Raw genomic sequence first — 228,167 nt, forward strand, 5'->3', positions numbered from 1 at the left:
AGGCGCAGGGCTACATCTCGCCGGCCTCCTGCTACGAGGTCCGCATCGACCTGCCGCACCAGGACCGCCTGGAGTACGCGGCGTCGAGCGACGACGAGCGCTACCGGCTCGCCGCGACGTCCCCGGCCAAGACCCCGGTCGTGCGGGAACTCATCGAGAAGCACCGCGGTGAGCAGATCCTGGTGATCGGGCAGTACATCGACCAGCTCGACGAACTGGCCGCATCGCTCGACGCCGCGGAGATCACGGGGGCGACCCCGGTCGACGAACGGGAGCGGCTGTACGACGCGTTCCGGTCCGGCGAGGTCGACGTGCTCGTCGTCTCGAAGGTCGCGAACTTCTCGATCGACCTGCCCGACGCGACCGTCGCCATCCAGGTCTCCGGCTCGTTCGGGTCCCGGCAGGAAGAGGCGCAGCGGCTCGGCCGGCTCCTCCGCCCGAACAAGGACGGCCTGCCCGCGTCGTTCTACACGCTCGTGGCCCGGGACACCGTCGACCAGGACTTCGCGCAGAACCGGCAACGGTTCCTGGCGGAGCAGGGCTACTCGTACACGATCCTGGATGCCGACCAGGTCCAGACGCCCGTGGGCTGACGTACGAACCGCTCCCAGGAAACCCCGAGGGAACAGTCAGAAGATAGGACCATGAGCGATGGCCCCAAGATCCTGATCGTCGACGACGAGCCGAACATCCGCGACCTCCTGACGACCTCGTTGCGCTTCGCCGGCTTCGCCGTGCGTGCGGTGGGCAACGGGGCACAGGCGATCTCCGCCGTGCTGGAAGAAGAGCCGGACCTCATCATCCTCGACGTGATGCTGCCCGACATGAACGGCTTCGGCGTGACCAAGCGCCTGCGTTCCTCGGGCTACACGTCGCCGATCCTGTTCCTCACGGCGAAGGACGACACCGAGGACAAGATCACCGGCCTCACCGTCGGCGGCGACGACTACGTCACCAAGCCGTTCTCGCTCGACGAGATCGTCGCCCGCATCAAGGCCATCCTCCGTCGCACCATGAACGACGAGGAAGACGCGATCATCCGCGCCGGCGAGCTCACGATGGACCAGGACACGCACGAGGTCACGATCGGCGACGCGCAGATCGAGCTCTCGCCCACCGAGTTCAAGCTGCTCCGTTACCTGATGCTCAACCCGAACCGCGTGCTGTCGAAGGCGCAGATCCTCGACCACGTGTGGGAGTACGACTTCAACGGCGACGCCGGCATCGTCGAGAGCTACATCTCGTACCTGCGCCGCAAGCTCGACCAGTACTCCGCCGAGCCGATCATCCAGACCAAGCGCGGCTTCGGGTACATGCTGAAGGCGTCCAAGGCCTCGTAGCACCATCACCTCTTCACGGCGGTCGTCCGGTTTCACCGGGCGACCGCTGTCTATCGTTGGGGCAGCATGCACACGCGAATGAACCACTGGTGGGACGGGATCTCCCTGCGCACCAAGATCACCGGGATCACGGTGCTTCTCGTCGCGCTCGGATTGCTCGTCGCCGGACTCGGCACGATGACGGTGCTGTCCACCTACCTCATGCAGCAGCTCGACAACACGGTCAAGCAGACGACCGAGCAGCTCGAGGGTCAGAACATCAGTGACGGCGAGCAGTACTGCAAGCTGTCCGTCGTGGTGTCGCAGAGCGCCTACGTCGCCGCGTACGACGCCGACGGTGACCGGATCTGCCAGACGAAGGCGTCGAGTCGACCCGACGTCCGTGAAGCCACCCTGGTCGAGGCCTCGCAGTCGAACCAGCGCATCTCGCTGTACGACAGCCAGCACAACCACGAGTGGCGCGCCCAGATCATCCCGGCGTCACTGCAGAACCAGTCCGACGGCACCACCGAGACCGGCTACGTGCTCATCGCCGTCTCCAGTGCCGGCACCGACGAGACGATCGGCAAGTTCACCGCGATCTTCCTCGGGTTCGGTGCCTCGGTCATCCTGCTCGGCGCCATGCTCACCCGCCTGCTCGTCACCGCGACCTTCGACCCGCTGCGCGACGTCGAGGACACCGCTGCGCGGTTCGCCGCGGGTGACTTCAACCAGCGCCTCGAGGCCGACACCCCGAACACCGAGGTCGGCCGGCTCAACCGCTCCCTCAACGTCATGCTCGAGCGGATCGACTCCGCGTTCGAGGACCGCGAGCGCACCATCGCCCAGATGCGCCGGTTCGTCGGGGACGCCTCGCACGAGCTCCGCACGCCGCTGGTGTCCCTGCGCGGGTACGCCGAGCTGTACCGGATGGGGGCCCTGCGCAAGGAAGAGGACGTCGCCCAGGCGATGGAGCGCATCGAGAAGGAAGCGCAGCGGATGGGCCTGCTCGTGCAGGACCTGCTGCAGCTCGCCCGCATCGACGAGTCGAAGCCGCTCGAGCTCGGCCCGGTCGACCTCGTCGCCATCGCCCGCGACTCGGCGCTCGACACGATGGCCTCCAACCCCGACCGCGAGATCCAGGTCCTCGTCGAGGACTCCCTGACCGGCGAGAGCGTGCCCCAGGCCGTCCGTCCGTCGGCGTCGTCGTCCATCGGCTCTCCGGACTCCGGCGAAGCACCGCCCGTGTCGCCCACCTCGGCGAACACCACCGGGCCGATCGCGTTCTCGCGCCAGACCATCGCCCGACTCCGGGCCCGTCGCACCCGCGCCATGAACATCGACGCCGGTGCCGCGCCGACCGACGAGACCACCCCGCTGCCCACGGTCGTACTGCCGAAGCGCCCGCCGATCGTCCTGGCGGAAGAGAACAAGATCCGCCAGATCGTCACGAACCTGATGGGCAACGCCATGCGGTTCACGGCGAACGACGACCCGATCGAGATCGGCATCGGCGTGGACGACGAGCGCGGCATGGCACACCTCGACGTGATCGACCACGGTGAGGGCATCCCGCCGCAGCTGCGCGAGAAGATCTTCCAGCGCTTCTGGCGTGCGGACACCTCCCGCGCCCGGGACACCGGCGGCTCGGGCCTCGGGCTCGCCATCGTGTCCGGCATCGTCGCGGCGCACCACGGCTCGGTCGAGGTCTTCGACACCGAGGGCGGCGGCGCCACCTTCCGCGTCTGGCTCCCCCTGCTCCCCCGCGACTTCTCCGCCTGAGCCGCACGGGCCGTGGGGCCCTGCCGCTCGCGGCGCTCGCGTCCCGTGGGCGTCCCGTGTCCCGGGCGGTCACAACACCCCGTCCGACGCCGCCGAGTGGTCACGATCTGTCGTCTGCGCGCCCGCTGACCGACAGTTCGTGACCGGCCGGCGAGCGGCCGTCGACATGTCGTGACCGCCCGGCGACGAGATCTTCAGCGTGGCGATCACGGCCGTCACGCTGACAGCCGACGACTTCCGACCGCTCGGACCTCGAAGGCCTGTCGGAGTCGCTCGAACAACACCGCGGGTCGGTGTGCGTCCGACGCCGTCGCGTGGATCACGAGCCAGTCGTTCACCACGAACCCGTTGTCCCGTCGTTGATCGTGTCGGAAGGTGTCGCGCTCGCGGTGGTGATCGCCGTCGTACTCCAACGCGATGCCGAACTCCGACCACGCCATGTCGACGCGGCCGAGGAACCGACCCGCACCATCGTGCACGTCGACGTTCAGCTCCGGCTCGGGGAACCCCGCTTCGACCACTGCCAGACGGAGCCAGGTCTCCTGCGGCGACTCCGCCCCGGCCCGGACGAGGTCCAGCGCGCGCCGAGCAGCGAGCGCGAAGCGTGTGCCGGGGCGGATCGACGCACGGAGGTCGTCCGCCGTCGCCAGCCCGGCTGGTCCGACGAGGTGGTCCCCGATCGCGACCAGCGCGTCCCGATCGACCACGCCGGCGCACTCGAACCACATCTGCGCGGGGACACTGACCGGGAACCCGCGGTGTTCGACGGTCCTCGGCCGGTCCAGCCGGTGCGCGACCACGCCGGGCCGACGCATCCGGCACCCGTCCCTCGCGGTCGAGACGTGCACCGGGCCGACCGAGCGCACCGACTGCGGCAGTGGCGCACCCCAGATCGCGGCGGCCGTCGTGTGGCTGAAGAACTGGTCGGGACGCATGACCAGGGTGACGGCGCCGATGAAGTCCACCGAGTCGATCGGAGCACGCACACCGTGGACCGGGGCTCCCAGGTCGGTGCGCCGGAGTCGTTCCGGATCGATGCCGTGACCGACCGCATCGGCCACGCGGAAGGTGGTGCGGTCGAACGGAGCAGGGAGGCGACGGGGAGCTGACATGCCGTCATGGTCGTCGCGGGGAACGTGAGCCGACCACGCGCACTCGCAACCTGTGGAGAACGAGGTGAGCCGGGCCTCCTGTGTGGGAGAGCCGACCCCCGGACACGCGCAAGCCGCACGCACGAGCCGGTCACGACTCCCCGCTCCTGCGCCGCCGAGCGGTCACGATCTGTCGACTGGAACGGGCCGAGCCGACGATTCGTGACCGCTCGGCGGACCTGAGCGGGGTGTTGTGACCGCCCGCCCGGGCCCCGCCACCGCACACGCGGAAGGCCCCCCGCCACCACACACGGAAGGGCCCCACACGCGCAGCGTGCGGGGCCCTTCCGTCAGACGGACTTAGAAGTCCATGCCACCCGTCGGGTCGCCAGCCGGAGCAGCAGGGGTGCGCTCGGGCTTCTCGGCGACGACGACCTCGGTGGTCAGGAACAGACCGGCGATCGACGCAGCGTTCTGCAGCGCCGAACGCGTGACCTTGGCGGGGTCGATGATGCCGGCAGCGATCAGGTCGACGTACTCGCCGGTCGCGGCGTTGAGGCCCCAACCCGACTCGAGCTCGCGGACCTTGGCGGCGACGACACCCGGCTCGAGACCGGCGTTCAGCGCGATCTGCTTGAGCGGCGCGTCGATGGCCACGCGGACGATGTTCGCACCGGTCGCCTCGTCACCCTCGAGCTCGAGGGCCTCGAGTGCGACGGCACCGGCCTGGATGAGGGCGACGCCACCACCGGCGACGATGCCCTCTTCGACGGCAGCCTTCGCGTTGCGGACGGCGTCCTCGATGCGGTGCTTGCGCTCCTTGAGCTCGACCTCGGTCGCGGCACCCGCCTTGATGACGGCGACGCCACCGGCGAGCTTCGCGAGGCGCTCCTGGAGCTTCTCGCGGTCGTAGTCGGAGTCGGTCGCCTCGATCTCGGCACGGATCTGGCGGACACGGCCGGCGATCTGCTCGGCGTCGCCGGCACCCTCGACGATCGTGGTCTCGTCCTTGGTGATGACGACCTTGCGGGCACGACCGAGCAGGTCGAGCGTCGCGTTCTCGAGCTTGAGGCCGACCTCTTCCGAGATGACCTGGCCGCCGGTGAGGATCGCGATGTCCTGCAGCATGGCCTTGCGGCGGTCGCCGAAGCCCGGGGCCTTGACGGCGACGGACTTGAAGATGCCGCGGATCTTGTTCACGACGAGCGTGGCCAGGGCCTCGCCGTCGACGTCCTCGGCGATGATCAGGAGCTGCTTGCCCGCCTGGATCACCTTGTCGACGACCGGCAGGAGGTCCTTGATGTTCGAGATCTTCGAGTTGACGATCAGGATGTAGGCGTCCTCGAAGACGGCTTCCTGACGCTCGGGGTCGGTGACGAAGTACTGCGACAGGTAGCCCTTGTCGAAGCGCATGCCCTCGGTGAGCTCGAGCTCGGTGCCGAAGGTGTTCGACTCCTCGACGGTGACGACGCCTTCCTTGCCGACCTTGTCGATGGCCTCGGCGATGAGCGCGCCGATGGTCGGGTCAGCGGCCGAGATCGACGCGGTCGCGGCGATCTGGTCCTTGGTCTCGATGTCCTTCGCGTTGGCGAGGAGCTGGTCGGAGACGGCGGCGACGGCCTTCTCGATGCCGCGCTTGAGCGACACGGGGTCGGCACCGGCGGCGACGTTGCGGAGGCCTTCGCGGACGAGCGCCTGGGCGAGGACGGTCGCGGTGGTCGTTCCGTCACCGGCGACGTCGTCGGTCTTCTTGGCGACCTCCTTGACGAGCTCCGCACCGATCTTCTCGTACGGGTCGTCGAGCTCGATCTCCTTGGCGATGGAGACACCGTCGTTCGTGATCGTGGGGGCGCCCCACTTCTTCTCGAGGACGACGTTGCGGCCGCGCGGGCCGAGCGTCACCTTCACGGCGTCGGCCAGCTGGTTCAGGCCGCGCTCGAGGCCACGGCGGGCCTCCTCGTCGAAAGCAATGATCTTAGCCATGTGGTTTTTCGTCCCTCCCGGACGTCGTCTTGGGGGTCGTGCTGGCACTCAGCGTGAGCGAGTGCCAACGCCGATTCTGGCACTCGCCGGGTGTGAGTGCAACACAGTCGGGAGGCTCGTGACGACTTCCCAGGACACGTCGCGTCCGGCGGACCCTGCACCACCGCCGCGGTCACGCTCCCCGCGCCGGTCGCCGTCCCCGCACACGACGAACGCGCCGCCCCTGACGGGACGGCGCGTTCTGGAAGTGGTCGTGCTCAGGCGGGGCGGACGGACTCTGCCTGCGGGCCCTTCGACCCGGTGCCGACGTCGAACACGACGGCCTGGCCCTCCTCGAGGACCTTGTAACCCGACATGTCGATGGCCGAGTAGTGCACGAACACGTCCTGGCCCCCTCCATCCACGGTGATGAAGCCGAAGCCCTTTTCAGCGTTGAACCACTTCACGGTTCCGTTGGCCATGATCTCTTGCTCCCTGGTACTGCAGTGCGGAACGACGTGATCGTCGTCTGCATGGGACTCTGACCGAACCGGTCCGATCAGGCAAGAGGTGTGACGTTGTTTCACGTCGATTCCGTCAGAAATCAACGTGCCCGAAACACAGCCGTCACACAATGCGCGAATAACGCGGTGGAACCGGGATCAGCCGGCGTAGTCGGCGCCGAGGACGACGCTCACGTCGGCGTTCGGGAACGCCGCGGACTGCTGCACGGCCGTGACGCCGAGCTGCTTCGCGATGCCCTGCGCGACCGCCGCCTGCGACGCCTGCTGGTAGTAGACGATCGTCGACGTGGAGCCCGTCGTGCCGGCGTCTCCGGTGGAGGCGACCTGCCAGCCGGCGCCGGTCAGCGCCGCACTCGCCCGGCTGGCGAGGCCCGTGGTGGTCGTGCCGTTCAGGACGACGACGGTGGTGGTGCCCTGCTGTGCCGGCGTCGCGGCCGCGGCGCTGCCCGCCCCGGCCGAACCCGATCCGGCGGACGAGGACGCGGACGGCTTCGACGTCGCCGAGGGCTTCGCCGTCGCGGACGTCGACGTGGACGTGGAGGGCGAATCGGATCCGTTGAAGGAGTAGCTGCCGTTCAGCACCGCGAGGGCGAGCACCGCGACGCCGACGAGCACGCCGGTGGCGAGCGCCGCCCAGGCGAAGACGATCCAGCCACGACCGCGACGCTGTGCCCCGCGGTGCGCACCGACCCGCGGGCCGTCGGCGACGTCGTCGAACCGGTCTCGGGGGAATCTCGTGCTCATCGTTCCTCTTCACGTCCTTCGGGAGCTGCACCGGGCGCGACGAAGCTGCGCGTCGCCCGGGCGCTGGTGCGCGCGTGACGGAGCCGCTGCAGCCGGGTCACGAGCTGCGGGTCGTACGCGAGTGCCGCGGGTGAGTCGATCACGCGGTTCAGCACCTGGTAGTAGCGCGCCGCCGACATCTCGAACTCCACCCGGATCTCCGCTTCCTTCGTGCGGTCGTGCCGTGCCCGGTCCTGCTCGAACGACAGCACGTGCTTCGCGAGCTCACTGAGCTGGTCAGCACCGAGCTGGCCAGCACCGATCTGATCAGCGCTGCGCTGGTCGACGCTGCGTTCGTCGGTGGGGCTGGTCACGGCGGTTCCGATCACGTATCGGGTAACGGGTCTCGCACATCGTAGGGGTGGAGTCGATCCGGACCCTGGTACGGCGCTGGACTGTCGCGAACACCGGTCACAGGTTCGGCGCACGGAACCAGCGCACACGCGTGCCGAACGGGTCGGAGACGGCGACCGCGACGCCGTCGAGCGAGACCGTCGCGAAGGCGTCAGGGTCGGCCGCGTCGACGTCGTCGGGCAGCGTCGCCGCCACCCCGCGCAGGATCCCGGTGCGTTCGAGGGCGATCCAGTGCACGCCCCGCGCACGGATCCGGTCCACGAACCGCTGCCGGTCCGCACCCGGCACGTAGACCAGGGTCCCGGTGGTCAGGACCACCGGTTCGACGTCGTCCGGCAGGGCGTCCAGTGCACGGTCGAGGTCGCCGGGCACGGCGCCGACGAGCCGGTCTGGAGGCACGGCGAGCGTCGCGCGCGCAGCCTGACGCATCAGGGCGGTCCGGTCCGACGCCTCGGGCGGGACGGCCTCGACCAGCCGGTCGAACGCACCGGGGGCCGACAGGTCGATCGGGTTCGGGTCGAGCGCCACCCGGGCGCCGACCCTGATCGGGACGGTCGCGGGTGTGGGAACGGCCCCGGAGGCGTCCGCCACCAGCCGGACCGAGGGATCGGCGACCGCCGTGTGCATCCGGAGGACCGCGGCCCCGGAACCGACCCGGTAGTCCAGGGTCACCCGGTCCGGGATCGAGCACAGCCCGGCGGCGGCCCCGGCGTCGACCAGGCCGAGCGGACGCGCGGACCCTTCGGCGAGCGCCGCGAAAAGCGGGATGACCGGTGCGAGCCGTTGCGGGTCGTTGGCCTGCACCGTGGCGGAGGCGAGGGCCGCGACCAGCGCGGGGCGGGCCTCCAGGCCGAGCGCGCGCAGCGCAGCCGGGTCCGACGGGTCCGCGCCCAGCCGCCGCGCGACCGCGAAGAACAGTTCCGGCTGCCGCTGCTGCTCGGGGACCTCGGCGAGGAGCGCGACGAGGGAGTCGTCGAGCGACCGTGCCCAGGCGGCGTACGACGGCGAGACGACCCGGACGCGGTCGGCGTACGCGTCGTACCGGGCGCGGGTGTCCATCAGCGCCCGGGCCGGTGCATGCCGACGTGACGGATGCCGGCCTCGTCGTACGGCTCCCCGAACCGCACGAAGCCGTACCGCTCGTACAGGGCGGCGACGTACTCCTGGGCGTGCAGGACGAACGGGTCGTGCCCGTGTTCGTCGAGGACGGCGGCGACGAGCCGGCCGGCGATCCCCTGCCCACGGTGTCCGGGGTCGGTCGCGACCCGGCCGATCACCCACGCCGGTGGCTCCGCGCCGTCGGGGTGGACCTCGTCGGCCGCCGGACGGATGAGCCGCAGGTACCCAACCGCATCGGTGTCCGTGCCGAACCACCAGTGCTCGGTGTCGGGCTCGCGGTCACGGCCGTCGAAGTCCTCGGCGGTGACCCGCTGCTCGAGCGCGAACACGCGGTTGCGCACGACGACGATGCCGTACAGTTCGTCCGTCGTCAGACGGGTCCAGCGGGCGTGGTGCACGGAATGCTCGGACATCGTGGCGAGTTTAGTGAAGTGGTCGGGAGTGCCCGGAAGAGCCCGGCCGGAAGCAGGAGGAACCAATGGCATACAACGTCGACAAGTCCGACGCCCAGTGGCGCGAGGAGCTCTCCCCGGACCAGTACGCCGTCCTCCGCCAGGCGGGGACCGAACGACCGTGGACGGGTGAACTCCTCGACGAGGAGCGCGCCGGCGTCTACACCTGTGCGGCCTGCAACGCGGAGCTGTTCAAGAGCGGCACGAAGTTCGACTCCGGCTGCGGCTGGCCGTCGTTCTACGAGTCGGTGAACCCGGACGCCGTGCAGCTCATCGAGGACAACTCCCTCGGCATGGCCCGCACCGAGGTCCGGTGCGCGAACTGCGGTTCGCACCTGGGCCACGTGTTCCCGGACGGGTTCGGCACCCCCACGGGTGACCGGTACTGCATGAACTCGATCTCGCTGAACTTCTCGGAGAAGTCGGGCGAGTGAGCCCCGGACGCCCTCACCGGTAGGATGAGCGGCGTCAGCCGGCATGGCGCAATTGGTAGCGCACCGTACTTGTAATACGGGGGTTGCGGGTTCAAGTCCCGCTGCCGGCCCTCTTCACTCTCAGGCCACTGATATACTATCTGTCATATGGTCGACATATCGCGTTCTGCAGGCATCGACGTCGTCCGCGTGCTCGGCGTCACCGCCGTCGTCGCCGGGCACGTCTGGACGAACGAGTTCACCGTCGCCACGCTCTACCCGTGGCACGTACCGGTGTTCTTCTTCCTCACCGGTTGGTTCTGGAAGCCCGGCCGACCGCTGCGCGCTGAGGTCCGGGGGCGGTGGCGCACGCTGATCCGTCCCTACCTGGGATGGTTCGTCGTGATCAGCCTCGCGTGGTTCCCGTGGGCGATCTCGTCGGACGCCGCCCGGCAGCCCCTCGACCTGCTCCGTCCGTTCCTCGGCGGGCAGTACGTCGGCCGGCCGTACTCGGCGTTCTGGTTCGTCACCGCCCTCGCCGTCGCCACGGTCGTGCTGCGCTTCCTCGAGCGCTGGCGACCATGGGTGCCGTGGACCGTCGCGCTCGCAGCCGTCACCGTCGCCACTGTCGTGCCGGGTGTCGTCCGGCTCCCGCCGGAGAGCGCCGGTACCGCGATCGCCGCCCTGGTGTTCGTCCTGGCCGGGTCGGTCGCGCGCCGGTGGTTGCCACGGATCGGACGTCCCGCACTCGTCGGTGCGGTGTGCCTGGTCGCCGGTGGCACCGCGGTCGCGCTGGGCAGCCGGCCACTCGACCTCAAGCGGGCCGACTTCGGCACGCCCCTGCTCAGCGTCGTCACAGCGATCGTCCTGTGCAGCGGGCTGGTCCTGATCGGACTCGCCCTCGACGACTTCGTGCACGGGCACACCGCCGCGGTCGTGTCACGGCTGGCGTCGGTCGGGATCACCGTGGTGCTGCTCCACGCAGCGATCATCTGGGTCGCGGAGCCCGTCCTCCCGCTGCCCCTCGTGTTCGTCGCGGCGACGGTCGTGCCCTGGACCGTCGCGCTCCTGCTCGACCGCACCCGGCTCGCGCCGTGGGCAACGGGGCGCACGCTCTCGGCGCCGGAACGGGTCCACGGACCACAGCCGGCGGTCGTGTGACGGGGACTCGCGCTCCCGTGGACAGAGCGATGCCCCGGGCGAAGTCTCGCCCGGGGCATCGGCACACGGAACGCGGATCAGGGGGCGTTCCGGGCGCTGGACGCGGTAACCAGCCGGTCGTGCGACGAGGATGACACCTCACCGACCCGCACGTCCACACCCGCACCCCACATCCGCGGAAATCCGCACGATGTGCACGAACGCGCAGCGGTCCTGTCCGGTCACCGTCCGCCGGCTCAGCGCCCGCCGGCTCAGCGTCCGCCGGTGATCTTCCGCTCCCGCTGCGCGACGCCGGCCGTGCCGTAGGGGTAGTCGTCGATGCGGGGAGCGCTGGCGTCGGTCAGCCGGTCGAGCTCGCCGTCGGTGAGCACCAGGTCCGCGGCACCGAGGTTGTCCTCGAGCTGCGACAGGGTGCGGACGCCCAGGATCACGCTCGTGACCGCGGGCCGGGCCAGCAGCCAGGCGAGTGCGACCTGCGACTTCGAGGCGTCGTGGGCGTCGGCCACCTCGGAGACGGCGTCGAGCACCTCCCACGTGCGCTCGTCACCGTTGCGGGCTTCCCACGCCTCCATGCCGCGCTGCGGGTTCTCGCCCAGGCGGGTGGCGCCGGTCGGGGCCTCGTCGCGCTGGTACTTGCCGGAGAGCCAGCCGCCGGCCAGCGGCGACCAGGGCAGCAGGCCGATGCCGGCGTCGAGGCAGGCGGGCACGACCTCGTGCTCGATGTCGCGGACGAGCAGGTTGTACTGCGGCTGCAGGGTGACCGGCGGCGCCCAGCCGTGGGCCTTCGCCTCGTAGACGGCCTTGGTGACCTGGTAGCCGAGGTAGTTCGAGACCCCGTAGGAGCCGATCTTGCCGGCGGACACGGCGTCGTCGAGGAACCGCAGGGTCTCGTCGATGGGGGTCAGGGCGTCCCACGCGTGCATCTGGTACAGGTCGATGTGGTCGACGCCGAGCCGCTCGAGCGAGGCGTCGAGGGCCACGCGCAGGTGTCGTCGGGACAGGCCGAGGTCGTTCGGGCCGTCGCCCTGCGGGAACCGGCCCTTGGTGGCGAGGACGACCTGTGCGGCCTCGGTGGGGTGTGCGGCGAGCCAGCGGCCGATGATCCGCTCGGACTCGTTGCCGGAGTAGACGTCCGCCGTGTCGACGAGCGTGCCACCGGCGGCCACGAAGGCGTCGAGGATGGCGTGTGAGGTGGGTTCGTCGGCTTCGCTGCCGAACGTCATGGTGCCGAGGGTCAGCGTCGACACCGATGTCCCGCTGTTGCCGAGGAGTCTGTAGTCCATGGCGGGGACGGTACGCCCGGTGCCGCCCGGCGAGGTCGGGGCGTTGAAGTGGTTGCGCCCCGGGATCTCGAAGAAGGTGGCGTCCGGTGCGGCCTCGGCGAGCCGGACCGCGCTGTCGCGGATGCCGTCCTCGCTGCCCGCGGCGATCAGGAGCGGCTGCGCCGGGGCGTTCTCCGGGGTCGGCTCGATGCTGTTCCGCATCCCCTCGACCATGGCCACGAGCGCGCCGAGGTCGTTGCCCTCGACGTTGCCCGCCATCGTGAGGTAACCGTTGGTGACGCGGTCCTCGATGGGGGTGCCGTCGGCGATGTACGCCTTCGCCTGGTCGACGCGGACGCGACGCATCGGGTCGGCGTCCGGGATCCCGCCGAACACCGCGCGCGAGATCCGGCCCGGCAGCCGCTCGGCGGTGTGCCAGCCGACCCGTGCGCCGAGCGAGTAGCCGAGGAACGCCACGTCGTCGAGCAGGTACGTGTCGATGACCGTGGTGACGTCGGCGACGAGCAGGTCCATCGAGTAGGCGCCCGGGTCGTGCGGCTTCGCGCTCGCGCCGTGCCCGCGCTGGTCGAGTGCCAGGACCCGGTAGCCGGCACGGACCAGGTGCCGCGTCCAGCCCGAGGCGTGCCAGTTGAGCACCGCACCGGACGCGAAGCCGTGCACCGCGATGACGGCCGGGGCGTCGGGGTCGCCGAAGTCGTAGGTCGCGAGTCGCAGCCCGTCGGGCGACATCACGAACCGGGGGCGGGGCGCTTCGGGGACGAGTGACATGTCCTCTCAAGCGTATCGGGGCAGTGTGGTGGCCATGGACGGCTACGGCGGCGATCAGATCCGGGCGGCGGAACGCCCCCACCTCGACGCGGGGGAACCCCTGATGCAGCGCGCCGCCGACGGGCTCGCGCGCATCGTCGGCGACCTGCTGGACGACCCGGCCGTGCGGCCGGTGGACGGGCCGGGATCCGTCCTCGTGCTCGCCGGCAGCGGCGACAACGGCGGTGACGCCCTGTTCGCGGGTGCTCGCCTGGCAGCGGACGGGAGGCACGTGGCGGTCTTGCGCGTCGGCTCCCGTGTCCACGAGGCCGGCCTGGCAGCGGCGCTGGACGCCGGCGCCCGTCTGCTGGACGGCCCGTCCGGCGCCTCAGGACCGAACGCGGGCGGAGCGGCCGACATCCTGCGGGCCGCCGGCCGGAGCGAGGGCGAGCTCCTGGCGGACGTCGCGACCGAGGCGGCGCTCGAGGCCGACCTGGTGCTCGACGGCATCCTCGGCATCGGGGTGCACGGCGCGAACGCGCTGCGGTCCCCCGCACGCGAGGTCGTGGACGCCATCCGTGAGCTCGCCCGCGACCAGCGTGCGCCGTTCGTCGTCGCGGTGGACGTGCCGAGCGGCATCGACGTGGACACCGGCGGCGTCGCGGACGACCACGTCCTGCACGCCGACGTCACCGTCACCTTCGGCGGTGTGAAGGCCGGCCTGCTGACCGGACCCGCCGCCACCCTCGCCGGGCGGATCGAACTCGTCGACGTCGGGATCGGTGCGGACCTGGCCACGATGGAGCCGCTGATGCGCACCTGACCCCTCGACAGTCAGTGGTGCTCGTACAGCACGGGCTCCGGCAGACCGTGCTCGGCGCGGATGCTGCGTGCGATGCCCTCGATGGCGACCAGGGCGTCGACCACGAGCTCCGGCGTCACCGGGAACGGCATGTTGTGGATGGTCTCGCCCTCCACCGTCGCAGCCTCGGCCACGGCGCGCAGCACGTCACGGTCGTCCACCGTCAGGCCGATCTCGGTCAGGGTGTTCGGCAGGCCGACCTTCGTGGTGAAGACGACGAAGTCCTCGATCTCCTCGGCCGGGGCACCCTCGAGCACCAGCTGCGCGATCGTCCCGATGTTCACCTTCTGACCGTGCGCCAGGCCGTGCGCCTGCGGAGCCGCGGTCAGCCCGTTGTGGATCGCGTGGGCGGCGGCGAGCCCACCGGACTCGAAGCCCAGGCCGGACAGCAGCGTGTTCGCCTCGACGACCTTCTCGAGCGCCGGGGTGACGACCTTGGCCTTGACGGCCTCGATCGCCTGCAGGGCGTTCTCGTGCAGGAGCTTCCACGACAGCTCGGCGAGCGCGACGCCGGTCTGGGTCTGCAGGCCGCCGGCCATGGTGTCGGCGTTGGCGCGCTTCGCGGCACGGGCCTCGACCCAGGTCGCCAGCGCGTCGCCGATGCCCGCGACCAGGAACTGCACCGGCGCGTTGGCGACGAGTCTGGTGTCGATGAGCACCAGGTCCGGGTTGTGCGGGAAGAAGCGGTACTCGATGAACTCGCCCTCGGCGGTGTAGATGACGGCGAGCGCCGAGGTCGGGGCGTCGGTGGACGCGGCGGTCGGCACACTCGCCCACCGGATGCCGGCGAGGTGCCCAGCGGCCTTCGCGGCGTCGATCGCGGAGCCACCGCCGAGCCCCACGATGACGTCGGCGTCCTTCGTGCGGATCTGTTCGACGAGCTCGTCGACGGCCTCGGGGGTGGCGAAGCGGCCGAACCCGACACGCTCCACGGCCAGGTCGGCGGATCGGAAGCTCTCGGTGACGGCGGTCTCGACGATGCCCCAGACCACGTCGTCGGCGACGATCAGGGGCCGCTTGCCGATCGGGGCGATGAACTCGCCGACGCGGGTGATCGCGTCCTTGCCCTGGACGTAGCGGGCGGGGCTCATCACGGTGCTGATGGGAGTGGCCATTGTGCGGTTCCTTCCGGTTGTACGAGAGGTGTCGGGGTGGCCGACGCCGCCGACGGTACGCGGGGCCACTGATCGGGAGGTGCTGATCGGTAGGTTCGGGATCATGACGTTCAACGACGACTCGCAACTCCGGGGCGGCAAGGTCAAGCGGCGGGGCCGCACCACGGCGATCGGCGGAGGCGCCGTGGGTGTCGGCGCCATCGTGGTGTTCCTGATCCTGCAGTTCACCGGTGTCGACCTGAGCGGGATCGTCGGCGGCGGCACCGGCCTGACGACGATCCAGCAGGAGGGTGAGTCACCCGACCCTGCCCCCGAGTGCCGGACCGGGCGGGACGCCAACCTGCGCGTCGAGTGCCGGATGGAGGGCGCGGCCGAGTCGCTCGACGCCTACTGGACGTCGGAGGCGCGGTCGCTCGGCATCTCGTACACGTCACCGGACTTCTTCCTGTTCCAGGACTCCACCGACACCTCGTGCGGGCAGGCCTCGGCCGCGACCGGCCCGTTCTACTGCCCGCCGGACCGTGCGATCTTCCTGGACACCGCGTTCTACGACGACCTGCAGTCGCAGTACGGCTCGTCCGGCGGTCCGCTCGCGCAGATGTACGTCGTCGCACACGAGTGGGGCCACCACGTGCAGCAGCTGCAGGGGTCGTTCGCGAACACCGACCGCTCCGGCACGGGTGCGTCGTCGGGCAGTGTCCGCGTCGAGCTGCAGGCGGACTGCTACGCCGGAGCCTGGGTCGGCGACGCCGCCACGACGAAGGACGCGAACGGCGAGACCTTCTTCGAACCGATCACCCGCTCCCAGATCACCGACGCCCTGTCGGCGGCGAGCGCCGTGGGCGACGACAGCATCCAGGAGCGCGCGACCGGCCGCGTCGACCCGGACTCGTTCACGCACGGGTCGAGCGAGCAGCGGCAGCGCTGGTTCCTGCGGGGCTACCAGCAGGGCGCGACGAGCTGCGACACCCTGAGCATCCCGGGTTCGGCCCTCTAACCGCACCGGTGACGGACGGGAGGCCCGGTGCCAGCTGGCACCGGGCCTCCCGTCCGTGGTCAGCGCGTCAGCGCTGGTCCAGACGTCAGCGCTGGTCCAGACGTCAGCGCTCGTCCAGACGTCAGCGCTCGTCCGGCTGTCAGCGCTTGGTCGGCGTGGCAGACGGGGTCGCGCTGGGCGTGGGCGTCGGGGTCGCGTCGGTCGCCCCGGCGGCCGTCACCACGAAGGTGCGGAAGTCGTCGTTCGTGACCGGGGAGGTCAGCTCGTAGCGCTGCCCGTTCACGAGCACGAGCGGGGTGCCGGGGAACTCCCCGAGCGTCGAGCCGGGGATCGTGCCCCCGGACACCGCCGTCGTCTGCTCGTCCACCCACTTGGCGTAGTCCTGGTCGGCGATGCAGCTCCGGACGGCGCTGCGTTCCTGCAGCCCCTGCACGCCCGTGACGACGTCGGTGAGCTCGGCGTCCGTCAGGCCCGCGGTGCCCTCGTCCGGCTGCTTCGCGAAGAGCGCCTGGTTCACCGCGTAGAACTGGTTCGGGGAGTGCTCGGCCACGCAGGCGGCGGCGTTCGCGGCGCGGAGGGAGTACTTCGTGCCCTGCGAGCGGTTCGACAGGATCGCGACGGGGTGGATGTCGACCGTGGCCGCACCGGAGTCGACGAGGTCCTTGATGTAGTCGCCGTTCGCCCGCTCGAACTGGGCGCAGCCCGGGCAGAGGTAGTCGACGTACAGGGTGATCCGGACGGTGCCGGCCCCCTCGGTCGCGGCGCTGCTCGGCGACGCGGAGGCCGATCCGGACGCGGACGCCGCGACGGGCTTCAGACCCTGCCCGATGGTGATCCCGCCCTGCGACATGGTCGACGGGCCGGGGCCGGCGGGCTTCACGGAGTCGACCAGCACGAGCGTGACGATCGTCGCGGCGGCGAGCAGCACGACCCCGAGCCCGATCTGCAGGCCGAGCCGGACACCACGCTGGCGTCGCTTCTGCTGGGTCCGGGCACGCTGGGCTCGCTGGCGGGCGGCTTCACGGCGCTCGTTCCGCGCGGCGCGGGCGGCACCCTCGGGGCGGTTGTTCATCGGTGCGTCGTCCTCCTGATCGGTGTCCGCTCGGCGTTCCCCTGCTCGGCGGACGGACCCGGCGATTGTAGTGGGGCGCTCTGGGAAGCCGCCGACCAAGGGGGAAAACACTGGCGCACCCGGGTGAACTCGTGTTGTATGAACCTCGACAGTCGACGGCGACTGTCCGGGGCCCGTACGGGCACACCGCTTCACTCGGATCGTCCGGCACGTACCTGCCGGTGAAGGAAGGACCGAACGCTCATGGCGTCCGTCACCTATGACAAGGCAACCCGTCTCTACCCCGGAGGCAACCGTCCCGCGGTCGACTCCCTCGACCTGGACGTCGCCGACGGCGAGTTCCTCGTCCTCGTCGGCCCCTCGGGCTGCGGCAAGTCCACCTCGCTCCGCATGCTGGCCGGCCTCGAAGAGGTCAACTCCGGTCAGATCCGCATCGGCGACCGCGACGTCACGGACGTCCCGCCGAAGGACCGCGACATCGCGATGGTGTTCCAGAACTACGCGCTGTACCCGCACATGACCGTCGCCGAGAACATGGGCTTCGCGCTCAAGATCGCCGGCGTCGGCAAGGAAGAGCGCGCCACCCGCGTGCAGGAAGCCGCCAAGCTCCTCGACCTCGAGGACTACCTCGGCCGCAAGCCGAAGGCGCTCTCCGGTGGTCAGCGTCAGCGTGTCGCGATGGGCCGTGCGATCGTCCGTCAGCCGCAGGTGTTCCTCATGGACGAGCCGCTGTCGAACCTCGACGCCAAGCTCCGCGTCCAGACCCGCACGCAGATCGCGTCGCTGCAGCGTCGTCTCGGCGTCACCACGGTCTACGTCACGCACGACCAGACCGAGGCGCTCACCATGGGTGACCGCATCGCGGTGCTCAAGGACGGCATCCTGCAGCAGGTCGGCACCCCGCGCGACCTGTACGAGAAGCCGAACAACGTGTTCGTCGCCGGCTTCATCGGTTCGCCGGCCATGAACCTGCTGCCCGCCGACGTCATCGAGGGCGGCATCAGGTTCGGCACGCTCAACCACGCGATCGACCGCGACACCCTGTCGAACGCCCGTGCCGCACAGATCACGGTCGGCATCCGCCCCGAGGACGTCATCGTGTCGCAGTCCGGCGAGGGCCTGCCCGTCACGGTCGACGTCGTCGAGGAGCTCGGCGCCGACGGCTACCTCTACGGTCACGCCGACGTGAACGGCCAGCGCGCCGACATCGTCGCCCGTGTCGACGGTCGTGCGCACCCGTCGATCGGTGACACGATCGTCATCACGCCGAAGCAGGGCCACGTCCACGCCTTCGACACCGAGTCGGGCGACCGCCTCGACGACAAGGCCGTCGTCAGCGCGTAACCAGCGCACTCCCCCGAGAGCCCGCGCCCGCCTCACAAGGGCGGACGCGGGCTCTCGGCTGTCCCCGACACCAGAGGAACCACCGTGCCCGACTCGATGTCCATCACCGCCGCCACCGTCGACCCCGGCCTGCTCGACCTGCCGTGGGACCTGCCGCTCGCCGACTGGCCCGACGACACGATCGTCGCGCTGCCGAAGGGCATCTCGCGGCACCTCGTGCGGTTCGTGCACCTGAGCGGGTACGTCGCCGCGGTGAAGGAGACCGGCGAAGAGGTCGCCCGGTCCGAGTACGAGATGCTCCGGACCCTGCAGCGCATGGACGTGCCGTGCGTGGACCCGGTCGCGGTCATCACGAACCGCGTCGACGCCGACGGTGAACCATTGCACCCCGTGCTGGTGACCCGCCACCTGCGGTTCTCCCTGCCCTACCGCGCGCTCTACTCGCAGACGCTGCGCCCCGAGACCGCCACCCGCTTGGTCGACGCCCTCGCGCTGCTGCTCGTCCGCCTGCACGTCATCGGTTTCTACTGGGGCGACGTGTCCCTGTCGAACACGCTGTTCCGTCGCGACGCCGGAGCCTTCGCCGCGTACCTGGTCGACGCCGAGACCGGCAAGCTCTACCCCGGCGGGCTGTCGAACGGCCAGCGCGAGAACGACCTCGAGGTCGCCCGCGTGAACATCGCCGGCGAGCTGCTCGACCTCGAGGCCGGCGGACGACTCGACGAGAACGCCGACCCCGTCGACGTCTCGAACCGCATCGTCGCCCAGTACCGGACGCTCTGGACCGAGCTCACCGGCACCGAGCAGTTCGACATCAAGGAACGCTGGCGCATCAACGACCGCGTCGAGCGCCTGAACGAGCTCGGCTTCGACATCGAGGAGCTCTCGATCCACACGACCGAGGGCGGCTCGCAGGTCCGGATCCAGCCGAAGGTCGTCGATGCCGGGCACCACCAGCGCCGACTGCTGCGGCTCACCGGGCTCGACGCCGGCGAGAACCAGGCCCGGCGCCTGCTCAACGACCTCGACTCGTACCGTGCCCGCAACGGCCGTGACGAACTCGACGAGGAGATGGTGGCGCACGAGTGGGTCTCACGGGTCTTCGAGCCCGTCGTCCGCTCGATCCCCCGTGACCTGCGCGGCCGTCTCGAACCCGCCGAGGTGTTCCACGAGCTGCTCGAGCACCGCTGGTTCATGTCCCAGCAAGAGGAGCGTTCCGTCTCCCTGCCCGAGGCCACGACCGCCTACATCAACGACGTGCTCCGACACCGTCGCGACGAGCGCCTGCTCATCAACCCGCCGACCTCGTCGATCACCGTGCCGATCCCGGTGCTGGACGACGACGACGCCGACGGGTCCGACGAGTCCGACGACGTCGACGACTGGCGCGCCACGGTCTGACGCGGTCTCCGCTCGGTCACGACACCCCGCCGGGTGGGCGCCGACCGGTCGCAGACCGTCGCCGGCGGCGTCGCGCAGCGACGACTCGTGACCACACGGCGGGCACCAGCCGACGTGTCCTGACCGTTCGGGGGTCGGCAACGCGACCGCCTGGAGGCCCGGCGCGGGTCCCGGGGACCGGCACCGGCCCTCCAGACCGTCACGCCCAGCCCCGCCTGTGGTGACGTTGGACGTCGAGCGGTCAGGACACCCCGCCGGGTGGGCGCCGACCGGTCGCAGACCGTCGTCTGCGGCGTCGCGCAGCGACGACGCGTGACCGCACGGCGGGCACCAGCCGACGTGTCCTGACCCTTCGAGCCCGCCCCAGGCAGCACCGTGAGCAGGAATGGTCGCCTCCCGCTCGGGGAGGCGACCATTCCTGCTCACGAAGTGCTGCGGCTACGCGGTGCGACGGCGCCGCGCCACCTCCCACAGAGTGACGCTCGCGGCGATGCCGGCGTTCAGGGACTCGGTGGCGCTCGAGATCGGGATCGACACGATCGCGTCGCACGTCTCGGTGACCAGGCGCGACAGGCCCTTGCCCTCGGAACCGACGACGATCACGATCGGACGGTCGGCGAGCTCGAGGCCGTCGAGCTCCACGTCACCGTCGCCGTCCAGGCCGAGGACGAACAGGCCCATCGACTTCAGCGACTTCAGGGTCTGCGTGAGGTTCGGGGCCATCGCGACGGGCGTGCGTGCGGCGGCACCGGCCGAGGTCTTCCACGCCGACGCCGTCACGCCGACCGAACGACGCTGCGGCACGATGACGCCGTGCCCGCCGAAGGCCGCGGTCGAGCGGATGATCGCGCCGAGGTTGCGGGGGTCCGTGATGCCGTCGAGCGCGACGAGCAGCGGGACCTGGTCGCGCGAGAACGCCTGCTCGACGATGTCCTCGGACACGGCGTACTGGTACGCCGGCACCTTGAGCGCGACGCCCTGGTGCACGCTGTCGTGTCCGGTGATGCGGTCGAGCTCGGGACGCATGAGCTCGATGATCGGCACGCCACGGTGGTTGGCGAGCGCGAGGATCTCCTTCACGCGGTCGTCGACCTCGATGCGCGACGCGATGTAGAGCGTCGACGACGGGGTCTTCGTCCGCAGGGCCTCGAGCACGGAGTTGCGCCCGGTCACCAGCTCGGAGTCGTCGGTCTTGCGTGCCGGCGGACGGCCCGTGCGACCCTGCGGGGTGCTCGAGGAACCGTGCCGACCCTTGGCCGCCTCGAAGCGGTCCTTCGCGGCCTTGCGCTTGCCGGCGGGGTGGTACGGGCGGTCCTCGGCCTTCGGGGTCGGCTTGCGGCCCTCGAGCGCCTGGGCGCCCTGTCCGCCGGAACCGACCTGCTTGTTGCCCTTGCGACCGGTGCGGACGGCGCCGGGCCGACCCTTCTTGCTTCCCGAGACGTTCTTCATGCGTAGCTCCTGTTCGGCACTGCCGTGTTCAGGCGATGCTCCAGCGTGTTCCGGACGGCGTGTCCTCGATCGTGATGCCCGCGGCGGCGAGGTCGTCGCGCACGCGGTCGGCCGCGGTGAAGTCCCGTGCTGCCCTGGCGTCCGCGCGCTCCTGCACGAGGCGTTCGACGAGGGCGGCGAGCGGGCCTGCCGAGGTGTCGTGGCCGCCGCCCGACCAGTGGGCGGCTCGCGGGTCGATGCCGAGCACCTCCACCATCGCAGCCACCTGATGGTACGCGGTCCCGAGCGTTTCCGCATCGTCGGCGTCCAGGGCGGCGTTGCCGGTGCGCACGGTCTCGTGCAGCACGGCCAGGGCCTGGGGCACGGAGAGGTCGTCGTCCATGGCGGCGGCGAAGGCTTCGGGCACGGCCGGGGCGTCGGCGAGGTGGACGCCCTCGAGTCGGGTCTCGGCGCGCTCGAGGAACCCGGCGATGCGGTCGTACGCCGCCTCGGCCTCGGCCAGGGAACCCTCGTGGTGGTCGATCGACGAGCGGTAGTGGGCGGCACCGAGGAAGTAGCGCACGACGGCGGGACGAGCGGATCCGAGGAAGTCCGCGGCGAAGATCGAGTTGCCGAGCGACTTCGACATCTTCTGGCCCTCGACGGTCACCAGGCCGTTGTGCAGCCAGTACGACGCGAACGGGTCCCCGGCGGCCGTGGACTGCGCCAGCTCGTTCTCGTGGTGCGGGAAGCGCAGGTCGAGCCCGCCGCCGTGGATGTCGAACGCCGGGCCGAGGTACCGACGGGACATCGCCGAGCACTCGATGTGCCAGCCCGGGCGGCCGGCGCCCCACGGGGAGTCCCAGTTGGCCGTCGACGGCTCACCGGGCTTCGCACCCTTCCAGAGCGCGAAGTCACGGGCATCGCGCTTGCCGCGCGGGTCGGCGTCGGCGGCCTCGACCATGTCCTCGCGCCGCTGCCGGGTGAGCACCCCGTAGTCGGCCCAGCTGCCGGTGTCGAAGTAGACGTCGCCCGAGCCGTCGTCGGCGGCGTAGGCGTGCCCGCGGTCGATGAGGCGCTGGATGATCTCGTGCATCTGCGGCACGCTCGCCGTGGCCCGCGGCTCGTAGGTCGGGGGCAGGATGCCGAGGGTGTTGTACGCGGCCGTGAACTCGAGCTCGACCCGGTAGGCGCGGGCGAACCACTCCTCGTCCGTGCCGGCCGCCAGGTCGAGGACCTTGTCGTCGATGTCGGTGACGTTGCGCACCAGGGTCACCCGGTACCCGCGGTGGGTGAGCCACCGACGCCAGATGTCGTAGACGAGCGCGGACCGCAGGTGCCCGATGTGCGGCGACGACTGCACCGTCGGACCACAGACGTAGACGCTCACGTGTCCGTCGACCAGGGGCACGAGGTCGACGACGGCTGCGGCGCGGGAGTCGTAGAGGCGAACGGTCACGCCTCAACCCTAATCGGCGCGGGGCCGCGGTTTCAGGAGGGACGCACGAGTGCCGTGGCGATCGCCGCGAGCCCCTCGCCACGGCCGGTGAAGCCGAGGCCGTCGGTCGTCGTGCCGGACACGGCGACGGGCGCACCGACGACCGCGGACAGGGCGTCCTGCATCTCGTCGCGGCGACGTCCGATGCGCGGCCGGTTGCCGATGACCTGCACGGTGACGGACACCGGCACGAGCCCGGCGTCGGCGAGCAGCGCGACCGCACCCCGGACGAAGACGTCGCCCGTGGCACCGGCGTACTGCGGATCAGCGGTGCCGAAGCGTCCGCCGATGTCGCCGAGGCCCCCGGCGGAGAGCAGGGCGTCGCACACCGCGTGCGCCACCGCGTCGCCGTCGCTGTGCCCCGAGAGGCCGGGTTCGCCGGGGAAGTCGAGCAGGCCGACGCGGCAGGGCGAGGCGTCGTCGAAGGCGTGCACGTCGACCCCGAGCCCGAGTCGGACCGCGACGACGGCGTCGGCCGTCCCCGCACCGGGTCCGGTGCCGGCTCCGGCACCAGCACCACCGTTCGCCTCGGTCCGCGCCCGCACGATCGACTCGGCCCGGCCGAGGTCCCACGGCGTCGTGATCTTGAAGGCGTCGGCGTCACCCGGCACGAACCGGACGGTGCCCCCGACGGCCTGGAACACCCCGGCGTCGTCCGTCTCGGACTGCGACGACACCGCGTACGCACGCCGCAGTGTCGCGAGCGGGAAGCCCTGCGGCGTCTGCACCCCGACGAGCGCCGCACGGTCGACGGTCTCGACGACGACGTCACCGTCGACCCGCTTCACCGTGTCCGTGACGGGGAGCGCCGGGACGACGCCCGCACCGTCACCGGCGGCGACGGCGTCGAACACCCGCGAGAACTGTGCCGCGGGGGTGAGGCACCGCGCCGCGTCGTGCACGAGCACCGTGGCGACGGAGTCCGGCAGGACGGCCAGGCCGGCCTCGACGGAACTGTGGCGATCCGCGCCTCCGGCCACGACGGCCGTGTACGCGACCGCAGCACCCGCGACCGAACCGACCACCTGCCGGCACTCCTCCAGGTGCGACGCCGGTGCGACCACGACGACGAGCGTCGGTGACGGCAAGGCGAACAGGGGTTCGAGCGCCCGCGCGAGCATGAGCGAACCGGCCACGGGCACGAACGCCTTCGCGGTCCCGATGCCGAGCCGGGTGCCGGAACCGGCCGCAACGACGACGACCGCCCGGTCCACCCCTTCGGGGAACCGTGCGGTCGTCGTTCGTGCTGTCGTGTTCAGTGTGCTGTCGTCAGGCTCAGGAAGCCAGGACCTCGTCGAGGACGGTCGATGCCTTGTCCTCGTCGGTCTTCTCGGCAAGCGCGAGCTCGGAGATCAGGATCTGCCGGGCCTTGGCCAGCATCCGCTTCTCACCCGCGGAGAGCCCGCGGTCCTGATCCCGCCGCCAGAGGTCGCGGACGACCTCGGACACCTTGATGACGTCACCGGAAGCGAGCTTCTCGAGGTTCGCCTTGTAGCGGCGTGACCAGTTGGTGGGCTCTTCCGTGAACGGCGCCCGGAGGACCTCGAACACCTTGTCGAGTCCTTCCTTGCCGATCACGTCGCGGACGCCGACCAGGTCGACGTTGTCCGCCGGGACCTCGATCGTCAGGTCACCCTGCGTCACCCGCAGTTTCAGGTAGACCTTTTCCTCGCCCTTGATGACGCGAGTCTTGACTTCAGAGATGGTTGCCGCCCCGTGATGGGGGTAGACGACGGTCTCGCCGACCTCGAATTGCATGTATCAGGCTCCGTTCCCAGACATCCAGTTTACCACAAGGGCCGTTCCGGTAAGGGGACCCTCAACGCTCACCCCTCCCGGTGATCGCTAGGATGGGCGCGGGGACCGCCCGGTCCTCATCGTGACTTACGGAGGAATCTCTTGCGACCTCGGGTACTCGTGTCCGTCGCCGTTGCGGCAACCATCGCGCTCGGCGCCACCGGGTGCGAGTTCATGTCGCCGGCCCACACCGTCGACATCAAGCAGATCACCGACGGCGTGGACGTCTCGACCGGCAAGGTCGACGTGCGGAACGCCCTCCTGATCTCGGACGACGGTGAGAGCGCCCGCTTCATCGGCACGCTCGTGAACAACGACGACCAGGACGACTACACCGTCTCGATCGAGATCGGCGGCGACACCCAGACCGTCGACGTGCCGGCGAACACCCACGTCGACCTCGCCATGGCAGCGGGTGCGGGCAGCGACGACGAATCGAGCGTGCAAGAGGGCGACACCACGCAGGGCACCACCGCCGGTGACGCCGAGCCGATCGTGTTCGACAACGCGGACGCGAAGCCGGGTTCGCTCGTCAAGGTCTACTTCAGCTACCCCGACGCCGAGGGTGTCTCGGCGAACGTGCCGGTGCTGACGAGCTCGCAGGAGGAGTACCAGACCCTCGCGCCGAGCCCGACCCCGACGCCCACCTCGACGTCGCCGTCCGAGAGCGGCGCGCAGTCGACCGGCGAGGCCGTCCCCGGCACGCAGCCGACCGACTCGCAGACGGATTCGTCCGAGGGCGACAACGGCACCAACTGACGCCGACGGGCGCGGCTGACACCGCGCCCGGATCGTTCGCACAGGAGGCCCGGTGCGAGTCCCAGGGACTCGCACCGGGCCTCCTGTCCGTCCGCCTCAGGCCTCGATGCGGTAGCCGAGGCCGCGGACCGTCACCAGGATCTCGGGGGTCGACGGGACCCGCTCGATCTTCGAGCGGATGCGCTTGATGTGCACGTCGAGGGTCTTGGTGTCGCCGAAGTAGTCGGAACCCCACACCCGGTCGATGAGCTGCCCGCGGGTCAGCACACGGCCGGCGTTCCGGAGCAGCAGCTCGAGGAGTTCGAACTCCTTGAGCGGCATCGGGGTCTCGGACCCGTCGACCGACACCGTGTGCCGCTCGACGTCCATCCGGATGCCGCCGACCTGCAGGATCCCGCTGTCCGCCGGGTCGTCCTCGGTCCGGCGACGGAGCACGGCGCGGATCCGGGCCAGGAGCTCCCGGGTCGAGTACGGCTTCGTCACGTAGTCGTCGGCGCCGAGCTCGAGCCCGACGACGATGTCCACCTCCGAGTCCTTCGCGGTCAGCATGATGATCGGCGCGTTCGACCGGGTCCGGATCTGCCGGCACACCTCGGTGCCGCTCAGGCCCGGCAGCATCAGGTCGAGGAGCACCAGGTCGGGGTTCTCCGCGTCGAACTTCGACAGCGCGGTCACGCCGTCGGCGGCGACGGAGGTCTCGTACCCCTCACGCTGCAGCAGGAACTCCAGGGGCTCGCTCAGGGCCGGCTCGTCGTCGACGATGAGGATCTTGGTCACGATGGCTGCTCTTCCAGTTGCTCTTCGAGTGCTGTGGTCAGTTCGGGATCTGCCTCGGGCAGACGGATGGTGAAGGTCGAGCCCTTGCCGGGCTGCGACCAGACGCGCACGTCACCACCGTGGTTGCTGACGACGTGCTTGACGATCGCGAGCCCGAGGCCGGTGCCCCCGGTGGCGCGCGACCGTGCGGGATCGACACGGTAGAACCGTTCGAAGACGCGGTCGAGGTCGGCCTCGGGGATGCCGACGCCCTGGTCGGTGATCGCGATCTCGACGAAGCCCTTCGACGACCGCACGCCGACACCGACGCGGGTGTTGTCCGGGGAGTACTTCACCGCGTTGGCGATGAGGTTCGACACCGCGACCTGCAGCAGCCCGCGGTCGCCCATCACCCGCAGCTTCGACTTCTTGGCGCGGATGATCTCGATCGAGCGGGCGCGGGCGACGACCTCGTTCGCGTCGATCGCGGCCTGCACGATCTTGTCGATGCCGGTCTCCTCGCTGTTCTCGAGCGCGTCGACGGACTGCAGCCGGGACAGCTCGATGATGTCCTTCGTCAGCGCCCCGAGCCGCTCGGACTCGGTGATCAGCTGCGCGGCGAACTTCTTCACGTGCGCGGGGTCGTCGGCGGCGAGGACGAGGGTCTCGGACAGCAGGCCGATGGCGCCGATCGGCGTCTTCAGCTCGTGCGAGATGTTGGCGACGAAGTCGCGGCGGACCTCGTCGATGCGCCGGCTCTCGGTCAGGTCGTCGGCCGTGAGCAGGACGTACCGGTTGCCGAGCTGGGCGGCACGGAAGCTGAGGTAGCCGATGAGCTCCCCGTGGCGGCCACGCGGCAGCTCGAGGTCCTCCGACCCCATCTCCCCGCTCTTGCGCACCCGGTCGATGAGCTCGAGCAGTTCGTGGTGCACGAGGCGTCGGCGCACGACGAGGCCCGCCGTGAGGGCCTGGGGGGATGCCGCGACGACGGTGTTCGACGGGTCGATGACGACCGCCGGGTTGTGCATCGTCGCGATGACCGCTGCGACGCCGTCCGGCAGGGTCCGCTCCGCCACGTCGGCAGCACGAGCCGTCCGCTCGGCGGTGATGATCAGCACCACGACGCCCGCGCCGAAGACCCCGCCGAGGAGCATCGACAGTGGCACGAGCCACGCGTTGTCCATGCCGCCAGTGTAGGGATGGTCATGCGGGGTTCCGGTACCGTTCACCGTCTGCGGAAGGCCAGAACGCGAAGCGTTCAGCCCCGCGTCACCGTTCGTTCACCTGGGCTGACGACACTCGTCCGGTACGCAGAGAGAGGTACTCCCCCATGCGCGAAGTCTTCCAGCAGGAACTCCAGGACGTCCAGGAGCGACTGACCGAGATCGCCGGGCTCGTCGAGTCCGCCATCACCCGAGCCACCCAGGCCTTCAGCGACTCCGACGTCGCCCTCGCCGAAGAGGTGATCGCCGACGACGAGAAGATCGACCTCGCCGCGAACAGCCTCGACGAGATCGCGATCGACATCCTCGCCCGCCAGGCACCGGTGGCCCGCGACCTGCGCGTCGTCGTCACCGCCCTGCGCGTCAGCTCCTCGCTCGAGCGCATGGGCGACATGGCCGAGCACATCGCGCAGCTCGCCCGCCAGCGCTTCCCCGAGAAGGTTGTGCCGAAGGGCCTGCGCAGCACGTTCAAGGAGATGGGCCGGCACGACGTCGCGATGGCGCAGAAGCTCACGCGGCTGCTCGCTACCGAGGACATCGCGCTGTCGGCCGAGATCCGCGACGAGGACGACGCAGTCGACGAGCTGCACGCCAGCGTCTTCGACTTCGTGCTCGGCGAGGCCTGGAAGGGCGGTCCGATCGACACCGTCGACGCCACCCTGGCCTCCCGCTACCACGAGCGCTTCGCCGACCACGCGGTCTCGATCGCCAAGAAGGTCGAGTACCTGGCGACCGGCGACTGGACCGGCGCGTCCACCTCGACCGCGGCGGTCTGACCCGACCCGATCGGTCTGACCCGGCCCGATCGGTCTGCGAGGATCGTGGCATGGCCCAGGTCGCGATCATCGTCAACGGCATGCCCGGTTCCGGCAAGAGCAGCATCGGCACGGCACTCGCCGAGGTGCTCGGCTGCCCGTTCCTGTCGAAGGACCGCATCAAGGAGCCCCTCGCCGACGTCGTCGGCCCGATGATCGCCTCGCGCCCGCTCGGCGGCATCGCGATGGACACGATGTGGTCCATGGCGCGGGCCGTCGAGAACGGGGTCGTCCTCGACGCCGTCTGGCTGCCGTCGCGTGACCGGGACCTCCTGGAGGCCGGACTCGCGTCCGCCGGGTCGCCTCGCGCCGTCGAGGTGTGGTGCGACACGGACCGCGCCACCGCCGAGCAGCGGCTGCGCGACCGGTACGAACCGGGCACCGTGCCGGTGCGGCACGAGGTGCACGGGGACCTGGCCGACGTGCTGGCCTTCTGGGACGAGCACGGCGACGACGCCCGGCCCGTCGGGCTGCCCGGCGTCCCGGTGATCCGGGTCGACACGACGAAGCCCTACGACGTCGGGGCACTGGTGCAGGAGATCGCGTCGCACTTCGTCTGAGCGTCCCGATGCGCGGGGCTCGGCTTCGACGTCGACACAGCGAAGGCCGCAGCCCCCGTCGGGACTGCGGCCTTCGTCGTTCGCGTGGGTGCTACTTCTTGGCGCCCTGGGCGGCCACGGCGGCGGCGCCGGCTGCGGCGGCCTCGGGGTCCAGGTAGTACGCGGGCTTCGTCGGCGTGAAGTCGTCGTCGAGCTCGTACACCAGCGGGATGCCCGTCGGGATGTTCAGGCCGGCGATGTCATCGTCGGAGATGCCGTCGAGGTGCTTCGCGAGCGCACGCAGCGAGTTGCCGTGGGCCGTCACCAGCACGGTCTTGCCGGCGGCGAGGTCCTTCGTGATGTCGGACTCCCAGTACGGCAGCAGGCGGTCGATCACGAGCTTGAGCGACTCGGTGCGGGGCAGCTGGTCGCCGAGCTCGGCGTAGCGGCGGTCACCGAACTGCGACCACTCGGCGTCGTCGGCGATGGGGGGCGGCGGGACGTCGAACGAACGGCGCCACTCCATGAACTGCTGCTCGCCGTACTCGGCCAGGGTCTGGGCCTTGTCCTTGCCCTGCAGGTCGCCGTAGTGGCGCTCGTTGAGGCGCCAGTCGCGCTTCACCGGCAGCCAGGCCAGGTCGGCCTGCAGCAGCGCGATGTCCGCCGTCTGGATCGCACGGGTCAGGAGCGAGGTGTACAGGACGTCGGGGACGATGCCGGACTCGGCGATGAGGTCGCCGGCGCGCTTCGCCTCCTTCTCGCCCAGCTCGCTGAGCCGGACGTCGACCCAACCGGTGAACAGGTTCTTCTGGTTCCAGTCACTGTTGCCGTGACGGAGCAGGACGAGCGTGGAGGTCATGCCTCCGAGTCTACCGAGCGGTACCGGCCCCGTACCCTTGACGCATGCCCATCGGGAACGTGACGCGCGGGACGACCGGGTACAACCGGCTCCGCCGCGTCGACCGGTGGATCGCGACCCTGCCGGTGCTGCGCCGGACGGACGACCCGCTCGTCGCCGACGTCGGCTACGGGGCATCTCCGACCACCACCCTCGAACTGCGCGACCGGCTGGCCGCCGTCCGACCCGACGTCGAGGTGACCGGCATCGAGATCGAGCCCTCGCGGGTCGCGCTCGCGAACGCCGGGACCCGCGACGGCGTGACGTTCCGACTGGGGGGCTTCGAGACGCCGACGCCCGGGCAGCGCCGGCCCGCCGTCATCCGGGCCTTCAACGTGCTGCGGCAGTACGACGAGTCCGCGGTGGTCGGGTCGTGGCGGATCATGCAGGACCGGCTGCAGCCCGGCGGTGCGCTCGTCGAGGGGACCTGCAGCGAGGTCGGTCGGGTGGCCTCGTGGGTGACGCTCGACGACGTCGCGCCGCAGACGTTCACGGTGTCCCTCCGGCTCGCCGGGCTCGACGTGCCCTCGATCGTCGCCGAGCGCCTGCCGAAGGCGCTGATCCACCGCAACGTGCCCGGCGAACGGGTGCACGCGTTCCTGCGGGACCTCGACCTGTCGTGGGCGGTCGCCGCACCGCTCGGCACGTACGGGCCCCGGCAGCGGTGGATCGCCACCGTGCGCGGGATGCGTGACCGCGGCTGGCCGGTGCTGCACGGGGTGACGCGCTGGCGGCTCGGTGAGCTCAGCGTCCCGTGGTCGGCCGTCGAGCCCGCCTGACGCCAGCACGCAGGACACCGGTGTTCGCGCTCCGAACACCCGCGAACCGCGGTGCGACCGGCGAACACCGGTGTCTTGCGACCCTCAGCGCGCAGGCTACGAGCGCTTGACGGCTCCGAGGCGGGGCAGGCGCGGGACGTTCGCCGTGGCACCGGCCTCGGGCGGGACGATGGTCTCCTGCGCCGCGGTCACCACGACGTCGTCGGCCTCGAGCCGCAGGGTCGCGGTGGGGTCGAGCGAGCGCTTGACCACGGCGAGCCCGATGGGACCGAGCTCGTGGTGGATCGCCGACGCCGACAGCCGGCCGACGGGCTTCTCGTCGAGCAGCACCGGGGCCCCGGGGGCCGGCAGCACGCCGTCGGACCCGTCGAGGTGCAGCAGCACGGCCCGTCGCGGCGGGTGCCCGAGGTTGTGGACCTTGGCGACGGTCTCCTGCCCGCGGTAGCAGCCCTTCGACAGGTGCACGGCGGAGCGCAGCCAGTCGAGCTCGTGCGGGATCGTCCGCTCGTCCACGTCGGACAGGGTCGGGCGCCACGCGGCGATCCGCAGCGCCTCGTACGCGAGCAGCCCCGCGACGGGCACGTCCGACGCGGCGATCGCGGTCGCGGTGCCGGGGGTGACCACGGCGATGCGGAGGGTCCAGTCGGAGCCGGGGTGGGCCTCCTGATCGGCGTAGCCCCACCCGCCCGGCGTGACGGCGCCCCACGGGTCGACCCACTCGGCGACGGGCGGTTCCGGCAGTTCGACGGAGGCGAACGGGGCGTCCGCCCCGAACCAGCCGAGGGTGACGAAGTCGGCGGAGCGATCGGCGACCTCGACCCGGAGCATGAAGCGCATCGAGTCGAGCCACCCGGCGAGCGGCGCGGCGTCAGCGCGCTCGGTGAGCAGCCAGGCCGTCGCACCGTCGTCGACGACGCGGGCCGCGTGCTCGACGCGTCCGGCCTGGTCGAGCACGAGCGTCTCGGTGCTGACGCCGGTCGGCAACCCGGTGAGCTGCTGCGAGGTGATCGAGTTGAGCCACGACAGCCGGTCCGGTCCGGTGACGGTGACGACACCGAGTCCGAGCTCGACGACGGCACGCCCCCGGGTCAGCAGGCGCTGCTCCCCGATCGGGTTGCCGAAGTGCGCGGCGACGGAGTCGGCGGCGACGAAGCCGTCACGCGCGGCGAACACCGACATCAGTCGACCTTCGCGAGCTGCCCCGAGGCGTGCGAGGTGAGTTCGCGACCGAGCGCGGCGATGTCCCACGCCCAGAAGAGCTTGCCCTCGACCAGTCCGTACAGGCGGGTCGCGGCGGAGTAGTCCTTCGCGTTCGGCGAGCGCAGCACGGCGTCGGTCGACAGGTCGATCCGGCCCTTCAGCACACGGCCGACGTAGAGCTCGTTGACGCCCGTCGGGTGGATGATCGCGGCCTCGACGTCGAAGCCGTCAGTGGTGTTGCGGAGCGCCTCGACGCTCTCGACCGTGCTGAAGGGCGTGGGGCCGTCGCCCAGGAGCATCGCGGGGCCGCGGTCGCCCGGCTCGGTGGGACGGTCGATCCGCCAGTAGCCCATCTCGGCGGCGAGCGGGGTGTGGTCGTCGTCGAGCAGCCACGTGGTCGACGAGTAGTTCAGGTACGGGAGACCGTCGTGGCTGAAGCTGACGCGCTGGCCGAACTCGTAGTTCCGGACCTCGTCGTCGTCACCGACCGGGTACTCGACCACACCGGTGCCTTCCCACACGCCGACCAGCCACGACAGCGGGACCAGTTCGGGGGCGAGGCCATCGGGCAGCTCGATCAACGCTGGCCCTTGAACAGCTTCACGACGACGACCACCGAGATGAACGCGATCGCGAGCGACGCCAGGCCGAGGAGGCCGACGTAGAAGAGCTCGAGCGCAAGCAGCGAATCCATGCTCGGAGTCTACGCGGCTCCGCTCAACGCGCCAGGAGCACCACCGCGGTGACGAGGACCACGACGAACGCCCCGGACGACGCGATGCTGATCCGTTCGACCAGACCGTCCTTCGTGGCGGTGATGAGCTGCAGCACGAAGCTGACCATCACGCAGGCGACGAAGACGAGCAGCAGCCAGGCGAAGGCATCGCGCTCGGCCACGGTCAGCACGAGCACGGCCCCGACGACCGCCAGCACCCAGACCGGCAGGACGGACGTCAGCCGCAGGCGACGCTGGTCGGTGGGGTGCACGGGCTCGGTCACGCGCTCCATCATGTCAGGGACGTGCGGAACGCACGCACCGTGCGGTGCGGTGCTCGCACGGTGCGGTGCGGGACGACGCGCAATCCGTCCGGCCGGATGAGTCCTTCCCGAGCATCACTAGGATGTCTCCACGACGTCATCCACCTCCGGAGGTCCTGTGGCACAGCTCCTGGTACTCACCTCGACCGCGCCCGGAGACGTCCTGCCGAGCCTGGGCCTCCTGAGCCACCGGATCCGCCACGTGCCGGCCGAGGCCGCACAGCTGGTCAACGCCCCGCAGAGCGACCTGATGTTCGTGGACGCCCGCACCGACCTGGTCAGCGCGAAGGCCCTGTGCAAGATCCTCGCCTCGTCGGGGTCGACCACGCCGATCGTGCTCGTCGTCACCGAGGGCGGGCTGACCGCGGTGAACAGCGACTGGAACGTCGACGACGTCGTGCTCGAGAGCGCCGGCCCGGCCGAGATCGACGCCCGCATCCGGCTGTCGGCCGGTCGTGCGGCGAAGGGCCAGACGAGCTCGAAGATCCAGGCGTCCGGTGTCGTCATCGACGAGGCCAGCTACTCCGCCAAGGTGCGCGGCCGGCCGCTCGACCTGACGTTCAAGGAGTTCGAGCTCCTGCGCTTCTTCGCCACCCACCCGTCACGCGTCTTCACCCGCGAGCAGCTGCTCAGCGAGGTCTGGGGCTACGACTACTTCGGTGGCACCCGCACGGTCGACGTGCACGTCCGACGGCTGCGCGCCAAGCTCGGCGACCTCGAGTCGCTCATCGGCACCGTCCGCAACGTCGGGTACCGCTTCAACGTCTACGACGACGAGGCCGAGCGCCTGATGGGGCAGTAGTGCTCCCCGATCTCGGCAGCTTCGTCGCCCCCGGCGAGGCTCCCCCGTTCTCCGACCAGACCCTGGTCGACGTCCGCGCGGGGCGCGCGACCGTCCTGACCGTCGACCACGGGGTCGCGGTGGTCCGTGACGGCGAGCTGGAACTCGTCGTCGCCCAGGAGGCCCGTGGCCGGGGCATCGGCACGGCCCTGGTGTCGCAGGCACTCGCGCTGGGCGGCGGGGCCGCTCCCCGGCTCGCGTGGGCGCACGGGGACCACCCGGCAGCGCGTGCACTGGCCGACCGGTTCGGCTGGCGCGCGGTCCGCACGCTGCTGCAGCTCCGGGCACCCGTCGCCGAGTCCGATGTCGACGTGGCGCTGCCAGACGGCTACTCCCTGTCGGCGTTCCGCCCCGGGACCGACGACGAGACCGACTGGCTCGCGCTGAACGCCGCCGCCTTCGCCCACCACCCCGAGCAGGGTCGGATGACGCTCGACGACCTGCACGCACGCGAGGCCGACGACTGGTTCGCAGGCGAGGACCTGCTGCTGCTCCGCGACGCCTCCGGGCAGCTCGCGGGCTCGTGCTGGCTCAAGGTCGAGGACGGCATCGGCGAGTTCTACGCCGTCGCCGTGCGGCCCGACCTGCAGGGGCAGCGACTCGGCGGTGTGCTCATGCGTGCGGGCACCGCTCGGCTGCGCGGCCGCGGCCTGACCGCCGCCGCACTGTACGTCGAGGGGGACAACGAGCCGGCGCTGGCGCTGTACCGGCGCTCGGGGTTCACGCAGCACGCGATCGACGTGCAGTACGCGGCGCCGGAGCAGGCCGCCGGCCGGTAACATTGCGTGGTCGGCGAGGGGTCGGCCATCGGGGGATCGGGGAACGCGTGGCGCAGGACCGTCAAGGGCAGTACGGCCAGGGCGAACCGCTCGGTGCGTCCTACCGACTGGTCGAGCTCCTCGGGACCGGCGCCACCGGAGAGGTCTGGCGGGTCGAGCACTCCGCGACCGGCGAGGCCTTCGCGGCCAAGCTCCTGCGTGCCGAACTCGCCGCCGACCCGCAGATCGTCGAGCGCTTCGTCCGCGAACGCTCGGTGCTCCTCGCCCTGCAGCACCCGTCCATCGTGCGCGTCCGCGACCTCGTCGTCGAGGGCGACCGGCTCGCGATCGTCATGGACCTGGTGCCGGGTGGGTCCGCCCGCGACCTGCTCGCGGCGAACGGTCCGCTCCTCCCGCGGGACGCCCTGACGATCACCGCCGAGACCCTCGACGCACTCACCGCGGCGCACGAGCAGGACGTCACCCACCGTGACGTGAAGCCCGACAACGTCCTGCTCCGGACCGCGTGGGTCCCCGGTGCCACCGGCGCCGTCCGGGTCACCGACTTCGGGATCGCGTCGGTCGTCGCCGAACGTGAACGCACGACCACCGGGCTCCTCGGCACGCCGCAGTACATGGCACCCGAGTCGATCAGCCACGGACGCTCGGGTCCGGCAGCCGACGTCTACGGTGCCGGGGTCATGCTCTACGAGCTGCTGTCCGGTCGCACACCGTTCGCCGGACCGGGCACGGACTTCGCCGTGGCGTACCGCCACGTCACCTCGAACCCGCCCCCGCTCGACGTGCCCGACGCCCTGTGGGCCGCGGTGTCCGCCCTGCTCGCGAAGGACCCGAACGCCCGGCCGTCGGCGACCGACGCGGCGGGGACCCTCCGTCGGCTCGCACGGTCCCTCGCCTCGGCACCCGCGCTGGTCGCCTCCAGCGACCCGGACTCGTTCGACGAGGTCGAGCGTCCGGCGACCGTCGTCCGTGGGGTCCGTCCCGACGACGCGGCGGGATCCCGGACCACCGCCACCGGGGACGACGCCGCGGTCGTCGGGCCGGCCCCGGAGCTCGGCCCCGCCGGGTCGCAGACCGTCATCCGGCCGATGGCGCGGCAGCCACTGCCCGCTGCACCGGCCACTGAGCCCGAACCGACGCGTCGGTTCGCCCGCCCCGAGTGGCTGACCGACCGTGCGCTCCTGTTCGGCGGCATCGGCGTCGTGCTCGTCGCCGCGCTGGTCGTCGGTGGCGTCGTGTGGCTGCCAGGGGCCCTCCGGAAGACGCCGGGCACCGGTACCGCGACCGCACAGGCCGCCAACGCCTACCAGCAGGACCGGCCACTGCCCACCGGGCTGGCGACCACACGGCGCGCCACCATCGACCCGGCGAAGGGCACCGTGGACCTGCGCGTCACGTACGCGGCGCAGGCGGCCACCCTCAGCGGACCGTTCCTCGAGGTGCTGCCGGGTGCCCGCTCGGGAGCCTCCTGCCCCGCGGTCACCTGGTCCGGCGAGGGCATCACCGCGAAGCGCAACCAGCCGTCACTGACCGGCGTGGACACCGCGTGCGCGTGGAGCCTGTCCGGCGTCGAGGTCCCCGCCGGCGGAGACGTCACGGTCGAGGCCTCGGTGCGACTCGCCGTCGAGGACGGTGCAGCGCTGCAGACCTGGCTCGACGGCGTCGGCGAGGCGACCACCGCAGCCGTGACCGATGACACCGTGCGCGGGACGGCCTACCCCGTCCAGCGGTTGCAGGGCGTCGAGGTCCGGACGCCCGACCGGACGGTCAGCCAGACGGCACTGCCGGTGACCCTGGTGCCGGTCTGGCCGAACGGCGCCGACGAGCTTAACCCGCTCTACCGCAGTCCGAGCAGCGGGCGCCCGTCGCAGATGCTCGTCGACGTGGCCGGCGGGGAGTCCGGCGTACGGTTCGCCGACGGCTGCTCGGGCGCGTTGGCCGTGTCATCCGACGGGCTCGTGGTCACCGCACTGTCCGTCGCCCCGTCGTGCACCGTCCGGGCGACGGTGGGGAACTTCACGAACCTCGAGAGCTCGCCCTTCGGGATCACGACGCGCGACTGAGCGCGTCTGTCACGCGCGTCCATCGCACGACTGAGCGCGACCAGCAGACGGACTGGAGGCCCGTGGCGGCGTCGCCACGGGCCTCCAGTCCGTCAGTCGGTCGGGTCAGCTGCCTGCGGACGCGGTCTGGACCAGGCGGACGGCGCCGCCGGACGACGCGTAGCCGCGCCCCACGGTCAGCGCGACCGGTGCACGGCGCGGGAGCGTGACGCCGAGCAGCTCGCCGTCGTAGTCGACGTCCGGCTGCAGGAGCACGCCGCACCGCGACTTGCGGACGGCGCGGGTCCAGTGGCTGTAGAGCGACCGGAGGTCGGCGGACCGACCGGCGGCGACCACGCACAGACCGGGACGCTCCGTCGCGAGCAGGGTGGCGATCGCCTGGTCGCCGTCGTCGAAGCGTTCGGCGTCGTCGATGAGCAGCAGGACCGGACCGCGCTCGAGCCGCAGCCCGGCCAGCAGAGCGGGGACCTCGTCGGGTCCGACGGCGATGCGGTCGAACGATCCCGAGGCGAGCGGTGACCGACGGTCACAGATCGCCCAGACGGCCGGGCGGACGCCCTCTGCAGCGCGTGCCAGTGCCGCCAACGCCAGCAGGACGGTCGACTTGCCCGAGCGCGCCGGCCCCGCGACGAGCACGTGCTCGCCGTCGTAGACCTCGAGCGTGGCCGGAGCGAGGTCGTCCTCGGCGATCCCGACCGGCAGCCGCCACGGCTCGCTGGAGAAGACCGCGTGCGCGCCGAGCTCGTCGACCAGGACGGCGTCGGGCAGCCGCCCGACCGCACTCGCCTTCGGAGCGGTGCCGGACCAGCGTTCCGCGAGGCGCTCGACCGCCTGCGCGAGCGGGACGTCGGGCGTCGCCACGTGCGACTGCAGGCGCATGACCGAGTCGATGAATCGACCCGGCACCGGCGGCGGGACGTCCTTGGGGCGGACGCCGATCGAGGCGTAGTCGTACGGGTCAGCCAGGCGGAACATCCACTTCTGGGTGGTCACTTCGTCCATCGCGGACGGCACTGCCTTGGCCCGCGTCGTCGACACGGCGAACGAGATGCCCAGCGCGGGCCCCTCGGCGTAGACGCGGTACAGGGCGTCGAGCAGCAGCTGGCCCTCGAAGTCCTGGTACTCGTCGCGCAGTGCCGCGAGACCGTCGATCAGCACGACGGCACGGCGGCCGCCCGGAGTGGCACGACGGCGCTCGAGCTCGACGCGCAGGTGGCGGAGGAACCGCGCCTGCAACTCCCCCGCGCCGGCTCCGGAGCCGACGTAGGCCGTGGTGTGCGGCAGCCGGGCGAGCGGAGCGAGGTCCCCTGGGCCCATGTCGAGCACCAGCAGGTCGAGGTCCTCCGGGCTCGTCGCGGCGGCGAGCTGCAGGGCGAGGGTGGCGAGCGCCGTGCTCGTCCCGCTGCCGGGGATGCCCATGAGCATGAGGTTGCCCTCGTCGAGGTCCCATCCGGTGGTGACCTGGCGCTGGTGGTCGGGGTCGTCCGCCAGGGCGACGGGCACCGTCCGCGACGTGTCAGCGGCGTCGGCTGCTGCCAGCGCACCCAGCTCGACGCGGTCGCCGAGTGCCTCGGGCCAGATCGGGCGCGGCGGAGCGTAGCCGGCGGCGGCGTTCGCCTGCCCGATCGACTCGATGAGCTGGTCGAGGTCGGTCACGTCGGACGCCGTCGGAGCAGGGGCGGGCATCGGCGCCGGAACGCCGAAGACGTCCGTCGGTCGGACGGACACCGGCTGTTCGGCGCGTTCGTCACGGGCTCGGCCGGTGACGAGGGCTGTCTGCACCGGGGTGATGTCGTCCTGCCCGAGCTTCACGTAGGCGCGACCGGTCTGCTGGCGACCGATGCCGGCGGCCGCGGGGACGCCGATCACGTTGGTTGAATCCTCGCGGCTCTGCACCCGCAGCGCGACACGCATGTTGGTGTTCGCCAGGATGTCCTCGCTCACCACGCCGGCCGGCCGCTGGGTGGCCAGGATCATGTGGACGCCGAGTGTGCGCCCGACCGCCGCGACGGCGACGAGCGAGGTCAGGACGTCGGGGAAGTCCTTCGCCAGCATCGCGAACTCGTCCACGACGAGGAGCAGGCGCGGCATCGGCTCGTCCGGCTTCGTCGCCAGGTAGGCGTCGAGGTTGTCGATGTCCGCCCCGGCCGCGGCGAACACCCGCTGCCGTCGCTCGAGCTCGGCCTCGAGCGCACGGATCGCCCGGTCGGCGAGCTGCTCGTCGAGGTTGCTGATCGTGCCGATGGTGTGCGGCAGCCGCTCGCAGGCGGCGAACGCGGCCCCGCCCTTGAAGTCGACGAGCAGGAAGTTCAGGCGCGTCGGGTCGTTCCGCGCAGCGAGCCCGGCGACCAGCGACCGCAGGAACTCGCTCTTGCCCGAACCCGTCGTGCCACCGACCAGGCCGTGTGGTCCGTCGCGGACGAGGTCGATCTCGAGGACGCCGCTCTCCGACGACCCGATCGGGGTCGAGAAGCCGGTGCGGGCGTCCCAGGCCGTGCGGATCGCATCGGCTGCGCTCGTGCCCGTCGGGGTTCGCGCGACCGTGTCGTCACCCGCGAGCAGCTCCGGCAGGCGGACGAGCGACGGCAACGACGCACCCGGCACCAGCAGTTCGGGATCGTCGAAGTGCGCCACGCTGCGGGCGCTCCGTTCGGCGGTCTCGGCGCTGAGGCCGGCGAGCACGACGTCCTCGACGCGGGTCCGGTCCTCCGGTCGGTACACCGTCGCTGCGGCGTCGGCACCGACCGTGATGATCGTCGTGCAGGCTGCGGGGAGCTGCTGCTCGTTGGTCGCGATGACGATCCCGCTCACCCGGCGGGGCTGCTCGCCGGGACGGAGCGACTGTCCGGGCACGGTGCGCCCTTCGCCGAGCAGGTTGCGGGCGGGTGCGTCGCGGCCCTCGGTGAGCACTTCGGAGTCGACCACGACGAGCAGGTTGGGGGTCGGGAGTTCGTCGAGCGACTCCCGCAGCCCCCGGAGCATCGCGGCGCTCTGGTCACGCTGCGCCGACATCCAGCGGGCACCGGTGCTGCTCCCCGCCACGCGCGCATGCGGCAGCCAGGAGGCCCATCCCCAGTCGTCCGCGCGGCCGGCGTCGCAGAAGATGCCCACCGTCAGGTCGGCGGGCCCGCAGTGCACGGTGGCCTGCGTGAGCAGACTGCGCGCCAGCGCGAGCGCGCCCTCGCGGTCGCCGACGATCCCGACGACACCGGCGTCGGACAGGTCCGCCACGACCGGCGCAGCGGTGAGGCGACTGTCGGCGATGGCGGCCTTCGCCTCGTCCTCGAGCTTGGACGACGCCGCCCGCTGATCGAGTCCGGGGCGCCACGGAGCGTCACCGGTGCCGGCGTGCAGGCTGAGGAAGTCAGCGTCCTCGGAGCGTCGCTGCCACAGCAGGGTGGTGGGGAGCTCGGCCCGGCGGACGACGGTGGCCGGGTCGGGGACGAGTTCCTGCCGACGGGCAGCCTCGACCGCTGCGGCCTCGGCGATCTCACCCCGGAAGGCCTCCACGGCCTCGGCGAAGCGGGTGTCCTCCTCCTTCAGGTTCCTCGCCCGACGGTGCTTCTGCTCGAACCACATGCCGATCGCCGTGACCGGCGACAGCAGCGCGAACAGGGCGAACCGGGCGTCGCCGAGCAGGAGCACCATCGCGCCGGCGAGGACCAGAGGCGCTGCGACGGTGATCCAGCTGAACTTCGAGGCCTGCGGGACCTCGCGCTTGGCCGGCGGGTCGACGGTCTCGGTCTCGGTGTTCCGCCCGGCTCGGGGCGGGCGGTTGAACGGGGCGGTCGCCGCGGGCGTCAGGTTCGCCAGGGACCCTGCGGCCGGCACGGGGACCTCGTCCAGCTCCGGCCGGACCAGCAGCACGGCACCGCCAACGATCACGCTCGTGGTCCCGGTGAGCAGGACGCCGTCGGCATCGATGCGCTCGCCCGCGATCACGGTGCCGTTCGTCGAACCGGCGTCACGCACGCGGACCCCGTCGTCCTCGCGCTCGATCGTGCAGTGCTCCCACGAGGCGCTCTCGGTGGGCAGCACGACATCGGCTTGGGGCGCCCGGCCCACGACGAGCTTCCGGCTGCGCGGGACCGGTACGATGAGACCCGCGTCGAGTCCCCCGGCGAGGGTGACGCTCCACCCGTCGATCGTCTGCGGTCGCTCCTGCGGTGCGCGGCCGATGCGGGAGCCCTCGAGCAGGACGAGGTCACGCAGCGGGGTCGCCGCGCTGGTGCGGTGACCGTCGACCGCGAGGGTCGTCTCGGCGTCGAGTTCGACACCGATCGCCGCCGAGAGGAGCTCCCCCAGCGAGGACGCGCCGGACCACCCGTCGACCTCGACCGCTTCACGTCGGTCGTCGAGCTCGATCAGCAGGCGCATGCTCGCGGTGTCCTTCTCGGGTAGTGCGTGGGTGGGTCAGTGTGCGGTGGAGTCCTCGAACCACACCAGCGAGGTGGCCTGAGCCGCGTCGTCGCCGGATGCGTCTTCGGAGCCAGCAGCGGCGGCGTTGTCGGGTCGGAGTCCGAGTGGCTGTGCCGAGGCCGCCAAGACCGTCGCGGACGCACCGAGCGCCTGCTGCCGCGTGAAGTCGAGCGCCGGACCGGCGATGCCCGCCGCGGAGTCGAGGTCGAGCGCGGCGAGGGCATCGGTCACGTCGGAGGGCTCCGTGCTGCCGGCCTTGCCGACCGCGCGGACCAGGGCGACGACGGCATCGTGGCTGCGGGCGTCCGCTGCCCCGGCGACCGCCGAGAACGGCCGGTCGCCCGTCAGGTTCTGGGCGTCGGCATCGTCGGCGAGCACCCGGACCCCACCGAGGAACGCGGACATCGCCCGACCTTCGGCGTCCGAGGAGAGCGCCCGTGCGTCGTCGGTGGCCACCCCGACGGTGCGGAAGGAGCCGCTCAGGCTGCCGCCGGCATCGAGGAGTGCGGCGCCGAAGGCCGGACTCGTCGCGTCCGGGGTGAGGACGACCGGCACGGTGACGTCTGCGGCCTGCAGTGCCGCCACCAGGGCACCCTGTCGTTGCGCGGACCCGCTGACGACGACAGCGTCCGAGTCCGGCGCGGCCTTCGGGTCGGCGTCCGCGGCCTCGGCGGTGTCGTCGTCTGCGTCGGTCGCGCCGGTCCGCGAGGCGATGGTCGCGGCGAGCTCCGCGGTGTCTGCGGTGTCGTCCCCGTCGAGGACGTGCGCCACTCGGAGGTCTGCGGGCGCACCACCGCCGAGGTTCACCAGGAGCGGCGACTTCGCGTCGCCGAGCGCCGTCGTCATCGCGGCGCCGATCGACTCGGCGGTCGGCGCGGTCGACCACGAGTCCTTCTCGGCCGAGGCGTAGGGCACCACCACCGGGATGTGCTTCTCGGCCGCCGTCGTCAGCGCTCCGGAGACGTGCTTGCCGGACGACGCGACGACGATGCCCGCGACGCCGCTCTTCGCCAGGGACTCCACCGCGGTCTTCGCCCCCGCGGACGTCCCGCCGTCGTTCTTCGTGACGAGGGTGATGTCGGTCCCGCCGAGTGCCAGTCGTCGCTCGGCGACCAGGGCACCCTGTGCCGCCTCGTTCCACTCGGAGCCTTCACCGTCACCCAGGGTGACGACGACGCCGATCTTCGTGGTGTCGGGGACGTGCTTGACGGTGATCTCCACCGGCACCGTGGCCGGGACGGCCTCGGCCGGCGTGCTGCTGCCGATCGCCCGGAAGGTCAGGACGGCGGCGACCACCGCGGCGACCAGGAGCACCGCGATGGCGGCGATGACCAGCGGACGGCGATTACGCGGACGTCCCGCCTCGGTGCCGTCGGACTCGTCGATCGTCTGGTCGCTCATCGGTCCGCCCCGATCCGGAAGGTGTACAGCGTGGTCGAGGTCGCGCTGGCCGGCACCTTGAGCTGGAAGGCGGGCAGCGTCGTCGCGGCGTCGAGGGAGGCTCGGAACTGCTCCTGCTGGAGCAGGATCCCGGCGACGTCCTCGGCGCGGACGTTCGCGTAGCCCGCGGCGTTCTGCGATGCCAGGGCGAGCTGGTAGTCGGCGGAGTCGGACTTCGCCGCGCTCGTGGCCATCGCGCCGAGGATGCCGGATCCGTTCACCTTGCGGTCGCCCAGGTCGAGCATCACCCGGTTGAGGTCGCCGGTCAGCAGCGTCGAGGCTCCCCGCACGTCGCGCGTCGAGGCGCTCGTGCTCGCAGCGATCTGCTCGAGACTCGAGGCCGTCTGACGGTCGACGGCGGATGCCAGCTCGGAGCCTTCCTGCTCGAGCGTGCCCTTCTGCTCGTCGATCGTGCCCTTCGAGTCCTTCGTGACCTCGCCCGAGGTGGACCGGAGCCCGGCAATCGACTTGTCGAAGGCCGAGATGACCGCATCACGGCTGCCCTTCGCAGTCTCGCTGACCTGCCGCACCTGCTGGTCGATGATCTTCTGCACGTCCTTCTCGGACTGCGTCGATGCGTCGGCGAAGGCCTTGCGGACCGCGTCCTGCAGCTGGGTCTGCTGCGTGCTGATCGCGGTCAGCTGGGTGCCGACCACAGCGCTCGACTTCGTTGCCTGCTCGACGAGTTCCTGGAGCTCCTGTGCCGCTCCCTCGACCGAACCGCCGTCGTTGCTCACTGCCCGGCGGACCGCGGCGATGCCGTCGTCGAGCGCGGCGACGTCGTCGGATAGCGTCGTGACCGCGGCACCGATCCCGGTCTCGGAGCGGAGATCGGTCGCCGCGACCACCGCGTCCCACTGCTTCGCCTGGTCCGTGAGGCGTTCGTCCATCGGGGTACTGAAGCGTTCACCGGGCTGCAACGTCGTGCCCTCTTCGGCACCAGGGCACGGCGTGGCGGTCAGGTACCCGCGCAGCGCATCGGCCTGCTCGGCGTCGAGCTGGTCCGTCGCCGCGAGGGCGCAGAGCTGGTCGGCGACCTCGAGGTTCTGCGCCTGCATCGAGGTGCTGAACAGACCGTCGCCGGCGTTGCCCACCAACCCGCGCGCTGCGACTGCCTGCCGGTTCACCGTCGTGACGGCGTCGCGCACGGGGCCGAGGTCGTCAGCGGTCTGGTCGCGGAGGTCCTGCAACGCCTGCAGGGTGCGCGCGACCTCACCGGTGCCGTCGGCGCCGAGGGCCTGCACGGCGGTGTCGATCTCGCCGAGCTTGGCGCGCAGGGCGTCCGACTGCTCGATCGCCGTGTCCGCGAGCTTGGGGTCGAGCTGGTCGGCGAGCTGCTGCCCGGTGCTGACCAGACCGATCAGCGAGGTGCTCACCGCACGCGACGAATCCCAGAGCGCGCAGGTCAACGATCCACGGGCCTCCTGAGGGGCACACGTCGTCTCGTCCGGCGACGCCGGGCCGACCGCTCCCGCCAGCTGCGCACTCACCTGCTGCTTGCACGCCTCGCTGGCATCGGCGTAGCCGGTGAGCTGCGCCGAGACGCGGAGGAGGTTGCCGTAGACACTGCCCCCGGCGGACGGGGTCTTCGGCGTGGCCGCGCACCCGTTGCCGTCGAGCACCGTTGCCGGCGCGGTCGCGGAGGTGTCGCCGAGCAGGCTGTCGAGACTCGTGGTGGTCTGCTGGAGCTGCTGCAGCACCGTCGACTGCGTGGCCTTGACCGTGGTGCCGAGGTCGCTGTTCAGGGAGCCGAGCTGTCCGGAGAGGGACTGCATCGTGCTTGCAAGGGAGGAGCTGCTCTCCTTGAGGCGCTCGGCCGTGCTGACGCCGAGGGTCTCCGACGTCGTCTCGAGGTTCGACCGGACCTCGGTGATGGTGCCACCGGCACGCGCCAGCACCTCGTTCACCTGCGAGATCAGGTCGATCGTGCGGCGCTGGAGCGCGAGTTCGGAGTCGCTGTCGGACCCGAAGGCCGCGTTGACGACGCCCGTGGAGGACAGGTCCGTGGAGAGCCCGGGCTGCGCGGCGACGTCGATGGTCGGTGCGGTGAAGTCCTCGACGTCGGCGACGAGGTGCAGCGTGCTGCTCGCACCGGAGGTCGGCGGGGCGAGCAACCGGCCCCACTGGACGACCGCGTCGCCGTCCTCGTTGGTGCTCACGACACCATCGGTCGACGAGCCGGAGTCGGCCGAGTCCGTGACGACGCGGTCGGCGGCGGTCCCCGCCAACACGGTCGACGCCGCGATGCTGAAGGGCGCGCCCACGAGTGCCGGGGTCGAACGCGACGTGCCTGCGACGTCGTAGGTCAGGTTCTTCGACGTGACCGTCAGGTTCTCGATCGTCAGGTCGATCGACACCCGACCCGAGTACCCGTCGAGGTCGGCCAGGTCCGTGCCGGTCTTCTTCTTGGTCGAGTACTGCGTCGTGATGCGCAACGGCAGGTCACTCGCTGCCTTCGCGGGGTCGTGCTCGGTCGTCGCGGACGAGGAGTCCTTGCCTGCGACGGAGATCGCGGTGTCCGAGATCGAGGTGATCGAGCCGTCCGCGGCGAGGCGCGTGTCGACGGTCTGCAGGACCCTCGAAGGGTCGGCAACAGGCTTGTCGTCGGAGGTGCAGCCGGCGAGCACCAGCGCAGCGATCCCCGTGACGGCGACCGTCCCCGCGATCCGTCGTCCGGTCCGTCGTGCTCCAGTGTTCCCGGCACGCTGGTTCATCACGGTCTTCCCCCCAAGAGAATCGTCGAGCACATCGATGCTAGTTGCTGAACGGCGTCAGATCCGGGCTGGTCTCCCCCGGGAACCACCCCCGTTCGGGCCACAGCTCGCTACTGAAATCCAACATAGAGCATCCGCGAGGGTGCCCGTACCTGTCCACGGGGCGCTGATACTCTGCACGCATGATCCAGGGGGACCAGGGCGTCACGCCCTTCGAACGCCGGCGCACGAACGCACGAACGGGGGCGGACCGGTGAACATCAACCTGTCGCCGGTGCTCATCGCGCTGATCGCCATGATCGCCATCCCGGCCGCCGTCAGCGCGCTCGTCCGTCAGAACGACCGGAAGCGGCCACCGTCCACCGTCGTGGGCGACGAGGCGTACGGCGTGCTCTTCACCGTCCGTGCTCGCCGGTTCAGCTACCTGCTGCTCCGGATCATCGGGATCGTCGTCATCGTCGTCGGCGGGTTCTTCTTCCTGGCCACGCTCAGCCTGCTCGACGACCCCGACGCGATCGGCATGCTCATCGCCGGCGTCGGCATGGTGCTGTTCGGGATCCTGTTCGTCTACCTCGGCGTCGGTCAGAAGCGCCGTCGCGTCGAGGCGTACGACTCGCAGCTGGTCGTGACGCCGATGTTCCGTGCCGCGCGGACCGTCGACCCGGCAGCGATCAAGCGCATCCGGCCCACCACCAACCGGTTCGGTGGCCTGGACATCAAGGTGAACGGCCAACGCGGCGTGATCAGCGTCCTGTCGATCGACGCCGCCTATCCCGAGCTCTGTGCATGGCTCGAGCAGCGGGCGCCCGCGCAGTGGGGTGAGTTCGTCGGGGCCTTCGGGCGCTGAGCGGCGCGCTGCTGCTGCTCTGGGCCGCCGGACCTGTCGCGATCCACACCCCACGCAGCACAAGCACCCCGCAGTCGGACGCCTCGAAGACGACCTGCGCCGTGCGCCTCCAACGTGATCCGCCGGACGAAGAAGCCCAGGAGAGGGATGACGACGAAGACGACGATCGAAGTCGCGATCCTGTCCTGCCGCACGCACCTTCACGGTGCGAGTCGTTCACCCCTCGTGTGACGCATCGACACCGGCCGGGAAGTCACTGGGGCTCGCTGACGGCGTACACCTCCGGGGCCAGCGGCACCCACGGTGCATGCTCCCTGACCCAGTACGACGCGCCACCGACGGTGAATGCGTACGCCCCGAGGGCACGGTCGTAGCGGCGGGCGAAAGCGTCTTGGTTCCCGAACGAGATCGTCTTCGAATAGGTCAGACGGCCACAATCAGGCGTGTCGAACCCCACACCAGCGTAAGAAGCGCCGACGCCCTTCGCGGACCGACTCGACAGTGTGACCGCTTCCGCAGACGTCACCGTGCATGTGACCCGCTCCCGGTGCGCGCTGTCGTATGCGTTCATGACGAACAGGCCCGGGAACATGGCGAGCGTGAAGAGGTAGAAGGCGACGATGGTCAGCATCGATATTGCGCTGCGGACCGGCTTCGGCTTCGTTTGGTGAGTGAGCTTGCTGAAGAACGCCTGGTGCTGGGCCCAAGGCTCGCCGCCGTTCTGATCGAGCCAGTCGTTCAGCGCGTCGTAGTGGCGGTGGAACCGGTTCGATTGGAACCCACGTCGTCCGCGAGCGGTTGCAGCGCTGAGGACGTCGTTGCCCTTCCCTGACGCTCGAAAGTGGGCAAGTTCGCCAGGACGGATGGTCCTGGTGCGGTGGAGGTTAACGGTCGCCTCAAGTCGGTCAGGGAACACCTTGACGCGAGTACGGATCGTGGTCACCGCCAGGAACAGTCCCAGCAGCCCGAAGAACAGCAGGAGCGCGCTACACCAGATGTGGGTGAACCACGCGCCACCGAACACATCCTCCGAGCACGCCAACCACAGTCCTGCGGCGACTACCCCAGCTGACAGCAGCATCCACGCTACTGGCACCATCCTGTTCCCGCGGACCAGCACCGGCTTGCCGTGCGACGCTTCCAGCACGTGTTCCCCAGCCACCCTTCGACCGTATCGGGCGACACCACCGTCGACGCAACGGCTCGCTGGACGCACTACCCATGCGCTCACTGGTGACTCCCTCGTGGAGTGCACCAACGTCAATCACGGCAGCGAAGGCCGAACAGTCAACACCTCGCCACCTCGCCAGGTTCCTGCGACCCCGTCGACTCTCTTCTTCGTAAGAAACGCTTCGACGATCTTCAACGCGGCCTCAGCGTTCAATGTGAGGCCGCGAGCCACGGGGGCAGAAACGCTCCCCATCGCGACCTCGATCAGGTCCGCCGCATCGACCGGACCTCCGAGCGGAAGCTCCCACCGCTCTTCATCGGTCACGTCTTCAGTCCTGAAGACGATGATGTTCTGTGTGGCATCACCACAGATGTTCATCTGACGATCTCCGTCGATAACGGTGACCAACGTCCGTTTACGGCCGTCGAGGGCACGGACCTTCGCCTCCAGTTGAGCCGCAGTCGGGGAGTTCTGCACGTATCGCCGGCCGCGCACCCACCACTGCAGCGCAGGTCCCGAGGCTCGGTCACGACCAGGGAGTCCCCTATCGGAGTACCGCCGGGCCAGTGCCCCGAGGGTCCAACCAGCTATGAAGCTCATGAACCAGGTCTGGATCGACAGCTGCGCACCAACGAGCAAGAACTTGGCTGCAAGGGGCCCTCCGAAGAACGCGACCGCAAGGCCGACCATTGCCCACCCCGAGCCGAGGAACCCCAGCAGGCCGGCAACGGTGACGGCGAGCAGGACATTCGCCAAGACGACCGGAAGCGTCAGCTGTTGTATCCCGAAGAAGAACGCGACCGCGGTCGTGAAGGCGATCAGCGCGATGTTGCCGACGACGCCCACGTGAGTCAGTGGGCGATAGCGGCGCATTCGACTTCTCAATTCAACATCACCGACCCTCGAGTACAAGCGGTGACTTGCCGCCGCCGCTTGCCGAGCGCTCTTCTGGCGGCGCTTGCGGAGCAGCCCCGGGGAAGGAACAAGAGCTGCACCTTCACTGGTGCCGAACAGGACGCACTACTCGACGATGCTGCACGTCGGACGGTTAGAGCGCCACTGAACACGAGCCGAGCTTAGTCCTGAGCTACGTAGGACTGCACGATCACCGGCGTCCGGAAAGCGTGGAGCGTTTCGCGCCATTTGAATGACCCAGCCCCGATGCGGAATTGCACACGGCCGGCGGAGCTCAACTCGTCCGCGATCTCCTGCTTGTTCTGCTCAGTCACTCCGCGCCTCAGCACCAGGGGGCCGCAATCCTTCGTGTCAACTTCAACCTGATCGAACAGGGCGCCGGCACCCCTCGAGGAAGTCGAGCCGCCTGACGATGCCTCGGCTTTCTGGACTTCGCAAGTCTCCTCGATCTGGTTCGATCTATCATACGCCTTGAACAGCTGCCCACCGCCGACTATGCCGATCGTGCCGAGAACCGCAAGACCGAGAACGGAGGAAACAAGAACGTTTCCCCATTCCTGCTTCTTCCGCTGAACATCAGCGACCTGAGCTTCTTGTTCCAACTGCTGCACCTTCTCCGTCTACACCGCTACACGCCTCGGCGGCGAGCACCTCTGGCCTTCTACACCAGACAACAGGGCGTTCGTCGATCCCTGCACGGGCCCGTCACCTCCGAGCAGCACCCATTCTTTTAGGCCGCCAACGGAAAGCATCACCAGGCAATCACTAGCCAGACGATGGCCGCAACTCATCGGTCGCCCTTTCATTGACGCAGAGCAACGTCTTTGCAGAAAGCTATCAACGCACTTCGGTGTAGCTGTAAATCGTTGGCGCCACTTTCAAGAGCTTGAGACCCGAGCGCAGATTGTATGAGCCCGCACCGACTTCAAATCGATAGTTTGCACCGGCAGTAACCATGGAAGCTATTCGCTTCATGTTCGACCTATCAACGCCCTCAAGGTAGAGAAGGTTGCCACAGTCGGTATGGAAGGCAACTTGCGGTTCCGAGCCCCCTGCGCCGTTTGCGGATCGTGAAGACGCGATACTCGCCTCCGCGGATCGGACCTTGCAAGCGACTTCGATGCGATGCCCGTCGTCGTACCACCCTAGAATCGACGGGCCGAACCCGAAAGCTATGACCGGGACACCGATCGCCAGAAAAAGAACGGCCACAGCGCTCAGGCGTTCCCTTCGGATCCGGGCCCGACTCTTTGGTAAACGGGTGGCTCCGGCCGGCGCGTGGTCTTGCTCAGGAACGCTCACGAGAAGACTCTATCCTCGGTGCCGAGCAGTCGAGCTCTGCACGTCAGGTCCTTCAGCTCCTCCGACAACGCCGCTCCAGAAGGTCCTGGAGGTTGGCTTTCGAAGCGCCACCACCGGGCCGAGCTATCTCGTTCAGAACGCTCTCTTTGCCAGCTCCATTCCGTACGTTTCTGGCGACACATGCAAGAGACGCAGTGTCGCACGAAGGTCGAAAGACCCCTTTCCGACTCTGAACATGTAAGACCTGTCAATCTCAACAGCGTCGGCTATTTTCCGCATATTGTCGCGCGACACTCCACGTTTGAGAATGAGTTTACCGCAGCTCGTGCCGATCACCACCTGAGGATCAGAGCTTCCGACACCGTTGGTCCCCTGGCTAGACGCAATATCGGCCTGTGCGGAGTTGGCGACACAGCGCACCTTGATCATGTGATGAAGGTCGTAGGATTTGAGAATGGACGGCCCGACCCCGAAGAGCATCACAGGGCCACCGACAATTAACACCAACACAACGATCGCTGTGACCCGACCTCGCACAACTCGACGACGGCTCTGAACTCTGGGCTCTTCGGCCCCGTACGAGAACTTGTCACGCACCTATCTCTCGCAATCAAATCTGTCAATGGCGATCCGGCACATTGACGTCCGGTGCCTGCGCCTTATCCTCCAGCACCTGGGCGACGCTCGGGGCGTCGTGCGACCAGAACGCTCCGCTCCCCCTCTAGATAGCCGTCCGCCCCTCACTGCCAAACTCATCACAGGAACGTACGCGTTTCCTTCAGCAGCGCGTGGAGGCAGGCTTCAAAGGCCTTGGATGCAGGCACATCGCCGGTCCCGTCTGGTTTTGTCACGTAGAGATCGTTCATCCCACCGGCTCCCGTATTCGTCGCTGAATAAATCGTGCGATAGATACGCCTCCGCCCAAGCATGGTCTCGTCAGCATCCAATGCGTCGGCATTCTTAAGGTAGAAGGATTGCGCTGAATGCATATTCATCCGCCCTAGGAATGCGGCTATTTGTCGACTTAGCGTCACTACCCTGTCGCGCCGATCTCTTCTTCTTGACATCATTCATCCTTCTACGGAGCGAAGGGCCACGTCTTGATGACATCAGCATGGGACCATCCATCTGGAACATATGCCTGGTTTCCCCCACCCCGGCGCACAGAACCGTTCAAATCACGCTGAGCTGCTGCGAATCCTCGATACGCAGGCATGTTCTGGTCGAGTCGCGCCGTAAATCCCGAGTTTTGCTTTGAATCGCTTCCGTTCGGCCATGTCTCTGGAAGCGCCTTCTCACTTCGGACCTTCTCGATGCTCGTTGGCGCATCCGTTGACCACCAGTTCCCGGTGTGACGGCCGTCGATGTCACCCGACCGGTGTAGCACGGTGCTCTCATCGACGTGACCCATGTGGTAGGACCATCCGGCGAACTTCTTCGTGGGGATGAGCTGTTCGATTCTCTCGATCAACGCTCTCAAGGAGCCTTCTCCAAACTCGGGCGCTGCTCGACGATAGACCCGTGCTTGCGGGGACGAAGGATATAGTTCGCCGCACGCCATCGAGGGAGACGGTACCGATCAAGGCTCGATGCGGCGCAATGGCATACCGAGATATCGGGTCGGCAGCGACACTTGGTCCAGCTGACCACTCGTCAGTCGACAAAGGTCATCGAGCGTTCCGTCGCGTTGCTTCGGAGAAACTCAGTACGAGCGCCCCTAACCCGCTCCGAAACGGCCAAGAATCTGAGACGAGGCGAGCAGCCTCCGTAACGTGAATCCTGTACGCGTCACTGGTTGGCTGGTGCTCGGCCGCGCGGAGGAGAACAGAACGCACGGCGCCGATCTCCTCAGATGAGGCGGCATCGTCGGGGCCCCGCTCCTCCAACGCTTCGATGAGATCCGAAATAGTCATGCTCACTCCATTCTCTGCAGGACGCTCGGGTCGGGCACGTACATCTGGCGCCCCCCTCCGGGATAACCGAAGTTGGGACCGACCTGACCCGAGAGGTACTTCTGCCCCTCAGGAATCTGCCACTGCGCGAGGCGCTCCATGCTATTTACCTGCGGCAGGGCCAACTCGCTCCTAGTTGCTGGGAGCGTCGGAGTGAGGTACCGCCCTGCTGCTTGCGCCTCTCCTCCGTAGTGGCGAAGACCGTACACACTTGAGTCTGCAGTCTGGAGAGACACCGTTCCCGGCGAGAACGACTGCAGCGCCTCGACTCGGTATTGGCGCGGCACTCCCTGCTCCTGGAGCCATTGTGACGCTTCCCGCACGCCCTGGTACGGATTCGGGCTGAGGTCGCCGAGGCGCTGGGTAGGCCCGCGACCGCCGAGCGGCACGAGGCCGGTGGCCGACGATTCCGCCGTTGCTCTGAGCAAGCCGTTGACCGTGTGCGGCCCCGGTGCGGCCGCGTAACTTCCGGCACCGTTCGCGCCGCTCTCCGCGACATTGCTTACGATGCCCTTGACGAGCGCCGATCCGCCGGCTCTTGCGACAGCTGCCCCAGCACCAGCTCCTACCGCACCGCCGACCGCTCCGATAGCAGTATCGACGCCGACGCGTCCCCAGTCGACCTCGCCGGTGGAGGCCTTTTGCGTCGCCACTGAGATGCCACCAGACATCAGAGCCCCAGAGGCTGCCATGAGCGCAATGCCCGCCGGTCCGCCCACCCCGGTGCACATGAGCGCGATGCCGCCGACGATCGCCGCCCCCGCGACGACGTATTCCCAGTTGTTGTTCCACCAGTTCCCGACGGCAGCGATTGCACCCTGGTTCGCGTCCCGGTACGCCTGCATGTCGGCATCGGTCGCCGGCCGCAACCCGAGCGGGTCGACGGCCTGCAACGGATCGTTGCCCGCGTACGAGTACGGGTTCCCCGACCACGCGGCACCCAGGATCGGCGCGAGCGGATCAACCGACAGGAAGCCCCGCGCCGCTGGGTCGTACACACGGGCCCCGAGCCACTCCACCCCTGCGACGGACACCCCACCCGAGCCGGTCAGGGACACCCCCGCGGGCAGCCCGACGTCGGTGACGGCAGCGAGCGCAGCCCACGGGTCCGCAGCATCGGTCGCGCGAGCACTGCGCCAGGCGGGCTGCGTCACGGCATCGCCGATCGCGGTGACACCCCCCGGCAGGTCGAGCAGCGACGTGTCGGCGATGCTGATGAGCGACGGCACGACCGCGGCGGAGTCCCACCACGTGGCGACCCCACCCACCTCGGCGAGCTCACCGAGCGCGTCGACCCAGACGTCGAGCCGACCGGTCTCGGCGTACGAGGCGTCGCGGTCGACGACGGCAGCGAGGTACCCCAGGTCGGACCACGCGTATTCGGTGGTCGAACCATTGGCTGCGGTCCGCCGGATGCGGCGGCCGAGACCGTCGTGGACGTACTCGGTGCGGCCGGCCTCGGTGGTCGTCGCGACCAGCTGTCCGGCAGCGTCGTACTCGTGGCGCGTCTCGACACCGCCGACGGATTCGACGACGAGTCGCCCACCGTCGTCGTAGGCCCACGTCGACTCCCCGGCGCGCACGAGCTGCCCGGCGGCGTCGTACTCGTACGACACCGCCCCCGACGGTCCGTCGACCGCGGTGATCCGCGCGTCGGCATCGCGCTCGATCCGCGTACTGGTGGCACCGTCGAGCGTGGTCGAGGTGTGCGCGACGAGGGCGCCTCCCTCGTACGACCACGACTGCACCAGGTCGCCCGTGGCCGCCTGGACGATACGACCCGAGGCGTCGTAGGTGAACGCGCCGGCAGCGGTGCCGTCACGGTCCACCCCGACGACACGGCCGACGGCATCGCGACGATAGGTGGTGCGGGTGCCGTTCGGGTCAACCCGAGCAGTGCGGTTGCCGTCGGCGTCGTACTCCCACGCGACGGACTGGTCGCCTCGGGCTCGGCGGACGAGCAGGCCGCGGCGGTCGTGCTGGAGCTCGTGCTCGATCGTCCGGCCTGCACCACGGGTGTGGTCCGACACGACGACAATTCGGTGGACGGCGTCGCGGGTGATCTCCGACTGCACCGCACCGTCGACGAGCACGGCCCGCTGGCGGCCGGCTGCGTCGTACGTCCACTCGGTGGTGCGGCCGTCGGGATCCGTCTGGCGGATCTGGCGCCCGGCCGGGTCGTAGGCCGCCGTGGTCGTCCGTCCGAGCGGATCGGTGACGGCGACCACGTGGTCGGCGGCGTCGTACTCCCGTCGAGTGGTCCCGCCGGCAGGATCGGTGATCGTCACCAGGCGCCCGCGCTCGTCGTACTCGAACGAGGTGACCCCGTCGAGACCGTTGACGACCTGGATCAGCTGCCCGGCGGGGTCGTAGCGGAACCGACGACGGCCGAAGCGTGCGTCGTGGCTGGAGACGAGCCTCCCGGCCAGGTCGTAGCGGAACCGCGCAGTGCCGGCACCCGGAGTCGTCTGCGTGACCACGCGCCCGACGGCGTCGTACGTGATCTCCTCGACCTCGCCGGTGGGCAGGGTCCGGGCCACGACACGGGAGTCCGCGTCGTAGGTGAGCGTCGTCCGCGCCCCCGCGGCGTCGGTGGCTGCGGCGGGACGCCCGCAGGCGTCGTACTCGTACGTGGACCGCGCACCCGAGGGGGCGACCAACGCGACGACGCGACCGGCGAGGTCGCGCTCGAGGCGGGTCAGTCCGCCTTCGCCGTCGACGAGTTCCACGGGACGACCGGCGGCATCGTAGGTGATGAGTTCGGAACCGGTCTCGTCAGACGTGGACTCGACGGGTCGGCCGTACTCGTCGAACCGGACGGTCGCGGTGTCGAAGGCGCCGCGCAGGGTCGCGACGCCGGTCGCGACGTCGTCCGAGAACTCCTGACGGACGCTCGTCGGGTCGACGGTCGCCGTCAGCTCGCCGACGACGTCGTACTCGCGACGCCAGGTCGCGCCAGCGGGGTCGGTGACGGCCTGGAGGCGCGACAAGGCGTCGTGCGCGAACGTCCAGACCGCGCCGCCCGGCAACGCGAGCTCCGCCAGGTTCCCCTGGTCGTCGAACGTCCGTGAGACGCGGCGACCCAGCGGGTCGGTCGTTGTCGCGAGTTCACCGTTCGGGGCGTACTCGAGCGTCGTCCGTGCTCCGAGCGGGTCCGTGATCGCAGCGATCCGTGCTCCGGCGGCGTACTCGAAACGCCAGACGGCTCCGTCGGCGTCACGTCGTTCGACGAGGAGCCCGGCGGCGTCGTAGCGGTACTCGCTCCGTGCGCCGGAGGGGCTGATCGCGGCGACCGGGTGACCGGCGGCGTCGCGCTCGATCCGAGCGGTGTCGCCGACGGCGTTGGTGGTCGAGACCAGCTCACCGAACGCGTCGTAGGAAAGCGTCAGGACCACGCCGGTCGGGTCGACGACGTGGGTGAGGGAGCCGTCCTGCCAGGTCAGCTCCGTCCGGCCGCCGACCGGGTCGACGATGACCGACGGGTCGCGGTCGTCGCCCACGTACTCGTAGCTCACGACGGCACCGGCCTCGGTGACGACCGTCGTCACGCGGTCCTGGTCGTCGTACCCGTAGGTCAGGTCGCCGCCGGACGGCGTGACGGTCCGGGTCTTCCGGCCGCGGTCGTCGTACGCGTGGACGGTCACCGACCCGTCGCGCTCGGTCGCCGACACCAGGTTGCCGTGCCGGTCGTAGCTCATGGACTGGCGTCGGTCGTCGGAGTCGATGACCCCGACGAGACGCCCCTTGGCGTCGGCGATGTAGGAGTTCGACCGCGAGCCGTCGTGGTCGGACACCACCGTGACGCGGCCAGGCAGGTACGCGAAGCGCACGGAGCGGCCGTGCGGGCTGATCTGTTCGACCACGCGGCGCTGGTCGTCGTAGGTGTTGTCGACCTCGACGACACCGGCCGCACTCGTGACCGTCGTGATGAGGTCGTCGTCGTTCCAGCCGTACGTGCGGGTGCCGACAGCGTCGGTCACCGAGACGAGTCGGCCGCGCTCGTCGTACCCGTACTCGACCCGGCGACCGTCGGAGGCGCGGAGCACCGCCACTCGGCCGTCGACGTGGTCGATGTCGATCGAGCGCCCGCGCTCGTGTAGCAGGCGCACGACGACCTCGTCGGCGTCCCGCTCGACGCGGACCGCGGTGCCGGCCCCGCCGCGCTGTCCGAGCCACAACCCGGACGGCGAGAAGTCGATGCGCTCACCCTGGTTGTCGCGGACGACGAGCCGGTTGCCCTCGGCCGCGAGCCAGCGGTTCTCGCCGACACCGCGCGCCCACCCCTCGCCGTCGCGCGGGAACCGGACCTGACGACCGTCGGCGCCGACGAACGACGCGCCCTCGTCGTCGAGGAGCAGGCGGGTCTCGAGGATCGACGCCCACCCCGGACCGAAGAGGCCGACGTGCTGGTCGAGGGAGTTGTACATGCGGGTCACCTGCAGCGCCGCAGATGCACCGGTGAACGCCAGGTCGAGCTCCGGCTCGAGGAAGTTGCCCGTCGTGGTGTTCACCGGGTCCATCGAGTAGCCGGTCGTCGGCTGGGCGCCGTAGGCCGATGGTGGATCGAACTGCAGGTCGGTGCGGGACTGCGAGACCCCGGCGGCAGCCAGGGCTGCGGCGAGCGCGGCGTCCGAGACGGTGGACACGGCGCCCTCGCCGCCAGCTGCCGCGAATGCGTCGGCGATCGTGTTCGCCCACGTGACGTCCTGGTCGTTGGCAGCAAGCCACTTGTCGAACGCCGACACGAGCCCGTCGGCGTTGATCGTGCCCCACGAGCACTTCGTCGCGAAGTCGTCGAGCTTGCCGCGGAGCCCCGCGGGCTTCCCGGCGAGGTCGCTGTTGAGCGAGGTCGATCCGGCGGCGAAGGAACGCAGGTCCTCCGGCTTGGCGGACGAGGTCCCGCCGCCACCACTCCCACCCGCGCCCGGATTCGGGGTCTGGCGTGTGGTCGACTTCGCACTGGCGGGCGCGAAGGTCGGAGCATCCTCGTGCTTGACCTCGGGTGGGGTGTCGTTGCCACTGGCCCAGTCGACGGCGACTTCGATGAAGTTGCGGTTCTCGTGCTGTTCGTACCAGTCACTTGCCTTCTTGCGGCGAGCGTTCTCGCTCTTCGCTGCCGCCTTCATCTGGTCGACCCAGCCCGCGACGGTGCGCAGGTTCGTGGCGATGTCCTCGGCGTCACTCTTCGCGGTGCCGGCGTTCTGCGCGAAGAGCTCGGAGAAGTGCCCGCGGAACTCCTGCGATGCGGTGGTGACGTAGGACTGCCGCGAGCCGGCCTGACCCTCGATCGACTCGGCCGCGTCGTTCAGCGCCGTGCTGAGTGCGTCGGCCGTGCCGTTGTCGAACTTGACTGGCTCATTGCCGTGCAGGTCAACCATGGTTCATCCCCCGAAGTCGTGCTGATCGTGCTGGTGAAGCGGCCCCACCGACCGCGAACGCCCGGACCGCCGCGAGTGCGACGGTCCGGGCGGGAACAGGCCGGTGCTTACGCGCCGCCACCTGCGGTGAAGATGTCCTGCGAGATCTTGTCGAGCTGCGTGCGGAGCTGCTCGAGCTCGGTCTTCGCCTTGTCCAGAGCAGCCTTGGTCTCCGGCCAGGTGGACCCGCGGAACGTCGCCGCGAGCGGGCCGTCCCAGACGTTCGAGTCGGACAGGATCCGGCCCTGGGCGTCGAGCTGCGAGATCTGGTCGGTGAAACCACCGTTGATGATCGACTGGACCTGACGGATGGCGGTCTTGGCCTGCTCGGTCGAAAGGACACGCGACATGATGAACCTCTTTCATTCGTAGCTGCACCCCCGCGCAGTTAAATCCCCCCGGAGGCTCTGACACGGCCCACCATACCCACAAAACCATGCAGATGTCACCGTCGGTATATCGTGACCCTTCCTCCACATCCGAACGGTTCACCGCCGGTTTCCACAGCGTCCACCGAGGCCCCTCCGGTGGCAGGGGCCGGGTGGCAGGATGTGGGGATGGACACCGAACCGCAGCTCGACGGCGAATCCGTCGCACCCGACCTCGACGACTTCGACGAAGTCATCGAGATCGAGCACGAGTCACTGCCGACGGACCGCTACTTCGACCGCGAGCTCAGCTGGCTCCGGTTCAACCAGCGTGTGCTCGAGCTGGGTGAAGACCGCACGCAGCCCCTGCTGGAGCGGGCGAACTTCCTGGCGATCTTCGCGTCCAACCTCGACGAGTTCTTCATGGTCCGCGTCGCCGGCCTGAAGCGCCGCATCGACACCGGCATCGCCGTCCCGACCAACGTCGGCCGTGCCCCCAGCGACGTCCTGCGTGACATCGCGAAGAAGGCCCACGAGCTGCAGGACCGGCACGCCCAGGCCTTCATCGGGTCACTCAAGCCCGACCTCGACGCCGCGGGCATCCACATCGAGCACTGGTCCGACCTCGACGAAGCCGACCGGCAGCGGATGCGGGAGTACTTCAACGAGCAGATCTTCCCGGTGCTCATGCCCCTGGCCGTCGACCCGGCGCACCCGTTCCCCTACATCTCCGGGCTCTCGCTCAACCTGGCGGTGCGGGTCCGCAACCCGAAGTCGCAGCGCCAAGAGTTCGCGCGCCTCAAGGTGCCGCAGAACTTCTCCCGCTTCATCAAGCTCCCCGACGACAACTCCGGCCGGATGCGCTTCATCCCGCTCGAAGACCTCATCGCGAACCACCTCGACGACCTGTTCCCGGGGATGGAGGTCCTCGAGCACCACGTGTTCCGGGTCACCCGCAACGAGGACGTCGAGATCGAGGAGGACGAGGCCGAGAACCTCATCCAGGCCCTCGAGCGCGAGCTCCTGCGCCGCCGGTTCGGTCCGCCGATCCGCCTCGAGATCACCGAGGACATGGACCCGGTGACCCTCGACCTGCTCGTGCGTGAACTCGACATCACCGAGGAAGAGGTCTTCCGGCTGCCGTCGCCGCTCGACCTCGGCGGACTGTTCGAGATCTCGAAGATCAACCGTCCCGACCTGCACTACCCCAAGCACGTGCCGACCACCCCGGTGCAGTTCCAGCCGGGTGAGCCGAACACGAAGCCCGACCTGTTCCGCGCGATCAAGGCGAACGACGTCCTGGTCCACCACCCCTACGAGTCCTTCGCCACGAGCGTGCAGGCGTTCCTCGAGCAGGCCGCGGCCGACCCGAACGTCCTGGCGATCAAGCAGACCCTGTACCGCACCTCCGGCGACAGCCCCATCGTCGAGGCGCTGATCGACGCTGCGGCCGCCGGCAAGCAGGTCCTCGCCCTGGTCGAGATCAAAGCTCGCTTCGACGAGCAGAACAACATCACCTGGGCCCGGAAGCTCGAGAAGGCCGGCGTGCACGTCGTCTACGGCCTGGTGGGGCTGAAGACGCACTCGAAGCTGGTGCTCGTCATCCGGCAAGAGGGCGGGACGCTCAAGCACTACAGCCACATCGGCACGGGCAACTACAACCCGAAGACCTCGCGCATCTACGAGGACATGGGGCTCTTCACCTCGGACGACACGGTGGGCAAGGACCTGACCCGCCTGTTCAACGAGCTGTCCGGCTACGCCATCGAGAAGAAGTTCAAGCGCCTGCTCGTCGCACCGCTGCACCTGCGGAAGGGCCTGCTCAAGCGCATCCAGACCGAGGCCGCCAACGCCCGCGCCGGCAAGCCCTCGGGCATCCGGATCAAGGTCAACTCGATGGTCGACGAGCAGATCATCGACGCGCTGTACCTGGCGAGCCAGGCCGGGGTGCCGATCGACGTGTGGGTGCGCGGCATCTGCTCGCTCAAGCCGGGCATGGAAGGCGTCAGCGACACCATCCGCGTGCGGAGCATCGTGGGGCGCTACCTCGAGCACTCCCGCGCGTTCGCGTTCCACAACGACGGCGACCCGGCGGTGTTCATCGGCAGCGCCGACATGATGCACCGCAACCTCGACCGACGCGTCGAGGCGCTCGTGCGACTGGTCGCCCCGGACCACATCAACGAGGTCCAGGAGATGTTCGACCTGGCGATGGCCGACACCGCCAGCTCGTGGCACCTGGAGTCCGACGGCGAGTGGACGCGGCACTCCACCGACGATGCGGGCCGTCCGCTCGAGGACGTGCAGAATGTGACCATGCGGAAGATCTCGGCCCGGAAGCGCTCGACTCGGTGAGCGGCGGTCCCTCGGGCCCCGTCGTCGCTGCGGGTGCGGTCGTCTGGCGCGAACAGGACGGCACGCCCCTCGTGCTGCTCATCCACCGCGACCACCACAAGGACGTCTCCCTGCCCAAGGGCAAGGTGGACCCGGGCGAGGCCGTCCCGACGACAGCCGTGCGCGAGATCGACGAGGAGACCGGGTACCGCGTCCACCTCGGCGCACCGCTCGGCACCGCCGAGTACGTGCTGCCGAACGGCCGCGACAAGGTCGTGCACTACTGGGCGGCCCGGGTCTCGGCGAAGGAGTACGCCCGCGCGGGCGCCTTCGTGCCGAACCACGAGGTCGCGGCGCTCGAGTGGGTGACCATCGACGACGCCCGCAACCGCCTGACGTACGAGCGGGACGTCGCGATCCTCGACCGGTTCGCCGAACGCGCCGCCGCGGGACAGCACCGCACGTTCGCCCTGATCACCCTGCGCCACGCGAAGACGGTGCCCGGCTCGGACTGGGACGGCCCCGACGCCACCCGTCCGCTGCTGCCCGTCGGCCGCTCGCAGGCCAAGGCGGCCGCGGCACCGGTCGCAGCGTTCGGCCCGAAGAAGATCGTGAGCAGCACGGCGGCGCGGTGCCTCGCGACCGTCGAACCGCTGTCCGCCGCGACGAAGCTCGGCGTCTCGAGCACCCCGGACCTCAGCCAGGACGCCCACGACCGCGGAGCCGCCGACGTCAAGGGCGTCGTCCGGCGCCGGCTCGACAAGGGCAAGACCGCCGTGTTGTGCTCGCACGGCCCGGTGCTGCCCGACATCATCGCCCGGATCGCCACCGCGACCGCCGACGAGTCCGGCCGCTTCGACCTGCGTCGCGCCGCGATGCTGTCGGTCGGGGACTTCTCCGTCATGCACATCGCCGGGGACACGCTCGTCGCGGTCGAGACGCACCGCAACACGATCCCGGCGTAGCCCGCCACCGGCGGATCGCAACGGTCCGGCGGTCCGCAGCCCTGCCCGACCGCAGCGTCGGCGGACGACGGTGTCGCCCGACCGCAGCGCCCCGCCGCACGGCTGCCGACGCGCCCGGCACCCGGCCACAGGACGGGGCCGCGCCGCGCCCGGGAACGCGATCCGGGCCTCCCGACCGCTCGTCCGCGAACATGCGTGCGCATCTTCCAAACGAGCGCACAGTGCCCCCGATCCTGCTCCCTGCGCGGGTGCGGCGCACGCCGCCCCGACGCGGACAACCCCTCGTTCACCTCCCGTTCACCAGCGGGGGTGATTGCGGTCACCTCGCGTCCCTACAGTCGCTCCCGGGTCGGCACCGGCCCAGGGACCGCAGTGGTCCCACTGCATTCCATTCCCGAAGGGACCCCTGTGAACATCAAGCGAATCGGTTCGATCGCAGCAATCGCGATCGCCGGCGCAGTCGTGCTCTCCTCGTGCGCGGCAAACGAGGACGCGGGCAGCACCGAGTCCTCCTCCTCCACCAGCGGCAGCGACTACTCGAAGCTCTCCGGCACCCTGACCGGCTCCGGCTCGTCCGCACAGCAGACCGCGCAGGCCACCTGGGCCGCCGGTTTCCAGAACGAAGCCTCGGGCGTCACCGTCAACTACACGCCGGACGGCTCCGGCGCCGGCCGCGAGAACTTCATGTCGGGTGCCGCGGACTTCGCCGGCTCCGACGCCGCGCTGAAGGACGAGGAGCTCTCGGGCAAGTTCGAGTCCTGCAAGGCGGACACCAAGGGCATCGACATCCCCGTCTACATCTCCCCCATCGCGATCGCCTACAAGGTCGACGGCGTCAGCGACCTGACCCTCGACGCCAAGGCCATCGCGGGGATCTTCTCGGGCAAGATCACCAAGTGGAACGACTCGGAGATCGCCGGCCTGAACAAGGACGCGAAGCTGCCGGACGCGAACATCACGGTCGTGCACCGCTCGGACGACTCGGGCACCACGCAGAACTTCTCGGAGTACGTCTCCGCGAACGCTTCTGACGTCTGGACCGAAGAGCCCAGCCAGACCTTCCCGTACTCGGTCGGTGACAGCGCGAAGGGCACCTCCGGTGTCGCCTCCGCGATGGGCAACGCCACCAACGCCATCACCTACATCGACGACTCCGGTGCGGGCGACCTCGACCGCGCGAAGCTGATGGTCGGCGACAAGGCGACCGAGATCTCGGCCGACGGTGCCGCGCAGGTCGTCGCCGACTCGAAGATCGCGACCGGCCGCGAGGACAACGACCTCGCGATCGACATCGACCGCAAGGACACCGCTGACGGTGCCTGGCCGCTGGTCCTCGTCTCCTACGCCATCGCGTGCCAGGAGTACAAGGACGCCGATAAGGCCGAGCTCGTGAAGGGCTACCTCGACTACGTCGTCTCGAGCGCCGCTCAGGACGCCGCTGCTAAGGAGGCCAAGTCGGCCGCCCTCTCCTCCGACCTCGCGTCGAAGGCCAAGGACGCGGTCGCGTCCATCAAGTAAGGCCCCTTGAGCGCCCGGACGCCGGTCCCACCCACACGACCGGCGTCCGGGCACTCAGCCGTCCAGGACACCACCCGGACGCGAACCCGTCCAGGACACCGGACGCGAGCCCGTCCAGGAGCCACCGGACGCGCACCCGTCCGGACCCACGGCCCGGACACCGCACCACCACCCCAGAACCCGTCGCCTCCCCCGGCGTTCCTCCGACAGGAGTACCCCATGACGACCGCACCGGCCCAGCCAGGGGCCACCGTCACCCCGATCAAGCCGAAGGCCGTCGTCCGTGTCGGCGACCGCGTCTTCTCCGCCGCGTCGGTCATCGCCGGCGGCCTCATCCTCTTCGTGCTCGTGCTCGTCGCCGCGTTCCTCGTGTGGCAGAGCATCCCGGCCTTCTCCGCCAAGGTCGGCGAGCTGCCGGGCAAGGCCACGAACTTCTGGGACTTCGTCGGCCCCCTGGTCTTCGGCACCGTCTGGTCCGCGCTCATCGCGCTCGTGATCGCCGTGCCGCTGTCCCTCGGGATCGCCCTCTTCATCTCGCACTTCGCGCCGCGTCGACTCGCGCCGGTCCTCGGCTACGTGATCGACCTGCTGGCCGCCGTGCCGTCGGTCGTCTACGGCCTCTGGGGCATCGCCGTGCTGGCGCCCCTGGTGAAGCCGTTCTACGTGTTCCTGAACGAGTACGTCGGCTGGTTCCCGCTGTTCTCCGGCCAGGTGTCCGGCACCGGCCGCACGATCCTGACGGCGTCGATCGTCCTCGCCGTCATGGCGATCCCGATCATGACCGCGGTCATGCGTGAGATCTTCCTGCAGGCCCCGACCCTCAACGAGGAAGCGGCCCTGGCCCTCGGCGCGACCCGCTGGGAGATGATCCGCCTGTCGGTCCTGCCGTTCGCGAAGTCCGGCATCGTCTCCGCGATCATGCTCGGCCTCGGCCGTGCACTCGGCGAGACGATGGCGATCGCGCTGGTGCTGTCGGTCTCGACGAACGTCACGTTCCAGATGCTGACGTCGCAGAACCCCTCGACGATCGCCGCGAACATCGCCCTGCAGTTCGCCGAGGCCTCGGGCACCGCACTCAACGCGCTCATCGCGTCGGGTCTGATCCTCTTCGTCATCACCCTGGTCATCAACATGCTCGCGCGGTACATCGTCCGCAGCCGAGTCAGCTGAGAGGTCGCACCCGATGTCCCTCGCGCTCCGTCAGACCGGCACCGCCGGCAACGTCTACGCCAACGGCAAGCTGCACGCCTCCGTCCCGTGGCTGCTGCTGGTCGGCAGCTGGGTCGCCCTCGTCCTGGTATTCGCCCTGCTCAACGCGGGTGGCGCCGTCAAGGACTTCAACGTCGTCGCCGCGATCTTCCTCGGCACGGTCCTGTTCGACGTCCTCATCGTCGTCATCTCGCGCATCGTCGAGGGTGGCCGCAAGGCGGTCGACCGCCTGGTCACCTCGCTCGTCATCACGGCGTTCGTCATCGCGGTCCTGCCGCTGGTGTCGCTGCTCTGGACGGTCATCGCCAAGGGCATCGCCCGCTTCGACGCGAACTTCTTCTCGTACTCGATGCGCGGGGTCATCTCCGAGGGCGGCGGCGCGGTCCACGCCCTCATCGGCACGCTCGAGATCACGCTGTTCGCGGCGCTCATCTCGGTGCCGATCGGCCTGCTCACCTCGATCTACCTGGTCGAGTACGGTCGCGGCGCCCTGGCGAAGGGCATCACGTTCTTCGTCGACGTCATGACGGGCATCCCGTCGATCGTCGCCGGTCTGTTCGCCTACGCGCTCTTCGCGCTGTTCCTCGGCCCGGGTGCCCGCTTCGGCCTGGTCGGCTCCGTCGCCCTGTCGGTGCTGATGATCCCGATCGTCGTGCGCTCCACCGAAGAGGTGCTGAAGATCGTCCCGATGGAACTCCGCGAGGCCTCGTACGCCCTCGGGGTGCCGAAGTACCTCACGATCCTCAAGGTCGTGCTCCCCACCAGCCTCGCCGGCATCACCACCGGCGTCATGCTCTCGATCGCCCGCGTCATCGGTGAGACCGCCCCGCTGCTCGTCACGGCCGGCTTCACCGCGAGCATGAACTACAACCTGTTCCGTGACCCGATGATGACCCTGCCGGTGTACGCGTACACGCAGTACTCGCAGCAGGGCGCCAACCCGGTGCCGTTCGTCGACCGGGCCTGGACCGCGGCCCTCGTGCTCATCCTGATCGTGATGCTGCTCAACCTGCTCGCCCGGTTCATCACCCGTCTCTTCGCCCCCAAGCTCAGCCGCTGACCCTCCGCCCCCGCGGAACCAGCGACACCACCCACCCAGAAGGATCAACGTGTCCAAGCGCATCGAGGTCGACGGCCTCAACGTCTACTACTCGAAGTTCAAGGCGGTCGAGGGTGTCGACATCACCATCGAGCCCCGCACCGTCACGGCCTTCATCGGCCCGTCGGGCTGCGGCAAGTCCACCTTCCTCCGCACCCTGAACCGCATGCACGAGGTCATCCCCGGCGCATGGGTCGAGGGCTCGGTCAAGATCGACGGCGACGACCTGTACGGCGCCGGCGTCGACCCCGTGCTCGTCCGTCGCCAGGTCGGCATGGTCTTCCAGCGTCCGAACCCGTTCCCCACGATGTCGATCCGCGACAACGTGCTGGCGGGCGTGAAGCTCAACAACAAGCGCGTCTCCCGCTCCGAGGCCGACGACATCGTCGAGCGCTCGCTGCAGGGCGCGAACCTGTGGAACGAGGTCAAGGACCGCCTCGACAAGCCCGGCATGGGCCTGTCCGGTGGGCAGCAGCAGCGTCTCTGCATCGCCCGCGCGATCGCGGTCGAGCCGGACGTGCTCCTGATGGACGAGCCCTGCTCGGCCCTCGACCCGATCTCGACCCTCGCCATCGAGGACCTGATCGAGGAGCTCAAGAAGGAGTTCACGATCGTGATCGTGACCCACAACATGCAGCAGGCGTCGCGCGTCAGCGACAAGACGGCGTTCTTCAACATCGCCGGCACCGGTGCACCCGGCAAGCTCATCGAGTTCGACGACACCGCGACGATGTTCTCGAACCCGTCCGTGCAGGCCACCGAGGACTACGTCTCGGGCCGCTTCGGTTGATCGGCATCCGTCCGTCGCGCTGACGGACTGCCTGGAGGCCCGGTGCACGTCCGCCACGGACGCGCACCGGGCCTTCGTGGTTGCGGCGGCGTTCGTGGTCGCGCCCGGCGCCGCGGTGCGATCACGACGCTGACGTGGAACGACGAAGCCGCTGTCGTGTGACAGCGGCTTCGTCGTTCTGCGTCGGTGGCAGTCCAGCAGGACCGCCCCTGGCGTCAGGCCGTGGTGGTGGGGACCGCCATGATCGGCGAGGTGGTCGGCTGCTCGGAACCGCCCTCGGGCTCGACCGTCATGCCGATCGTCGCACCCTCGGACATCGCGCCCTTGAGCACGGCGGAGTGCACACCGTCGGCCGCACCGTCGACCAGGCCGGCCGACTTGATGGTGCCGCCCTGCTCCTCGGAGCCGATGTACCAGAGCTCGTACGTCTTGCCCTTCGGCGCCTGCTCGACACCGTCGAGGATCACCGCGGACTTGCCGAGGTCGTTCGACCACACGACCGTCGCCGAACCGCCGCCCGCGACCTTGGTCGTGGTGCGCTGGAAGTCCGACGCGGCGTAGATGCGGTCGAGGCCGCTCGAGGCCTGCGTGGTGCCGGTGCCGGAGCCGTTCGGGTCGAAGATCGATCCGACGCCGAGTCCGCCGAAGAAGACCGCGGCGACGGCAGCTGCGGCCGTCAGCATGACCGCCGGACGCTGGAACCAGCGGCGGCGAGCCTCGGAGGAAGCCCGGCCACCGGCGGTGGGGCCGTCGGCGATCGAGGCGACGTGCCTGGCGGGCTCGGGACGGGCCTCCTGGACGGAGGTGGTCTCGGCGACCGGGGTCCGGTCGACCGAGGTGTCGGCGAGGGGTGCGGCCTGAGGGGTCGTGGCGATCTGGGCCAGCAGCGACGCCTTGAGCGACGCGGGCGGCTCGATCGGTGCGACGGCGTAGGCGAGCTGCAGCGCGGTCTCGCGCAGCGAGTCGTTCTCGGCCTGCAGCTCGGGGGACGTCCGGAGGGCGTCCTCGAGGAGCGCGCGCTCGTCGTCGGACAGCGCGTCGAGGGCGTGGGAACCCGTCATCAGTGCGGGGTCGTCGTGGCGTTCGGTCATGAGGTCACCCCCATCTCGTCTCGGAGTCGGATCATCCCGTCACGGAGACGGGTCTTGACGGTGCCGATGGGGACACCGAGGTGTTCGGCCATCTCGCTGTGCGAGTAGCCGCCGTAGTACGCGAGTTGCACGGCCTGCCGCTGGAACTCGGTGAGCTTCGCCAGCGCTCGGCCGACGCGCTCGTGCTCGATGCGGATCTCGACGGACTCGGAGACCTGGTCGAAACCGGCCTCGAGGTCGCGGATGCCGATCTTGGTGTCGCGGTCGTGCGACGACTGCGAGGCACGGACCCGGTCGACCGCTCGGCGGTGGGCCATGGTGAGGACCCAGCTGGCCGCGGTGCCGCGCTTCCGGTCGAAGCGGGTGGCCTGCTGCCAGACCTCCAGGAAGACCTCCTGCGTGACCTCTTCCGACTGCGCGCGGTCCCGGAGGAGCCGCGTGATCAGACCGAGGACCCGACCGGAGAGTGCGTCGTAGAGGTCCGCGAAGGCGGCTTGGTCACCGGCGGCGACCCGGGCGAGGAGGTCGTCCGGCGATGCCTGAGCTGGCTCTGACGAGCTCCAGCGTTCGGTGTCGCTATCCACAAGGGCAAGCATTGCAGGTTTCCCTCCTCTCGGTTGCTTTCGTTGACCAGGCGGGTAGCACGAAGCCTCCGCATGGGCGGTCGAGACGAGGGGCCGGCGTGACCCACAGGGAATTGACCGGCGGTGCCGGTCCGGGTCACACCGGGCCTCTCGCTTCGTGACGGGCATTCCGACCGTCACGCAGATGATTCGGCGCGGTCCCCGCTGTGGATTGGATGGGGGTCGGGATTTCTCGGCGGGATGGGCGCGGCGGGCCTTCGCAAGGAGCGCGTGGGCACGCCCGGGGCCGGTTCTGTCCACCATGAGTGAACAGGGTCGAGTGATCAGCCAGCGTCTCGTAGACTTGATGTCGCCGGGCCGCAGCAAGCCCCGGGCTCCAAAATTCGCCGCTTCGAGCGGCCTCGCGCCGAGAGGCGCTTCTGCGGCCCGGTCTTTTCATGCCCGGATGCGTTCCGGAGTGCCCGGATGCGTTCCGGAGTGCTGCGCGGGCCTGGAGGCCCGGTGCGGGTCGGTCCCGCCGCGCGCTCAGTCCAGGCTGTCGCGGCGCCAGAGCGCCGCCGCCTCGGTCAGGTCGGCCGCCAGCTCCGTCAGGCGGAGTGCCCGCGTCGTGAGTTCGCTCGCGCGCTCGGACGCGACCAGGTCCGACTCGTCCGCCACGGCCGTCGCGCCGGCGGCGGTCAGACGACAGAACGACGCCCCGCGGTCGAGCGCCACCGCGAGGTCGCCCGTGTACAGGCCGTGCAGGATGCGGTCGGCGAGCGTCAGGATCTCGGCCGGGCCCGTCGGCTCCTCGGCACCAGCGACCGCCTGGTCGATCGTGCCGATCTGCGCCGCACCCCGCTCGAACAGGTACGCGATCTCCTCCGGGTTCTGCCGGATGACGATGCGCACCAGGTACACCCGCCAGAGCGCCCCCGGCAGGGTGTGTGCCCCGACCCGTGCCCACAGCTCCGCGATGGCGTCGATGCCGTGCACGTCGGTGTAGGTGACGAGCCGCTCGACCACGGCGGGGTCCGGGTCTTCGCGGACCCGGTGCAGCAGTGCGTTCGCGGTCTCGTGCGCGACACGGTTCACCAGCGCCGGGTCCTCACCGCCCTGGATGGCGGCGAACTCGGCGTCGGTGAAGTGGACGGGACGGTGGTGATCGCGAGGCACCGCAGCAGTGTAGGCGCGGCCGGTGACACGCCCGCGTCCCGTTCGCCCAGAACGCAACGGCTGCGCCACGCGTACCGTGTTGCGGCAGGGAGGCGCTCCTCCCTGCACGTGAAGGAGAGGATCTTCCATGAACGCCCTGCTCATCATCCTGGCTGTGATCGCAGTCATCCTGCTGTTCGTCGGCGGGTTCGCCGCGAGCCTGAAGTTCCTGCTCTGGGTGGGCATCGTGCTGCTCGTCATCGCGGTCATCGCGTGGCTGCTGCGCTCGCTCACCGGACGTCGGGGCTGACCCGGACCGACGGTTCCGTCCTGGAGGCCCTCACCCGCTAGCCTTGCGGGTGAGGGCCTCTAGCTCAGTTGGTAGAGCACCGGACTTTTAATCCGAGGGTCGTGGGTTCGAGCCCCACGGGGCCCACACCTTCGCGAACGCCGGCGAGTCCCACGGGGCCCGCACCTTCGCGAACGCCGCTATGTCAGGCAGACGCTCCACCGGCGGCGATGCGGATGGCGGTGGACAGGATCGCCCCGGCCGTGGTGCCGGACGCGACCGTCGGGTGGACGCCGTCGACGTCGGCCGCACCGGACGCGTAGGTGCCGTCGAGGCGACGGACCGGGAACCAGGGGTCGACGAGCAGCCACCCCCGATCGGCCGTGAACCGCGCGAGGTCGCGGTTGTGGGCGAACCCGCCGGCGGCACGGTCGATGTGGTCGGCGCCGTAGTCGGTCAGGTTGGACGGTGCGACCTGCCCGATGACGACGTGGTCGGCACCGACGACCTCGACGATCGCCGCGATGTTGTCGCGGATGGTCGACCGACCCACGCCGAGGCGGATGTCGTTGGTGCCCACCATGACGACGAGGACGTCGGCATCCACGGGGGCCACGGCGTTCCGCACCGCCGCCGACGTCGCGCCGCTGATGCCGACACCGCTGACGAGCCGCAGATCGGTCCCGGTCAGGAACCGGGTCCAGGAGAACGAGTTCTCGGGGTTGGTGATGCTGTCGCCGGCGTAGGTGACGGTCGTCACGGGAGCTCCCAGGGTCGGTTTCGGTCGCGGGTGTCCAGCCAACCACGCCCAGGACAGCGCTCCGCGTGCCGCCAGCGGTGTTCGCGGACACTCCTCACCGGTCAGCCGAGGTGCGGATCGGGCCGCGTAGAATCCCGGCCGTGGCCCGACGAACCGACGGCGGATGGCCGGACGGTCCCCGTTCGCTGCTGCTCAGACGACGACGCCGGAGGCGACGCCTGGTACCGGCTGTCGCCCTCGGCGCGATGAGCCTCGGCGTCGCCGGGCTCCTCGTCCTGCTCCCTACGGTGTCGGACGCGTGCCAGCCGGATCCGGGAGCGCCGACCGTGTCGGCGAGCGAGGCGGCATCGGCGATCGCCGCCGGCTCGGACGTGCTCATCGTCGGCGACTCGTACACGACCGGGCGAGGCTCGTACGACGGCATGCACGGTTGGGCGCAGGACCTCGTCGCGGAACACGGCTGGGACGCCACCATCGACGGCGTGCCCGGGAGCGGCTACGTGAACACCGGAAGGTCGCACTCCTCCGCACGGACCTACATCGCGCGGATCGAACGGCACGCGTCCCTCGATCCCGAGCTGGTCATCGTGCAGGGCAGCCAGAACGACTGGCTCGTCGACGCCGCGACGCTCGAGTCCCGCGTCGAGCAGACCCTGAGGACCGCGGAGCGACAGTGGCCGGACGCGGTCGTGGTGGCGATCGGCCCCTCGGCACCGCAGCCCCGCGCGAAGACCACCGTCGCCATCTCGGCGGCGGTCGCCGCCGGCGCACGAGACGCCCGGGTGCCGTTCATCGACGCGATCGACCGGCAGTGGTTCACGTCGGCCAACAGCGCGAGCTACGCGGCGGGCGACGGGCAGCACCTCAACGACGACGGGTACCGCTACCTGGCCGACAAGATCGACGGGGCGCTCGAGGAACTCACCAGGGCCGCGCCGAGCGAACGCTGCTCCTGACGACGCGACCGGGCGCCGGGGGCCGCGGCACCGGGGTACAAGTCCTCCTCAGCTGGCTCATGGCGGATCCCCTGCACAGCCCAGCCCGCCCTCAGCGGATTGTTGGCATAGCGCCGATATTGTCGTTCCCGGATCCGATCGACGGATCCTGCAACACAGCACCACCACGAACGAACGGGGTACACCGTGATCGAGCCCATCGAAGCCACGCAGACCAGCACCACCGGTGACGCGCGCCGCATCGTCGAGCTCGCAGCAGCGACCAACACGACGATGAGCAACGAGCTCCTGCTCGACACGCTCCGCCGCAACGCCCAGGTCACGACCCGCCACATCCGCAAGGACTTCATCGAGGTCGCCACGGCCACCGCCGTGCTCGGCTACGTCTGCCGGCAGCGCAAGGACTTCATCGCGCTCCGTGGCGACGACCCGGCATGGGCGCACGAGGTCGGCCGGTACGCGACCGAGTCCCTCGCGGTCGAGGCGCTCCGGATGCGCCGCGGCTGACGCCCGGCTCCCGACACGAACGACGAAGGCCCCGCCGGACACCCGGCGGGGCCTTCGTCGTGTCAGCGGTGCGCGCCGACCGGAGTCCTCAGGACCAGACGCGGCGGATCCCCCACGAACCGGTCCAGGTCTCGTCCGGCTCGAGCCAGCGCAGGCCCTCGCCCGAGTTCAGGGTGTTGGCGGGTGCCGTCATCGGTTCGACCGCGACCGCCAGGCCCTTCCCGTCGCCACGCGGGTACTCGCGCGACGTGAAGACCTGCACGTAGGGGAACGAGGCGTCCTGCCAGAGCTCGACCCCGTCGCCCTCGGGCCCGTGCATCGTCGTCCGGCGGATCCCCTCGGCGTCCGGGGTGACGTCCTTGTACGCGGTGTCGAGGTCCGAGTCCCCGGCCCGCCGCCCCTGGCGCAGGTCGTAGGGCGTGCCCTCGACCGGCACCGAACCGTTCGGCACCTTCTGCTCGTCGACGGTGAACGCGGTCGCGGCGTCGAGCGTGACGACCAGGTCGTCGGCGGGGGTGTCACCGGCGCGCAGGTACGGGTGCGCACCGATCGCGAAGGGTGCACGGACGCCCGAACGGTTCGTGACCTCGTGCGTGACGCGGATGCCGTCGTCGACGAGTTCGTGCAGCACGCGCGTCTCGAGGGTGAAGGGCCACCCGTGCTGCGGGTGGATCGTCGCCTCTTGCTGGATCGACGTCTCGGTCTGCGAGACCACCCGGTACGGGGCGAACCGGAGCAGTCCGTGCGACGCGTTGCCGTACTTCGGCTCCGAGACGTCGAGTTGCTGCCGTTTGCCGTCGAGCTCCCACACCCCACCGGCGACACGGTTCGGCCAGGGTGCCAGGACGATCCCGTTCGCCCCCGGCGGCTGCTCGGTCACGGGGAACGGCTCGGTGATGTCGAAGCCGGCGACGCGGAGTTCGCGGATGCCCGCGGCGACCTCGGTGACCACGGCTTCGACGACCCCGTCGGGCCCGGCGTGGTGGAGGCGGTACTGGCCACCCGTGGGTGCTGCGGTCATGGGGTGTTCTTCCTTCCGGCTGGTTCGGTGTGCTGCTCGCCGTCGGCGACGATCACCTGGGCACCGGCCGCCCGGATCGTGGCGACCGCGGCGGCGTCGGCCTCGGCGGTGACGACGACGTCGATGTCCTCGAGCGCGCGGACGACCCCGATGTGGGCCCGGCCGAACTTCGACCCGTCCGCGACCACGACGGTACGCCGGGCCGTCCCCGCGAGCATCCGCTTGGCCTCGGTCTCCGGCAGGTTCACGTTCGTCAGGCCGTGGTCGACGTCGAGGCCGGTGCCACCGAGGAACACGAGGTCGGCGGCGATCATCGGCAGGACCGCACCGTTGAAGGGCGCGACGAGTGAGTGCTGCAGGGGTCGGAGGGTGCCGCCGGTGACGATCACGGTGAAGCGCGGGACGGCTCGCTCGAGCGCGAGCGCCGTGGTGAGGGAGTTCGTGACGACGGTGACGCCGGTGAGTTCGGTGCGCGCCACGAGCGCCTCGGCGACGGCGGCGGGCGTGGTGCCGACGTCGAGGGCGACGCACTCCCCCGGGCGCACCAGCGCCGCTGCCGCACGGCCGATGGCCGCCTTGGCCACCTGGTGCTCGACGGCGGTCTCCTCGAAGGGGCGCTCGGTGGACCCGGCCCCGAGGCGGACCGCACCACCGTGCACCCGGCGGATCCGGGCCTCCTGGTCGAGGACGGCGAGGTCCTGGCGGACCGTCACCTCGCTGGTGCCGAGGGACGCGGCCAACGCGGCCGTCCGGACCATGCCCGGGGCGCCGTCGACGATCGCGACGATGCGGTCCTGCCGCAGGGGCGCGGGCAGCGCGCCGGCGAGGAAGGAGAGGTCGGCGTCCGTCATGTGGACAGTTTCGCTTGCTTCCGATGTCCTTCGCAACGCTTCGGATCGGCGCTAGGCTGTTCCGGTGATCACCAAGCGCGTGACGAAGCTCGCGGACGGCCGCGACCTCTTCTACTTCGACGACGCCGACTCGACGCTGCCCGCAGAACGCAGCATCGACGAGCGCGTGCTCGACCCGCGGCCCGAGACGGCGCGGATGCGGCAGGACGTCCTGACGGGCGAGTGGGTGTCGATCGCGGCGTCCCGGCAGAACCGGGTGTTCCTGCCGCCGGCCGACCAGGACCCGCTCGCGCCCCAGGGCCCGGCCAACCCGTCCGAGATCCCGAGCCGCTACGACGTCGCCGTGTTCGAGAACCGGTCGCCGTCGTTCGGCCCGCTGCTCGAAGCCGATGACGCTCCCGAGTCGCTCGAGTCCCTGAGCGACGTCGGCCTGAACCGCCAGCTCCGCTCGGTCGGCCGGTGCGAGGTCGTGTGCTTCTCGCCCGAGACCTCCGGGTCCTTCGCCTCCATCTCCGAGTCGCGTGCCCGCACCGTCGTCGAAGCCTGGGCCGACCGCACCGCCGCACTCTCCGCGATGCCGGGCATCCAGCAGGTGTTCCCCTTCGAGAACCGGGGCGAGGCGATCGGCGTCACGCTGCACCACCCGCACGGACAGATCTACTCGTACCCGTACATCACCCCGCGCACCCAGCGACTGCTCGCGAGCATCGAACGGTTCGGCCCGGACCTGTTCGAGCAGCACCTGGCGAACGAGCGGGGTTCCGAGCGGGTCGTCCTCGCCGGCGAGCACTTCACCGCCTTCGTCCCGTTCGCCGCGCGCTGGCCCATCGAGATCCACATGCTGCCGCACCGTCACGTCCCCGACTTCGCCGGCCTGACCGACGCCGAGAAGGACGAGCTGGCGCACATGCACCTCCGGCTCACCCGTGGGCTCGACGCGCTCTACGGCGACCCGACGCCGTACATCGCCGCGTGGCACCAGGCACCGGTGCACACCGCCCGCGACACCGTGCGGCTGATGCTGCAGATCACCTCGCCGCGACGTGCGGCGGACAAGTTGAAGTTCCTGGCCGGCAGCGAAGCCGCCATGGGCGCCTGGATCGGGGACCTCGTGCCCGAGAAGGCGGCCGAGTTCATCCGACAGGGAGTCGAGCGCGCATGACGTTCCAGCAGGTCTACGGGTACGAGCCGACGGTGCGGTACTCCGCCCCGGGTCGCGTCAACCTGATCGGTGAGCACACCGACTACAACGACGGGTACGTGCTGCCCTTCGCGATCGACCGTCGCACCACCGCCTCCATCGCGCAGCGCGACGACCGGACGATCCGCGTCGCCTCCGCCTTCGACGCCACGAGCGAGCCGGTGGCGCTGTCCCTCGACGACCTGTCGCCCGAGGCCATGAGCGGCTGGTCGGCCTACGTCCTCGGTATCGCCTGGGCCCTGCGCGAGCAGGCCGGTGCCGATCTGGGCGACAAGACCGGGTTCGACGTCTTCATCGAGTCCGACGTCCCGGTCGGTGCGGGCCTGTCGTCCAGTGCGGCGATCGAGTGCGGTGTCGCGCTGGCGTTCAACGACCTGTGGGAACTCGGCCTCGACCGGAAGACCCTGGCGCGCGTCGGGCAGTACTCGGAGAACCACGCCGTCGGTGCCCCCACCGGGATCATGGACCAGTCCGCCTCGCTGCTCGGCGAGCAGGACGCCGTCGTGTTCCTCGACTGCCGCACGCTCGACACCGCCGTCGTCGACCTGGCGCTCGAGGCGAACGGGCTCGAGGTCCTGGTCATCGACACCCGCGTCGAGCACGCCCACGCGACCGGTGGCTACGCGGCTCGTCGGGCCTCGTGCGAGAAGGGTGCGCGGGTGCTCGGTGTCGAAGCGCTGCGTGACGTCAGCGTCGAGGACCTCCCTCGTGCGCAGGAGCTCCTGGACGACGAGACCTTCCGCCGCGTTCGGCACATCGTGACCGAGGACCAGCGCGTCCTCGACACCGTCCGCACGCTGCGCGAACAGGGCCCCCGGGGGATCGGTTCCCTGCTCGTCGCGTCGCACGAGTCGATGCGCGACGACTTCGAGATCTCCGTGCCGGAGCTCGACCTGGCCGTCGCCACGGCGGTCGAGCGCGGTGCCGTCGGTGCCCGCATGACCGGGGGTGGATTCGGCGGCGCGGCGATCGCGTTGGTCGACCAGGAGTCGCGCGGGGCGATCACCGCCGCCGTCACCGCTGCCTTCGCCGACGCCGGGTACCGCGAGCCGAACGTGTTCACGGTGCACGCCGCGCAGGGCGCCCGGCGCGACTGACGGCGCGGCGCGCGCGGGCGCTCGGGCGCTCGACGTTTCGCGCTCAGCGACAGCTCACGCGGCGATCAGCCCGTGGGCTGTCGCTCAGCGCGAAAGAACGGCAGCACCCCGACCGCCCGACCGCGCGCGTCCGCCTACTCAGCCGAGGTAGTCCGCGTACCGGACGTACTCCACGACGTTCCCGAGCACGAACGGGTGCGTCCGACCGTGCTCCACGGCCCACTCCACCCACGCGGTCTGCGCCGGCATGAGCAGCCACACCACGACGGTCGTCCCGAGCACGGCAGCCAGGGTCAGGCCCATCACGGTGTGCTCGTCGAAGCGGGCTGCACCACGGCGGGCGATCGCGACGACGAACCCGGCGACCGCGAACCCCACCGTCGCGAGCGTCCACCCGAACCAGGGGCCCGACGTGAACGTGTACTCCTGGCCGGCGTGCGCGAGTGTCATCGACCAGGTCGACCCCGGAGCCTGGAACAGCACGCAGAGCGCCACGATGACGATCAGCCACCGGGCGTCCTTTGTCAGTTGCGACGGCTCGGGCCGGGGGCGCATCACCGGCGCCGTCTGCAGTCGTTCGTCCCCCATGCCGCGACCGTAGCACCGGCGGAGTGCACTTCGTGAGCAGCAATGGTCGGGTGCGATGACGCCACCCGACCATTGCTGCACTCCGTCAGCACGCGACCGGCACGCCGCACGCGACGCCCCGCGCGCTACGACAGCTGGCGCTCGGCGGCCTCGACGACGTTCTTCATGAGCATCGCGCGGGTCATCGGCCCGACACCACCGGGAGTCGGCGACAGGAAGCCCGCGACCGATGCGACCGCGGGGTCGACGTCGCCGTGCAGCTTCGCCTTGCCGGTCTCCTCGTTGACCACGCGGGTGATCCCCACGTCGATGACGGCGGCACCGGGCTGCACCCAGTCGGGCTTGACGAGCCCGGCGACCCCGGCCGCGGCGACGATGATGTCGGCACGACGGCACTCCGCGGCGACGTCGGCGGTCAGCGAGTGCGTCAGGGTCGCGGTCGCCTCGAGCCGCGTGAGCAGCAGACCGAGCGGCCGTCCGACGGTCAGCCCCTGCCCGATGATCGTGACGTGCGCACCACGGATCGGGATCTCGTACGCGTCGAGCATCGCGACGATGCCCCGAGGGGTGCACGGCAGCGGTGCGTCGATCGTGCCGGCACCACCGGGCACGGCGAGCACCAGCTCGCCGAGGTTCGTCGGGTGCAGGCCGTCGGCGTCCTTCGCCGGGTCCATCAGCTCGAGCATCGGCGTCGGGTCGATGCCGTGCGGCAGCGGGAGCTGCACGATGAACGCGGTGACCCGGGGGTCGTCGTTCATCTGCAGGATCGCGGCCCGGATGTCGGCAGCGGACGCCGTCTCGGGCAGGTCGATGCGGTGCGAGTCGAGCCCGATCGACGCCGAGTCGCGGTGCTTGCCCGCGACGTAGGACATCGAGCCGGGGTTCGAGCCGACCATGATCGTGCCGAGGCCCGGACGGATGCCGTGCTCGTGCAGGCGGTCGATCCGGCCCCGGAGTTCGTCGAGCGTCCGGGCGGCGAGGGCGGTGCCGTCGATGCGGACGGCACTCCCTTCACCGGCCCAGAGCTCGCGCGGGAGCGCCGCGCTGACCGAACCGCTCACGCGTAGAGCGGGAACGCGTCGGTCAGGACCTTCACGCGGGCCGAGAGCGCTGCGACGTCCGGGTTCGGCATGAGGGCCAGCGCGATGATGTCGGCCACCTCGGTGAACTCGGCGTCGCCGAAGCCGCGGGTCGCCAGCGCCGAGGTGCCGATGCGGACACCCGAGGTGACCATCGGCGGGCGCGGGTCGAACGGCACGGAGTTGCGGTTCACGGTGATGCCGACCTCGTGCAGCAGGTCCTCGGCCTGCTTGCCGTCGACCTCGGACGCGCGCAGGTCGACCAGCACCAGGTGCACGTCGGTGCCGCCGGTGAGCACGTCGATGCCCGCCGCCTTGGCGTCGTCGGCGGTCAGGCGGGCGGCGAGAGCCTGGGCGCCACGGATCGTGCGCTCCTGACGGTCCTTGAACTCCGGGGTGCCGGCGAGCAGGAACGCGGTGGCCTTCGCGGCGATCACGTGCATGAGCGGGCCGCCCTGCTGGCCAGGGAAGACCGCGGAGTTCAGCTTCTTGAACAGGGTCTCGTCGTTCGACAGGATGATGCCCGAGCGGGGGCCGCCCAGGGTCTTGTGGACCGTCGACGAGACGACGTGGGCGTGCGGGACCGGGGACGGGTGCAGACCGGCGGCGACGAGGCCGGCGAAGTGCGCCATGTCGACCCAGAGCTTCGCGCCGACCTCGTCCGCGATCTCGCGGAACTTCGCGAAGTCGAGCTGGCGCGGGTAGGCGGACCAACCGGCGATCAGGACCTTCGGCTGGTGCTCGATGGCCTTCGCGCGGATGTCGTCGTAGTCGACCTCGAACGTCTCGGGGTCGACGCCGTACGCCACGGCGTTGTAGATGCGGCCGGAGAAGTTGAGCTTCATGCCGTGGGTCAGGTGCCCGCCGTGCGCGAGCTCGAGGCCGAGGATGGTGTCGCCGGCCGAGGCGATGGCGTGCAGGACGGCCGCGTTCGCCGTCGCGCCGGAGTGCGGCTGCACGTTCGCGTACTCGGCACCGAAGAGCGCCTTGGCACGGTCGATGGCGAGCTGCTCGGCGACGTCGACGTACTCGCAGCCGCCGTAGTAGCGCTTGCCCGGGTAGCCCTCGGCGTACTTGTTGGTGAGCACGGAGCCCTGCGACTCGAGCACGGCGCGCGGCACGAAGTTCTCGGACGCGATCATCTCGAGGGTGTCGCGCTGGCGGCCGAGCTCCTGCTGCAGGACGGCGGCGATCTCGGGGTCGACCTCGGTGAGCGGCGCGTTGAACGCGGCGCGGGCGGCGGCCTGCTCGGCCACCTCGGCCGAGTCGGAGACGAACGGGGGCAGATCGGCAATGGACACGGGACTCCTACGGTGTGCGGACGACCAGCTGGTCGCACTCGGACGGTCGGTCGGTGCAGCCCAGGCGTACGGCCGCGCACCGTGTCTTTGTCGCTCCCCGATGGTGACCCATCCAACGCCAGTCGCGACCTGACGATCGTACCGAGGGACCCCGCCCTGTGTCACCCTGGATGCATGACGCTGCTCTCGCCCGACGTGGACGAACGGACCACCACGGACGAACGGACCAGTGCGCGGGCGGACACCCCGTGGGTCACGGTGGTGTGGGACGACCCGGTGAACCTGATGTCGTACGTCACCTACGTCTTCCAGCGGCACTTCGGGTTCTCGCGCGAGCAGGCCGAGCGGCTCATGCACCAGGTGAACGACGACGGTCGGGCGATCGTGGCGTCGGGTCCGCGCGAATCGATGGAGGCCCACGTGCAGTCCATGCACGGCTACGGGCTGCAGGCGACCGTCGACAAGGCCCCCGAAGCGTGATCCCGTTCGTCCGCCGCGCCGACGGCGTCCACCTCGGCCTGTCCTCCGGCGAGCGCGACCTGCTCGCCTCGCTCACCGAACAGCTGCGGCAGGTGCTCGGCGGCGACCTGTCCACCGATCCGATCAGCGAGCGGATGTTCCCGGACGCCTACCCCGGTGACGACGAGGCGAGCGCGGAGTTCCGGAAGTACACGCAGTCCGACCTGCTCACGCAGAAGACGACGAACGCCTCGATCGTGCACGACTGGCTGACGGGCACCCGCGACGGTTCGCTCGACGCCGAGGACGAGCAGGCGTGGCTCCGCACCCTCACCGACCTGCGGCTGACGATCGCCGACCGGCTGGGCATCGAGGACGTCGACGACGAGGAGCGCTCCGTCGAGGCCGACGCGGGCGTCGGCCTGCGCGACGTCTACGACTGGCTCGGCTACGTGCAGGAGCACCTGGTCGTCACGCTCACGTCGCGCTGACTGCCCACGGCCTGGAGGCCCGGATCACCTCCGGCGCGACCGGTCACCCCAGCAGGTCGTCGCGGTGGGCTCGCGCCCAGTCGGTCAGGCTCCGGGGTGCGGTGCCGGAGATGCGCAGGACGTCGTCGCTCATCACGTCGACGCCGTCGAGGCCGCGTCGGACGACCCGGCCGAACTGCTGCCGGAGCCCCTCGGCCTGCCAGGCGGGCACCCCGCTCAGGCGCAGCACACCGGCGTAGACCCGGCTCGGCAGGTGCAGGGCGCGCACGGGTCGGCCGAGCCCTGCGGTGAGCGCGGCGGCGACACCCCGCGCGTCGAGCAGGTCCGGCCCGGTGAGCACCGGTTCGGTGCCGTCGTGGCCGTCCTCCGTCAGCACCCGGGCGGCGGTCCGGGCGATGTCCTCGGTGTCGATCCAGCCGATCACCCCGCGGCCCGTGGTGTGCGGGAACCACCCCCGTCGGATCGCGGGCGCCGAGGGCTGCACGTTCGTCATGAACGACGAGGGGTGCAGGATCGTCCACGCCAGCCCGCTCTCGCGCACCATCCGGTCGATGTGCCAGGCGGCGCTCGCCCACGACATCGGGGAGTGCTCGGCGGCGTCCCCGCCCGACAGCTGCACGATCCGGCCGACCCCGGCCCGCTGCGCCGCACGGACGCCGGTGGTGCCCTGCTCACGCTGCCGCTGGCTGACCGGCGTCACGAGGAAGAACCGGTCGACCCCGTCGAGCGCCGCGGTGAGCGCGTCCTCGTCCTCCAGGTCGGCCAGGCGGCCGTCGATGCCCCGCGCCCGGAGCGCGTCGACCTGCTCGGGTCGTCGGACGACGGCTCGCACCGTCACCCCTGCCGCCCGCAGCAGCTCCGCCGTCTTGCCCCCGACGTCCCCGGTCACGCCGGTGACCGCCACGATCTCGCCCATGTCTGCTCCCGTCCCACTGACCCGTCCTGGTATCAGTTTCCTGATACGTGAACGTACGTCGGTACGATCACCCCGTGCCCCAGGAACTCCCAGCCCCGCGTGACGACGTCGACGGCATCGTGGCCTGGACGGTGATCCGGGCCGCACGGACGCTCTCCCGCCGACTCGCGGCCGAGCTGGCGCCGCTCGGGCTGACACCCGTCGAGTTCGGGGCGCTCATCCAGCTCGCAGCGGCCGGCGAGCTCAGCCAGGCCGACCTGGCGCGGGCGGTCGGCGTCCGACCGCAGAGCATGACGACGCTCGTCGGGGGGCTCTCGACGCGGGGACTCGTGGAGCGGGGTGCTGCACCGGGCCGCGGACGGGCCTCCCGGATGCGACTGACCGACCAGGGCGAGGCGCTGCTGGCACGCGCCCACCCGATCGTCCGGGCGAGCAACGCGTGGTTCGGCGACGGCGCGGAGCCGATCTCGGCGACCCTGCTCCCGCTGCTCGAGCCGGACGCGGGCGACGTCGGTTCCGCCGTTCCCTGACCGGTATCGGAAGGCAAACTTGCAAGGTGGGCTGGTGACGGACTAGCCTCCGGGGCGTGACCGACGCACCGGAGACCGACCCGACCGACCTGGCCGACGCCGTGCTGACGATGCACGGGCGACTGCGGCGGTCGCTGCTGGCCTCGAAGTCGGACGACGTCACGGCGTCGCAGACCGCCGCCCTCGGACGCCTCCTGCGGCACGGGCCGGCCACCATCGCCGACCTGGCCAGAGCCGAGGGTGTCCGACCGCAGTCGATGGGCGCGACCGTCCAGGCCCTGGTCGACCTCGGTCTGGCCGAGCGGCAAGCCGACCCGACGGACGGCAGGCGGTCGATCGTCAGCGCGACGGCGGCCGGCCGGGACGCGCGCCAGACCGCCTGGGCCGCGCGGAACCACGAGCTCGCCGAGCGGCTCGCGACCCTGCCCGAAGCGGACCGCCGCGTCGTCGCGCGGGCGATGGACCTGCTCGGGCCGATCGTCGATCCCTGACCCGCACCCCTCGCCCAGTCCTGCAACCGGAAGAAGCGCTCTCACGTCCACCACCACCACGACCCCCGACACGACCACGGCCAGCGGCTTCGGTCCGAAGCTCCTCATCCCGGTGCTCGTCGGGCCCCTGCTCAACCCGATCAACACCACGATGGTGTCGGTCGCCCTCACCCCGATCTCCCGCGACCTGGGCATCGGTGCGGCGCAGGCGATCTGGCTCGTCGCGGCCCTGTACCTGGCGAGTGCGATCGCGCAGCCCACGATGGGCAAGCTCGCCGACCGGTTCGGCCCGAAGAAGGTGTTCCTGACCGGGCTCGTCATCGTCGGGATGGCCGGGGTGGTGCCCGAGGTCCTGACCGGGTTCGGCGGCGCTGTGTTCGCCCGGGTGCTCATCGGCATCGGGACGTCGTCGGCCTACCCGGCGGCGCTCACCACGCTCCGGCAGCACTCCGCCCGGATCGGGAAGCCGACGCCGCCGCTCGTGCTCGGGGCGCTGTCGATCACGTCGCTCGTGTCCGCCGCCGCCGGCCCACCGCTCGGCGGGGCGCTCATCGCCGCGTTCGGCTGGCACGCGATCTTCCTGGTGAACGTGCCGCTCGCGGTGTTCGGCATCGTCGTGGCGACGCTCTGGCTGCCGTCCGACCGGCTGCGTCCGCGCGACGACGCCGACCTGCCGGTGCTGCAGGCGCTCGACCCGCTCGGCATGGTGCTGATGACCGGGACCGTCTCGGCGCTGCTCGTCTTCCTGCTCGACCTGTCCGCCGGGCTGTGGTGGCTGCTCGCGGTGGCGCTCGTGCTGCTCGTCGCCCTCGTGGCGTGGGAGCTCCGGGCCGTGCGACCGTTCGTCGACGTGCGGCTGCTCGCCCGGAACGGCGCGCTGTCCCGCACGTACGGCCGCCTGTTCCTGACGTACCTGCTCGCCTACACGATGACCTACGGGTTCTCGCAGTGGGTGCAGGACGTCGCGGGTTACCCGAGCGACGTCGCCGGGTACATCCAGCTGCCGGCCGCGATCGTCGCCGGGGTGGCCTCGTTCGTCGTCGCACGGAAGACCGCGATCCGCGGGCCACTCGTCGTCGCCGCGCTGGTGCCGATCCTCGGCGGTGTGCTCCTGCTCTTCCTGCACACCGGGTCGCCCGTCGTCCTGCTCGCCCTGACCCCGGCGCTGTTCGGGGTGCCGCAGGCGCTGGCGTCGGTGTCGAACCAGGCGGCGCTGTACCGGCTCGTCCCCGCGGAGTACATCGGCACCGCGGCCGGGCTGTCCCGCACCGCGGTGTACATCGGGGCGATTGCTGCGTCCTCGCTGATCGGCGGCGTGTTCGGCCAGGCCCCGACGACGCCGGACCTGCACGTGCTGGCGTGGGTGATCCTCGGCGTCGCGGTGCTCCTGACCGTGCTGACCCTGGCCGACCGTCGCCTGCGTGACGCCGACGCACCGGCCCCTGCGCGTGCGCCCGACGCCACCGCCGCTGCGTCTGACGCTTCGTGAGCAGGAAGGGTCGGGTCACCGCTGCCCACTCGACCGTTCCTGCTCACGAAGCACATCTCCCGCGGCCGGTACCCTGATCCGGTGACCGACCCGACCCCCACGCACTGGACCCTGACGCTCGTCTGCGACGACCAGCCCGGGATCGTGCACGCCGTCTCCGGAGCGATCGTCGCCGCCCAGGGCAACATCACCGAGTCGCAGCAGTTCTCCAGCGCCGACACGAACACGTTCTTCATGCGCCTGCAGGTGATGGCGCCGGTGGACCGCGCCGCCTTCGAGGCAGCGCTCGCCCCCGTCGCCGCCCGCTACGACGCCCGCGTCCAGCTCGACGTCGTCGGTCGTCCGCTGCGCACCCTCGTGCTGGTGTCGAAGGCGGGCCACTGCCTGAACGACCTGCTCTACCGGCAGCGCGGCGGACAGCTGCCGATCGAGGTCCCCCTCGTGCTGTCGAACCATGCGGACCTGTCCGAGCTCGCCGCGTTCTACTCCGTGCCGTTCGAGCACCGCCCGGTCACCGACGCCGAGTCGAAGGAGCAGATGGAGCGACGCGTGCTGCAGGCGGTGGAGGAGCACGACATCGAGCTCGTGGTCCTCGCCCGCTACATGCAGATCCTGTCGCCCGAGCTCTGCGCCGCGCTCGAGGGCCGTGCCGTGAACATCCACCACTCGTTCCTGCCCGGCTTCAAGGGCGCGAACCCGTACCGGCAGGCGCACGCCCGCGGGGTGAAGCTCATCGGTGCGACCGCGCACTTCGTGACGAGCGACCTCGACGAGGGCCCGATCATCGAGCAGAACGTCGTCCGCGTCGACCACACCAAGGAACCGGCCGAGCTGGTGTCCATCGGGCAGGACGAGGAGTCCCGCACGCTCACCCAGGCGGTGCGCTGGATCGCGGAGGACCGCGTCCTGCTCGACGGCGCCCGCACCATCATCTTCAAGTAGGCAGCACCATGACCAACGCCCCGCAGTCCCCCGTCGACTGGGAATCGGTTCCCGACCCGGCCGCCGTCCGGCAGCCGCGACGGCGGTTCGAGGCCTGGATGGTCCTGCGGATCGCCGTGATGGTGTTCGGCCTGCTGTCCCTGGCCTTCTGGGGCTACTGGTCGTGGCAGCTCCCGCTCCCCGGCTACCTGTTCATGGTCGGTGCCCCGCTGTTCGCCGCGGTCGTCTGGTACTTCTTCCGGTCGCCGCGGTCCCCGATCGAGACCGACATCGTCGGCAAGACCATCGTCGAGGTCGCCCTGGTCGTCGCCGCAGGCGCGACCTGGATCTCCATCGGGCACCCGGTCGTCGGGATCGTCTTCATCGTGATCGCCGCCCTGAGCGGCCTGATCGCGTTCCGCAAGGAGACCGCATGAGCACCACGGGCCTCCAGACCGGCCAGGAGGCCCAGCGCACGCTGGTCCGCGCAGCCCGCGTCGTCGACACGGCCGGCACCACGGCCGACGGCTGGGTCCTGGTCGTCGGCGACACGATCCACGCGACCGGTTCCGGCCCCGAGGCCCCCGCGGCCGACCGGGTCGTCGACCTGGGCGACGCGGTCCTGACGCCCGGCTTCGTGGACCTGCACGGGCACGGCGGGGCGACCGAGGCGTACGAGGACGACTCGTTCGACCGTTCGCTCGCGATGCACCGTTCGCACGGCACGACCCGCTCCGTCCTGTCGCTCGTCGCGAACCCGGTCCCCGCCCTCGCGGCGTCGCTGACCCGCGTCCGCGCCGTGATGGCGACCGACCCGCTCGTGCTCGGTGTGCACCTGGAGGGACCGTTCCTGTCCCCGCACAACAAGGGTGCGCACAACGAGTCGTTCCTGATCGACCCGACGCCCGCCGCGGTCGACGCGCTGCTCGGAGCGGGCGAGGGCGTCATCCGACAGGTCACGATCGCGCCCGAGCTGCCCGGAGCCCTCGACGCCGTCCGCCGGTTCGTCGAGGCCGGCGTCACGGTCGCCGTCGGCCACACGGTCTGCACGTACGACCAGGCCCGCGCCGCCTTCGACGCCGGGGCGACGATCCTGACCCATGCGTGCAACGCGATGCCCGGGCTGCACCACCGCGCACCGGGGCCGATCGGCGCTGCCGTGGCGGACGACCGCGTGACGCTCGAGCTCATCCTGGACGCCGTGCACGTGCACCCGGTCGTGGCGGACACGCTCTTCCGGGCGACGCCGGGTCGTGTGGCGCTCATCACCGACGCGATGGGTGCCGCCGGCGCTGCGGACGGCTCGTACCGCCTCGGGTCGCTCGACGTCACGGTGACCGACGGGGTCGCGCACGTCGCGGGGACCGACACCATCGCCGGGTCAACGTTGACGCAGGACGTGGCGCTCCGCAACGCGGTCTCGCTCGCCGGGCGGACCCTGCCCGAGGCCGTGGCGGCGCTGACGAGCGTGCCGGCCGCGGCGCTCGGGCTCGGCGACCACCTGGGTCGGCTGGCTCCGGGGTTCGCCGCGGACCTCGTGGCGCTGTCGCCGTCGCTCGAGGTGCAGCACGTCTGGGGCGGCGGGCGCGAGCTGCGCTGAGCCGCGCAGCGCGTGTTCAGCGGTCGACCGGGCGCCCCCGCTCGCCGCTCGCCCACGACGTGTCCGCCGTCTCCCCGACCCGGAGCGACAGCGTGCCGCCCCGGGTGACGAACCACTCCGGCACCCACGACCGCTCGAGCGTCCGCCCGTTCAACCGGGCTCCCTGCACGTACGGCTCGGTCCCGGTCGACCGGATGACGATCCGCTCCCCGCTCGAGCGCCGGATGTCGACCGTGCTGAACGTCGGGCTGCCGATGAGCATGTCCGCTCGGCCGGGCGTCTGCGGGAACAGGCCGATCGAGGCGAAGACGTACCAGGCGCTCATCGTGCCGAGGTCGTCGTTGCCGGGCAGGCCGCCGGGGCCGGTCGAGTAGGCGTCGTCCACGACCTGCCGCACGGTCTCCTGCGTCTTCCAGGGCTTGCCGAGGGCGTTGTACATCCACGGCGTGTGGATGTCGGGCTCGTTCGTCGGGTCGAACTTCGTGGCGTCGCCACCGGTGACCGCCCAGTTGCCCGAGGCGTCGTGGAAGAAGTCGTCGAGCCGTGCGACCGCGGCGTCGTCACCGCCGAGCGCACTGGACAGCCCCTGCACGTCCTGCGGCACGAGCCAGGTGTACTGCGCGCTGGTGCCCTGCGCGAACCCGGTCCCCGTCGACGGCGACCAGCCCGGCGTCCACGAGCCGTCGGCCTGCCGCGCGGCCTGGTACCCGACGGCGGCGTTGAAGGTGTTCTTCCAGTAGCTCCCCCTCTCGGCGAACATCCGGGCGTCGGAACGAAGTCCGAGGGAACCCGCCCAGTACCCGAGCGCGCTGTCGGAGATCGAGTCCTCGAGGGTCTCGGCAGCACCGCCCCAGCAGGAGCAGTCGTCGTTCGCCGCGTACTGCCGCTCCAGGTACTCGTCGAGTGCGGGCCGCTGCGCCAGGCACTGCCCCGGGCACCCGATGTCGCTCTCGGCGTCCGCGTTCTCGACCGTCGCCTGGCGTTTCAGCGAGGCGTAGGCGGCCCGGACGTCGAAGTTCCGGACGCCCATGGCGTACCAGGTGGCGAGCGTCGCGGCCGAGGGGTCGCCGGTCATCACGTGCGTCGGCGCGCCGAGGTGCAGCCACCGGTCCCACACCCCGCCGTTCTGCTCGGCGAACCGCAGCATCGACTGCGCCATGTCCCCGGCGACGTCCGGCTGCAGCAAGGCCAGCAGCTGGATCTGCGCCCGGTACTGGTCCCACCCGGAGTACGTGCCGTAGACGGCCCGGTGTCCGCGGTCCATCCGGTGCACCCGCAGGTCCGGGCCCAGGTAGCGCCCGTCGCGGTCGTTCAGCGTGTTCGGCTGCATGAGTGCGTGGTAGACCGACGTGTAGAGCTGGGTGGTCCGGTCCGCCGTGCCGCCGCCGACGCGCAGGCGCGACAGTTCACGGTTCCAGGAGGCCCGTGTGCCGGCCGCCACGCTGGCGACGGTCGAGCGCCCGGTCACCTCGCCGTCACGGTTGGCGACCGCACCGGCCGCGCTCACGTACGAGATGCCGATCTTCGCCTGCACCGTCGCTCCGCGACGCGCGTCGAACCCGACCCACGCGCCGGAGCCGCGTCCGGCGCGGTCGGCCCCGGTCAGGTAGCCCTCCCCACCGGAGGAGGACGTGCCTCCAGGCTGGACCGTGCCGTCCTTCCAGGTGCCGGTGCTCGCGAACGCCGTGTCGAAGGTCGCGGTGAAGTACAGGCGGTAGTAGCTGCGGCGGTCCGGGTTGGTGGCGCCGCCGCCGTTCGCGCGGCGGCTGCAGAAGCCGCCCGTCAGGACGCTGCCGCTGACCGTGCGGGTGCGGGGGTCGACGCGGGTGATCGCGGCCTCGCTGCCGTTGATCGAGTTCGACGTGCGGAACAGCAGGTTCGCGTCCTTGCCGGCCGGGAACGTGAACGCGCCGACGCCGGCGCGCGTGGTGACGGCGAGGTCGGTGCGGACGCCGTTGTCGAGCGTGACGCCGTAGCGGCCGGGGCTCGCGGACTCCTGGTCGTGGGAGTACCCGGCGGCGTAGACAGCGTCCTTCGAGTCGGCCGACGGCGAGGTCGTGACCGGGGTCGTGACCGGCATGATCGGCACGTCTCCCGCAGCACCCGGAGCACACCCGGCCCCGTTCAGGTGCGTCAGGCTGAAGCCGCGCAGCCGGTTCACGTCGTACGAGTAGCCGTTCGCGACCGGGGTCGACGTCTGGTCGCCCGCGGTCCCGGTGGGACTCCACTGCACCATGCCGAACGGTGCGGTGGCCCCGGGCCAGGTGTTGCCGTTGTTGCTCGTGCCGACGAAGGGGTCGACGTACCGGGCCGGATCGCTCACGGTCCGTTCGGCCTTCGTCGACGGCGAGCCCACCGCCGGCGCGGCGACGATCCCCGTGCCCAGCAGTGCGGCGATCGTGGCCACCGCGGCGAGCGGGAGCGGACGGACGAGCGGGCGACGGTGCACGCGAGATCGGTTCACGTTCGTGACGTTAGCCCCCTCGGACGGGGGACGTCCGATCTCGTCACCGAGCGCTCTCCCGCTGTTCACGTCGGGTTCGGCAACGGGCCCGGCGCCCTCCGGTGCCCGCTCGGGGTCAGCCGCCGTACTCCGCGCAGCTGTCGGTGCCGCTGTAACAGGCCGGCGCCTCGCGATCACGCCGGGTGTCCTGCTCCGTCTGGTTCCAGCGCCCCTGCGGGACGGCGAGGACGTAGGCGGCCACGAGCACGATCGGCACCATGACGACGGCGGTCACCACGACGCCGGTGCGCCCCGTCCGGACGCCGAGGAGCACGGCGACGAAGCAGGCCACGGGTCCAAGGACGAGCAGGAACTCGTAGGTGTGGACCGCACCGGGACTCTCGACGTTGTCCCCGAACAGGCGCAGTGTCGAGACGATCGTGGCGAACATCGCGACGGGAACGACGCAGAGCACCAGCACCGCGGCGAGCGCGACGCGGCGCTCGACCCGGACGCCGCGGCCCTTCCGGCGCTCCCGCTCGAGCCGCGCGTACTCCGCGCCCACCGGGTCGTCCGGCGCTGCGTCGTCCACCCCCACCATCGGGTGAGTGTCGCACGGAACGGTGCCGACCGGAACGTGATCAGGCCGTCGTGCGCGCTGCGACCTCGTCGACGAAGGTGCGGACCCGCTGCCGGAACCCCGGGTCGGCGGCTGCCCCGCGGACGGGGACGACGTGCAGCCGCCGGTCACCCCGACGCAGCGCCGGCCCGACGAACACCCCCTCGGCGACGTCCGGTGCGGTGGCCGACCAGAGCGTCGAGCGAGCGCCGTCCTCCGCGGTCCGGGCCATGCTGCGGGCGACCAGGCCACCGAGGCGCTGCCCGAGGGTCTCGGCCTGGTCGTTCATCCCCGTCGCCGCGATGCCGGGGTGTGCGATGACCGAGCGGACGTCCGAGCCGGCCGCGCGGAGCCGCTCGCCGAGGTCGACCGCGAGCGCCGTCGCCGCCGTCTTCGAGTCGGTGTACACGGCGAGCTGGGAGTAGTCGCTCGCATCGTCGACCCCGCCCGGTGCAGGCACGCGGCGGGTGCGCTGCGACAGGTTCGACCCGACGAGCACGACCCGGGGTGACGGTCCACCGAGCACCGGGAGCATCGCGTCGGCGAGCACGGCCGGGCCAACGACGTTGGTGGCCCAGGTGCGTTCGATGCCCTCGTCGGTCAGCCCGAACGCGCCGAGCGTCGCGCCGGCGTTGTTGACGAGGGCGTCCACGACGATGCCGTCCGCGGCGAGCTGCCGGGCGAACGCCGTGACCGAGGCGACCGACGCGGTGTCGACGACCCGCGCCTCCAGACCCGCGGGCAGGACGCGAGCCGCCTTGTCCGGGTTACGGACCGCCGCGATGACGCGCGCTCCGGCGGCGGCCAGTCGGGTCGCGACCACCAGACCGAGTCCACCGGTCGCACCGGTGACCACGACCGTCCGCCCGTGCTGGTCCGCCATCTGTCCGGGCTCCCACGTGAATGGTTCCATCGTCGTCTCCTGTCCGCACTCCGTATCGAATCGGATGATCCATCCGGAACGCTAGCACAACCGGATAGAGTGTCCGCATGACGATCGCCATGGCCCGTCCCGAAGCGCTGCGTTCCGATGCGCAGCGCAACCGGACCGCGCTGCTCGACGTCGCCCGGTCGTTCCTCGAGCGCGGCGAGCAGCCGCTCCTGAACGCCGTCGCACACGAGGCCGGTGTGGGTGTCGGGACCGCCTACCGGCACTTCCCGTCGCAGCAGCACCTGCTCGAGGCGCTCGCGATCGACGCGCTCGAGGACATGCTCGACCTCGTCCGTGTCGCCGTCGCCGTGCCGGACACCGGGGACGCGCTCCGCGGGGTCGTGACGGCTGCGTTCCGGAGCATGGTCGACGATGCCGCCCTGGGCGACCTGCTGACGAACGGCGGGTTCTCGTGCGCCGACACCGCTGCGCTCGCAGGAGACCTGGTGGTGTCCGTCGACGCACTGCTCGCTCGGGCACGGGCCGAGGGGCTCGTACGTGCCGACGTCGACGCGGACGACCTGCGACGGCTGCTGTGCGGCACGCGGGCGGCCGCCGTTGCGGGAGGCTCCCGGGTGCACGACCCCGAGCGCTACGTCGAGGTGCTGCTGGCGGGCCTCCGCCCGGCCTGACCACCACCCTCGCGCCCCGCGTGCCTCGCTGTCAGGATGGGCGCATGAGCGTCATGGTGTCCGTCTTCGATGCGTACCGGTCCCGCACGAGCGAGAAGTACACGGCCTACCCGCCGGACGTGCTCCCCATGTTCGTCGCCGAGATGGACAGCATGCTCGCCGAGCCGATCCGCGACGCCCTGGTCACCGCGGTGACGAACGGCGACACCGGGTACGTCGGGCACGGGCGGGCCCTGCCCGAGGCGTTCGCCGACTTCGCCGAGAGCCGGTGGGCGTGGCGGGTCGACCCCGACCTGGTCCGCACCACCACGGACGTGTCGGTCGCTGCGGTCGAGGTGCTGCGCCGGGTCATCGAGCCGGGCGACCAGGTGGTCATCATGCCGCCCGTGTACCCGCCGTTCTGGGAGTACGTGTCCGAGGCCGGCGGCACCGTCACCGAGGTCCCGCTGCTCGCCCCCGCAGGCCCGGCCGACCCCTTCGACACCACGGCCGGCTGGCGGATGGACCTGGACGGCCTCGCGCAGGCGTTCGCCGACGGAGCCCGCACGGTGCTGCTCTGCAACCCGCACAACCCCCTCGGCCTGGTGCACGACCGTGCATCGCTCGTCGCACTCGCGGAGCTGGCCGCCGAGTGGGACGCCGTCGTGGTGTCCGACGAGATCCACGCGCCGCTCGTGCACGCCGACGCGGTGTTCACGCCGTTCCTGGAGTCCTGCCCCGAGGCCGCATCGCTCGGTGTCGCCCTGACGAGTGCGAGCAAGGCTTGGAACCTCGCCGGCACGAAGTGCGCGATGATGATCGGCGCCTCGGAGCGGGCACGCGCCTGGTTCGACGGCCTGCCGACCGAGGTCGTCGAGCGCACCGGCATCCTCGGCTACACCGCGAGCGTCGCGGCCTTCAGTGAGGGCGAGCCGTGGCTGGCATCACTGCTCACCGAGCTCGCGGCGAACCGGCGCACCCTGGCCGAGCGGATCGGCGACGTGCTGCCCGGCGCCGAGTACCGGCAGCCGCAGGCGTCGTACCTGGCGTGGCTCGACCTGCGGGCGCTGCCGTGGGGCGACGACCCCGCGGCGGAGCTCGTCGACCGGGCGAAGGTGGCGCTCGGCTCCGGCCCGGCGTTCGGACGGCAGGGCCGGGGCTTCGCGCGGCTGAACTTCGGGTGCTCGGCGGAGACCCTCGACGAGGGGCTCAGCCGCCTCGCCGCAGCCGCGCGCGCCTGACACCGGGCCTGGATCGGGCCGGAAGACGCCGGCGGCGGCCTACTCGAACCGCTGCCAGGCCGGCTTGTTCGCGTACGTGTAGCGGTAGTAGTCGGCGAGCTGCAGCCCGGCGGCGGCTTCCTCGTCGACGACGACGGTCGCGTGCTCGTGCAGCTGCAGGGCCGAACCGGGCACGAAGGAGCTGAGCGGCCCCTCGACCGCAGCGGCGACGGCCGCCGCCTTCGACGGGCCCTGGGCGACGAGGACAAGCTCGCGGGCCTCGAGGATGGTGCCGAGCCCCTGCGTCATGCAGTGCGTCGGGACCTGCTCGGGCGAGTCGAAGAAGCGCGCGTTGGCGTCACGGGTCGACGGCGCGAGGGTCTTGATGCGGGTGCGCGAGGCGAACGACGACGTCGGCTCGTTGAACCCGATGTGACCGTTGGCCCCGATGCCGAGGATCTGCACGTCGATCCCGCCCGCGGCACGGATCGCGGCGTCGTACTCCTTGGCCGCGAACTCCAGGTCGGCGGCACGGCCGTCCGGCACCCGCACGCGCGACGCGTCGAAGCCGAGGGGCGCCACGACGTCGCGGGCGATCACGGCAGCGTACGACTCGGGGTGCTCGAGCGGGATGCCGACGTACTCGTCGAGGGCGAACCCACGGGCCTCGGCGAACGAGATCTCGCCCGCCTGCACCCGGCGCTGCAGGTCGGTGTAGATGCCCTGCGGGCTGGATCCGGTGGCGAGACCGATGACGGCGGACGGCTTCTTGGCGACGACGGACGCGATCTTGGCCGCGGCGACGCGACCGACCTCGTCCGGCGTGGGCAGGATGATGATCTCCACACGCCCAGCCTACTGGTCATGACCAGTCTGCGACAGGGGTCGTGTGGGTAGCGTGGAGGCATGCCGACCCCCGACTTCGTCCTGTCCCTGCGCGAGAAGATCGGCACGGCGCCGCTCTGGCTGTCGGGCGTGAGCGCGATCGTGACGCGCGGCTCCGGCGCCGAGCGCGAACTGCTCGTGGTGCGACGGGCCGACACGGGCGCGTACACGCCGGTCACCGGGATCGTCGACCCGGGCGAGGAACCCGCCGTCGCCGCCGAACGCGAGGTCCTCGAGGAAGCCGACGTCGTCGCCGTCGCCGAACGCCTGGCCTGGGTGCAGGTGCTGCCCGAGATGACCTACCCGAACGGCGACCGGTCGCAGTACCTCGACCTGGTCTTCGCCTGTCGGTACGTCTCCGGGACGCCGAACCCCGCCGACGGCGAGAACACCGAGGCGTTCTGGGCTCGGCTCGACGCCCTGCCCGACATGTCCGAGAACATGCGGGCACGCGTCGAGGCCGGGCTGGCGGACGAGCGCGAGGCGCGCTTCCAGCGCTGACCCCACCGGCCTGGAGGCGCGGTGCCAGGCCGCCACGGGCCTCCCGTCCGCGTCCCCCGACGTTTCGGGCACAGCGACAGTCCACGCATCTGGCCGCGCGTGGACTGTCGCTCAGCGCGAAACCTCGTCGCGACTACGCGAGCGGGGCGACCGCCACGGGTGCGCCGAGCAGGCGCACGGCGACGGGGTCGCCGGTGGCCCGGCGATCGCCGACCTCGTGCTGGACGGTCACGACGGTGTCGTCGTCCAGGCGGACGGTGGTGCGGCGGATCGACCCGAGGAAGCTCGAGGTGACGACGGTGCCGGTGATGCCCTCGGGGGCGAACGCGATGTCCTCCGGCCGGACGTAGGCGAGCACCGGGCCGTCCGGAGCCGAGGAGTCGAGCGCCGGCACCCGGAACCCGTACACGAAGACGTCGCCCCCGCGCAGGTCGCCCTGCAGCCGGTTCGACTGACCGACGAAGTCCGCGGTGAAGGCCGACGACGGGGTGCGGTAGAGCTCCTCGGGCGTGCCGATCTGCTCGATGTCGCCCGCCTGCATCACGGCGATCCGGTCGGAGACGGCGAGCGCTTCCTCTTGGTCGTGCGTCACGAACACCGTGGTGATGCCGAGGTCGCTCTGGATGCGGCGGATCTCGTCGCGCAGCGAGACCCGGACCTTCGCGTCCAGGGCCGACAGCGGCTCGTCGAGCAGGAGCACCCGCGGGCGGGTGACCAGGGCACGGGCCAGGGCGACGCGCTGCTGCTGCCCACCGGAGAGCTGGTGCGGGTAGCGCTCGGCGAACTCGCCGAGGTGGACCATGTCGAGGGCCTCGACCACGCGGCTCCTGCGTTCGGCGGCGGGGACCCGGCGCATCTCGAGGCCGAAGGCGACGTTCTGCCGGACCGTCATGTGCGGGAACAGCGAGTACTGCTGGAACACCATGCCGATGTCGCGTTTGTTGACCGGGGTGTCGGCGACGTCCTGGCCGTCGATGCGGATCGAGCCGGCGTCGATCGCCTCGAGGCCCGCGAGCGCCCGGAGCGCCGTCGTCTTGCCGCAGCCGGACGGGCCGAGCAGCGACACGAACTCCCCCGGCTCGACACGGAGGGACAGCCCCGCGAGCGCCCGGTGTGCGCCGTAGTGCTTCTCGACGGCGTGGAGTTCGACGACGGCACCGGTGGTGGCGAGGGACGCCGGGGCTGCCGGAGCGGTGACGGTCATACGGACTCCTGGGTGCGGGGACGACGGGCGGTGCGGCTGCGGCGGACCCGGCCCGTGCGACGGGTCCCGATGCGGCCGATGAGGACGAGCAGCACGAAGCCGAACACCAGCGCGGCGACCGAGAAGATCGCGGCGACGTACGGGTCGGTCCCCTGCACGAGCACGAGCCCGGTCTGGAACGTGCTGCGGGAGAGGAACGCGGCGAGGGTGTACTCGCCGAGGACCACGGTGATCGTGAGGAAGCACGCGGCGGTGATGCCCCGGCGCAGGTTCGGCAGGAGCACGCGCCAGGTGACGGTCCACCACGAGGCACCGAGTGAGCGGGCGGCCTCGGACAGGACGATCAGGTCCATCGCGGTGATGGCGGCGGCGATCGGGCGGAACGCGAACGGCAGCGTGACGATGCCGATCGCGAACGCCAGCGTCCAGGCGCCGGAGCCGAAGACCTGCGAGACGACCTGGTACACGGGGATGAACCCGACGACGAGCACCACGACGGGCACGGTGATCGGCACGATGCAGACGAACTCCAGGATGCGTCGGAGCCCCGGGTAGCGGAGCGCGGTGATGATCTGGGCGGGCAGCAGCACGAGCAGCACGATCCCGACGGTGATCACGGCGATGAGCAGCGACGCCCCGAGCCCGTCGAACACGGGCTGGTAGGTGAACGCGTTGGCCGGGTCGCCGATCGCTGCCCAGTGCGCGAAGGTCAGGCCGCCGTCGGTGCCCTGCCGGAACGTGAACTGCAGCAGGGCGACCAGCGGGACGGCGAACAGCAGCCCGATCACGGTGAGCACGGTCACTGCCGCACCACGGGACGGGGCCGTACCGAAGCGGCGGACGCGGGACGGGCCTCCGAGCCGAACCGGCTGCGCCGGACGCACCGGGCGGACCGGTGCCGCCGCGCTCATCGCTGCCACCTGGCGGCTCGGCGCTGCAGCAGCGAGTAGGCGCCCATCACGACCGCCATCACGACGACCATGCCGAACGCGAGCACCCCGGCGACGTTCTGCAGGCCGACAAGCGTCTCGCTGGTGAGCTGCGTGCGGATCGTGAGCGGCACGATGCCGCCCTGCGAGATGAGGGCCGCGGCGGTGGCGAACGACGAGAAGCCGTTCGCGAAGAGCAGCAGGAGCGACCCCCAGAACGCCGGTGCCAGGACCGGCAACGCGATCCGGCGCCAGTACGTCAGACGCGAGGCGCCGAGGGTCGCGGCGGCCTCGCCCCACTGGGCCTTGACGCCCTCGAGGGCGGGCATGAACGTGAGGACCATGAGCGGCACCTGGAAGTAGACGTAGGGGATGACGAGCCCGGGCACGGTGTACAGGAAGGCGCCGTCCGCGTTGAGGTCGACGTGGAAGACCGTGACCAACCACGTCGTGACGAGTCCCTGCACGCCGATCGTGGCGATGAACGCGAACGCGAGCATGACGCCGCCGAACTGGGCGAGGACGCTCGCCGCCGAGTCGATCATCGACCGGACCAGTCCGTCCGGCCGCAGTGCCGAGAGCGCCCAGCAGACGACCGCGCCGAGCACGGCACCGATGACCGCGGAGGCGGCGGACAGGCCGAACGACCCGCCGAACGCCCGCAGCACGGACGGGTCGGCGAAGGCCGCGAGGTTCGCGAACGTGAACGCTCCGGAGCCGTCGAAGAAGCCGCTGCCGATCGCGATCACGGCGGGGACGGCGAGGAACAGCAGGACGTAGGCGGCGAAGGGGGTCAGCCCCAGCCAGGCGAGACCGACGCGGCGCCGGACACGGGGTCCGGCGCCGCGACGGACGGCATCGGCGGGCGCGGACGCCGGGCGCACGGTGCTCGGAGCGCTCGTCGCGGGCGCGTCTGCCGATGCGGTGGTCATGCTGCTCAGGACCCCATCGTCGAGGACCACTTGGCCTTGAGCACCGTCGCGGCGTCGGCGACCTGCGCGTCGGTCAGCTCGACGTAGTCCTTCGGCGCGCCACCGGCGGCGTCGAGGGCGTCCTGGTCGACCTTGCCGGACTTCTCCATCGCCGACAGGGTGGCGGGGAAGGCACCGGCCTGCAGGTACAGGTTCTGGGCCTCCGGGCTGGCGATGTACTCCTGCCACAGGCGGGCGGCCGCGGGGTGCGGGGCGTCCTTGGTGATGGCCTGCGAGTAGTACGAGCCGAGCGCCTGCCCCTTCGGGACGACGGTCTTCCAGTCCTTGTTGCCACTCGCGCCCGCTGCCGGTCCCCACGCCAGGTTGTTGTACGACCACTGGATGACCACGGGGGTCTCACCCGAGGCGACCGTGGCCTGCGTCGGCAGTACGTTCTGGAAGTTGCCGGCCTTCTTCAGGTCGCCGAAGTAGTCGACGCCCTTCGTGATGTCGTCGGCCGAGCCACCGTTCTCGAGCGCCGCCAGGTACACGGCCGATGCTGCCTGGTTGGCCTGCGTCGGGTCGCCCGCGATCGAGACCTTGCCCTTGTACTCGCTGCCGAGCAGGTCCTGCAGGTCCTTCGGGGCGTCGGAGATCTTCGACGAGTCGTACCCGATCGACATCAGGCCGGTGTAGTCACGCGTCCACGCGCCGTCCTTCTCCTTCAGGTCGGTGGGGATGTCGTCCCAGTTCGCGACCTTGTAGTCGGTGAGCAGGTCGAGGTTCTCCTGCAGCACCGCGTTGCCGAGGTCGAGCACGTCGGGCGCGGTGGACTGGCCCTTCTGCGACTTCACGGCGGCGACCTCGTCGGCACTCGAGCCGTTCGGGTTCGCGGAGTTGATCTTGATGCCGTACTTCTTGGTGAAGCCGTCGATGATCTTGCCGTAGTTGGCCCACGACGGCGGCAGCGCGATGACGTTCAGCTGACCCTCGGCCTTGGCGGCCTTGACGAGGGCGTCCATGCCGCCGGCGGACTGGGCGCTGGTGGCGGTCTTCCAGTCGGCGTCGCCGTCGGAGCCGGCGCTCGCGGAGCTCGTCGCCGAGCATCCGGCGAGGGTGACGATCGCTGCGGCGGCCAGGGCGATGCCGGCCAGGGTGCGCTTGTGCTGCACGGGTGGGCCTTTCGGGTGGGGGAAGGTGCTGAGGTGACCGGGGGTCCGGGTTCTGGTCGATCGTGGACGCGGCCGGTTTCCGGCCCGTGCTCCGGTGGTGAACGGCGGCGGAACAGCGGGTGCGGCTGTACGCTTTGCTCGATCTGGGCGCATGGTCGCGCCCACATCAGGCCTGGAGGCACGGATGCGGTTCACGACGACGGTCCTGCAAGCACGGAAGACGGCGACCGGACTCCCCGTCCCGGAGTCCGTCATCGAGGCGCTCGGATCCGGCAAGCGCCCCGCGGTGGTCGTCACGATCAACCGGGGCTACACCTACCGCTCCACCGTCGGGGTCATGGACGAGCAGTTCCTGGTGCCGCTGTCGGCCGCACACCGTGAGGCCGCCGGGATCGCCGCAGGGGACACCGTCGAGGTCGCACTCGAGGTCGACACCCTGCCCCGGACCGTCGACCTGCCGGAGGACCTGGCGGCCGCGCTGCAGGAGGCCGGCGTGCGTGCGGCGTTCGACACCCTGTCGGACTCGCGGCAGCGGGCACTCGTGGACCCCGTGGAGCAGGCGAAGGCGCCGGAGACCCGGGCCCGGCGCATCGAGAAGGCCGTGGAGTCCCTGCGGGGGTAGTGGTGCGCGGCGGGGGTCGGGCTGGGGGTTGGGCGGCCAGGTCGTTTCGGGCGTACCTGGTCGTTTCGGGCGTACCTGGTCGGAAGTTCTCGCCAGGTATGCCCGGAAGCACCAGGTATCGCGGGCGTTCTGGGAAAGAACGGGCGGGCTCAGGCTCCGAGCTCGACCAGGACCCGCGGGATCTCGGTCACGAGTTCGCTCGCCAGGTACCCGAGCGGCCCGACCTGCACCGCGAGTCGGTCGCCTGCGGCAGCGTGCACGTATGACGCCCACGCCACGGCCTGTGCCGGATCGGCGCCGCGGGCGAGCAGGCCGGTGACCGCACCGGACAGCACGTCCCCACTGCCGCTCGTGCCGAGACCGCCGGAGCCGGTGCCCTTGAGCCACGCCCGACCCTGCGGTGTGGCGATGGCATCGCCGAGGGCCACGACCGCACCGAAGCGGTTCGCGATCGCCACGGCGTCGGCCACGTCGTCGTCGCTGCACTCCCGCCCGAGCAGGCGTTCGGCCTCGCCGGAGTTCGGCGTCATCACGAGCCGTCCACGCAGCGGCTCCAGGCGGTCCCGCACGTCGGCGGCCACCCCGAGGGCGAAGGCGTCGAGCACGACGGTGGTGTGCGGACCGACGACGTCGGCGAGTCCGGCCACGAGGTCACGGGAACCGTCCGGCTCGTCGAGCCCCGGCCCGACCAGCACGGCGTCGGCACTCGACGCGCTGTCCGCGATGCCCTCGATCGCGCCGACGGCGATGTGCCCGTCCTGGTCCTCGTCGAGGGGTTCGACCCCGGACTCGGGCACCGCGACCGCGACCTCGTTCGCCACGCTCCGGCCGACCGCCAGGGTGAGACGACCGGCGCCCACCCGGAGTGCGGCGAGCGCGGAGAGCATCGCTGCGCCCGGGGTCCGAGCGGCGCCGCCGACGATGAGCACCTGCCCGCGGCCGTACTTGCCGGCACCGGGTTCGGGCAGTGGCCAGTCCCGCAGGAAGTTCGGGGTGACGGGTTCAGTGGACATGCTCGTCGTCCTTCCGGCCGGTGTGCTGGGTGACCTCGTCGTCGTCCAGGTGCCCGACGGAGGAGAACTCCTCGAGCACCCACGGCGATCCGGCGTCGTCGCGACGGAGTCGGGTGAGGGAGGCGTTGGCGACGGCGTGGGTCCGGGCGAACTCCATGAGCGCCGGCTCGTCGAGGTCGAGGCACACCGCGACGGCGAGCATCACCACGGCGTCGTGCGCGGCGATCACCAGGCGCTCGGCGCCGTCGACCCGCTCGACATCGCCGAGGAGCGACCGGAGCCGGAGCATCACGTCGGCCCACGACTCCCCGCCCGCCGGCCGGTGGTAGTACTTGCCGAGCCACTGCCGGCGGCGTTCCTCGTCCGGGTACCGGTTGCGGACGCCCTGCAGGGTCAGCAGGTCGAGGACGCCGAGTTCGCGGTCGCGCAGCCGCTCGTCCACCCGCTTGTCGGGTTCGGCGAGGCCGGCTGCCTCGAGCGCGATCGCGATGGTCTGTTGTGCGCGGAGGTACGGCGACACCCACAGCGCGACGGGGACGTCGTCGATCCCGCGGTCGGCGAGCTCCTGCCCGAGGGCCCGGGACTGATCGGTGCCGAGCGGGCTGAGCGGGACGTCGGCGTCCCGGAACTCGACGTCGATGACGTCGTCGCCCGCTGCTTCGGCCCGAGCCGCCGCGACGTTCGCGACCGATTCGCCGTGACGGACGAGCCAGATCTCCTGCACTGCCATGCCGCCACGCTAGCCAGAGCGTGCTGTGCCGGTTCACCGGCGCCGAACGGCCACCCCGTGCGGTGCTGGAGGGTCACCCCGCGCGGCGTCGAACGGTCACCCCGCGCGGCGTCGAGCGCTCCGGACCGGGCGGACCGCGCACGGGAGCCCCGCCGCCCGGAGTCGCAGTGCCAGCGCTTCGAGGTCGAAGAGGTCTCGCCACTCGAGCCGGATGATCGTCCGGACACCCGGCACGGTGAGCAACCGACCGTGCCGCCGCTTCTCGTCGAGGAACACCTCGGTCGGGCTCCGGCCGCCGAGGTAGCGCTCCTGCGAGTACTTGGCCCGTCCGTCGATCTCGACGATGACCCCGTGGTCCGGGAACCAGAAGTCGACCGCGGACCGACGGCCGTCCACGACGAACTCCTGCTGCAGCACCGGCGCGGGCAGTCCGAGCTCCCGGAACACGACCCGAGCGAGCGACTCGGCCGGTGACCCGGAGCGACCGTCGGCCAGGTCGAGCACCTGCTGCGCCAGGGCTCGGGCGCGGGCCTTCGGGGGAACCGCTCGTCGGAGGTCGGCGTCGTCGAACCCACGTCGCAGCGCGGCGTCCGCGATGACGACGCCCGCCCGCAGGTCGCCGGACATCGCGATGTCGACGACGGTCCGGGGCACGGAGGTGACGGCGATCGCACCGACCGTAGCCCGCTCGCCCCGGCCGACGGGTCTCGTGTGCAGGACCAGCTCGGCGCTCCTGCCCCGGTACATCGACTCCGGCACCGTCGCGTGCACCGGGACGTCCCACCCGGCGAGCGCCGGGAGGCCGTGCAGGGCCGCCGCGGACAGGTGCGAGGCCGTCGCCCGCGAGCCGAGCCGTCCGAGCCGCGCGAAGACCCGGGTGACGTACCGCTGACGAGGCCCGGCGGCATCCCACGCGGCGCCGTCGACGAAGGCGTTCGGTCCGACCCGGACCAGGCGGCCGACACCCTGGGTCCGGGTTCGGCGGCGCAGGGTGGTGGCATCGAGGCCGGCCTCGTGCATGGCGGAGGCTCGGAGGATGGGCAGCAACTCGTTCATGCACGTGACGATGCCCGCTCAGCCACCCGCTCCTGGGGCCGATGTCGGGAACTGTGGACGGGCCTCCAGGCCTGGGCGGTTGTGGAGGGGAGACGTTCCTTCCCAGAACGGCCCCGATGCCAAGCGGAACCGGGCGTACCTGGCCGGAAGTTCCGACCAGGTACGCCCGATTCGACCAGCTACGCCCGATTCGACCAGGCCACCCGACCCGCCCACCCGCACGCGCACCCCCCCGCAACACGACGCCGAACGGAACGCACCCGTGTCCCGTCCGGCGCCGCGGTCTCTCCCCGACCGAACGCCGGGCCCGCTGCCTCAGGCCCGACGCACGCGCAGCGTCACGATCTCGAACGGCCGCAGGGTCAGCACGACCGGCTCCCCGGCCGACCACGAGCGCTCCAGCGGCCGCTCGAGCAGGTCGACCTGCGACACCGACTCGACGTCGAACCCGAGGGAGACCCCGACGTCCGACGCCCGGCCGCCGAGTCCCTCGTACAGTCGCACGACGACGTCTCCGGAGCGGTCCTCGGCGAGCTTGACGGCCTCGACGAACACCTGCGGCGACGACACCGTGACGAGCGGCGCGACCTCGGCCGACCCGGGGACGCTCCGCACCGGCAGGTTCAGCCGGTACCCGGAGTCGGCGGCGTCGAGCACCGAGGCCCCGATCCGGAGCACCGTCCGGAACACGTGGTGCCCCTGGTCGGCGTTCGGGTCCGGGAACGTCGGCCCGCGCAGCAGCGACTCCCGCACGAGCGTGGTGATCCCGCCGTCGGGCCGGGTCTCGCGCGTGATGTCGTGGCCGTAGGTCGAGTCGTTCGCCACGGCGACGCCGAAACCGGGCTCCGCGACGTGCACCCAGCGGTGTGCCGAGGTCTCGAACCGGGCGTGGTCCCACGAGGTGTTCTGGTGCGTCGGCCGGTCGATGTGCCCGAACTGGATCTCGCTCGAGGCTGACGACGCGAGCACGTCGATGGGGAACGCGAGCTTCAGCAGCTTCTGGTGCTCGTGCCAGTCGACCTCGGTCTCGACGGTCAGCTCCGGTTCGCCCTGCACGGCGGAGTAGCGGGTGGTGAGCGTCGACGATCCGAAGGACCGTTCCACCACGAGCGAGGAGCCGTCGACCGAGACGGACGACGCCGACAGCACCGTGCCGTTGCGCTGGTACGCGCGGTCGATGTCCCACGCCTCCCACTGGTTCGGGGTGTCGCGGAACACCGTGTACTCCGCCGCCGCGGCGCCGGGCGCGATCGCGTCGCGTCCGGTGGCGTGGTCGACGAACGAGACGACGTGGCCGGCGGCGTCGATGGTCGCGGTGACGACGCCGGTGTCGAAGACGAAGCGGTCGCCGCTCCGGACGGGAGGCACGGGTCGCGGCGCGTGGACGACCGAACCTGCCAGGGCGGTCACGTCCCCTGCCGCGACCGGCGAGGCGTTGAAGCGCACGACCGACGCGGCGTCGTCGGCGCCGGCGGGCGCCGTCGGCGCGCTGCCGGCGAGCGCCGTCGTCGCGCTGCCCGCGAGCGCCGTCGTCGCGCTGCCCGCGAGCGCCGTCGTCGCGCTGCCGATCAGCCCCTCGAGCACCTCGGCGACCCGGGCGTACTGCTCCTCGGCGTTCTCGTACACCCACGCGATCGAGGACCCGGGCAGGATGTCGTGGAACTGCTGCAGCAGGACGGTGTGCCAGGCGTCCTCGAGTTCGGCGTACGGGTACTCGCTGCCGAGCCGGACCGCCGCCGTCGCTGCCCAGAGCTCGGCTTCGCGCAGCAGGTGCTCGGAGCGGCGGTTACCCTGCTTCGTGCGGATCTGCGACGTGTAGGTGCCGCGGTGGAACTCGAGGTACATCTCCCCCGACCAGACCCCCGGCGTCGGCAGCTCGGCTTCGAGCTGCTCGAACACCTGCGCCGGCGTGCCGAGCGTGACGTGGGGCGACCCGTCGAGGTCGTGCTGGCGGTGTGCGGCGCCGACCATCTCGCGGGTGGGACCGCCGCCGCCGTCCCCGAAGCCGTACAGGAGCATCGAGGTGTTCGCGGTGCCGCGTTCCTTGTTGTTCCGTTCACCGCGGCGCAGGTCGGCCGGTGAGACGTCGGAGTTGTAGGTGTCGGCCGGGGGCAGGTGCGTCAGGACGCGCGAACCGTCGATGCCCTCCCAGTGGAACGAGGTGTGCGGGATGACGTTCGTCTCGTTCCACGACGGCTTCTGGGTGACGAACCACTTCGACCCGGCGGCGCGGACGATCTGCGGCAGGGCGCCCGAGTAGCCGAACGAGTCGGGGAGCCAGGCCTCGGGGGTGTCGATGCCGAACTCCTCCAGGAAGAAGCGCTTGCCGGCGACGAACTGGCGGGCCAGGGCTTCACCGCCGGGCAGGTTGGTGTCCGACTCGACCCACATGCCGCCGACCGGGATCCACCGGCCCTCGGCAACGCGCTGCTTGATGCGGGTCCAGATGGACGGGTACTCGTCGCGGATCCACGCGTACTGCTGCGCGGACGAGCAGGCGAAGGTGAAGTCGGGGTCGCGGTCCATCAGGTCGAGCACGTTCGAGAACGTCCGCGCGCACTTGCGCTTCGTCTCGCGCACGGGCCACAGCCAGGCGGAGTCGATGTGGGCGTGCCCGACGGCGATCGCGCGGTGGGCGGCGGGACTGGCGGGGACAGCGAGCACGGGCGCCAGGACCTGACGGGCGTCCGCGGCGGTGCCGGCGACGTCGTCCGGATCGAGTGCGTCGGCGGCGCGTTCGAGTGCCCGCAGGATGTCGGCGCCGCGGGTGCCGTCGGTGGGGAGCTCGGCCATCAGCCCGCGCAGCACCCAGAGGTCCTGCTGCAGTTCCCACACGGTGTCGTCGCGCTCGACGACCTCGAGGGCCTTGAGGCGGTAGATCGGGTCGTCGCCGGCGGTGGAGCGCGAGCCGAGCGGCGTCGCACCCTGGAACGAGTCGCCGCCGATGTCCGGGTTCGCCCCGGCCTCGATCCAGAGCTCGAAGGACTCCCCCGGGCCGACCTCGAGCGGCACGGTGTCGTTCCGCGGCTCGATCGCCTTGATCGTGGAGCCGTCGGCGCGGAACGCGAGTCCCTCGGCCTGGAAGCCGGGCTGCCGCTTGGTGAACCCGAGGTCGACGAGGAGCTCGGCGGTGGTCCCCGGCGCGGTGCCGAAGTCCGCCGGCACGGTCCCGGTCACCCGGAACCACGTCGTGCCCCACGGGCGTCCGCCCCAGTGCGACCCCACCGTGAACGGTGTGTACGTCTCGCCCACGGCGGCGTCGAACGGTACCGGTTCGTCCGGCACCTCCCACGCCTCGATCGTCACCGGCGCCGAGCGACGGAGGACGGCGGGGTCGACGCGGTCGCGCACGAGGCGGGCGATCCGGGCCTCGACGAGCGGTTCGTCCTGGTGCATGTGCTTCCTTTCTGGTTCGCGGAACACCGGTGTTCGCGGATCGAACCGCGGTTCGCGGGTGTTCGACGCGCGAACACCGGTGTCTTGCGGGGGTGGGGGCCGGCGTCAGCCCTTGATGCCGCCGGCGAGGGCATTGCCGCCGCCGAGGCCTCGGGACACGATCACGTAGAGGGCGATGACGGGCACGGAGTAGACGATCGAGAAGGCGGCGAGCTGGCCGTACGCCACCGCCCCGTTCTGCCCGAAGAAGTTGAAGATGCTCACCGCGGCGGGCACCTTCTCGGGCGAGAGCAGCAGGACGAAGGGGACGAAGAAGTTCCCCCACGCCTGGATGAACACGAAGATGAAGACGACCGCGATGCCCGGACGCATGAGTGGGATCACGATGCGGGTCAGGGTGGTGAGCATCGAGGCGCCGTCGGTCCACGCCGCTTCTTCCAGCGAGATCGGCACCGAGTCCATGAAGTTCTTCGCCATCCAGATCGCCATCGGCAGTGACGTGGCGGCGAGGAAGAAGATGCAGCCCCACACGTTGTCGATCAGGTTGAGCGACACGAACAGCGCGTAGACGGGCACCATCATCGCGGTGATCGGCAGGCCGGTGCCGAACAGGATGCTGTACAGGAACGGCTTGTTGACCCGCATCTTGTACCGGGACAGCGGGTACGCGGCGAGCAAGGCGAACACCACGGTGACGACCGCGGTGCCGCCGGAGAGCAGCAGGCTGTTCGCGAGCGGGATGAACGACAGCTCGGGGGTGAGCACCTTCGCGAAGTTGTCGAGGGTGAACTGCGAGGGCAGCTTCACCGACAGCGACGCCTGGGTGTCGAACGAGGCGAGCACGAGCCAGAGCAGCGGCACCGCGAAGCACACCGCGATGACGAGCAGCACGGTGTTCGACACCCACCGCATCGTGCGGCCGCGCGGTGACGTCATGTGCATCGACCCCGGTGCGGTCACCGAGCGGGTCGTGGTCTGGTCGAGGGACGGGGCTGTCATGGCCATCAGTCCACCTCCGGCTTGAGGGCCCGGATGTAGATGATCGAGAAGACCGCCCCCACCACGAGCAGGATGGTCGCGATCGCGGTCCCGAAGCCGAGCTGCGAGAACTTGAACGCCTCCTGGTACGCCAGGATCGGCAGGGTCGACGAGTTCGTGCCCGGACCGCCGCCGGTCATCACGAAGATCAGCGTGAAGACCGACAGGGTCTGCAGTGTCGTGAGCATGAGGTTCGTCGAGATGCTCCGGCGGATCACCGGGAGCGTGATGTAGACGAGCCGCTGCCAGCCGGTGGCTCCGTCGACCTCGGCGGACTCGGTGATCTCCTCGGGGACCTCCTGCACGGCGGCCGAGTAGACGAGCATCGAGAACGCGGTGCCGCGCCAGATGTTCGCCAGGATCACGGCGAGCATCGGGTACGTGTAGAGCCAGTTCGCGCCGGTGATCCCGATCGACGCGAGGAACGTGTTGAGCGTCCCCTCGTCGTTGAAGAACGCGTACGCCGCGAAGGACGCCACGATCTCCGGCAGGACCCACGCGGCCACCACGAAGGTGCCGACGATCGCCCGGACGGCCTTGTTCGCCGAGCGCATCAGCAGGGCCAGCCCGAGGCCGAGCACGTTCTGTCCCACCACGGCCGAGGCCAGCAGGAAGACGACGGTCAGGATGACGGACTTCGGGAAGTCCGGGTCCTGGAACAGCTCGACGTAGTTCTGGAACCCGACGAACTGCTGGTCGGCGGCGCTGGCGCCGGTCAGCGCCGAGTTGGTGAACGACCCGTAGAACGACGAGATGACGGGGCCGAGCAGGAAGATGACGAGGAGGACCAGGGCGGGGACGAGCGGAACCGCTCGTCCGACGTTCCGCAGTGGTCGCCGCTTGCGCGGCACGGGTGGATCGGTGCGCTTCGGCGCACCGGGCGCCGACAGCGTCGGCGCGAGGGGGGTGCTGGACACGATGGGTGCCTTCCGGGTGCGGAGGGGTTCCGAAGGTGGGGAAGAGCGGACGGGAGGCGCGGTGCGGGACCGCCCCGCGCCTCCAGTCCGTCAGTGGGTGACGTCCGTCAACCAGCGGAGACGGTGTTCTCCTTGCCGACCACCTGCGTGACGGCCTTGTCGTAGGCGGCAGCCGCGTCCTTCGGCGACTGCTGACCCGTCATGACCGCTTCCATCGCGACCTGGATCGCGTTGGAGACCTGCGAGTAGTCACTCGTCGCCGGGCGGAAGTTGGTGTTCTCCACCAGCCCCGAGAAGAACTTGAACGTCGGGTTCGCCGCCGTGTAGGCCGGGTCGTCCGCGACGTCCTTGCGGACGGCGATCTGACTGTTCTCGGTGTCGTACTTCAGCGAACCGTCCTTGTCGAGGAAGCTCGTGATGAAGTCGAACGCCGCCTGCGGGTTCTTCGACTTCGCGCCGACCGCCAGGGTCCAGCCGCCGGACATCGAGTTGTAGCCGGGAGCCTGCCCGTTCTGGGTCGGCATGGGTGCCTGGCCCATCACGTCGTTCCACTCGGGCCACGGCGCGGTGCCGGACTTGAGCCACGTGCCGGACTGCCACGAACCGTCCAGGTCGATCGCGAGCTTGCCCTTCGGCAGCCACGTCTGGGCGATGGTCGTGCCGACGTTCGTGTCGAGCGCCTGCTGCGGTGTCGGGCCGAGGCCGCCCTGGTAGACGTCCTTCACGAACTTGAGCGAGTCCTCGAACTGCTTCGAGTCGGTGACCCACTTCTTGTCCTTGTACAGGGTGTTGCCGGAGCCGTCGGCGCCGTACAGGAGCATCTCGAAGCCCTGCATGGTCGAGGCCTCGCCCTGCGCCTTGCCCGAGTAGATGTTGAACGGGATGACGTCGGGCTGCTTGTCCTTGATGGTCTTCGCCGCCGCGAGCACGTCGTCCCACGTCTTCGGCTTCCACGGGACCTCGAGCCCGGCCTTCTTGAAGATGTCCTTGTTGTACCAGAGGGCTCGGGTGTCGGTGCCCATCGGGACGCCGTAGATCTTGCCGTCGTCACCCTGCCCGGCCTGCTTGGCGTTGTCGAAGAACTGGTCCCACTCGTCCCACTTGTCCGTGTACTTGTCGAGTGGCAGCAGGTAGCCCGCCTCGGCATCGGCCTTGACGAGGAACGTGTCCTCGTACATGACGTCCGGGGCAGTGGCCGGCGCCTTGTTCATGAGCGCGAGCTTCGTGTAGTAGTCGTTGCCCTGCGCCTGGATGGGCACGAGGGTGACCTTCTTGCCGGGGTTGTCCTTCTCGTACTGCTTCTTGACGACCTTCATCTGGGCGTCGAGCTGCTGGAAGGCGCCGAACTTCTGGTACGCGATCTTGATCGTGTCGCTCGAGGCGGACCCCGAGCTCGAGCAGCCAGCCAGACCGACTGCGGCCACGGCCACAGCTGCGAGTCCGGCGATGATGCGGGTGCGTTTCATCGGTGCTCCTTTGCACGGGTGATGTCCGCGGGCACCATCGCCCGCGCGCAGGATTAGTCCACCGTATTGACTTAACCGTGTCAAGGAGTTTCTGGGGGAGGCCGCCGGCGCAATCGGGCGTACCTGGTGAAATCGGGCGTACCGGATCGGAAGTTTCGACCAGGTACGCCCGATTCCGCTTCCCAACGCGTGCGTTCTGGGAAGGAACGTCCGTCAGGAGATCGGCGTCGCGCTCCCCGTCACCGTGATCCCGCCGGCCTCGGGGACGTCCACGAGCAGCAGACTCGGACGCCCGACGTGCCGCCCCTGCCGGATCGTGATGCGGTCGCCCGGCTGCGCTGCACCGATCTGCCGCAGGTACGCCCCGGTCGACGCCGCAGCCGATCCCGTCGCCGGGTCCTCGGTGATGCGCCCGGCGGGGAACAGGTTGCGCGCCTCGTACTCCCGGTCACCGGTGCGGTGCAGCACCGTGACGGTCCCCGCCCATCCGGCCTCGCGTTTGAGCTCGGCGAGGGGCCCCGGCGCGAACCGGAACTGGTGGAACAGCTCGCGGTCGTGCAGCACGAGGACCGGGTGCCAGTTGCCGGCGAAGGACTCCAGCACCGGGAACCCCGGAGCGATGTCCGCCGCCTCGAGTCCGAGCAGGTCGAACAACCGCGCCAGCAGGGCCGGGTCGAGGTCCCGCGTGGCCGGCTCGACGCTCGTCATCGCGACCTGCACCGCGCCGTCCGCACCGACGATCGCATCGAGGGCGACTTCGCCGGCCAGGGTCGTGAACACCCGGCGGCCCGTCCCGTCGCGCTCGGCCAACGCGACGGCCAGTGCGACGGTGGCGTGCCCGCAGAACGGGACCTCGGCGCTCGGCGAGAAGTAGCGGACCCGCGGCCCGGTCGCCGTCGAACCGACGACGAAGGCGGTCTCGGGGTACCCGACCTGTCGGGCGATCGCGAGCATCTGGTCGTCGGACAGCCCGGCCGCGTCGAGCACGAGCCCAGCGGGGTTGCCTCCGCCCGGCTCGGCGGCGAAGGCGGTGTACCGGAGGATCTCCTGCTGCATCCCCCGACGCTACTGCGGCGTCACGACCGGGTGCGCGGGCCGATCCCCGACGGGTGGCACGGCGTGCTGCGGTGCCCAGGTGGGGCTAACCCCCGACCGCTTCCGGGTGCGCACGTGATGTTTCAGCGCGGCGACCGTCGCGAGACTGGATCCATGAGCACCGACACGCGCCCCACCACCGCCCGCCGCACCCTCCGGATCGCCCTCGCCTCCACCGCCGCGGTGTCCGCCCTGCTGCTGACCGCCGGCTGCAGCGCGATCCAGGACATCGTGCCGAACAAGACCCCGCAGAAGCACTTCGACGCGTACTCCGACGCCCCGCGCTCCGGGGAGTCCGAGGACCTGGCGTTCTTCATGCCGAAGTGGGTGCCGGAGGACGCGAAGGACATCGACGTCCGCCTCCACGTCTCCCAGCCCGGGTACGTCATCGGGTTCGCGTCGAAGGACGGCGTCGACGTGGACGACTGCACCCCGCTCGACGAGTCCTACGGCGGCACGGCGATGACCGCCGACTTCCTGCCCGAGGAGCTCCCGACCAAGGGCCTGGTCACCTGCGGCGACGGTCGCGCGGTCACCGAGATCGACGGCCGCTGGTACGGCTGGACCACGAAGGACGCCATCCCCGGTCAGGACGACACCCAGACCATGCACGGCACCGAGCACTGAACGCACGCACCCACCGGCCTGGAGGCGCGTGGCGGCCCCGCACCGCGCCTCCCGTCCGCCGCGCGGTCGCGCCCACCGCGCATGATGCGCAGAAACGGTCGGGTCCGCTGTTCGAACCCGACCATTCCTGCTCACGAAGTGCGCCCGTGGGGCGCGGGGACTACTCCGCAGCCACCGTCCGACGTCGGCGACGCACGACCAGCACACCCGCACCCGCCGCGAGCAGCAGGAACGCCACCAACGCACCGGCACCGAGCCCGGAAGCACCCGTGAACGCGAGCTGCCCCTCCGTGGTGATCGTGATCGGGGTCCACCCGATCAGACTCCCGTCCGCAGCCGTCACCGCCAACCGGTGCACACCAGCCACCGTGTCCGACGGGATCGTCACCCGAACCGTCCCGTCAGCAGCCACCGCCGCGGTCCCGATCAACGTCGGCTCCGAGAACAACCACACGTTCACCGTGTCACCCGCCGACGCCTTGCCGACCGTCACCGTGATCGTCTCCCCAGCACGAGCCGACGCCGGAGCCGACACCCCACCACGACTCGCCTCCGTCAACAGCGACCCCGACGGCGCCACCGGAACAACCGGGGCAGCCGAGGGACCCGGGGTCGGGCCCGCGGTGGGCGTCCCACCCGGGGTCGGAACCGGCGTCGGCGTCGTGCCGCCGTCGCCCGGGGTCGGAGTCGGAGTCGGGGTCGGCGTCGGCTCCGTGCCCGGGTCGCCGCCCTCGCACGGGTACGTCCCCGTGCGGAGCGAGAACCCGTCCGTGTCGTTGTCGTCGGCGTAGAAGGTCGCGCGCTCCCCGTCGGTGCAGACGCCCGAGATCGCGAAGCCCTCGTTGGCGAGCGTGCGGTCGGCGGCCGACGGCGCCTCGTACAGCGTCGATGCGGCGAAGGCTCCGTCGGTCACCTCGTACAGCGCGGTCCGACCTGAGCACACCTCGTCGCAGACCACCCAGAGCGCGTCGAGCGTCGGGTCGAACTGCACGTCGGCGACGACGGCGAGCGAGGTCGCGATCGTGGCGACCCGCGCCGAGGACCCGTCGTCCATCAGGGCGTAGGCGTACACGCTCGCGGTGCCCTCGACCCCGACGAAGAACAGCCCCTCGCCGTGTCCGGCGTAGCGCGACGGTGCGTAGGCGGCGCCCGTGCGCTCGTCGGTGAAGCCGTGCGCGGTGAGCCAGGTGTCCGGGATCCAGGTGATGCCCTCGAGGCCGGCGTTCGCGCCGAGCCCGGGGAAGTCCGCGGCGAGGTTCCACTCGTCGGTGGCCCGCAGGGTGCCCTCGGAGCCGTCGGTCGTGGCGTAGCGCAGGACCGAGGGGCGGCTCGTGCTCGACACGTCGTTGTTCCGCTCGGTCGACACGTAGACGGCGCCGGGGGCGTCACTCGTGACCGTCACGCCCTCGGCGTCCGGTGTGCCCGTGCCGTCGGCGTAACGCAGGTCGGTGCCCGCGGCGTTCGACGGCGCCCAGCCGCCCGTGCCGTCCGGGGTCAGGTGGTAGAGCAGGCCGTCGCCGTTCTGCACGGCCCAGAGCTGCCCGTCCCGCGAGGTCCCCGAGGTCGTCCAGTCGAGGCCGCTCAGGTCACCGGTGAAGGTGTCCTCGTCGTCGAGCACGGTCTCGTCCGGGCCGCCGGGCCAGGCCTCGGCGGTGACGACGCCGGCGAACCGGTTCGCCGCGCCCTTCGTGGGGGCTGCCGTCTCGGCGAAGTCCCCGGTGCCGTCGGGGTTGCGCCCGTACGTCGTGCTCGCGTGCGCCGTCCACGAGGTCGAGTCGACGACCGCACCGCGGGCGTCGAAGAGCCGCACGGAGTCCGCCTTGCCGAGTCCGAAGCCGAACGCCGCCTCGTCGAGGACGGTGAAGCCCCCGGCCGCGACGGTCGTGCCCGCGGGGATCGTGTACGTGTGGTCGTCCTCGCTGTCGCGCAGCACGTACCCGCCCAGGTCGACGGTGGCGCTGCTGGTGTTGGTCAGCTCCACCCAGTCGCCGGGGATGCCGTCCTGCGACTCGACCTCGTTGATCCGCACGGGCGAGGAGCAGTCGTTCGCGGCACCCTTGGTCGAGGACGTGGTGTCCACGAGCGGCCCGACGCCGTCGGCGCAGCGACCGTAGGTGACACCCGCGTGGGTCGTCCAGGCGTACCGGAGCACCAGGTCGCCGGCGGGGTCGTAGAGGCGCGCGGTGTCGGCACCGCCGAGCCCGAAGTCGAAGCCGGGGGCGGTCGCGGACACCTGGTCGACGACGAAGTACCCGCCGGCGGCGATCGTCGAGCCGGCGGGCAGGACGTAGGCGTCGTGCGAGCTGTCGGAGTCGAGGAACGCGTACCCGGTCAGGTCGATCGCTGCACCCGAGGTGTTCTCGAGCTCGACCCAATCGGTGTCGTCAGCGTTCGACTCGACCTCGTTGATGACGAGGCCGTTCGCCGCGACGGCGCCGACGGCCGGGTCGTCGTCACCGACGGCGGCGAGGGCCGGGCTGGCGGTGACGACACCGGCCGCGACGACCAGGGCGGTCGCGACGACTGCGCCGATCCGCATCGTGGGTGGGCGCAGGGCAGGAGCACGCATGCAGGGTCCTTCTCGGGGGAGAGAGCGGGCGGAGACCTGCACGACTGTTCAGCATCCACGCGACCGGCCGGTGGCCGACGGGTGAACGGGCGGTGTCCCGGGTCGCGACCGGTGCCCTGGACGCGCGCGTGCGGACGGGAGGCGCGGGTCGGGTCCGCACCGCGCCTCCCGTCCGCCCTGCGGTCGCGCTCACCGCCTCCGGTGAGCCCGCGCGCTCAGCGCCGGATCAGCAGGGTGCTGGCCCGTGGCGAGAGCGCGGCGTCGAGCACCAGGCAGGCGGCACCCACGGCGGCGACGTCGGCGCCGCGGTCGCTCTCCACCACCTGCACGGCGTGCTTCGGCACGAGCAACGGCGACCCGACGATGGCGGTCCGCGCAGCAGGCAGCGCAGCGCTCGCGATGCGCGACCAGAACGGGCCGCCGAACACCACGCGGTCGATGTCGAGCAGGTTCACGATGAGGACGACGGCGTTGCCCATGACGGTGCCGGCCTCGGCCGCGAGCGTGACGGCGGTGTCGTCCCCGTCGGCGATCGCCGCGGCGAGCTCGTCCCACGCGGCGTTCACGGCGTCGACCGAGTCGGCATCCGCGGCGACGGCGGCTGCACCTGGTTCCGTGACCGCTCCGCCCGACAGCGCGAGCCCCCGCGATCGCGCGATCCGCACCAGCCGGTCCGGCGCGACGGCTGCACCGACCTCGCCGCGCGTGCCCGAGCCGTCCGGGGTGCCCGCGAGGGCCCCCTGGTCGACCATGATGTGCCCGGCGTCGCCCGCGTTGGACCCCACCCCGCGCACGGGTTCGTGGTCGACGACGAGCCCGACGCCGAACCCGGTGCCGAAGTACACGAACGCGAAGTTCCGGGCCGAGGACTCCCCCGCCAGGAACATCTCGCCGACCGCGGCGGCCGTGACGTCCTTCTCGAGCAGGACCGGGTAGCCGGTGGCCTCGGCGAGCGCATCGCGCAGCGGCACGTCCCGCCACCGGGGCAGGAACGGCGGGTCGACCACGATGCCCGCCTCGACGTCGATCGGTCCGGGGCTCGCGATCCCGACGCCCAGCACGCTGTCGACGGCCACCCCGGCGTCGGCGACGAGCCCGTCGACGGCCGAGGCGATGGTGCGCACCACCTCGGACGGGTCGTCGGCCGTGGGGGTCGAGGTGGTGGACGCGGCGACGACGGTGCCGGCGAGGTCGAGCAGCACGTAGGTGACGACGGCCGGGTCGACGTGTACGCCGACCGCGTACCGGCTGCCCGGTTCGAGCCGCAGGATGGTGCGGGGCTTGCCGCGGCCGGACACGACGGTGCCGGACTCGACGATCATGCCGGCCTCGATCAGGAACCGGGTGACGTTCGACACGGTCTGCGCGCTCAGTCCGGTGCGGGCTGCGAGTTCGACGCGGCTCAGGCCGTCGGGTGAGCGGCGGACGGCGTCCAGGACCACGGTGCGGTTGAACCCGCCGATCGACGGGAGGTTCGCTCCGCGTCGATGCTCTGCCATGCCGCGACCATACCGCGGCAACGGTGCGGTCTCGGTCTGCCCCGGTCTCTGGCTTCCGCAGGGTCTGCACCGTTAGCCTGGCCGCATGTCCGACCTGCGCCTGGAAGAACTCTCCGCGAAGACCGCTGCCGCGGCCAACTCCCTGACGCTCAAGCCGGGCCAGGAACAGTTCGTGCAGCCGACCACCTACGGGGTCGCCGAGTCCGACGTCAAGCCGAGCTCCGCGTGGACCCGTGTCGTCCTCGACGACGACGAGGTCCTCGGCCTGATCATCGGTTCGTTCGACGCCGACAACGCGCAGGAAGAGCTGCGCAGCTGCATCTGGCGCGTCAACGTGGCGGCGAGCGCACAGGGCCGGGGCGTCGGTCGCTTCGCCGTGCACGGCCTGGCGGACGAGGCACGCAGCCGTGGGTTCGAGCGACTGACGGTCGTGTACGAGCCGGGCGGTGACGACAGCCCCGAGGCGTTCTTCCGCGCCGTGGGCTTCGAGGTCGTTCGCGAGACCCAGTACGGCGACCACTTCGCGGTCCTGACGCTCTAGCGCGCCCCGACGCCGTGCCCTCCGACGACGTGGCATCCGACGCCGTGCCGTCCGACACTGTGCCCTTCGAAGACGCGGCCGTCGACTTCGGCGCCGCCGTCGTCGAGGTGGTGCGGATGATCCCGCCGGGTCACGTCATGACGTACGGCGACGTCGCCGCGGCCCTCGGGTCGCGGGCGTCGCGTGCCGTCGGCAAGGTGATGGCGCACGAGGGCGCCGACCTGCCGTGGTGGCGCGTGGTGCGCGCGGCTGGGTACCCGCCGCTCCACCACGAGGCCCGGGCACTCGAGCACTACCGCGTCGAGGGGACGCCGCTCGTGCAGGGGACGTCGGCCTGGAGGCTCGACATGCGTCGTGCGCGCTGGTCACCCGCCACGGACGCGGACGACCCGTTCTGATCCCGGTCCGCGCAGGTCGACCCGCCAGGGTCCGCCCCGGATCGGCCGTCAGCGGTCGAAGCGCGCACCCTTCGGGTTCGCGGGCAACAGGCACAGCACGTACACGATGAGCGAGCCGAGGCCCGGCAGCACGTGCAGGAACTGCCAGAAGCCGGACAGGTTCGCGTCGTGCAGCCGTCGGGCACCGAGCGCGAGCGACCCGATGAGCGTCGCGAGCACCCACAGCATGAACAGGTACGAGCCGACGGGGTTCTCGAGCGCCGGGGTGTCCGGAGTGAACACCTGCGGTACGAGCTGCAGCACGAGCCCGATCGCGAACGACGTCAGCCACCACCACCAGAACTCGGCGCGCGATGCCCGTCCGGTGAACACGGTGTACTTCCGCCAGAACCGTCGGACGGCCTCGGTGAAGGGGGCACCGTAGAAGGGGTCGTGCAGGGCGACGCCGCCGGGCTGCACCACGCTGTCGTTGCTCATGGAGCAAGCCAACCACGTGGTGCATCGATGACATCTGGCCCATCCTGAGTCGAAATAAACGAAACCTGTTACGGTTGTTGCGAAGGAGATAAAGATGCCAGCACAGGAACACGCTATGCAGCAGGAAACATATGAGGCTTCCGACGCCGGAGCGGTCGCGCAAGTTCATGACTTCCTCGCCGCCCATGCTGAATCGGGCCGGGATGAGATCGAAGCCCGCTACTTCCTCGCTGGAGCCGAGGCAGGCGATCACGTCGAACTACCGGCCGAGGTCCATCGAGTTCTCCTACAGGTGATCGAAGCGATGCAGCGCGGCTTGGCCGTCACGATCTCACCGCAGTCCCGCACGCTGACGACCCAGCAAGTTGCTGAGCTGCTCAACGTGAGTCGACCAACGGTCGTGAAGATGCTCGACCGGGGAGACATCCCGTTCGAGAAGGTCAACACGCATCGACGGATTAAGCTCGCGGATGCTCTTGCATACCGGACGCGACGCCGAGATGAGCAGTACGAAGCACTGTCGGCGTTGTACTCCACCGAGTACGACGAAGGTGATGACGTCGACACGACACTGGCAGACCTTCGGCTCACACGGAAGCAACTCCGAGCAGGTCAACGAGAATAACTCGCGACACATGAGATACTCCTAGAGTGTTCACGGCGCTCCTCGACACCTGCGTGCTCTGGCCCAGCCTTCAGCGGGATCTCCTCCTGTCGCTCGCCATCGAAGGCGTGTACCGCCCAATCTGGAGCACGGCGATCCTCGAGGAACTCGAGTACCACGAGGCGAAGAAGCTAGTGCGTCGCGGTGCGGACGAGGCGGCTGCCGAGGAGCGAGCACACCGGTTGGTCGAGACAATGCGCCTGAAGTTCGACGATGCGGTCGTCACAGGATGGGAGCGCCTCGATGGTTCCTACGGCCTCCCGGATCCTGACGACGAACACGTGGTCGCCGCTGCAGAGCTTGGCGGAGCGGGCGCCATCGTCACACTCAATTTCAAGGACTTTCCTGACGACAAGATCCCGAGCGGAATCGATATCCTCGGCCCGGCCTCGTTCGTCCACGATCAGGTCTCGCTCCGCCCGGCGGCTGCCGCCCGGGCGGTACTCGAACTCGCGTCCAGGACTGGACAGCACGGCCCGAAGCTGTCGCCGACCCAGATCGTCGATGTCCTGGAGAGCCGCTACGAGATGCAGGAAGCCGCGGCACTCCTCCGCCACCAGTTAGCCGACCCCTCGTGATGTCGGCGATGACACTCTGCGGAGTGTCATCGCCGGCATCACAACTCGTCACACGAGCGAGTCGCGCCAGGCCGCGTGCAGCTGGGCGAACCGCCCGGTGCCGGCGATGAGGTCGGCGGGGGTGCCGTCCTCGACGATCCGGCCGTGTTCCATCACGAGCACCCGGTGGGCGATCGCGACGGTGGACAGCCGGTGCGCGATGATCACCGCGGTGCGGTCGGCGAGCAGGGTCTCCAGACCCTCTTGCACGAGTCGCTCCGAGGGGATGTCGAGCGACGCCGTGGCCTCGTCGAGGATGAGCACCCTCGGGTCCGCGATGAACGCCCGCGCGAACGAGAGCAGCTGCCGCTGACCCGCCGAGACACGACCGCCGCGCTTGTTCACGTCGGTGTCGTACCCGTCGGGCAGCGCCATGATGAACTCGTGCGCGCCGACGGCCTTGGCGCTCGCCTCGATCTCCGCACGCGACGCACCGGGCTTGCCGAGCGCGATGTTGTCCGCGACGGTGCCGGAGAACAGGTACGCCTCTTGCGTGACCATGACGATCGCGCGGCGCATGTCCTTCGTGTCGAGGTCGCGCAGGTCCACGCCGTCGAGCTTCACCGAGCCCTGCGTCGGGTCGTAGAAGCGCGCCATGAGCTTGGCGAGCGTCGACTTGCCGGCACCGGTGGACCCGACGAGGGCGATGGTCTGCCCCGACGGGATGTGCAGGTCGAACTCGGGCAGCACGACCTTGCCCTTGTTGTAGGCGAAGACGACCTCGTCGAAGTCCATCTTCCCGGTGGCGTCCGCCAGACGGGTGGGCTTCACGGGGTCCGGCACGCTCGGCCGTTCCTCGAGGACACCGGAGATCTTCTCCATCGCCGCCGAGGCCGACTGGTACCCGTTGTAGAACATCGCGAGTTCCTGCGCCGGGTCGAAGAAGCGCTTGGCGTACAACGCGACCGCGAGCAGCGCACCGACCTCGAGCGTCCCGCCGACGATCCGGAAACCACCGACGATGACGACCGCGGCGAGCGTCGCGTTGCCGATGAGCACGAGCACCGGGTCGAAGGTCCCGAACAGGTTGAACACCTTCGTGTTCGCCACCCGGTAGTCCTCGACGTAGCCGCCGTACTCGTCACGGTTGCGGGACTCCTTGCGGAACGCCTGCACCGCGCGGATGCCCGTCATCGTCTCGACGAAGTGCACGATGACGCGCGCCGAGGTGACACGGGTGGAGCGGAACAGCGTCTGCGAGTTCGTCTGGAACCAGCGGATCAGGAACCAGAGCGGCACGAGCGACACCGCGAGCACGAGCCCGGACGTCGGGTCGAGCAGCACCAGGGCCACGGCGGTGAACGCCATGTACAGCACGCCCTGGATGAGCTGGTTCAGTCCGGAGTCGAGCAGCTCGCGGATCGAGTCGAGGTCACTCGTCTGGCGCGAGATGATCCGGCCCGACGTGTAGGTCTCGTGGAACTCGAGCGAGAGCCGCTGCGTGTGCAGGAACACCCGCTTGCGCAGGTCGAACAGGATCGCCTGGCTGATCCGTGCCGCGAGCACCGTGTACCAGGCCGTGAGCACCGCACCGAGGACGGCCACGACGATGTACGTCGCGACGACGGCGAACGCCGGCACCCAGTCGTTCTGGTCCATCACGGCGGGCAGGGCGTTGTCGATGCCCCACGCGATGAGCGCCGGACCCGCGACGGTGCCGGCGGTCGAGACCACGACCACGATGCCGAGCAGCACCAGCCGGAGCTTCAGCGGTGCGGCGAGGGACCCGAGCAGGGCGAGGGACCGGCGCCGCAGGCGCTTGCTCTCGGCCTTCGTGAAGTCCTCACGCTCCTCGCCGCGCACGCCCATGGTGGTGATCGAGGCGGTGACGGGCGCGGCAGACTGCGCGTCGGCGATGTCGTCGACGACGGGATCCGCGCCTCCCGGCCCGGCCGACGTGTCGAGCGGCAGGTTCTTCTCTTGCTGGCTCATGCCATCGCCTCCTGTCGTGCGGTCGCGTCGTCGTCGTCGAGCGACGAGATGACGTAGCGGTAGTGCTCGTTGGTGGCCATCAGGTCGTGGTGGGTCCCGACGGCCGTGACGACGCCGTTCTCCATCAGGGCGACCCGGTCGGCCAGCGTCACCGTCGACGGACGGTGCGCCACGATGAGCGACGTGGTGTCGGCGAGCACGCGACGCAGGCCCGCCTCGACCCGCGCCTCGGTGTCGACGTCGAGCGCCGACAGCGGGTCGTCGAGCACGAGCACCGACGGCCGCGCGGCGATCGCGCGGGCGAGTGCCAGGCGCTGGCGCTGGCCACCGGACAGCGACAGCCCCTCTTCACCGACCCGGGTGTCGACGCCGTCGGGCAGGTCGTCCACGAAGGACGCCTGCGCGATGTCGAGCGCCTCGCGCATGAGCGCCTCGGCCTCGGTACCCTGCACGTCCGGTCGACCGAGCAGCACGTTCTCACGCACGGTCGACGAGAACAGGGTGGCGTCCTCGAAGGCGACGCCGACGTGCCGGCGCAGTTCCTCGCGGGTGAGGTCGCGGATGTCGACCCCGTCGATCGTCACCGAACCGCCGGTCACGTCGTACAGACGCGGCACGAGCGAGAGCAGCGTCGTCTTGCCGCAGCCGGTGAGCCCGACGAGCGCCATGGTCTCGCCCGGCTGCAGCTGCAGTTCGACGCCGTTGATCAGGTCCGGGTACTGCGGCGCGGAGTCCTGGTACCGGAAGTGCACGCCGTTGAACGACAGGGCACCGTGCGGCTCGGCGATCGTCTTCGGGTGCTCCGGGTCCGTGATGGTGTTCTCGGAGTCCATGACCTCGAAGAAACGGTCGACCGCCGTGCGGGTGTCGAACGTCATCGAGAGCAGGAAGCCGATCGACTCGATCGGGAACCGCAGCACCGTCGCCGTCGCGAAGAACGCGAACAGCTGGCCGACGCTGAGCTGCCCCTGCGACGCGAGCCAGATGCCGGCGAGCAGGCACAGGGCGAACGCGACGTCGGGCACGAGCAGCAGCCACAGCCAGATGCCCGCGATGGCCTTCGCCTTCTTGATCTCGGTGCCGCGCAGCGCCTCGGCCTGCTCGCTGAACTCCTCGAGCTTCGCGCCGCCGCGACCGAACGCCTTGAGCACGCGGATGCCGTGCACCGACTGCTCGACGCTCGTGGCGAGGTCACCGACCTGGTCCTGGCTGCGACGTGCGACGGCGGAGTACCGGCGCTCGAACAGCAGGCCGTTGATCCACAGCGGGATCGACGCGACCAGGAAGATCAGCCCGAGGATCCAGCCGAAGGTGAACAGCACGACGAAGCCGACGACGATCGTCACGATGTTCACGACGAGCAGGACGACCCCGAAGGCCAGCCAGCGCCGGATCAGCGACAGGTCCGACACGGAACGGGACAGCAGCTGCCCGGACTCCCAGCGGTCGTGGAACGCGACCGGCAGGTCCTGCAGCTTCGCGTAGAGCGAGTTGCGCATGCTGGTCTCGATGCGGGTCGAGGGGCGCATCACCAGCCGGCGGCGCGAGGCGATGAAGAACGCCTCGAGCACGCCGAGGGCGAGCACCCCGAGCCCGGCGGGCCAGATCTGCGCGGAGTCGCGCGACGACAGCGGACCGTCGACGAGCCACTGCAGCACGTAGGGGATTGCGAGCGCCACCAGGGAGGCTCCCATCGCTGCGGCCATGCCGCCGATGAGGCGCCCCTGGTAGGGCTTCACGTAGGGGTAGATCCGCGCGATCGCGCGGAAGGTGGACGGGCGCGCCGTGGTGGGCGACTTGGACATGCGTTGCGTCCTCATGCGTCTGCCGGGTCCCCGGGTCGCGCTGCGCGGTGCTTGCTTGCTGCTTGCTTGCTGCTTGCTGCTTGCTCGCGTCGCGCGGCTTCGGCCTGGAGGCTCGGTGTGGCGTTGCGTGGTGATCATCGGCCGGGCGCGTGGTCGCGTCTCCGCCGTCACTCGCGTGACGTCGGTCGGGCCGGAGGCACCGAGGGAGCGTCGTCCCCCGGGTTCAGGCGGGTGGTTCGCGGACGCCGGTGGTGCTGCGCCGCGGGGCCGTGGGAACGGCCCGACTAGACGGCGGCCGCGGCGCGGGGCCGCGGTGCGATCAGGGATCGCCGTGCGGGAGTGGTCCCCACGACGGACACGAGACCTGCGCGGGCGGCCGTCGCCACGGTTCCGGTCATGTTGTCCATCGTCACTCCAGTCGTCGTCTTCGTCACCGTTGTGTCCGCGGTGCCTCCGGTCCCGAGGGATCGTCGGCTGCCTGCCGCGGAGCCTTACAGACTATTCACAGTGACTCACGGGGCGCAATGGTTCGCCACCGATTGTTCACATCAGTGGAAGAAGTGGCGCTCGCTCGTGAAGTACATCGTGACGCCGGCGGCCTTCGCCGCGGCGATGACCTCGTCGTCGCGGACACTGCCACCGGGCTGCGCCACCGCACGGACACCGGCGTCGAGCAGCACCTGCAGGCCGTCGGCGAACGGGAAGAACGCGTCCGACGCCGCCACGCTGCCGGTCGCGCGGTCACCGGCCCGGTTCACCGCGAGGTGGCAGGAGTCGACCCGGTTGACCTGGCCCATGCCGACACCGACGCTCGCGCCCTGGTTCGCCAGCAGGATGGCGTTCGACTTCACCGAACGGCTCGCCTTCCACGCGAAGGCCAGGTCGGCGAGGGTCTGCTCGTCGGCGGGCTCGCCGGCGACGAGGGTCCAGGTGGCCTGGTCGAAGCCCGTGAAGCGGTCGGCGTCCTGCACCAGGAACCCGCCGGAGATCTGCTTGACCTCGCGGTCGGCGAGCGCGAAGTCGGCCGGCAGCGTGAGCAGGCGGATGTTCTTCTTGCGCGACAGGATCTCGAGCGCCTCGGGGTCGAACCCGGGGGCGACGACGACCTCGGTGAAGATGTCCTTCACGGTCTCGGCCATGGCCACGGTGACCGGGCGGTTCGCGGCGATGACCCCGCCGAACGCCGAGAGCGGGTCGCAGGCGTGCGCGGCGGCGTGGGCCGAGGCGATCGGGTCGGCGGAGTCGGCCGGGGCGATCGCGATGCCGCACGGGTTGGCGTGCTTGATGATCGCGACGGCGGGCTCGTCGAAGTCGAAGGCCGCACGGACCGCTGCGTCGGCGTCGACGTAGTTGTTGTACGACATCTCCTTGCCGTGCAGCTGCGTCGCCTGTGCGATGCCGGTGCCGTCCGACGTCGTGTAGAGCGCCGCGGCCTGGTGGGCGTTCTCGCCGTAGCGCAGGGTCGCCGACAGCTCGGCCTCGACCGCCAGGTGCTCGTCGAACGCACCGGGGGTCCGGATGTCACCGGCGGTCGTCGGGGCTGCAGCGGCGGTGACGACGTCGCTCGCGAAGTAGGACGCCACCGCGGTGTCGTAGGCGGCGGTGTGCGCGAAGGCCTGGGCTGCGAGGCGCTTCCGGAGCTCGAGCGTGGTGCCGCCGGCACGGACGGCCTCGACGACCTCGGGGTAGGACGCCGGGGACACGACGATCGCCACGTTCGGGTGGTTCTTCGCCGAGGCGCGGACCATCGCGGGGCCGCCGATGTCGACGTTCTCGACCACGGTCGCGGTGTCGGCACCCGACGCCACGGTCTCGACGAACGGGTACAGGTTCACGACGACGAGCTCGAACGGCGCGATGTCGAGGTCGGCGAGCTGCTGCTCGTGCGACTCGAGCCGCAGGTCGGCGAGCAGGCCGGCGTGCACCGACGGGTGCAGGGTCTTCACCCGGCCGTCGAGCGACTCGGGGAACCCGGTGACGCTCGCGACGTCGGTGACGGCGTAGCCGGCGTCACGGATGGTCTGCGCGGTGGAGCCGGTCGACACGATCTCGACCCCGGAGTCGGCCAGGGCGCCGGCGAGCTCGAGCAGGCCGGACTTGTCGCTCACCGAGATCAGTGCACGGCGGACCGGGACCACGTCTCGGTCGCGGTAGAGGCTGGGGTCGGCTGCGTGCACGCTCATGCGCTCGGGGTGCCCTTCAGGTCGGTGGTGCCGTTGGCGATGTCGAGGATGGTCTGGATGAGCAGGCGACGCTCGACCGGCTTGATGCGGTCGTGCAGCGTCGACTCGGTGTCACCCGGCAGCACCGGGATGCGCTCCTGCGCGAGGATCGGCCCCGTGTCGACGCCGTCGTCGACCGCGATGACGCTCGCGCCGGTCTCGGTGACCCCGGCGGCCAGGGCATCCCGCACGCCGTGGGCGCCGGGGAACTCGGGCAGGTACGCCGGGTGGGTGTTGATGATCCCCGGGGCGAACTCGGACACCACGGCCGGGGGCAGCAGGCGCATCAGGCCGGAGAGCACGAGCAGGTCGGGCGACCACGGACGGATCTGCTCCGCCAGGGCCTGGCCCCACTCGGCGCGCGAGTCGTAGCGGGTGAACGGCACCGTGAAGGTCGGGATCGAGAACTCCTCGCCCAGGCCGAGGCCCTCGGCGTCACGGTCGGCACCGATGGCGACGACACGGGCGGGGTACTCGGCGTCGAAGGTCGCTTCGAGCAGGGCTCGGAGGTTCGACCCGGTACCGGAGATCAGGACGACCAGTTCGAGCACGGCACCAACCCTACCGGCAGGCACGCACTCGACGGGCGCTGTTACCGGTCGTCCTTCGGCTGACGCCACCAGGGAAGTTCGTCCTCGGGGATCTGGTCGGTGACGTCCCACTTCGTCGGGCGGGACTGCTCCGCCGGCCTCGAGGCGGGCCCACGGGTGTCCGGCGCGACGTCCACGCGGTCCGCCTCGGCCGTCTCGTCCACGTCGTCCCGGCCGGCGACGAACTCCTCGGTGCTCCACGGGAACGCGGGCTGGGCGTCGGTGGGCACCGGGGTGGGTGCAGCTGCCGGGGCGGGCGCTGCGGGCCGCTCGGAGCCGGGACGCTGGGGCTCGGCGTCGGAGCCGGTCACGCGGTCGCGGAGTGCACCGGCTCGCCCCCGGACACCCTCGGCCGCGCCGGCCAGGCGGTCGCGGAGGCCACCCAGGGCCGCTCGTCCGGCGCTGCGGCGCTCCGGTCCGGGCTCGGCGGCCAGGCGGTCGGCGGCCACCGCGTCGGTCTTCGCCCAGTCGGGGAGCTCGACGTCGTGGTCGGTGCCACCGGCGCGCGGTGAGACGGGCGCGGGTGCGGAGGCGGGCCGTGCTGGTGCGGAAGTGGACCGTGCGGGTGCCGCATCGGCGGGCTCGCTGCGGATCGGCTCGCTGCTGACCGGCTCGGTCGCGTGCTCGGTCGTCGCGCGGGGCCGCGCAGCGGTCGACCCGTCGTGGGACTCCTCGACCACGAAGCGGTGCACGTCGGTGGTGCGCCCGGCACCGGCCTGGTCGAGCGCCGCGAGCAGGGAACCCTCACCGAGGTCGACCCCGGCGTGCGCCGTGTCGTGGTCATCGTCGGGTTCGTCGGCCTCGGTCCAGCGCTCCCGCGTCCATCCGCCGTCCGGCAACCGGACCAGGTCGCTGCCAGCGGCGAGGGCGATGATCGCCGGCAGGCCGACCTCGAGTGCGGCGAACCCACCGACCGCCAGGGCGTTCGGGCCGACGTCGGCCAGGCGCCCGGGGCCGAACGAACCGGAGGACACCCAGGCGATGAGCCCCGTGAGCACACCGGCCACGAGTCCTGCGACGACGCCGCCGAGCGCACGGTGCAGCGCGGAGTCGGCGGCGCCCAGGGCCCGCACCAACCGTGGTCGCATCGAGCCGCCGATCGCGAACCCGGCGATGACCGGCACGAGGATCCAGACGAGCCCGAAGGTGTGACCGGAGGTCGGCAAGGCACCGAAGACCGGCAGACCGGGGATCGGGCCCAGGGTCGTGGCGATCGGGGACACGCTCGACCCGGTGCCGATGGCGAACCCGGGGCCGATCAGCCACGAGGTCGCCCACCCGACGAAGTCCGGCAGGAACGCGAGCTGCCCGACGGTGAGCGCGACGCCGCCGATGACCCCGGCGTGCGACTGCTCGTACAGGGTGATGACCTCGGCGAACGAGGTGAAGAGGAGCAGGCCGACGAGCACCGCGGCCACGCCGACGACCACGGCGGTCGCGGCGGTCCCGGCGCGCAGGCCGAACCCGGCGACGGACCGCCAGACGGCGGGGATGCGGTCGACCAGGTCGATGACCCGCTGGGTGCCGGCGTCGGCGGGCAGGTCACGGCGACGACGGCAGACCTCGGAGGCGGCGAGTGCGGGGATCCCGAACCAGAGCGCCGGCAGCACCACGGCCTGCCAGAGCGTGGGGCGGGTGGCGGCGGAGGTCGACGACAGCGCGACGGCCAGACCGAGGAGCGCGACGACGGCGGTCCCGACCAGCAGCCCGGTGGTGCGGTGCTCGGTCTCCGCGAACCGACGTCCGGCGCGGGCGCCGAGCCAGGCCGTCACGACCGCGAACCCGAGGGCGGCGAGGGTCACGTGGATGGGGTCGGCGGCGCCGCTGACCCCGGTGCTCTTGGCGAGTGCGGACCCGAGCAGGAACGAGACGTCGACGCCGTGTCCGACGAGCCACACGCTGCCGGTGGCCTTCCAGAACACGTCCCAGTCGACCTGCAGGCCGTACTCGAACCCCCAGAGCAGCGTCAGGGGCACGAGGGCGATCCCGATGCCGACGCCGACCGTCACGACCGCCTCGATCGCGGCGAGCAGAGCGGTTCCCAGGCGGTTCATCGCAGCGAGGATACGTGCCCCTCGCGCGGCCACCCCGGAGCCGCGCGGCTGCCGACGCAAAACACCGGTGTTCCCAGGACGAACACGCGCAGGACGCGGTTCAACCGACGAACACCGGTGTTGTGCGGAACAGACGAACCGCTAGCGAGCGGCGACGACCTCGCGCAGCAGCGCGGCGGTCTCGGACGGCGTCTTGCCGACCTTGACGCCGGCGGCCTCGAGCGCCTGCTTCTTCGCCTCGGCGGTACCGGCCGAACCGGACACGATCGCGCCGGCGTGGCCCATCGTCTTGCCCTCGGGAGCGGTGAAGCCCGCGACGTAGCCGACGACCGGCTTGGTGACGTGCGCCTTGATGAACTCGGCGGCACGCTCTTCCGCGTCGCCACCGATCTCGCCGATCATCACGATGGCCTCGGTCTCGGGGTCGGCCTCGAACGCGGCGAGCGCGTCGATGTGCGTGGTCCCGATGACCGGGTCGCCGCCTATGCCGATGGCGGTCGAGAAGCCGAGGTCCCGGAGCTCGTACATCATCTGGTAGGTCAGGGTGCCGGACTTCGAGACGAGCCCGATCGGGCCCTTGCCGGTGATCGTCGCCGGGGTGATGCCGACGAGGGACTCCCCCGGGGTGATGATGCCGGGGCAGTTCGGCCCGATGATCCGGGTCGTGCCGCCCTTCGCCTTGGCGTGCGCCCAGAACTCGGCCGAGTCCTGCACGGGGATGCCCTCGGTGATGACGACGACGAGCGGGATCTCGGCGTCGATGGCCTCGGTCACGGCGTCCTTCGCGAACGCCGGCGGGACGAAGACGATCGAGACGTCGGCACCGGTGGTGTCGATGGCCTCGCGCACCGAACCGAAGACCGGCAGCGACACGTCGCCGTGGGTGACGGTGGTGCCGGCCTTGCGGGCGTTCACGCCGCCGACGACGTTCGTGCCGGCCTTGAGCATCAGGGCGGTGTGCTTCGTGCCCTCGCCACCGGTGATGCCCTGGACGATGACCTTGGAGTCCTTGTTGAGGAAGATCGACATGGTCAGTCCCTTCAGGCCGCTGCGGCGGCGAGTTCGGCGGCCTTCTCGGCCGCATCGTCCATGGTCGCGGCGACGGTGACGAGCGGGTGCGCTGCCTCCGCCAGGATCCGACGACCCTCTTCCACGTTGTTGCCGTCGAGGCGCACGACGAGCGGCTTGGTGGCCGCGTCGCCGAGGATGCCGAGCGCGGCGACGATGCCGTTCGCGACGGCGTCGCAGGCGGTGATGCCGCCGAAGACGTTCACGAACACGCTCTTCACCTGCGGGTCGCCGAGGATGACGTCGAGGCCGTTGGCCATGACCTCGGCCGAGGCGCCGCCGCCGATGTCGAGGAAGTTGGCGGGCTTCACGCCGCCGTGGCGCTCACCGGCGTAGGCGACGACGTCGAGCGTCGACATGACGAGCCCCGCGCCGTTGCCGATGACGCCGACCTGGCCGTCGAGCTTGACGTAGTTCAGCCCGTGGGCCTTCGCCTTGGCCTCGAGCGGGTCCTCGCTGGCGGTGTCCTCGAGGTCCTTGTGGCCCTCGTGGCGGAAGTCGGCGTTCTCGTCGAGCGAGACCTTGCCGTCGAGTGCCAGGATCTGGCCGTCGCCGGTGCGGACGAGGGGGTTCACCTCGACGAGGGTCGCGTCCTCGCCCTTGTACACGTCGTAGAGCTTCACGAAGACGTCGGCGACCTGATCGCGGAGCGACTCCGGGAAGTTCGCCTGCGCGGCGATCTCGAGCGCGGCGGCCTTGTCGATGCCCGTCAGCGGGTCGACCTCGACCCGGGCGAGCGCCTCGGGCTTCTCGACGGCGAGCTGCTCGATCTCCATGCCACCCTCGACGCTGGTGAGCGAGAGGTAGGAGCGGTTGGCCCGGTCGAGCAGCACGGAGAAGTAGAACTCCTCGGCGATGTCGGCACCCTGGGCGACCATGACGCGCTGGACGGTGTGGCCCTTGATGTCGAGGCCGAGGATGGCCTGCGCGTGCTCGAACGCCTCGTCCGGGGTCTTCGCGACCTTCACGCCGCCGGCCTTGCCGCGACCGCCGACCTTCACCTGCGCCTTGACGACCACGACGCCACCGATCTTCTCGGCCGCCGCCTTCGCCTGCTCGGGGGTGTCGGCGATGATCCCCTGCAACACGGGGACGCCGTAGGACTCGAAGAGGTCCCTGGCCTGATACTCGAAAAGATCCACGCTGTTCTTCTTCCCGCACGGTTCGTGCGATCGGCATCGGTTTCCCGGTCGCGCTCTCCACATCGAGGGTCGCTCGATGTCGAGACAACGGCCGCCACGCAGCCTAGCGCTGCTCGGTGGACGGCCGGTGCACGTCGGGGCACACCCGAGCACCCGCCGATCAGGACCGGGCCCCGGAAGCGCATGAGCCGCTGCGCGCACCGCTGGGACCGGCCCGAGCTCGAGCTCGGCAGTGTGGATCGGTGCAACCCGAACTCCGTACCCGCGCCACCGAGGTCTTCGGCTGGACGCTCCGCCCCGACCAGGAGTCCGTCATCGACGCCGTGCTCGAGGGCCGTGACGCCCTGGCGGTCATGCCCACCGGATCGGGCAAGTCCGCGATCTACCAGGTCGCCGGCCTCGGGCTGGACGGCCTCGTCGTGGTCGTCTCCCCGCTCGTGGCGCTGCAGGAGGACCAGGTGGTCGGGCTCGAGCACCACTCCGACGCACCCCGAGCCGTCGCCCTGAACGCCACGAAGAAGGCACGGGACGTCGCCGATGCGTGGGACGCCGTCGCCGCGGGCGAGGTCGGGTACGTGTTCCTCGCCCCCGAACAGCTGGTGAAGGACGACGTGCTCGAGCGACTCCGCGATGCCGGGGTCGCGCTGGTCGCCGTCGACGAGGCGCACTGCATCTCGTCGTGGGGTCACGACTTCCGACCGGACTACCTGGCGCTCGGCGAGGTCGCGGAACGCCTGGGCCGCCCGCCGGTGCTCGCACTGACCGCCACGGGTTCCGCTCCGGTGCGGGACGACATCGTCGAGCGGCTCGGTATGCGCGACCCGTTCGTGCTCGCCTCGGGATTCGACCGTCCCGGCATCCGGCTCGAGGTGGTCCGGCACGCCGAGGACGCCGAGAAGCGCCAGGCCGTGGTCGACCAGGTCGCCGAGCTCGACGGACCCACGGTCGTCTACGTCGCCACCCGCGCCGCGACCACGGAGTACGCCGACGCCCTCGCCGCCCGTGGTCGCCGCGCGCAGCCGTACCACGCCGGCATGCGGGTGGCGGAGCGCGAGGCCGTGCACACCGGGTTCCTGGACGGCGACGTCGACGTGGTGGTCGCGACGAGTGCCTTCGGCATGGGCATCGACAAGCCCGACGTCCGGTACGTCGTGCACGCCGACGTCCCCGAGTCGATCGACGCCTACTACCAGGAGATCGGGCGGGCCGGGCGGGACGCCGAACCGGCCGGCGCCACCCTGCACTACCGCGCCGAGGACTTCGGCCTGCGCACGTTCTTCGCGTCCGGCTCGCCGCGACCCGCCTCGGTCCGGGCCGTGTTCGACGCCGTCCCGGCGACCGGTTCGATCGCCCGCTCCGCACTGGTGGAGGCCGCTGGCCTGTCGGCCCGTACCGCCGGTCGAGCACTCAACGCCCTGCTCGACGCCGGCGCCCTGCGCGACGACGTCGACGGTGTCTCCCGTGTTCCGGACGGCCCGCAGGACGCCGACCGTGCGGCACGTGCGACAGCCGACCGTGCCGCCGAACGGGAGCGGGTCGAGGAATCCCGCATCGCGATGATGCGCCAGCTCGCCGAGACGACGGGGTGCCGCCGCCAGTTCCTGCTCGGCTACTTCGGCGACGAGCTGCCGGAGCCGTGCGGGAACTGTGACACCTGCTCGTCCGGCACGGCACGCGAGGCCTCCGCCCACGTCGCCGACGGGGCGAACGACGCGGCCTGGCCGCCGGATGCGCGCGTCGAGCACGCCGAGTGGGGCACGGGCGTGGTGATGAGCACGGAGGAGGACCGCATCACGGTGTTCTTCGAGTCCGCCGGCTACCGCACCCTCGCACTCGCCGACGTCGAGCAACGCGACCTGCTCGAACGCGTCTGAACGAACCAGGGACGAAAGCGCAGGCGGTCAGCGCGCCGGCCCGGACGACCCGGGCGGGGAAGGCGCGGTCGCTCGACCACCCGTCGGCGACCGCGCTCCACTCCCCCGAGCATCGGCGATGCTGCCGTGGCGGTGTGACCGGCAGGTGACGCCCGGGTGAACACGACACGAAACCGGACGGCCGCCAAGCGCCGGCGGGTAGGCAGGAAGCCCGCAACGGAAAGGAACCACCATGAGCGACCCCGGCATCAGCCCCGTCGACGACTTCGAGTCCCAGCAGCGTCGCGACGACGACATCGACCGTGAGCACGTCGGCCCGTACGAGGTGGACGAGGCCGAGGAGTCCCTCGAGACGGTGACGAACGACGCGGTCGCCGGCGAGACGGTCGAGCCGCAGCCCGGTGACGGCTCCGACGACGGTCCGACCGGCGGCTCCCCGCGCGAGGGTTCGCCCGACCTGTGGGAGCACGAGAACGAGCAGGACGAGGACCGCGCCGACCTCGGCAACGACCTCGGCACGAAGCCGCTCTGAGCTGATCAGGCTCCCCCGGAACACGGCTCGGTAGCATCGGGCCGTGTTCCGACGAGTCCGTTCCAGCGTCCGCAGCATGCCCTCGGCAGCGCGGCTGCTGGCGGTCGCGGCGATGCTCCTGGTCGCCGCCTCGGCGCACCTCGCCGCCCGCTCGGAGCCCGGTGGCCGCTGGGTCCCGCTCCTCGTCGTCGGCGTCGTCGGTGCGGTCGTCACCGGATCACCGACCCGTCTCTGGCCGCTCCCCGCGATCTGGCTCGTCGCGACGCTCCTCGCCCTGACCGGTGACGTGCCGGTCGACGCCTCGTGTGCACTGGTCGCCCTGGTCGTCGGCGCCGTCGCGCTCCTGGCGGCGATCGCCGTGGACCTGTGGCCCGTCCTGCGGGCGCGACGCCGACGGGGCGCGGCGTGACCACCCCACGGCCTGGAGGCGCGACGCACGACCCGCACCGCGCCTCCCGTCCGCCTGCTGGGCGCGTCCACGACCGTCACCTGCGTCGGTTCCTCGCCGACAGCACCCCCGTGGCCGCGGGCGGCCGCGCCATCCTGCTGCAGATCGCCGACCCGGTCGTCGCGGCCGGTGTCCGACGGCACTCGGACTTCGCCCGGCGACCCCAGCAGCGGCTCGCGCACACCCTGATGTTCGTCTACGCCGTCGTCATCGGCACGGAGACCGACTCGGCGACCGCGGCCGGCTTCGTCAACCGTGCGCACCGGCCCGTCGCCGGCGCCGACGACGTCGACCGGCAACTCTGGGTGGCCGCCACCCTGTTCGACTCCGCCCGGCGGGCGCACGACCTGTTCGGCACACGCGTCTCCGCGGCCCGCGCCGAGCAGGTCCTCGCCGCCTACGCCCCGATCGCGACCGCGCTGCGGGTGCCGCCGGAGCGTTGGCCGACCTCGGTGGCGGCGTTCGACCGGTACTGGCAGCGGAGGCTGGAGGGGCTCGAGGTCACCGACGACGCCCGCGGGGTCGTCCGCGACCTGCTGCACCCGCGGTTCGCGCCGCTGTGGGTGCGGGCGGCGATGCCCCTCGTCCGCATCGTGACCGTGGGGATGCTGCCGGAACGGGTGCGCACGGCGTACGGCTTCGCGTGGGGGCCGCGGGAGGAACGGCGTTTCCGGCACACCGTCCGGGTGGTGGCCGGGGTGCGGGCGCTGGTGCCGAGCGCGCTGCTGCGGCTGCCGGGTCCGTTGCTGCTGCGGGCGATGCGGCGGACCGCCGGGCGACACGTCACGTGACCCAGCTCGGTACGTCACGCCGGACTCCCCGAGCGCTGACCGCCGGCGCACGGTTGGGTGGGTGCATGTCCTCTGCCCCGCTCTCCGGTGACGACTCCCTGCACCTGCCCGAGTTCGACGACCCGCACGCGGCCGTGCAGGCGTCCTGGCGCGAGACGATGCAGCAGCTCCGGTTCGCCGAGCTCGTGTCGGTGCAGGTCCCGACGCCGTGACACGTGGACACGGCGGGCGGCGATGACGACGTACGACCGGATCGCGTACCGGAACGGCACCAGCGCCCCGGCGACCGTCACGGTGGAGGTGGACCTGACGAACCCAGACCGCCAGGCGCACTCCACCGTGACCGTGTCGCTGCTGGGCGTCGAGCACTCGGCCACGGCCGACGACGCCTTCGAGGCGCTGAGTCTGGTGCGCGCGGCACTCGACCGCGACGGGTGGCTCCTGGGCGTGCAGGGGGCTCGCGTCGACGTGTGGCCGAGCGGGATGGCACGCCAGCAGGGTGGTGGCCTGCGTGCGTACCGACACCGCCGCGGTCGTCGTCCACGCCTCGACGACCTGGTCGACGTGTTCGCCCCGGCCGACGAACGCCTCGGCACGGTGGAGGCACAGCGGGCGTTCGTCGGAGTGAAGCCGCTGGTCGCGCGACCGGAGGCCGTCGACGACACCGAGACGATCGCCACCTCGACCACGCTTGCTCCGACCCGCTCCATCGACGGACGGCCTTCCCTGATCGATCGCCTCCTCGGTCGCGCGCAGCCGGCCTCGTGGTCGGCACCGCAACGGTGGACCGCCGTGCGGGCGACGCTCGGTGACGCCCTGACTCCGGCCGAGTGGGCGGAAGTGGAAGTGCTCGCCGGCACGGTACTGACCGGCAGGTACCAGCCGAGCACGCACCGGATCACCCGAGCGGTGGGGTGGGACGACGAGGACACCCGGTGGGCCGACCTCATCGACGTCGCGGTCGAACCGAACGGCACGATCGGCATCCGGGTGTTCCGTCGGCGGTACGTCGAGCGTCCCGGAGCGCCGTTCGAGGTGGTGCACGACACCCGCGTGGCCGACCTGCCACCGACGGAGTTCCGCCCGAGCGGACTCGAGACGTCCACACGCCAGGACCAGGTGTCCGCGCTCTGGGAGCACCTCCGTCGGCTTGCGCTGATCCCGGACGAGGCGCTGTCCGTCATGTTCTGGCCGGATCACGGACGTGTCCCGACGGGCAGCGACGACGACCAGGGCCGAACCGTCACGTTCTCGGGCCTGGCGGACGGATCCGTCTGGACCGTCCTCGTCAGTGCGGTCGGACACCTCCGCATCACCCGGACGCTGCCGTCCGCGACGCCCTGACGAGGCCGAGGTCGACCCCGGCGGACGACCCCTTTCGAACACCGAGCCCTCGGGCACGGTTGGGTGGGTACATGTCCTCTGCCCCGCTCTCCGGTGACGACTCCCTGCACCTGCCCGAGTTCGACAGCCCGCCGGCGTCTCCGCTCGACCTCGCTCGCGACTGGCTGTCCGCGGCGCAGGACCGACAGGTCTCCGAGCCGTTGTCGATGACCCTCGCCACGGCCGGGGCCGACGGCCGTGTGTCCGCTCGCACCGTCGACGTGAAGCGCATCGAGGCGGACGGGCTGGTCTTCGGCACGTCGGAGGACAGCCCGAAGGGGCGGCAGCTCGCCGAGAACCCGCACGCAGCCCTGCAGGCGTACTGGCGCGAGACGATGCAGCAGCTCCGGTTCGAGGGCCACGTCGTCCGGCTGTCGGACGCCGAGTCCGACGCCCTGTTCGCGGACCGCTCCCCGAAGTCACGCGCGGCGACGGCCATCGCGGACCAGTCGGCCGTGCTCGAGCCGCGGACCCTGCAGGACCTGATCGACGACGCGAACGACCTGCTCGACGACTCCGGCGACGACGTCCCCCGGCCGGCACGGTGGGTTGCCTGGCGTCTCGAGCCCGACATCGTGGAGTTCTGGCACGGCAGCCGTGACCGGATGCACCGACGACTGCAGTACGCACTCGCCGAGGGGACCTGGACGGCCACCCGCCTGCAGCCGTAGTCGGCGCGGCTCCCGCACCGAGAGCTCCCGCCCCGCTACCGCCCGATCGGGTTCGCCATCGCCCCCGCCCGGATGAGCGACGCCGACTGGTCCGCCAGGTCCACCATCGACAGGGTGTTCCGCAGCTGCAACCGGTTCAGGCACGAGTGCTCGAACGTCGGCACCCGCAGGTCCAGGGGACGACGGCGGTCCGGGTGCGCGGCTGCGTGGGCGTCGATGCACTCCCCCACGACCTGCCAGAAGCGGGACTCCGGCAGCACCGCGTCGTCGTCGAGGATCGCGGCGACGAACCGGAGCACCCCGTCGAACACGTCGGTGAAGACCGCGAGCGCGGCCTCGTCGTCGGACACCGGGTGCACGATCCGGTCGATGTCGGCGGGGACCGGGCGGTCGTCGTGCCGACCGAGCACCGCGGCCTCCTCGCCGATGTCCTTCATCACGGCACGGACCACGACGCCGTCGCGCACGACGAGCACCAGGTTCTCGCCGTGCGGCATGAACACCAGGTCGTGCACGGTCACGCAGTGCACGACGGGCAGCAGGTAGGCGTCGAGCCAGCGCCGGACCCAGACGTCGGCGGGCAGACCAGAGGCCTCGATCAGCGCCGAGACCACGGCGTTCCCCGCGGCGTCCCGGTGCAGCAGCGCCGCCATCGTCAGCAGCCGCTCGCCGTCCGTCACCCGCGGCAGCGGGCTCTCCCGCCACAGGGCCGCGAGCATCTTGCGCTGCGGCGAGGACACGTCGACCCGGTGGTAGGCGTCCCCTGTGTAGCCGATGGCGGCGTGCTCCCGGAGCACCGAGAACCCGGCGGCGGCGAGCGTGGGGTCGGCCGAGACGATCGACCCGACCCAGTCGTTCACGGCCGGGGTGTTCCGCATGTACGCGGGCGACATCCCCCGCAGGAACCCCATGTTCTGCACGGCGAGCGCCGTCTTCACGTACGACCGTGCTGGCTCGGTTCGGTTGAACGCGGTGCGGATGGACTGCTGCGGCTGGTACTCGTCGGGTCCCTCGCCCAGGTCGACCAGGTCCTGTCGGCCCAGGTCGGGCGCGAAGGTCACGGCGATCCGGTGCTGCCACTGCCACGGGTGCACGGGCAGCCACACGTACTCGTCGGGGTCGAGCCCGCGACGCTCCAGCGTGGCACGGAACCCGGCCACGACCGCCGGTGACAGCTCTGCCTCCCAGTGCGCCTGCTCGGTCCGGTCGGCGGCGAGCGCCAGGTGCGTGTGCTCGCGTCGGGCAGCGAGCCACCGGTACCGGAACCGGCCGCCGGACTCCGGCGCGAACGCCCGGTACTCGTCGAGCCCGAACCCGATCCGGCCGTTGGCGGCGACGAACGCCGGGTGCCCCTCGGTCATCGCCGCCTCGACGTCCTGGAACGACGCGACGACGTCTTCGACGGACCCGGCCGCCCCGGCCCCGCCCCGCCCCCGTGCCAGCTGCCCGGCCGATGGTCCGCCCCGCCGGTGCTTCGCCGCGGCACTCGCCAGCGTCGACGCGATCTCCTCCAGGTACGTGCCGAGCAACTCGTCGGGGATCCCGAGCACCGCGCGCAGCTCGAGCACGAGCTCCTGCGCGCTGAGCGGCGCCGGCACCCCCGCACGGGTCCGCGTCAGCGAGGCCTCGTCCATCGACCAGTGCTCGAGCACGTGCTGCCGCGCCCGGAACCGGTAGGTCGACTCCCCCGCGTCGAGCCGCCACCCGTCCCCGTCCGGCGCGGGTGCGATCAGCCGTTCGTGGGTGAACTCCGCGATCGCCTTCGCGACGAGGTGCCGTTCGGCGGGTTCCAGGTGCTCGGGCCGCAGGTGTGCGGCCGGCCCGTCGTCGTCGGGGACGCCGATCCGGTCGGTGTCGAGCACCGACAGCAGGGCCCGCTTGCCGGCGACGTCCACCTGCCGCAGGGGGCGGAACCCGACCTCGGCGTTCTTCGCCTGCACGGCGGTGTTCCGCACGTCGGGTTCGACGACGACCCGGCGCGCGCCGAGGGCGTCCCGGCAGTGCTCGACGACGGCACGCATCACCGCGCTGGTCAGGCCGTGGACACGACCACCGGCGGGCACCGGCGCGACGAGCAGGTGCATGCCGACGTCGCCGGGTTCGGCCGCCCACACGTCGGTGAGCAGGACGGCGGAGGGGTCGTAGGTCTCCGCCAGGAAGCACGGCTCACCGTTCCGGCGGCCGAGCCACGCTGCCTGCGCGGGGTCCGCCTGCACGCCGACCAGGTAGGCGCGCACCCCGTCCACGTCGAGGTCGCCCATCTCCCACCACGACGATGCCGGGTGGGCGAGCCACGACTGCACGACGGCGGCGTCGCGTTCCGGGTCCACGGGCTCGACGGTCAGGAGGCCCGGCTCGGCTCCCCCGGGCGCGGTCGCCCCGTGCGCGTCGACCGTCGCAGTGCCCACCACACCAGTGCCCGCCGAACCGGCGACCGTCACACCGGTGCTGTCGACGACGGCGCTCATGCGGACACCTCCGCCCGCTCGGACGCGCGCCGGGCCGGCGCGCGCTCCGCGGTGCCGGGGCGGGCGGTGGACGGCTCCGAGGCGGGCAGGCCGAACTCCTGGAAGGCGATCCGGGCCTCCAGGCCGTACACGGGGCGACCCGTGACGGACCGGATGATCGACGCGTTCCGCCACGCACCCATGCCGAGGTCGGGCGCGGTCAGGCCGTGCGTGTGCTCCTCGGCGTTCTGTACCCAGATGCGCCCGCCCAGGGTGTCGACGTGGTGGTCGCGGGCGACCGCCAGGCGACCGCGGGAGTCGCGGGCGACGAGGTGCTCGACCGGGTCGAGGAACCGCGGGACCCGCGGGGTGTACCCGGTGGCCAGCACCAGCTGCTCGACCTCGTACTCGTACGTCTGGTCGAGCTGCTCGTGGCGGAGCGTCAGCCGGTACGTACCACGGTCGGCGAGCCAGGCGGCGTCGACGACGCTCGTCTCGGTCCGGAGCGTCGTCGGGACCGGGCCGCGCGCGCTGATCCGGTAGAGCTGGTCGTACAGGTCGTCGACCAGGTCCGCGCTGATGCCCTTGTACAGGCCGCGCTGTTCCCGTCCCAGGCGGTCGCGGACGGCTTCGGGCAGCCCGTGGAAGTGGTCCGTGTACTCCGGGCTCGTCATCTCGAGGGTAAGCTTGGTGTCCTCCATCGGGAAGAACCGGGGCGAACGTGTGATCCAGTCGAGCCGGTAGCCGTCCTGCCGGATGTCCTCGAGCAGTTCGCGGTAGACCTCGGCGGCGGACTGCCCGCTGCCGACGACGGCGATGGACCCGGCATCGCGCAGGGCGTCGCGGTTCGGCAGGAAGTCGGCGGAGTGGATCGCCGGCCCGCTGATCCCGCGCAACGGGGCGGGGACGGATGGCTCGGTGCCGATGCCCACGACGACGTGGTGTGCGCGGTACGTCTCGGGACCCTGATCGGTCTCGGCGTGCACCGTGAACGTGTCGGTGACCGGGTCGTGCTCGACGGCGGTCACCCGGCGGCCCCACCGCAGGGTGTCGAGCCGGTCGGCGGCCCAGCGGCAGTAGGCGTCGTACTCGCTGCGCAGGGGGTGGAAGTCCTCGCGGATGTAGAACGGGTACAGGCGCCCGGTCTCCTTGAGCCAGGCGAGGAACGAGAACGGCGAGGTCGGGTCGGCCATCGTCACCAGGTCGGCGAGGAACGGCACCTGGATCGTGGCGTCGTCGAGCATCATGCCGTGGTGCCAGGCGAAGCCGTCGGCGGCGTCGAGGAACACCGCGTCGACGTCGGCGATCGGGTCGGTCAGGCAGGCGAGGCCGAGGTTGAACGGACCGATGCCGATGCCGACGACGTCGTGCACGGCGGGGTCGGCATTGGTGCGGTCGGCAGCGGTGCGGTCGGCGGTCATCGGGTCGCTCCCTCGGTCTCGGTGGTGGCTGCGCGCACCCGGGCGGCCGTCGCGACGACGTGCTCCAGCGACGCGCGCATCTGCTCCGGCGTCGTCTCCGGGTTGAGCAGCGTGAGCTTGTTGCACGGCCGGCCGTCGATGACCGTCTTGGCGATCAGCACCCGGCCCTCGGCGAGCAGGGCCGAGCGGATCGGGGCGACCAGCGCGTCGGCGGCCTCGTCCGTCATGCCGGCGGGCTGCCAGCGGAACAGCACCGTGCTGAGCTGCGTCGGCGCGACGAGCACCAGGTCGGGGTGCTCCTCGACGATCCGGTGGGTGACCACGGCGAGGTCGATGACGGTGTCGAACGCGGCCCCGATCGCGTCGGCACCCGTCGCCCGCAGGGTGGCCCAGAGCTTCAGGGCGTCGAACCGGCGGGTGGTCTGCAGTGACTTGTCGACCTGGTTCGGCTCGGCGGCGTCCTCGGGGTTCAGGTAGTCGGCGTACCAGGCGGTGCGGCGCAGGTCCTCCGGGCGCTGCACGAGCAGGGCGCTCGACGACACCGGCTGGAAGAACGACTTGTGCAGGTCGGCGGTCACGCTCCGGGCCCGTTCGACGCCGTCGAGCAGGTGCCGGCGGGTCGGGGACACGAGCAGCCCGCAGCCGTACGCGGCGTCGACGTGCAGCCAGACTCCCTCGAGATCACAGACGTCCGCGATCGGCTCGAGCGGGTCGATCACTCCGCGGTCGGTGGTGCCGGCGGTGGCGACGACGGCCATCGGCGTCTGCCCGGCTGCGCGGGCGGCGGCGATCGCCTCCGCAAGGGCGGCGGGCACCATCCGGCCGGCGTGGTCGGTGGCGACGGCGACCACTGCCTGGAGGCCGAGCAGCCGCGCCGACTTCGCGATGCTGAAGTGGGTCTCCGCGGTCGTGAACACGGTGCCGCTGGCGCCCAGGGCCTCGCGCGCCAGCAGCAGGGCCTGCAGGTTCGACTGCGAGCCGCCCGAGGTGAAGATGCCGTCACCCGCGGCGAACCCGATCCGACCGGCGAGCCAGGCGACGACGTGCCGCTCGATCTCGGTGCCGATCCGGGACTGGTCCCAGGTGTCGACCGACGGGTTCACGGCGGCCAGGACCGACTCGGCGGCGACCGCGGGCAGCGCGACCGGACAGTTCAGGTGCGCGAGGTACGCCGGGTCGTGGAACCAGACGGCCTCGCGGACGAACAGCTCGTCGAGTTCGGCGAGCGCGCGGTCCGTCCCGAGGGGTTCGGCGTCGAGGTCGACGTCCTGCACCCGGGCCCGGAGGACCTCGGGAGCGGTGTCGGTCGTCGGACGGTCGGCGGCGGCGAAGCGGTCGGCCAGACGGTCCACCGTGGACGTCACGGCGGAGCGGTAGCGCTCGGCGGTGGCGGTGGTCAGGAGTTCGATGGGAGGTGTCATGTTAGGTAAGGCTAACCTCACAAAGTGTGATCGTGCCACCCGAACGAGGGGCGCACCGAACGGCCGGGCGTGTCAGACGCCCGTCTGCCGGCGGGGCGTCAGGCGTTCATGAACTCGTTCGGCTGCAGCGCCCGGCCGACGATGCGCACGTCGCCGATCGACCCGACGAAGACGTTGTCGAGCTTGCCGCCGTAGCGGTAGCCACCGAGCAGCCACGGCTTGCCGAGCGTGCTCAGACCGCGGTTCGGGGTGGACGGGTTCCGCACGACCGGGCACCCGTCGACGTACAGCACGGTGTGCGTCCCGTCGTTCACCACGGCCACGTGCCACCAGGCCCCGAGCGGCAACTCGTGCCCCCAGTTCGTCAGTGATCCGTCCTGGCTCGCCGGGTACACGCACCACTGCAGTTCGCGGTCCCCCGACAGGCTCAGGGTCACGGCAGGTTCGTCCGGGTCACCGTCGGCTCCGGTCGCCTTCCCCACCTGACCGGCGCTCGAGTACTGCGACAGCAGGGCGCTGAACCCGTTCGCGCTCGGGTCGAACGTGGTCGGCAGCGCGAAGAACGCCTCGACCGTGTAGCCGTGGGGGAACCGGGTCCGGTTGAGCGGAGCCGCGTCGACGGTCTGCAGGTGGTCCCCACCGGTCTTGCCGCCCTGCAGCGCGAGGCCGCCGGCGCCCGGCTGGTCGGGATGGTGCGCCGCCGTCCAGCGCAGCGCCCCCGCGACGGCACCGGTCCGGCGAGCGACCACCAGGTCGTTCCCCCGCCCGCTCTGGTCGCGCACCCGCGTCGTCGGCGCGAGCGCCGCCCCGTCCGGGTTGCCGTCGAACCGCCAGTACGCCAGCGTCCCCGGCACCAGCATGCGTGCCGCCTGCCGGGAGGCCCGTGGTGCGACCGGCGCGAACCCCGCGAAGCGTGCGTTGAAGTCCACCGCCATGGTGAAGCGGTCGACGTCACCGCTGAGGGCGGTCTCCTGGGCCGCGAGCTCGTTCGTCTCGCCGAGCCCACCGGCGAGCAGGAACGGCGACAGTGTCTCGACGTCGATGACGTTCCGCTCGAGGTCGACGTGGTACAGCCGGATCATGGCCGCCCCGCCGTAGTAGCGGTTCTGGTAGTTGGTCAGGTGCAGGGCGACGTCGTGCCCGACGGCGTTCTTCGCCGTCGTGCGGCCCGGACCCCAGTAGTGCCCGTTGAGCGTCAGGAACACCTGGTCGTGCTTCGAGATGAAGGAGTCCCAGAGCTGCTGGCCGTAGGGGTCGAACACCGCTCCACCACTGGCGTCCGAGTCGACGAGGGCGTGCGTCGTGAGGATGACCGGGGCGTGCGGCCGGGCCGCGAGCACGGAGCTGGCCCAGGCGAGCCCGCTCGCGCTCGTCCGCCAGTCGAGCGCCAGGACGACCCACTCGCGGCCGGCCGCGGTGAACCGGTGAGCGGTGTTGTAGCCGTCCGGGCTCGAACCGATCCAGCCCGGGGCCCTCCGGAACCGCTGCGGGCCGAACACGTCGAGGTACGGGGTTCGGCCACGCTGGTCGTCGGTCGAGGAGTCGACGTCGTGGTTGCCGGCGAGCACGCTGTAGGGCGCACCGGCACGGTCGAGCACGTCGAAGACCGCGCCGGACGCACGCATCTCGGACGCCGCACCGTTCTGCGTCAGGTCGCCGAGGTGGACCAGGAACACCGTGTTGTGCCGGGCCTGCTCGCGGACGACGTACTCGAGCGAGGCGCGCATCGGTGCCGGGTCCACCGCGGCGCCGTCGAACATGTACTGCGTGTCCGGCATCACGGCGACGGTGAAGCGTGGCGAGGTCGTGTCCGGGCGCCACCGTCCGGTGTGCCCGCGCGCCACCGCCGCCTGAGCGGCCTCGGTCGATCCGCCCAGCGCCGCCGGGGCGACTGCGGGTACCGCGGTCAGCGCATCGGCGACGGCCGGGGCGCCGCCGAAGCCGTTCGAGGCCACGAGACCGGCGGCACCGGCGAGTCCGGACCCGACCAGGAAGCCCCGGCGGGAGACCGGGATGCGCTTGCTGCGGTCTCCGGCGTGGTCGTGGGCGTCGTCGCGATCGTCAGGGCTGTTCTGCACAGCACCGCACCGTACGGACCGCGGGGGAACGCCCCGGGTCCGTTCCGTGAACTCCAGACCGGCTGCGGCTGCCGGTTCGGTGTGGACCGGTGAGGGCTCCTACAGCTTCTCGATCGGGGCGATCTTGATGAGGAGCTTCTTGCGGCCCGCGGAGTCGAACGCGATCTCGGCGATGCGCTTGGCTCCCTGACCCGTCACCGCCGACACCGTGCCCTCGCCGAAGTCGACGTGCTTGATGCGGTCGCCGGCGACGAGTTCCATGTCGCCGTTGTCGCGCACCTGCCCGGACACCCGGTTCGCCCACTCGGTCTTCGGGCGGGTCTTGGACGCTGCCGCTGCGCGGTCGTACGAGCCGCCGCCCCAGCCACCACCACCGCGGTAGCCCCCGCCGCCGCCACCGCCACCGCCGAAGCCGCCGTCGCGCTTGGCGTTCAGGGCGCGGGGCTGCGTGCCACCACGGCTGTTCGCCATGCCCGGGGACTGCTTCCACTCGATGAGCCCCTCGGGGATCTCCTGCAGGAAGCGCGAGGGCATCGCCACGTTCACGTCGCCGAACTGGGCACGGGTCATCGCGAGGGACAGGAACAGGACCTTCTTGGCGCGGGTGATGCCCACGTAGAACAGCCGGCGCTCTTCCGACGGTCCGCCGGGTTCGTTGGCGGACATCCGGTGCGGGAGCAGGTCTTCCTCGACGCCGGTCAGGAACACCGCGTCGTACTCCAAGCCCTTCGCGGTGTGCAGCGTCATGAGCGACACCGTGCCCGACGAGTCGTCGAGCTCGTCCGCCGCGGCGACCAGCGAGACCTCGGTCAGGAAGTCCGACAGCGTGCCCTCGGGGTTGTTCTTCTGGAACTCACGCGTCACGGCCACGAGCTCGTCGATGTTGTCGGCACGGGCGGCGTCCTGCGCGTCGGGCGACTTCCGCAGGTTGTCGAGCAGCCCGGAGCCGTCGAGCAGCTGCGTCAGGGTGTCGACCACCGGCTGCGTCGGCGCCTTCTCGGACACGGAGTCGAGCAGCGCCGCGAACTCGGTGATGGCGTTCCGCACCTTCGGCCCGAACCCGAGCTCACCCGCGTGCCGCAGGGCGTCGCGCATCGTGGTCTCGTGCTCGTCGGCGTAGCGCTGCAGCGTGGTCTCGGTGACCGAGCCGATGCCGCGCTTGGGCACGTTGAGGATGCGGCGCAGGGCCATCGGGTCGGCCGGGTTGGCGACGGTGATCAGGTACGCCATGGCGTCCTTGATCTCGGCGCGCTCGTAGAACTTCGTGCCGCCGAGCACCCGGTACGGGATCGCCGCACGGATGAATATCTCCTCCAGCGCACGGGTCTGCGAGTTGGTCCGGTAGAACACCGCCATGTCGCGGTAGTCCATGCCGTCGTCACGCAGGCGCTGGATCTCGTCGGCGACGAACTGCGCCTCGTCATGGCCGGTGTACCCGGTGAAGCCGACGATCTTCTCGCCGGCACCGACGTCGGTGAACAGGCTCTTCGCCTGGCGGTCGAAGTTGTTCGCGATGACCGCGTTCGCCGCGTCCAGGATGTTCTGCGTCGAGCGGTAGTTCTGCTCGAGCAGGATCGTCTTGGAGTTCGGGAAGTCCCGCTCGAACTCGACGATGTTGCGGATGTCCGCCCCGCGGAACGCGTAGATCGACTGGTCGGAGTCGCCGACCACCGTCAGGGACGCGGGGGCGATCGACCCGTCGGTCTCCCGCATCCGGGCGACGTGCTGGCCGGAGTCCTCGAGCTTGTCGACCTGTTCGACCGGCACCGGGCGGGTGAGCTCACGGATCAGGGCGTACTGGGCGTGGTTCGTGTCCTGGTACTCGTCGACCAGGATGTACCGGAAGCGGCGCTGGTACAGGGCGGCGACGTCCGGGAAGGCCCGGAACAGGAACACCGTCTGACCGATGAGGTCGTCGAAGTCGAACGCGTTCGCCCGGCGGAGTTCGTTCGTGTAGCGCCGGAACACCTCGGTGAACATGACCTCTTGCGGGTCGTTCACGTTGATGTTGCGCGCGTAGGTGTCGATGTCCTGCAGCTCGTTCTTGAGCTTCGAGATCTTCGACGCCGCGGCACCGACGGTCAGCCCGAGGGAGTCGGCCTCGAGCTCCTTGATGATCCGCTTCAGCAGCGCCTTGGAGTCGGCGGAGTCGTAGATCGTGAACGACTGCGGGAACCCGAACCGCTCGGCTTCGCGCCGCAGGATGCGCACGCACGCCGAGTGGAACGTGGAGATCCACATCCCCTCGGCCTCGCCACCGACCAGGGCCCGGACGCGCTCGCGCATCTCGGCCGCGGCCTTGTTCGTGAACGTGATCGCCAGGATCTGCGACGGCCAGGCTTCGCGGTTGGCGAGCAGCAGTGCGATGCGGCGGGTGAGCACGCTCGTCTTGCCGGAACCGGCACCGGCCACGATCAGCAGGGACTCGCCGCGGTACTCGACGGCTTCCTTCTGCTGGGGGTTCAGACCCGCGGTGAACGGGTCTTCGTACGCGCGGGCACCGGCGCCCGGTTCGGGCGTCGATTCGAAGGGGTCGAGCACGATCGTCATGTCCGGGACAGTCTAGGCGGGACCCCCGACAGCGGACCGGGCGAGCACCGCCAGGTCCGGGTGGTCGGCGAACACCCCGTCGAGTCCGGTGCGGATCACGGACGTGAACCACCGCTCCCAGTCGCCGAACGCCGCGACGTCGCCACCACGACGCAGCGGCGACGGCAGGAACCGGTTCTCCGGCCGGAGCGTCCACGTGTACACCGCGAGCCCGGCGGCGTGAGCGCGGTCGACGATCGCGCTGCGCACCGGCGTCGGGTCGTCGAGCGCGACGCTGTCGACGCAGGCCATCAGGGTGCCGAGGTCGACGCTGATGCCGTGGAACTCGGTCGCGAACGACGCGAGCGCGTCCTCGGAACGCTCGGCGGCGTAGGTGGGGGCGAGCGATCCGTGGGACGCGACCTCGTCCGCGGCGCTGCCACGGGCCTCCTGGAGGTACACGAGCCGACCACCGGTCCCCCGCTCGCGCAGGTCGCGCAGCACGCCCTTCTCGAAGCTCTCCACCGTGAGCCGCTCGTCCTGCCGCCACCCGGCCTCGCCGAGCGCGGCGTCGACGAGTCCACCCATCGGGAACCCGGCGCGGTCGAAGTACGCGGCGTGCTTGACCTCGGCGACGAGCCCGACCGGACGGGGTGCGGCGTCGAGGATCGCGAGCAGGTCGACGAGCCGCAGGATCGGCTGCGCACCGTCGTGCTCGGCGGATCCCGGGCGCAGCACCGGCAGACGCTCGCGGGTGCGGAGCGTCTGCAACTCTGCCCACGTGAAGTCCTCGGTGAACCAGCCCGTCAGGGTCTGGCCGTCGACGGTCTTCGTCGTGCGCAGGTGCCGGAACTCGGGGTGGTCGGCGACGTCCGTGGTGCCCGAGACCTCGTTCTCGTGCCGGAGCACCAGCACGCCGTCCCTCGTGGGCACCAGGTCCGGTTCGATCGCGTCTGCACCGAGTTCGATCGCGAGCTCGTACGCGCTCCGCGAGTGCTCGGGGCGGTAGCCGGACGCACCACGGTGGGCGATCACGAGGGTCATGGCGCGACCCTACTTGCCGCGGGTGACCAGCGTGGCGCCTGTGTCGCGGGACACACCCGTGGCTCCGGGGGCCCTCGTTCCCAGGGACGGCACCGAGCATCACCGCATGACCGTCCGTTCGCTCTCCACCGCCGTCGAGGCCCGGATCGACCGGGCTGCACGCCGTCTGCTCGACGCCGGGCACCAACCGCACCGGCCCGTCCGGGTGTTCGTCACCGAGTTCCTGGTGTTCGGCGCGAAGCAGGCCTGGGCGTGCGCGTTCGGGGCGCTGCTGCTCACGACCATGGCCGTGGTGCACCTGACCGTGCCGGCGGCGATGCGGAACGACGTCCTGACGATCGCGGCCGTGCTGCTGCAGGTCGGGATGCTCGTGTTCGGGCTCGAGACCGTGCGCGAACTCCGGGTCGTGCTGCTGTTCCACGTCGTCGGCACCGCGATGGAGGTGTTCAAGACCCACATGGGCTCGTGGACCTACGAACCCGGAGGGCTGTTCGTCCTCGCCGGGGTGCCGCTGTTCTCGGGGTTCATGTACGGCGCCGTCGGGTCGTACATGGTCAGGGTCTACCGACTGTTCGACCTGCGGTTCGACCGGTACCCGCGGCAGTGGCTGCTGGCGGTCGTGGCGGGCGGGATCTACCTGAACTTCTTCGGCCACCACTTCGTCGCCGACGCCCGGTACCTGCTGCTCGCGCTCGTGCTGCTGCTCTTCGCCCGCACTACCATGCACGTCCGGATCCACCGGGCGACGCTGCGGATGCCCGTGCTCGTTGCGATGGGACTCGTCGCTGTGTTCATCTGGGCGGCGGAGAACGTCGCGACGTGGGCCGGGGCGTGGAGCTACCCGGCGCAGCTCGCGGTGTGGCAGCCGGTGGCACCGGCGAAGATCGTGGCCTGGTTCCTGCTCATGACGATCTCGGTCGCGCTCGTCACCTGGCTCTACCCGGCGCTGCCGTCGAGACGGGTGGGCTCGACGGCGGACTCTCGACTTCCTCGGGGCGCGCGTGCAGCGGGCGACCCTAGGCTTCCCCCGTCGGGGCCCGCTGGGCCCGCGTCCGCTCGCCGCGAATCCTCAGCCTTCCGCGACCGAGCGCCCCTAGGCTGAGAGGACTCGAATCTCCTAGGAAGAGGACACCATGGCCTTCAAGCCCGGTTTCGACCAGTCCCCCGCCTTCAACGCACAGGGGGCAAACACCTGGGGCGGGCGCGGTGCTGGTCAGCAGCAGGCCGGCTGGGGACAGACCCCGCAGCAGGCCCAGGGCGGCATGACCCCCGAGCAGCTGCAGTACATGTACGACCGCCCGACTGCGTCCCCGGTGGACACCGACCGCATGTCGTACGAGGACACCATCGTCAAGACGCTGCTCGCGTTCGGCGTGCTCGTCGTCGGCGCGGTGGCCGGTTGGAACCTGCCGCCGGTCGTCTGGATCGTCGGCGCGCTCGTCGGGTTCGTCCTGGCGCTCGTCAACACCTTCAAGAAGAAGCCGTCGCCGGGTCTGATCCTGACGTACGCGTTCTTCGAGGGGCTGTTCGTCGGCGGTATCTCGAACTACTTCCAGACCGCGTTCCCCCAGGCCGACGGCATCGTCGCGCAGGCCGTGTTCGGCACGCTCGGTGTGTTCTTCGTCACCCTGCTCCTGTTCCGCTCGGGCAAGGTCCGCGCGACCCCGAAGGCCACGCGCTTCTTCCTGATCGCGATGGTCGGGTACATGGCGTTCTCCCTCGTGAACCTGGTCCTGATGTGGACCGGCGTCACCCAGAGCGCGTTCGGCCTGATGGGCGTGACGCTCTTCGGCATCCCGCTCGGGGTCCTCATCGGCGTGTTCGTCGTACTGATGGCCGCGTACTCGCTGATCCTCGACTTCGACCAGATCAAGACCGGTGTCGAGCGCGGCGCACCCCGCATCTACGCCTGGACCGCGGCGTTCGGCCTCATCGTGACGCTCGTCTGGCTGTACCTCGAGATCCTGCGCATCCTCGCCATCATCGCGAGCAGCTCGCGCAACTAGTACCACCGCACACGCGAAGGGCCCCGGCGCTGCCGGGGCCCTTCGTCGTTCCCGGGCCGGTGGTCGGCGGCAGAGGGGGCGGTGCGGGGCACGGCGGGGCGGGGCGGTGCGGTGCGGTGGCGGCCCGAGTGGCGGTCCCGGCGTCAGTCCCAGCGGTCACAACACCCCGCCGGTCGCCCGCCGAGTGGTCACGAAGTGTCGTCCGGGCCGGGGCCAGCCGACACTTCGTGACCACTCGGCACCGGGCCTGCGGGGTGTTGTGACCACTCGACGGCTCCCGGGAGCGCCCACGAACCGCGCCCGCACCGCCCGCGGCAGCAAAACCCCCGCTCACGACCCCGGCAGCGGCCCCGGACGCACGAAGACCCGGCACGCGTGACGCGTACCGGGCCTTCCGTTGCTCAGGGGAGCCCTACTCCCACTCGATCGTCCCCGGCGGCTTCGACGTGACGTCGAGCACGACCCGGTTCACGTCGGGCACCTCGTTCGTGATGCGGTTCGAGATCTTCGCGAGGGTGTCGTACGGCAGACGCGTCCAGTCGGCGGTCATGGCGTCCTCAGACGAGACCGGACGGAGCACGATCGGGTGCCCGTAGGTCCGGCCGTCGCCCTGCACGCCCACGGAGCGGACGTCGGCGAGCAGCACGACCGGGCACTGCCAGATCTCCTGGTCGAGGCCGGCCGCGGTGAGCTCTTCGCGCGCGATCTTGTCAGCGGCACGGAGCAGTTCGAGCCGCTCCTTCGTGACCTCGCCGACGATGCGGATGCCCAGGCCCGGGCCGGGGAACGGCTGGCGACCGACGATGACCTCGGGCAGCCCGAGCTCGCGGCCGACCGCTCGGACCTCGTCCTTGAACAGGGTGCGCAGGGGCTCGACGAGCTCGAACGTCATGTCCTCGGGCAGGCCGCCGACGTTGTGGTGCGACTTGATGTTCGCGGTGCCCGCTCCGCCGCCGGACTCGACGACGTCGGGGTAGAGCGTGCCCTGCACGAGGAACTTGACCTCGGCATCAGAGTCGGAAGCCTGCGCCTCGAGCACGAGTGCCTCGGCCGCGCCCTCGAACGTGCGGATGAACTCGCGCCCGATGATCTTGCGCTTCTGCTCGGGGTCGCTCACGCCGGCGAGGGCGTCGAGGAACTGCTGCTCGGCGTCGATCGTGATGAGCCGGACGCCGGTGGAGGCGACGTAGTCCTCTTCGACCTGCTTGCGCTCGTCGGCACGCAGGAGCCCGTGGTCGACGAAGACGCAGGTGAGCTGGTCGCCGACGGCCTTGTGCACCAGGGCTGCGGCGACGGCGGAGTCGACACCACCGGAGAGCCCGGCGATGACCCGGGCGGAGCCGACCTGCTCGCGGATGCGGGCGACCTGCTCCTCGATGACGTTGCTGGAGTTCCAGTCGCCGGGCAGGCCCGCGGCACGGTGCAGGAAGTTCTCGAGCACGGCCTGGCCGTACACGGAGTGCTTGACCTCGGGATGCCACTGCACGCCGTAGAGCTTGCGCTCGTCGGACGCGAACGCCGCGACGGGCGTCGACGCGCTCGAGGCGAGCACCTCGAAGCCGGCCGGTGCCTTGGCCACGGAGTCGCCGTGCGACATCCACGTCACCTGGTCCGCCGGCTGGTCGCCGAGCAGGGTGCTGGTGCCGGGGGCGAGGGTCACGTCGGTGGCGCCGTACTCGCGCAGACCGGTGTTCGCGACCTCGCCACCGAGCGCGGTCGCCATGGCCTGGAAGCCGTAGCAGATGCCGAGCACGGGGACGCCGAGGTCGAGGATGTCACCGTCGAGGGACGGCGCGCCTTCTTCGTACACGGACGACGGACCACCGGACAGCACGATGGCCGCCGGGTCCTTGGCGCGGATCTCGTCCGCGGTGATGGAGTGCGGCACGATCTCGCTGTAGACGTTCGCTTCACGGACCCGACGCGCGATGAGCTGCGCGTACTGGGCCCCGAAGTCGACGACGAGGACGGGACGCTGTTCGGTCTCGCTCACCGAGCGGCCTCCTTCTCACGCTGCTGGGCAGCGATCAGCTCGTGGTAGGTGTCCATGGCCTGCTGCTGCATGCGGTGTTCGACCACGAAGGACATGAACGGGATGATGCCCCCGAGGGCGATGAGCAGGAAGCGCGACGGCCTCCAGCGCATGATGCTCCACAGACGGAAGTCCGTGAAGAGGTAGAGCACGTACAGCCAGCCGTGGGCGATGAGGATCGCGATCGACAGGTTGAACGTGCCCGGGGTCTCGCCCGCCGTGCCGTTGGGCACGAAGAACGGACCGTTGCCGAGCTGCATCTCGAGCTGCAGCGGCGTGTACTTGATGATGACCTCGACCACCAGGGCGAGCAGCAGCACACCGGTGATGTACGCCGAGACGCGGTACCACTTCACCGCCCCCGGGATCTTGGGGATGTCACGGGTTCGGACGGTCAGGGCCATGCCGGCAATCCTACCGTCGGAGCGCGTCGGCTTCGGTGGCGAGCGCTGCCTCGCGCTCCTCTTCCTGCTCGCGCTCCCAGGCGTCCTTCACGAACCGGTACCAGAGGAACACGGCGAAGCCGGCGAAGACGACCCACTCGATCGCGTAGAACAGGTTGAGCCAGTCGAACTGGACCTCGCGCGACGGTGCACGGTCGGCGATGGTGCCGAGGTCGGCGGCCGTCGCGGTGGTGCCGTCGGCGACGACGTACCCGAGGTACATGCGGTCGTCGAACGCCTGCCAGGTGTTCACGAACCGGGCGGGGGCGACCGCGGAGTACTCGCCCTTCTTGTAGGCGTCCTGGTCGGGCGACTCGGCCGGGTAGTAGCGACCCTGGATCGTGAGCGTCTGCCCGTCCGCCAGGCGCTCGCCCCCGGCGACGGCGGCCCCGCGCTGGTCGGACCACCCGATGACGACCGGGAGGCTCGCCCCACCGTCCGAGTCCACCAGGTGTCCGACGGTCTGGTACTTCCCACCCCCGGTGCGGCCGGTCAGGACGGTGGTGTCGTCGGCGACGAAGGTCCCGGTGACGGTGACCTTCTGCCCGGCGAGACTCTCGCTGACGGGGCGCTCGGGGGTGGTGACCGCCTCGAGCGTGCGGCGGGTCTCGGTGGTCGCCGGCAGGGGCTTGCCGTTGGCGATCGACCGCTCCAGCTGCCACTTGCCCAGCCCGGCGAACACCGCCGCCAGCACGAGCGCCAGCAACAGCAGCGCGATCCACCTCGGTCGTCGGGCAACGGCCCACATCTGTATCAGTACTCCGGATCGCGCTGTCGGACCGGGCGCTCGGGGCGCTCGGCGGGGATCTCGACCGGCGACGTCACGGGGGCGGACGTCGGCTCGGACCCCTCATTGTCTCGCTCGTCCCTGCCAGCTGCCTCGACGAGCGCGAACTCTTCGGCGAACTGGCGGTCCCGCTCGGCCTTCCGCGCCGCGGCGGTGGCGTCCGCCTCGGCCTCGGCCGCTTCGGCGCTCTCGGCGGCGGCTGCCGCGGCGACGGCACGTCGGCCGCCCAGGCGTCCGCGCAGGCGGATGAGACGACCCGGGCGCACCACGAGGCGGCCGATCCGGTCCGAGTTCACCGCGAGCAGCGGCCCGAGGACGGCCATGCAGAGGACGTAGAGGCCCGCGAAGGCGGTGATCCGCGCCTCCAGCCCGGCGGCAGCCGACAGCGTCGCGAGGATCAGTGCGAACTCACCCCGGTTCACCAGGATGACGGCGGTGTTGATGCCCTGCTGGACGTTGAAGCCGTTCATCCGCGCGACGATCTGGCCGGCGACCGCGTTGAGCACGACCGTCATGCCGATGGCGCCGAGGACGGGCCAGAGCACCTCGCCGAAGGTCGACAGGTCGAGGCCGAGCCCGAAGTTGACGAAGAAGAACGCGGCGAAGACGTCGCGCATCGGCAGGGCGAGCTGTTCGATGCGGTCGCGGTACCGGGTCGCTCCGCAGAGCAGGCCGATGACGAAGGCACCGATGGCGTCGGTCACGCCGAGCAGGTCGCCGATGCCGCCGAACATGACCGCGAGTCCGAAGAACAGCACCGTGAACAGCTCGTCGTCACGGGTGGCGAAGATCTTCGAGACCCACTTGCCCGCGAAGCGCGCGAGCGTGAACATCACGATGAGGAACCCGAACGCGAGTGCCAGCTTGCCGACGACGGCCCAGACGTTGGTGTCGCCGGACAGCACGACGGAGACGATCGCCAGGTAGACGGCGATGAAGACGTCCTCGATCACGGTGACGCCGAGGATCATCGGGGTCTCGTCGTTCGCCAGGCGCCGGAGCTCGATGAGGAGCTTCGTCACGATGGCGCTCGAGGACGTCGCCGTCATGCCCGCGATGATCAGGGCTTCACGGGTGCCCCAGCCGAGCGAGAACCCGAAGGCGAACCCGACGCCCATGTTGATGACGACGTAGGTGCCGCCCGACACCAGGAGTTTGCCGGCGTTGCCGTAGAACTCCTCTTGGTCGAACTCGAGCCCGAGGTTGAACAGCAGCAGGATGAGCCCGAAGGTCGCGATGAGCTCGATCGTGTGGGACTCGACGCTCAGCCCGAACCACGGCGTGTTCGGACTCGCGACGAGTCCGACCACCATGTAGATCGGGATGGCCGGCAGACCGATGGTCTTGCCGAGCCGGCCCAGGACGTAGGCGATGACGAAGAGCACACCGATGGTGAGCAGCTCACCACCCAGGTGCATGCGCTAGCTCTTCCGCGGGGCCTCGGCCGAGGCGGCCGCAAGCTCTCCGCTGCGGTAGAAGGAGAACGCCTTGGCGACCTTCTCGGGGGAACCGGCGACGACGATCGTGTCTCCGGGGAAGACGACGAAGTCCGACGAGGGCGCCGGGTTGGCACTGTCGCCACGGACCACGGCGACGACGGTCAGGCCGATGAAGCCCGAGTCGTGCAGGTCGCCGAGGGGCTTGCCCGCGATGGCGTCGTCGTAGTCGACGGAGAACCAGTCGATGGAGAGCCCGGGGATCTCGTCGAGCTTGTCGAGGCCCTCGGTGATCCGGGTGCCGCCGAGCAGTTCGGCGAGCGTGTGCGCTTCGTCCTCGCTGAGACGCAGCGAGACCTTCTCGGACTTGTCCGCGCCGTCGGAGACGTCGGCGAACGAGATGAGGTCGGAGTGCCCCGACCGGTGCGTGATGACACCGCACTTGCCACCGTCGTCGGTGTAGAAGCTGTGCAGCACGCCGACTCCGGGGAGTTTGACGCGATGGACGTCGACCATGATGGCTCCCTCTTCGAGTACCCCGATGATAACCACCAGGACCGCCCGCGCATTCCGCGCACTACTGTTCTGTGGATGGGGAGAACACGGATCGTCGTCGCCGTCGTCGGGGTGCTGGTCGTGACGCTGTACGCGGCCTTGCTCGCGGTGCAGCAACTCGTGCTGGATCCGCTCGCGGCGGTGCCGGGCACCTCGCTGGAAGCGATCCACGCGCACCTCGAGGGGCAGGGGTTCGACGTCCGCGGTGACGTCGTCGCCGTCCTCGTCACCGCGGCGATCGGTGTCGCGCTGGCGCTCGTGGTCGCGACGGTGACGCTCTGGCGGCGCGTGAAACCGCACTTCGTCGTCGCCTGGATGCTCGGGATCATCGCGGCGGGTGCGGTCCCGTTCTTCGTCGCCGGCTTCCAACTCGGCATGGACATCGCCGACGGCTACGGGGTCAGCGGCGGCGCCCACACCACCTGGGCCGGTGTGCTGTACGTCACGAGCCTGATCGCGCTGGTCGCGATCCCGGTGGTGATCGTGTTCGGCGAGCGGCGACGCGCCCTCCGGGCCACGTCGGGACCGCAGGTCGCCTGACGGACGCACCACGGGCCTCCAGTCCGGTCTGCTGGCCTGGAGGCCCGTGGTGCGTCCGCGACGCTGCCCGCTACTCCGGCTCGCTCGTCTTCTCGCCGACGACCTGCTCGTCGGACGCCTTCGCGCCCTCGGCACCGTCCGAGCGACCGCCGCCCACGACCACGTCGTCCTCGTCGAAGCCGAACGCGATGTCGGGGGCCTCGAGCCGCACGCGGTCCGCGCTCTCGTCGTCGGGCTGCAGCTGCGACTCCCGTTCGGCGGCGACGCGCTTCAGGTAGTTCGCGACCTCGTGCTCGGTCGTCTCCTGGTCCCACCCGAGCACGTCCGCCATGAGCTTCGCGGCGACGGGCGCTGCTGACTCGCCGCGGTCCCAGGCCTCGATGGAGATGCGGGTACGACGGGCGAGGACGTCCTCCAGGTGCAGAGCACCCTCGTGCGAGGCGGCGTAGACGACCTCGGCGCCGATGTAGTCGTCGGCCCCCGGCAGCGGCTCGGCGAGTGCCGGGTCCTGCTCGACGAGCTGCAGCACCTCGGTCGCGAGGGTGCCGTACCGGTTGAGGAGGTGCTCGATGCGGACCTTGTGCACGTTGAAGCTCCGTGCGGTGCGGGCGCGTCGGTTCCACGCGGCGGGGTACCCCTCGGCGCCGAGGAGCGGGATGTCCTCGGTCGTCGACTCCGGGATCCTGCCGTCCATGGCCGCGACGGCCTCGTCGATGGCGTCCTTGCCCATCACCCGGTAGGTGGTCCACTTGCCGCCGGCGACCACGACGAGGCCCGGGACGGTGTGGGCGACGACGTGCTCCCGGCTGAGCTGCGAGGTCTGGTCGGACTCCCCCGCCAGGAGCGGGCGGAGTCCGGCGTAGACACCCTCGACGTCCTCGCGGGTGAGCGGGACGGCGAGCACCTTGTTGACGTGCTCGAGGATGTAGTCGATGTCCGCCGCGGTCGCTGCCGGGTGCGCCTTGTCGAGGTACCAGTCGGTGTCCGTCGTGCCGACGAGCCAGTGCCGGCCCCACGGGATGACGAAGAGCACGCTCTTCTCGGTGCGCAGGATCATGCCCGTGTTCGACTGGAACCGGTCCCGGGGGATCACGAGGTGGACGCCCTTCGACGCCCGCACCTTGAACTGGCCACGGGTGCCGATCATCGCCTGGGTGTCGTCGGTCCAGACACCGGTGGCGTTGACGACCTGCTTCGCGCGGATCTCGAACCGTTCGCCGGTCTGGATGTCGTGGGCCTGCGCGCCGACCACGCGCTCTCCGACCTTGATGAACCCCTCGATGCGGACGCGACTCGCTGCCTCGGCACCGTACGAGGCCGCGGTGCGCACGAGCGACGCGACGTAGCGGGCGTCGTCGACCTGGGCGTCGTAGTACGTCATGCCGCCGACGAAGGCGTCCTTCTTGAGCCCGGGCATGTTCCTGAGCACCTGCTTCCGGCTCAGGTGCCGGTGGTGCGGGACGCCGGGCGGACGGCCGCCGGACCAGCTGAACACGTCGTACATCGCCATGCCGATGCCGATGTAGAAGCGCTCCCACACCCGGTGGTTGAGCGGGTAGAGGAAGCGCACGGGCTTCACCAGGTGCGGGGCGATGCGCTGGAGCAGCAGGCCGCGTTCGATGAGGGCCTCGCGGACGAGCGCGAAGTTGAGCTGCTCGAGGTAGCGGATGCCGCCGTGCACGAGCTTGGACGAGCGGCTCGACGTCCCCGAGCCCCAGTCGCGGGCCTCGACGATACCGACGCTCAGGCCGCGGGTCACCGCGTCGAGCGCACTGCCCGCACCGACGATCCCGCCGCCGACGACCAGGACGTCGAGTTCCTTGGTCTTCAGCGTCTCGATCGCGGCCGCACGTTCGTCCGGGCCGAGCTTCGCCGCGGGGTCGAACCCCACGCCGGGCGCGACGTCACGTGGACGTCCGGCCGTGCTGGTCTGCTTCGTCGTGCTGGACTTGGCCATCGTCGCCTCCGGGTCACGGTCGGCGCCGTGGCGTCACCCGGGGTCGTGCCCGGGTGCCACCGTCACTGGTGGTACGGCGCCACGACCACTTCTACTCGCTGGAACTCCTTGGCGTCGGAGTATCCGGTCGTCGCCATCGAGCGGCGCAGGGCACCGACGAGGTTCGCGCGGCCGTCGTGGGTCGGCGTCGGGCCGTTCAGGACGTTCTCGAGCGGGGCGATCGTGCCCACCTCGACCCGGCGGCCGCGGGGCAGCTCGGGGTGGTGCGCCTCGGCACCCCAGTGGTAGCCACCACCCGGAGCCTCGGTCGCACGGGCCAGTGCGGTGCCGAGCATGACGGCGTCGGCGCCCACGGCGATGGCCTTGACGATGTCGCCCGCGGTGTCGAGCCCGCCGTCGGCGATGACGTGCACGTAGCGGCCGCCCGACTCGTCGAGGTAGTCACGACGGGCCCCGGCGACGTCCGCGACGGCAGTGGCCATCGGGGCGTGGATGCCGAGCGCGGCGCGGGTGGTCGACGCAGCGCCGCCACCGAAGCCGACGAGCACGCCGGCCGCACCGGTGCGCATGAGGTGCAGCGCCGACGTGTACGTCGAGGCGCCACCCACGATCACCGGGACGTCGAGCTCGTAGATGAACTTCTTGAGGTTGAGGGGTTCCTCGGTCTGGGAGACGTGCTCGGCCGAGACCGTGGTGCCGCGGATGACGAACAGGTCGACACCGGCGTCGACGACCGTCTTCGAGAACTCCTGGGTGCGCTGCGGGCTGAGCGAACCGGCGACCGGCACCCCGGCTGCGCGGATCTCGGCCAGGCGTGCGGTGATCAGCTCGGCCTTGATCGGCTCGGAGTAGATCTCCTGCATGCGCTTCGTGACGTTGCCGTCGGTGAGCGACTTGATCTCGTCGTAGTACGGGGTCGGGTCCTCGTAGCGGGTCCACAGGCCCTCGAGGTCGAGCACACCGAGGATGCCGAGCTTGCCCATCTGGATGACCGTCGCCGGCGAGGACACGGAGTCCATCGGCGCCGACAGGATCGGCGACGCGAACGTGAACGCGTCGATCGACCACTGCACGCTGACGTCGCGCGGGTCACGCGTCCGCCTGGAGGGGACCACTGCGATGTCGTCGAACGCGTACGCCCGACGTCCGCGCTTGCCTGCACCGATCTCGACTTCGCTCACCCGGACAGCCTACCGGGCGGGCTCTGCGGCGTGCACGGGCCGGACGGTGCGGGCGGCGGGCAACCTCGCACCGTGCGAGGCCTGCCGCGTACGGTGCGAGGGCGCCGCGTACGGTGCGAGGTTCCGTGTCCGGTGCGAGGTCGCGAGGGTCGCACGACGTGCGGAACCTCGCACCACGCAGCCGTCACCACGCAGTCGTCAGCGCGCAGCCGTCACCGCGGAGCCGTCAGCGCGGACGCCGCGGCGCCCGTCGGCGCTTCCGGAGCGCCCGCAGCACGAAGCCGAGCAGGAGCGCGAGCACCACGAGGACGACGAGCAGCACGGCCGCGACCTTGACGAGCAACGCCGCGCCGACGAAGAGCGCGATGAACACGAGCCAGACGAGGGCGTCGAGCACGAGGGGTCCGGAGGTGCGCACCCGCGGAACGATACCGACCCGCGCGGTGCGAGCCGCGCCTCCGGGCCGGGTACGACGGGCGACGCCGTCGTCAACGGAAGACGCCGTCGTCCGCGCGGGGCACCGCCACGCCCACGAGACACCGCCGAATTTCGAGGCGTCTCGACGGGACCGCGGCGTCAACGGAACACGACGGCGTCACGCGACCACAGTCATGCGACGCGGGGCGAGCCGCGCCTCCGGGCCGGGTACAGGAGCGGGGCCGTGCGGCGCGAAGCGACCACGCACGGCCCCACCCGTCACGGATACCACCCCCACAGCGGTACCCGTAGTCGACGACAGCGCTAGCGCTGTGCGTCGACGTCCTTGGCGAGCGTCCCCAGGTAGAGCTCGATGACCTTGGGGTCGTCAGCGAGTTCCTTCCCGGTGCCCGAGTACGCGTTCTTCCCCTGGTCGAGCACGTACCCACGATCGCAGATCTGCAGACAGCGTCGCGCGTTCTGCTCCACCATGATGATCGACACACCGGCCTTGTTGATCCGGCGGGTCCGCAGGAACGTCTCGTCCTGACGCACGGGGGACAGTCCGGCGCTCGGCTCGTCGAGCAGCAACACCTTCGGGTCCATCATCAGCGCACGGGCCATCGCGACCGACTGCCGCTCACCACCCGAGAGCGATCCGGCCCGCTGGTTGCGCCGCTGGGCGAGGACCGGGAACAGGTCGTAGATGACCTCGAGCCGTTCGGCGAACTTCCGTGGCCGCAGGTACAGCCCCATCTGCAGGTTCTCCTCGATCGACAGCGAGGGGAACACGTTGTTCGTCTGCGGCACGAAGCCGACACCGGCCTGCACGAGCTTGTTCGCCTTGAGGTTCGTGATGTCGTCCCCCTGCAGGGTCACCGATCCCTCGCGGATGGACACGAGCCCGAACAGGGCCTTGAGGAGCGTCGACTTGCCCGCACCGTTCGGCCCGATGATGCCGATGAGCTCGCCCGGGTAGCAGTCCAGGTCGCAGCCGTTCAGGATGTTCACGCCCGGCAGGTAGCCGGCGACGAGGTTCTTCGCGCTGAGCACCGGCTCGCGTTCCAGCGTGGCCGCCGGGGACGGACTGGAGGCACTGCTCGCGTTCGTGGGGTCCGTTGCGTCCGTCATCGGGTCGTCTCCTCTGCTGCGTCCTCTTCGGCGACTTCCTCCGCCAGTTCCTCGAAGGTCTCCTCGGTGAGGAGCGAGTCGTCACCCAGGTCGGTGTCGTGGTGCGCACCGAGGTAGGCGTCGATCACGGCCTGGTCGTCCATCACCGTGTCCGCCGGGCCCTCGGCGACGACCTTGCCCTCGGCCATCACGACCACCCAGTCCGAGATGTGCCGGACCATGTGCATGTCGTGCTCGACGAAGAGCACGGTCATGCCGTCGTCGCGCAGGGACTGGATGTGCCCGAGGAGCGACTGGGTGAGCGCGGGGTTCACGCCGGCCATCGGCTCGTCCAGCATGATCATCGTCGGGTCGGACATCAGCGCCCGGGCCATCTCGAGCAGCTTGCGCTGCCCGCCGGACAGCGAACCGGCGTAGTCGTCCGCCTTCGTGTCGAGCTTGAACCGGGCGAGGAGGTCCTCGGCCTTGGCCGTGATCTCGCGCTCCCGCTTCGCCCACACCGGCTTGACCAGGGCGGCGAAGAAGTTCTCGCCGGGCTGGTCGCGGGCACCGAGCAGCATGTTCTGCATCACGGTGAGCCGGGACAGCGCCTTGGTCAGCTGGAAGGTGCGGACCATGCCCTTGTTCGCGATGTGCGTCGCGCTCGTCTTCTGCAGCGTGGCGCCGTTGAACTGGGTCTTCGCACCCGGGCTCGGCTTGTCGAACCCGGTGAGCAGGTTGAAGAACGTGGTCTTGCCGGCGCCGTTCGGGCCGATCAGGGCCGTGATGGAACCGCGCTGGACCTCGAGGTGGTCGACGTCCACGGCGGTCATGCCCCCGAAGCGGCGGGTGACGTCGTCGACGGTGAGGATCGGGTCGGCCTTGGGGTGGCCGTAGGTCTCAGACACTGAACGTCAGCTCCTTCTTGTTGCCGAGCAACCCCTGTGGACGGAACACGATGAGCAGCATGAGCGCGACGCCGACGAGCACGTACGAGAACTGCTCGGCCTGCTGCGCGTTCATGATCGAGTCGGGGATGAAGTCGCCGGCCAGCGTGCGGATGAAGAGCCGGACGACGAAGAAGAGCACGGCTCCGAGCACCGGTCCGAACACCGTCGCCGCACCACCGAGGATGAGCGCCGTCCAGATGAAGAACGTCATCGATCGGCCCATGGCGTCCGGTTGCACCGAACTCGGCAGCACGTAGATGATGCCCGCGATCGCACCGAGCGCCCCACCGAACACGAGCGCCTGCATCTTGTACGAGTAGACGTTCTTGCCGAGCGAGCGGACGGCGTCCTCGTCCTCGCGGATGGCCTTCACCACGCGGCCCCACGGGCTGCGCATGAGCAGGAAGAGCACCAGGGTGAACAGGGCGACCATGGCCCACGCCGCGATGCGGATCCACCAGCCGTTGACGCCGTTGTTCGCGTACGTGAACCACAGGATCGTGGTGGTTCCGTCGGGCAGCGGGCTGAGGGCCGTGAACGGGTCGCGGTAGCTCGACCCGGTGATGCCGTTCGAGCCGCCCGTGGTCGAGGTGAGCAGGCTCGAGCGGCCCACCATGCGGATGATCTCGGCCCCGGAGATCGTGACGATCGCCAGGTAGTCGCCGCGCAACCGCAGGGTCGGGATGCCGAGGATGATCGCGAACACGATCGCGACGAGCAGGGCGATGAGGACCGCCATCACGAACGGCAGCCCGTTCGTGATCGAGATCGCGAAGCCGTAGGCGCCGAGCAGCAGGAACGCCGCCTGGCCCATGTTCACGAGGCCGGTGAGCCCGAAGTGCACGTTCAGGCCGATCGCGGCCAGGGCGAACGCGGCCGTCGTCGGGGCGAGTGCCTCCTGGGTGAGCGAGGACAGCAGGTTGAGGATGTAGTCCATGCGCGTGCTCCCTTAGCCGATCCGCTCGGCGCGGCCGAAGATGCCCTGCGGCCGGAACAGCAGGATGAGGATGAGGATGACGAGGGCGGTGGCGTACTTGAAGTCACCGGGGAGCACCAGGTTCGTGAGCTCCACGACGACGCCGATGATCATCGAGCCGACCAGGGCGCCGTACGCCGTGCCGAGGCCACCGAGCGTGACCGAGGCGAACATGAGCAGGAGCAGCTGGAGCCCGGTCTGCCAGTTCACGCCGTTCAGGACGAGTCCGAGCATCACGCCGGAGAGCCCCGCGAGGCCGGCGGCGAGCGTCCACACGAAGCGGATCACCCGGTCGACGTCGATGCCGGAGGCCGCGGCGAGCGCCGGGTTGTCGGACACGGCGCGGGTCGCCCGGCCGAAGCGCGTCTTCGCCAGGAAGAGCCCGGTCGCGACGAGGACCACGAGGGCGATCCCCATGGCGACGTAGGACTGCACCGTCAGGGTGACGCCGGCGAACCGCACGGTCTCCGGGTTGCCCTGCTGGATGCGGACCGTCGAGGCTCCGAAGAAGTACTGGAACGCGTACTGGGCGGCGATCGACAGACCGATCGTCACGATCATGAGCTGCGTCAGGCTGATGCGCCGTCGCCGGAGCGGCCGCCAGATCGCGGCGTCCTGCAGGTACCCGGTCGCGGCGCACAACAGCGTGACGACGATGCCGGTGACCCAGATGTTCCAGCCGAGCTGGTTGGCGAACACGTACGCCAGCAGACCGCCGAGGGTGACCTGCTCGCCGTGCGAGAAGCTCGACAGCCCCGTCGTGCCGTAGATGAGCGAGAGCCCGATGGACGCCAGGGCGATGAGGAGCCCGAGCCGGAGCCCGGAGGCGAACTGCTGCCAGGCCCGCTGGATGCTCACACCCGACGAGTCCGTCGAGGTCGTGGCGCCCTTCTGGTCGGACAGCTGGAAGATCTGCCCGACGTTGGCGTTCAGGGTGGCCTGCACCTTGCGCTCGGCGTCGGCGGCGTTCGTCAGGTACTGGCCCTTCGGCAGGGTGCCCTGGTCGACGCTCACCGTGTACTCGCCGGCCGTGTCGACGCTGACCGACCAGCGGCCGTCGCCGTTGGTCCTGGCCGTCTGGTCGAAGCCACTCGGGCCGGTCACGTCGACGTCGACGCCCTCGGCCGGTTCACGCTCGGAATCGGTGATCGTGCCCTGGATGCACCCGTTGTCGGGGCTGACGGTGCACGCCTGGCTGGTGGCCGGTGCCGAGGTGGCACTGAAGGCCGGCAGGGTGACCGCCCAGTCGATCAGGAAGGTCGCCAGGAACGCGGCGACGAGCACGGCCGCCAGGACCGGTCGTCGTCGTGCGTGGCGGAGGCGGAACAGGCGCGGCTGCGCCCGTCCCGGAGGAGTGATGGATCCCACGGAAGAGCCTCTCGTTCGGATGACGAGGAACCTATGGGGATTTTGTGACACCCGTGTTTCCAACACGTTCCCTGTGTGATTCGTACCCGAACTGTGACGTTGTGGAGGAATGCTCCGAGGCGGGCGCGATCCGTGCCTCCAGGCGGAATGCGGCGACAGCCGCTCGCGTTACCATGTCCTATCCGGAACCCGTCGTCGTGTTCCCGGTGTCTCGACACTTCACTCGCCCACGAAGGGGACCCATGGACCAGCCGGATCCGTTCGGATTCATCGGACTCACGTACGACGACGTCATGCTGCTGCCCGGGCACACCGACGTCATCCCGAGCGAGGCGTCCACGGCGTCCCGGCTCACCAAGCGGATCTCTGTCAACGTCCCGCTGCTCTCCGCCGCGATGGACACCGTCACCGAAGCCCGCATGGCCATCGCCATGGCGCGCCAGGGCGGCATCGGGATCCTGCACCGCAACCTGTCCATCGAGGACCAGGCTGCCTACGTCGACAAGGTCAAGCGCTCCGAGTCGGGCATGATCACCAACCCGGTGACCACCACCCCGGACGCCACCGTGGCCGAGGTCGACGCACTCTGCGGCCAGTTCCGCGTCTCCGGCCTGCCGGTCGTCGAGCAGGACGGCACCCTCGTCGGCATCATCACGAACCGCGACATGCGCTTCGTGGCCACGTTCGAGCAGGCCACCACGTACGTGCGCGACGTCATGACGAAGGCCCCGCTGATCACCGCGATGGAGGGCATCGACCCCGAAGAGGCGATCGCCATCTTCGCGCAGCACAAGATCGAGAAGCTGCCGCTGGTCGACGCCGAGGGCAAGCTCCGCGGCCTCATCACCGTCAAGGACTTCGACAAGAGCGAGCAGTACCCGGACGCAACGAAGGACGACGAGGGCCGGCTCCGCGTCGGTGCCGCGATCGGCTTCTTCGGCGACGCGTGGCAGCGTGCCGAGGCCCTGCGCGACGCCGGCGTCGACGTGCTCGTCGTCGACACCGCCAACGGTGAGAGCGAAGGCGTGCTCGACATGGTCCGCCGTCTCAAGGCCGACCCGACGTTCGACGCGATCGACGTCATCGGCGGCAACGTCGCCACCCGCGCGGGTGCCCAGGCGCTCATCGACGCCGGTGTGGACGCCGTCAAGGTCGGTGTCGGCCCGGGCTCCATCTGCACCACGCGCGTCGTCGCCGGTGTGGGTGTACCGCAGGTGACCGCCGTGTACGAGGCCTCCCTCGCCGCACGCGAAGCCGGTGTGCCGATCATCGCCGACGGCGGCCTGCAGTACTCCGGCGACATCGCGAAGGCCCTGGTGGCCGGTGCCGACACCGTCATGCTCGGCTCGCTGCTGGCCGGCACCGACGAGTCCCCCGGTGACCTGGTGTTCGTGAACGGCAAGCAGTTCAAGGCCTACCGCGGCATGGGGTCCCTCGGGGCTCTGCAGACCCGTGGCAAGAAGACCTCGTACTCGAAGGACCGCTACTTCCAGGCGGACGTGCCGAACGACGACAAGCTCATCCCCGAGGGCATCGAGGGCCAGGTGCCCTACCGCGGCTCGGTCGGCAACGTCGTCTACCAGCTCACCGGAGGGCTGCGGCAGTCGATGTTCTACGTCGGCGGTCGCACGATCCCCGAGCTGAAGGCCCGTGGCAAGTTCGTCCGCATCACGGCGGCGGGGCTCAAGGAGTCCCACCCGCACGACGTCCAGATGGTCGTCGAGGCGCCGAACTACCGCAGCTAGACAGCGTTCGACAGCACGCCCCCGTTCCCCTGTGGAGCGGGGGCGTGCTGCGTCCCACGGCGGTAGTGTCACCGCATGGTCAGCGCCGTCTCACACACCACGATCGACTCCCGCGACGCCTACGCCCAGTCGGAGTGGTGGAAGCAGGTGCTCGGGTACGTCGACCTGCCCGACGACCCGAACGCTCCCGGACACGAGGAGTGCGAGATCACGGCACCCGACCGATCGCACACCGTGCTCTTCATCGAGGTGCCCGAGGCGAAGACCGTGAAGAACCGGATCCACTTCGACCTGCGCCCCACCGACCGCACCCGCGACGAAGAGGTCGAGCGGCTCCGCAGCATCGGTGCCGTGGAGCTCGCCGACCTGCGCCACCCGGACGGCGGGTGGGTGGTCTTCGCCGACCCGGAGGGCAACGAGTTCTGCGTCCTGCGGTCCCAGGCCGAACTCGACGAGGAAGCCAGCCAGCCGAGCTGAGCAGCCCGGCGACCGGCCTGCTGACCGGACCGCTAGACCGGCCGGACCGCCAGCGCGCCGGACCGCCGGCCGAGCTCCTACGCCGAACGCCAGTCGTTCGACGTGATGTGCGAGCCGCCGTGCGGGCCCATCTGCAGCATCCCGCCGTCCACCGGCAGGGACACCCCGGTGATGTAGGACGACGCACGCGAGGCCAGGAACGCCACGGCTGCCGCGATCTCCCACGCGTTGCCCGGACGGCCGAGCGGCACACCGGGACGGTCGATGGTGTGCGGGTCCTCGTCCTCGGCGCCGGTCATCCGGGTGGCGATCTCGCCGGGGGCGACGGCGTTCACGGTGATGCCGTGCTCGGCGAGCTCGATCGCCATGGTCTTCAGCAGGCCGCCGAGCCCGTGCTTGGCGGCGTCGTAGGCGCTCGAGCCGTAGCGGGGCTGGTGTTCGTGCACGCTCGTGATGCCGATGATCCGGCCGCCGGTGCCGGCCTGCACCATGTGCTTCGCGGCAGCCTGCATCGTGACGAAGGCGCCGTCGAGGTCGGTCGACACCGTGTGGCGCCACTGGTCGAGGGTCATCTCGAGGAACGGGGCGTTGTCGCCGGTGCCGGCGTCGGCCACGAAGACGTCGACGCCGCCCAGCTGCGAGACGAGGCGGTCGACGACGGCGGCCGCCCCGGCGAGGTCGGAGACGTCGATCTGCTCGACGAAGGCCTGACGACCGGTCTTCCGGACCTCCTCCGCGGTCTCCTCGGCACGGTCGGGTTCGGACAGGTAGGTGATGCCGACGTCCATGCCGGCTTCGGCGAGTGCGACGGCGGTCGCACGGCCGATCCCGGATTCGGAGCCGGTGACGATGGCCTTGGTGGGCTGGAAGTCGCTCATGCGGCGGAACGTACGCCGGGCCTCCCGGGCGCCCTGCCGGACCATCCGCCTGGCGCAGGTCGGGTCGCCACGCTGGCACCGCCGCTCCTACGCCGATCCCTGTCCCTGCGCACAGGAACGTCACGGCTCGGTAACGAAACACCTTTGCGTACCGCCCCGTCACACGGGCGAAACACATGGACCCTACGTTTCTCGACATCCAGTGGAGGCGTCGCATTCACCCGAAGCGGCACAGCCTCCGCGCAGAGAAAGGGCTCCACGGATGATCAGAACCACCCGTGCCACCGCGGCACTGGCGTTGGCGGGCGCAGCAGCCGTCCTCCTCGCCGCGTGTTCCACCACCGGCAGTGCTTCCCCCTCGAGCTCGGCGTCGAGCGATGCGAAGAAGGATCCCGCCGCCAGCTGCAAGGCCCCGGACACCCCCGGTACGGACGCGCTGAAGATCGGCACGATCCTGCCCCTGACCGGTTCGCTGGCCTACCTCAACCCGCCGGCCGAGTCCGGTGTCGGCCTGGCCGTCAAGGACATCAACGCCGCGGGCGGCGTCCTCGACAAGGACGTCACGATCGACCCGGCGACCGACTCCGGTGACAGCAACGACATGACCGTGTCGAGCTCCGCCGCGACGAAGCTCGTCAACGCGAAGGTGCCGGTCGCGATCGGCGCCGAGTCCTCGTCGGTCACGCTGAACGTCATCGACCAGCTGACGAGCAACTGCATCGTCGAGATCTCGCCCGCGAACACCGCGACCGACCTCTCCGGCTACTCGTCGTACTACTACCGGACCGCACCGCCGGACTCGGTGCAGGGTTCCGCGCTCGGCCAGCTCGTGACCGGTGACGGCAACGCGAAGGTCGCCTTCCTGGTCTTCAACGACACGTACGGCACCGGCCTCCGCAACTCCGTGCAGGCTGCGGTCGAGGCGTCGGGCGGCCAGGTCGTCTACGGCGGCAAGGGTGAGGGCCAGGAGTTCCCGCCCGGCCAGACCACGTTCTCGTCCGAGGTGACCGCGGCCCTGGCCGCGAAGCCCGACGCGATCGTCGTCCTCGCCTTCGACGAGACGAAGTCGATCATCCCGGAGCTCGTCTCGCAGGGCAACGAAGCGAAGATCTACATGTCCGACGGCAACACGGCGGACTACTCGAAGGACTTCGACAAGGGCACCCTGACCGGCGCCCAGGGCACCATCCCCGGTGCCTCGCCGAAGGACGACTTCAAGAAGCAGCTCGCTGCGTTCTACAAGGACTCGTCGGGCAAGACGCTCGCCGACTACTCGTACGCGGCGGAGTCCTACGACGCCACCGTCCTCGCCGCCCTCGCCGCGGTGAAGGGCAAGGGCACCGACTCCGGCACCATCCAGGCCAACATGGCTGCGGTGTCGGGTGCTGACGGCGGCACCGAGTGCGCGACGTTCAAGGAGTGCAAGACGCTCCTGGACGACGGCAAGGACATCCACTACACCGGCCCGTCCGGCATCGGTCCGTTCGACGAGAACAACGACCCGTCGGCCGCCTACATCGGCATCTACAAGTTCGACGCCGACAACAAGCCCGTCTACCAGAGCGCCATCCAGGGTGCGGTGAAGAAGTAGGGCTCAGCCCGGCACCGCTCGCGAACGCGACAGTCCCCCACGGAACTTCCGTGGGGGACTGTCGCTTTCGCGTCGGCGGACTGGAGGCCCGTGGCGCGTCCGTCAGACCGGCTCGACCCGGGTGGGTGCGAGCGCCCGGCGACGGGACGCCCGCGCGGCGGCGAACGAGTCCGCCGTCAGCACCACGAGCGCGAGCCACACGATGCCGAAGCCGAACCAGCGCCCGGCGGACATCTCCTCGTGCTGCACCAGCACCCCGACGAGCAGCTGCATCACGGGCGCCAGGTACTGGGTCAGCCCGAGCGTCGACAGGCTCACCCGCCGAGCCGACGACGCGAAGAGCAGCAGCGGCACCGCGGTCGCCGGGCCGGTCAGCACGGTGATGACCGCGTGCCCCCAGCCCTCGCTCGTGAACGTCACGCCGCCACCGAGCCCGGTCACACCGAGCACCACCAGCGCCACGACCGCGATCGGCAGCAGCCACACGGTCTCGATCGTCAGGCCGCTCAGGGCGTCCACGGTGCCGCCGACCCGCTTCTTCACCAGGCCGTACAGTCCGAACGAGAACGCCAGGGCCAGCGAGATCCACGGCATCTGCCCGTAGCCGATCGCGATGACGACGACCGCCACGACGCTCAGCCCGACGGCTGCCCACTGCGCCGGACGCAGGCGTTCGCGCAGGACCACGACGCCGAGCGCGATCGTGACGAGCGGGTTGATGAAGTAGCCGAGCGCCGCCTCGACGGTGTGGCCGGTGGTCGTCGCGAGGACGTAGACGGTCCAGTTGACCAGGATCAGGACGGCGGCGAGCCCCATCACGAGCATCACACGGCGCTGGGCCATCAGGGTGCGGGTGCGGAGCCACGACCGGGTCACCGCGATCGCCACCGCGCAGAACACCAGGCCGAAGACGATCCGCCACGACACGATCTCGAACGCCGCCGCGGGGGCCATGGCGGCGAAGAGCAGGGGCATCAGCCCCCAGAGCCCGTACGCCACGATGGCCTGCACCACGCCGACGGATGCCTCGCTGCGGACGGGTCGCGCCGGACTCGGTTCACTCACGGAACCATCCTAGGAACGACCGCCGACCCGTGGGACGCGCACCGGGCCTCCAGGCGGGCTGATGGCGGGCTGGTCAGGACCGGAGCACCGGGGTGACCGTCCCCGGACGCACGGACGCCCCGTCGGCCCGAAGGCCGGACGGGGCGTCCGAGGTGAGTACTCGACTCAGTGAACGATGACCGCGAGGACGTCGCGGGCCGACAGGACCAGCAGGTCCTCGCCCGAGTACTTGACCTCGGTTCCGCCGTACTTGGAGTAGATGACCTTGTCACCCACGGCGACGTCGAGCGGGACGCGGTTGCCGTTGTCGTCGATGCGACCCGGACCCACGGCGACGACCTCGCCCTCCTGGGGCTTCTCCTTCGCGGTGTCGGGGATGACCAGACCGGAAGCGGTGGTCTGCTCCGCCTCGACCTGGCGGATGACGATGCGATCCTCGAGCGGCTTGATGCTGACGGCCACGGTGACCTCTTCTTTCTCGGTACGGACTCGGTACAGATGAAAACCGGGTTGGCACTTCGCACAGGAGAGTGCCAACGCCAACTCTAGGGGGCCTCTGGCACTCGGTCAATCCGAGTGCCAGCACATCCGGAGAACACGCAGCACCTGCGAGGATCGACGCATGGACGCCGCCGAACTCACCGCACTGCTGACCCCCGACGGGATGGCCCTGCTCGACCGTACCCCGGGCGTCTCCGACGGCGGCGAGATCGTCCGCGTGGTGTCCCGGCTGCGCGCCGAGGGCCACGATCCCCGACTGGTCGCCGCGGTGCTGACCCAGGCGAAGCTGCGGCTGAAGGCCCGCGGCAAGTTCGGCGACTTCGCCTCCCGCATGCTCTTCACCGAGGCCGGGCTCGAGCAGGCCACCCGGCTGCAGGTCGCGGCCCAGCACGCCGGGCGCTTCGCCGCGGCCGGGCTGACCCGTGTCGCCGACCTCGGCTGCGGCATCGGCGGGGACGCGATGGCGATGGCGGCGCTCGACCTCGACGTCACCGCCGTCGATCGCGACGAGGTGACCGCGGCCGTCGCGACCCACAACCTGGCGGTCTGGCCGAACGCACGGGTGGAGCTCGGTGATGCCGCGTCCTTCGACCTGTCCTCGGTGGACGGCGTGTGGATGGACCCCGCACGACGCACCTCCGGGCACTCGGACACCCGCCGGCTCGCCGACCCGGACGACTGGTCACCCTCGCTCGACACCGTGTTCGCCGCGGCCACGACGACGCCGACCGGCGTGAAGCTCGGTCCGGGCATCGACCGCGACCTGATCCCGGACACCGCCGAAGCGCAGTGGACCTCCGTCGACCGCGAGGTCGTGGAGCTCGCCCTGTGGTTCGGCCCCCTCGCCCGCCCAGGGATCCGCCGCGCCGCCACCGTCATCGGTGCACACGGCATCGCCGAGATGACCGGAGCGGCCGACGCCGACGACGCCGAGGTCGGACCGCTCGGTGCCTACCTGTACGAGCCCGACGGCGCCGTGATCCGCGCACGGCTGATCGGCGACCTCGCACGGGGCCTCGACGGGCACATGCTGTCCGACGGCATCGCCTACGTCACGTCCGACCGCGCCGCCTCGACGCCCTTCGCGCAGGGCTTCCGGGTGCTCGACACGATGCCGCTCGACGTCAAGCGGCTGGCCGCGCGGCTCGCCGCCGACGGCATCGGCACCGTGGAGATCAAGAAGCGCGGCGTCGACGTCGACCCGGCGCAGTTCCGCAAACGGCTGCGGTTGCGCGGATCGGGTCGCGTCACGCTCGTGCTCACCCGCCTGGAGGGACGCCACACGGCGATCCTGTGCGAGCGGCTCACCGACACGGTCGGCTGACGGCCGGGGGCCGCTCGTGGTGCCCGTTGCGCGGGGGCTGCGTCAGCTGACGAAGGCGCCGGAGTTCGAGCTGTAGTCGGAGTAGTCCGAGTAGTCCGACGCGTTCGCGATCGAGATCCACACCAGGGCGACGATCAGGATGAACAGTCCGGTCAGGATCCAGCCACCGATGATGCCGGCGAGCGCGAGGCCGCGGCCACCCTCGCCGGTCTGCTTGATCTTGCCGAGGGCGATGTGGCCCATGATCGCGCCGGCCGGGCTCGTCAGGATGATGATCGGCCAGATGATGATGCCGCCGAACGCGAAGACGATCGACAGGATCGACAGGACGTTCGTCTTCGGGCGCTGCGCGTAGGGCTGGTACGCGTACGGGTTCGACGCGTAGGGCTGCTGCTGCGGCTGCGCGTACGGGTTCTGCTGCTGGCCGTACGGGTTCTGCGGGGCACCGTAGGCGTTCTGCTGCTGCGGGGCCGCGTACGGGTCCTGCTGCTGCGCGTACGGGTTCGACTGCTGCGGGGCCACGTACGGGTTCTGCTGCTGGCCGTACGGGTTCGACTGCTGCTGCTGGCCGTAGGGGTTCTGGGGCTGCTGCGGCTGGCCGTACGGGTTCTGCTGCTGCGGGGCCGCGTACGGGTCCTGCTGCTGCGAGGCCGCGTACGGGTCCTGCTGCTGGCCGTACGGGTTCTGGGGCGCTTCCGGGGCCGACGGCGCCTGCGGTGCGTCGGGGGCCTGCGGGGCGTCCGGGGCCGGCGAGCCATCGGGCTGTCCGTTCGCTGGGCCGTTCGGCGTCTCGCCCGGCTTCGGCCACTCGTTCTGATCGGACACCGTCCACCCCTCTCGGGCGTCCGGTCTCTCCGACGCCCGTGTGAATCCTCCCACAGGCTCCCGACGACCGACCGGGTGCGGCCGGTCAGACCTGATCAGAGCGGGTCAGAGCTGGTCAGACCGGGTCAGACCTGGACGGTCGTCACCGGAAGGGTCGAGTCCGCGGCGATGCCGAGGTCGCTCGGCGCGTGCCCCTCGGCCACGAGTCGGGCGCCGACGGCGGCGATCATCGCGCCGTTGTCTGTGCACAGGTCGAACGGCGGGATCCGGAGCCGCACGCCAGCGGCCGCGCAGCGCTCCTCGGCGACCTGTCGCAGTCGGGCGTTCGCGACGACCCCACCGCCGAGCAGCAGCCGGTCGACCCCGGTGTCGCGGCACGCGTTCAGGGCCTTGGTCAGCAGGACGTCGACGACGGCCTCGCGGAAGCTCGCGGCGACGTCGGCCACCGGTACCTCGCGGCCCTCGTCGCGGCAGCGCTCGACCCACCGTGCGACGGCGGTCTTGAGCCCCGAGAACGAGAAGTCGTACCGGTGCGCGGCCATGTCCTTCGGCAGCGTCAGTCCCCGGGGGAACCGGATGGCAGTGGGGTCGCCGTCGGCCGCGGCTCGGTCGATCTGCGGGCCGCCGGGGTAGGGCAGTCCGAGCAGCCGCGCGACCTTGTCGAACGCCTCGCCCGCCGCGTCGTCGATCGTCTCGCCGAGCAGTTCGACGTCGCCGACCAGGTCCCGCACCAGCAGCAGTGACGTGTGACCGCCGGAGACCAGCAGCGCGATCGTCGGCAGCTCGATCTCGCTGCCGTCCTCGCGCAGCACGTCGGCGCCGACGTGCCCGACCAGGTGGTTCACGCCGTACAGGGGCTTGCCGGTGGCCACGGCGAGCGCCTTCGCGGCCCCCACTCCGACCATGAGCGCCCCGGCCAGGCCCGGCCCGGCGGTCACCGCGACGGCGTCGAGTTCGTCGAGGGTGACGCCGGCACGGTCGAGTGCCTCGTGCAGCGTCGGGGTCATCGCCTCCAGGTGGGCCCGTGCGGCGACCTCGGGCACGACCCCGCCGTAGCGCGCGTGCTCGTCCATGCTCGAGGCGATCACGTTCGCGAGCAGGGTGCTCCCCCGCACGATGCCGACGCCGGTTTCGTCACAGCTCGTCTCGATGCCGAGCACCAGTGGTTCAGTCGCGCTCACCGAGGGCCTCCTGTCCGATGGGTCCGACGCCCGACGACCGCTCGGCGTCCGGGGCGGGCAGCTCTGCCCGCATCACCCACGCGTCGACGCCGTCCGGTTGGTAGTAGCGCGGTCGGGTAGCGATGTGCTCGAACCCGAACGCCGTGTACATCGCCTGCGCCACGGGGTTGTCCGCGCGCACCTCGAGGAACACCTCGCGCACACCGCGGCGCCGCGCCTCGTCGAGCAGCTCCGTGAACAGGACCCTCCCGAGCCCCTTGCCGCGCTGGTCCGCGGCGACCGCGATGGTCTGCACGTCGGCCACCGGGTTGCCCGCGAGCGACGAGAGCCCGGCGTACCCGACGACCAGCGGGGCAGAGGTGTCGCCGGCCGTCTCGATCACGACGTAGTACCCGTGCGGTGAGTACAGCTCGCCGGACATCTGCGACGCCGACCAGGCGTCCGTCGGGAACGAGACGTGCTCGAGCCACATGATGTCGTCGAGGTCCTGCGGGTGTGCTCGCCGCAGGCGGAGCCCGTCCGGCAGGGTCACTGCTTCACCCGCTTCGGCGCACCCGGCACCGTGACGTCGGGGTCGCGCAGGTACAGGGGCGTGTCCTGGTCGAACGCCGCACCGGACGCGAGCCGGTCCGCGGCGAGTGAGCCGAGCCTCCAGGCCGGGATGGACGCGACCGTCACGCGGTCCCAGCCCACCGCTTCGGGCCGGGAGGCGCGGATCGCGTCGTCGAGATCGGCGGGCTTGACGAGTCCGGGGCCGGCCACGCGGACGCCGCCGGCGTCGTAGGCGCTCCAGTAGACCTCGCGGCGGCGGGCGTCCGTGAGGACGACGAACGGCCCGGCGATCCCCGAGTCGCGCTGGTCGAGGGCGACGGCGTCGTGGCTGACGAGGGGCAGGACGGGGACGCCGCGGGCTGCGGCGAAGGTGCGGGCGGCGGCGATGCCGACTCGCAGGCCGGTGAAGGGGCCGGGGCCCATGCCGGCGACGACGCCGGTGACGTCGGCTCCGGTGATGCCGGCCTCGGCGAGGGTCTCGGCGAGAAACGGGCCGATCACCTCGGCATGCCGGCGGCTGTCCTCGGTGTCGCGGATCGCGAGGGCCTGGCCGGTGGCCGGGTCGACGACGGCGACGGAGGTCCCGGCGGAGGTGTCGATCGCGAGCAGCACCCGTCCATCGTAGGCGGCGGTCAGCGCACCGGCAGCCCGCGGGACCACGCGACCTCGTGGTCCAACTGCCCGGTCCGGCGGAACAGTCGGACCTGGTGGGTGTCCGGCAGCGCGGCGGCCAGTGCCTGTCGGTCGGCGGGCGTGAAGCCGAGCGACTGCCAGAACGGACCGGAGCGACGCGAGAACAGCCACGCACGCTCGGCACCGGCCTCGGTCGCCCGCTCGATCGCGAACCGCGCCAGGCGTGTACCGGCCCCGGAACCGCGGTGCTGCGGCGCGACGGCCACGCTCCGGACGAGGACGTGCCGGCCGTCAGCGCTCGCGTCGAACCCGGTGCTGCCGACCACCCTGCCGCCGTCGTCGCGATCGAGCCAGAGCCGCACCGTCGGCTCGTCGAGGCCAGCGAGGGTCAGGTCCGCACCGACGAGGAACGCGCGGAGCGCCTCGACGTCGTCCGCGTCGACGGGCTGCAGGGTCAGAGGGCCACGCCTTCCCAGCGCGGGCCGGTGGCGGTGACGACGACACGACGGGGCTCGTCGGGGACGTCGTCCGGGTCCGTGTCGTGAGCGGCCGCGTCCTCGGCACCGGTGGCACGCGTGATCTCGACGTCGAGCACGCTGTCGCTGATGCCGTCGACCATGCCGCGGCCCCACTCGACGACGACGATCGCGGCGTCCCAGTCGAGGTCGAGGTCGTCGAGCTCGACCGGGTCGGACAGGCGGTAGGCGTCGACGTGCACCAGGTCCGGGCCGGCGGTCGTCGGGTGCGTCCGGGCGAGGACGAAGGTCGGGCTGGACACCTGGCCGCGTGCACCGAGTGCGGCGCCGAGCCCGCGCGTCAGGGTCGTCTTGCCGGCACCGAGTGGTCCGGTCAGCACGACGAGGTCCCCGGCGCGCAGCACCGCGGCCAACCGGGCCCCGAGCTCTCCCATCGCCTCGGTGCCGTCGACGGAGGTGTCGAGCAGGACGTGCGGCGACCCGGTCACGGCCGCTCGCCCCGCAGGTACTCCCCGACCCGTCCCTCGATGTCGTGGCCCTCGTAGAACCGGGGCACACGGCTGCCGATCCGGCAGACGATCTCCTCGCCGATGGTCTCGAGCGCCGCGCCCCACTCGAGCACGGTCATCTCGTCGTGCTCGCCGGTGCCGAACAGCACGACGGTGTCGCCGGTCTGCACGTCGTCCTCGCCGACGTCCACCAGGAACTGGTCCATCGCGACGCGGCCGGCGATCGGGTAGCGCTTGCCGCGGATCGCGACCTCGATGCGCCCCTGCGCCAGACGCGGGACCCCGTCGGCGTACCCGACGGGCACGAGGGCCAGGGTCGTCTCGGTCGCGGTGCGGTACGTGTAGTCGTAGGAGACGCCGGTGTCGACGGGGACGCGCTTCGTCTTCGCGACCGACGCGGTCAGGGTCATCACCGGCTCGAGTCCGAGGTCGGCCGCCGAGACGCCGTCGGCGCCGGGGATGCCGAACAGGTTCGCGCCCATCCGGACCATGTCCTTGCGGAACTCCTTGCGCTCCAACCCCGCGAGCGACGCGGCGACGTGCTCCATCGGAACGTCGAGCCCCAGGTCCTCGGCGATCTCGATCGCGGCGTCGAACACGGCGACCGCGGCGCTGTCCTCGTGGTCGGACGCCTCGGCCAGGTGCGTGTACGCGGCGACCACCTCGATGCGGCCGTTCCGCTGGGCATCCCGGGCAAGCTCGACGAGCGCCGGCCAGTCCGCCGGGGTCGCGCCGTCGCGGTGCAGGCCGGAGTCGACGCCGAGGTGCACCCGGGCCGGTCGCTGGTCGACGGCGTCGACGATGCGCTGCAGCTCGGCGACGTTCGAGACGCCGAGGTCGACGGCCGAGTCGATGGCGTCACGGAAGTCCAGGTCGGGGTCGTGCTGCCAGGTGAACAGGTGGACGTCCTCGCCGACGCCGATCGAGCGCAGGCGCAGTGCCGCGGGCACCGTCAGCACACCGATCCAGCGGATGCCGGCGTCGACGGCGGCGAGCGCGATCGGCTCGAGGCCGTGCCCGTACGCGTCGGCCTTCATGATCGCCATCACGGCGACCGGGTCCATCCACTCACGGACACGGTCGAGGTTGGCACGGTAGGCGTCGAGGTCGATGCGCGCCTGGCGCAGCGGTGCGGAGCTCACGTCGTCCTCCGTTCCACGCTGCGGCCGATCCGGGCGACCACCTCGTAGTTGATCGTGCCGATGGCGTCGGCCCAGTCCTCGACGGCGGGGTCGCCGTTCGCGGGGTCGCCCCACAGCACCGCCTCGTCGCCGACCTGCACGTCGGCGTCGCCGATGTCGACGTGCATGGCGTTCATCGCGACGCGTCCGACCACCGGGAACGTCCGGTCGCCGATCCGCACCGAGACCCGGTTGCCGAAGTCGCGGTCAAAGCCGTCCGCGTAGCCGAGGCCGATCACGGCGAGACGGGTGTCCGTCTCGGCGCGCCAGGTGTAGCCGTAGGAGACGCCGTCGCCCGCGGCGACCGGCACGGTGCGGAGCACGGCGGCGGTGACCCGCATCGCCGGGCGCAGCCCCAGGTCGGCCGAGGTGCGACCGTCGAAGGGGCTCAGCCCGTACAGGGCGAGTCCGACGCGGGACAGGTCGTGGCGGGTCTCCGGAACGGCGATGCTCGCGGCACTCGCGGCGAGGTGCACCACGTCCGGCACGATGCCGTTCGCGGCGAGGCCGTCCAGCGCCCGCTGCAGCGCGGCGTCCTGGTCGAGGTCGTCGGTGCGCGACGCGTTCGACAGGTGGGACATGAGCCCCTCGACCCGGGTGCGGTTGCCGCCGCGGGCCAGGGCGCCGGCGGTCGCGAAGAGCTCGGCCCACTCGGACTCGACCGCACCGTTGCGGCTGAGGCCGGTGTCGACGCACAGGTGCACGGCGCGGACGTCGGAGTCGGCTGCTGCGGAGAGCTGCTCGACGCTCGACACCGCTGGCGTGACGTCGAACTGCGCCGCGCGGCGGAAGTCCTCGTCGGGGGCGTGCAGCCACGCGAGGATCCGGACCCCCTCGTCGATGCCGCCCTGACGGAGCGCGACGGCCTCGTCGATGTCGGCGACCCCGAGCCACTCCGCACCGGCGTCCACGAAGGCCTGCGCGGCGTCGAGGGCCCCGTGGCCGTAGGCGTTCGCCTTGACCACCGCGATGACCCCGGCCGGGGCGACCCGGTCGGCGATGGTCGCGTAGTTCTCGATCAGGGCTCCGCGATCGACCGTGATGCCGGTGAACGCGCTCACGGGACTGTTCCTTCCAGGACCACGTCTGTTCCTTCCAGGACCACGAACGCGGTCGCGATCCCTCCATCATGCGAGAGCGACAGGTGCACGCTCGTCACGCCACGCGCGTCCGCCACCTGCCGGGCGCCCTTGTGCAGGGTGAGCGACGGGTTCCGCTGGTCGTCGGACACGACCTCGAGGTCCTGCCAGCTCAGCCCGGCACTCGACCCGAAGGCCTTGATCAGGGCTTCCTTCGCCGCGAACCGTGCGGCGAGGGACGCGATCGGCCGGGGTTCGCCGTCACGGACCTGCTCGGACGGCGTGAACAGCCGCGCCCGCACCGCCGGTGTGCGCTCCAGCACCCGTTCGAACCGCTCCAGGTCGACCACGTCGACCCCGATCCCGATGATCACCGTCGCGACTACTCGACGGTGACCGACTTCGCGAGGTTGCGTGGCTGGTCGACGTCGAGGCCCTTGGCGGCGGCGAGCTCCATGCCGAACATGTGCAGCGGTGCCACGGCGAGCAGCGGCTCGAACAGCGGGGTCGCGAGCGGGATCCGCAGGACCTCGTCGGCGAAGGGCAGCACCGCGGCGTCGCCTTCTTCGGCGATCGCGATCACCCGGGCACCGCGGGCGCGGATCTCCTGGATGTTCGAGACGACCTTGGGGTGCAGCGATCGGGGGTCGCGCGGCGACGGCACGATGACGAAGACGATCTGACCCGGCTCGATCAGGGCGATCGGGCCGTGCTTGAGCTCACCGGCGGCGAAGCCCTCGGCGTGGATGTACGCGAGCTCCTTGAGCTTGAGGGCGCCCTCGAGTGCGATCGGGTAGCCGACGTGGCGGCCGAGGAACAGCACGCTCCGGGTGTCCGCCATCCAGCGGGCCAGGTCCTTGATGCCGGCGGCGTCCTCGATGGTCTGCTGCAGCTTCGGCGCGAGGCCCTCGAGTTCGGCGACCTGCTCGGCGATCTGCTCGGTGGTGAGCGTGCCGCGCAGCGTCGCCAGGTGCAGCCCGAGCAGGTAGAGCGCGACGCCCTGGGCGATGAAGGCCTTGGTCGACGCGACGGCGACCTCGGGTCCGGCGTGCGTGTAGATCACGGCATCGGACTCACGCGGGATCGTGGCGCCCTGGGTGTTGCAGATCGACAGGACCTGCGCGCCCTGCTCGCGGGCGTACTTGACGGCCATCAGCGTGTCCATGGTCTCGCCGGACTGGCTGATCGAGACGACCAGGGTGCGCTCGTTCAGCACCGGGTCGCGGTACCGGAACTCGTGCGCGAGCTCGACCTCGACCGGCACACGCGCCCACTGCTCGATGGCGTACTTGCCGAGGATGCCGGCGTAGGCGGCGGTGCCGCAGGCGATCACGATGACGCGGTCGACGGTCGCCAGGCGGTCGGCGATCGGGTCGAGGTCGGTCAGGGTGACGGCGCCGTCGTGGACGCGACCGAGGATCGTCTTCGCGACGGCCTCGGGCTCCTCGCTGATCTCCTTCGCCATGAACGAGCTCCAGCCGCCCTTGTCGGCGGCGGAGGCGTCCCAGTTGACCTCGAACTCGCTCGGCGTGGCCGGGGTGCCGTCGAAGTGGATGACGTCGACGCCGTCGGGGCGGATCGTGGCGATCTCGTCCTGCCCGATCGACAGCGCGCGCTGCGTGTAGGCGACGAACGCGGCGACGTCCGAGCCCATGAAGTTCTCGCCGTCACCGAGCCCGACCACCAGGGGCGAGTTGCGACGGGCACCGACGACGACGCCGGGCTGGTCGGCGTGCACGACGAGGAGCGTGAAGGCCCCCTCGAGTCGCTGCACGGCCTGCTGCATGGCTGCGGTCAGGTCACCGGTCTCGCGGAAGGCGCGTCCGACCAGGTGCGCGGCGACCTCGGAGTCGGTCTCGCTGCGGAACTCGATGCCCTCGGCCTGCAGTTCGGCGCGGAGCTCGGAGAAGTTCTCGATGATGCCGTTGTGGATGAGGGCGAGCTTGTCGCCGTCGGCCAGGTGCGGGTGGGCGTTGCCGTCGGTCGGGCCACCGTGGGTCGCCCAGCGGGTGTGCCCGATGCCGGTCGCGCCGTCCGGGATCGGCGACGACTCGAGCTCGTCGACCAGGGCCTGGAGCTTGCCGGCCTTCTTGGCCGACACGAGGTCTCCGGCTGGGTCGACGACGGCGATGCCCGCCGAGTCGTAGCCGCGGTACTCGAGGCGACGGAGGCCACCGAGGAGGACGTCCTGGCTGCTGTTGCTGCCGACGTAGCCGACGATTCCACACATGGAACCGATCCTACGGTCTGCCTGGACGCCCACCCTGCGAAGTCCCGGGGGTGGGGATAACGTTTCGGCCATGGGACGCTTCGACGACATCGCCATCACCACGCTGCACGGCGAGGACACCACGTTCGGCGCCTACGCCGACAAGGCCGTACTGGTCGTGAACGTCGCCTCCCGGTGCGGCCTCGCTCCGCAGTACGAGCAGCTCGAGGCCCTGCAGAAGCAGTACGGCCCCCGCGGGTTCACGGTGCTGGGCTTCCCGAGCAACCAGTTCCTGCAGGAACTCGGCTCGTCCGAGGCGATCGACGAGTACTGCTCCACCACGTGGGGTGTGACGTTCCCGATGTCCGAGAAGGTCAAGGTCAACGGCAAGAGCGCGCACCCGCTCTACCAGGCCCTCAAGGAGACCCCGGACGCCGACGGCAAGGCCGGCCGGGTCGCGTGGAACTTCGAGAAGTTCCTCGTCGCCCCCGACGGCACCGTCACGCGCTTCCGTCCCACCACGAAGCCGGACGCCCCCGAGGTCGTCGCCGCCATCGAGGCGGCCCTGCCCGCCTGACGCGTCGCGTCCTGCGGGCGCGCACCGAGCACTGGACGGGAGGCCCGGGGAACGTGAGCCGACCGGCTCACGTGCCCCGGGCCTCCCGTCTGTACGCTCGATCCCATGCCGTTCTCGGAGACCGCCGTCGCGCACCCGACCCCGTTCGTGGAGATCCCGCGTGACGAGTGGTCCCAGCTCGCCCCGAAGGAGCACCTGTCGCTCACCGAGACCGAGATCGTGCAGCTGCGCGGTCTCGGCGACCGGTTGGACATGCAGGAGGTGCAGGAGGTCTACCTGCCCCTGTCCCGCCTGCTCACGCTCTACGCCGCCGGTGCGCGCAACCTGCACGCCGAGACGAGCCGCTTCCTCGGGGAGCGCGCCGGACGCACGCCCTTCGTCATCGGCGTCGCGGGCTCCGTCGCGGTCGGCAAGTCCACGGTCGCCCGTCTGCTGCGCGAGCTGACGAAGCGCTGGCCGGACACCCCTCGGGTCGAGCTCGTGACGACCGACGGCTTCCTGTACCCGAACGCCGAGCTGGAGCGACGCGGGATCATGGACCGGAAGGGCTTCCCGGAGTCGTACGACCGCCGCTCCCTGCTGCGCTTCGTGAGCCAGGTGAAGAGCGGGGCGACCGAGGTCCGCGCGCCGTACTACTCGCACCTGGTCTACGACATCGTGCCCGATGCCGAGATCGTCGTCCGGCAGCCCGACGTGCTCATCGTCGAGGGCCTCAACGTGCTGGCGCCGCCGGTGCACGGGCGGCTCGCGCTGTCCGACCTGTTCGACTTCACGATCTACGTGGACGCGAAGACGAAGGACATCGAGTCCTGGTACGTCGACCGGTTCCTCGCCCTGCAGGAAGAGGCGTTCTCGAGCCCCGACTCGTTCTTCCACCGGTTCGCCTCGCTCTCGCGTGAGGACGCGGTACGGACGGCGACCGAGGTCTGGCGGGCGATCAACGAGCCGAACCTGATCGAGAACGTGCTGCCCACGCGCTCCCGCGCCACCCTGGTGCTGAAGAAGGGCGCGAACCACAAGGTGAACTCGGTCCTGCTCCGCAAGATCTGAGCTGGGGGGGGGAACAGCAAAACACCGGTGTTCGCGAGCTGAACCGCGGTCTGCGCGTGTTCAACCGGCGAACACCGGTGTCTTGCGGAGGAAACCCCTACGCGGCGTCGAGCGCCAGGCGGTCCTGCACGACGGCGGCGAGCTCCTCGGCGATGCGCTGGGCATCGTCCTGCGAGGCAGCCTCGACCATGACGCGCACGACCGGCTCGGTGCCCGACGGACGGAGCAGCACACGGCCGCTGTCCCCGAGCGCCTCGCTGGCGGCGGCGATGGCGTCCTGCACACCCTGGTCGGCGAGCCCGTGACGATCGACGCCCCGGACGTTGAGCAGCACCTGCGGGAACACGGTCATGCACGACGCGAGCTCCTGCAGCGACTTCCCCGTCCGCGCCATCTCGGCCACCAGGTGCAGCCCGGTCAGGATGCCGTCGCCCGTGGTGGCGAACTCGTTGAAGATGATGTGGCCGGACTGCTCGCCACCGATGGAGTAGTCGCCCTCGGTCATCTTCTCGAGCACGTAGCGGTCGCCCACTCCGGCCTCGATCACGGTGATGCCCGCGTCGGCCATGGCGCGCTTCAGCCCGAGGTTCGACATGACCGTCGCGACGAGGGTGTCGTCCTTCAGGCGGCCGCGCTCCTGCAGGGACAGCGCGAGGATCGCCATGATCTGGTCACCGTCGATCGCGTTGCCCGCGGCGTCGACCGCCAGGCAACGGTCCGCGTCACCGTCGTGCGCGATGCCGACGTCGGCACCGTGCTCGAGCACCGCGCGGGCGAGGTTGTCGATGTGGGTCGAACCGACGCCGTCGTTGATGTTCCAGCCGTCGGGGTCGGCGCCGATGAGCGTCACGCGGGCCCCCGCGTTGACGAAGACCTCGGGCGAGACGCCGGCGGCGGCACCGTTGGCGCAGTCGAGCACCACGTGGATGCCGTCGAGCCGGTGCGGCAACGTGCCGAGCAGGTGCACCACGTAGCGGTCCTCGGCGTCGGCGAACCGCGAGATGCGCCCGACGTCGATGCCGGTGGGGGTGGGTGCGGAGTGGTCGTGCATGGCCGCTTCGATGCGGTCCTCGACCTCGTCCGGCAGCTTGCGGCCACCCGTGGCGAAGAACTTGATCCCGTTGTCGGGAGCGGGGTTGTGCGATGCGGAGATCATCACGCCGAAGTCGGCGTCGATGTCCGCGACGAGGAACGCCGCGGCGGGGGTGGGGATGACCCCGGCGTCGAGCACGTCGACGCCGGCCGAGGCGAGCCCGGCCGCGACGGCGGCACCGAGGAACTCGCCGGAGACGCGCGGGTCACGCGCGAGGACCGCGCGCGGGCGCGGTCGACCCGACGCCCGGCGGGCGTCGGCATGGTGTCCGTGTGTGAGGACGGCCGCGCTCGCCTGGGCAAGACCCAGTGCGAGCGCGGCCGTCAGCTCGCCGTTGGCGAGACCACGAACCCCGTCGGTACCGAACAGACGCGGCATGGCGATCTTCAGCCGGTGACGACTAGCGCTTCGAGAACTGCGACGCCTTGCGGGCCTTCTTGAGACCAGCCTTCTTGCGCTCGATGACGCGGGCGTCACGGGTGAGGAAGCCGGCCTTCTTGAGGGTCGCGCGGTTGTTCTCGCGGTCGATCTCGTTCAGGGTGCGGGCGATGGCGAGGCGGAGCGCGCCGGCCTGACCCGAGGGGCCACCACCGGTGATGCGGGCGACGACGTCGTACGAGCCGAGGAGCTCGAGCACCTTGAAGGGGTCGTTGATGAGCTGCTGGTGCAGCTTGTTCGGGAAGTAGTCCTCGAGCGTGCGGCCGTTCACGACGAACGTGCCGGAGCCCGGGACGAGCCGGACGCGCGCGATGGCCTCCTTGCGGCGCCCGACGGCACCGCCGGAGACGTTGAGGATCTGACGGGGAGCAGCCTCGGCAGCGGCGGGTGCGCTCTCCGTGGTGAAGCTCTCCGGGGTCTGGTCGAGGGAATCAGCGATCTGAGCCATGAGTTTTTTCGTGTCCTTGAAGTCGTCGTGGCCGGAACTACTGTGCGACCTGGTCGAAGATGTACGGCTTGGGCTGCTGCGCGGCGTGCGGGTGCTCCGCGCCGGCGTAGACCTTCAGCTTCTTGAGCTGCTCGCGGCCGAGGGTGTTCTTCGGCAGCATGCCGCGGATCGCCTTCTCGACGGCGCGGGTGGGGTGCTTCTCGAGCATCTCCGGGTAGGAGGTCGCCGTCAGGCCGCCCGGGTAACCCGAGTGACGGTAGTAGACCTTCTTCGCGAGCTTCGAACCGGTCAGGGCGACCTTGTCGGCGTTCACGATGATGACGAAGTCACCCATGTCCATGTGCTGGGCGAAGGTGGCCTTGTGCTTGCCGCGCAGGAGCGCCGCGGCGTGGGTGGCGAGACGGCCGAGGACGACGTCGGTGGCGTCGATGACGATCCAGTCGTGCTGGACGTCTGCCGGCTTCGGTGAGAACGTGCGAGTCACAGGAGTGCTGCTTTCGTGTCGAGGTGAGGAGTCCGTGAATCCCACTCCGGTCGGGAGTTCCACGGGCAGAAGCACGGGGAACACCTCGGTTGGAGGGCTCATCTGACTGTCCGCGCGCGGGGCGCACAGACCAAGGTGAGAGCCTAGCCGACGCGGGGTACGTCGGTCAAACGCGTCCCGCTGCCGGCCTGGAGGCGCGGGGCGGCCCCGCACCGCGCCTCCCGTCCGCCCTAGGGGCACCTCCACCGCCCATGGTGTGCAGCAATGGTCGGGTCCGCTGTTCGGACCCGACCATTCCTGCTCACCATCCACCCCCGTGGGGCGTGGGGACTACTCCGCAGCCACCGTCCGACGTCGGCGACGCACGACCAGCACACCCGCACCCGCCGCGAGCAGCAGGAACGCCACCAACGCACCGGCACCCATCCCTGCGGCACCCGTGAACGCGAGCTGCCCGTCCGTGGTGATCGTGATCGGGGTCCACCCGATCAGACTCCCGTCCGCAGCCGTCACCGCCAACCGGTGCACCCCAGCGACGGTGTCCGCCGGGATCGTCACCCGAACCGTCCCGTCAGCAGCCACCACCGCGGTACCGATCAACGTCGGCTCCGAGAACAACCACACGTTGACCGTGTCACCGGCCGACGCCGTGCCCACCGTCACCGTGATCGTCTCCCCCGCACGAGCAGTCGCCGGAGCAGAGATCCCACCACGGTTCGCCTCCGTCAACAGCGACCCCGACGGCGCCACCGGAGCAACCGGCGGGGTGATGCCGTCGACCGGCGGCACCGGGGCCGGCGTCGGGGTCGGGTTCGGCGTCGGGGTCGGCACCGGCGTCGGGTCCGTGCCCGGGTCGGCGCCCGCGGCGTCGAGGTCGAACCCGACCAGGATCGGGTCGTGGTCGCTCGCCCGGTACACGTCGTCGGCGTACAGGTTCGTGGCGTTGTAGTTGTAACGGCTGTACTCCAGGCCCACCGACTCGACCGAGTTGATGTTCCAGATGTCCACGCCCGTGACCGTCTCGAGCGCGGCCTTCGACGCGAACACGTGGTCGAGCGAGCCGCTCAGGCCGGAGAACACGTACGAGTACTCGGTGCTGTCGAGCGCCGGGCCGAGGTCGGTGTAACCGGCCTCGTCGAGGACCACCACCGGGTCCTCCTTGCTGTAGGCGTTGAAGTCGCCGAGCATGAACACCTTGTCGGTGCCGTACTGCTCCTGCATGTCGGTGGAGAACGTCACCAGGGCCTTCGCCTGCTCGACGCGGTCGGCGTTCGACGCACCCTGCCCGTCGCCCTGGTCGGCGTTCTCGCCGGTGCCGGAGCCCTTGGACTTGAAGTGGTTCGCGATCACCAGGAAGTCGTCGTCCGCGGTGCCGCCGACCGGGCGGAACGCGTCCGCGACGGGCTGGCGGGCGTTCGTGAACGCATCGTCGAGCAGGATCGTCGACTCGCCGACGGGCTCGACGCGGTCCTTCTTGTAGATCAGGGCGAGGCGGATGACGTCCTCGCTCGCGGGCACGACGGCCGGGGACTTCGCGTAGGCCCAGGTGTCCTGGCCGGTGGCGGCGTTGAGCGCATCGACCAGGGTGGCCACGGCGGCGTCACGGTCCTGACCGAAGCGGACCGAGTTCTCGATCTCCTCGAGCGAGACGACGTCGGCGTCCAGGCCGTTGATCGCCTTGACGATCTTGACCTGCTGACGCAGGAAGTCCTCCTGCTCGGCGGCACCGCGGGCGTCGCAGCCCGAGTTGACCGTGACGGGGTCCCCGGCACGGTCCGTGTAGTACTTGCAGCCGGTGAGCTCGTCGCCCGTGGTCGGGAAGTAGTTGAGGACGTTGAAGCCGGCGAGCTTCAGGTCACCACCGACGTCCTGCGGCGCCGGCTGGCGCACCTTCGAGAACGACGCCGGCAGTTCGGCGGCCGGGGTCGCACCCGTGATCGGCGCGGTCGGCTGGAACTTCCACCCGTTGTTGCGGTAGTCCAGGACGACCGGCTCGGTGAAGGTGGCGGCGGCCCCGACGGTGACCGGGCCCTGGGTGAGCCACGACACCGGGATGCCCTGGTTCGCCGCGGTCAGGAAGTTGGTGCTCGCACCGTCGTCGAGCGTGACCTTGCGCGCCGCGTTGTCGGCCTCGACGGCCTTCGCCGCGGCGCTGCCCGGGCGGCCGACCTCGGTCGGCTGGATGAGACGCTTCGTGCCGCTGGCGAGCACGACCTCGCCGTACTGGTTCGTCGTGTAGTTGTCGGCGACGGTGTACGCCCCCTGGGGAGCGACGAGCATGCTCTCGAGCGACTCGCGCTGGGCGTCGGACGACGGGAACGCGACCGCGGCCGGCTGCGGTGCCGCGACGGTGTCGTCCAGCTGCTGCAGCGACGAGGCCCCGGACACCGTGAGCTCGGTCAGGCCGAAGTACTCGGACACGGCGCCGGTGACCCGCACGTGGTCGCCCTCGTGCACCAGCCCGGCGGTGGCGGACGAGAAGACGAACACGGCGTCGGACGCGGTGTGGGCGGAGAGGTTGATCGCGCCGCCGGTGTCCGGGGTCTGGATCGTGTAGCCGTTGAAGCCGCCGGTGCCGTAGACCGCGGTGACGACGCCGTCGGTCGTGACGTTCTTGCCGGCGTACGGCGAGGTGTCCGTGGTGCCCTGCAGCTGGGCGATGGTCACCGTCTCGGCGGGGGTGCCGGGCGTGGGGGTCCCGCCGTCACCCGGGTCGGTCGGTTCCGTGGGCGCGGTCGGTGCAGTGGTCTCGCCCGCGGCGTTCCGCGGGGTGAGCGTGGTCGTCACCGAGAAGTCCGCACCGTTGACGTCGGTGTCCGTGGTGCCCTGGCGGACCAGGCCGTTCGGCACGGAGTTGTCCCCGGTCACGGTGCGCACGGTCGACTCGTACGTGTTCGAGGCGCCGTAGCCGAGCAGGTCGACCACGCCGTCGGTGCCGGTGGCGACGGGTCCGGCGGCGAGCGCCAGGGGTGCGGTGGCGTCGGACAGCACGAGCGTGCCGGTGGTGCCCGACGGGTTGAGCGTCGCGGTGTCGTCGGCTGCGGGCAGGTCCTCGCCAGCCGGGCTGGCCCCGCCGTTGCCCGCCATCGACACCAGGAAGGTGCCCTTCGCCGGCACGGTGCCCTGGAGCGCACTGGCCGAGAACGTGCCGGCGCCCGTGGCGGACCGGTACTGCAACGACCACCCGTCGAGCGACACGGCGGCGTCGGTCGGGTTGCCGATCTCGACGAACTTCTCGTTGTAGAACGCGCCCTTGCTCCCCGCCTTCAGGTAGGCCTCCTCGATGACGAGGCCGGTCCCCTCGGGGTTCGCGGTCGCTGCGGTGACGGTGACGAGTGGGGCCGCGAGGAGCGTCGCGGCCGCCGTGGCGCACAGCAGAGTGCGCCCGAGGGTGTTGGCCATGCCCGCACGCTACCGACCTGCGGGGACATTCAGGTTGCGTCGAGGTAAATGATTGCGTTCGGCAACATCAGCCGATCGCGCGGCATCAGCCGATCGGCATCCAGGTCCCGCCCACACGTCGGACGGCCGGTCCGTGTCCCGGCAGCACGAGGGCCGGGAACGGCAGCGCCCGTGCCGACTCGAGCGCGCGGTCCTGGTCGGCGGTGAAGAACGGTGTGATCATCCGCGGGCGCGGGGCCCACGACCCCGGCTGGGTGTCGTGTCGGCTGACGACCGCGTCGCCCGTGACGATCGCATCCGCCGCGGGCAGCAGGTACGCGGTCGAGCCGTCGGTGTGGCCGACGGCCGGGAACGGCGAGATCGCCCGACCTGCGAAGTCCGCACCGGTGAACGCGCGAGCGGACGGCACGGTGGTGGGTCGCAGGGCGTCGGATCGGATGGCCCGCGCCAGCCAGGCGAGCACGCGGGGGCTGGCGAGCCGGCCGCCGATCTCCGCCGGCGTGACCTGCTGCCGTTCCGGTCCGCGCACGTTGGCGAGCTCGTCGGCGTGGGCGAGCACCTCGACGTCGGGGTACCGCTCGAGGATCCCGGGGATGCCGCCGACGTGGTCGACGTGTCCGTGCGTCACGTAGACGCGACGCAGGTCTGCGGGGTCGTGTCCGGCGGCGCGCACGGTGTCGAGCACGAGGTCGGTGTCGGCCGGGTACCCGGCGTCGATCAGCGCGACGCCGTCCTCCTCCGCCAGCACCACCCAGTTGGACACCGGGCCCTCGACGAAGACGACTCCGGGGGCGACGGACACGACGGAACGGGGTTCGCGCGGGCTCATCCCTCGACGGTACCGTCCACCGACCGTCGGGCTCGGGTCTGCTCCGCCCGCTCCGCGAGCTCCGCGTCCGCCGGGTACCCCACCTCGGTCAGCGTCAGTCCCTTCGCCGGCGCCGTCTTGAAGGCGCTCGTGCGCTCCTCGGCGACGCGCAGTTCCTCGAGGCGGTCCGGGCCGAAACGGCCCTCGCCCACGGCGATGGTCGCGCCGACCATCGCCCGCACCATCGAGTGGCAGAAGGCGTCGGCCTGGAGGCGCGCCACCAGCACACCGTCCGGCTCGCGGTCCCAGCGGAACTGCTGCAACGTCCGGATGGTCGTCGCCCCCTCGCGCGGCTTGCAGAACGTCGCGAAGTCGTGCAGCCCGAGCAACGTCAGCGCACCGCGCTCCATTGCTGCCGGATCGAGCCGCGCCGCGTGCCAGACCGTGTGCCCACGACGACGTGGATCGCGCGGGGCGTCGGCGTCCGCGATCCGGTACTCGTACCGGCGCCAGAGCGGCGAGAACCGCGCGTCGAACCCGGCGGGCGCCACCGAAGCTCCGGTGACGACGACGTCCCCCTCGGGTGCCGCGATGCCGTTGACCCGCTTGAGCAGCCCGTCGAGCGGTGAGCGGCCCGACCCGCGCTTGGCGGTGAGCGCAGCCCACTGCTCCGCCGACAGGTCCAGGTGCGCGACCTGCCCCGTGGCGTGCACCCCGGCGTCGGTGCGTCCGGCGACGGTGAGCAACGGCGGTTCGCCCCAGCGGGTGAAGACGGTGGCGAGTGCGGTCTCGAGCGCGCCCTGCACGGTCCGGAGCCCCGGCTGCCGGGCCCACCCGGAGAACGCCGCCCCGTCGTAGGCGATGTCCAACCGCAGCCGCACGTCGCCCGTGCTGTCGGGGTCCTGGAAGCCGACCGTCTCGTCCACGTGACCACCGTAGCGGGGGTGATCCGTGCCTCCCGGCCCGCGCTGGATCTGCCGGACGGCGACCGCCCGCACCCGCTCAGCCGCGCGGACGGCCGAACGCCGACGGACCCGTCCGGGTGTCGAGGTCGTCGGTGACGCGTCGCTCGGACTCGACGATCCCCCGCAGGGCGACGAGCGCGGCCGAGGTGACCGCGACGTGGGAGGGGTTCTCACGCGACGCGTCGAGCGCTGCCTCGAGTCGAGCGATGGCTTCTTCGGCCTGGTCCTCCGGGGAGTCGCCGCGGATCGTGCTGGCGATCTTCCGCAGCGCCTCGGCGATGGGGGTGGCGAACGCCGGGTCCGGACGCCCGACGCCCTCGGACACCGGGCCGGAGCGGGCCACGAGCTCGGTGAGGTCGGTCGTGTACCAGGCGACCCGCTCCAGGGCCCGGAAGCGTCCGCCGTCCTTCTGGAGCCGCGCTCGCGACCCGCGCAGTGCACCACGGGGGTTGAGCCGGCGGCTCTCGTGCGCGATCGCCACCCGCGACCGCACGTCCGCGATCGCGCGGTCCAGGCGGTCCTGCTGGTGGTCCCACACCTTCTCGTCGCGCTTGCCCTCCTCGAGCACGGCCGCCAGCCCGTCGAGGTGGTCCGCCAGCACACCGTTCACCGCGTCGATGCGGTGTTCGGCGTCCCAGAAGTGCAGCGGCGGGAACACCAGGAAATTGACCAACAGTCCGATGACGACCCCCACGGCCATCTGCACGAGGTAGCCGAGCGAGTAACCCTCGGCGTTCGCGCCACCGACGAGCAGCACGAAGAGCGCCGCGGTGGACACCCACGAGCTGCCCTCCCCCAGCACACGGAACCCGCCGACCAGCACCCCGACACCGACCGCGAGCGCGATCGCGAGGAAGCCGGGGTCGCCGACCCACATCGTGAACGCGGCGATGAGGATGCCGAGGGCGATCCCGACCAGGGTCTGCACGCCACTCCGGATGCCCGCGAACACCGTGGTCTGCATCGCGACGACGGCGCCGAGCGGTGCGTAGTACGGGTACTCGGCCGCGACGCCCGGGATGTGCCGCGCCACGAACCACGCGATCACGGCGGCGGCGGCGGCCTTGCCGGCGTGCAGCAGGCGCGGCTGCGTGCCCGAGGTCCGGCTCCACCGCCAGACCCTCGTCCCCAGACCCGCAACGTGCTGGAACGCCATGACTTCCTTCCCTCGCACCCGGCCGGGGACGTTACGCCGAGCCGTCCGTGCCCGTGACCAGCCTCGGACGCGAGGAAGCCCCCGCGACCTGGGTCGCGGGGGCTTCCTCGTGGTGGTGCAGCGCCCCGGAGGGCACCGGACTACTTGGTGTCGGCGTCGTCAGACTTCTCGGCGGCGTCGGCCTCGACCTCGGCAGCAGCTTCGGTCTCGGACTCGGTCTCGACCGGAGCGGACTCCTCGGTGGTCTCGGTCTCCTCGACCGGGGCCTCCTCGGTGGTCTCGTCAGCGGCGGGCTCGTCGACCGGAGCGGCAGCAGCGGCCGGAGCCGAGTTGCGCTTGACCGGAGCGGGCGTGCTCGAGACGGGCTCGAGGACGAGCTCGATCGACGCCAGCGGGGCGTTGTCGCCCTTACGGAAGCCGAGCTTCGTGATGCGGGTGTAACCGCCCTGGCGGTCCTCGACCTGGGGGGCGATCTCGGTGAACAGCGTGTGCACGACGGACTTGTCGCGCAGGATGCTGATCACACGACGACGCGCGTGCAGGTCGCCGCGCTTCGCGAACGTGATGAGACGCTCGGCGACCGGACGGAGGCGCTTGGCCTTCGTCTCGGTGGTCGTGATGCGACCGTGCGTGAAGAGGGCGTTGGCGAGGTTGCTCAGGAGCAGGCGCTCGTGGGCGGGACCGCCACCGAGGCGGGGGCCCTTGGTGGGCTTCGGCATGTCAGTTCTCCAGTGGTGAAAGTGGTGCGCGCGGTGTCAGCGCGCTTGCGCGTGAGCGCGAGGTCAGTTGTTGGACTCGTCCTCGTCGTACCCGCTGTAGAAGTGGGCGCCGTCGAATCCGGGGACGGTGTCCTTGAGGGACAGGCCGAGCTCGGTGAGCTTGTCCTTGACCTCGTCCACCGACTTCTGACCGAAGTTGCGGATGTTCATGAGCTGCGTCTCCGACAGGGCGACGAGCTCGGACACCGTGTTGATGCCCTCCCGCTTCAGGCAGTTGTAGCTGCGGACCGACAGGTCGAGGTCCTCGATCGGGGTCTGCAGTTCGTTCGAGAGCACGGCGTCGACCGGCGCGGGGCCGATCTCGATGCCCTCGGCCGCCGTGTTGAGCTCGCGAGCGAGCCCGAACAGCTCGACCAGCGTGCGACCGGCCGACGCGATGGCGTCGCGCGGCGTGATGGCCGGCTTCGCCTCGACGTCGACGACCAGGCGGTCGAAGTCCGTGCGCTCACCGGCACGCGTCGCCTCAACGCGGTAGGTGACCTTGAGGACCGGCGAGTAGATCGAGTCGATCGGGATCTGACCGGCTTCGCTGAACTCGGAACGGTTCTGCGTCGCCGAGACGTAGCCACGGCCACGCTCGATCGTGAGCTCGAGCTCGAAGCGCGCGGTGTCGTTCAGGGTCGCGATGACGAGTTCCGGGTTGTGGATCTCGACGCCGGCCGGAGCGGAGATGTCCGCTGCGGTGACCTGACCGGCACCCTGCTTGCGCAGGTACGCCGTGATGGGCTCGTCGTGCTCGCTGGAGACGACCAGGCTCTTGATGTTGAGGATGATCTCGGTGACGTCTTCCTTGACACCGGGAACGGTGCTGAACTCGTGGAGGACGCCGTCGATGCGGATGCTGGTGACAGCCGCGCCGGGGATCGAGGAGAGGAGCGTGCGGCGCAGCGAGTTGCCGAGGGTGTAACCGAAGCCCGGCTCGAGCGGCTCGATGACGAAGCGCGAGCGGTGCTCGGAGATCGGCTCCTCGGTCAGGGTGGGGCGCTGTGCAATGAGCACTGTGGGATTCCTTTCGGCGAAGTGTCCGCTATATGACACTTGGCGGTACGACGGGGCCGCATGGGCCCCGACGGGTCTGTTGAGTTGTGATCACGCGCACACACGTGCGCGATCGAACGACCAGGAATGGCCGCGGGCCCTGCCCGCCCTCGCCGGAACGGATCCGCTCAGGGGACGAGCAGGGCGCGGCCGGTTGCTCCTCGCGTCAGACGCGACGGCGCTTGGGCGGGCGGCACCCGTTGTGCGCCTGCGGCGTGACGTCGTTGATCGAGCCGACCTCGAGGCCAGCGGCCTGGAGGGAGCGGATCGCGGTCTCGCGACCCGAACCCGGGCCCTTCACGAAGACGTCGACCTTCTTGACGCCGTGCTCCTGCGCCTGACGCGCAGCGGACTCGGCGGCGAGCTGCGCCGCGAACGGCGTCGACTTGCGCGAACCCTTGAAGCCCACGGCACCCGAGGACGCCCAGCTGAGGACGGCACCCGACGGGTCGGTGATGCTGACGATCGTGTTGTTGAACGTGCTCTTGATGTGGGCCTGGCCCACAGCGACGTTCTTCTTCTCCTTGCGGCGCGGCTTGCGCGCGGCAGTCTTGGGGGTAGCCATCGGGGTCTCCTATCGAGCCTTCTTCTTGCCTGCCACGGTGCGCTTCGGGCCCTTGCGGGTACGAGCGTTGGTCTTGGTGCGCTGACCGCGCACCGGGAGACCACGACGGTGGCGGAGACCCTCGTAGCTGCCGATCTCGACCTTGCGGCGGATGTCGGCGGCGACCTCACGGCGGAGGTCACCCTCGACCTTGAAGTTGCCCTCGATGAAGTCACGGAGGGCGACGAGCTGGTCGTCGGTCAGGTCCTTGACGCGGATGTCACCGGAGATACCGGTCTCCGTCAGTGCCTGGACGGCGCGGGTACGGCCGACGCCGTAGATGTACGTGAGTGCGATCTCCACGCGCTTCTCGCGCGGGATGTCGACGCCTGCTAGACGTGCCATGTGATGGCTGCTCCTGTTGTCGATGGAGGTGTGGCGCAGTACCGGTGCTCGGGCCTCCGCCCCGAGGTGTCCCCCGGCCGTCGTGCGACCGGGTTCTGGTACTGCGTTGTCGATCTTCAGTTGTGGGTCGTGCTCGAGCAGCCTGGTGTCCGAGGGACACCGGTGCCGGTCACGCGCCCGGGACTAGCCCTGGCGCTGCTTGTGACGCGGGTTGCTCTTGCAGATCACCATGACGCGGCCCTTGCGGCGAATCACACGGCAGTGTTCGCAGATGGGCTTGACGCTGGGGTTGACCTTCATGGTTCTTTCCTCGTGCTCGCTGGCTTCGTGCTCGGCAGGATTGCCGTGCCGTTCCTTTCCAGCTCGCGGATCACTTGTAGCGGTAGACGATCCGGCCGCGGGTCAGGTCGTACGGGCTCAGCTCCACGATCACGCGGTCCTCGGGGAGGATGCGGATGTAGTGCTGGCGCATCTTCCCGGAGATGTGCGCGAGGACCTTGTGTCCGTTCGTCAGCTCAACGCGGAACATCGCGTTGGGCAGAGCTTCGAGCACCGAGCCTTCGATCTCGATGACGCCGTCTTTCTTGGCCATAGCCTCACTGTCGCTTGGTTGTGGAACAGGTGTGATCCCCGAACCGGTCTGCGGGTCGGTCGCCACACCCGAGAGGGCATGACACACCAAAGATCGATCTTATGTGGTAAACCCGCAATTGCCAAGTGCGGACGCGGAACACCCCACGTCTGGGGCTTCCGGAACCGTGGCTGAGCGTTCCACAGTGGTTTGACGGCGCGCTCAGGGCGCGCACCAGCGCGCGAACCGTAGTTTGGCTCCGCAGCCACGTCCGCCGCACCAGCAGTTCGCGCCGGACCACCGAACGGAGAACACGTGCCCGACGCCACCCGACGCCCCTTCGCCAGCCACGGCAAGCAGGCCCGTCGTCGGGGTTGGGGCACGCTCGTCACCGTCGTCGCGGCCACCGTCGCCGTCCTGCTCGTCAGCGGCACCAGCGTCGCCGCGATCGCCGGGGCGCAGCTCGCCACCGCCCCGCAGACCGTCGCACTGAGCACCGACGACCAGAACACCGCCAAGACCGCGGACATCTCGGCGATCAAGGGCGGGGCGAACATCCTGCTCATCGGCAGCGACACCCGGGTCGGCCAGTTCGACTCCGACGAGGACGTCGAGGGCGCCCGCAACGACGTCACGATGCTCATCCACATCTCGGCGGACCACCAGCAGCTCACCGCGGTCAGCTTCCCCCGTGACCTGATGGTCCCGATCCCGGCCTGCACCAACCCCGCGACCGGCACGACCTACCCCGCGTCCACCTCGGCGATGTTCAACACCGCGCTCGGCAACGGCGGCGTCTCCTGCGTCGTGGACACGGTCGAGAACCTGACCGGCCTGAGCATCCCCTACGCCGGGCTCATCACCTTCGACGGCGTGATCGAGATGTCGAACGCCCTCGGCGGCGTGGACGTGTGCGTCGCCGAGCCGATCGACGACACGTTCACCGGCCTGCACCTCACGACGGGCTCGCACTCCCTCGAGGGCTCGGACGCCCTCGCCTTCCTGCGCACCCGCCACGGGGTCGGCGACGGCAGCGACCTCGCCCGCATCAGCTCGCAGCAGGTGTTCCTGTCGGCGCTCCTCCGCAAGGTCACCTCGGACGGCACGCTCTCGAACCCGATCACGCTCTACAAGCTGGCCGGTGCCGCCCTGTCCAACATGACGCTGTCCGACGGCCTGGCCCAGACCGGCACCCTGGTCAAGCTCGCCGCGGCGCTGCGGGGGATGAGCACGGCCAACATGCTCTTCGTGCAGTACCCGGTGGCCGACGACCCCGCTGACAGCGCCCGGGTGATCGTCGACCAGGAGACGGCCCACACCCTGAACGTGGCGCTGCAGAACGACGTCCGGTCCTCGCTGAGCGACTCGAGCACCGGTCGCGCGTCCGAGGAGTCGCCGTCGGGCGGCGGGACCTCGACCGGCACCGGGTCGTCCGGCACCACGGGTTCGTCCGGGACCCCGTCGACCGCCGGCACGCCGTCAGCGACGCCGAGCGCGACCGCCACTCGGACGCCGACCGCGTCGGCGACGCCGCTGCCCTCGTCGATCACCGGGCAGAGCGCCTCCGAGGAGACCTGCTCCGTCGGCAACTGACGCGACGCCAGGGCGTCCGTCCGGCACTGGTCGGGCGGGTCCGCGCGAGGTGGGCGACGCGTCGGACGTCAGCCGGGCCTCCCGGCCGTCGCGTCGCGCAGATGCGCGCGTCGCGCAGGTACGCCGAGCGTGGGCACCGGATCCGGACTGGAGGCCCGTCCTACGGGATCGGGACGGGCGTCACACCCAGCGGGGCCAGGCCCCGAGCGCCGCCGTCGGCGGCCGTGAGCACCCAGATCCCAGCCGCGTGCACCGCGACGCTGTGCTCCCAGTGGGCGGCGTCGGAGCCGTCGAGCGTGCGGACGGTCCAGTCGTCGTCGTCCGTCGAGCTGTCGATCGTGCCGGCCGTGACCATCGGTTCGATGGCGACCACCAGCCCCGGCTTGACGGCAGGTCCGGCGCCACGGACGCGGTAGTTGAAGACCGGCGGGTCCTCGTGCATCGACCGGCCGATGCCGTGACCGGTGTAGTCCTCGACGATGCCCCACGCGCCGGTCTCGTCGATCGCGTCTTCCACCGCGGAGCCCACCTCGTGCAGGTTCTTCGCGTGGGCGAGCGCGGCGATGCCGTGCCAGAGCGACCGCTCGGTCGTGTCGCAGAGCGTCTGCCGCGCTGCGGTGACCGTGGCGTCGCCACCGGGCACGACCGTCGTGAACGCGCTGTCGCCGTTCCAGCCGTCGACCTCGGCGCCGGCGTCCACCGACACGATGTCGCCGGGCGCGAGGACGCGCTCACCGGGGATCCCGTGCACGATCTCGTCGTTCACCGACACGCACAGCGTGTGGCGGTAGCCGGGCACGAGCTGGAAGTTCGGGACTCCACCGCCGTCACGGATGGTGCGCTCGGCGATCGCGTCGAGTTCGCCGGTCGTGATGCCCGGGCGGATCGCTGCACGGACGGCGTCGAGCGCCTCGGCGGTCAGCAGGCCCGGCCGGACCATCGCCCGGAGCTCGTCCGGGGTCTTGTAGATCGAGGGCTTCTTGAACCGCACCACGCTGGTCAGACGGTCGCGGAGAGCCCGCGGCCCGCCAGTGCCGTCTGGATGCGGTCGCCGACCTCGTCGATCGCGCCGAGGCCGTCGACGTCGACCACCAGGCCACGCTCGCCGTACGCCGCCACGATGGGCGCCGTCTGCTCGGCGTACACCTGCTGACGGCGACGGATCGTCTCCTCGTTGTCGTCGCTGCGACCCTGGTCCTCGGCACGCTTGAGCAGGCGGCCGACGAGCTCGTCCTGGTCGGCGACGAGCTGCACGACGGCGTCGATCGGGGTGCCCTGCTCGGCGAGCAGCGCGTCGAGGTACTCGACCTGACCGACCGTGCGCGGGTACCCGTCCAGCAGGAACCCGTGCTCGGCGTCGGGCTCCTGCAGCCGGGACTTCACGAGCTCGTTCGTCAGGGAGTCCGGCACGTAGTCGCCGGCGTCCATGATCGCCTTCGCCTGCACGCCGAGTGGGGTGCCCTCTGCCACGTTCTTGCGGAAGATGTCCCCGGTCGAGATCGCGGGGATCCCGAGGGAGTCAGCGATGCGGCCGGCCTGGGTGCCCTTCCCGGCTCCGGGAGGTCCGACGATGATGAGACGTGCGCTCAACGGAGAAGCCCTTCGTAGTGACGCTGCTGCAGCTGCGAGTCGATCTGCTTCACGGTCTCGAGACCGACACCCACGATGATGAGGATGCTCGCGCCACCGAACGGGAAGTTCTGGTTCGCGCCGAACAGCGCCAGTGCTGCCAGCGGGATGAGCGCGATGAGACCGAGGTAGAGCGAGCCGGGCAGCGTCACCCGGGTGAGGACGTAGTCGAGGTACTCGGCGGTCGGACGACCGGCACGGATGCCGGGGATGAACCCGCCGTACTTCTTCATGTTGTCGGCGACCTCTTCGGGGTTGAAGGTGATCGCCACGTAGAAGTACGTGAACCCGACGATGAGCAGGAAGTACAGGACCATGTAGAACCAGTTGTCACCCGAGGTCAGGTTGTTCTGGATCCAGGTCACCCACGCGGCCGGCTCGGAGCCGTCCGAGGGCTGGTTGAACTGCGCGATCAGAGCCGGCAGGTACAGCAGCGACGAGGCGAAGATGACGGGCACGACGCCGGCCATGTTGACCTTGATCGGGATGTAGGTGTTGTTGCCGCCGTACGTCCGCCGCCCGACCATGCGCTTGGCGTACTGCACGGGGATCCGCCGCTGTGACTGCTCGACGAACACGACGGCCATCATGATCACGAGTCCGACCAGGATCACGAACAGGAAGAGCTCGAACGACTGCGACTGCTCGATCGCCCAGAGCGCCGACGGGAACTGCGCCGCGATCGACGTGAAGATCAGGAGCGACATGCCGTTGCCGATGCCGCGCTCGGTGACGAGCTCGCCCATCCACATGATGAGGCCGGTGCCGGCGGTCAGCGTGACGACCATCAGCATGATGGCGTACCAGCTGTCGTTCGAGATGATCGAGGTGCAGGACGCGGAGGCGTTGGTGCCGAACAGGGCGCCGGAGCGGGCGACCGTGATCAGCGTCGTGGACTGCAGGACACCGAGTGCGATCGTGAGGTAGCGCGTGTACTGCGTCAGCTTCGCCTGGCCCGACTGGCCCTCCTTGTAGAGGGTGTCGAAGTGCGGGATGACCACACGCAGGAGCTGCACGATGATCGACGACGTGATGTACGGCATGATGCCGAGCGCGAAGACCGAGAGCTTCAGCAGCGCGCCGCCGGAGAAGAGGTTGATGAGGTCGTAGAGACCGCCGGAGGACGACGCGCTGGCGAGACAGCTCTGCACGGCGGCGTAGTCGACGAACGGTGCCGGGATGTACGACCCGAGACGGAACAGCGCGATGATCGCGAGGGTGAAGCCGATCTTCTTGCGAAGATCAGGGGTGCGCATGATGCGCGCGACCGCTCTGAACACGATGACTCCGAACTTGTGGGACCGGGGCCGTCGATCGCGGCCGGACCGGTTTCGGTCGGCAGGGCCGACCTGGCCGACGGATGCCGGCCACTGTCAAGGAAACCGTAACGGCGGCCCGTGCGCAAACGCACGGGCCGCCGACGGGGGTTACTGGGAGACGGTGCCGCCAGCAGCCACGATCTTCTCGGCGGCGGACGCCGAGACCTTGTCGACCGTGACCGTGATCTTCACGGAGATGTCACCCTGACCGAGAACCTTGACCTTCTCGTTCTTGCGGACGGCGCCCTTGGCGACCAGGCCCGCAACGGTGACGTCGCCACCGTCGGGGTAGAGCTCCGAGATCTTGTCCAGGTTCACGACCTGGTACTCGACCCGGAACGGGTTCTTGAACCCGCGGAGCTTCGGGGTGCGCATGTGCAGCGGCATCTGCCCACCCTCGAAGCCGACCCGGACCTGGTAACGGGCCTTCGTGCCCTTGGTACCACGCCCAGCGGTCTTGCCCTTCGAGCCCTCACCGCGACCCACACGGGTGCGGTCCTTCTTGGCGCCCTCTGCGGGACGGAGGTGGTGCAGCTTCAGCACCTGCACGCGCTCGTTCTTCTCGTCGCTCATGCGTCGACCTCCTCGACCTTCACGAGGTGCGCCACCGTCGCGATGTACCCGCGGTTCTGGGAGTTGTCCTCACGCTCGACCGAACGGCCGATGCGCTTGAGGCCCAGGCTGCGCAGGGTGTCGCGCTGGTACTGCTTCTCGCTGATAACGGACTTGATCTGCGTGATCTTCAGCATCGCCATCACGCACCTGCCTTCTCGGTCGCGGCACGCAGGGCTGCGGCCTCGGCCTGGAGCAGACGGGCCGGGACGACCCGCTCGACGTCGAGGCCACGACGGCTCGCGACGGCGCGGGGCTCCTCGAGCTGCTTCAGAGCCTCGACGGTCGCGTGCACGATGTTGATGGTGTTCGACGAGCCGAGCGACTTGCTCAGGACGTCGTGGATGCCGGCGCACTCGAGCACGGCGCGGACCGGACCACCGGCGATGACACCGGTACCGGGGCCGGCCGGACGCAGGAGGACGACGCCAGCGGCGGCTTCACCCTGCACCGGGTGCGGGATCGTGTTGCCGACGCGGGGGACGCGGAAGAAGTTCTTCTTCGCCTCTTCGACACCCTTGGAGATCGCCGTGGGGACCTCCTTGGCCTTGCCGTAGCCGACGCCCACGAGGCCGTTGCCGTCACCGACGACGACGAGCGCCGTGAAGCTGAAGCGACGACCACCCTTGACGACCTTCGAGACGCGGTTGATGGTCACCACGCGCTCGAGGAACTGGCTGTCGCCACCGCGGTTGTTGCGGTCGCGGCCCTGCTGACGGTCACGACCGCCACCACGACGGCCACGGTTGTCAGCGGAGTCGCGGTTGTTGGACGCGGAGCCCGCGGCGGTCTCGACCGGACGCTCGGCGACGGCAGGTGCCTCCGCCTCCTTGCCGGTCTTGGCGCCCTCGGTGGTCGCCTCGGCGGTTGCCTCGGTGGCCGTGGCCTCCGTGCTCGCCTCGGTGGTCTCCGTGGTCTCGACTGCCTCGGTCTCCGTGGCCTCGACGGCCTCGGTCTTGGCGTCTTCGTTGGTGTTCGCGTTGTCGCTCACAGGTTCAGCCCTCCTTCACGGGCACCATCGGCGATCGCGGCGACGCGACCGGCGTACTTGCTGCCACCGCGGTCGAAGACCACGGCCTCGACGCCAGCCGACTTCGCGCGCTCGGCGAGGAGCTCACCGACGCGACGGGCCTTGGCGGTCTTGTCGCCGTCGAACGAGCGGAGGTCTGCCTCCATCGTCGAGGCGCTGGCGAGGGTGTGACCCTTCGAGTCGTCGATGACCTGCACGAACACGTGACGCGACGAGCGGGTGACGGCGAGACGGGGACGAGCCTCGGTGCCGGTGATCTTCTTGCGGAGACGGTTGTGACGACGCGCCTTGGCGGCCGCCTTGCTCTTGCCTCGTGTCTTGAGGAGTCCCATGATCACTTACCTGACTTTCCGGCCTTGCGGCGCACGTTCTCGCCGGCGTAACGGACACCCTTGCCCTTGTAGGGCTCGGGCTTCCGGAGCTTCCGGATGTTCGCGGCGACCTCGCCGACAGCCTGCTTGTCGATACCGGCGACGGTGACCTTGTTGTTGCCCTCCACCGCGAAGCTGATGCCCGCCGGCGGCTCGACCGTGATCGAGTGGGAGTACCCGAGCGCGAACTCGAGGTTCGAGCCCTTGGCCGCGACACGGTAACCGGTGCCGACGACCTCGAGGCCCTTGGTGTAGCCCTGGGTCACGCCGATGATGTTGTTGGCGATGAGGGTCCGGGTCAGTCCGTGGAGCGAACGCGACTCGCGCTCGTCGTCCGGACGGGTGACGAGGACCTGGTTCTCCTCGACCTTGGCCTGGATGGGCTCCGCGATGACGAGCGCGAGCTCGCCCTTCGGGCCCTTGACCGCCACGTTCTGACCGTCAACGGAGACGGTGACGCCGGCGGGGATGTCGATGGGGAGACGTCCGATTCGTGACATTGTCGATCACCACACGTAGGCGAGGACTTCCCCACCCACGCCCTTCTGCTCGGCTTCGCGGTCGGTCAGGAGGCCGGAGGAGGTCGAGAGGATCGCCACGCCGAGGCCACCGAGGACCTGGGGGATCTCCGTCGACTTCGCGTAGACCCGGAGGCCCGGCTTCGAGACGCGCTTGATGCCGGCGATCGAACGCTCGCGCTCGGGGCCGTACTTCAGGTCGATGGTGAGGGTCTGCCCGACTCGGGCGTCCTCCACCTTCCACTCGCTGATGTAGCCCTCACGCTTGAGGATGTCGGCGATGTTCTTCTTGAGCTTGGAGCTCGGGAGCGCGACTGCGTCGTGGTGCGCGGAGTTCGCGTTCCGCAATCTGGTCAGCATGTCTGCGACCGGATCGGTCATCGTCATGATGTTCGTCCATTTCTCACCTGGTTTCGACACCCGTTCCACGAATGCCGACCTGAGCGATCGAGTGATCCCGGGGCGGTTCCCCGAGATCGGTGTGTTCGTGCGTGCGGGCCGGAGGACGTGAATCCTCCGGCCCGCACCGCCCGAAGTAGTTTAGACCGTCTGCTCGTTGGAGCGGAACGGGAAGCCGAGCTGGCGGAGCAGCGCGCGTCCCTCGTCGTCCGTCTTCGCGGTGGTCACGACAGTGATGTCGAAGCCGCGGACACGATCGATGCGGTCCTGGTCGATCTCGTGGAACACGGACTGCTCCGTGAGACCGAACGTGTAGTTGCCGTTGCCGTCGAACTGCTTGTCGCTGAGACCGCGGAAGTCGCGGATGCGGGGCAGTGCGAGCGTCACCAGGCGGTCGAGGAACTCCCACGCGCGGTCACCGCGGAGGGTGACGTGCGCGCCGATGGCCTGACCCTCGCGCAGCTTGAACTGCGCGATGGACTTGCGGGCGATGTTGACCTGGGGCTTCTGACCCGTGATCGCCGTGAGGTCCTTGATGGCCCCCTCGATGATCTTGGAGTCACGAGCGGCCTCGCCGACACCGGTGTTCACGACGACCTTGACCAGGCCGGGGACCTGGTTCACGTTCGCGTAACCGAACTGCTCGGTGAGGGCCGTCTTGATCTCGGCCAGGTACTTCTGCTTGAGGCGCGGCTGGATCTTGCCAGCGGGCGCAGCAGTCGTGTCAGTCATCAGAGCTTCTCACCAGACTTCTTCGCGTAGCGGACACGGACGGTCTTCTTGACGCCGTCCTTCTCCACCTCTTCGGTGCGGAAACCGACACGCGTCGGCTTCTTCGTCTTCGGGTCGACGAGTGCGACGTTCGAGACGTGGATCGAGGCTTCGTGCTGCTCGATGCCACCGGTCTTCGAACCACGCTGCGTCTGACCGACGCGGACGTGCTTCGTGACGAAGTTCACGCCCTCGACGACGACGCGGTTCTTGTCCTTGAGGACCTCGATGACCTTGCCCTGCTTGCCACGGTCGCCGCCACGCTCCTGCGTCGCGCCCGTGATGACCTGGACGAGGTCACCCTTCTTGATGTTCGCCATGGCTTACAGCACCTCCGGCGCGAGCGAGATGATCTTCATGAACTTCTTGTCACGGAGCTCGCGACCGACCGGACCGAAGATGCGCGTACCGCGCGGGTCGCCGTCGGCCTTGAGGATCACTGCCGCGTTCTCGTCGAACTTGATGTAGGAGCCGTCCTGACGACGGGTCTCCTTCTTGGTGCGAACGATGACCGCCTTGACGACGTCACCCTTCTTCACGTTGCCGCCGGGGATGGCGTCCTTCACCGTGGCGACGATGACGTCACCGAGGCCGGCGTAGCGACGACCCGAGCCACCGAGCACGCGGATGGTCAAGATCTCCTTGGCACCCGTGTTGTCGGCGACCTTCAGGCGGGATTCCTGCTGAATCACTGCTGTCTCCTATTCCGAAGCAGGCCGAGGCCTACTTGGCCTTCTCGAGGATCTCGACCAGGCGCCAGCGCTTGGACGCGCTGAGGGGACGGGTCTCGCTGATCACGACGAGGTCGCCGACACCAGCGGTGCCGAGCTCGTCGTGGGCCTTCACCTTGGACGTGCGACGGATGATCTTGCCGTAGAGCGCGTGCTTCACGCGGTCCTCGACCTCGACCACGATGGTCTTGTCCATCTTGTCGCTCGTCACGTAGCCGCGACGCGTCTTGCGGTAGCCGCGAGTGAGGGCGGCGGAGTTCTTCTCTTCGTTCGCCATTACTTCTCCTCGGCGGTCTCGGCCTCGGTCGACTCGGCCGGCTTGTCAGCCTTCTTCGTCGTCTTCTTGGCCTTGGGGGCGGTCTCGACGGGCGCGGGAGTGGCACGGATGCCGAGCTCGCGCTCGCGGAGGACGGTGTAGATGCGGGCGATGTCGCGCTTGACGGCACGGAGACGACCGTGGCTCTCCAGCTGGCCGGTGGCCGACTGGAAGCGGAGGTTGAAGAGTTCCTCCTTGGCCTTCTTCAGCTCGTCAGCGAGACGCTCGTTCTCGAACGTGTCGAGCTCCGTCGGACGGAGCTCCTTGGAACCGATCGCCATTATGCGTCGCCCTCCTCGCGCTTGATGATGCGTGCCTTGAGGGGCAGCTTGTGGATTGCACGAGTCAACGCCTCACGGGCGATCTCCTCGCTGACGCCGGAGAGCTCGAAGAGCACCCGGCCCGGCTTCACGTTCGCGACCCACCACTCGGGCGAACCCTTACCGGAACCCATGCGGGTCTCGGCGGGCTTCTTGGTCAGCGGACGGTCCGGGTAGATGTTGATCCAGACCTTGCCACCGCGCTTGATGTGACGCGTCATGGCGATACGAGCGGACTCGATCTGACGGTTGGTCACGTACGCCGGGGTGAGGGCCTGGATGCCGTAGTCACCGAAGCTGACCTTGGTACCACCGGTGGCCTGACCCGAACGCTTCGGGTGGTGCTGCTTGCGGTGCTTGACTCGACGGGGAATAAGCATGGTTACGCCTCAACTCCTGCGCCGGCCGGCGCGTCCTGCGGGGCCTGCTGCGGGCGACGGTCACCGCGGTCGCCGCCACGACGGTCGCCGCCACGGTCGCCGCGCTCACCGCGCGGGCCGCCACGACGCTCGGGGCGCGACGAACGCTGGTTCGCCTGCTCGCGAGCGAGCTCCTTGTTCGTGATGTCGCCCTTGTAGATCCAGACCTTCACGCCGATGCGGCCGAACGTGGTCCGGGCCTCGTAGAAGCCGTAGTCGATGTTCGCGCGGAGGGTGTGCAGCGGCACACGGCCTTCGCGGTAGAACTCCGAACGGGACATCTCGGCGCCGCCGAGACGGCCCGACACCTGGATGCGGACACCCTTGGCGCCGGCGCGCTGTGCACCCTGCAGGCCCTTGCGCATGGCGCGACGGAACGCGACACGAGCGGAGAGCTGCTCGGCGATGCCCTGCGCGACGAGCTGGGCCTCGGTCTCGGGGTTCTTGACCTCGAGGATGTTCAGCTGGATCTGCTTCTTGGTGAGCTTCTCGAGCTCACCGCGAACGCGCTCCGCCTCGGCGCCGCGGCGGCCGATGACGATGCCCGGGCGAGCCGTGTGGATGTCCACGCGGACACGGTCACGGGTGCGCTCGAGCTCGATGCGTGCAACACCGGCGCGGTCGAGGGTCTTCTTCAGGTACTCGCGCACCTTGATGTCCTCGGCCACGTAGTCGGCGTAGCGCTGACCGGCCTTCTTGCTGTCGGTGAACCAGTGCGAGACGTGGTCCGTCGTGATCCCGAGACGGAAGCCGTACGGGTTGACCTTCTGGCCCATTACTTGCTCGCCTTCTTGCTCGTCGCGGCAACCTCGGCCTCGTCGGGCGTCGCGAGGACGACCGTGATGTGGCTGGTGCGCTTGTTGATGCGGAAGGCGCGGCCCTGGGCGCGCGGCTGGAACCGCTTCAGGGTCGTGCCCTCGTCGACGAAGACGCGGCTCACGTAGAGATCGCGCTCGTCGAGGAAGCTGTTCGTCGAGTCCGCCTTGACCCGTGCGTTCGCGATCGCCGAGGCGACCAGCTTGTACACGGGCTCCGAAGCGCCCTGGGGGGCGAACTTCAGGATGGCGAGGGCCTCGTGGGCCTGCTTGCCGCGGATCAGCTCGATGACGCGACGGGCCTTCTGAGGCGTGACGCGGATGTGTCGCACGCGTGCGATCGACTCCACCATTTCGTTCCTCCTCTGCGTCGCCGCCTCAGCGGCGACGGCCCTTCTTGTCGTCCTTCACGTGACCACGGAAGGTGCGGGTCGGCGCGAACTCGCCGAGCTTGTGACCGACCATCGACTCGGTGACGAACACCGGGATGTGCTTGCGGCCGTCGTGGACGGCGATCGTGTGCCCGAGCATGTTCGGGACGATCATCGACCGACGCGACCACGTACGGATCACGTTCTTGGTGTTGGCCTCGTTCTGCGTGACGACCTTGCGGAGCAGGTGCTCGTCGACGAAGGGGCCCTTCTTCAGACTGCGTGGCATCTTCTGAACTCCTACTTGCGCTTCTTGCCGGCGTTACGGCGACGGACGATGAGCTTGTCGCTCGGCTTGTTCGGCTTGCGCGTACGGCCCTCGGACTGACCCCAGGGGCTGACCGGGTGACGACCACCGGACGTCTTGCCCTCACCACCACCGTGCGGGTGGTCGACCGGGTTCATGGCGACACCACGGACGGTCGGGCGGACGCCCTTCCAGCGCATGCGGCCGGCCTTGCCCCAGTTGATGTTCGACTGCTCGGCGTTGCCGACCTCGCCGATGGTGGCGCGGCAGCGTGCGTCGACGTTGCGGACCTCGCCCGACGGCAGACGAAGCTGCGCGTAGGGGCCGTCCTTGGCGACGAGACGCACCGAGGCGCCGGCGGAGCGAGCCATCTTGGCGCCGCCACCGGGGCGGAGCTCGATGGCGTGCACGACGGTACCCACGGGGATGTTGCGCAGCGGCAGGTTGTTGCCGGGCTTGATGTCGGCGCCGGGGCCCTGCTCGATGACGTCGCCCTGCTTCAGCTTGTTCGGCGCGATGATGTACCGCTTCGTGCCGTCCACGTAGTGCAGGAGCGCGATGCGCGCAGTGCGGTTGGGGTCGTACTCGATGTGAGCGACCTTGGCGTCGACGCCGTCCTTGTCGGAGCGACGGAAGTCGATCACGCGGTACTGGCGCTTGTGGCCACCACCGATGTGACGCGTGGTGATACGGCCGGAGCTGTTGCGACCACCGGTCTTCGGCAGCGGACGAAGCAGGGACTTCTCCGGAGTCGAACGGGTGATCTCAGCGAAGTCTGCGACCGACGAGCCGCGACGACCGGGGGTCGTCGGCTTGTAGTTACGAATAGCCATGATTTATCCCTCTGGTCCTCAGCCGACAGCCGTGAAGATGTCGATCGAACCGGACTTGAGCGTCACGATGGCGCGCTTGGTGTCCTTGCGCTTGCCGAGACCGAACTTGGTGCGACGGGTCTTGCCCGGGCGGTTCAGCGTGTTGATGCTCGCGACCTTGACGTCGAAGATCTTCTCGATGGCGAGCTTGATCTCGGTCTTGTTCGAGCGGGGGTCCACGATGAACGTGTACTTGCCCTGGTCGATGAGCGCGTAGCTCTTCTCCGAGACGACCGGCGAGATGATGACGTCGCGCGGGTCCTTGTTGAAGCCGCTCATGCGGTGATCTCCTTCGCGGTCTTCGACGCGATGAAGGCGTCGAGGGCGCTCTTGCTGAAGACGACGGCGTCCGAACGCAGCACGTCGTAGGCGTTGAGCTGGCCGTACGAGAGCGCGTGGACGTTCGACAGGTTGCGGATCGACTTGAGCGTCAGCTCGTCGTCCGTCTCGAGCACGACGAGCACGTTCTTGACGGGCGCGACCTTCTCGAGGAGCGTGCGGGCGGTCTTGGTCGACGGCAGTTCAGCCGCGACGAAGCCCTCCACAGCGGAGATGCGGCCACCGCGGGCGCGGTCCGAGAGCGAGCCGAGCAGAGCAGCGGCGATCATCTTCTTCGGGGTGCGCTGCGAGTAGTCGCGCGGGGTCGGTCCGTGGACGACGCCACCGCCGGTGTGCTCAGGAGCACGGACGGAACCCTGACGGGCGCGGCCGGTGCCCTTCTGCTTGAACGGCTTGCGACCGGCACCGCGGACTTCGCCGCGGTTCTTGGTCTTGTGGGTGCCCTGACGCGCGGCTGCGAGCTGCGCGGTGACGACCTGGTGGATCAGCGGGACGTTGGTCTCGACGTCGAAGAGAGCTGCGGGGAGCTCGACGGTGCCGGACTTGACACCCGATGCGTCGAGGACGTCGATCGTGGTTGCGGTCGTGGTGGCCATGATCACTTACCCTTCACGGCGGTGCGGACGAAGACGGAGCGGCCACGAGCACCGGGGACGGCGCCCTTGACGAGCAGCAGACCCTTCTCGGCGTCGACGGCGTGCACCGTGAGGTTGAGGACGGTCACGCGGTCGCCACCCATACGACCAGCCATGCGCATGCCCTTGAAGACGCGCGACGGGGTCGAGGAAGCACCGATCGAGCCGGGCTTGCGGTGGTTGCGGTGCGCACCGTGCGAGGCACCGACGCCGTGGAAGCCGTGGCGCTTCATGACACCGGCGAAGCCCTTGCCCTTGGAGGTACCGACGACGTCGACCTTCTGGCCCGCCGTGAACGTGCCGTCCACGGTGAGCTCCTGGCCGAGCGTGTACTCAGCGGAGTCGTTGGTACGGATCTCGGTGAGGGTGCGACGCGGGGTCACGCCAGCGGCCTCGAAGTGGCCAGCGGCCGGCTTGTTGACCTTGCGCGGGTCGATGGCGCCGGCGGCGATCTGGATCGCCTCGTAGCCGTCGCGCTCAGCGTTGCGGATCTGGGTGACCACGTTCGGGCCGACCTCGATCACGGTGACGGGGATGAACTTGTTGTTCTCGTCCCACACCTGCGTCATGCCGAGCTTCTTGCCGAGGAGGCCCTTGACGGTCTTGGTTGAGTTCGCCATTGGTCAGCCCCCTTACAGCTTGATCTCGATGTTGACGTCTGCCGGCAGGTCGAGTCGCATGAGCGAGTCCACGGCCTTCGGCGTCGGGTCGACGATGTCGATGACCCGCTTGTGCGTGCGCTTCTCGAAGTGCTCGCGCGAGTCCTTGTACTTGTGAGGGGAACGGATCACTGCGATCACGTTCTTCTCGGTGGGGAGCGGCACCGGGCCGACCACGGTTGCACCGGCACGGGTCACCGTGTCGACGATCTTCCGGGCCGACGTGTCGATGACCTCGTGGTCATACGACTTGAGCCGGATGCGGATCTTCTGTCCCGCCATGTGTCTCTTGTCCTCTCTGCGCCGCGCACCCTCTGGCCGCCTGACGCCGCTCGGTTCCGCATTCCTGCGGACCGTGCTGTTTTCCTGAACCAACCGGCCGCATCCACTGGGGATGACCGCTGTTCACCTGTCAACCTCGCGGGCGACCGTGGCCGTCCAGCGTGGGCAATCGACTGCCTCGTGCTCCGAGCGCAGCAGTGGTACACCGCGTCCGTCACATCTCGGGGAGTCGTGTTCTGCTGCCTGCGGCCCAACCCAGCCCTGCTGAACAAGGGGGTTGTGCACTGCCAGAGCAGTGATCCTGTGGGCGTACACCCACGGGGAATTCGGAACCGGACAAGTCTCGCATAGCCCCGCCCCACGTGCAACCCGGGCGTGTCGCGAATTGCCGGGCGTGTCCCGCCGGCTCGCTTCCGCGGATCCACGCGGATCGAACGGCCTGGAGGCCCGGCTCGGCTCCGCAACGCGACGCACCCTCCGGACGGGGTCCGGAGGGTGCGTCGAAACGGGTCAGGAGACCGTCACTCGGCGGTCACCGGGGGCACGAACCACGGCGGGAAGACGGCCACTCGCGGAGCGTGTCCGCCGTGGTCGGCGAGCACGGCGCGGACGGTCTGCCGAGCCTTGTCGTTCGGCACGCCGATGACCGCGACCGACGTGAACGGCACACTCGGACCGGCGAGCAGCTCGAGGCCGTGCATCTCGGGGTCGGTGAAGTCGGTGCGGCGGATCAGGTTCGTGCCGGCGTCCGGGCCGACGGCGAACCGGACGTCGTCGGCGTCGGCGTCCTGGTCGGCGACGATCACCGAGGCACCGAACGCCGAGACCGGCACGACGAGCACGACGTAGTCGATCGCCCTGGTACGGCGGGCGGCGTCCGACCAGCGCTCACCGTCGGCGCCCGTGCGGAGCTCGTCCCAGCGGGTGGCGTCGGGCGACAGCGTGAACGGCACGTGGCCGGCGATCGAGGAGCCGTCGGGTGCCTCGGCCTCGGCGCGGGCGGCACGGGTCTCGGCGGAACTGACGTCCACGACCGGCTCGGCCTGGTCGGACGCCAGGATCGCCCCGGCACCGACGATGCCGTCGAGGTTGTCGATGTGGGTCACGTGGTGGGCGCGGAGCGCTGCGAACTCACGTGCCTCGGGCAGGTCGGCTGACGACGAACGGAGCGACGTCGGCGACCGGAGCGACGTCCCGGGGCCGGAGGCCGGCGGGTCGACGCGCAGGTTGGTGGTGATGCGGGTCCGGCGGGGGGCCGGGGTGGCTGGGATCTCCGACGCCTCGCGCTGCCGGGGTGCGCAGATGTCGCAGAGCTCGGTGGGGAATCCGTGGATGCACTCGTCGGTCACGACTGTTGTGGGTCCTTCCGTGCCGTGTGGGGGTGGTCCGGCACGTCGACCAACGCTACGTCATCCGGACGGCCCCCGGGTCATTGTCGGTAGAGCAGTGCCCGGACCTCGGCCTCGGCGGACGCCAGGCGGTTCGGGTCGATGGTCTCCCCGTGGTCGTACGCGTCGAGCAACCGGGGGTCGATGTAGCTCTGTCGGCACACCGTCGGGGTGTTGCCGAGCTCGTCGCTGGCGGCCTTCACCGCGTGCGAGACGGCCTTCTTCCGCTTCGCCTGGGACGACTGCGGTCCGGTCTTGGCCAGGTCGACCGCGGCCGCGACCGTCCCGTGCAGGGTCCGGAAGTCCTTCGCGGTGAACTCGTCGCCCGCACGTTCCTTCACGTAGGCGTTGATGTCCTCGGCGGAGAGCGGCTCCCACTCCGCTCCGCGGCGCTCACGGAACGAGAGCAACCGCGCGTTGGGCCCGCGACGCTTCATGCCCGCGATCACCCGCGCCAGGTCGTGGTCGTGGATCGACGACGACCACTCCTGCCCGCTCTTGCCGGGGAAGTCGAGCTCGATGTCGTCGCCGGACACGTGCGCGTGCGCGCAGAGCAGCGTGGACAGTCCCCGACTGCCGTGCTCGGTGGCGTACCGCTCGGACCCGACCCGCAGGGACCCCTGGTCGAGCATCCGGAACGCTGCGGCCAGCGCACGGCGGCGGTCCGGCTCGGGGCGACGGAGGTCCTGCGTGACCCCGCGGCGGGCGACCGGCAACGACTCGGCCAGTGCCAGCGCACGGTCGTACTTGATCCGGTCCATCCGTTCGCGCCAGGACGGGTGGTACATGTACTGGCGACGTCCCGCGCCGTCCGTGCCCGTCGCCAGGATGTGGCCGTTCTCGTACGGGGAGATCCAGACGTCGTCCCACGCCGGCGGGATCACGAACTCCTCCAGCCGACGGCGTTCGTCCGGGTCCGTCACGGTGTTGCCGTCGGGGTCGCGGAACGAGAAACCGCGTCCGGAACGGACGCGGTGGTAGCCGCGACCAGAGGTCGCGGATCTGCGGAGGCGTGTCACGACGTCGAGCCAACTCCGTGACGCCTGTGACGGGTCACGGGGCGGACTGGAGGCCCGTGGCGGGCCCCGCCCCGATCCTCCTGTCCGGCGCCCTGTACGCGCGCCAGGGGCCGGACACGACGAAGCGGGGCCAGGCCCGAAGGCCCGACCCCGCTGTCGCAAGGAACCGGAGTTACTTGATGATCTTCTCGACCGTACCGGCACCGACCGTACGACCACCCTCACGGATGGCGAAACGGAGGCCCTCTTCCATGGCGATCGGCTGGATCAGCTCGACCGTCATGGCGACGGTGTCACCGGGCATGACCATCTCGGTGCCCTCGGGCAGCGTGATGACGCCGGTGACGTCCGTGGTGCGGAAGTAGAACTGCGGGCGGTAGTTCGCGTAGAACGGGTTGTGACGCCCACCCTCGTCCTTGGTCAGGATGTACGCGTTCGCCTGGAACTCGGTGTGCGGCGTGACCGAACCCGGCTTCACGACGACCTGGCCGCGCTCCACGTCCTCGCGCTTGAGGCCACGGATCAGCAGACCGGTGTTGTCACCGGCGACCGCCTGGTCGAGCAGCTTGCGGAACATCTCGATGCCCGTGACGGTGGTCTTCTGCGTCGCGCGGATGCCGACGATCTCGACCTCGGCGTTCAGGTTGAGCGTGCCACGCTCGACGCGACCGGTGACGACCGTGCCACGACCGGTGATCGTGAAGACGTCCTCGATCGGCATCAGGAACGGCTGGTCGGTGGCGCGCACCGGGTCCGGCACGTGCTCGTCGACCTGGGCCATGAGGTCCTGGACCGACTTGACCCACTTCTCGTCGCCCTCGAGCGCCTTGAGCGCCGAGACCTGCACGACGGGAGCGTCCTCGTCGAACTGCTGCGAGCCGAGGAGCTCGCGGACCTCGAGCTCGACGAGCTCCAGGATCTCCTCGTCGTCCACCATGTCGGACTTGTTCAGTGCGACGACGATGTAGGGGACGCCGACCTGGCGGGCGAGCAGCACGTGCTCACGCGTCTGGGGCATCGGGCCGTCGGTGGCGGCGACCACGAGGATCGCGCCGTCCATCTGTGCCGCACCCGTGATCATGTTCTTCACGTAGTCGGCGTGACCGGGGGCGTCGACGTGCGCGTAGTGACGCTTCTCGGTCTGGTACTCGACGTGCGAGATGTTGATCGTGATGCCGCGCTGGCGCTCCTCGGGAGCGTTGTCGATCTGCGCGAAGTCGCGGGCCTCGTTGAGGTCCGGGTACTGGTCGTGCAGAACCTTGGTGATCGCCGCCGTGAGCGTGGTCTTGCCGTGGTCGACGTGACCGATGGTTCCGATGTTGACGTGCGGCTTGGTGCGCTCGAACTTGGCCTTGGCCACTGTGGGTCCTCCTCAGGACTCGGAAGCGTCACCCCCGGCCGGCCCTGGATGGGCTCGGAACCGTTGGTGCGCGGTGTGTGTCTGTACTTTACTTGGTGGCGAGGGGCCCGTCGCCGGGCGCCCCCGCCTGTGGAGAAGCGCTGAGCGCTACTCCCCCGCGTTCTTCGCGATGATCTCCTCGGCGACCTTGGCCGGGACCTGGCTGTAGGTCTCGAAGGTCATCGAGTAGACCGCACGACCAGAGGTCTTCGACCGCAGGTCGCCGACGTAGCCGAACATCTCGGACAGCGGCACGCTCGCGCGGACCACCTTGACGCCCGAGGCGTCCTCCATCGAGGCGATCTGGCCACGACGGGAGTTCAGGTCACCGATGACGTCGCCCATGTACTCCTCAGGAGTACGGACCTCGACGGCCATGATCGGCTCGAGGATCGCCGGACCGGCCTTGCGAGCCGCTTCCTTGTAGGCGATCGAGCCGGCGATCTTGAACGCCATCTCGGACGAGTCGACGTCGTGCGCCGCGCCGTCCTTGAGGATGGCCTTCACGCCGACCGTCGGGTAGCCCGCGAGGATGCCGACCTGCATGGCGTCCTGGATACCGGCGTCGACCGACGGGATGTACTCGCGCGGGACACGGCCACCGGAGGTCGCGTTGACGAACTCGTAGACCTTCTCGCTCGTGACCTCCATCGGCTCGAGCGCGATCTGCACCTTCGCGAACTGGCCGGAACCACCGGTCTGCTTCTTGTGGGTGTAGTCGTAGCGCTCGACGATCTTGGTGAGCGTCTCGCGGTAGGCCACCTGGGGCTTGCCGACGCTCGCCTCGACGTGGAACTCACGCTTCATGCGGTCGACGAGGATGTCGAGGTGGAGCTCGCCCATGCCCTTGATCGTCGTCTGACCGGTCTCGGCGTTGAGCTCGACGCGGAACGTCGGGTCCTCTTCGGCGAGCTTCTGGATGGCCGTGGAGAGCTTCTCCTGGTCAGCCTTCGTGTTCGGCTCGATGGCGACCTCGATGACCGGCTCCGGGAACGTCATCGACTCGAGGACGACCTGGTTGGTCGGGTCGCACAGGGTGTCACCGGTGGTGGTGTCCTTGAGGCCGATGACCGCGTAGATGTGGCCAGCGGTCACGTTGGCGACCGGGTTCTCCTTGTTGGAGTGCATCTGGAAGATCTTGCCGATGCGCTCCTTCTTGCCCTTGGTCGAGTTGATGACCTGGGCACCGGACTCGATCGAGCCGGAGTAGACGCGCACGTAGGTCAGACGACCGAAGAAGGGGTGCACCGCGACCTTGAACGCGAGGGCCGAGAACGGCTCGGACGCGTCGGGCTTGCGGATGATCTCCTTCTCCTCGTCCTTGACGTCGTGGCCGATCATCGGCGGCACGTCGAGCGGGGACGGGAGGTAGTCGATGACGGCGTCGAGCATCGGCTGGACACCACGGTTCTTGAACGCGGAACCGCAGAGGACCGGGTAGAGCGTGCTGCTCACCGTGAGGGCACGGATGGCTGCCTTGATCTCGGCGACCGAGAAGTCGGTGTCGCCCTCGAGGTAGCGCTCCATGAGGACGTCGTCCGCCTCGGCCACGCGCTCGATGAGCTTCTCGCGGTACTCGGCGGCACGGTCCTGCAGGTCGGCCGGGATCTCTTCGATCTCGTACTTCGCGCCCATCGCGACGTCACCCTTGGCGTCGCCGCGCCAGGTGAGTGCACGCATCTGGACGAGGTCGACGACGCCTTCGAACGAGCTCTCGGAACCGATCGGCAGCTGGAGCACGAGGGGCTCCGCGCCGAGGCGGTTCACGATGGTGTCGACGGTGTAGTAGAAGTCGGCGCCCAGCTTGTCCATCTTGTTGACGAAGCAGATGCGCGGGACGTCGTACTTGTCGGCCTGACGCCAGACGGTCTCGGACTGGGGCTCGACGCCCTCCTTGCCGTCGAAGACGGCGACCGCACCGTCGAGGACGCGGAGCGAGCGCTCCACCTCGACCGTGAAGTCCACGTGACCGGGGGTGTCGATGATGTTGATCTGGTTGTTGTCCCAGAAGCAGGTCGTCGCGGCCGACGTGATCGTGATGCCGCGCTCCTGCTCCTGCGCCATCCAGTCCATCGTGGCAGCGCCGTCGTGGACCTCACCGATCTTGTGCGTGATGCCCGTGTAGAACAGGATGCGCTCGGTCGTCGTGGTCTTGCCGGCATCGATGTGCGCCATGATGCCGATGTTGCGGACCTTGTTCAGGTCGGTGAGCACGTCCTGTGCCACAGGGTTCCTCCGGAAGAGTTGTAGGAGAGGTTGGCGGCCGTCCGGGCGCCGGGGTTCTTGACCACCGGCGCCCGGACGGTGCCGGGACTACCAGCGGTAGTGGGCGAAGGCCTTGTTCGACTCGGCCATCTTGTGCGTGTCCTCGCGGCGCTTGACCGCGGCACCGAGACCGTTCGACGCGTCGAGGATCTCGTTCATGAGACGCTCGGTCATCGTCTTCTCGCGACGGGCCTTGGCGTACGAGGTGAGCCAACGGAGCGCGAGGGTGTTCGCGCGGTGCGGCTTGACCTCGACCGGGACCTGGTAGGTCGAGCCACCGACGCGGCGGCTGCGGACCTCGAGGGTCGGACGGACGTTGTCGAGCGCCTTCTTCAGCGTCACGACGGCGTCCTGCTGGTTCTTGGCGGAAACGCCCTCGAGTGCACCGTAGACGATGCGCTCGGCGAGGCCCTTCTTGCCGTCGAGCAGGATCTTGTTGACGAGCTGGCTGACGATCGGCGCACCGTAGACCGGGTCGGCGATGACGGGACGCTTGGGGGCGGGACCCTTACGAGGCATCTAACTCAACCCTTCTTCGCGCCGTAGCGGCTACGAGCCTGCTTACGGTTCTTGACTGCCTGGGTGTCCAGGGCGCCACGGATGATCTTGTACCGCACACCCGGGAGGTCCTTCACACGACCGCCACGGACGAGCACCATCGAGTGCTCCTGGAGGTTGTGGCCCTCACCGGGGATGTAGGCCGTGACCTCGGTGCCGTTCGAGAGCTTGACACGAGCGACCTTGCGCAGTGCCGAGTTCGGCTTCTTGGGGGTGGTGGTGTAGACGCGGGTGCACACACCACGCTGCTGGGGGTTCGCCTTCAGGGCGGGCGCCTTGGTCTTGGTGACCTTCGGCGTACGACCCTTGCGAACCAGCTGCTGAATAGTAGGCAACTGTTCTCCTGGTTCTTCGCTCGTGCTCTCTGGCCGGCGCGTTCCGCCGGCTTCCTCGTCCCACGCTGAGCACCGCCGGACGGCGGGTGTTCGAGTGGGGGACGGAGTGGTCCGGCTGGGCGATCCCGCTCGCCGGACTTTTCGGGCGCGCCCGAGGGCGCACACCCGGTAGAGACTACCCGCGTAACGGGACGAAATCAATCCGGGTCACCCCGGGAACCGACACCGTCATGAGCCGGTGTCGGAGGACCCGTTGCCCACCGCCGAGCGGAACGTGGCACCGTCGCTCGAGAAGCCGGTGACGTACCCGCTCGCGTTCACGTTGAGCGGCCCCGCGGACGCCGTCCCGGTGCCGGCGGCACCCGAGATGTCGGCCGTGTACTTCGCCCGTCCGAAAGTCGTCGTCGTGATCAACCAGCCGTTCGTCGTCCAGCTGCCGACCCGGACGGTGGGCCGCGTCTCGAGTGTCCACTTCTGGTTCGAGTACGTGTACGCGGGGTTCTGCCCGTACGCGTAGAAGCTGCACCCGGCGGGGGCGGCGTCGGTGGAGGCGATGCAGCCGTCCACCCAGTCGTCCACCGCTCGCTTGGCGGCCTGCTGCCCGGCGGCGGTCAGGGTCGTGGTCATCTGCACCGGGCTCGAGGTCGACCGCCCGAACCCGCTGACGCTCGCCGATCCCCCGCTGGCCGTGGTCCACTTGTCGCCGTCGAAGGCGACGTCGTAGGTCCCGGGCAGCGCGCGGAGGCTCACCGTGCCGTCCTTCGCGGTCTCCACGTCCCGGCCGGCGACGGTGACCCGAGCACCGGACGGACCCCGCACGGCGACGTCGACCGATCCGAGCTCCGGGGCCTGCAGCTCCCAGACCGGGAACACGCCCCAGTCCGTCCCGGTCTTGTCCAGCGTGAAGGTCGCGGCGACGTCCTGCCCGCCCTGGCGCAGGTAGGCGCGGACCGTCGCGGTGTCGCCCTCTGTCCGCGTCGCGGCGACGCGGTAGCCGGTGACTTTGTCCGATGCCTTCGCGTAGGCGGCTTCACCGAGGAGCACGTCGGTCTTCTCGCGCTCGATGCCCGCGTCGTCGAGGGCGTCGGCCACGCGTCCGGCCGTGAGGTCGTCGAGGAACGCCCGCACCGGACGGTCAGCAGAGTGCGAGGAGGAACCGATCGAGTACCCGACGACCCCGGCGACGAGCAGCAGGACGACCGCCGTGCCGCCCGAGACGATGCCGATGAGCTGGCCGCGGCGGAGCTTCCGGCGAGGACGCTGCGACACTGGCCCGGACATCCCGGGGGCTCCTGCGGCGGGCGTTCCGTCGGTGCCACGGATCGAGTCCACCGGCGGGACGGCGCCCCAGCCGCCCTGCTGGTCCGGATCCTGCGCGTGCTGGTCGCTCATCGTTCCCCCGTTGCGTGTGCGTCGTGCCCTGCGAACACTACCGTCCGGCGGGTTCCTCGCCCGCGTTCGTCCGGTCGCGCCCGGAGCGCTCGTCGGGGCCGTCCGGACGCGTCGCGGCACCGCCCGAGCCGCCGGCGGTCCGCGCCTGGTGTCGGGCCATCGTGATCCCGCCGAGCACCGACAGGAGCGCTACCACAACGGACCCGACCACGAACGGCCCGAGGGCGTACCCCGCGGGGAAGACGAGGAGCTCCGTCGCGTCCGAGCGGATGAGCGCGTAGCCCACGGCCCCGACGCCGAGCATGACCAGGTAGACCGTCGCAGCGGCCACCAGGGCCGTCACGCCGGGGTTGCCGTCCCGCGCACCCGCCGCAGTCGCGAGGAAGACCACCACCGCGGCGCCGACCACCATCGCGGGCCCGAGGTACGGGGTGGCGTCGGGCTGCGAGATGACCTCGACGTCGGCGAGCAGGGCTTCGAAGCCCGTGACGGCGATCACGAGCGCGATGAAGAGGACGGACGTCATCGTCGCGATCAACCACCGGGACATGCGCCGATCGTATCGCCGACCGGCTGGTCAGCGAGCGGGTTCGGCGTGGCCCGTGTCGTCCGCGTGCTCGCGACGGTCCGCCCGGGCGGACTGCTCCTGCGCGGCGGCGACCAGGGCGAGCGCGATCGTCGCCGTGATGATCGGGACGGTCTCCGTCATGGGGGCGGGCGCCTCCGGCACCGCGGCGGGTGCGGTATCCGGCATCGTCGCGTCCGTCGGGTCGTCGGACTGGAGGCCCGTGGCGGCGTCCGCCTCGACGTTGCCCTCCGGCTCGTGGTCACGCAGCGCCGGGCCGATGACCGGCAGGACCCCGGCGGTCGCGGCCGGTTCAGCGTGCAGGACCGGCGGCTCGGTGGACACGGACCCGTCGCGCTTCGCCGCGCGGCGCGCTCGGCCCATCTTCACCAGGACGACGACGGCGACGATCGCCCAGATCCCGTTGACGATCGTCGAGGGCACGGCGTGGTGCGCGGCGACGTTGATCGCCACCGCGAGGCCACCGACCAGGTTGAACAGCTGGTAGAGCGGGCCGTTCGGGATCTTGCCAGTCGAGAACAAGATGTAACCTGCCAGAACGGTTACGGCACCGAACCAACCGAGGAATTCCACGATTCCGACCAACACGCGCGACTCCGGGCACGACGAGGAACGGCCGGTTCGAGCCGACCGTTCGAGCGGGGATGAACAGCCGCGATCACGGCGTCTGGTGCATCGTAATCACAACGACGGGTGTCGCGAAGTGGGGTCGGCGTGGCGTGGCCGACCCCGGTCCGTGGGGGTGGGGTCAGCCCTTCGCGGCGGTGTCCGACTCGGCGAGGACGTAGACCGATCCGGAGAGCGACCACGCCTGCGCGTCCATCGGGCTCGCTCCCGAGTCGGAACTCGTCGAGGCGATGCCGGTGACCAGGAACAGCCGCTGCCCGGACTGCACCGCCTTCGTGAAGGCGAGCGCCTGGTCGTACGAGCCCTGCACCGCCACGGTCACCGGGATGACGACGAAGTTCGATCCGTTGATCGCAGCGTCTGTCCGGGCAGTCGGCGCCGTCGGGGTCGGCTCGGCGCTCGGCGTGGCACTCGCCGAAGCCGCCGGCTCCTCGGAGGCCTGGCCGGCTACCGGCTCGTAGGCCTTCGCGTCTCCGACGGTGATCGAGGTCACCGTGACGCCAGCGGCGGTCGCAGCGCCGTTCAGCTCCCGGAGGAGGGCATCCGTCGACGGCGTCGACGGTACCGAGGCGCGGAGCGCGTCCAGCTTCGTCTTCGTCTCGGCGAGTGCGTCGCTCGCCTTCTGGAGCCGAGCGAGCTCGGCCTGGTTCCGGGCGTTCGTGGCGTCGATGTCGGTCTGCTGCGAGGAGTTGTCCGCAGCCTGGGCGAGCTGCGGCTGCACCCCGAGGAACCACGCCCCGGCGAGCACTGCTCCGATCGCGACGAGCGCGACGACGAACGAGAGGCGGTTGCGGTTCACTTCGACTGCTCCTGGGTGTACTTGCCGTCGAACGCCCGTTCGCCGAGGTGGACCTGGACCGTCGCGGTGTACCCGCCGGAGTCCTCCTGCAGCGCGACGGACGTGATGGTCGAGTCCGCGTAGCCCTCGAGCTGCGACAGGCGAGCGGTCCAGTCGGGTACCGAGGGGATGGTCGGACTCGACACGGTCAGCTGCATCGATGCGACACGGGCCTTCTCGAGCGGGACCGCCGACTGTGCGAACGCCGTGGTGACGTCAGCGGAGTCGATGGTCATCGAGGTGATGACGACGCCGGCCGGCAGCACGTTCTCGAGCTGCGACAGCGTGCCGTTCCAATCGATCTCCGTCGACCCTCCGACGGTTCGTGCCGCTTCCAGGAGCTGGCTGTCCTGTTCGACCTGCCGGACGTCGGAGAAGCGTTGCTGCTGCTGCAGCAACGACGCGGTCTCGGCCTGCGCCGCGGTCAGTGACGATGCGGTGTCCAGCTGGTGGACCGCCGCTGCGCCGACGCCGAGTGCCGCGACGGCCGCCGTGATGAGGACACCGAGCCACGCACGACGTGCGACGGCCCGCTCGCGACGGTCGACGTGGACCTCGGAGGGCAGGAGGTCGACGCGGGGTTCACGACCGGCGATCGAGACCTGCGCGCCGCGAGTCCGTCGGGGACGCTCCGGTCGTGCCGCACCGACCGCGTCGACGGGTCGCGCTTCTGTGACGGTCATGCTGCTCTGCTCCCTACTGCCAACCCGAAGGCGACCGTGATCGCATCGACGTGATCGGCGACGTCGCCGGCCGGGATCGATCGTGCGAGTCCGACACCGTCGAACGCGGCGCCCATCGTGACGGGCAGGCGCGTCTGCTCCGCCAGCGCTTCCCGCATGCCCTGCAGCCGGGTCCCGCCACCGGTCAGCACCACCCGGGTCACGGGTTCCGACGGCCGGGTGTTGACGAAGTAGTTGATCGTGTTCCGCAAGCTCGACGTGAGTTCGTGGACCGACGCCGTGATCACCGCGACGGCACGGGCATCGTCCGGAGTCCGCGCCGATCCGCCGAGCCCGAGGTGGCGCTTCACGGCCTCGGCCTCGTCGAAGGTGATGTCGAGGGTCCCGACCAGCGCGCGGGAGATGTCGTTGCCCCCCATCGGGATGATCCGGACGAACTGCGGGATCCCGTCGGTCGCGATGACCACGCTCGTGGTGTCCGCGCCGAGCTGCACCACCGCCGCGGTCCCCGGGACACCCTGGCGCCCGAGCAGGACACGGGTGAGGGCGAACGGGATCATGTCGACCCCGATCGGGTTGAGTCCGGCGAGCTGCACCGCCTTGACGTTCGCCAGCACGGCGTCCTTGATGGCTGCGATCAGGAGGCCGTGGACGACGGGGCCGTTCTCGCTCTCCCCCTCGGACACCGGGTAGAAGTCGAGGATCGCGTCGCCGACCGGCACCGGGAGCATCTCCTGCACCTGGAACGGGAGGCTCTCGCGGATCTGTGCCATCGGGGCGAGGGGCACCGTGAGGTCGCGGGAGAGCACCCGTTGGTTCCCCATCCCCAGGACGACGTTCTTCGAGCGGAACCGCCCCGTCGACCACAGCTCGCGGAGGGTGGCCGCGACGGTGTTCGGTTCGAGGACCTCGCCTCGGCTCACCGCGTCCTGCGGAGTGGGGACCTCCGCGAAGCGCACCACCGTCGGTTGTGCCTTGTCGGCGTCGACGACCTCGACCGCGCGGATCGACGACCCCGCGATGTCGAGGCCCACGATGCTCTTGCCCATGATGCTGCTTTCGTTGGAGGTGGAGTGGTGGTCGTTCAAGCGACCCCGAGGACCTGGAGGTACCCGGTCCAGAGGAGGTCCCCGAAGACGATCCCAAGCCATGCCCCCACCAGCATCGACGGCCCGAACGGCAGCCCGCCGCGCCAACGTGCACGGCCGGCGAGGAGGAGCGCGATCGCGACGGTACCGCCCACCAGGAACGCACCGAAAGCACCCACTGCGAGGGGTCCCCATCCGAGGTACGCGAGGACGAGCCCGAGGACCACGGCCAGTTTGACGTCGCCGAGACCCATGCCGCCGGGGACCGCCAGCGCGAGACCGAGGTAGAGGGCACCGGAGCCGAGGGCCCCGATCGCCGCACGACCGAGAGCCGACCAGTCGCCGTCGGCAGCACTCGCGACGACGAGGAGCACCGCGAGGACGATCCCGGACGGGTAGACGATCGCGTTCGGGAGCGTGTGGGTGGCGATGTCGATCAGGGTGAGTGCGACGCTGATCGCCATCAGGTACAACAACGCGACGAGGACCACGACCTGCGCCACGGTGTCCTGGGTCGTCCCCGCAGGAGAGCGGCCCGCGATCACGAGGGCGGTGAGCCCGAACAGGACCGCGGTGGTGAGCTCGACGGCGGGGTACCGCCCGGAGATCGGCGCGGTGCAGTCACGGCACCGCCCGCGCAGGACGAGCCAGGAGAGCACCGGGACGTTGTCGCGGCGTCGGATCGTGTGCCCGCACGTCGGACATGCGCTGGGTGGCGAGACCACGGACTGGCCCGCTGGCACGCGGTGCACCACGACGTTGAGGAACGAGCCGATGAGCAGTCCGAACACGGCGGCGAGTCCGGGGAGGACGGGGCCGAGCGCCTGGAGACCGGTCATCGGCACCCACCACCGGTCGTGGTCGCGCACGAGCCGCCGGCGGTGTACGCGGCCTGGACCTCGACCTGCGTCGTGACCCCGTACGAGGTCGACACCGGCTGCAGGAACTTCGGGGGCGCCGTCGTCAGCAGGCGCTGGTCGTAGACGTAGTTCTTCGAGAACCCGGTGTTGCCGGTCGTCGCGACCGCCCCTCGCCAGTTCTGCGCGATCGAACCGATGACCTTGAGGGTGCCGAGCTTCGAGCCGATGTCGTAGTTCTGGTTCCAGAACGTCCCCGCGTTGCTCGCGATCGCCGCCGACACGGTGATCGATTCGCCTGGAGACCGGCTCAGCAGGCCCACACCCGAACTGTTGCAGCGCGAGGTGTCCGTCACGTACCCGACACCCCACTGGTAGGTCGTCGGGTACGAGGTGCAACGGGCGGGGTTCCAGATTTCGACGGCGTTCTGGCCGACGAGCCCGAGCACGTCGTTCGTGGCGCTGAGGTAGGTGATGTCGTCGGTGACCCACACGGTCCCGGATGCCGCGATCGTCATCGCCCCGCTGAACGCCCCGCTGACGAAGACGTCGCCCGCCGTGCAGCTGTACGCGTCGGACGCCGAACCCGTCTGGTACGAGGAACCCGACGATCCCCCGTTGATCCACTCACCTGCGGCCGGGAACCCCTGTCCGTTGTTGAACGGCTGGTTGCTCGTGTTCGTCGCCGAACCGTTCGGCCGCACGGTGACCGTGGTGGTGCAGTACGTGTTCGTGTACTTCGACGGGAAGGCCGCACCCCACGCGTTCACGTTGTTCGACGCGGACGGGATGTCCTGCACGTACATCAGGTTCGAGGGGAGGGTCGGGATGGTGGCACCGGCGGAACTCTGCAGATCCGAGACCGCCCCGCAGAGCGCTGCGGCCTTCGCTGCGTCGTCCGCGGCGAGGACCGCCCCGCTCGAGCTGTTGACCTTGATCTGCGTGGCCCGGGACCACGGCGACCACACGGTCATCTTGCCGTTCCCGAGGAACTTCACGCGGGTCGGTCCGGTGTACATGCAGCCGGGCCGCGGAACCGTCGTGGGGAGGTCGGTCCGCGTCTCCTGCGACATGTTCGTGTTCAGCGCGGGCAGACCGAGGTACGGAACCGCGGTTGCAGCACCGCCGTTGAACGTCCCCGCGCAGGTGCCGCTCGACGGGCGCACCGTCGTGTCGTGCTGTTCGACCGACCCGTTGAACACCGTCGAGCACGCCGAGGTGAAGACGTCGTTGGTCCGGATCGGCCCGTTCAGGGTGTCGGTGCCGGCGAACTGCACCGCCGTGCACTTCCCCGCGACCGATTGCCACTGGTAGGCGGTCGTGCAACCGGTCCCGGTGAGCGCGGGGTTCGAGGACTCGTAGTTGGTGAAGTAGAGGTAGTTGATGAAGCCGTCGCCCTTGAGGTTGGCCACGAGCGACCGGACGCTTGCCCCGGCCTTGCCGGTGACACGGACCCGCAGGACGCCCTTGCCGGAGTAGTCGGAGTTGTCGACCTCGTAGCGGAACCACTGGTCGCTCGAGCCGACGACCGGGGCCCAGTCCGAACCGGAGTTGGTGAAGGCGATGTTCTTGTCGGCGTTGACGAAGGTCGACCCACTCGACTTGCTGAACTGGGCGTTCGCGTTGCCGTAGAGCGCGTAGCCGTTGTCGTTCGAGAGCTTCGACTGGTAGTCGGCGAGCCCCGCGTACGCGGCCGCCATCGCGTTCTGGAAGTTGCGGTCCGACGCGGCCTTGACCGCGCCCGAGGTGGAGACGGCGATCATCGTCGCGACGAGCAGCATCATGACGGTGCCGAAGATGAGCACGTTGCCGAGGACCATGCCGCGCTCGTCGCGCTGGGCCCGCGCGAGGACCGCGCTGATGCGACGGATCATGATGAACCCGCTCCGATGCTGGTGCCGTAGACGACGTTGAAGAGGTACAGGGTGTTCTGCACGTGGGTGTTGCCGCTCGCACCGGCTGTGGTGGAGCCGAGTTCCAGGTTCACGCGGACGGCTCGCACGTTGCCCAACTGCGCGGTCGCCAGTGTTCCGTCCGGCTGGGTCGCGAGTGTCTTGCCGTCGGCTCCGAGGTACGAGAACAGCGCGACACCGTCGCTCGTCGGTGAGGCGATCGGACCACCCACCACCAGGCTCCGCGCCGGGGTCTGGGTCGTCGCCGGGAAGGAGTAGAAGCCGTTCGTCGCAGTGCCGTCCCACTGGTCCACGACGAGGCGCTTCGCGTCGTTCAGCGAGTAGCGGATCTGCACGGGCTTGTCGGTGCTGTTGCCGTCGAGGTTGATGTACGCGAAGAACACCACCTGCGTCGGGGCCGCCCGGGTGACCGCAGCGGCGTAGGTGCCGTCAGACTTCGGCAACAGACTCGCGGCGTGCACGTAGCGCGTGATCGAGTTCATCGCGATCGACGCCGTCCGAGCGTTCTGGTCGGAGGACGTGTTCGTCACCCCGGCGCGCAAGGTGGCCGTGAAGAACCCGCCCACGGCGACGAGGATGATCATCGACACGCTGACGGCGACGAGCAGCTCGGACAGCGAGATCCCCGCCTGCTCGCGGTGGAGGCGTCGGAGGGCCCGCATCACGACGTCTGCCCGCGAGGGTCGAGGGTCAGGGTGTTGTCGTAGTTGATGAGCACCAGCGCCGTCTTCTGGTTCACCATGCCGTTGGTCACCGGTTTCACGTTCGAGGCCTTCGACGCGATCTCGTTCTTCGTCGTCGACCCGAACGTCGTCCCGGAGTAGAGCGTCCACGTGCCGAAGGGCAGGGCGATGGTCGCGGTGTCGCCGGCGGAGACCGGGAACCTCATCGTCATGCCGGCGGCGCAGCCGGGGTCGCCGGCGGCCGGGTTCGCCGACGAGACGGCAGTGATGTAGCGGTCCTTCACACCGGTGACGGTCGCGACGCCCATCATCACGGAGGCCGACGATGGCTTGCCGGGAGCAGTGGCGACCGACGGCGGGCTCACACCGATCGCGTTGGCCGCGTTCGGTGTCGACCAGGCCGAGGGGTTCGGACTGAGGCAGCTCGTCGCACTCCCGGTGCTGTTGGAGTACGGGCCGGCGTAGACGGTGTAGCCCGAGGCGAACGGGAACACCGGCAACGACGGCTGTGAACTCGAGGTGATGTTGAGCGAGGTGCTGGCCAGGTCCCACGGCTTGACGACGTCCAGCCCGCCGGCCGTGCTCGACAGCGTCGTGGGCATGTTGGTCGGGATCATCGCCTTGGAGCCGGCTGCGTACTGCAGGGTCAGCTGACTCGACTGGTCGTACACGAACGGGACGGGCGAGCTCGCGCCGGCGGTCACCGAGATCGGCGACTGCACGGACGGCTGCTGCTGGTTCGTGTCGATGCCGCCGGTAACGCTCGCAGAGACCGCGTAGTCGCCCTGCGACACGTTCACCGCGTACGAGCAGCCCTGTGCGTCGGTCGGGAGGACCGGCGCCGTCAGCGCTGCACCGCCACCGCCGCTGACGGGGGTGATCGTGATCCCGACACCCTCGTAGGGCGCGCCCGAAGCGGTGGTGACCGAGATGATCACGGTGCCGTACCCGGGGTCGGTGACCGCGTCGCTCGGCGCGATCGCTGACGAGACGGACGTGGTGCTGGAACCGCCGTGCGGGTTCGGCCAGGTCACGGTCTCGACGACGCTCTTGTAGGCGAGCTTGCCGTTCGAGGTCCCGCACGCGCCGGTCGCGCCGTCGCTCTGCACCCAGCTGACCTTCCGGTCGATCGCGTACTCGACGCCCCCGATGGTCTTCGTGTTGTCCGGACCGGACTTGCTGAGGACTCGGAAGATGCCGCCGGTGGAGGCGGCCGCGGTCTGGCGAAGGGTGTCGATGTCCTGCGAGGCGAGGGCGACCGCGGTCTCGCGACCGCGATTGGTCTGCGTGAGCTGGAGGCTGTTCGCGATGCCGTAGGCGATCCCGATCGACATGACCGCGAACACCATCATGGCGACCATGACCTCGATGATGGAGAAGCCGGATTCGGCGTCGTGCCGGTACAGCCGGTCGTGCAGTCGCTGGAACATGGTCACCTCCTCGTGCAGCATCGGAGCAGAAGGGCGGCCCGTCGTCCGACGGGCCGCCCTCAGGAGCAGATCAGGATCAGCAGGTGCCCTTGGCGGCAGCCAGCGCGTCGGTGATCTTGAAGTCGGTCTTCGTGGCGCCGGTGCCCTGGATACAGAAAGCCGTCGTGGAGGTCGCCTTGTAGGTCAGTGCGTTGTCCTGGCTGCTGGTGTAGCCGTACTGTCCGAGCGTCGCTTGCGTGAAGTCAGTGGCGGCGGGCAGCTTGCCGTTGTTGTCCGTCTGGTAGGCGATGACCGCGGTCTTCGCGTTCGCGAGGTCCGACTTGACCGAGGCGTCCTTCGCGTTGTTCTGCACGTTCAGGTACACCGGGATGGCGATGGCGGCGAGGATGCCGATGATGATGACGACGACGAGGAGCTCGATGAGCGTGAAGCCCTTCTCCTTGTCCTCGAGGAGACCCTTGCGGCGAGCGTCGAGCTTGCCCATGAGAGCGAAGTACATGGTGGTTCCGTTCTTGGGGGAATGCGATGGGAGAATGTGCCGGGGAGTGCTCCGCCGCCGCTCACAAGAGTATTCAGCGGCGATTCGGGGTGGAATCCCGAGAACGGGGGGTCAGGGCCCTCCGAATTACCCCCAGTAACGGGGGTCTTCCATCGCGCTTCACCCCCACACGAGGGGCGATCCTTACTTCACCAACGACGTGATCTGGAAGATCGGCAGGTATAGCGCGATGATCATGCCACCGACGACGACGCCGAGGAATGCGATGAGGAGCGGCTCGATCAGGGCAGTCAGCGACTCTGTCGTCGACTCGACTTCGGAGTCGTAGAAGACCGCGATCTTCTCGAGCATGATCTCCAGCGAACCGGCGTCCTCGCCGACAGCGACCATTTGCGAGACCATTGCCGGGAAAATGCTTTCCCGGGCCAACGGCGCCGCAATTGATTCACCTTTTCGGACGTCTTCCGCAACGCGCTCGAGTGCTTTCTGGACCACGAAGTTGTTCGACACCTGACCGACGATCGACAATGCCTGCAGAATCGGCACGCCAGCGCCGATCATGTTCGAGAAGTTCCGCGCGAACCGCGCGATGACGATCTTGCGGGTCAGTCCACCGAACACCGGCAGGCGGAGCATGATCGGGTCGCGGAAGCTCCGGAAGCGATCCGTGTTCTTGTTCGCCCGGAACCACAGCCAGCCGACGATCACGGCGACCGCCAGGACCGGTGCGAGCCAGCGCATCGCGTGCGACAGGGTCACCAGGACCTGCGTCGGCAACGGCAGCTGCCCGCCGAGCGACGAGAACATGTCCTGGAAGATCGGGACGATGAAGATGAGCATGATCACGACGGCGGCAAGTGACATGCACAGCACCACCACCGGGTAGGTCATCGCCGACTTGATCGTCGAGCGGAGCTTGTGCTCCTTCTCGAAGTTCGTCGCGATGGAGTCCATGGCCTGGTCGAGGAAGCCGCCGGTCTCCCCCGCGCGGATCATGTTGATCATGATCGGCGGGAAGTCGACCGGGTACTTCGCGACGGCGTCGGAGAACGAGACGCCGCGCTCGACGTCGTCACGGACCTTGCCGAGGATGTCCTTGAGCTTCTTGTTCTCGGTCTGGTCGGACAGGATCGTGAGGGTCCGCAGCAGCGAGAGGCCCGAGGTGAGCATCGTCGAGGCCTGCCGCGACATGATCGCGAGGTCCTTGAGCCCGACGCCCTTCTCGAACCCGGGGATCTTGATCTCGGTCTGCAGCCCGGTGCCGGCCTTCGCCTCGGTGATGGCGATCGGCGAGACGCCCATCCCGCGGAGGCGCTGGACGACGGCCCCTTCGGACGCGGCGTCGAGGCGGCCCTTCACGAGCTTGCCTGCGCCGTCGCGCCCTCGGTAGTCGAACGCGAGTGACATCAGTAGCCTCCGGAGAACTTGTCGCCGAAGTCGATACCGCTGGCGGCGATCGCGGCGGCCGAGGAGTCGGACGGGGACTCGACGCGCTGGACGAGCCGGTCGAAGCCCTCTTCGTCGTGGACCTTCTCCATCGCGGCCTTGCGCGAGATGGTGCCGACGTTGACCAGTTCGGCGAGGTCCTGGTCCATGGTGTGCATGCCGAGGTCACGGCCGGCCTGCATGGCCGAGGTGATCTGGTACGTCTTGCCCTCACGGATGAGGTTGCCGATGGCCGGGGTGATCGTCATGATCTCGGTGGCGACGACCCGACCGACGCCGTTGGCCTTCGGGACGAGGGTCTGGCAGACGACGCCCTGCAGGGTGGCCGCGAGCTGGGTGCGGATCTGCCCCTGCTGGTGCGGCGGGAAGACGTCGATGACACGGTCGATCGTGCCGGGTGCGCTCTGCGTGTGCAGGGTGGCGAACACCAGGTGACCGGTCTCGGCGGCGGTGAGCGCGACGGAGATGGTCTCGAGGTCGCGGAGCTCACCGATCAGGATGACGTCGGGGTCCTGCCGCAGCACGTGCTTGAGCGCCGAGGCGAAGGAGTGGGTGTCGGCGCCGACCTCGCGCTGGTTGATGATCGACCGCTTGTGGTCGTGCATGAACTCGATCGGGTCCTCGACCGTCACGATGTGGTCGGCACGGCTCTCGTTGACCAGGTCGATGAGCGCGGCGAGGGTGGTCGACTTGCCCGAGCCGGTCGGGCCGGTGACGAGGACCAGGCCACGGGGCAGGCCGGCGAAGTCGCCGACGTGCGCGGGGATGCCGAGCTGCTTGAGCGTCTTGATCCTGGTGGGGATGATGCGGAACGCCGCGCCCCAGTTGCCGCGCTGCTGGTAGTAGTTCACGCGGAAGCGGTACTCCGGCGACAGCGAGTACGCGAAGTCGAGTTCCTGGTCGTGGTCGAACTGCCCGGCCTGTTCGACGGACAGCAGCGTCTTCAGTGCCGCGATGACCTTGCCACGCGACCACGCGCCTCCCGGTACGGCCGGTCGGAGCGAGCCGTCGACGCGGACGGTGGGCGGGGCGTCGGCCGTGACGTGCAGGTCGGAGGCCCCCTGGTAGACGACCTGCGCCAGTGCGGTGATGAGGTCGGGGTCGGCGACCTCGCGCGCGTGCCGGGCGAAGTCGATGTCACCGGCCGATGCCGCGGTGGGGGCGGGAACCGGAGCGGGTGCCGCCGGTGCGGCGTGGTGGGCGCCGCTGTAGGCGATGGCCGGCAGCTGCTGGGTCGCCGGCTCGGCGTACCCGTAGGTGGCGGTCGAGGACGGCACCGCGGCGGGCGGCGTCGCCGGAGCGGTGGCGGACTGTGCCACGGGCGCAGCGACCGGACCACCCACGGGCCCGGCGACCGGGCTGGCCACCGGCGTGCCGGTGGGCGCGGGCCACACCGCCGAGTCGTCCATCAGGTCGTAGACCTGCTCGGGCGGGGCGGCAGCAGCCGCGGCCAGACGCGCGGCACGGCGGGAGCCGACCTCGGCGCCGGGGGTGCCGGGGTGCCATCCGGCGACGGGCTCGTCGCCGGGCATGGTGATGTCGTACACGGAGTCGGTCATCTGCTCGTCCTGTTCCCCGGTCACGCGACGACGCGCAGGATCTCGTCGACGCTCGTCATGCCGAGCTTGACCTTCTCGAAGCCGTCCTGGCGGAGCGTGAGCATGCCCTGCTGCTGGGCGACGCGGCTGATCTCCGCGCTCGAGGCGCGACCGACGGCGAGCCGCTCGATCTCCTCGGTGACGGTCATGACCTCGTGCAGGGCGATGCGGCCGCGGTAGCCGGTGTTCGAGCACACCGCGCAGCCGACGGGGGCGAAGAACGCGGGCATCTCGTCGCCGGGGGCCAGGAACCCGAGTGCCCGGAGCTGCTCGATCTCGTACACGGCGGGCGCCTTGCACCGGTCGCACAGCCGGCGGGCGAGTCGCTGGGCGACGACGGAGTCGAGGGCGGACCCGACCAGGAACGGCTCGATGTCCATCTCGGTCAGGCGGGTCACGGCCGACGGAGCGTCGTTGGTGTGCAGGGTCGAGAGCACGAGGTGCCCGGTGAGGGACGCCTCGATCGCGATCTGCGCGGTCTCGTGGTCGCGGATCTCACCGAGCAGCACGACGTCGGGGTCGGACCGGAGGATCGAGCGGAGCGCGGACGCGAACGTCAGGCCGGCCTTCGGGTTGACCTGCACCTGGTTGATGCCGGCCATCCGGTACTCGACCGGGTCCTCGACCGTGATGACGTTGATCTCGGGCTTCGCCACGGCGTTGAGGGTCGTGTACAGCGTCGTCGACTTGCCCGAACCGGTGGGACCGGTGACCAGGATCATGCCGTACGGCTTCGAGTAGGACCGCTGGTACGCCTGGAAGTTCTGCTCGAGGAGGTTGAGGTCCTTGAGGGTCAGCGAGGTGTTCGTGTTGTCGAGGATACGCATGACGACCTTCTCGCCCCACACGGTGGGCAGCGTCGCGACGCGGAGGTCGATCTGCCGGCCGCCGTGGCGCACGGACATGCGGCCGTCCTGCGGCTTGCGGCGCTCTGCGATGTCGATGTCGCTCATGATCTTCAGGCGGCTGATCACGCCGTTCTGGATGTTCTTCGGCGCCGGCGCCATCTCGTGCAGCACGCCGTCGATGCGGTACCGGATCCGGACCTCGTGCTCGCCGGGCTCGATGTGGATGTCGGATGCGTGGTCCTGGATGGCCTGCGACACGAGCAGGTTCACGAAGCGGACGATCGGCACGTCGTCGAGGGCGCCGTCGGCGATGTCGACCTGCGCCTTCGAGGTCGTCGACGCTTCTTCTTCGAGCGACGACGTCAGGTCGTTCAGCTCGTCGTCGGCGCGCAGGTACCGGTCGAGGGCAGCGACGAGGTCACGCTCCTCGACCTGCAGCGGCTTGATCGCCCGGCCGGACGCCGTCCGGGCGTCGTCGATGGCGAGCACGTTCGTGGGGTTCACCATCGCGAGGATGAGCAGGTCGCCCTCGAACCCGACACCGAGCACGCCGTGGCGACGGCACAGTGCCGCCGGCAGGATCGACACCGCGGTGCCGTCGACGGGGTAGTCGCTCAGCGGCACGGTGCGGGAGTTGTTCGACGCGGCCCGGGCGGTGATGAACTGGGCCTCGCTCACGACGCCCTGGTCGACCAGGCCGCGGATGGCGCGCTCGTCGAGGTCCTCGTCACCCGTCATCGCATCGAGGTGCTCGATCGGCAGGGCGCCGTTCAGGATGAGGATCTCGGACAGGGTCGCCATGAGTCCCGTGCCTCCTTGGACTCGCGCACGGCGAGACGTCGTCGGGTGATGCGCCACCAGGGATGTGGCGCCCGACCACGCTACTTCTGGGGCCCTCGCCGACCGCAGTCCCAGAAAGAGGGGGCGGAGGGGGTCCGGTTGCACCCAGAACTGGGGTCCACGACCGGTTCGGCCCCGGTCCGGGGGACGTGCGCGCCGGGTCGCGGCGGTCGATGGTGGGTGCATGTCCGCCAGCCTCCCGGACCCCGCACCGATCGCGGAGTTAAGGCGAGCAGTCCGTGGAGAACGTCGGCGTCACACGGGGGTGTGGAGGAACAAGGCCACCGACCGTCGCGGGCCGGACAGCGCGGCACCGCGGAATCCCTCTCGACGCGCGCCCCCACCCGGGCACATGATGAGTCATGGACATCACGAGCGTGACCGTGGGGTTGCCCGTCAGCGACATCGAGGCGTCCTGCCTCTGGTACGGCGCGGTCTTCGAGCGCACCGAGCCGGACCTCGAGCCCGAGGACGGCGTCGCCGAGTACGAGGTCGGCGGCATCTGGATCCAGCTCTACGTCGACGAACAGGCCGAGGAGAACCCGGTCAGCGTCCGCTTCGGCGTCGACGACGTCGCCGCGCAGCACGCACGCATCGGCGCGCTGGGCATCGACATCGGCCCCGTCGAGTGCGTCGACGGGGCGGTCGACTGGTTCGACGTCCGCGACCCCGACGGCAACGTGCTGAGCCTGTTCTCGCTGGTCGACGAGACCGGTCGCGGTTCCGGCCGCGACAACGGCGCGGGCCGCGCGCTCTAGCCGCGACCCCACGGCGGACGGGAGGCCCGTGGCGGCCCCGCACCGCGCCTCCAGGCCGTCACGTGGTGACGACACGACGAAGGCCCCGCCTCCTTGCGGAGACGGGGCCTTCGTGGGATCACATCAGGCTCAGTTGTACGTGCCCGGCGTGAAGTCGTCCGACGAGAAGCTGTCGAAGTCGACGAAGCTCAGGTCGGCGTCCGAGAACGACGAGTCGTCAGCGAAGATGCGGTTGGGGTACCGCTCCGCCTTCGCCTCTTCGGTCGCGTTCACGTCCACGTCACGGTACCGGCTGAGGCCCGTCCCGGCGGGGATGAGCTTACCGATGATGACGTTCTCCTTGAGGCCGACGAGGTGGTCCTGCTTGCCCTCCATGGCCGCCTGCGTGAGCACGCGGGTGGTCTCCTGGAAGGAAGCGGCGGACAGCCACGACTCGGTCGCGAGGGACGCCTTCGTGATGCCCATGACCTCCTGGCGAGCCGAGGCGGTCTTGCGACCCTCCTGCAGCGCCGCACGGTTCAGCGCGTTGTAGCGCGACCGGTCGACGAGCTCACCCGGCAGCAGGTCGGTGTCGCCGTGGTCGACGACGGTGACCTTGCGGAGCATCTGGCGGACGATGACCTCGATGTGCTTGTCGTGGATCGGCACACCCTGCGAGCCGTAGACGTCCTGCACACCGTTGACCAGGTGCTTCTGGACCTCTCGGACACCCTTGACCCGGAGGACTTCCTTCGGGTCGACGGTGCCGGCGATGAACTGCTCGCCGAGCTCGACGTGCTGGTTGTCCTCGATGAGGAGCGTCGCACGCTTGAGCACCGGGTAGATGAACGGCTCGTCGCCGTTGTCCGGCGTGAGGATGATCCGACGACCCTTGTCCGTGTCCTCGACCACGACGCGGCCGGGGGCCTCGGCGATCGGGGACGCGCCCTTGGGGGTACGCGCCTCGAAGAGCTCCGTGACACGCGGCAGACCCTGGGTGATGTCGTCGGCCGAGGCCGAACCACCCGTGTGGAAGGTACGCATCGTCAGCTGGGTACCGGGCTCACCGATGGACTGGGCGGCGATGATGCCGACCGCCTCGCCGATGTCGACGAGGTTGCCCGTGGCGAGCGAACGGCCGTAGCACTTCGCGCAGACACCGACGGCGGACTCGCAGGTCAGGACCGAGCGCACCTTGATGCTCTCGACACCGGCTGCCAGCAGCTTCTCGAGGAGCACGTCACCGACGTCCTCACCGGCTTCGGCCACGACCGTGCCCTGTGCGTCCACGGCCTCGGTGGCCAGGGTGCGGGAGTACACGGTGTTCTCGACGCGCGGGTCGCGGACGAGCTTGCCGTCGGCGTCCACGGTCGCGATCGGCAGCTCGAGGCCACGCGTCGTGCCGCAGTCGTCCTCGCGGATGATGACGTCCTGCGAGACGTCCACGAGACGACGGGTGAGGTACCCGGAGTCCGCGGTACGGAGCGCGGTGTCGGCAAGACCCTTACGAGCACCGTGGGTGGCGATGAAGTACTCCGCCACGGTCAGGCCCTCGCGGTACGAGTTGATGATCGGGCGGGCGATGATCTCGCCCTTCGGGTTGTTCACCAGACCACGCATACCGGCGATGTTGCGGACCTGGAGCCAGTTACCACGAGCACCGGACGACACCATGCGGTTGATGGTGTTGTCGACCGGGAAGTTGTCGCGCATCTCCTGCGCGATCTCGTTCGTGGCCTCGGTCCAGATCTTGATCAGGTCGGCGCGACGCTCGGAGTCGGTGATCAGACCCTTGTCGAACTCGCCCTGCACCTTGGCGGCCTGGATCTCGTAGCCCGCGATGATCTCCTTCTTGCGAGGAGGCGTCACGACGTCCGACAGGGCGACGGTCACACCGGAGCGGGTGCCCCAGTAGAAGCCGGCGTCCTTGATCCGGTCCAGCGCAGCGGCCGTCTCGGTCTTGGAGTAGCGCTCGGCGAGGTCGTTGACGATCGCGGAGAGCACGCCCTTGTCCGTGACCTTCTGGACGAACGGGTAGTTCGCCGGCAGGGTCTCGTTGAAGAGCGCACGGCCCAGGGTCGTCTCGAGCAGTACGGTGTCGCCCTGCTCGTAGCCCTCGGGTGCTTCACCCTCGGCGAAGTGGACACCCGTCATGCGGATCTTCACCATCGCGTTGAGGTGCAGCGTGTGCTGGTCGTTCGCCAGGATCGCCTCGGCCACCGACGAGAACGCACGGCCCTCGCCCACGGCGCCCTCGCGGACGGTCGTGAGGTGGTGCAGACCGATGATCATGTCCTGTGCGGGCAGGGTCACCGGGCGGCCGTCGGACGGCTTCAGGATGTTGTTCGAGGCGAGCATCAGGATGCGGGCCTCGGCCTGGGCCTCGACCGACAGCGGCAGGTGCACGGCCATCTGGTCGCCGTCGAAGTCCGCGTTGAACGCAGCACAGACGAGCGGGTGGAGCTGGATGGCCTTGCCCTCGACGAGCTGCGGCTCGAACGCCTGGATGCCCAGACGGTGCAGCGTCGGCGCACGGTTCAGCAGGACGGGGCGCTCGCGGATGATCTCCTCGAGCACGTCCCACACCTGCGGACGCGAACGCTCGACCATGCGCTTGGCCGACTTGATGTTCTGCGCGTGCGACAGGTCGATGAGGCGCTTGATCACGAACGGCTTGAAGAGCTCGAGCGCCATCTGCTTGGGCAGACCGCACTGGTGCAGCTTCAGCTGCGGGCCGACGATGATGACCGAACGGCCCGAGTAGTCGACGCGCTTGCCGAGCAGGTTCTGGCGGAAACGACCCTGCTTGCCCTTGAGCATGTCGCTCAGGGACTTCAGGGCGCGGTTGCCGGTACCCGTGACCGGACGTCCACGACGACCGTTGTCGAACAGCGCGTCGACCGCTTCCTGCAGCATGCGCTTCTCGTTGTTCACGATGATCTCGGGGGCACCGAGGTCGAGCAGGCGGCGGAGACGGTTGTTGCGGTTGATCACACGACGGTAGAGGTCGTTGAGGTCCGACGTGGCGAAACGGCCACCGTCGAGCTGCACCATCGGGCGCAGCTCCGGCGGGATGACCGGCACGACGCCGAGCACCATCGCGGCCGGCGAGTTGCCGGTGGCGAGGAAGGAGCTGACGACGCGCAGACGCTTGATCGCGCGGATCTTCTTCTGGCCCTTGCCCTCGGCGATCTGCAGACGCAGTGCCTCGGCCTCGGCGGCCAGGTCGAACGCCTCGAGCCGGAGCTTGATCGCCTCGGCGCCCATGTAGGCGTCGAAGTAGATCCCGAACCGGTCCTGGAGCTCGTGGAAGACGGCGTCCTCGGGCTTGAGGTCGCCCACCTTGAGGTTGCGGAAGTCCTCCCACACACGCTCGAGACGGGTGATGTCCTCGTCGAACGACTTGCGGACCTGGGACATCTCCTTCTCGGCGGTGTCCTTGGTGCGGCGCTTGACGTCGGCCTTCGCACCCTCT

At 70.2% G+C, this 228,167-nt stretch carries 216 protein-coding genes, 2 tRNA genes, 1 pseudogene and 1 riboswitch (2 of these 220 running past the window's edge); of the genes and pseudogenes, 65 read left to right on the top strand and 154 right to left on the bottom strand.

The annotated features are described in order from the left end of the window. The 3 genes from ABRP24_RS01395 to ABRP24_RS01405 form a co-directional block, all read left to right on the top strand. Positions 1-593 carry the final stretch of a DNA repair helicase XPB gene (locus ABRP24_RS01395; protein ID WP_349847741.1) on the top strand. Its footprint begins 1,105 nt before the window's first position, so only the last 593 of its 1,698 coding nucleotides appear in the window; its start codon lies beyond the left edge, outside the window; it ends in the stop codon at positions 591-593. 51 nt (positions 594-644) lie between these two features. Then, a complete protein-coding gene (locus tag ABRP24_RS01400) occupies positions 645-1,340 on the top strand; it encodes a response regulator transcription factor (protein ID WP_017888045.1) in 696 nt (231 codons plus the stop codon). Between the two features lie 66 nt (positions 1,341-1,406). Next, complete coding sequence (locus ABRP24_RS01405; RefSeq protein ID WP_071244033.1) at positions 1,407-3,101, top strand: cell wall metabolism sensor histidine kinase WalK; 1,695 nt, start codon at positions 1,407-1,409, stop codon at positions 3,099-3,101. Positions 3,102-3,316: 215 nt separating this feature from the next. Here ABRP24_RS01405 and ABRP24_RS01410 read toward each other — a convergent pair whose 3' ends face one another. The 7 genes from ABRP24_RS01410 to ABRP24_RS01440 form a co-directional block, all read right to left on the bottom strand. Continuing rightward, positions 3,317-4,213: a hypothetical protein gene (locus ABRP24_RS01410; protein ID WP_349847740.1), complete on the bottom strand. Its 897-nt coding sequence runs from the start codon at positions 4,211-4,213 to the stop codon at positions 3,317-3,319. Between the two features lie 339 nt (positions 4,214-4,552). After that, positions 4,553-6,175, bottom strand: coding sequence for a chaperonin GroEL (gene groL, locus ABRP24_RS01415; protein WP_017888048.1), 1,623 nt, complete (start codon positions 6,173-6,175; stop codon positions 4,553-4,555). A gap of 257 nt (positions 6,176-6,432) precedes the next feature. Beyond that, on the bottom strand, positions 6,433-6,636 hold the full coding sequence (locus ABRP24_RS01420) for a cold-shock protein (protein WP_017888049.1): 204 nt from the start codon (positions 6,634-6,636) through the stop codon (positions 6,433-6,435). A gap of 180 nt (positions 6,637-6,816) precedes the next feature. After that, on the bottom strand, positions 6,817-7,422 hold the full coding sequence (locus tag ABRP24_RS01425) for a LytR C-terminal domain-containing protein (RefSeq protein ID WP_349847739.1): 606 nt from the start codon (positions 7,420-7,422) through the stop codon (positions 6,817-6,819). Continuing rightward, positions 7,419-7,775: a DUF3263 domain-containing protein gene (locus ABRP24_RS01430; RefSeq protein WP_232749255.1), complete on the bottom strand. Its 357-nt coding sequence runs from the start codon at positions 7,773-7,775 to the stop codon at positions 7,419-7,421. Before ABRP24_RS01430 ends, ABRP24_RS01425 begins: the two co-directional genes overlap by 4 nt. Before the next feature lie 97 nt (positions 7,776-7,872). Continuing rightward, the gene (locus tag ABRP24_RS01435; protein ID WP_349847738.1) at positions 7,873-8,874 is read right to left on the bottom strand and encodes a DUF2332 family protein; all 1,002 of its coding nucleotides are present in this window, start codon (positions 8,872-8,874) and stop codon (positions 7,873-7,875) included. Continuing rightward, on the bottom strand, positions 8,874-9,347 hold the full coding sequence (locus ABRP24_RS01440) for a GNAT family N-acetyltransferase (protein WP_035809228.1): 474 nt from the start codon (positions 9,345-9,347) through the stop codon (positions 8,874-8,876). Before ABRP24_RS01440 ends, ABRP24_RS01435 begins: the two co-directional genes overlap by 1 nt. Before the next feature lie 65 nt (positions 9,348-9,412). Here ABRP24_RS01440 and msrB point away from each other — a divergent pair, with 65 nt between their 5' ends. The 3 genes from msrB (at position 9,413) to ABRP24_RS01455 (ending at position 10,960) form a co-directional block, all read left to right on the top strand. Then, positions 9,413-9,820, top strand: coding sequence for a peptide-methionine (R)-S-oxide reductase MsrB (gene msrB, locus ABRP24_RS01445; protein WP_027466599.1), 408 nt, complete (start codon positions 9,413-9,415; stop codon positions 9,818-9,820). 37 nt (positions 9,821-9,857) lie between these two features. Continuing rightward, positions 9,858-9,930 (top strand) — tRNA-Thr (locus ABRP24_RS01450). 37 nt (positions 9,931-9,967) lie between these two features. After that, entirely contained in the window at positions 9,968-10,960 is a 993-nt protein-coding gene (locus tag ABRP24_RS01455) for an acyltransferase family protein (RefSeq protein ID WP_349847737.1), read from the top strand. A gap of 251 nt (positions 10,961-11,211) precedes the next feature. Here the strand turns inward: ABRP24_RS01455 and ABRP24_RS01460 are convergent, their stop codons facing one another. Next, complete coding sequence (locus ABRP24_RS01460) at positions 11,212-12,243, bottom strand: aldo/keto reductase (RefSeq protein ID WP_349847799.1); 1,032 nt, start codon at positions 12,241-12,243, stop codon at positions 11,212-11,214. Between the two features lie 54 nt (positions 12,244-12,297). Beyond that, a pseudogene (locus tag ABRP24_RS01465) lies at positions 12,298-13,011 on the bottom strand (alpha/beta fold hydrolase); the annotation flags it as partial. A 34-nt stretch (positions 13,012-13,045) separates the two neighbouring features. Between ABRP24_RS01465 and ABRP24_RS01470 the strand changes: the two are divergent. Beyond that, positions 13,046-13,813, top strand: a complete 768-nt coding sequence (locus ABRP24_RS01470; RefSeq protein ID WP_349847736.1) for an NAD(P)H-hydrate epimerase — start codon at positions 13,046-13,048, stop codon at positions 13,811-13,813. Positions 13,814-13,824: 11 nt separating this feature from the next. Here the strand turns inward: ABRP24_RS01470 and ABRP24_RS01475 are convergent, their stop codons facing one another. Further along, on the bottom strand, positions 13,825-14,967 hold the full coding sequence (locus ABRP24_RS01475; protein ID WP_349847735.1) for a glycerol dehydrogenase: 1,143 nt from the start codon (positions 14,965-14,967) through the stop codon (positions 13,825-13,827). 103 nt (positions 14,968-15,070) lie between these two features. Between ABRP24_RS01475 and ABRP24_RS01480 the strand changes: the two genes are divergently transcribed. Continuing rightward, positions 15,071-15,964: a neutral zinc metallopeptidase gene (locus tag ABRP24_RS01480; RefSeq protein WP_349847734.1), complete on the top strand. Its 894-nt coding sequence runs from the start codon at positions 15,071-15,073 to the stop codon at positions 15,962-15,964. A 139-nt stretch (positions 15,965-16,103) separates the two neighbouring features. Here the strand turns inward: ABRP24_RS01480 and ABRP24_RS01485 are convergent, their stop codons facing one another. Continuing rightward, positions 16,104-17,036, bottom strand: a complete 933-nt coding sequence (locus ABRP24_RS01485) for a thioredoxin domain-containing protein (protein ID WP_349847733.1) — start codon at positions 17,034-17,036, stop codon at positions 16,104-16,106. Between the two features lie 243 nt (positions 17,037-17,279). On the opposite strand from ABRP24_RS01485, the gene ABRP24_RS01490 reads away from it, so the two are divergent. Then, entirely contained in the window at positions 17,280-18,380 is a 1,101-nt protein-coding gene (locus ABRP24_RS01490; RefSeq protein WP_027466605.1) for an ABC transporter ATP-binding protein, read from the top strand. 84 nt (positions 18,381-18,464) lie between these two features. Next, on the top strand, positions 18,465-19,781 hold the full coding sequence (locus tag ABRP24_RS01495) for a DUF4032 domain-containing protein (RefSeq protein ID WP_111032331.1): 1,317 nt from the start codon (positions 18,465-18,467) through the stop codon (positions 19,779-19,781). 438 nt (positions 19,782-20,219) lie between these two features. Here ABRP24_RS01495 and rlmB read toward each other — a convergent pair whose 3' ends face one another. The 4 genes from rlmB to ABRP24_RS01515 all read right to left on the bottom strand — a co-directional run bounded on the left by rlmB (position 20,220) and on the right by ABRP24_RS01515 (position 24,465). Next, entirely contained in the window at positions 20,220-21,230 is a 1,011-nt protein-coding gene (gene rlmB, locus ABRP24_RS01500) for a 23S rRNA (guanosine(2251)-2'-O)-methyltransferase RlmB (RefSeq protein ID WP_027466607.1), read from the bottom strand. Between the two features lie 28 nt (positions 21,231-21,258). Next, complete coding sequence (gene cysS, locus ABRP24_RS01505; RefSeq protein ID WP_349847732.1) at positions 21,259-22,668, bottom strand: cysteine--tRNA ligase; 1,410 nt, start codon at positions 22,666-22,668, stop codon at positions 21,259-21,261. Positions 22,669-22,700: 32 nt separating this feature from the next. Then, positions 22,701-23,921 carry a 2-C-methyl-D-erythritol 4-phosphate cytidylyltransferase gene (ispD, locus tag ABRP24_RS01510; RefSeq protein ID WP_349847731.1) on the bottom strand — a complete coding sequence of 407 codons (1,221 nt, stop codon included), beginning with the start codon at positions 23,919-23,921 and terminating at the stop codon, positions 22,701-22,703. A gap of 61 nt (positions 23,922-23,982) precedes the next feature. Beyond that, positions 23,983-24,465, bottom strand: a complete 483-nt coding sequence (locus ABRP24_RS01515) for a CarD family transcriptional regulator (RefSeq protein WP_017888066.1) — start codon at positions 24,463-24,465, stop codon at positions 23,983-23,985. A gap of 141 nt (positions 24,466-24,606) precedes the next feature. On the opposite strand from ABRP24_RS01515, the gene ABRP24_RS01520 reads away from it, so the two are divergent. After that, positions 24,607-25,263 carry a hypothetical protein gene (locus ABRP24_RS01520; RefSeq protein WP_155896892.1) on the top strand — a complete coding sequence of 219 codons (657 nt, stop codon included), beginning with the start codon at positions 24,607-24,609 and terminating at the stop codon, positions 25,261-25,263. A 96-nt stretch (positions 25,264-25,359) separates the two neighbouring features. On the opposite strand, the gene ABRP24_RS01525 is transcribed toward ABRP24_RS01520, so the two are convergent. Both ABRP24_RS01525 and ABRP24_RS01530 read right to left on the bottom strand, forming a co-directional pair. Next, positions 25,360-26,040 (bottom strand): response regulator transcription factor, encoded by a 681-nt coding sequence (locus tag ABRP24_RS01525; RefSeq protein WP_027466611.1) that lies wholly within the window; start codon positions 26,038-26,040, stop codon positions 25,360-25,362. Next, entirely contained in the window at positions 26,037-27,203 is a 1,167-nt protein-coding gene (locus tag ABRP24_RS01530) for a cell wall metabolism sensor histidine kinase WalK (protein WP_027466612.1), read from the bottom strand. The genes ABRP24_RS01525 and ABRP24_RS01530 overlap by 4 nt, the downstream gene beginning before the upstream one ends. A gap of 146 nt (positions 27,204-27,349) precedes the next feature. Between ABRP24_RS01530 and phoU the strand changes: the two genes are divergently transcribed. Continuing rightward, positions 27,350-28,018 (top strand): phosphate signaling complex protein PhoU, encoded by a 669-nt coding sequence (phoU, locus tag ABRP24_RS01535; protein WP_027466613.1) that lies wholly within the window; start codon positions 27,350-27,352, stop codon positions 28,016-28,018. 50 nt (positions 28,019-28,068) lie between these two features. After that, positions 28,069-28,617: an AAA family ATPase gene (locus ABRP24_RS01540; protein WP_035809234.1), complete on the top strand. Its 549-nt coding sequence runs from the start codon at positions 28,069-28,071 to the stop codon at positions 28,615-28,617. Positions 28,618-28,708: 91 nt separating this feature from the next. Here ABRP24_RS01540 and ABRP24_RS01545 read toward each other — a convergent pair whose 3' ends face one another. Further along, the gene (locus ABRP24_RS01545; RefSeq protein ID WP_349847730.1) at positions 28,709-29,455 is read right to left on the bottom strand and encodes a phosphoglyceromutase; all 747 of its coding nucleotides are present in this window, start codon (positions 29,453-29,455) and stop codon (positions 28,709-28,711) included. Positions 29,456-29,499: 44 nt separating this feature from the next. Here ABRP24_RS01545 and ABRP24_RS01550 point away from each other — a divergent pair, with 44 nt between their 5' ends. Continuing rightward, positions 29,500-30,273, top strand: a complete 774-nt coding sequence (locus ABRP24_RS01550; RefSeq protein ID WP_349847729.1) for a class I SAM-dependent methyltransferase — start codon at positions 29,500-29,502, stop codon at positions 30,271-30,273. Positions 30,274-30,369: 96 nt separating this feature from the next. On the opposite strand, the gene ABRP24_RS01555 is transcribed toward ABRP24_RS01550, so the two are convergent. The 3 genes from ABRP24_RS01555 to ABRP24_RS01565 all read right to left on the bottom strand — a co-directional run bounded on the left by ABRP24_RS01555 (position 30,370) and on the right by ABRP24_RS01565 (position 32,472). Then, positions 30,370-31,452 (bottom strand): folate-binding protein, encoded by a 1,083-nt coding sequence (locus ABRP24_RS01555; RefSeq protein ID WP_349847728.1) that lies wholly within the window; start codon positions 31,450-31,452, stop codon positions 30,370-30,372. Continuing rightward, positions 31,452-32,054, bottom strand: coding sequence for an FABP family protein (locus tag ABRP24_RS01560; protein WP_349847727.1), 603 nt, complete (start codon positions 32,052-32,054; stop codon positions 31,452-31,454). Before ABRP24_RS01560 ends, ABRP24_RS01555 begins: the two co-directional genes overlap by 1 nt. Positions 32,055-32,190: 136 nt before the next feature. Further along, positions 32,191-32,472: a hypothetical protein gene (locus ABRP24_RS01565; RefSeq protein WP_128780538.1), complete on the bottom strand. Its 282-nt coding sequence runs from the start codon at positions 32,470-32,472 to the stop codon at positions 32,191-32,193. Positions 32,473-32,629: 157 nt separating this feature from the next. Here ABRP24_RS01565 and ABRP24_RS01570 point away from each other — a divergent pair, with 157 nt between their 5' ends. The 3 genes from ABRP24_RS01570 to ABRP24_RS01580 are packed head-to-tail and all read left to right on the top strand — an operon-like array spanning position 32,630 to position 36,194. Beyond that, positions 32,630-33,313, top strand: coding sequence for a response regulator transcription factor (locus ABRP24_RS01570; protein WP_017888078.1), 684 nt, complete (start codon positions 32,630-32,632; stop codon positions 33,311-33,313). Further along, on the top strand, positions 33,313-34,131 hold the full coding sequence (gene mshD / locus ABRP24_RS01575; RefSeq protein WP_214522061.1) for a mycothiol synthase: 819 nt from the start codon (positions 33,313-33,315) through the stop codon (positions 34,129-34,131). Before ABRP24_RS01570 ends, mshD begins: the two co-directional genes overlap by 1 nt. Positions 34,132-34,178: 47 nt before the next feature. Further along, entirely contained in the window at positions 34,179-36,194 is a 2,016-nt protein-coding gene (locus tag ABRP24_RS01580; RefSeq protein WP_349847726.1) for a protein kinase, read from the top strand. A 105-nt stretch (positions 36,195-36,299) separates the two neighbouring features. Here ABRP24_RS01580 and ABRP24_RS01585 read toward each other — a convergent pair whose 3' ends face one another. Genes ABRP24_RS01585 through ABRP24_RS01595 form a run of 3 tightly spaced genes read right to left on the bottom strand, consistent with a single transcriptional unit; the run spans position 36,300 to position 44,767 of the window. Continuing rightward, positions 36,300-40,571, bottom strand: coding sequence for an FtsK/SpoIIIE domain-containing protein (locus ABRP24_RS01585; RefSeq protein WP_349847725.1), 4,272 nt, complete (start codon positions 40,569-40,571; stop codon positions 36,300-36,302). Between the two features lie 36 nt (positions 40,572-40,607). Then, positions 40,608-42,014 carry a hypothetical protein gene (locus tag ABRP24_RS01590; RefSeq protein ID WP_349847724.1) on the bottom strand — a complete coding sequence of 469 codons (1,407 nt, stop codon included), beginning with the start codon at positions 42,012-42,014 and terminating at the stop codon, positions 40,608-40,610. After that, positions 42,011-44,767: a hypothetical protein gene (locus ABRP24_RS01595; protein ID WP_349847723.1), complete on the bottom strand. Its 2,757-nt coding sequence runs from the start codon at positions 44,765-44,767 to the stop codon at positions 42,011-42,013. Before ABRP24_RS01595 ends, ABRP24_RS01590 begins: the two co-directional genes overlap by 4 nt. 253 nt (positions 44,768-45,020) lie before the next feature. On the opposite strand from ABRP24_RS01595, the gene ABRP24_RS01600 reads away from it, so the two are divergent. Next, entirely contained in the window at positions 45,021-45,614 is a 594-nt protein-coding gene (locus ABRP24_RS01600; RefSeq protein WP_214522070.1) for a hypothetical protein, read from the top strand. Between the two features lie 253 nt (positions 45,615-45,867). Here the strand turns inward: ABRP24_RS01600 and ABRP24_RS01605 are convergent, their stop codons facing one another. The 6 genes from ABRP24_RS01605 to ABRP24_RS01630 form a co-directional block, all read right to left on the bottom strand. Then, complete coding sequence (locus ABRP24_RS01605) at positions 45,868-46,776, bottom strand: hypothetical protein (RefSeq protein WP_349847722.1); 909 nt, start codon at positions 46,774-46,776, stop codon at positions 45,868-45,870. Between the two features lie 102 nt (positions 46,777-46,878). Next, complete coding sequence (locus tag ABRP24_RS01610; RefSeq protein WP_349847721.1) at positions 46,879-47,631, bottom strand: hypothetical protein; 753 nt, start codon at positions 47,629-47,631, stop codon at positions 46,879-46,881. 230 nt (positions 47,632-47,861) lie between these two features. Then, positions 47,862-48,311: a hypothetical protein gene (locus tag ABRP24_RS01615; RefSeq protein WP_349847720.1), complete on the bottom strand. Its 450-nt coding sequence runs from the start codon at positions 48,309-48,311 to the stop codon at positions 47,862-47,864. 1,446 nt (positions 48,312-49,757) lie between these two features. Continuing rightward, positions 49,758-49,997 (bottom strand): hypothetical protein, encoded by a 240-nt coding sequence (locus ABRP24_RS01620; RefSeq protein WP_301597099.1) that lies wholly within the window; start codon positions 49,995-49,997, stop codon positions 49,758-49,760. Between the two features lie 920 nt (positions 49,998-50,917). Further along, positions 50,918-56,332, bottom strand: coding sequence for a DUF6531 domain-containing protein (locus tag ABRP24_RS01625; protein ID WP_349847719.1), 5,415 nt, complete (start codon positions 56,330-56,332; stop codon positions 50,918-50,920). 107 nt (positions 56,333-56,439) lie between these two features. Continuing rightward, the gene (locus tag ABRP24_RS01630; RefSeq protein ID WP_027466625.1) at positions 56,440-56,721 is read right to left on the bottom strand and encodes a hypothetical protein; all 282 of its coding nucleotides are present in this window, start codon (positions 56,719-56,721) and stop codon (positions 56,440-56,442) included. A 207-nt stretch (positions 56,722-56,928) separates the two neighbouring features. Here ABRP24_RS01630 and ABRP24_RS01635 point away from each other — a divergent pair, with 207 nt between their 5' ends. The 6 genes from ABRP24_RS01635 to pstB all read left to right on the top strand — a co-directional run bounded on the left by ABRP24_RS01635 (position 56,929) and on the right by pstB (position 64,654). After that, positions 56,929-59,094 carry an RNA degradosome polyphosphate kinase gene (locus tag ABRP24_RS01635; RefSeq protein WP_027466626.1) on the top strand — a complete coding sequence of 722 codons (2,166 nt, stop codon included), beginning with the start codon at positions 56,929-56,931 and terminating at the stop codon, positions 59,092-59,094. Next, the gene (locus tag ABRP24_RS01640) at positions 59,091-60,038 is read left to right on the top strand and encodes an NUDIX domain-containing protein (RefSeq protein WP_027466627.1); all 948 of its coding nucleotides are present in this window, start codon (positions 59,091-59,093) and stop codon (positions 60,036-60,038) included. Before ABRP24_RS01635 ends, ABRP24_RS01640 begins: the two co-directional genes overlap by 4 nt. 408 nt (positions 60,039-60,446) lie before the next feature. Next, positions 60,447-61,556 carry a phosphate ABC transporter substrate-binding protein PstS gene (locus ABRP24_RS01645; protein WP_027466628.1) on the top strand — a complete coding sequence of 370 codons (1,110 nt, stop codon included), beginning with the start codon at positions 60,447-60,449 and terminating at the stop codon, positions 61,554-61,556. A gap of 219 nt (positions 61,557-61,775) precedes the next feature. Beyond that, positions 61,776-62,726, top strand: coding sequence for a phosphate ABC transporter permease subunit PstC (pstC, locus tag ABRP24_RS01650; RefSeq protein ID WP_027466629.1), 951 nt, complete (start codon positions 61,776-61,778; stop codon positions 62,724-62,726). A 13-nt stretch (positions 62,727-62,739) separates the two neighbouring features. After that, the gene (gene pstA / locus ABRP24_RS01655; RefSeq protein ID WP_027466630.1) at positions 62,740-63,825 is read left to right on the top strand and encodes a phosphate ABC transporter permease PstA; all 1,086 of its coding nucleotides are present in this window, start codon (positions 62,740-62,742) and stop codon (positions 63,823-63,825) included. 49 nt (positions 63,826-63,874) lie between these two features. Beyond that, positions 63,875-64,654: a phosphate ABC transporter ATP-binding protein PstB gene (gene pstB, locus ABRP24_RS01660; RefSeq protein ID WP_027466631.1), complete on the top strand. Its 780-nt coding sequence runs from the start codon at positions 63,875-63,877 to the stop codon at positions 64,652-64,654. Positions 64,655-64,869: 215 nt separating this feature from the next. Here the strand turns inward: pstB and ABRP24_RS01665 are convergent, their stop codons facing one another. From ABRP24_RS01665 to ABRP24_RS01675, 3 genes are all read right to left on the bottom strand, one after another. Further along, a complete protein-coding gene (locus tag ABRP24_RS01665) occupies positions 64,870-65,745 on the bottom strand; it encodes an anti-sigma factor domain-containing protein (protein WP_071245760.1) in 876 nt (291 codons plus the stop codon). After that, positions 65,742-66,341, bottom strand: coding sequence for an ECF RNA polymerase sigma factor SigK (gene sigK, locus ABRP24_RS01670; RefSeq protein WP_027466633.1), 600 nt, complete (start codon positions 66,339-66,341; stop codon positions 65,742-65,744). Before sigK ends, ABRP24_RS01665 begins: the two co-directional genes overlap by 4 nt. 513 nt (positions 66,342-66,854) lie before the next feature. Next, positions 66,855-67,484: a DNA-directed RNA polymerase subunit beta gene (locus ABRP24_RS01675; RefSeq protein WP_349847718.1), complete on the bottom strand. Its 630-nt coding sequence runs from the start codon at positions 67,482-67,484 to the stop codon at positions 66,855-66,857. A gap of 127 nt (positions 67,485-67,611) precedes the next feature. On the opposite strand from ABRP24_RS01675, the gene ABRP24_RS01680 reads away from it, so the two are divergent. Both ABRP24_RS01680 and ABRP24_RS01685 read left to right on the top strand, forming a co-directional pair. Continuing rightward, positions 67,612-67,773 (top strand): DUF2207 domain-containing protein, encoded by a 162-nt coding sequence (locus ABRP24_RS01680; RefSeq protein ID WP_138801981.1) that lies wholly within the window; start codon positions 67,612-67,614, stop codon positions 67,771-67,773. A 53-nt stretch (positions 67,774-67,826) separates the two neighbouring features. After that, positions 67,827-67,899 (top strand) — tRNA-Lys (locus tag ABRP24_RS01685). Between the two features lie 58 nt (positions 67,900-67,957). Here ABRP24_RS01685 and ABRP24_RS01690 read toward each other — a convergent pair. Beyond that, positions 67,958-68,512 carry an SGNH/GDSL hydrolase family protein gene (locus ABRP24_RS01690; RefSeq protein WP_301599826.1) on the bottom strand — a complete coding sequence of 185 codons (555 nt, stop codon included), beginning with the start codon at positions 68,510-68,512 and terminating at the stop codon, positions 67,958-67,960. Positions 68,513-68,652: 140 nt separating this feature from the next. On the opposite strand from ABRP24_RS01690, the gene ABRP24_RS01695 reads away from it, so the two are divergent. Together ABRP24_RS01695 and ABRP24_RS01700 are read left to right on the top strand one after the other, a co-directional pair. Continuing rightward, complete coding sequence (locus ABRP24_RS01695) at positions 68,653-69,468, top strand: SGNH/GDSL hydrolase family protein (protein WP_349847717.1); 816 nt, start codon at positions 68,653-68,655, stop codon at positions 69,466-69,468. Positions 69,469-69,654: 186 nt separating this feature from the next. After that, the gene (locus ABRP24_RS01700; protein ID WP_027466636.1) at positions 69,655-69,975 is read left to right on the top strand and encodes a hypothetical protein; all 321 of its coding nucleotides are present in this window, start codon (positions 69,655-69,657) and stop codon (positions 69,973-69,975) included. 88 nt (positions 69,976-70,063) lie between these two features. Here the strand turns inward: ABRP24_RS01700 and ABRP24_RS01705 are convergent, their stop codons facing one another. Then, the gene (locus ABRP24_RS01705) at positions 70,064-70,996 is read right to left on the bottom strand and encodes an aldose 1-epimerase family protein (RefSeq protein ID WP_349847716.1); all 933 of its coding nucleotides are present in this window, start codon (positions 70,994-70,996) and stop codon (positions 70,064-70,066) included. After that, positions 70,993-71,847 carry a DeoR/GlpR family DNA-binding transcription regulator gene (locus tag ABRP24_RS01710; protein WP_232749235.1) on the bottom strand — a complete coding sequence of 285 codons (855 nt, stop codon included), beginning with the start codon at positions 71,845-71,847 and terminating at the stop codon, positions 70,993-70,995. The genes ABRP24_RS01705 and ABRP24_RS01710 overlap by 4 nt, the downstream gene beginning before the upstream one ends. A 64-nt stretch (positions 71,848-71,911) precedes the next feature. Between ABRP24_RS01710 and galT the strand changes: the two genes are divergently transcribed. Together galT and galK are read left to right on the top strand one after the other, a co-directional pair. Next, a complete protein-coding gene (galT, locus tag ABRP24_RS01715; protein ID WP_349847715.1) occupies positions 71,912-73,009 on the top strand; it encodes a galactose-1-phosphate uridylyltransferase in 1,098 nt (365 codons plus the stop codon). Next, positions 73,006-74,145 (top strand): galactokinase, encoded by a 1,140-nt coding sequence (gene galK / locus ABRP24_RS01720; protein ID WP_349847714.1) that lies wholly within the window; start codon positions 73,006-73,008, stop codon positions 74,143-74,145. Before galT ends, galK begins: the two co-directional genes overlap by 4 nt. A gap of 138 nt (positions 74,146-74,283) precedes the next feature. Here the strand turns inward: galK and ABRP24_RS01725 are convergent, their stop codons facing one another. From ABRP24_RS01725 to glyA, 3 genes are all read right to left on the bottom strand, one after another. Next, positions 74,284-74,733, bottom strand: coding sequence for a hypothetical protein (locus ABRP24_RS01725; RefSeq protein ID WP_027466641.1), 450 nt, complete (start codon positions 74,731-74,733; stop codon positions 74,284-74,286). A gap of 125 nt (positions 74,734-74,858) precedes the next feature. Beyond that, positions 74,859-75,794: a tetrahydrofolate dehydrogenase/cyclohydrolase catalytic domain-containing protein gene (locus ABRP24_RS01730; RefSeq protein WP_176709460.1), complete on the bottom strand. Its 936-nt coding sequence runs from the start codon at positions 75,792-75,794 to the stop codon at positions 74,859-74,861. Beyond that, complete coding sequence (glyA, locus tag ABRP24_RS01735) at positions 75,791-77,068, bottom strand: serine hydroxymethyltransferase (protein WP_349847798.1); 1,278 nt, start codon at positions 77,066-77,068, stop codon at positions 75,791-75,793. Before glyA ends, ABRP24_RS01730 begins: the two co-directional genes overlap by 4 nt. Positions 77,069-77,164: 96 nt before the next feature. Continuing rightward, positions 77,165-77,249, bottom strand: a riboswitch (ZMP/ZTP riboswitch). Positions 77,250-77,287: 38 nt separating this feature from the next. Between glyA and clpS the strand changes: the two genes are divergently transcribed. Then, positions 77,288-77,593, top strand: a complete 306-nt coding sequence (gene clpS, locus ABRP24_RS01740; protein WP_071245350.1) for an ATP-dependent Clp protease adapter ClpS — start codon at positions 77,288-77,290, stop codon at positions 77,591-77,593. Beyond that, positions 77,590-78,063 (top strand): DUF2017 family protein, encoded by a 474-nt coding sequence (locus ABRP24_RS01745; protein WP_232749233.1) that lies wholly within the window; start codon positions 77,590-77,592, stop codon positions 78,061-78,063. The genes clpS and ABRP24_RS01745 overlap by 4 nt, the downstream gene beginning before the upstream one ends. 43 nt (positions 78,064-78,106) lie before the next feature. Here ABRP24_RS01745 and ABRP24_RS01750 read toward each other — a convergent pair whose 3' ends face one another. Further along, entirely contained in the window at positions 78,107-78,979 is an 873-nt protein-coding gene (locus ABRP24_RS01750; protein ID WP_349847713.1) for an NAD(P)H-binding protein, read from the bottom strand. Between the two features lie 74 nt (positions 78,980-79,053). Here ABRP24_RS01750 and ABRP24_RS01755 point away from each other — a divergent pair, with 74 nt between their 5' ends. From ABRP24_RS01755 to nagA, 6 genes are all read left to right on the top strand, one after another. Continuing rightward, positions 79,054-79,509: a MarR family winged helix-turn-helix transcriptional regulator gene (locus ABRP24_RS01755; protein WP_071245353.1), complete on the top strand. Its 456-nt coding sequence runs from the start codon at positions 79,054-79,056 to the stop codon at positions 79,507-79,509. A 56-nt stretch (positions 79,510-79,565) separates the two neighbouring features. Further along, entirely contained in the window at positions 79,566-80,000 is a 435-nt protein-coding gene (locus ABRP24_RS01760; protein WP_027466646.1) for a MarR family winged helix-turn-helix transcriptional regulator, read from the top strand. Between the two features lie 112 nt (positions 80,001-80,112). Further along, the gene (locus tag ABRP24_RS01765) at positions 80,113-81,489 is read left to right on the top strand and encodes an MFS transporter (protein ID WP_349847712.1); all 1,377 of its coding nucleotides are present in this window, start codon (positions 80,113-80,115) and stop codon (positions 81,487-81,489) included. Positions 81,490-81,570: 81 nt separating this feature from the next. Further along, positions 81,571-82,431, top strand: a complete 861-nt coding sequence (purU, locus tag ABRP24_RS01770) for a formyltetrahydrofolate deformylase (RefSeq protein WP_110861849.1) — start codon at positions 81,571-81,573, stop codon at positions 82,429-82,431. Positions 82,432-82,439: 8 nt separating this feature from the next. Continuing rightward, on the top strand, positions 82,440-82,847 hold the full coding sequence (locus tag ABRP24_RS01775; protein WP_051596981.1) for a YrdB family protein: 408 nt from the start codon (positions 82,440-82,442) through the stop codon (positions 82,845-82,847). After that, the gene (gene nagA, locus ABRP24_RS01780; RefSeq protein WP_349847711.1) at positions 82,844-84,010 is read left to right on the top strand and encodes an N-acetylglucosamine-6-phosphate deacetylase; all 1,167 of its coding nucleotides are present in this window, start codon (positions 82,844-82,846) and stop codon (positions 84,008-84,010) included. Before ABRP24_RS01775 ends, nagA begins: the two co-directional genes overlap by 4 nt. A gap of 16 nt (positions 84,011-84,026) precedes the next feature. Here nagA and ABRP24_RS01785 read toward each other — a convergent pair whose 3' ends face one another. The 3 genes from ABRP24_RS01785 to ABRP24_RS01795 all read right to left on the bottom strand — a co-directional run bounded on the left by ABRP24_RS01785 (position 84,027) and on the right by ABRP24_RS01795 (position 87,985). Then, positions 84,027-86,474: a GH92 family glycosyl hydrolase gene (locus ABRP24_RS01785; protein ID WP_349847710.1), complete on the bottom strand. Its 2,448-nt coding sequence runs from the start codon at positions 86,472-86,474 to the stop codon at positions 84,027-84,029. Positions 86,475-86,589: 115 nt separating this feature from the next. Next, on the bottom strand, positions 86,590-87,054 hold the full coding sequence (locus ABRP24_RS01790; RefSeq protein ID WP_349847709.1) for a hypothetical protein: 465 nt from the start codon (positions 87,052-87,054) through the stop codon (positions 86,590-86,592). A 40-nt stretch (positions 87,055-87,094) separates the two neighbouring features. Next, complete coding sequence (locus tag ABRP24_RS01795) at positions 87,095-87,985, bottom strand: SDR family NAD(P)-dependent oxidoreductase (RefSeq protein ID WP_349847708.1); 891 nt, start codon at positions 87,983-87,985, stop codon at positions 87,095-87,097. A 77-nt stretch (positions 87,986-88,062) separates the two neighbouring features. Here ABRP24_RS01795 and ABRP24_RS01800 point away from each other — a divergent pair, with 77 nt between their 5' ends. Together ABRP24_RS01800 and ABRP24_RS01805 are read left to right on the top strand one after the other, a co-directional pair. Next, positions 88,063-88,635, top strand: a complete 573-nt coding sequence (locus tag ABRP24_RS01800; RefSeq protein WP_349847707.1) for a helix-turn-helix domain-containing protein — start codon at positions 88,063-88,065, stop codon at positions 88,633-88,635. A 44-nt stretch (positions 88,636-88,679) separates the two neighbouring features. Then, complete coding sequence (locus tag ABRP24_RS01805) at positions 88,680-89,855, top strand: MalY/PatB family protein (RefSeq protein WP_301581842.1); 1,176 nt, start codon at positions 88,680-88,682, stop codon at positions 89,853-89,855. Between the two features lie 39 nt (positions 89,856-89,894). Here the strand turns inward: ABRP24_RS01805 and nagB are convergent, their stop codons facing one another. Further along, a complete protein-coding gene (gene nagB / locus ABRP24_RS01810; protein ID WP_173032839.1) occupies positions 89,895-90,680 on the bottom strand; it encodes a glucosamine-6-phosphate deaminase in 786 nt (261 codons plus the stop codon). 60 nt (positions 90,681-90,740) lie between these two features. Here nagB and ABRP24_RS01815 point away from each other — a divergent pair, with 60 nt between their 5' ends. After that, on the top strand, positions 90,741-91,220 hold the full coding sequence (locus tag ABRP24_RS01815; RefSeq protein WP_027466654.1) for an NUDIX domain-containing protein: 480 nt from the start codon (positions 90,741-90,743) through the stop codon (positions 91,218-91,220). Between the two features lie 133 nt (positions 91,221-91,353). Here the strand turns inward: ABRP24_RS01815 and ABRP24_RS01820 are convergent, their stop codons facing one another. The 4 genes from ABRP24_RS01820 to ABRP24_RS01835 form a co-directional block, all read right to left on the bottom strand. Continuing rightward, a complete protein-coding gene (locus ABRP24_RS01820) occupies positions 91,354-92,424 on the bottom strand; it encodes an ABC transporter ATP-binding protein (RefSeq protein ID WP_071245369.1) in 1,071 nt (356 codons plus the stop codon). Next, positions 92,421-93,227, bottom strand: a complete 807-nt coding sequence (locus ABRP24_RS01825) for an ABC transporter permease (protein ID WP_371836702.1) — start codon at positions 93,225-93,227, stop codon at positions 92,421-92,423. The genes ABRP24_RS01820 and ABRP24_RS01825 overlap by 4 nt, the downstream gene beginning before the upstream one ends. 104 nt (positions 93,228-93,331) lie before the next feature. After that, positions 93,332-94,285: an ABC transporter permease subunit gene (locus ABRP24_RS01830; RefSeq protein ID WP_027466657.1), complete on the bottom strand. Its 954-nt coding sequence runs from the start codon at positions 94,283-94,285 to the stop codon at positions 93,332-93,334. Between the two features lie 5 nt (positions 94,286-94,290). Continuing rightward, entirely contained in the window at positions 94,291-95,436 is a 1,146-nt protein-coding gene (locus ABRP24_RS01835; RefSeq protein ID WP_071245371.1) for an ABC transporter substrate-binding protein, read from the bottom strand. A gap of 184 nt (positions 95,437-95,620) precedes the next feature. Here ABRP24_RS01835 and ABRP24_RS01840 point away from each other — a divergent pair, with 184 nt between their 5' ends. Beyond that, positions 95,621-96,058 (top strand): YdeI/OmpD-associated family protein, encoded by a 438-nt coding sequence (locus tag ABRP24_RS01840; protein WP_349847705.1) that lies wholly within the window; start codon positions 95,621-95,623, stop codon positions 96,056-96,058. Positions 96,059-96,207: 149 nt separating this feature from the next. Here ABRP24_RS01840 and ABRP24_RS01845 read toward each other — a convergent pair whose 3' ends face one another. The 8 genes from ABRP24_RS01845 to ABRP24_RS01880 all read right to left on the bottom strand — a co-directional run bounded on the left by ABRP24_RS01845 (position 96,208) and on the right by ABRP24_RS01880 (position 106,730). Further along, positions 96,208-97,071: an NAD(P)H-hydrate dehydratase gene (locus tag ABRP24_RS01845; RefSeq protein WP_071245375.1), complete on the bottom strand. Its 864-nt coding sequence runs from the start codon at positions 97,069-97,071 to the stop codon at positions 96,208-96,210. Then, positions 97,061-97,801, bottom strand: coding sequence for a histidine phosphatase family protein (locus ABRP24_RS01850; RefSeq protein ID WP_301599802.1), 741 nt, complete (start codon positions 97,799-97,801; stop codon positions 97,061-97,063). Before ABRP24_RS01850 ends, ABRP24_RS01845 begins: the two co-directional genes overlap by 11 nt. 96 nt (positions 97,802-97,897) lie before the next feature. Then, positions 97,898-98,857 carry a hypothetical protein gene (locus tag ABRP24_RS01855; protein ID WP_301599801.1) on the bottom strand — a complete coding sequence of 320 codons (960 nt, stop codon included), beginning with the start codon at positions 98,855-98,857 and terminating at the stop codon, positions 97,898-97,900. 315 nt (positions 98,858-99,172) lie between these two features. Further along, positions 99,173-102,253, bottom strand: coding sequence for a glycoside hydrolase family 38 C-terminal domain-containing protein (locus tag ABRP24_RS01860; protein WP_349847704.1), 3,081 nt, complete (start codon positions 102,251-102,253; stop codon positions 99,173-99,175). Positions 102,254-102,358: 105 nt separating this feature from the next. After that, positions 102,359-103,252, bottom strand: a complete 894-nt coding sequence (locus tag ABRP24_RS01865; RefSeq protein WP_371836703.1) for a carbohydrate ABC transporter permease — start codon at positions 103,250-103,252, stop codon at positions 102,359-102,361. A 5-nt stretch (positions 103,253-103,257) separates the two neighbouring features. After that, positions 103,258-104,208, bottom strand: coding sequence for a carbohydrate ABC transporter permease (locus tag ABRP24_RS01870; protein WP_111056610.1), 951 nt, complete (start codon positions 104,206-104,208; stop codon positions 103,258-103,260). Positions 104,209-104,315: 107 nt separating this feature from the next. Further along, on the bottom strand, positions 104,316-105,674 hold the full coding sequence (locus ABRP24_RS01875) for an extracellular solute-binding protein (protein WP_301597134.1): 1,359 nt from the start codon (positions 105,672-105,674) through the stop codon (positions 104,316-104,318). Positions 105,675-105,887: 213 nt separating this feature from the next. Continuing rightward, positions 105,888-106,730 carry a PhzF family phenazine biosynthesis protein gene (locus tag ABRP24_RS01880; protein ID WP_027466666.1) on the bottom strand — a complete coding sequence of 281 codons (843 nt, stop codon included), beginning with the start codon at positions 106,728-106,730 and terminating at the stop codon, positions 105,888-105,890. A gap of 153 nt (positions 106,731-106,883) precedes the next feature. Here ABRP24_RS01880 and ABRP24_RS01885 point away from each other — a divergent pair, with 153 nt between their 5' ends. After that, complete coding sequence (locus ABRP24_RS01885) at positions 106,884-107,396, top strand: hypothetical protein (protein ID WP_071245384.1); 513 nt, start codon at positions 106,884-106,886, stop codon at positions 107,394-107,396. 160 nt (positions 107,397-107,556) lie between these two features. Here ABRP24_RS01885 and ABRP24_RS01890 read toward each other — a convergent pair whose 3' ends face one another. After that, positions 107,557-109,965, bottom strand: a complete 2,409-nt coding sequence (locus ABRP24_RS01890; protein WP_349847703.1) for a lamin tail domain-containing protein — start codon at positions 109,963-109,965, stop codon at positions 107,557-107,559. A gap of 215 nt (positions 109,966-110,180) precedes the next feature. Continuing rightward, positions 110,181-111,464 carry an ROK family protein gene (locus ABRP24_RS01895; RefSeq protein ID WP_349847702.1) on the bottom strand — a complete coding sequence of 428 codons (1,284 nt, stop codon included), beginning with the start codon at positions 111,462-111,464 and terminating at the stop codon, positions 110,181-110,183. 85 nt (positions 111,465-111,549) lie between these two features. Here ABRP24_RS01895 and ABRP24_RS01900 point away from each other — a divergent pair, with 85 nt between their 5' ends. Together ABRP24_RS01900 and ABRP24_RS01905 are read left to right on the top strand one after the other, a co-directional pair. Then, entirely contained in the window at positions 111,550-112,005 is a 456-nt protein-coding gene (locus ABRP24_RS01900; RefSeq protein WP_027466669.1) for a GNAT family N-acetyltransferase, read from the top strand. A gap of 59 nt (positions 112,006-112,064) precedes the next feature. Then, a complete protein-coding gene (locus ABRP24_RS01905; RefSeq protein WP_349847701.1) occupies positions 112,065-112,403 on the top strand; it encodes an MGMT family protein in 339 nt (112 codons plus the stop codon). A gap of 48 nt (positions 112,404-112,451) precedes the next feature. Here the strand turns inward: ABRP24_RS01905 and ABRP24_RS01910 are convergent, their stop codons facing one another. Continuing rightward, complete coding sequence (locus ABRP24_RS01910) at positions 112,452-112,880, bottom strand: DUF805 domain-containing protein (protein ID WP_027466671.1); 429 nt, start codon at positions 112,878-112,880, stop codon at positions 112,452-112,454. Between the two features lie 94 nt (positions 112,881-112,974). Here ABRP24_RS01910 and ABRP24_RS01915 point away from each other — a divergent pair, with 94 nt between their 5' ends. Both ABRP24_RS01915 and ABRP24_RS01920 read left to right on the top strand, forming a co-directional pair. Next, positions 112,975-113,505, top strand: a complete 531-nt coding sequence (locus ABRP24_RS01915) for a helix-turn-helix domain-containing protein (RefSeq protein WP_349847700.1) — start codon at positions 112,975-112,977, stop codon at positions 113,503-113,505. Positions 113,506-113,531: 26 nt separating this feature from the next. Beyond that, a complete protein-coding gene (locus ABRP24_RS01920; protein ID WP_173032821.1) occupies positions 113,532-114,122 on the top strand; it encodes a PIN domain-containing protein in 591 nt (196 codons plus the stop codon). Between the two features lie 48 nt (positions 114,123-114,170). On the opposite strand, the gene ABRP24_RS01925 is transcribed toward ABRP24_RS01920, so the two are convergent. The 7 genes from ABRP24_RS01925 to sucC all read right to left on the bottom strand — a co-directional run bounded on the left by ABRP24_RS01925 (position 114,171) and on the right by sucC (position 124,974). Then, complete coding sequence (locus ABRP24_RS01925; protein WP_349847797.1) at positions 114,171-115,970, bottom strand: ABC transporter ATP-binding protein; 1,800 nt, start codon at positions 115,968-115,970, stop codon at positions 114,171-114,173. A 119-nt stretch (positions 115,971-116,089) separates the two neighbouring features. Next, positions 116,090-117,898, bottom strand: coding sequence for an ABC transporter ATP-binding protein/permease (locus tag ABRP24_RS01930; protein WP_301599795.1), 1,809 nt, complete (start codon positions 117,896-117,898; stop codon positions 116,090-116,092). A gap of 548 nt (positions 117,899-118,446) precedes the next feature. Further along, entirely contained in the window at positions 118,447-120,081 is a 1,635-nt protein-coding gene (gene purH, locus ABRP24_RS01935) for a bifunctional phosphoribosylaminoimidazolecarboxamide formyltransferase/IMP cyclohydrolase (RefSeq protein ID WP_232749216.1), read from the bottom strand. Beyond that, positions 120,078-120,671 carry a phosphoribosylglycinamide formyltransferase gene (gene purN, locus ABRP24_RS01940; RefSeq protein WP_071404669.1) on the bottom strand — a complete coding sequence of 198 codons (594 nt, stop codon included), beginning with the start codon at positions 120,669-120,671 and terminating at the stop codon, positions 120,078-120,080. Before purN ends, purH begins: the two co-directional genes overlap by 4 nt. Before the next feature lie 41 nt (positions 120,672-120,712). After that, positions 120,713-122,764, bottom strand: coding sequence for a DUF6350 family protein (locus ABRP24_RS01945; protein ID WP_349847699.1), 2,052 nt, complete (start codon positions 122,762-122,764; stop codon positions 120,713-120,715). 141 nt (positions 122,765-122,905) lie between these two features. Next, on the bottom strand, positions 122,906-123,793 hold the full coding sequence (sucD, locus tag ABRP24_RS01950; protein ID WP_071250213.1) for a succinate--CoA ligase subunit alpha: 888 nt from the start codon (positions 123,791-123,793) through the stop codon (positions 122,906-122,908). An 11-nt stretch (positions 123,794-123,804) separates the two neighbouring features. Further along, complete coding sequence (gene sucC / locus ABRP24_RS01955; protein ID WP_027466677.1) at positions 123,805-124,974, bottom strand: ADP-forming succinate--CoA ligase subunit beta; 1,170 nt, start codon at positions 124,972-124,974, stop codon at positions 123,805-123,807. A gap of 242 nt (positions 124,975-125,216) precedes the next feature. Between sucC and ABRP24_RS01960 the strand changes: the two genes are divergently transcribed. The 7 genes from ABRP24_RS01960 to ABRP24_RS01990 all read left to right on the top strand — a co-directional run bounded on the left by ABRP24_RS01960 (position 125,217) and on the right by ABRP24_RS01990 (position 130,673). Continuing rightward, the gene (locus tag ABRP24_RS01960) at positions 125,217-126,848 is read left to right on the top strand and encodes a RecQ family ATP-dependent DNA helicase (RefSeq protein WP_349847698.1); all 1,632 of its coding nucleotides are present in this window, start codon (positions 125,217-125,219) and stop codon (positions 126,846-126,848) included. A gap of 232 nt (positions 126,849-127,080) precedes the next feature. After that, positions 127,081-127,380, top strand: a complete 300-nt coding sequence (locus tag ABRP24_RS01965; RefSeq protein WP_035809242.1) for a hypothetical protein — start codon at positions 127,081-127,083, stop codon at positions 127,378-127,380. 76 nt (positions 127,381-127,456) lie between these two features. Continuing rightward, complete coding sequence (locus tag ABRP24_RS01970) at positions 127,457-127,789, top strand: hypothetical protein (RefSeq protein WP_349847697.1); 333 nt, start codon at positions 127,457-127,459, stop codon at positions 127,787-127,789. Further along, entirely contained in the window at positions 127,786-128,619 is an 834-nt protein-coding gene (locus ABRP24_RS01975; RefSeq protein ID WP_349847696.1) for an oxygenase MpaB family protein, read from the top strand. The genes ABRP24_RS01970 and ABRP24_RS01975 overlap by 4 nt, the downstream gene beginning before the upstream one ends. A gap of 65 nt (positions 128,620-128,684) precedes the next feature. Next, on the top strand, positions 128,685-128,831 hold the full coding sequence (locus ABRP24_RS01980) for a hypothetical protein (protein WP_349847695.1): 147 nt from the start codon (positions 128,685-128,687) through the stop codon (positions 128,829-128,831). Positions 128,832-128,853: 22 nt separating this feature from the next. Continuing rightward, complete coding sequence (locus ABRP24_RS01985; RefSeq protein ID WP_349847694.1) at positions 128,854-129,963, top strand: hypothetical protein; 1,110 nt, start codon at positions 128,854-128,856, stop codon at positions 129,961-129,963. 71 nt (positions 129,964-130,034) lie between these two features. Then, the gene (locus ABRP24_RS01990) at positions 130,035-130,673 is read left to right on the top strand and encodes a pyridoxal 5'-phosphate synthase (RefSeq protein WP_027466681.1); all 639 of its coding nucleotides are present in this window, start codon (positions 130,035-130,037) and stop codon (positions 130,671-130,673) included. A 35-nt stretch (positions 130,674-130,708) separates the two neighbouring features. On the opposite strand, the gene ABRP24_RS01995 is transcribed toward ABRP24_RS01990, so the two are convergent. From ABRP24_RS01995 to ABRP24_RS02020, 6 genes are all read right to left on the bottom strand, one after another. Then, positions 130,709-133,141 (bottom strand): GNAT family N-acetyltransferase, encoded by a 2,433-nt coding sequence (locus ABRP24_RS01995; protein WP_349847693.1) that lies wholly within the window; start codon positions 133,139-133,141, stop codon positions 130,709-130,711. Beyond that, on the bottom strand, positions 133,138-134,541 hold the full coding sequence (locus tag ABRP24_RS02000; protein WP_349847692.1) for a SidA/IucD/PvdA family monooxygenase: 1,404 nt from the start codon (positions 134,539-134,541) through the stop codon (positions 133,138-133,140). Before ABRP24_RS02000 ends, ABRP24_RS01995 begins: the two co-directional genes overlap by 4 nt. Beyond that, positions 134,538-135,962, bottom strand: a complete 1,425-nt coding sequence (locus tag ABRP24_RS02005; protein ID WP_349847691.1) for an aminotransferase class V-fold PLP-dependent enzyme — start codon at positions 135,960-135,962, stop codon at positions 134,538-134,540. Before ABRP24_RS02005 ends, ABRP24_RS02000 begins: the two co-directional genes overlap by 4 nt. Positions 135,963-136,060: 98 nt before the next feature. Beyond that, complete coding sequence (locus ABRP24_RS02010) at positions 136,061-138,040, bottom strand: LamG-like jellyroll fold domain-containing protein (protein ID WP_349847690.1); 1,980 nt, start codon at positions 138,038-138,040, stop codon at positions 136,061-136,063. A gap of 99 nt (positions 138,041-138,139) precedes the next feature. Then, complete coding sequence (locus ABRP24_RS02015) at positions 138,140-140,590, bottom strand: UvrD-helicase domain-containing protein (protein WP_349847689.1); 2,451 nt, start codon at positions 140,588-140,590, stop codon at positions 138,140-138,142. A 12-nt stretch (positions 140,591-140,602) separates the two neighbouring features. Further along, the gene (locus ABRP24_RS02020) at positions 140,603-141,613 is read right to left on the bottom strand and encodes a glycerophosphodiester phosphodiesterase family protein (RefSeq protein WP_349847688.1); all 1,011 of its coding nucleotides are present in this window, start codon (positions 141,611-141,613) and stop codon (positions 140,603-140,605) included. Positions 141,614-141,719: 106 nt separating this feature from the next. Between ABRP24_RS02020 and ABRP24_RS02025 the strand changes: the two genes are divergently transcribed. Together ABRP24_RS02025 and ABRP24_RS02030 are read left to right on the top strand one after the other, a co-directional pair. Beyond that, complete coding sequence (locus ABRP24_RS02025) at positions 141,720-142,715, top strand: DUF817 domain-containing protein (RefSeq protein WP_349847687.1); 996 nt, start codon at positions 141,720-141,722, stop codon at positions 142,713-142,715. Between the two features lie 31 nt (positions 142,716-142,746). Further along, positions 142,747-143,619 (top strand): Bax inhibitor-1/YccA family protein, encoded by an 873-nt coding sequence (locus ABRP24_RS02030; protein WP_027466689.1) that lies wholly within the window; start codon positions 142,747-142,749, stop codon positions 143,617-143,619. A gap of 412 nt (positions 143,620-144,031) precedes the next feature. On the opposite strand, the gene guaA is transcribed toward ABRP24_RS02030, so the two are convergent. The 5 genes from guaA to ABRP24_RS02055 are packed head-to-tail and all read right to left on the bottom strand — an operon-like array spanning position 144,032 to position 148,833. Continuing rightward, positions 144,032-145,612 carry a glutamine-hydrolyzing GMP synthase gene (gene guaA, locus ABRP24_RS02035; RefSeq protein WP_027466690.1) on the bottom strand — a complete coding sequence of 527 codons (1,581 nt, stop codon included), beginning with the start codon at positions 145,610-145,612 and terminating at the stop codon, positions 144,032-144,034. Continuing rightward, positions 145,609-146,055: a DUF3817 domain-containing protein gene (locus tag ABRP24_RS02040; RefSeq protein ID WP_027466691.1), complete on the bottom strand. Its 447-nt coding sequence runs from the start codon at positions 146,053-146,055 to the stop codon at positions 145,609-145,611. The genes guaA and ABRP24_RS02040 overlap by 4 nt, the downstream gene beginning before the upstream one ends. Positions 146,056-146,065: 10 nt before the next feature. After that, positions 146,066-146,842 carry an SURF1 family cytochrome oxidase biogenesis protein gene (locus ABRP24_RS02045; RefSeq protein ID WP_371836705.1) on the bottom strand — a complete coding sequence of 259 codons (777 nt, stop codon included), beginning with the start codon at positions 146,840-146,842 and terminating at the stop codon, positions 146,066-146,068. A 5-nt stretch (positions 146,843-146,847) separates the two neighbouring features. After that, positions 146,848-148,299 (bottom strand): cation:proton antiporter, encoded by a 1,452-nt coding sequence (locus tag ABRP24_RS02050; protein ID WP_027466692.1) that lies wholly within the window; start codon positions 148,297-148,299, stop codon positions 146,848-146,850. Positions 148,300-148,302: 3 nt separating this feature from the next. Continuing rightward, complete coding sequence (locus tag ABRP24_RS02055) at positions 148,303-148,833, bottom strand: cation:proton antiporter regulatory subunit (RefSeq protein ID WP_017885470.1); 531 nt, start codon at positions 148,831-148,833, stop codon at positions 148,303-148,305. A 75-nt stretch (positions 148,834-148,908) separates the two neighbouring features. Between ABRP24_RS02055 and ABRP24_RS02060 the strand changes: the two genes are divergently transcribed. After that, positions 148,909-149,412 carry a hypothetical protein gene (locus ABRP24_RS02060; protein WP_301599780.1) on the top strand — a complete coding sequence of 168 codons (504 nt, stop codon included), beginning with the start codon at positions 148,909-148,911 and terminating at the stop codon, positions 149,410-149,412. A 70-nt stretch (positions 149,413-149,482) separates the two neighbouring features. Here the strand turns inward: ABRP24_RS02060 and ABRP24_RS02065 are convergent, their stop codons facing one another. From ABRP24_RS02065 to ABRP24_RS02095, 7 genes are all read right to left on the bottom strand, one after another. Then, entirely contained in the window at positions 149,483-151,369 is a 1,887-nt protein-coding gene (locus tag ABRP24_RS02065) for a glycerol-3-phosphate dehydrogenase/oxidase (RefSeq protein ID WP_071245430.1), read from the bottom strand. Positions 151,370-151,431: 62 nt separating this feature from the next. Next, entirely contained in the window at positions 151,432-152,550 is a 1,119-nt protein-coding gene (locus ABRP24_RS02070; protein WP_027466694.1) for a GuaB3 family IMP dehydrogenase-related protein, read from the bottom strand. Between the two features lie 226 nt (positions 152,551-152,776). After that, the gene (locus ABRP24_RS02075) at positions 152,777-152,968 is read right to left on the bottom strand and encodes a hypothetical protein (protein ID WP_027466695.1); all 192 of its coding nucleotides are present in this window, start codon (positions 152,966-152,968) and stop codon (positions 152,777-152,779) included. A gap of 323 nt (positions 152,969-153,291) precedes the next feature. Then, a complete protein-coding gene (locus ABRP24_RS02080) occupies positions 153,292-154,098 on the bottom strand; it encodes an ABC transporter ATP-binding protein (protein WP_027466696.1) in 807 nt (268 codons plus the stop codon). After that, positions 154,095-154,985, bottom strand: a complete 891-nt coding sequence (locus ABRP24_RS02085) for an ABC transporter ATP-binding protein (protein WP_027466697.1) — start codon at positions 154,983-154,985, stop codon at positions 154,095-154,097. Before ABRP24_RS02085 ends, ABRP24_RS02080 begins: the two co-directional genes overlap by 4 nt. Then, positions 154,978-155,964 carry a branched-chain amino acid ABC transporter permease gene (locus ABRP24_RS02090; RefSeq protein ID WP_027466698.1) on the bottom strand — a complete coding sequence of 329 codons (987 nt, stop codon included), beginning with the start codon at positions 155,962-155,964 and terminating at the stop codon, positions 154,978-154,980. The genes ABRP24_RS02085 and ABRP24_RS02090 overlap by 8 nt, the downstream gene beginning before the upstream one ends. A 12-nt stretch (positions 155,965-155,976) precedes the next feature. After that, complete coding sequence (locus ABRP24_RS02095) at positions 155,977-157,287, bottom strand: branched-chain amino acid ABC transporter permease (RefSeq protein WP_371836725.1); 1,311 nt, start codon at positions 157,285-157,287, stop codon at positions 155,977-155,979. 326 nt (positions 157,288-157,613) lie between these two features. Here ABRP24_RS02095 and guaB point away from each other — a divergent pair, with 326 nt between their 5' ends. Both guaB and ABRP24_RS02105 read left to right on the top strand, forming a co-directional pair. Next, positions 157,614-159,116 carry an IMP dehydrogenase gene (guaB, locus tag ABRP24_RS02100; protein ID WP_027466700.1) on the top strand — a complete coding sequence of 501 codons (1,503 nt, stop codon included), beginning with the start codon at positions 157,614-157,616 and terminating at the stop codon, positions 159,114-159,116. A gap of 75 nt (positions 159,117-159,191) precedes the next feature. Then, complete coding sequence (locus ABRP24_RS02105) at positions 159,192-159,593, top strand: VOC family protein (RefSeq protein WP_301599776.1); 402 nt, start codon at positions 159,192-159,194, stop codon at positions 159,591-159,593. A 77-nt stretch (positions 159,594-159,670) separates the two neighbouring features. Here ABRP24_RS02105 and ABRP24_RS02110 read toward each other — a convergent pair whose 3' ends face one another. After that, complete coding sequence (locus ABRP24_RS02110) at positions 159,671-160,471, bottom strand: SDR family oxidoreductase (protein ID WP_071245669.1); 801 nt, start codon at positions 160,469-160,471, stop codon at positions 159,671-159,673. Between the two features lie 262 nt (positions 160,472-160,733). On the opposite strand from ABRP24_RS02110, the gene ABRP24_RS02115 reads away from it, so the two are divergent. Next, a complete protein-coding gene (locus ABRP24_RS02115; protein WP_071245441.1) occupies positions 160,734-162,062 on the top strand; it encodes an ABC transporter substrate-binding protein in 1,329 nt (442 codons plus the stop codon). Positions 162,063-162,164: 102 nt separating this feature from the next. Here ABRP24_RS02115 and rarD read toward each other — a convergent pair whose 3' ends face one another. Together rarD and groES are read right to left on the bottom strand one after the other, a co-directional pair. Then, the gene (rarD, locus tag ABRP24_RS02120; protein WP_071245443.1) at positions 162,165-163,127 is read right to left on the bottom strand and encodes an EamA family transporter RarD; all 963 of its coding nucleotides are present in this window, start codon (positions 163,125-163,127) and stop codon (positions 162,165-162,167) included. Between the two features lie 165 nt (positions 163,128-163,292). Continuing rightward, entirely contained in the window at positions 163,293-163,589 is a 297-nt protein-coding gene (gene groES, locus ABRP24_RS02125) for a co-chaperone GroES (RefSeq protein WP_017885484.1), read from the bottom strand. A gap of 160 nt (positions 163,590-163,749) precedes the next feature. Between groES and ABRP24_RS02130 the strand changes: the two genes are divergently transcribed. Continuing rightward, positions 163,750-164,952, top strand: a complete 1,203-nt coding sequence (locus ABRP24_RS02130; RefSeq protein WP_071245445.1) for a class I SAM-dependent methyltransferase — start codon at positions 163,750-163,752, stop codon at positions 164,950-164,952. Positions 164,953-164,994: 42 nt separating this feature from the next. On the opposite strand, the gene ABRP24_RS02135 is transcribed toward ABRP24_RS02130, so the two are convergent. The 10 genes from ABRP24_RS02135 to glmS form a co-directional block, all read right to left on the bottom strand. Then, entirely contained in the window at positions 164,995-165,777 is a 783-nt protein-coding gene (locus tag ABRP24_RS02135) for a DUF4190 domain-containing protein (RefSeq protein WP_349847685.1), read from the bottom strand. 125 nt (positions 165,778-165,902) lie between these two features. After that, a complete protein-coding gene (gene tsaD / locus ABRP24_RS02140; RefSeq protein ID WP_111191886.1) occupies positions 165,903-166,958 on the bottom strand; it encodes a tRNA (adenosine(37)-N6)-threonylcarbamoyltransferase complex transferase subunit TsaD in 1,056 nt (351 codons plus the stop codon). After that, positions 166,945-167,490: a ribosomal protein S18-alanine N-acetyltransferase gene (rimI, locus tag ABRP24_RS02145; protein ID WP_301581804.1), complete on the bottom strand. Its 546-nt coding sequence runs from the start codon at positions 167,488-167,490 to the stop codon at positions 166,945-166,947. Before rimI ends, tsaD begins: the two co-directional genes overlap by 14 nt. Beyond that, positions 167,487-168,122, bottom strand: a complete 636-nt coding sequence (gene tsaB, locus ABRP24_RS02150; RefSeq protein ID WP_349847684.1) for a tRNA (adenosine(37)-N6)-threonylcarbamoyltransferase complex dimerization subunit type 1 TsaB — start codon at positions 168,120-168,122, stop codon at positions 167,487-167,489. The genes rimI and tsaB overlap by 4 nt, the downstream gene beginning before the upstream one ends. Positions 168,123-168,142: 20 nt before the next feature. Then, on the bottom strand, positions 168,143-168,505 hold the full coding sequence (locus ABRP24_RS02155; RefSeq protein ID WP_349847683.1) for a GNAT family N-acetyltransferase: 363 nt from the start codon (positions 168,503-168,505) through the stop codon (positions 168,143-168,145). Positions 168,506-168,597: 92 nt separating this feature from the next. Then, positions 168,598-169,107 carry a tRNA (adenosine(37)-N6)-threonylcarbamoyltransferase complex ATPase subunit type 1 TsaE gene (gene tsaE / locus ABRP24_RS02160; RefSeq protein ID WP_176709496.1) on the bottom strand — a complete coding sequence of 170 codons (510 nt, stop codon included), beginning with the start codon at positions 169,105-169,107 and terminating at the stop codon, positions 168,598-168,600. Next, positions 169,104-170,270, bottom strand: coding sequence for an alanine racemase (alr, locus tag ABRP24_RS02165; RefSeq protein ID WP_173032762.1), 1,167 nt, complete (start codon positions 170,268-170,270; stop codon positions 169,104-169,106). The genes tsaE and alr (ABRP24_RS02165) overlap by 4 nt, the downstream gene beginning before the upstream one ends. Next, the gene (alr, locus tag ABRP24_RS02170; RefSeq protein ID WP_071406148.1) at positions 170,267-171,370 is read right to left on the bottom strand and encodes an alanine racemase; all 1,104 of its coding nucleotides are present in this window, start codon (positions 171,368-171,370) and stop codon (positions 170,267-170,269) included. Before alr (ABRP24_RS02170) ends, alr (ABRP24_RS02165) begins: the two co-directional genes overlap by 4 nt. Further along, positions 171,367-171,762 carry a holo-ACP synthase gene (locus tag ABRP24_RS02175; RefSeq protein WP_301628684.1) on the bottom strand — a complete coding sequence of 132 codons (396 nt, stop codon included), beginning with the start codon at positions 171,760-171,762 and terminating at the stop codon, positions 171,367-171,369. The genes alr (ABRP24_RS02170) and ABRP24_RS02175 overlap by 4 nt, the downstream gene beginning before the upstream one ends. Positions 171,763-171,770: 8 nt before the next feature. Next, positions 171,771-173,618 carry a glutamine--fructose-6-phosphate transaminase (isomerizing) gene (gene glmS, locus ABRP24_RS02180; RefSeq protein WP_071245461.1) on the bottom strand — a complete coding sequence of 616 codons (1,848 nt, stop codon included), beginning with the start codon at positions 173,616-173,618 and terminating at the stop codon, positions 171,771-171,773. Between the two features lie 70 nt (positions 173,619-173,688). Between glmS and ABRP24_RS02185 the strand changes: the two genes are divergently transcribed. Together ABRP24_RS02185 and coaA are read left to right on the top strand one after the other, a co-directional pair. Further along, on the top strand, positions 173,689-174,174 hold the full coding sequence (locus tag ABRP24_RS02185; RefSeq protein WP_071245463.1) for a glutathione peroxidase: 486 nt from the start codon (positions 173,689-173,691) through the stop codon (positions 174,172-174,174). A gap of 105 nt (positions 174,175-174,279) precedes the next feature. After that, on the top strand, positions 174,280-175,224 hold the full coding sequence (coaA, locus tag ABRP24_RS02190; RefSeq protein ID WP_027466714.1) for a type I pantothenate kinase: 945 nt from the start codon (positions 174,280-174,282) through the stop codon (positions 175,222-175,224). Between the two features lie 97 nt (positions 175,225-175,321). Here the strand turns inward: coaA and glmM are convergent, their stop codons facing one another. From glmM to infA, 13 genes are all read right to left on the bottom strand, one after another. After that, the gene (gene glmM, locus ABRP24_RS02195) at positions 175,322-176,695 is read right to left on the bottom strand and encodes a phosphoglucosamine mutase (RefSeq protein WP_071245465.1); all 1,374 of its coding nucleotides are present in this window, start codon (positions 176,693-176,695) and stop codon (positions 175,322-175,324) included. A 22-nt stretch (positions 176,696-176,717) separates the two neighbouring features. Next, on the bottom strand, positions 176,718-177,203 hold the full coding sequence (rpsI, locus tag ABRP24_RS02200; protein ID WP_027466716.1) for a 30S ribosomal protein S9: 486 nt from the start codon (positions 177,201-177,203) through the stop codon (positions 176,718-176,720). A 37-nt stretch (positions 177,204-177,240) separates the two neighbouring features. Continuing rightward, on the bottom strand, positions 177,241-177,687 hold the full coding sequence (gene rplM, locus ABRP24_RS02205; RefSeq protein WP_027466717.1) for a 50S ribosomal protein L13: 447 nt from the start codon (positions 177,685-177,687) through the stop codon (positions 177,241-177,243). A gap of 330 nt (positions 177,688-178,017) precedes the next feature. Continuing rightward, positions 178,018-181,089, bottom strand: a complete 3,072-nt coding sequence (locus ABRP24_RS02210; protein WP_349847682.1) for an ExeM/NucH family extracellular endonuclease — start codon at positions 181,087-181,089, stop codon at positions 178,018-178,020. An 85-nt stretch (positions 181,090-181,174) separates the two neighbouring features. Beyond that, positions 181,175-181,918: an MBL fold metallo-hydrolase gene (locus tag ABRP24_RS02215; protein WP_176709500.1), complete on the bottom strand. Its 744-nt coding sequence runs from the start codon at positions 181,916-181,918 to the stop codon at positions 181,175-181,177. Continuing rightward, complete coding sequence (gene truA / locus ABRP24_RS02220; RefSeq protein ID WP_349847681.1) at positions 181,915-182,823, bottom strand: tRNA pseudouridine(38-40) synthase TruA; 909 nt, start codon at positions 182,821-182,823, stop codon at positions 181,915-181,917. The genes ABRP24_RS02215 and truA overlap by 4 nt, the downstream gene beginning before the upstream one ends. Before the next feature lie 76 nt (positions 182,824-182,899). Beyond that, positions 182,900-184,018, bottom strand: coding sequence for a hypothetical protein (locus tag ABRP24_RS02225; protein ID WP_349847680.1), 1,119 nt, complete (start codon positions 184,016-184,018; stop codon positions 182,900-182,902). 140 nt (positions 184,019-184,158) lie between these two features. Next, a complete protein-coding gene (rplQ, locus tag ABRP24_RS02230) occupies positions 184,159-184,737 on the bottom strand; it encodes a 50S ribosomal protein L17 (protein WP_071245471.1) in 579 nt (192 codons plus the stop codon). 63 nt (positions 184,738-184,800) lie between these two features. Beyond that, entirely contained in the window at positions 184,801-185,796 is a 996-nt protein-coding gene (locus ABRP24_RS02235; protein WP_017885506.1) for a DNA-directed RNA polymerase subunit alpha, read from the bottom strand. Between the two features lie 205 nt (positions 185,797-186,001). Beyond that, positions 186,002-186,400 (bottom strand): 30S ribosomal protein S11, encoded by a 399-nt coding sequence (gene rpsK / locus ABRP24_RS02240; protein WP_017885507.1) that lies wholly within the window; start codon positions 186,398-186,400, stop codon positions 186,002-186,004. A 9-nt stretch (positions 186,401-186,409) separates the two neighbouring features. Then, the gene (gene rpsM / locus ABRP24_RS02245; protein WP_017885508.1) at positions 186,410-186,784 is read right to left on the bottom strand and encodes a 30S ribosomal protein S13; all 375 of its coding nucleotides are present in this window, start codon (positions 186,782-186,784) and stop codon (positions 186,410-186,412) included. A 183-nt stretch (positions 186,785-186,967) separates the two neighbouring features. Beyond that, positions 186,968-187,084 carry a 50S ribosomal protein L36 gene (gene rpmJ / locus ABRP24_RS02250; RefSeq protein ID WP_022903266.1) on the bottom strand — a complete coding sequence of 39 codons (117 nt, stop codon included), beginning with the start codon at positions 187,082-187,084 and terminating at the stop codon, positions 186,968-186,970. 70 nt (positions 187,085-187,154) lie between these two features. Then, a complete protein-coding gene (infA, locus tag ABRP24_RS02255; protein WP_017885509.1) occupies positions 187,155-187,376 on the bottom strand; it encodes a translation initiation factor IF-1 in 222 nt (73 codons plus the stop codon). Between the two features lie 294 nt (positions 187,377-187,670). On the opposite strand from infA, the gene ABRP24_RS02260 reads away from it, so the two are divergent. Then, positions 187,671-188,948: an LCP family protein gene (locus ABRP24_RS02260; protein WP_232749185.1), complete on the top strand. Its 1,278-nt coding sequence runs from the start codon at positions 187,671-187,673 to the stop codon at positions 188,946-188,948. A 160-nt stretch (positions 188,949-189,108) separates the two neighbouring features. Here the strand turns inward: ABRP24_RS02260 and map are convergent, their stop codons facing one another. The 43 genes from map to ABRP24_RS02475 all read right to left on the bottom strand — a co-directional run bounded on the left by map (position 189,109) and on the right by ABRP24_RS02475 (position 223,916). Continuing rightward, the gene (gene map / locus ABRP24_RS02265) at positions 189,109-189,888 is read right to left on the bottom strand and encodes a type I methionyl aminopeptidase (protein WP_371836726.1); all 780 of its coding nucleotides are present in this window, start codon (positions 189,886-189,888) and stop codon (positions 189,109-189,111) included. Positions 189,889-189,947: 59 nt separating this feature from the next. Then, positions 189,948-190,538 carry an adenylate kinase gene (locus tag ABRP24_RS02270; protein ID WP_173032759.1) on the bottom strand — a complete coding sequence of 197 codons (591 nt, stop codon included), beginning with the start codon at positions 190,536-190,538 and terminating at the stop codon, positions 189,948-189,950. Next, positions 190,535-191,857: a preprotein translocase subunit SecY gene (gene secY / locus ABRP24_RS02275; protein WP_027466722.1), complete on the bottom strand. Its 1,323-nt coding sequence runs from the start codon at positions 191,855-191,857 to the stop codon at positions 190,535-190,537. Before secY ends, ABRP24_RS02270 begins: the two co-directional genes overlap by 4 nt. Before the next feature lie 147 nt (positions 191,858-192,004). Then, entirely contained in the window at positions 192,005-192,469 is a 465-nt protein-coding gene (gene rplO / locus ABRP24_RS02280) for a 50S ribosomal protein L15 (RefSeq protein ID WP_071259834.1), read from the bottom strand. Then, positions 192,466-192,651, bottom strand: a complete 186-nt coding sequence (rpmD, locus tag ABRP24_RS02285) for a 50S ribosomal protein L30 (protein WP_017885515.1) — start codon at positions 192,649-192,651, stop codon at positions 192,466-192,468. The genes rplO and rpmD overlap by 4 nt, the downstream gene beginning before the upstream one ends. Continuing rightward, on the bottom strand, positions 192,651-193,499 hold the full coding sequence (gene rpsE, locus ABRP24_RS02290) for a 30S ribosomal protein S5 (RefSeq protein ID WP_111056574.1): 849 nt from the start codon (positions 193,497-193,499) through the stop codon (positions 192,651-192,653). Before rpsE ends, rpmD begins: the two co-directional genes overlap by 1 nt. Beyond that, positions 193,496-193,870, bottom strand: a complete 375-nt coding sequence (gene rplR, locus ABRP24_RS02295) for a 50S ribosomal protein L18 (RefSeq protein ID WP_027466725.1) — start codon at positions 193,868-193,870, stop codon at positions 193,496-193,498. The genes rpsE and rplR overlap by 4 nt, the downstream gene beginning before the upstream one ends. A gap of 2 nt (positions 193,871-193,872) precedes the next feature. After that, complete coding sequence (gene rplF, locus ABRP24_RS02300) at positions 193,873-194,409, bottom strand: 50S ribosomal protein L6 (protein WP_017885518.1); 537 nt, start codon at positions 194,407-194,409, stop codon at positions 193,873-193,875. A 6-nt stretch (positions 194,410-194,415) separates the two neighbouring features. Further along, positions 194,416-194,814 (bottom strand): 30S ribosomal protein S8, encoded by a 399-nt coding sequence (gene rpsH, locus ABRP24_RS02305; protein WP_017885519.1) that lies wholly within the window; start codon positions 194,812-194,814, stop codon positions 194,416-194,418. A gap of 153 nt (positions 194,815-194,967) precedes the next feature. After that, positions 194,968-195,558 carry a 50S ribosomal protein L5 gene (gene rplE, locus ABRP24_RS02310; protein WP_042537502.1) on the bottom strand — a complete coding sequence of 197 codons (591 nt, stop codon included), beginning with the start codon at positions 195,556-195,558 and terminating at the stop codon, positions 194,968-194,970. Next, complete coding sequence (rplX, locus tag ABRP24_RS02315) at positions 195,558-195,917, bottom strand: 50S ribosomal protein L24 (protein WP_017885522.1); 360 nt, start codon at positions 195,915-195,917, stop codon at positions 195,558-195,560. Before rplX ends, rplE begins: the two co-directional genes overlap by 1 nt. A gap of 3 nt (positions 195,918-195,920) precedes the next feature. Further along, positions 195,921-196,289: a 50S ribosomal protein L14 gene (gene rplN / locus ABRP24_RS02320; RefSeq protein WP_017885523.1), complete on the bottom strand. Its 369-nt coding sequence runs from the start codon at positions 196,287-196,289 to the stop codon at positions 195,921-195,923. 31 nt (positions 196,290-196,320) lie between these two features. Beyond that, positions 196,321-196,605 (bottom strand): 30S ribosomal protein S17, encoded by a 285-nt coding sequence (rpsQ, locus tag ABRP24_RS02325; RefSeq protein ID WP_017885524.1) that lies wholly within the window; start codon positions 196,603-196,605, stop codon positions 196,321-196,323. Beyond that, on the bottom strand, positions 196,605-196,925 hold the full coding sequence (gene rpmC / locus ABRP24_RS02330) for a 50S ribosomal protein L29 (RefSeq protein WP_017885525.1): 321 nt from the start codon (positions 196,923-196,925) through the stop codon (positions 196,605-196,607). The genes rpsQ and rpmC overlap by 1 nt, the downstream gene beginning before the upstream one ends. Then, positions 196,925-197,344 carry a 50S ribosomal protein L16 gene (gene rplP / locus ABRP24_RS02335; protein ID WP_017885526.1) on the bottom strand — a complete coding sequence of 140 codons (420 nt, stop codon included), beginning with the start codon at positions 197,342-197,344 and terminating at the stop codon, positions 196,925-196,927. The genes rpmC and rplP overlap by 1 nt, the downstream gene beginning before the upstream one ends. Before the next feature lie 2 nt (positions 197,345-197,346). Next, on the bottom strand, positions 197,347-198,159 hold the full coding sequence (rpsC, locus tag ABRP24_RS02340; protein WP_017885527.1) for a 30S ribosomal protein S3: 813 nt from the start codon (positions 198,157-198,159) through the stop codon (positions 197,347-197,349). Beyond that, the gene (gene rplV, locus ABRP24_RS02345; protein ID WP_035809257.1) at positions 198,159-198,551 is read right to left on the bottom strand and encodes a 50S ribosomal protein L22; all 393 of its coding nucleotides are present in this window, start codon (positions 198,549-198,551) and stop codon (positions 198,159-198,161) included. The genes rpsC and rplV overlap by 1 nt, the downstream gene beginning before the upstream one ends. Before the next feature lie 25 nt (positions 198,552-198,576). After that, the gene (gene rpsS / locus ABRP24_RS02350; protein ID WP_017885529.1) at positions 198,577-198,858 is read right to left on the bottom strand and encodes a 30S ribosomal protein S19; all 282 of its coding nucleotides are present in this window, start codon (positions 198,856-198,858) and stop codon (positions 198,577-198,579) included. An 11-nt stretch (positions 198,859-198,869) separates the two neighbouring features. Continuing rightward, a complete protein-coding gene (gene rplB, locus ABRP24_RS02355; RefSeq protein ID WP_027466728.1) occupies positions 198,870-199,709 on the bottom strand; it encodes a 50S ribosomal protein L2 in 840 nt (279 codons plus the stop codon). 18 nt (positions 199,710-199,727) lie between these two features. Continuing rightward, positions 199,728-200,027, bottom strand: a complete 300-nt coding sequence (gene rplW, locus ABRP24_RS02360; protein ID WP_027466729.1) for a 50S ribosomal protein L23 — start codon at positions 200,025-200,027, stop codon at positions 199,728-199,730. Next, positions 200,024-200,683 carry a 50S ribosomal protein L4 gene (gene rplD, locus ABRP24_RS02365; protein WP_349847679.1) on the bottom strand — a complete coding sequence of 220 codons (660 nt, stop codon included), beginning with the start codon at positions 200,681-200,683 and terminating at the stop codon, positions 200,024-200,026. Before rplD ends, rplW begins: the two co-directional genes overlap by 4 nt. A 2-nt stretch (positions 200,684-200,685) precedes the next feature. Then, positions 200,686-201,342 carry a 50S ribosomal protein L3 gene (rplC, locus tag ABRP24_RS02370; protein WP_027466731.1) on the bottom strand — a complete coding sequence of 219 codons (657 nt, stop codon included), beginning with the start codon at positions 201,340-201,342 and terminating at the stop codon, positions 200,686-200,688. Positions 201,343-201,354: 12 nt separating this feature from the next. Next, entirely contained in the window at positions 201,355-201,663 is a 309-nt protein-coding gene (gene rpsJ / locus ABRP24_RS02375; RefSeq protein WP_017885534.1) for a 30S ribosomal protein S10, read from the bottom strand. Positions 201,664-202,184: 521 nt separating this feature from the next. Then, positions 202,185-203,012 carry a DarT ssDNA thymidine ADP-ribosyltransferase family protein gene (locus ABRP24_RS02380; protein ID WP_051596996.1) on the bottom strand — a complete coding sequence of 276 codons (828 nt, stop codon included), beginning with the start codon at positions 203,010-203,012 and terminating at the stop codon, positions 202,185-202,187. 80 nt (positions 203,013-203,092) lie between these two features. Then, complete coding sequence (locus ABRP24_RS02385) at positions 203,093-204,070, bottom strand: DNA topoisomerase IB (RefSeq protein ID WP_027466733.1); 978 nt, start codon at positions 204,068-204,070, stop codon at positions 203,093-203,095. Between the two features lie 172 nt (positions 204,071-204,242). Next, complete coding sequence (gene tuf, locus ABRP24_RS02390) at positions 204,243-205,430, bottom strand: elongation factor Tu (protein ID WP_027466734.1); 1,188 nt, start codon at positions 205,428-205,430, stop codon at positions 204,243-204,245. A 147-nt stretch (positions 205,431-205,577) separates the two neighbouring features. Then, the gene (gene fusA / locus ABRP24_RS02395; RefSeq protein ID WP_027466735.1) at positions 205,578-207,695 is read right to left on the bottom strand and encodes an elongation factor G; all 2,118 of its coding nucleotides are present in this window, start codon (positions 207,693-207,695) and stop codon (positions 205,578-205,580) included. Between the two features lie 87 nt (positions 207,696-207,782). Continuing rightward, positions 207,783-208,253 (bottom strand): 30S ribosomal protein S7, encoded by a 471-nt coding sequence (gene rpsG / locus ABRP24_RS02400; RefSeq protein WP_349847678.1) that lies wholly within the window; start codon positions 208,251-208,253, stop codon positions 207,783-207,785. Between the two features lie 5 nt (positions 208,254-208,258). Then, positions 208,259-208,627 carry a 30S ribosomal protein S12 gene (gene rpsL / locus ABRP24_RS02405; RefSeq protein ID WP_017885540.1) on the bottom strand — a complete coding sequence of 123 codons (369 nt, stop codon included), beginning with the start codon at positions 208,625-208,627 and terminating at the stop codon, positions 208,259-208,261. 228 nt (positions 208,628-208,855) lie between these two features. After that, entirely contained in the window at positions 208,856-210,019 is a 1,164-nt protein-coding gene (locus ABRP24_RS02410) for a hypothetical protein (RefSeq protein WP_349847677.1), read from the bottom strand. Positions 210,020-210,056: 37 nt separating this feature from the next. After that, complete coding sequence (locus ABRP24_RS02415; protein WP_349847676.1) at positions 210,057-210,569, bottom strand: DUF6121 family protein; 513 nt, start codon at positions 210,567-210,569, stop codon at positions 210,057-210,059. Positions 210,570-210,596: 27 nt separating this feature from the next. Beyond that, entirely contained in the window at positions 210,597-211,127 is a 531-nt protein-coding gene (locus ABRP24_RS02420) for a hypothetical protein (RefSeq protein ID WP_349847675.1), read from the bottom strand. A gap of 226 nt (positions 211,128-211,353) precedes the next feature. Beyond that, the gene (locus ABRP24_RS02425) at positions 211,354-212,031 is read right to left on the bottom strand and encodes a type 4a pilus biogenesis protein PilO (RefSeq protein WP_349847674.1); all 678 of its coding nucleotides are present in this window, start codon (positions 212,029-212,031) and stop codon (positions 211,354-211,356) included. Then, the gene (locus ABRP24_RS02430; protein WP_349847673.1) at positions 212,028-212,753 is read right to left on the bottom strand and encodes a hypothetical protein; all 726 of its coding nucleotides are present in this window, start codon (positions 212,751-212,753) and stop codon (positions 212,028-212,030) included. Before ABRP24_RS02430 ends, ABRP24_RS02425 begins: the two co-directional genes overlap by 4 nt. Then, entirely contained in the window at positions 212,750-213,802 is a 1,053-nt protein-coding gene (gene pilM, locus ABRP24_RS02435; RefSeq protein ID WP_214521206.1) for a type IV pilus assembly protein PilM, read from the bottom strand. Before pilM ends, ABRP24_RS02430 begins: the two co-directional genes overlap by 4 nt. Positions 213,803-213,837: 35 nt before the next feature. Next, entirely contained in the window at positions 213,838-214,680 is an 843-nt protein-coding gene (locus ABRP24_RS02440; RefSeq protein ID WP_349847672.1) for a prepilin peptidase, read from the bottom strand. Then, a complete protein-coding gene (locus ABRP24_RS02445) occupies positions 214,677-216,572 on the bottom strand; it encodes a hypothetical protein (RefSeq protein WP_349847671.1) in 1,896 nt (631 codons plus the stop codon). The genes ABRP24_RS02440 and ABRP24_RS02445 overlap by 4 nt, the downstream gene beginning before the upstream one ends. Next, positions 216,569-217,273, bottom strand: a complete 705-nt coding sequence (locus tag ABRP24_RS02450) for a PilW family protein (RefSeq protein WP_027466743.1) — start codon at positions 217,271-217,273, stop codon at positions 216,569-216,571. Before ABRP24_RS02450 ends, ABRP24_RS02445 begins: the two co-directional genes overlap by 4 nt. Beyond that, entirely contained in the window at positions 217,273-218,724 is a 1,452-nt protein-coding gene (locus ABRP24_RS02455; RefSeq protein WP_349847670.1) for a prepilin-type N-terminal cleavage/methylation domain-containing protein, read from the bottom strand. Before ABRP24_RS02455 ends, ABRP24_RS02450 begins: the two co-directional genes overlap by 1 nt. A gap of 76 nt (positions 218,725-218,800) precedes the next feature. Then, a complete protein-coding gene (locus tag ABRP24_RS02460) occupies positions 218,801-219,223 on the bottom strand; it encodes a type II secretion system protein (protein ID WP_051596998.1) in 423 nt (140 codons plus the stop codon). Positions 219,224-219,406: 183 nt separating this feature from the next. After that, a complete protein-coding gene (locus ABRP24_RS02465) occupies positions 219,407-220,630 on the bottom strand; it encodes a type II secretion system F family protein (protein ID WP_111053720.1) in 1,224 nt (407 codons plus the stop codon). Next, positions 220,630-222,228, bottom strand: a complete 1,599-nt coding sequence (locus tag ABRP24_RS02470) for a type IV pilus twitching motility protein PilT (protein WP_284733340.1) — start codon at positions 222,226-222,228, stop codon at positions 220,630-220,632. The genes ABRP24_RS02465 and ABRP24_RS02470 overlap by 1 nt, the downstream gene beginning before the upstream one ends. A gap of 20 nt (positions 222,229-222,248) precedes the next feature. Next, positions 222,249-223,916 carry a GspE/PulE family protein gene (locus ABRP24_RS02475; RefSeq protein ID WP_027466747.1) on the bottom strand — a complete coding sequence of 556 codons (1,668 nt, stop codon included), beginning with the start codon at positions 223,914-223,916 and terminating at the stop codon, positions 222,249-222,251. A 401-nt stretch (positions 223,917-224,317) separates the two neighbouring features. On the opposite strand from ABRP24_RS02475, the gene ABRP24_RS02480 reads away from it, so the two are divergent. Further along, complete coding sequence (locus ABRP24_RS02480; protein WP_071245506.1) at positions 224,318-224,713, top strand: VOC family protein; 396 nt, start codon at positions 224,318-224,320, stop codon at positions 224,711-224,713. A gap of 129 nt (positions 224,714-224,842) precedes the next feature. Here ABRP24_RS02480 and rpoC read toward each other — a convergent pair whose 3' ends face one another. After that, a protein-coding gene (gene rpoC, locus ABRP24_RS02485) for a DNA-directed RNA polymerase subunit beta' (protein ID WP_349847669.1) crosses the window boundary here: on the bottom strand, positions 224,843-228,167 show its 3' portion. The gene runs 557 nt beyond the window's last position; the window shows 3,325 of its 3,882 coding nt (coding positions 558-3,882); its start codon lies beyond the right edge, outside the window; its stop codon occupies positions 224,843-224,845.

Source organism: Curtobacterium sp. WHRI 8282 (genome assembly GCF_040223925.2).
Taxonomy (GTDB): Bacteria; Actinomycetota; Actinomycetes; order Actinomycetales; family Microbacteriaceae; genus Curtobacterium; species Curtobacterium flaccumfaciens.

What these genes read in the sequence shown, in the direction of transcription:
- ABRP24_RS01400 (WP_017888045.1), top strand. Translation starts at nt 645, where the DNA reads ATGAGCGATGGCCCCAAGATCCTGATCGTCGACGACGAGCCGAACATC.
- ABRP24_RS01405 (WP_071244033.1), top strand. Translation starts at nt 1,407, where the DNA reads ATGCACACGCGAATGAACCACTGGTGGGACGGGATCTCCCTGCGCACC.
- ABRP24_RS01410 (WP_349847740.1), bottom strand. Translation starts at nt 4,213, where the DNA reads ATGTCAGCTCCCCGTCGCCTCCCTGCTCCGTTCGACCGCACCACCTTC.
- groL (WP_017888048.1), bottom strand. Translation starts at nt 6,175, where the DNA reads ATGGCTAAGATCATTGCTTTCGACGAGGAGGCCCGCCGTGGCCTCGAG.
- ABRP24_RS01420 (WP_017888049.1), bottom strand. Translation starts at nt 6,636, where the DNA reads ATGGCCAACGGAACCGTGAAGTGGTTCAACGCTGAAAAGGGCTTCGGC.
- ABRP24_RS01425 (WP_349847739.1), bottom strand. Translation starts at nt 7,422, where the DNA reads ATGAGCACGAGATTCCCCCGAGACCGGTTCGACGACGTCGCCGACGGC.
- ABRP24_RS01435 (WP_349847738.1), bottom strand. Translation starts at nt 8,874, where the DNA reads ATGGACACCCGCGCCCGGTACGACGCGTACGCCGACCGCGTCCGGGTC.
- ABRP24_RS01440 (WP_035809228.1), bottom strand. Translation starts at nt 9,347, where the DNA reads ATGTCCGAGCATTCCGTGCACCACGCCCGCTGGACCCGTCTGACGACG.
- msrB (WP_027466599.1), top strand. Translation starts at nt 9,413, where the DNA reads ATGGCATACAACGTCGACAAGTCCGACGCCCAGTGGCGCGAGGAGCTC.
- ABRP24_RS01455 (WP_349847737.1), top strand. Translation starts at nt 9,968, where the DNA reads ATGGTCGACATATCGCGTTCTGCAGGCATCGACGTCGTCCGCGTGCTC.
- ABRP24_RS01460 (WP_349847799.1), bottom strand. Translation starts at nt 12,243, where the DNA reads ATGGACTACAGACTCCTCGGCAACAGCGGGACATCGGTGTCGACGCTG.
- ABRP24_RS01470 (WP_349847736.1), top strand. Translation starts at nt 13,046, where the DNA reads ATGGACGGCTACGGCGGCGATCAGATCCGGGCGGCGGAACGCCCCCAC.
- ABRP24_RS01475 (WP_349847735.1), bottom strand. Translation starts at nt 14,967, where the DNA reads ATGGCCACTCCCATCAGCACCGTGATGAGCCCCGCCCGCTACGTCCAG.
- ABRP24_RS01480 (WP_349847734.1), top strand. Translation starts at nt 15,071, where the DNA reads ATGACGTTCAACGACGACTCGCAACTCCGGGGCGGCAAGGTCAAGCGG.
- ABRP24_RS01485 (WP_349847733.1), bottom strand. Translation starts at nt 17,036, where the DNA reads ATGAACAACCGCCCCGAGGGTGCCGCCCGCGCCGCGCGGAACGAGCGC.
- ABRP24_RS01490 (WP_027466605.1), top strand. Translation starts at nt 17,280, where the DNA reads ATGGCGTCCGTCACCTATGACAAGGCAACCCGTCTCTACCCCGGAGGC.
- rlmB (WP_027466607.1), bottom strand. Translation starts at nt 21,230, where the DNA reads ATGAAGAACGTCTCGGGAAGCAAGAAGGGTCGGCCCGGCGCCGTCCGC.
- ABRP24_RS01515 (WP_017888066.1), bottom strand. Translation starts at nt 24,465, where the DNA reads ATGCAATTCGAGGTCGGCGAGACCGTCGTCTACCCCCATCACGGGGCG.
- ABRP24_RS01530 (WP_027466612.1), bottom strand. Translation starts at nt 27,203, where the DNA reads ATGGACAACGCGTGGCTCGTGCCACTGTCGATGCTCCTCGGCGGGGTC.
- phoU (WP_027466613.1), top strand. Translation starts at nt 27,350, where the DNA reads ATGCGCGAAGTCTTCCAGCAGGAACTCCAGGACGTCCAGGAGCGACTG.
- ABRP24_RS01540 (WP_035809234.1), top strand. Translation starts at nt 28,069, where the DNA reads ATGGCCCAGGTCGCGATCATCGTCAACGGCATGCCCGGTTCCGGCAAG.
- ABRP24_RS01545 (WP_349847730.1), bottom strand. Translation starts at nt 29,455, where the DNA reads ATGACCTCCACGCTCGTCCTGCTCCGTCACGGCAACAGTGACTGGAAC.
- ABRP24_RS01550 (WP_349847729.1), top strand. Translation starts at nt 29,500, where the DNA reads ATGCCCATCGGGAACGTGACGCGCGGGACGACCGGGTACAACCGGCTC.
- ABRP24_RS01555 (WP_349847728.1), bottom strand. Translation starts at nt 31,452, where the DNA reads ATGTCGGTGTTCGCCGCGCGTGACGGCTTCGTCGCCGCCGACTCCGTC.
- ABRP24_RS01585 (WP_349847725.1), bottom strand. Translation starts at nt 40,571, where the DNA reads ATGCGCCTGCTGATCGAGCTCGACGACCGACGTGAAGCGGTCGAGGTC.
- ABRP24_RS01590 (WP_349847724.1), bottom strand. Translation starts at nt 42,014, where the DNA reads ATGAGCGACCAGACGATCGACGAGTCCGACGGCACCGAGGCGGGACGT.
- ABRP24_RS01595 (WP_349847723.1), bottom strand. Translation starts at nt 44,767, where the DNA reads ATGAACCAGCGTGCCGGGAACACTGGAGCACGACGGACCGGACGACGG.
- ABRP24_RS01620 (WP_301597099.1), bottom strand. Translation starts at nt 49,997, where the DNA reads ATGAATATGCATTCAGCGCAATCCTTCTACCTTAAGAATGCCGACGCA.
- ABRP24_RS01625 (WP_349847719.1), bottom strand. Translation starts at nt 56,332, where the DNA reads ATGGTTGACCTGCACGGCAATGAGCCAGTCAAGTTCGACAACGGCACG.
- ABRP24_RS01630 (WP_027466625.1), bottom strand. Translation starts at nt 56,721, where the DNA reads ATGTCGCGTGTCCTTTCGACCGAGCAGGCCAAGACCGCCATCCGTCAG.
- ABRP24_RS01635 (WP_027466626.1), top strand. Translation starts at nt 56,929, where the DNA reads ATGGACACCGAACCGCAGCTCGACGGCGAATCCGTCGCACCCGACCTC.
- pstC (WP_027466629.1), top strand. Translation starts at nt 61,776, where the DNA reads ATGACGACCGCACCGGCCCAGCCAGGGGCCACCGTCACCCCGATCAAG.
- pstA (WP_027466630.1), top strand. Translation starts at nt 62,740, where the DNA reads ATGTCCCTCGCGCTCCGTCAGACCGGCACCGCCGGCAACGTCTACGCC.
- ABRP24_RS01665 (WP_071245760.1), bottom strand. Translation starts at nt 65,745, where the DNA reads ATGACCGAACGCCACGACGACCCCGCACTGATGACGGGTTCCCACGCC.
- sigK (WP_027466633.1), bottom strand. Translation starts at nt 66,341, where the DNA reads ATGCTTGCCCTTGTGGATAGCGACACCGAACGCTGGAGCTCGTCAGAG.
- ABRP24_RS01680 (WP_138801981.1), top strand. Translation starts at nt 67,612, where the DNA reads ATGAACGCCCTGCTCATCATCCTGGCTGTGATCGCAGTCATCCTGCTG.
- ABRP24_RS01705 (WP_349847716.1), bottom strand. Translation starts at nt 70,996, where the DNA reads ATGACCGCAGCACCCACGGGTGGCCAGTACCGCCTCCACCACGCCGGG.
- ABRP24_RS01710 (WP_232749235.1), bottom strand. Translation starts at nt 71,847, where the DNA reads ATGACGGACGCCGACCTCTCCTTCCTCGCCGGCGCGCTGCCCGCGCCC.
- galK (WP_349847714.1), top strand. Translation starts at nt 73,006, where the DNA reads ATGACGTTCCAGCAGGTCTACGGGTACGAGCCGACGGTGCGGTACTCC.
- ABRP24_RS01725 (WP_027466641.1), bottom strand. Translation starts at nt 74,733, where the DNA reads ATGGGGGACGAACGACTGCAGACGGCGCCGGTGATGCGCCCCCGGCCC.
- clpS (WP_071245350.1), top strand. Translation starts at nt 77,288, where the DNA reads ATGACGCTGCTCTCGCCCGACGTGGACGAACGGACCACCACGGACGAA.
- ABRP24_RS01750 (WP_349847713.1), bottom strand. Translation starts at nt 78,979, where the DNA reads ATGGGCGAGATCGTGGCGGTCACCGGCGTGACCGGGGACGTCGGGGGC.
- ABRP24_RS01775 (WP_051596981.1), top strand. Translation starts at nt 82,440, where the DNA reads ATGACCAACGCCCCGCAGTCCCCCGTCGACTGGGAATCGGTTCCCGAC.
- nagA (WP_349847711.1), top strand. Translation starts at nt 82,844, where the DNA reads ATGAGCACCACGGGCCTCCAGACCGGCCAGGAGGCCCAGCGCACGCTG.
- ABRP24_RS01790 (WP_349847709.1), bottom strand. Translation starts at nt 87,054, where the DNA reads ATGGTGGGGGTGGACGACGCAGCGCCGGACGACCCGGTGGGCGCGGAG.
- ABRP24_RS01795 (WP_349847708.1), bottom strand. Translation starts at nt 87,985, where the DNA reads ATGGAACCATTCACGTGGGAGCCCGGACAGATGGCGGACCAGCACGGG.
- ABRP24_RS01800 (WP_349847707.1), top strand. Translation starts at nt 88,063, where the DNA reads ATGACGATCGCCATGGCCCGTCCCGAAGCGCTGCGTTCCGATGCGCAG.
- ABRP24_RS01805 (WP_301581842.1), top strand. Translation starts at nt 88,680, where the DNA reads ATGAGCGTCATGGTGTCCGTCTTCGATGCGTACCGGTCCCGCACGAGC.
- ABRP24_RS01815 (WP_027466654.1), top strand. Translation starts at nt 90,741, where the DNA reads ATGCCGACCCCCGACTTCGTCCTGTCCCTGCGCGAGAAGATCGGCACG.
- ABRP24_RS01820 (WP_071245369.1), bottom strand. Translation starts at nt 92,424, where the DNA reads ATGACCGTCACCGCTCCGGCAGCCCCGGCGTCCCTCGCCACCACCGGT.
- ABRP24_RS01830 (WP_027466657.1), bottom strand. Translation starts at nt 94,285, where the DNA reads ATGACCACCGCATCGGCAGACGCGCCCGCGACGAGCGCTCCGAGCACC.
- ABRP24_RS01840 (WP_349847705.1), top strand. Translation starts at nt 95,621, where the DNA reads ATGCGGTTCACGACGACGGTCCTGCAAGCACGGAAGACGGCGACCGGA.
- ABRP24_RS01845 (WP_071245375.1), bottom strand. Translation starts at nt 97,071, where the DNA reads ATGTCCACTGAACCCGTCACCCCGAACTTCCTGCGGGACTGGCCACTG.
- ABRP24_RS01850 (WP_301599802.1), bottom strand. Translation starts at nt 97,801, where the DNA reads ATGGCAGTGCAGGAGATCTGGCTCGTCCGTCACGGCGAATCGGTCGCG.
- ABRP24_RS01855 (WP_301599801.1), bottom strand. Translation starts at nt 98,857, where the DNA reads ATGAACGAGTTGCTGCCCATCCTCCGAGCCTCCGCCATGCACGAGGCC.
- ABRP24_RS01860 (WP_349847704.1), bottom strand. Translation starts at nt 102,253, where the DNA reads ATGCACCAGGACGAACCGCTCGTCGAGGCCCGGATCGCCCGCCTCGTG.
- ABRP24_RS01865 (WP_371836703.1), bottom strand. Translation starts at nt 103,252, where the DNA reads ATGACAGCCCCGTCCCTCGACCAGACCACGACCCGCTCGGTGACCGCA.
- ABRP24_RS01875 (WP_301597134.1), bottom strand. Translation starts at nt 105,674, where the DNA reads ATGAAACGCACCCGCATCATCGCCGGACTCGCAGCTGTGGCCGTGGCC.
- ABRP24_RS01880 (WP_027466666.1), bottom strand. Translation starts at nt 106,730, where the DNA reads ATGCAGCAGGAGATCCTCCGGTACACCGCCTTCGCCGCCGAGCCGGGC.
- ABRP24_RS01885 (WP_071245384.1), top strand. Translation starts at nt 106,884, where the DNA reads ATGAGCACCGACACGCGCCCCACCACCGCCCGCCGCACCCTCCGGATC.
- ABRP24_RS01890 (WP_349847703.1), bottom strand. Translation starts at nt 109,965, where the DNA reads ATGCGTGCTCCTGCCCTGCGCCCACCCACGATGCGGATCGGCGCAGTC.
- ABRP24_RS01895 (WP_349847702.1), bottom strand. Translation starts at nt 111,464, where the DNA reads ATGGCAGAGCATCGACGCGGAGCGAACCTCCCGTCGATCGGCGGGTTC.
- ABRP24_RS01900 (WP_027466669.1), top strand. Translation starts at nt 111,550, where the DNA reads ATGTCCGACCTGCGCCTGGAAGAACTCTCCGCGAAGACCGCTGCCGCG.
- ABRP24_RS01910 (WP_027466671.1), bottom strand. Translation starts at nt 112,880, where the DNA reads ATGAGCAACGACAGCGTGGTGCAGCCCGGCGGCGTCGCCCTGCACGAC.
- ABRP24_RS01915 (WP_349847700.1), top strand. Translation starts at nt 112,975, where the DNA reads ATGCCAGCACAGGAACACGCTATGCAGCAGGAAACATATGAGGCTTCC.
- ABRP24_RS01925 (WP_349847797.1), bottom strand. Translation starts at nt 115,970, where the DNA reads ATGGGCGTGCGCGGCGAGGAGCGTGAGGACTTCACGAAGGCCGAGAGC.
- ABRP24_RS01930 (WP_301599795.1), bottom strand. Translation starts at nt 117,898, where the DNA reads ATGTCCAAGTCGCCCACCACGGCGCGCCCGTCCACCTTCCGCGCGATC.
- purH (WP_232749216.1), bottom strand. Translation starts at nt 120,081, where the DNA reads ATGAGCGTGCACGCAGCCGACCCCAGCCTCTACCGCGACCGAGACGTG.
- ABRP24_RS01945 (WP_349847699.1), bottom strand. Translation starts at nt 122,764, where the DNA reads ATGAACCGCCTGGGAACCGCTCTGCTCGCCGCGATCGAGGCGGTCGTG.
- sucD (WP_071250213.1), bottom strand. Translation starts at nt 123,793, where the DNA reads ATGTCGATCTTCCTCAACAAGGACTCCAAGGTCATCGTCCAGGGCATC.
- ABRP24_RS01965 (WP_035809242.1), top strand. Translation starts at nt 127,081, where the DNA reads ATGAGCGACCCCGGCATCAGCCCCGTCGACGACTTCGAGTCCCAGCAG.
- ABRP24_RS01970 (WP_349847697.1), top strand. Translation starts at nt 127,457, where the DNA reads ATGCCCTCGGCAGCGCGGCTGCTGGCGGTCGCGGCGATGCTCCTGGTC.
- ABRP24_RS01980 (WP_349847695.1), top strand. Translation starts at nt 128,685, where the DNA reads ATGTCCTCTGCCCCGCTCTCCGGTGACGACTCCCTGCACCTGCCCGAG.
- ABRP24_RS01985 (WP_349847694.1), top strand. Translation starts at nt 128,854, where the DNA reads ATGACGACGTACGACCGGATCGCGTACCGGAACGGCACCAGCGCCCCG.
- ABRP24_RS01990 (WP_027466681.1), top strand. Translation starts at nt 130,035, where the DNA reads ATGTCCTCTGCCCCGCTCTCCGGTGACGACTCCCTGCACCTGCCCGAG.
- ABRP24_RS01995 (WP_349847693.1), bottom strand. Translation starts at nt 133,141, where the DNA reads ATGAGCGCCGTCGTCGACAGCACCGGTGTGACGGTCGCCGGTTCGGCG.
- ABRP24_RS02000 (WP_349847692.1), bottom strand. Translation starts at nt 134,541, where the DNA reads ATGACCGCCGACCGCACCGCTGCCGACCGCACCAATGCCGACCCCGCC.
- ABRP24_RS02005 (WP_349847691.1), bottom strand. Translation starts at nt 135,962, where the DNA reads ATGACACCTCCCATCGAACTCCTGACCACCGCCACCGCCGAGCGCTAC.
- ABRP24_RS02015 (WP_349847689.1), bottom strand. Translation starts at nt 140,590, where the DNA reads ATGACGATCGTGCTCGACCCCTTCGAATCGACGCCCGAACCGGGCGCC.
- ABRP24_RS02020 (WP_349847688.1), bottom strand. Translation starts at nt 141,613, where the DNA reads ATGACCCTCGTGATCGCCCACCGTGGTGCGTCCGGCTACCGCCCCGAG.
- ABRP24_RS02025 (WP_349847687.1), top strand. Translation starts at nt 141,720, where the DNA reads ATGACCGTCCGTTCGCTCTCCACCGCCGTCGAGGCCCGGATCGACCGG.
- ABRP24_RS02030 (WP_027466689.1), top strand. Translation starts at nt 142,747, where the DNA reads ATGGCCTTCAAGCCCGGTTTCGACCAGTCCCCCGCCTTCAACGCACAG.
- ABRP24_RS02040 (WP_027466691.1), bottom strand. Translation starts at nt 146,055, where the DNA reads ATGGCCCTGACCGTCCGAACCCGTGACATCCCCAAGATCCCGGGGGCG.
- ABRP24_RS02045 (WP_371836705.1), bottom strand. Translation starts at nt 146,842, where the DNA reads ATGTGGGCCGTTGCCCGACGACCGAGGTGGATCGCGCTGCTGTTGCTG.
- ABRP24_RS02050 (WP_027466692.1), bottom strand. Translation starts at nt 148,299, where the DNA reads ATGCACCTGGGTGGTGAGCTGCTCACCATCGGTGTGCTCTTCGTCATC.
- ABRP24_RS02055 (WP_017885470.1), bottom strand. Translation starts at nt 148,833, where the DNA reads ATGGTCGACGTCCATCGCGTCAAACTCCCCGGAGTCGGCGTGCTGCAC.
- ABRP24_RS02060 (WP_301599780.1), top strand. Translation starts at nt 148,909, where the DNA reads ATGGGGAGAACACGGATCGTCGTCGCCGTCGTCGGGGTGCTGGTCGTG.
- ABRP24_RS02065 (WP_071245430.1), bottom strand. Translation starts at nt 151,369, where the DNA reads ATGGCCAAGTCCAGCACGACGAAGCAGACCAGCACGGCCGGACGTCCA.
- ABRP24_RS02080 (WP_027466696.1), bottom strand. Translation starts at nt 154,098, where the DNA reads ATGACGGACGCAACGGACCCCACGAACGCGAGCAGTGCCTCCAGTCCG.
- ABRP24_RS02090 (WP_027466698.1), bottom strand. Translation starts at nt 155,964, where the DNA reads ATGGACTACATCCTCAACCTGCTGTCCTCGCTCACCCAGGAGGCACTC.
- guaB (WP_027466700.1), top strand. Translation starts at nt 157,614, where the DNA reads ATGGACCAGCCGGATCCGTTCGGATTCATCGGACTCACGTACGACGAC.
- ABRP24_RS02105 (WP_301599776.1), top strand. Translation starts at nt 159,192, where the DNA reads ATGGTCAGCGCCGTCTCACACACCACGATCGACTCCCGCGACGCCTAC.
- ABRP24_RS02110 (WP_071245669.1), bottom strand. Translation starts at nt 160,471, where the DNA reads ATGAGCGACTTCCAGCCCACCAAGGCCATCGTCACCGGCTCCGAATCC.
- ABRP24_RS02115 (WP_071245441.1), top strand. Translation starts at nt 160,734, where the DNA reads ATGATCAGAACCACCCGTGCCACCGCGGCACTGGCGTTGGCGGGCGCA.
- ABRP24_RS02130 (WP_071245445.1), top strand. Translation starts at nt 163,750, where the DNA reads ATGGACGCCGCCGAACTCACCGCACTGCTGACCCCCGACGGGATGGCC.
- glmS (WP_071245461.1), bottom strand. Translation starts at nt 173,618, where the DNA reads ATGTGTGGAATCGTCGGCTACGTCGGCAGCAACAGCAGCCAGGACGTC.
- ABRP24_RS02185 (WP_071245463.1), top strand. Translation starts at nt 173,689, where the DNA reads ATGGGACGCTTCGACGACATCGCCATCACCACGCTGCACGGCGAGGAC.
- coaA (WP_027466714.1), top strand. Translation starts at nt 174,280, where the DNA reads ATGCCGTTCTCGGAGACCGCCGTCGCGCACCCGACCCCGTTCGTGGAG.
- glmM (WP_071245465.1), bottom strand. Translation starts at nt 176,695, where the DNA reads ATGCCGCGTCTGTTCGGTACCGACGGGGTTCGTGGTCTCGCCAACGGC.
- rpsI (WP_027466716.1), bottom strand. Translation starts at nt 177,203, where the DNA reads ATGGCTCAGATCGCTGATTCCCTCGACCAGACCCCGGAGAGCTTCACC.
- ABRP24_RS02210 (WP_349847682.1), bottom strand. Translation starts at nt 181,089, where the DNA reads ATGGCCAACACCCTCGGGCGCACTCTGCTGTGCGCCACGGCGGCCGCG.
- ABRP24_RS02215 (WP_176709500.1), bottom strand. Translation starts at nt 181,918, where the DNA reads ATGAGCCCGCGCGAACCCCGTTCCGTCGTGTCCGTCGCCCCCGGAGTC.
- ABRP24_RS02225 (WP_349847680.1), bottom strand. Translation starts at nt 184,018, where the DNA reads ATGGCGTTCCAGCACGTTGCGGGTCTGGGGACGAGGGTCTGGCGGTGG.
- rplQ (WP_071245471.1), bottom strand. Translation starts at nt 184,737, where the DNA reads ATGCCGAAGCCCACCAAGGGCCCCCGCCTCGGTGGCGGTCCCGCCCAC.
- rpsK (WP_017885507.1), bottom strand. Translation starts at nt 186,400, where the DNA reads ATGGCTACCCCCAAGACTGCCGCGCGCAAGCCGCGCCGCAAGGAGAAG.
- rpsM (WP_017885508.1), bottom strand. Translation starts at nt 186,784, where the DNA reads ATGGCACGTCTAGCAGGCGTCGACATCCCGCGCGAGAAGCGCGTGGAG.
- rpmJ (WP_022903266.1), bottom strand. Translation starts at nt 187,084, where the DNA reads ATGAAGGTCAACCCCAGCGTCAAGCCCATCTGCGAACACTGCCGTGTG.
- infA (WP_017885509.1), bottom strand. Translation starts at nt 187,376, where the DNA reads ATGGCCAAGAAAGACGGCGTCATCGAGATCGAAGGCTCGGTGCTCGAA.
- map (WP_371836726.1), bottom strand. Translation starts at nt 189,888, where the DNA reads ATGGTCCGGCCGGGCCTGCTGACCGCCGAGGCGCTCGACGCCGTCCGT.
- rplO (WP_071259834.1), bottom strand. Translation starts at nt 192,469, where the DNA reads ATGAGCGACGAGAAGAACGAGCGCGTGCAGGTGCTGAAGCTGCACCAC.
- rpmD (WP_017885515.1), bottom strand. Translation starts at nt 192,651, where the DNA reads ATGGCGATGCTGAAGATCACGCAGATCAAGTCCGTTATCAGCGAGAAG.
- rplR (WP_027466725.1), bottom strand. Translation starts at nt 193,870, where the DNA reads ATGGGACTCCTCAAGACACGAGGCAAGAGCAAGGCGGCCGCCAAGGCG.
- rplF (WP_017885518.1), bottom strand. Translation starts at nt 194,409, where the DNA reads ATGTCACGAATCGGACGTCTCCCCATCGACATCCCCGCCGGCGTCACC.
- rpsH (WP_017885519.1), bottom strand. Translation starts at nt 194,814, where the DNA reads ATGACGATGACCGATCCGGTCGCAGACATGCTGACCAGATTGCGGAAC.
- rplE (WP_042537502.1), bottom strand. Translation starts at nt 195,558, where the DNA reads ATGACTGACACGACTGCTGCGCCCGCTGGCAAGATCCAGCCGCGCCTC.
- rplX (WP_017885522.1), bottom strand. Translation starts at nt 195,917, where the DNA reads ATGGCGAACATCAAGAAGGGTGACCTCGTCCAGGTCATCACGGGCGCG.
- rpsQ (WP_017885524.1), bottom strand. Translation starts at nt 196,605, where the DNA reads ATGGCGAACGAAGAGAAGAACTCCGCCGCCCTCACTCGCGGCTACCGC.
- rpmC (WP_017885525.1), bottom strand. Translation starts at nt 196,925, where the DNA reads ATGGCGATCGGTTCCAAGGAGCTCCGTCCGACGGAGCTCGACACGTTC.
- rplP (WP_017885526.1), bottom strand. Translation starts at nt 197,344, where the DNA reads ATGCTTATTCCCCGTCGAGTCAAGCACCGCAAGCAGCACCACCCGAAG.
- rpsC (WP_017885527.1), bottom strand. Translation starts at nt 198,159, where the DNA reads ATGGGCCAGAAGGTCAACCCGTACGGCTTCCGTCTCGGGATCACGACG.
- rplV (WP_035809257.1), bottom strand. Translation starts at nt 198,551, where the DNA reads ATGGTGGAGTCGATCGCACGCGTGCGACACATCCGCGTCACGCCTCAG.
- rpsS (WP_017885529.1), bottom strand. Translation starts at nt 198,858, where the DNA reads ATGCCACGCAGTCTGAAGAAGGGCCCCTTCGTCGACGAGCACCTGCTC.
- rplB (WP_027466728.1), bottom strand. Translation starts at nt 199,709, where the DNA reads ATGGCTATTCGTAACTACAAGCCGACGACCCCCGGTCGTCGCGGCTCG.
- rplW (WP_027466729.1), bottom strand. Translation starts at nt 200,027, where the DNA reads ATGAGCGGCTTCAACAAGGACCCGCGCGACGTCATCATCTCGCCGGTC.
- rplD (WP_349847679.1), bottom strand. Translation starts at nt 200,683, where the DNA reads ATGGCCACCACGACCGCAACCACGATCGACGTCCTCGACGCATCGGGT.
- rplC (WP_027466731.1), bottom strand. Translation starts at nt 201,342, where the DNA reads ATGGCGAACTCAACCAAGACCGTCAAGGGCCTCCTCGGCAAGAAGCTC.
- rpsJ (WP_017885534.1), bottom strand. Translation starts at nt 201,663, where the DNA reads ATGGCGGGACAGAAGATCCGCATCCGGCTCAAGTCGTATGACCACGAG.
- rpsG (WP_349847678.1), bottom strand. Translation starts at nt 208,253, where the DNA reads ATGCCTCGTAAGGGTCCCGCCCCCAAGCGTCCCGTCATCGCCGACCCG.
- ABRP24_RS02410 (WP_349847677.1), bottom strand. Translation starts at nt 210,019, where the DNA reads ATGAGCGACCAGCACGCGCAGGATCCGGACCAGCAGGGCGGCTGGGGC.
- ABRP24_RS02415 (WP_349847676.1), bottom strand. Translation starts at nt 210,569, where the DNA reads ATGTCCCGGTGGTTGATCGCGACGATGACGTCCGTCCTCTTCATCGCG.
- ABRP24_RS02430 (WP_349847673.1), bottom strand. Translation starts at nt 212,753, where the DNA reads ATGACCGTCACAGAAGCGCGACCCGTCGACGCGGTCGGTGCGGCACGA.
- pilM (WP_214521206.1), bottom strand. Translation starts at nt 213,802, where the DNA reads ATGGGCAAGAGCATCGTGGGCCTCGACATCGCGGGGTCGTCGATCCGC.
- ABRP24_RS02440 (WP_349847672.1), bottom strand. Translation starts at nt 214,680, where the DNA reads ATGACCGGTCTCCAGGCGCTCGGCCCCGTCCTCCCCGGACTCGCCGCC.
- ABRP24_RS02445 (WP_349847671.1), bottom strand. Translation starts at nt 216,572, where the DNA reads ATGATCCGTCGCATCAGCGCGGTCCTCGCGCGGGCCCAGCGCGACGAG.
- ABRP24_RS02450 (WP_027466743.1), bottom strand. Translation starts at nt 217,273, where the DNA reads ATGCGGGCCCTCCGACGCCTCCACCGCGAGCAGGCGGGGATCTCGCTG.
- ABRP24_RS02455 (WP_349847670.1), bottom strand. Translation starts at nt 218,724, where the DNA reads ATGTTCCAGCGACTGCACGACCGGCTGTACCGGCACGACGCCGAATCC.
- ABRP24_RS02460 (WP_051596998.1), bottom strand. Translation starts at nt 219,223, where the DNA reads ATGTACTTCGCTCTCATGGGCAAGCTCGACGCTCGCCGCAAGGGTCTC.
- ABRP24_RS02465 (WP_111053720.1), bottom strand. Translation starts at nt 220,630, where the DNA reads ATGTCACTCGCGTTCGACTACCGAGGGCGCGACGGCGCAGGCAAGCTC.
- ABRP24_RS02470 (WP_284733340.1), bottom strand. Translation starts at nt 222,228, where the DNA reads ATGACCGACTCCGTGTACGACATCACCATGCCCGGCGACGAGCCCGTC.
- ABRP24_RS02475 (WP_027466747.1), bottom strand. Translation starts at nt 223,916, where the DNA reads ATGGCGACCCTGTCCGAGATCCTCATCCTGAACGGCGCCCTGCCGATC.
- ABRP24_RS02480 (WP_071245506.1), top strand. Translation starts at nt 224,318, where the DNA reads ATGGACATCACGAGCGTGACCGTGGGGTTGCCCGTCAGCGACATCGAG.